Consider the following 230,196-nt stretch of genomic DNA (forward strand, 5'->3'; position numbering starts at 1 on the left):
CACGGTCAGCAGGGCCGAGGTCCAGCCGGGGCGGTGGGCGCCTGGGGCGGCGGGGGCGAGGAGGAGGTGGACGCCTATGTCTCCCGGGCGGACCTCGTAGCACTCGCTCACGCGGTCGGCCGCCGGGTCGTAGGTCTGGAGGAGGGCCGCGGGTTCGCCGTCCTTGGTGACGAGGTGGGCGTGGTGGGTGTCGAGGGTGGCCATGTGGGCGTAGGTCTCGGCCACTTGGGCCTCGGTGAGGTTGGTCATGCCCCAGAAGGCGGCTCTCTCCTCGCTGACCCAGGCGTGGATCACCCGGGCGTCCGTCTCCGGGTCCAGGGGACGGAGGGCGATGGTGCCGTAGCCGGGGATGTGCTGTTCGTGGCGGGCGGTCTCAGGCATGCGCTTCCTCTGCGATGTCGGTGAGGTCGGTGTGTTCGAGGGTGAGTCGGGTCCAGTCGGTGACGACCTGGACGAGATCTCCCCTGAGCCACAGGGGGAGTTGGTCGCGGTGATGGACGTTGCCGGGTACGCCGTCCGCGCCGAAGGGGACGATCCAGCGGCTGTTGTCGCGGTCGTCGAGGTCCCAGACGTAGCGGGCGGCGGGGCCTCGGGCGGCGAGGTCGGTGATGCCGGGGACGGCGGTGGTGCAGTTGACGCAGTCGTGGTCGCCGGACAACCCCGGTTCCGCGTACGGGGGTTCGGGGAGGGCGCGCCAAGGAGCCACGCGGTGGGTCTCCGACCAGGGGCCGGTGGGAGGTGCTTCCGCGATCTCCTCCAGGGCTTCCCGTACGGTCTCGCGGCGGTCGATGCCGTACAACTCCTGTGCTTTCAGGAAGTGTTCCAAGGCGAAGCCGATGCGGGCCGTGAGGGACATCCAGGGGAGGAGGACCTCCGGGTAGGCCGGGGGATCGGTGAGGGGCGTGAAGGCCGGGTGGGCGGCGAGGCGGCGGACGACTGCTGTGCGGAGGGCCGCGTATACGGCCGCTTCGGTGCTGTCGGCGTCCATGTGGCGGTTCCAGGACAGCAGGCGGTCGCGCAGGCGGGCGGGCTCCGGGGGGAGGCCGGTCAGGGCGGCGAGGTGGGTCAGGAGGGGGGTTGCCGAGGCCAGGTGGGTGTCGGTGTGGATGGCGGGGAGGTCGGTGGCGGACCAGGTGGGGCGCTGTTCGAGGAGGGCGCGGATGCGGTTCGCCCGGTGGGGCGGGGCGAACTCGATGCCGAGGGGGGTGGCGGGGCCGCGCTGGTTCGCCATCACGGCGATTCCGTTGTCCAGCGTGGCGTACGGGGGTGTGTGCCAGCCCTGCCATTCGTGGCCCTCTTCCCAGGCGGGGACCACGCGGAGGCTGTTGGTACGGGGGCGTACGGGGACTCGGCCGGCGACTCTGTGGAGTACGGCGCCTGTGGTGTCGGCGGCCTGTACGACGTTGACGGGCTCGGTCCAGGCGTCCAGGGCGCGGTCCACGTCGGCGACTGTGCGGGCTCTGAGGAGGGGGAGGAGGGCGCTGAAGCCGAGGTCTTCTGTGACGCGGGGTGGGTAGCGCAGGGCGACGGCTGTGGCGGGGGGTTCCGCCTCGGCTTCGCCTTCGGCGGGGATTTGGTTCCCACCCGCACCACCCGCACCACCCGTGCAACTTTCGTCGTCGGGTGCGGGTGGCCCCTGTGGGGCGGACTCGCCGTCGGCGGCCGTCGGGAGGGGGATGGGGGAAGGGACGGGGGTGTGGAGCGAGCCCGGACCGGCGGGCGCGCTGGATCCGACAGGAGACTGGGCCCCGCCGGGCACACCCGCCTCGCCGTTCACGTCGGGAACTGAGAAAACCTCCGCCCCCTCCAGCCCCCCAAGCCCCTCGGGCCCGCCGGCGATCACCGGCCCCCGTTCCGTCTCGATGACCTCGATCTCCACCGAGCCCTCCCCCGCGACCTCGATGACCTCCACGTGCCGGGTCGCCCGCTGCCAGGCTCCCTGCGGGGACAGCGCCTCCACGCCCGCGCCCGTTCGGCGGAGGCGTTCTCGGTAGAGGTCCTGGTAGTCGGCCATGGCGTTGGTGATGGACCAGGCGACGGGGCCGGTGTGGGCGAAGTGGGCTATGCCGGGGACGCCGGGGACGGCGAGGCCGATGACGTCGAACTCGGGGCAGGAGAGGCGGATTTGCTGGTAGACGCCGGGCTCCTCCAGGAAGCGGTGGGGGTCGCCGGCGAGGAGGGGGAGGCCGGTGGTGGTGCGGGTGCCGTCGAGGAGCCAGCCGTTGCTGCCCGCCGTGCCGGGGCCGTCCGTGGCGAAGAGGCCGACCGCGTCGGGACCGAGGTGCCGTATCGCCTCCTCGCGCCACAGCTTGGCCGGGAAGCCGGCGAACAGGATGTGCGTGCCGAGCCAGACGCCGAGGGGAGTCCAGGGCTCCCAGCGGCCGGAGGTCAGGCCCGCTCGCGCGAACTCCGGTGCGCGCGCGGCCCCTTCGGGCAGGCCCGCGTTGACGCCGTCGACGTAGGCGCGGACCCAGTCCGCCGTCTCCGGGTCCCGGCTCTCCAGCGCGGCGAAGCAGCGCCTCGCGGTGTCGTCGAGGCGCGCGCGGCGGGCGAAGACGTCCCAGGGGAGCGCGGAGGCGCCGAGGAAGGACGCCGAGGTGCCCTGCGCGCGGTGCCGTTCGACCTCCAGCTGCCAGGCGCGGTCGGCCGCCGTCACCCGCCCCTGGGCGTGGGCGAGTTCGCGGGCGCTGGTGGCCCGCAGATGGGGGATGCCCCAGGCATCGCGGTAGGTCTCGGTGGTCACCCTGGAGCACCCTTCCGTTTTAGGTTAGCCTTGCCTAACTTCACAGCCAAGTGAAGGAATCGTACGCGAGGGGTGGAGACACGATGGGTCAGGGTCGGGGCTGGGAGGGCGCGGTACTCAAACTGCTGCGGGCGAAGGACTTCACGTTCACGGTGACCGGCGCCGAGGACGTCGCCCCGCACTACCGGCGGCTGCGGATGACCGACGGCGGGCTGCTCGCGGCGACCGGGGTGCACCCCACGATGTGGGTCCGCCTGTGGTTCTCCGACGACGGCCGCCCCCACCAGCGCGCGTACACGCTCGTCGACCCCGACCCGGAGACCGGCACCTTCGCCCTGGAGTTCGCCCTGCACGAGGGCGTCGCCTCCGACTGGGCCCGCGCTGCCAAGGAGGGCGACACCGTCGAGGCGACCGTCCAGGGCACCGGCTTCCAGCGCCCCGAGCCCGACCCCTCGCACGTCCTGGTGGTCGGCGACACCGCCTCGCTGCCCGCGATCAACTCCCTGCTGACGGAGTTGGGTTCGGCCCCGGCGACCGTCTGGTTCGAGGGCACGCTCGTCGGGCTGCCGTCCGGCGCCGACCCGGAGCGGCACGAGATCCGCGAGACACCGCGCCAGAAGGCCGGGAAGCAGCTGGTCGAGCGGGTCCGCGCCGAGCTGCCGGAGATCCTGTCCGGCACCGAGCACCCGTACGTGTGGATCGCCTGCGACACCGCGACCACCCGCGCCCTGGGCTCGTACGTCCGCAAGGAGCTGGGCGTGCCCAGGCAGCGGGTGCACGCGCTGGGGTACTGGCGGGCGGACTGATCCCGCGCGCGGGATCATGGACGCATGGACGTCACCCTGCACCTCGCCCAGGACCCCGACGCCGACGCGCTGCTTAGCCGCAGCCCGCTCGCCGCGCTCACCGGGATGCTGCTGGACCAGCAGATCCCGATGGAGTGGGCGTTCAAGGGCCCGGAGACGATCGCGCGCCGCATGGGCGCCGACGACCTGGACGCGCACGACATCGCCGCCCGCGACCCCGAGGAGTTCGCCGCCCTGCTCTCCGAGAAGCCGGCCGTGCACCGCTACCCGGGGTCGATGGCCAAGCGGGTGCAGACACTGTGCCAGTACCTGGTCGAGCACTACGACGGGGACGCCGAGGCCGTGTGGCGGGACGCCGGCAGCGGCCCTGAGCTGCTGAAGCGGCTGGAGGCGCTGCCGGGGTTCGGCAAGCAGAAGGCGCAGATCTTCCTCGCCCTGCTCGGCAAGCAGCTCGGGGTGACGCCCCAGGGATGGCGGGAGGCGGCCGGGGCCTACGGCGAGGCCAAGTCGTACCGCTCCGTCGCCGACATCACCGGGCCGGAGTCGCTGGCCAAGGTACGGGCGCACAAGCAGGAGATGAAGGCGGCGACCAAGGCGGCGAAGGCCGCCAAGGCGACGGAGTAGCACCCGTCGAGCGCCCCCCGAGTGGCGGAATGTCCCCGTTCGGTCCAAGCATGGAACATGACCGAGCCTCCCATCGGCGGCCCCACGCAGGGCGGCCCGTACGACCCGAACGCCGGCGCGGGCGAAGCCCAGCCCGGCACCGCTCCCGGACCCGACGCGGTCCGGATGGACAAGGACCGTGAGCACGCGGAACGGGGGCGCCACGACACCGAGGAGCCGTTCGAGGGACCGCTGCACATGCTGTCCCAGGCTGCCTGGCAGGTCGTGCTGCTCACCGGCGTCGCCTCGCTGATCCTCGGCATCCTGGTGCTGATCTGGCCGGGGGCCACCCTGGTCGCGGTCGGCGTGCTGTTCGGCGTCTATCTGCTGGTCAGCGGTGTCTTCCAGCTGGTGTCCGCCTTCGGCACGCACACCAGGACCTCGCTGCGGGTGCTGGCCTTCCTCAGCGGCGGTCTGTCGATCCTGCTGGGCCTGCTCTGCTTCCGGGGGCCGATGCAGTCGATCCTGCTGCTGGCGCTTTGGATCGGCATCGGCTGGCTGATCCGGGGCGTCACCCAGACCATGGCCGCCATCTCCGACAAGGGGATGCCCGCGCGCGGCTGGCACATCTTCCTCGGCATCGTCACCTTCATCGCCGGCATCGTGCTGATCGACTCGCCCTTCGAGTCGGTGGCCGTGCTGACACTGGTCGGCGGCTGGTGGCTGATCGTCGTCGGCATCGTCGAGATCATCACCTCCATCCGGATCAAGAGCCGCGCCAAGGACATCCCCCAGACGGTCTGACCCCTGGCTCCCCCGCTCCCCGGCTCCTTCGCTCCCCTCCGGTCGTCAACCCTCCGCCGTCGTCGTACGCCGTGCGGGCGGACTTCGGCGGCCGGAGGGGCGGCGGGGGGCTTAGGCGGGGAGAGGACCGGTGTGAGCACCGCGCGTCCTCGTGCCTCGCGCGCCCGGAGCTGGTTCCGGGCGCTCGTGCTGCTGCTCGCCCTGTCGGTGCCCGGCGGCCATGTGGCCCTCGCGCAGACCGGGCCGGTACCGGGCATGGCCCAGGAGTGCGAGCACGACCTGCCCGCCACCCCGGCCCGCCCCGGCGCCCGTACCCGGCACCACGCCGACCTCCCCGACCGCACCGCTCCCCCGCCCGCCCCCGCGTCCGGCCCGGCCGGCGCGCACGCGGACCCGGAGCGCACGCGGCCCCCGTCCACCGCACCCCTCCTGAGCACGGTCGTCCTGCGCTGCTGACCGGGCCGAGCAGTCGGCCCCGCACACATCAGCTCAGCTGCAGGAGGACCACACCCATGCCCACCGACCCTTACGCGGTCCTGCGCGCCCTGCTGCGCGCCGAGGCCCGCCGCAACGCCACCGACCAGCGTGACAAGACGGCGCAGCGCGCCCCGGAGGAGAAGCGCCGCTGACGCACCGGCGGGGGCGGGTCAGGGGGTGTCGTCTGGATCAGGTCGACGGAGGGATACGGCGCCTCTTGGCCGACCCGAGTGGGGTCTGGTGCGTGCAGCTGCAAGGCGGAGGAGGGAGTCGACGCGATGGGGGTCCCCCCGCGCGAGCGCAGCCGAGCGTGGGGGAGTCGGGGACCGACGACAACGCCGCAGATGTGCGTGCCAGACCCCGCGTCGTCGAGCTGATCCAGACGACACCCCCTATCTCCCCCGCCGGGCCGTGCCGAACAGCGAACGGGTGATCTCGCGGCCCAGCTGGGTGCCCACCGAGCGGGCCAGCGACTTGAACATCCCGCTGCCGACGACCTGTTCCACCAGCGAGGGGTCCTCGGCGGGGGCCTTCTCCCGCTTCGCCCTGGGTGCCTTCGGGGCCTCGGCGGGGGCCTGGGCCTGGGCCTGGGCCGCCGTCAGTTTCTCGTACGCCGACTCGCGGTCCACAGCCTGTGCATAACGTCCGTACAGCGGGGACTCCCGTACCGCCCGGTCCAGCTCGGCCGGGTCCACCGGGCCCATCAGGGACTCCGGGGCGCGCAGCCGGGTCGCGGCGACCGGGGTGGGGGCGCCGTTCTCGCTGAGCACGGTGATGACGGCCTCGCCGGTGCCCAGGCCGGTGAGGAGTTCCTCCAGGTCGTACGGGGAGTCGGGGAAGGTCTTCACGGTCGCCTTCAGCGCCTTCTGGTCGTCCGGGGTGAAGGCGCGCAGGGCGTGCTGGACGCGGTTGCCGAGCTGGCCGAGCACGTCGGAGGGGACGTCCTTCGGGGTCTGGGTCACGAAGAAGACGCCGACGCCCTTGGACCGGATCAGCCGCACGGTCTGCGTGATGGCGTCCAGGAAGGCGTCCGAGGCGTCGTGGAAGAGCAGATGCGCCTCGTCGAAGAAGAACACCAGCTTGGGCTTGTCGACGTCCCCCACCTCGGGCAGGTCGTGGAAGAGGTCGGCCAGCAGCCACATCAGGAACGTGGAGAACAGCTGCGGTTTGTCCTGCACCGCGGGCAGCTCCAGCACGGAGACCAGGCCCCGCCCGTCCGGCGCCAGGCGCAGCAGGTCGGCGGTGTCGAACTCGGGCTCGCCGAAGAAGTCCGCCATGCCCTGCGCCTCGAAGGCGGTCAGCGAGCGCAGGATCACCCCGGCCGTGGCGGTGGAAAGGCCGCCGATGCCCTTGAGTTCGGGCTTGCCCTCGTCGGAGGTGAGGAAGGCGACGACCGCGCGGAGGTCCTTGAGGTCGATCAGCTCCAGGCCCTTGGTGTCGGCGTAGTGGAAGATCAGGCCGAGGGACTGCTCCTGAGTGCGGTTCAGGCCCAGCACCTTGGACAGCAGCACCGGCCCGAAGCTGGTGACGGTGGCCCGCACCGGGATGCCGTGGCCGATCCCGCCGAGCGCCAGGAACTCCACCGGGAAGCCCTCCGCCGACCAGCTCTGCCCGGTCTCCGCCGCGCGGGTGCTCACCCGGTCGCCGCCCTGGCCGGGCCGGGCGATGCCGGAGAGGTCGCCCTTGACGTCCGCGAGGAACACCGGGACGCCCTGCGCGGAGAGTTGCTCGGCGATGAGCTGGAGCGTCTTGGTCTTGCCGGTGCCGGTGGCGCCCGCGACGAGCCCGTGCCGGTTCAGCATCGGGAGCGGCACGCGTACCGGCGCCTGCGGGTGGCACACCCCGTCCCACAGCAGCGCGCCGAGGTCCAGCGCCGGGCCGGTGAAGGCGTAGCCGGCCGCGATCGGGCGGGCCGGCTCGGGCAGTTGTGCCGGGCCGGAGCCGTCGGGGGCGGGCGTGGTCGCGCTGTCGCTCATCTCAAGGCCCCTCGTCCCGGTGACCGCCACTGCCGGTAGTCGCCGTAATGCCCGCTTTGCCGTGTCTTTTTCAGCGTCGCACTCCGCCGCCATGGCTGCGCCCGGAACGTCTGGGCCGGTAGGCTTTCCGTGTGATCTTCAAGCGCATCGGAAACGGCCGGCCGTACCCCGACCACGGCCGGGAGAGCACCCGGCAGTGGGCGGACGTCGCGCCGCGCCCGGTCCGCCTCGATCAGCTCGTGACCACCAAGCAGCAGCTCGACCTCGAGACGCTGCTCGCCGAGGACTCCACGTTCTACGGCGACCTCTTCGCCCACGTCGTGAAGTGGCAGGGCGACCTCTATCTGGAGGACGGGCTGCACCGCGCGGTCCGCGCCGCGCTCCAGCAGCGCCAGGTGCTGCACGCCCGCGTCCTCGAACTGGGCTGACGGGCGCCTCGCGGCTCTTTCGGCAAGCCCGACTGGCCCGTACGGGCCGCCGGTTACCCCTTTCGGGTTCGGCTACGCCGGATGGACTGATCATCTAATAGGCATCGCGGCCTCGGCGCACTACGCTGCGCTCATGAGCATGCTGACTCCCCCCGGCATGGGCGGTAAATACCGGATCACAGGGGACACCTACCCTCGGATGCGCCCGCCCCGGCGACGCGGCAGGCTCGTCGCCGCCGTCGTGGCCTCCGTGGCCGCGCTGGGCGTCGCAGGCTGGGGCACGCTGCAGCTCATCGACGTCTTCACCGGCGGCGACGGCTCGGTGTCCGGTCACGCGGCGGACTGCCGCACCAAGGTCGCCAAGGCGGCTCCGGTCAAGGCCCTGCCCAAGCCCGGCACCATCACCGTGAACGTCTACAACGCCACCACGCGCTCCGGGCTCGCCAAGCAGACGGCGGACGAGTTGAAGAAGCGCGGCTTCAAGATCGGCGACGTGGGCAACGCGGACAAGCAGTTCGACAAGAAGGTCAAGGGCACCGGGATGCTGATCGGTCCCACCACCGCCCTCGACACCACGCTCCCGGTGCTGAGCACCCAGCTCACGGACGCCGAGCGGCGCACCGACGCGGCCCGCAAGGGCGCGGTGCTGGACCTGGTCATCGGGGACAGGTTCAAGTCCCTGACCCAGCGGCCGGCCGCCGACAGCGCGGTGACCAAGCTGACGGCACCGGAACAGGTGGCCGCGGTCACGACCACCAAGAAGAAGACCTGCTGAAGCGGCAGAACGGGAAGGGGGGCCACCCAGCCGGGCGGCCCCCCCTTCTTCTGCTTTCGCTCCGTGCCTACTCGGCCGCGCCGTACAGGCGGTCGCCCGCGTCGCCCAGGCCCGGGACGATGTAGCCCTGCTCGTTGAGGCGCTCGTCCACCGCGGCGGTGACCACGGTGACCGGGGTGCCGGCCAGGTCCCGCTCCAGGATCTCCACGCCCTCGGGGGAGGCCAGCAGGACCACGGCGGTCACGTCGTCGGCGCCGCGGCCGATCAGCTCGCGGATGGCCGCGACCAGGGTGCCGCCCGTGGCCAGCATCGGGTCCAGGACGTACACCTGGCGGCCGGAGAGGTCGTCCGGCATACGGGAGGCGTAGGTCTCCGCCTGGAGCGTCTCCTCGTTGCGGATCATGCCCAGGAAGCCCACCTCGGCGGTCGGCAGCAGCCGGACCATGCCGTCCAGCATGCCGAGGCCGGCGCGCAGGATCGGCACCACCAGCGGGCGCGGGCGGGCGAGCTTGACGCCGGTGGTCCGGGCGACCGGGGTCTGGATGTCGACGGCCTCGGTGCGCACGTCCCGCGTGGCCTCGTAGGCGAGCAGGGTGACCAGCTCGTCGGCGAGACGGCGGAAGGTCGCGGAGTCGGTGCGCTGGTCGCGCAGCGTGGTGAGCTTGTGAGCGACCAGGGGGTGGTCGACGACGTGGAGACGCATGTCTTCAACAGTAACCGTGCCCGCCCTGTGCCTCGTGTCGGCATCAAACCGCCCGTCCGGGGGAATGCGCTTGAGACCGACCGGGGTGGTGAAACCGTGGCTGACCTGCCGAACCTGCCGAACAACGGCCCGGCGACGACCGGGGAGATCGGGCCGTTCAGGCCCCCACAGCCCGAGACGGACGCCGAACGCAGGCGCCGCCGGGCCCAGTTCCTCCGCGACCTGGCCGAGGCCCGGCAGCTGCGCGACCGGGTCCAGCCGCGCCGCGCCAAGGCGGCCCGGCTGCGCCACGCCATGCGCATGCGAACGTTCCGCTGGTAGCCCCACCCGTCGTACGGTCCTGTCATCGGCGCTCGCGACGCCGCGTACGATCCGCAGGTGACGGCAGCAGGGAGCCGAAGACGTCCCCTGAGCGACTTGTTTTCTGCCACGATTCCCAGTGGGCGGACCCCGGAGCGCACCTGCTCCCCCGCCCGGACCTCCGCCGGGGGGACCCCCCGACCGGCACACCTATGACCAGTGGGAGAGTCACGGTGTACTTCGCCGCACTGCTCGCGCGCACCGAAGACGGGTGGGAAGCGAGCGACACGGAGCTCGACGATGTGGAGACCCTGTCCGATCTGGCCGACCTCGCCCGCGAGGCGTCGCCGGAGGAGGACACGGTGCTCGTCCTGATCGAGCAGGAGGACTCCTGGTTCGGGGTCGTCCGGGTGGACGGGGAGGAGGACCCCCGTATCTACGTCTCCGACGCCGCCGCCGCCGCCCGCAGCGCCTACGGGGAGCTGCTCCTCACCGATGAGCTGCTGGGCCGCGCGCCCGGCGCGGACGACGGGCCCGACCTGGACTCCCTGGACCTCGACGGCACCGAGGACGGCGAGTCCGAGGAGTCCGAGGACGGCGAGGAGTCCCCGGACGACGACGCCGTCCCGCACAGCCCGGTCGGCGACCGCGAGATCCTCGGCGATCTCGGGATCGGCGAGAAGGAGCTGCGCGCCCTGGACGCGGACGACGCCCTGGGCACGATCGCCGAGGTGCTGGGCGCCTCGGAGGTACTGGAGACCGTCCGCTGACCGCGCCGCACGAGACCCCGAGGCCCCCGAGGAACACGGACCCGGTGCGCGACCCCTGGCGGCCCGCGATGCGGCTCGCCCTGGCCGAGGCCGGGCGGGCCGCGCTCGGCGGTGACGTCCCGGTGGGCGCCGTCGTGCTCGGCCCGGACGGCACCACCGTGCTGGGCGCCGGGCACAACGAGCGCGAGGCGACCGGTGATCCGACCGCTCACGCCGAGGTGCTGGCGCTGCGCCGGGCCGCCGCCGCGCTCGGCGAGTGGCGGCTGACCGGCTGCACGCTGGTGGTGACGCTGGAGCCGTGCACGATGTGCGCGGGCGCCCTGGTCCAGTCCCGCGTCGACCGGGTCGTCTACGGCGCCCGCGACGACAAGGCGGGCGCGGCCGGCTCGCTCTGGGACGTCGTACGCGACCGGCGGCTCAACCACCGGCCGGAGGTGGTGGAGGGCGTGCTCGCCGAGGAGTGCGCCCGGCCGCTGACGGAGTTCTTCAGAGGGCGCTGAACAGGCGCCGAAAGCCCTGCTGGGAGGGGCTGCGGCCATCGATTTCTGCCGATGGGGCACCTTGCTGTAAGGTCTCCCTCGGTAGCGTGTCCGAGCGGCCGAAGGAGCTCGCCTCGAAAGCGAGTGTGGCGCAAGTCACCGAGGGTTCAAATCCCTCCGCTACCGCTTGAGAAGGGCCCCGTCTTCGGACGGGGCCCTTCGTGCGTCCCGGCGGAGAGCCCCGACCGGGAGCCCTCAATTGACAATCGTGTGCGTCCTGTTGGGTACGCGAAGGCCCATGGCGGTTACACTCGCCGCCGCAGGCAGGTCAGTGGGGCCGATGGGACAGGGGAGGCCGCGGTGGCGGTGAACGCCAAGAAGATCGTCGTGTTCGCGCTCGTGGTCTTCGCCATGTACGTGATCATCACCGACCCCGCCAAGGCGGCCGACTACGTCCAGATAGCCTTCGAGGGCATATCGGACGCCGCCGGGGCCATCGGGGACTTCATGACCTGGGTCGTGGACGGCGCCAAGAACTGACCGGCCGCAAGAGCAAGAGGTACGCCGCATGATCCGGCATCTGGTCCTGTTCAAGCTCGACGAGGGTGTGGAGCGCGACGAGCCGCGCGTCCAGGAGGGCGTGGCCGCCTTCCGCGCGCTGGGCGGGCAGATCGACGAGCTGCGCTCCTGGGAGTGCGGCTGGAACGTCACCGACCGCCCCATCGCCTACGACTTCGCCATCAACTCCTCCGTCGAGGACACCGGCGCCCTCCAGCGCTACCTGGACCACCCCGCCCATCAGGCGGGCGTCGCGCTGTGGCGGGAGTTCGCCACGTGGGTGATCGCCGACTACGAGTTCTGAGGGCCGGACCGGCCCGGACAGCGAGCCCTCCGCCGTTACGGCGGGGGGCTTTTCCGTGTCCGGCGATCCATCCATTGGCGTCGTTTGAGGCCCAACACGACGTTATGCGGTGCTTGCACACAGTGCACATGTCTTGTGATGCTATGACCGCTTTTGACGGATGATTGACCGATGAAGAGGTGGCGTTGACCGTGTCGGCCAGTACTGCGCCGCCCCAGGCGGAGGCGCCCGCGACCCTCCCCGAGCCCTCCGCCGAGCCCGCCGCCGCACCCCCTCCCGAGAAGCGCCGGGGCGCCGACACCCGGGCCCTGACCCAGGTGCTCTTCGGCGAGCTGAAGAACCTCACCCCCGGCACCCCGGAGCACAACCGGGTCCGCGGGGCGCTCATCGAGGCCAACCTCCCGCTGGTGCGCTACGCCGCCGCCCGCTTCCGCTCCCGCAACGAGCCGATGGAGGACGTGGTCCAGGTCGGCACCATCGGGCTGATCAACGCCATCGACCGCTTCGACCCCGACCGGGGCGTGCAGTTCCCGACCTTCGCCATGCCGACCGTGGTCGGCGAGATCAAGCGGTATTTCCGGGACAACGTCCGCACCGTGCACGTACCGCGCCGGCTGCACGAGCTGTGGGTGCAGGTGAACGGGGCCACCGAGGACCTCACCACCGCGCTCGGCAGATCGCCCTCCACCGCCGAGATCGCCGAACGCCTCAGGATCAGCGAGGAGGAGGTGCTGTCCTGCATCGAGGCGGGACGCTCGTACCACGCCACCTCGCTGGAGGCCGCGCAGGAGGGCGACGGGCTGCCCGGACTGCTGGACCGCATCGGCTACGAGGACCCGGCGCTGGACGGCGTGGAGCACCGCGACCTGGTCCGGCACCTGCTGGTCCAGCTCCCCGAGCGCGAGCAGCGCATCCTGCTGCTCCGCTACTACAGCAACCTGACCCAGTCGCAGATCAGCGCCGAACTCGGTGTCTCCCAGATGCACGTCTCCCGGCTGCTCGCCCGGAGCTTCCAGCGGCTCAGATCGGCCAACCGGATCGAGGCATGACCGGCGCACGGGAGCACGGAACGGAAAACCGCAGGTAGCGGCCGTTCGCATGCGGGATCGAATGATCACCGTCAGGAGCGAATCACGGCACGTCGACAGTGTCGGCAATTGTGCGCCGAAAGCCCGTCAGACCCCGTTCTGCCAGGGCTTCTTGGCGTCTCACGTGTCGACATGTCACTACAGCGCGTTGCCGACATGTGACATTCTGCGGGAAGCGCGTTTGCCGGGGCTTCGGCGCCGGTAATTCAGGTGAAGGCCGCGCTGTTCGATCAGGACAGCGCGCCGCGACCGTCCCGCGACCCAAAGGGGGTGGCATGTCCGCAGAACAGGGCAGCTCGAAGGTGCTCACGAAGACCGTGGCAGCGCCGCAGAAGCTCGACGCTCTCGACGTCCTCGACGGCTTCGAGGGTGCTCCGGCCCTCGACGCCGCGCCCGCCCCCGCCGTCCCGGCACCGGCGCCCGACACGGCCCCGGCGGCCGAGGAGGCCGTCCAACTGCCGTTGTCCTCGGGGGACATCGACACCCGCACGCTGTCCCGCTCCCTGTTCCTGCGGCTCGCCGCGCTCGGCGAGGACAGCCCCGAGCGGGGTTACGTCCGGGACACCCTGATCGAGCTGAACCTCCCGCTGGTGCGGTACGCGGCGGCCCGCTTCCGCTCGCGCAACGAGCCGATGGAGGACATCGTCCAGGTCGGCACCATCGGGCTGATCAAGGCGATCGACCGCTTCGACTGCGAACGGGGCGTGGAGTTCCCGACGTTCGCGATGCCGACGGTCGTGGGCGAGATCAAGCGGTTCTTCCGCGACACCTCGTGGTCGGTGCGGGTGCCGCGCCGGCTGCAGGAGCTGCGCCTGGCGCTGACCAAGGCGAGCGACGAGCTGTCCCAGCGGCTCGACCGCTCCCCGACCGTGCCGGAGCTGGCGGTCGCGCTCGGAGTCTCCGAGGAGGACGTGGTCGACGGTCTGGCGGTGGGCAACGCCTACACCGCCTCCTCGCTCGACTCCCCGGCCCCCGAGGACGACGGCGGCGAGGGCTCCCTGGCCGACCGCCTCGGCTACGAGGACACGGCGCTGGAGGGCGTGGAGTACCGGGAGTCGCTCAAGCCGCTGCTGGCCAAGCTGCCGCCGCGCGAGCGCCGGATCATCATGCTGCGCTTCTTCGCCAACATGACCCAGTCACAGATCGGCGAGGAGGTCGGCATCTCGCAGATGCACGTCTCGCGGCTGCTGACCCGCACGCTGTCCCAGCTCCGCGAGGGTCTCGTCTCCGACTGACGGACCCGGGGAAGACGAGGGAAGATCTGCCCGGCCCGTGTCGCGCGCTTCGGCGCCGACGCGGGCCGCGGCCTTTGGAGGGGGGCTCCGGGACGGAGCCCGAGGTCACTTCAGCGCGAGCCAGGCGACGGCCGCGACGACGGCCACGGCCACGACGATGCCGATGATCAGGCCGACGCGGGGGCCGGAGGAAACGGCCTCCTGCTGGCGAGCCGGGGGAGTCTCGTCGACGAACGCGCGGAACATCTGGGTGCTGCCTGCGGGGTCGTAATTGCCCTGGGGGCCCTGGGTGTTAGCCATGGGCCGAGACACTAGCGAATCCGGGTGCCCACCCCAAGTGCGGGGCCATGGGGACAGAGACGGGCAGGTCACCCGCGTCCACCTGCGTATTTACGATCGCAATACTTGCCTTTGCCAAGTTTTTGCGCCGTCGCCCATCGATTTATTTGCCTACAGCAACCAAGCATCTCTATGGTTGCCCAAAGCAACGAATACGGGAGGTGTGATGGCCGAGCAGGCGCAGTTCGAGGAGCTGGCACGTCAGCTCAGTGCCGTCGGCGCCGTGAAGCGCGACATCGGGCGGATACTCCCGCCCGACTGCCCGGCAGGTTCGGCCGCCGTGCTGACCCTGCTCGGCCGCCACGAGGAGATGCGCATGAGCAAGCTCGCCGAGCTGCTCGCCGTCGATCTGTCGGTGACCAGCAGGCATGTCGCCCACGTGGCCGCGCGCGGCTGGATCGAGCGGTCGCCGGACCCGGCGGACAAGCGCTCGCGCATCCTGCGCCTGACGCCCGCCGGCCACGACCAGCTCATGGAGCTGTCGCTGCGCACCAGCCGGCTGCTCGAAGAGCGGCTGAGCGACTGGACCGACGACGAGGTCGCCCAGCTCATCCAGCTCATGACCCGGCTGCGCGCGTCGTTCGGCGACTGCCGCTCCGGCGTGCCGAGGCCGGCCGCCCCCGTTTCCGCAGAAACCCGTACACCCGCGATCACGTAAGTAAAGGAAGCCCATGGCAACGACCACACCATCCGGTGTGCGGGCTCACGCCAAGCACGGGGGCGGGGCCGACGAGGCCCCGATGACCCACCGGCAGATCATGGAGGCGCTCTCCGGGCTGCTGCTCGGCATGTTCGTGGCGATCCTGTCGTCCACGATCGTCTCCAACGCCCTCCCGCACATCATCGGTGACCTCGGCGGCGGCCAGTCCGCCTACACCTGGGTCGTCACCGCGGCCCTGCTGTCGATGACGGCCGCCACCCCCCTGTGGGGCAAGCTCGCCGACCTGTACAGCAAGAAGGCGCTCGTCCAGATAGCCCTGGTCATCTACGTCGTCGGCTCGATGGCGGCCGGTCTGTCGCAGAACCCCGGCATGCTGATCGCCTGCCGTGTCGTCCAGGGCATCGGCGTCGGCGGTCTGTCCGCCCTGGCGCAGATCGTCATGGCGGCGATGATCTCCCCGCGTGAGCGCGGCCGTTACTCCGGCTACCTCGGCGCGACCTTCGCCGTCGCCACCGTCGGCGGCCCGCTGCTCGGCGGTGTCATCACCGACACCTCGTGGCTCGGCTGGCGCTGGTGCTTCTACGTCGGTGTCCCGTTCGCGGTCATCGCGCTGATCGTCCTGCAGAAGACCCTGCACCTGCCCGTGGTCAAGCGTGAGGTGAAGGTCGACTGGGGCGGCGCCGCGCTGATCTCGGCGGCCGTCTCGCTGCTGCTGGTCTGGGTCACCTTCGCCGGTGACAAGTACGACTGGCTGTCCTGGCAGACCTACGCGATGGTGGCCGGCTCGATCGTGCTCGGCGCGCTGTTCGTGCTGGTCGAGACCAAGGCCAGCGAGCCGATCATCCCGCTGCGCCTGTTCAAGAACCGCACCATCACGCTGGCCTCGCTCGCCTCGCTGTTCGTCGGCGTGGCCATGTTCAGCGGCACCGTGTTCTTCAGCCAGTACTTCCAGCTCGCCCGCGACAAGTCGCCGACGATGTCCGGTGTCCTGACCATCCCGATGATCGGTGGTCTGTTCATCTCCTCGACCGTCTCGGGCCAGTTCATCACCCGTACCGGCCGCTGGAAGGCGTGGCTGGTCAGCGGTGGCGTCCTGGTCACCGCCGGACTCCTCCTGCTGGGCGGCATCCGGTACGACACGGACTACTGGAAGATGGCCATCTTCATGGCCCTGCTGGGTCTCGGCATCGGCATGATGATGCAGAACCTGGTGCTCGCCACGCAGAACCAGGTGGCGCCGTCCGACCTCGGCTCGGCCAGTTCCACGGTCACCTTCTTCCGCTCCCTGGGCGGCGCGGTGGGCGTCTCGGCGCTCGGCGCGGTGATGGCCCACCGGATCACGCACTACGTCACGGACGGCATCGGTTCGCTGAGCCCGAAGTACCAGGCCGCGATGGCCAAGTCCGGCTCGACGGACACCATCCCGGACATGAACAGCCTCCCGGGTCCGATCCGGAACCTGCTGGAGAGCGCGTACGGCCACGGCATCGCCGATGTCTTCTTCATCGCCGGCTGCCTCGCCGCCCTCGCCTTCCTGATCACGCTGTTCATCAAGGAGGTCCCGCTGCGGACGAAGGGCGCGCTCGCGCAGTCCGCCGAGTCCGAGGCCCCGGTCACCGACCCGGCCACCGCCCCCGCGGTCGCCGAGGCCCAGCAGGTCCCGGCCATGGCCTTCGCCACCACCGAGGGCGCCCCCTCGGCCGACGGCACGGCCACCGCGGCCGCGACCGCCCCGCAGATGACGGCCGTCGCCATGGCCGGGGACACCCCGCCGGCCGGCGGCACCCCGCTGCACGGCTTCGTGCGCGGCGCCGAGAGCGCCCCGGTCCCGGGCGCCGCGGTCACGCTGATCTCGCTGGCCGGCCGCCAGCTCGGCCGCTCGGTCGCGCAGGCCGACGGCTCCTACGCGCTGGCCGCCCCCGGCACCGGCTCGTACGTGCTGATCGCCTCCGCGGACGGCTTCCAGCCGCAGGCGTCCACCGTCGTGGTGGGCGAGGAGGCGCTGTCGTACGACATCCTGCTCAGCGGCACCAGCGGGCTGACCGGTGTGGTCCGGGCGGCCGGGAGCGCGCTGCCGGTGAAGGACGCGATGGTCGTCGTCACCGATGTGCGCGGTGATCTGCTGGCCGCCGCGCAGACCGGCGAGCAGGGCGAGTTCGGGTTCACCGAGCTGGTGCCCGGCACCGTGACGATCGCGGTCAACGCCGCCGGCTACCGGCCGCGCGCGCTGCCCGTGGAGGTCGCCACCACCGGGGTCACCCGGGTGGAGGTCGACCTGGACACCGGCGCGCTGCTCAGCGGTGTCGTCCGGGCCCCGCACGGGCCGCTGGCCGACGCCCGCGTCACCCTGGTCGACCAGGCGGGCAACGTGGTCGGCACCGCCACCACCGGTGCGGACGGCGCGTACGCCTTCACCGACCTGGACGGCGGCGAGTACACCGTGATCGCCACGGGTTACCCGCCGGTGGCCACCGCGCTGACCGTCGCCGGTACCGGCACGGACGGCCACGACATCGCACTCGCCCACCCCGGCGAGTAGTTCCCCCCGACCGGCCCGTGGCCCGCCCCTCAGCGCGGGCCACGGGCCGGTCCCCTGATCTACGCGCGCTCAGCCGCGCAGGGAGAAGAACGCCATGGCACTGACCGCGAGGATCCGCACCCGTGACGGCTGGGCCGTCTCGCACGCGGTGGTCACGGTGGCCGACATGACCGGTACGCAGGTGCTGCGGGCCGAGGCCGACGCCGAGGGCGTGGTGCGCGACGACACCGCGCTGGCTCCGGGGGCGTACACGGTGATCATCACCGCCGTCGGATACGCGCCCGTCGCCTCCAGCGCGCTGGTCACCGCGAGCGGCCGGGCCGAGGTCGGCGCGGTCACCCTGGCCCGGCAGGGCGGCAGCGAGCTGCCGCCGCCCGGACCGTGGACCATCGACCCGGTGCACTCCTCGGTCGGCGCGGTCGCGCAGCACCTGGGCATCTCCAGCGTGCGGGGCCGGTTCACCGAGTTCGGCGGGGGCATCGAGATCGCGCCCGACGACATCACCAAGTCCCGTGTGGAGGCGGTCATCCGGGCCGAGTCCATCGACACCGGCAACGGGATGCGGGACACCCACCTGCGTTCCGCGGACTTCCTGGACGTGGAGAAGTACCCCGAGCTGACCTACCGCTCGGCCGGGCTGACCCAGGCCGGCCCGGACCGGTGGACCGTGCACGGCGAGCTGTCGATGCGCGGGATCGTCCGCCCGGTCGACCTGGACCTCGCCTACCTCGGCACCGGCGCCGACCCCTGGGGCGGCACGCGGGCCGCGTTCCGCGCGACGGCCGAGCTGCACCGGGACGACTTCGCCATGAACTACAACCAGGTCCTCCAGGCCGGCATCGCCGCCATCGGCACCACCCTGCGGATCGAGCTGGACATCCAGGCGGTCCAGGGCGACGCGCTGCCGTCGCTCTGACGGACACGCCGGTACGTCCTAGGCTCGGCGCATGGCTCCCAACATCGCTACGAACACCAAAGTGACCCTGCCGGAACTGCTGGACTTCGTACGACCCCGCCATCGCGCCATCCTGCTGACCCGGCGCTCGGACGGCTCCCCGCAGGGCTCCCCGCTGACCTGCGGGGTGGACGACTCCGGGCGGATCGTGGCCTCCACCTATCCGGAGCGGGCCAAGACGCGGAACGCCAAGCGGGACGAGCGGGTCAGCCTGATCGTGCTGAGCGACGAGTGGAACGGGCCCTGGGTCCAGATCGACGGCACGGCCGAGGTGCTGGACACCCCGGACTCCGTCGAGCCGCTGGTCGAGTACTACCGGAACATCGCCGGTGAGCACCCGGACTGGGACGAGTACCGCACGGCCATGGCCGAGCAGGGCAAGTCCATCATCCGGGTGACGCCGGAGCGGTGGGGGCCGGTGGCGACCGGCGGGTTCCCGGCCCGGCTCGCGTCCGGCTCGTAGAGCAGTCCGATGGTGGCCCGTGGCCGACTCCCGCGAGGGGTCAGCCGCGGGCCACCATCGCTTCGATGCCCGCGATCAGCAGGTCCAGGGCGAAGACGAAGTCCCGGTCGAGCATCTCCTGCACGGTGTCCCCGCCGCGCGCGGCCATGAGGGCGTAGGACTCCTTCATCACCTCGGAGGTGCCGGCCACCTCGGAGGCGACGGTGAGGGACTGCTGGAAGTACTCCTCCGCGCTCAGCCCGGTGTCGGCGATACGGGCGTGGAAGTGGCCCTCGATCGTGCCGTAGCCGTACACGAACTGGAAGACGGCCGAGATCGCGCCCGTCACCCCGTGCGCGGGCAGCCCGGCCCGGCCGACGACCCGCTGCACCGCTCGGGAGAAGGCCAGGGAGTGCGGGCCGATGTTGAGGAAGCGGCCCGCGATCGGGGACAGCCAGGGGTGGCGGACCATCATCGCCCGGTACTCGGTCGCCAGCGCCCGCAGCTGATCGCGCCAGTCGGCCGCCGTGTCCTCCGCGTCGGGCAGCGAGAGCTCGCCGAAGGCGGTGTCCAGGGCGAGTTCGAGCAGATCGTCCTTGGTGTCGACGTACCAGTACAGGGACATCGCGGTCACGTTCAGCTCGCCCGCCAGGCGGCGCATGGAGAAGCGGTCCAGGCCCTCGGCGTCCAGCAGGGCGACCGAGGTCGCGGTGATCCGGTCCCGGTCCAGGCCGGAGGGCTGGCCGCCCCGGGCGCGCCGCTCCTTGCCGCCGCTCCGCCAGACGCTGCCGCGTGCCTTGGGGCGGTCCTCAGGGGGGCCGACTTCCTTCACCACCGGGCTTCCCTCCGCAGGCCGTCGCTCACCGCACACCTTGCCAGGTCCGGGCGGCTCAACCACCCCGGCTCAGACGGCATCGCGCTGGGCCCGCTTGAGCAGGGCCGCCGCGACCAGGCCACCGGCCAGCACGGAGACGGCGCCGACCAGTTGCCCGGCGCTGAGCCCGGCCGACAGGGTGCGCCCGGAGGCCAGGAAGGAGCTGAGCACCGCGCCCAGCACGGCCACCCCGAGCCCGTTGCCGAACTCGGCCAGCGTGCCGTTGATCCCGGCGCCGACCCCGGCCTTCTCCGCCGGGATGGCGCTCATGATGGCGTGCGCCATGGCCGGGTTGGCCAGCGCGCACCCGGCGCCGATCAGCACCAGCCCGAGCAGTGTCCCGGCGTACCCGGAGGAGGCCAGCCCGGCGATGGAGACCAGGCCGCCCGCCATCAGCGCCATGCCCAGCGCGATCGCCACCGGGGTGCCCAGACTGGCCGCGCACTTCGAGGACAGCCCGCTGAAGTTGAGCAGGACCACGGTGAGCGCCAGCGGTGCGGTGCGCGCGCCGGCCTCCAGGGGGCCGTAGCCGAGGACCAGTTGGAGGTGCTGGGTGAGCAGGAACAGGGCGCCGCCCATGCCGAAGGTGATGAGCACCGCGCCCGCGACCGCGCCGGTGAACCTGCGGTCCCGGAAGAACGCGAGGTCGAGCATGGGCTCCTCGACCCGGCTCTCCCAGTACGCGAAGAGGGCCAGCACGGCCACCGCGACGGCCGACGAGCCGAGCACGCGGGGCGAGGTCCAGCCGTGGTGCGGGCCGGAGATGACCGCGAAGACCAGGGCGGTCATTCCGATCGTGGAGAGCAGCGCGCCCAGCAGGTCGGGGCGGGCGGGCTCGCCCGTGGCGCCGACGGCGCGGGTCGCCTTGGACTCGGGGACCAGCGCGACCACGGCGACCAGGCCGAGGGCGGCCACGGGCAGGTTGATCAGGAAGATCGCACCCCACCAGAAGTGGTCGAGCACGAAGCCGCCGATCAGCGGGCCGGCCGCGAAGCCGAGCGAGTTGACCGCGGCCCAGATGCCGATCGCCTTCGGCTGCTCCTCGGGCGCGAAGATCTGCATGGCGACCGCGAGGGTGGTGGTCAGCAGCAGCGCGCCGCCGATGCCCATGCCCGCGCGGGCGGCGATCAACTGGCCGGTGGTGGTGGAGAGTCCGGCGGCCAGCGAGCCGAGGCCGAACACCGCGAGGCCCGCGATCAGCATCTTCTTGCGGCCGTACCGGTCGGCGGCGCTGCCCGCGGTGAGCAGCAGGCCGGACTGGACCAGGGAGTACGCGTTGATCATCCACTGGATGTCGGAGGTGGCCGCGTGCAGCCGGTGGGTGAGCGAGGGGATCGCCACGTTCAGCACGGTGTTGTCGAGCAGCACGGTGAGCTGGGCGAGGCAGATCACGCCGAGGATCAGCCAGCGGCGCGGGTGGCCCTGGGGGGCCTTCGTGAGCGGTGGTGCCGAGACGTCGGGAGCGGACATGCTGTACACCGTATAGTGAGTTTCCTATACGGTGTACAGCATTATCGGCCGAGGGTGTTTCCGGTCAGCCCGCCCTCTTCTCGGTGAGGTCGTAGAAGGTGGCCGAACCGACCGTCACCTTCTTGAAGTTGGCCTCGACCCAGGTGCTGATGGCGGAGGCGGTGCCGCTGTTGCCGCCCATGCCCCCGAAGCCGCCGCGGGCCTCGCCGGTGCGGCCCATGCCGCCACCCATGCCGCCGCCCGCGATGTAGTAGTGGATCTGGCCCTTGCTGACGTACTGCTTGAACTGGGCCAGGGTCGGGGACGGGTCGGTGCCGTTGAAGCCGCCGATCGCCATCACCGCCTTGTTGGTGGCGAGTTGGTAGCTGGCCGCGTTCTGCGAACCGGTGGACGCGGCGACCCAGGTGTAGGAATCGGCGTCGGCCAGGAGGAGCTTCTTGGCCTTGGCGGAGACGGTGGCGCCGTCGAGCAGGCCGCCCGCGCCTCCGGCGCCGCCCATGCGGCCGGATTCGCCGGTGCGGGTGTTGCCGGGGAAGCCCTGGGCGCCCGGGAAACCCTGGCCGTTCCGACCGCCCTGGCCCTTGCTCTGCCCGTTGCCCTGACCGCCCTGGCCGGGGAAACCCGGGCCCGCCGCGCCACCGGGCGGGATCTGGCCCTGGCCCTGGCCCTGGCCCCGCTGGCCCTGCCCGCCCGGCATCCCGCCGGGGAAGCCGCCGCGCATGCCCTCGCCCCGGGCGCCCGGACGGCCGAAGCCCATCATGCTGGCCCCCGCCGGTCCGGCCGTCGGAATCGAGCCGGTGTGAGCGGAGTTCACCGTGCTCAGCGTGTACGCGGTCGGCCCGGCCAGTGCCGCGACCAGGCCCAGCGAGGCCGCGCCGAGCGCCAGGTTCCGGGGAGCGCGGCCGAGGAACAGCAGGCCGAGCGCGGCGAGCAGACCGCCGACCAGCACCAGCCACTTCAGCCAGGGCAGGTAGTCGGAGGTGCGGCCCAGCAGCACGTACCCCCACGCCCCGGACGCCACCGAGGTGACCGCCAGCGCGGCACCGGCCCAGGTCTCCTCGCGGCGCTCCCACAGCAGCCCGGCGCCCATGCCGACCACGGCGGCGAGGTACGGCGCGAGGGCGATCGTGTAGTACTGGTGGAAGATGCCGGCCATGAAGCTGAACACCGCCATGGTGATCAGCAGCGAGCCGCCCCAGACCAGGAACGACGCGCGGGTGACCGAGGTGCGGCCCAGCTTGCGGGTGGCCCAGAGGCCCGCGATCAGCAGGATCAGCGCGGCCGGGAGCAGCCAGGAGACCTGGCCGCCGACCTCGGCGCCGAACATCCGGTCCCAGCCGGTCGAGCCCCAGCGGCCCCCGCCGCCGCCCATGCCGCCGCCCCCGCCGCCGACGCTGCCGGTCTCGTCACCGTTGATCCGGCCGAGCCCGTTGTAGCCGAAGGTCAGCTCCAGGAAGCTGTTGTGCTGCGAGCCGCCGATGTACGGGCGGGACGAGGCCGGCCACAGCTCGACCACCGCGACCCACCAACCGCCCGACACCACCAGCGCGAGCGTGGCCAGCGCGAGCTGCCCCAGCCGCCTGCCGAACCGCACCGGCGCGCAGACCGCGTGGACGATCGCCAGCGGAGGCAGGACCAGGAACGCCTGGAGGGTCTTGGCGAGGAAGGCGAAGCCGATGGCCACGCCCGCCCAGACCAGCCACCGGGTCCGGCCGTCCTCGACCGCGCGGACGGTGAAGTAGCAGGCCAGCGCCATCAGCAGGGCCAGCATCGCGTCCGGGTTGTTGAACCGGAACATCATCGCCGCGACCGGGGTGAGCGCCAGCACCGCGCCCGCGACCAGTCCGGCCACCGCGCTGAACCGGCGCCGTACCGCCGCGTACACGACCGCCACCGCGCCGGTGCCCATGAGGACCTGGGGGACCAGGACCGCCCAGGAGTTCAGGCCGAAGATCCGGACCGACAGCTCCATGGGCCACAGGAACGCCGAGGGCTTGTCGACGGTGATGGCGTTGCCGCCGTCCAGCGAGCCGAAGAAGAAGGCCTTCCAGGAGGTGCTGCCCGCCTGCACGGCCGCCGAGTAGAAGGAGTTGGCGAAGCCGGAGGCACTCAGGCTGCAGAGGTAGAGCACGAAGGTCGCGGCGAGCAGCGCCCAGAAGGCGGGGCGGGCCCAGCTCGGGTCCTCGGGCCGGCCGCGCCACGCCCGCCGGGCGAGCGGGGCCCGTGGCGCGGGCGGCACCACGGCAACCTGCGGGGGCTGGTCGTACTGGGTGGTCATCGGGGGTCCCCCGTAGAGATGGTGGTGGGTTCGGCGTACGCGGGCGCGGTCGGGGCGGGCACCGGCGCGGGGTCGCGGCGGTCCGGGAAGACCCAGGCGCGGAAGAGGAGGAAGCGCAGGACGGTCGCGGCGAGGTTGGCGACGACCAGGACGGCGATCTCTGCGGTGTGCGCGGGGCTGGTGGTGGCCGCGTTCAGGGCGGCCAGCGAGCCGCTGGTCAGGGCGAGGCCGATGGCGAAGACGACCAGGCCCTGCGCCTGGTGGCGTACCGCTCCGCCCCGGCCGCGCACCCCGAAGGTGAGGCGCCGGTTCGCGGCCGTGTTGGCGAGCGCGGAGAGCAGCAGGGCGAGCGCGTTGGCCGCCTGCGAGCCGCAGAACTGCCGGAAGCCGCTGTAGAGCAGCAGATAGAACAGGGTGGAGAGACCGCCGACCACGCAGAACCCGACGAGCTGGCGGGCCAGCCCCTTGGGCACGTCGGTGATCTCGCGGTCCCGGGGGTCGTCGCCGAACGGCCGGGCCAGCCGGTCCAGCGGCAGCGAACCGGTGGTGAGCGCCCGCCCCACCCGCCACACCCCCTTCAGGTCGTCGGTCGCGGTGCGCACGAGGTGCACGGTGGAGTCCGGGTCGTCGACCCAGTCGACCGGCACCTCGTGGATGCGCAGCCCGGCCCGCTCGGCCAGCACCAGCATCTCGGTGTCGAAGAACCAGCCGGTGTCCTCCACCAGCGGCAGCAGCACCTGGGCCACCTCGCGCCGGATCGCCTTGAAGCCGCACTGGGCGTCGGAGAAGCGCGCCTGGAGCGAGCCGCGCAGGATCAGGTTGTAGGCCCGGCTGATGAACTCCCGCTTCGTCCCGCGCACCACCCGCGAGGTCCGGCTGAGCCGGGAGCCGATCGCCAGGTCGGAGTGGCCCGAGATCAGCGGGGCGACCAGCGGGAGCAGGGCGTTGAGGTCGGTGGAGAGGTCGACGTCCATGTACGCGAGGACCGGCGCGTCGGAGGCGGACCACACCGTGCGCAGGGCGCGTCCCCGGCCCTTGCGCTCCAGCCGGACGCCGGCCACCTCCGGGTACCGGGCGGCGAGTTCGGCGGCGATGAGCGGGGTGCCGTCGGTGGAGGCGTTGTCCGCGATGGTGACCCGGAAGGCGTAGGGGAAGGTGCGCGCCAGGTGCTCCCGCAGTCTGAGCACACACCGGCGCAGGTCCTTCTCCTCGTTGTAGACGGGGATCACCACGTCCAGCACCGGGGTGCCGGCGGCCGTGGCCGGGAGGTGCTCCCGTGCCGGGAGGGTGCCGGGAGAAGAGTCGGTTCGCATGGGACCGACTCTTCTCAACTCCCCTGTCGCGCCCGTGTGCTGACGCTGTGGCCCGGCTGTGAGCGCACCACCGGCTCGGGTCCGGCGGCGGGCAGCCGTACGGTGAACACGGTCCGGCCGGGCGCGCTCTCGACGGCCACGGTGCCGCCGTGCGCGGTGACGACGGCCCGCACGATGGCGAGGCCGAGCCCGGTGGAGCCGGTGGCGCGGGTGCGGGCGGAGTCGCCGCGCGCGAAGCGTTCGAAGACGTGCGGCAGCAGCGTGGCCGGGATGCCGGGTCCGTCGTCCTCCACCTGGACGCACATCCGGTCCCCCTGCCGGCGCACCCGCGCGGTCACCGTGGTGCCCGGCGGGGTGTGGCTGCGGGCGTTGCCCAGCAGGTTGACCAGGATCTGCTGGAGCCGGGCCGCGTCGGCGGTCACCGGCGCCGGATCGTCGGGCAGGTCGAGCCGCCAGACGTGGGCGAGGCCGGCCGCGCGGGCGTCGCTGACGGTGTCCACGACGAGCGGGACCAGATCGGTGCGGCCGAACTGGAGCGGGCGGCCCGCGTCCAGCCGGGCCAGCAGCAGCAGGTCCTCCACCAGCAGGGTCATCCGGCCCGCCTCGGACTCGATCCGGGCCAGCGCGTGCCGGGTGTCCGGGCCGACCTGCTCCCCGCCGCGCCGGGTCAGCTCGGCGTAGCCGCGTATCGAGGCCAGCGGGGTACGCAGCTCGTGGCTGGCGTCGGCGACGAAGCGCCGGACCCGGGTCTCGCTCTCCTGGCGGGCGTGCAGGGCGCCGTTGACGTGGTCGAGCATCCGGTTGAGCGCGGCGCCGACCCGGCCGACCTCGGTGTGCGGGTCGCACTCGGACTCCGGGACACGCTCGCTGAGGTTCACCTCGCCGGAGTGCAGGGGGAGTTCGGAGACCCGGGTGGCGGTGCGGGCGACCCGGCGCAGGGGGCGGGTGGCGACGCCGACGATGACCGTGCCGGCCAGCGAGGCCGCGAGGAGACCGGCGACGGTGACGCAGACCTCGACCAGGATCAGGGTGTCGACGACACCGTCCATGTCGGCGGTGGGGAGGGCGACGTAGTACCGGTCGGCGCTGTCGTGGCTCTCCGCGTACCGGGCGAGGTAGTCGCCGAGGCCGGGGAGGTGCACGGTGTGGGCGGCGCCGTCCTGGGGGACGGTGGCGAGGGCGTCGGTCTGGGCCTTGCTGAGCTGGGCGGCGCGCATGCGGCGGAAGATGCCACTGCCGTCCTTCTGCTCCTCGGAGATGGCCCCGGAGACGATCGAGCCGCCGCGCACGCAGGCGGCGACGGTCTGATTCTGGGTGGGCCCCCGGGTCAGCAGGGTGGTGACCCGTTCGGCGGGGCTCTCGGTCGCCACGCCCGCGGCGAGGGCGGCGGCGGCCGGGTCCGGCGCGCCGGGGTTCAGGCGCGGGCGGCCGACCGCCCGCTCGGCCATGTCCTTCACCTTGCCGTTGAGTTGCTGGTACAGGTGCTCGTGCAGGGCGAGCGTGGTGACCGTGCCGATCACCGCGCAGACCACGGCGATCAGCACGACGGACGCGACCACCAGCCGCGTCCGCAGGGTGCGCGGGGTGCCCGCGCGGCGCATGAACCTCACGACACGGCGGGCTTGATCAGATAGCCAGCTCCCCGGCGGGTGTGGATCATCGGCTCCCGGCCGGCGTCGATCTTCCGGCGCAGATAGGAGATGTACAGCTCCACGACGTTCGCCTGCCCGCCGAAGTCGTACGACCAGACCCGGTCCAGTATCTGCGCCTTGCTCAGCACCCGGCGCGGGTTGCGCATCAGGAAGCGGAGCAGCTCGAACTCGGTGGCGGTCAGGTGGATGGAGTCCTCGCCCCGCCACACCTCGTGGCTGTCCTCGTCCAGGCTGAGGTCGCCCACCACCAGCACGGAGTCCGGGCGCCGGTCGGTGGCGCCGGAGCGCCGGATCAGCCCGCGCAGCCGGGCCACGACCTCCTCCAGGCTGAACGGCTTGGTGACGTAGTCGTCCCCGCCCGCCGTGAGTCCGGCGATACGGTCCTCCACCGCGTCCTTGGCGGTGAGGAACAGCACGGGTACGTCAGGGAGTTCACGGCGCAGCCGGCTCAGCACGGTCAGGCCGTCCATGTCCGGCAGCATCATGTCCAGGACCACGGCGTCCGGCCGGAACTCGCGCGCCGCGCGCAGCGCGCCCTGCCCGTCCCCGGCACTCCTTATCCGCCAGCCCTCGTAGCGCAGCGCCATGCTCAGGAGTTCGGTGATCGACAGCTCGTCGTCCACCACCAGCACGCGGACGGGGCTGCCGTCCGGCCTCAGCAGTTCGGTGCGCCCCTGGGGCGAGATCGTGGTCATGGTGAGACCTTGTCCGCAGCCTCTGAGAGAGCCCTTTCGGCAGTCTGTGATTTCGCTGAGAAAGGGGTGAGAGTCAGAAGAGGCCGTCCTGGCGGGCGGCGAAGTCCTTTACCGGCACGGTGATTTCGCCGTCCTGCTGAGCCGGGATCAGCTCCCAGCCGGGGAGCAGACGGGTGTCGAGCACCAGTACGCCTCTGGGTCCGCCGGTGTCCAGGTGCAGGTCGGGCCCTGCGGCGGCGACGAGTTCCCCTGCCACGCGTCCTCCGGCGACCAGCTCGGTGACGGCGCCGGTGGCGGGCTCGGCGTGCCGGAGGTGGAAGTCACCCATGTGGTCGACGACTTGACACGGTTCTCGCCTCACGGACTCCGGCCAGTTCCCGAGTGCGACGGCCCGTGCGTGCAGCTCCCGCACCTCCGCCGCCCGCTCCTCGGGACCGGCGGGGAGGGCGGCCCGTACGGCGCGCTTCTGGGCGTACGGAATCCGGTCCGGGACGCCGAGCGCGGCCCGCAGCAGCTCCTCGGTGCGCCGGGCGGCCATCAGCGGGCCGGTACCGAGCCAGCTGAAACTGACGGCGCCCTGCTCCAGCAGCCGCGCCGGCCCGCGCTCTTCGGCGGTGATGCCGACCTTGACCATGCCGGGGCCGAACCAGGCGAGGTAGACGCGGTACGGGCGGGGGTCGTCGGCGATCGTGTCGGCGGCCACGGAGTGCGCGCGGTCCAGCCTGGCGCACTCCTCGCAGCGGGCGCCGGTGCTGCGCGCCGGTACGGGGGTGCGGGTGGGGCACGCGTGGCCCCGGGCGCCCACGCACCTCCGTACGGTGTCCTCCCGGACGCCGAAGGCGACCCGCTTCCCCCACGTCAGCGCGCTGCGCCGGCCACCGGACCAGACCAGCTCCGGCCCCTCCGGGGACCAGCGCAGTCCCGTACACGTCCACATCTGTGCTGCCATCACTCGTGAGGGTAGGAGATGCCGCCGACATCGCCTGTCGGGCGGCGGGGGCGGGTACGGTACGTGAAGAGCCCGAAGCCGCATCCTCTGAGTGCGACTTCGGGCTCTGTCTCTTCGGCTACGGGAGCGTGTAGACGGGGACGCCGTCCGCCACGCTGCCGCTCTGCCGTACACAGCCCCGCTTGATCAGCATGCGTACACAGTCGTGGACGCGGGCGAGCGTGAGGCCGGTGCGGGTGGCCACGTCCTCCAGGCGGCAGGCGACGGGGCCGCGGACCAGGCCGGGGGCCAGGTGCGCGGCCACCGCGTGCACGTCCTCGGTGACGACGAGGTTGCGGTCGCGCCAGGTGGCGAGGAGGTGCTGGGCGGTGAGCGGGGGGTCTTGGGGCGTCGGGGCGGGGCGCATGCGGTCGACGATCTGGTCCAGGGCGTCGGCGATGCGGGTGAGGACGTGCTGGACGCCGGTCACTTGGTGGGTGAGGGTGCCCAGCTGTTCGGTCTGCCGGGCCAGGTGCTCGCTGACCTTGCCGCGCTCGTCGTTCGCCCGGCGGAGTTCCGCGAGGTGTTCTTCCTGGGCGGCGGCGAGTGCCTCGTCGGCCCGGAGGTTGCGCTCCTCCAGGCGGACGATGGCGTCGGCGACCTGTGCGGGCATGACGTAGGAGGTGCCCGGGGTGGTCTGGAGGGGGGCGGGGTCGAGGCTGTAGGTGCCGTCGCGCTGGATGGTGACGATGACTTCGGAGACCCAGGCTTTGAAGGGGGCACACTCTGGCTTGGTGCAGGCGTTCACGAGGGTGATCAGAGATCGGAGATTCACCATCCGCATCGACTTCTTGAGCCCGCGACCTGCGATTTTGCGCAAAGTGTCTTCTCCATAGACGCTTCGTGCAAGATCTTCGAGGCTCTGGTGCCCATCCGTCGGGACATGGTGCAGCAGGGCCTGCCGGGTGTTCACGTAGCCCAGCCTCGTCGCCACGTCCACGGCCGGGAACCAGTGTTCACCGTCCGGCGTGGTCAGCCTCCGCACCCGGGCTCCAGTCGCCGCGAAGACGAAGTCGTCGATGTCGATCGCGTCCCGCTCGGGCAGCCTGGTCGTGTCGTAGTGCTCGTACATCGAGCATCACCTCCACACCGGAAGCTAGGGATGCCCGATCAGCAACTACGTCCGTTGTAGGGCACGTTCACTCGATAGAAGACAGAGGTATCGATTCGGCACGGTTGACCACGGGCGCGGCGGCCGGACGCCGGCCCGCCAGAGCACAGCCCACACACCCGGGGTGCCCAGTACGGGCCTGCGTGTCCCGCACCCCCAGCCGCCATTCCTCCCGCGGCCGGACGCCGGGCGGCTTCCCCCACCCACTCAGGTGGAGCACCCAGGTGACCAGCACGCTGCCCGCGACGAGCACCGCCCCACCCACCAGCGCGGGCACCGACCCCGTACACACGCCCGCGCCCACGACACCGCTGCCGAGGGTGGCGACGGCGCACCCGGTCCACCCCGCGATCGTGTGACCCTCGTCGTACAGACTCATGGAACGGCCTCCTACAGGTCTCTCACGTTCTAAGAGATTTACCTCTCGAATATCTCACGCACTAAGGAATCAAGGAAGATGGACGGCAAGTCCCGCCCGCCCGCGACCCCCGCACAGGCGCTGACCGCGATGGACGACCTCATCGCCGCGCACCTGATCGGCCAGCAGGAGATGGCCCGGCGGCTGAACCTGACCGTCACCGACCTCACCTGCTTCGGCTACGTCCTCCAGGCGGGCCCCGACCTGCTGACCGCCGGCGACCTCGCCGCCCGCATCCAGGTCACGACGGGCGCGGTGACGGGCATCCTCAACCGCCTGGAACGCGCGGGCTACGTAACCCGCCGCCCCGACCCCACGGACCGCCGCCGGGTCCGAGTGGCAGCGGTCCCGGCGGCGGTGGCCCGCGTCGAAGCCGCCTACGGCCCCCACTACACCCGCCTGATGACCCTGTTCGCGGACTACACCCCGACCGAACTGGCAGTCATCACCGACTGGTTCACCCGCGCGACAGCCCTGGCCCACGAGTCGAGAGCGGAACAGTCGCCCTGACCCGAGACCCCACCGCGACCGTCCCTCCATGCCCCGCCCCCTCGAAGATGAAGCACCGGGGACCCTACGACCCGACCTGCCCGCCCCAAGCCCTCTTCACGAAACCGCAAGAGGCGATGGCTGGCCGGCGCAGTGCATCTCGATCCCGGCGCCGGGCATCCGGGCTTCGTTTCCCTACCGAGGAGGACAGACGCCCATGACCTCCGCTCGCCTACCGGGGTGCGGCCTACAAGGTCGGTGAGTTCCCCTGGGTCGGTTCGGTGCAGCTCGCCGTCGAGGACGGTCACTCCTGAGGTGCGGTTTGCTTCGCCGCCAGGTTCCGGGCGTGGGCCTCGCGTCGTAGGCGGCGTTCGTAGTCGGCGATCTGGTGGGGCACGGAGGCGTGGGTGGGCAGGCCGATCAATCGCTCGTTGTCACGGTCGACCAGGAAGGGGCCGTTGCCGCCCAGCAGGGGGCGGCGGCCGTCCCGGACCGCGCCCCAGTAGAAGATCCAGCCGAAGGGCAGTGCTTCCACCCGCTGGATCTGAAGGTCGTACGCGACGCGGCTCCGCATGGTGCGGATTCGCCCAGTCCCACTTCCCACCGCAAACGCAAGAGGCCCCGGATTTCTCCGGGGCCTCTTTACTGTGCACTCGGCAGGATTCGAACCTGCAACCTTCTGATCCGTAGTCAGATGCTCTATCCGTTAAGCTACGAGTGCTTGTTCTTTTGTTTTTGTCTCCGTTTCCTTGGCCTTTCGGCCTGTCCCGGCGACAGGAAGAACATTACATGACTGCCGCCGTCATGTGAAATCCGTTCCCCGCACCCGGCCTGACCTGCGGAAACGTCGAAACCTAGATCGAACGACCGCACCCGGAGCGACCCCGGACAACACCGAAGCCCCGGTCCAAGTGGACCGGGGCTTCGGATCAGGGCGGAGGCGGAGGGATTTGAACCCTCGATGGGCTTTAAGACCCAAACCGCATTAGCAGTGCGGCGCCATAGACCGGACTAGGCGACGCCTCCAGCACAACCAGTCCCGCGAGCGCGCGAATGGTGCGTGCAGATGATGACACAGGTAAGCGCGGTGTCACCAATCGCCCCCCACGGTACTAGGCACCCGGCCCGCAGGGCAAAGGGCTTCTCCCGGCGAGGCGCGGGCCGCTTCCGCGGGCGGTGGGGGAGGCGGGGCGCAACGTCCGGCGGGGGTGCGCGTTGGGGTGGGTATGAGTGCACTCCCGCGGCGCGGCATCGCGTCCCTCGCCGTCTCCGCCGTCTCGCTCCTCTGCGGCCTCGCCGCCGCCCCGGCCGACGCTGCCCCCGCCCTCGCATCCACTTCGAGCCACGCGCGCCCGGCCGCCCCGGCCCAGGCCATCCCCACCGTCCCGGTCCGCACGATCCTCACCCCCACCTCCACTCCGGCCCCTGCCCTCACCACCCCCGCCCTCCCCCCGCCCCCACTCCCCGACGACCGCACCGGCGATCACCTCACCCTCGTAGTCCACGGCGCCGGCGACGGCCGGGACGGCGTACGGCAGCTCTTCTGCCATCCGGAGGCCGGTGATCACCCCGACCCCGCTGCCGCCTGCCGCGTCCTGGACGAGAACACCCGGTGGGGGCGAGACACCTTCGCCCCCGTCCCCCCGGACAGCATCTGCACGATGATCGACGGCGGGACCGCCACCGCTCATGTCACCGGGTACTGGGCCGGCCGCCCCGTGGACGCGGAGTTCAGCCGGCGCGACGGGTGCGAGATCGACCGGTGGGACCGGCTGGTGCCGTTCCTGCCGGGTGCCGGGTCGTAGAAATTGCCGTAAAGGTCCCGCGAAGGTCTCAGGGAGTGGTCGGGGGCCCGAGGAGGCCACGTCAGCGGCAAGTCGTGGGCGTGGAAAGGCGACCCGTGGCGGGATGCGGGCATATGTTCGGCGTCACTTCGTCGTGGTACCTCCCTCCCATCCGGCGGCGTGCGCGCGGGCGGAGCCCTTAGACTCCCTCGCGTGACACCCCGCGGGCCGCTTGGCAAGATGGCCCGAGCGGTCGGCAAGGTGCGGTGACAGGGAGGAAGCGTCTCGTGAGCAGCAGGCCATCCCGAGGCGCTGCTCGCCTCGCAGCCATACTCGACGCCCTGCCCGACGCGTTGCTCCTGGTCAACGCCAACGGCACGGTCGTCAACGCCAACACCATCGCCCTGGAGGCGTTCGAGGCACCCGGTACGGCACTCGTGGGGCGGGGCCTGCTCGATCTGCTTCCGCAGTTCGACTCCAAGCTGATCCCCGGCTCGATGCGCCGCCCCGACCACATGGACCCGGCCGGCCGCACCAAGCCGACCCGGATGGTGGCCCGACGCACCGACGGCACCGAGTTCCCGGTCGAGGTCACCAGCGCCAACCTGGAGAACCCCCAGCAGGCGTACGACGGTTCGGCGTACACCGGTGACGAGCTGCTGATGCTCGTCGTGCGGGACCTCTCCGGGACCGTCGACACCGAGGCCGAACTCGCCCGTTCGCAGCGGCAGACCGAGATGATCCTGCGGGCCGCCTCCGAGGGCGTCGTCGGCACGGACACCGACGGCCGGATCGTGCTGGTCAACCCCGCCGCCGCACAGATCCTCGGCTACCGCGCCGGTGAGCTGGGCGGCCGCGAGCTGCACACCCTCGTCCTGCACTCCCGCGCCGACGGCTCCCCCTTCCCGTACGACGAGTCGCCGCTCGCCGACACCCTGCGCTCCGGGCGCAAGCACCGGGTGCGCGGGCAGGTGCTGTGGTCCAAGGCCGGGGACGAGGTCTCCGTCGACCTGACCACCGCCCCGGTGCGCGACGGCGACCAGCTCGTCGGAGCCGTCATGACCTTCACCGACCGGCGCCCGTACCAGTCCCTCGCCGACGAGAAGGAGGCGCTGGAGCAGGCACACGCGAAGGAGCTGGAGCGGATCGCCGAGGAGCACGCCGCCGACCTCACCGCGCTGCGCCAGAAGCACGCGACCGAGGTCGAGGAGCTGACCGAGCGCGGCGCCGCCGAGCTGACCGAACTGCGCGAGAAGCTCCAGGAGGAACTGGCCGCGGGCGAGGAGCGGTACGCCGCCCTCGGCGAGCGCGAGAAGGACCGGTACGACGCCCTCGCCGGGCGCCACGAGCAGCTGCTCACCCTCCTCGCCTCCTCCCTGCGCGGCCCGCTGGACGAGCTGCGGCGCGAACTGGCCGCCCTCGCCGCCGACGACGCGGGCCAACTCTGGCCCGAGGCCAACCAGGTGCTGCACCACCTCTCGGCCGGGTACGCCCGCATCACCGCCCTCATCGACAACGTCCTCGGCTTCCAGCGCCTGGACTCCGGCACCGACGACATCGCCCGTACCAAGGTGATGCTGGACGCGGTCGTCGCGGCCGGTGTCGACGGTGCCGTGGAGCTGATCGGGCCGGGACGCGTGCAGTTCGCCGTGCACGCGCCGCCCATCGAGGCCGAGGTCGACCCGCAGCGGCTCGCCACCGCGCTGGCCCACCTCGTGGCGGACGTCGCGGGCGTGGACGCCACCGGCAACGCCCCCGTCTCGTCGGCCGGTTACCTGGACAACACCGTGGTGGTCGCGGCCGCCCAGCGCGGCGAGGTCGCGCGCATCGAGGTGCGCGGGCCGTACGCCGGGGGCGACCCGGTGCACGAGCCGATCGTGCGGGGCATCGTCCGGGCGCACGGAGGTGTGCTCCAGACACATGAAGTACCGGGCATGAGTGGGCGTGCCTACGTCCTCGAAGTCCCGCTGGGCGGTGGCGCCGGTACGGTCGCCGCGCCTGTCCCGGACCCGCGCGCGGCCGTGTCGAGCGGCGCCGAGGTCGCCCTCGTGGGCGACGCGGGCGAGCAGGGCGGCCGGCGGCGGGCGCGGCGGTCCTCGACCGACGCGTTCCTTCAGAGCGAGGTCGCGGGCGCCGAGGCGCCGGGCGCGGCCGCGCCCACCGGGCGGCGCCGCAGGCGCGGTGCCCCGGCGGCCGAGGAACTGGCCCCGGCCGCGATCGAGAGCGCGGAGCCGGCCTCCAGCGGCACCGGCCGACGGCGGGGCCGTCCCGCCGAGGTCGGCGACGGGGTGGCGGCGGAGGGTGCCGTGATGACGGCGGCCGAGCACGCCGCCGGAACGGCCGCTTCGAACACCGGACTTGGCGGCGCGGTGCCGCCGCAGGGCGTACCGGTGCCCGCCGGGCAGCGGGCTCCGCAGGGCGCCGGTGAGCAGGCGGCACTGCCGCCCGCGCTGCCCGCGCCGAGCGCCGAGGGCGTTGAGAACACCGACGGCACCGACGGCGCCGAGGACGCGTCCGAGGATGCCCAGCCGACCGGCCGTCGCCGCCGTGCGCTGGCCGCCGCGGCCGAGCGTGCGGCCGCGCAGGACACGGGTGCGCGTACGGTCTTCGCCCTGCCGCCCGCCGAGGCGGACCGGGCGCCCGAGCCGGAGACGCCGGGCGTGCGGGTGGGTCCGCTCGCGGAGGCTCAGGTTCCCGGCGCGGGTACGGCCGCGGGGGCCGGGGTCGCTCCCGGGCTGGCCGTGAACGCCGGGCCGGTTCCGGTGCGGGGGCTCGGGCAGGGTGTGGGGCCGGTTCCGGCGCAGGGTGCGGCTCCGGCTCAGATGCCGGGCGTCGCTCCGGGTCCCGTTCCGGCGCAGGCTCCCGCCCCGATGCCGGGCGTCGCTCCGACTCCCGTTCCGGCACAGGCTCCCGCCCCGGCCCCCGTGGCCCCCCTCGCGGCACAGGCTCAGCCCCCCGTACCCCCGCAGCCCCCCGCCGAGGTCGAACCCGGTGACGGTGGGCGGCACGACGCGGTGCCCGTGGACCAGTCCGAGGACCACACGCCGCCGCAGCCGCATCCGACCACCGCGCCCACCGGCAGGCGCCGCCGGGCCGTGGCCCAGCCGGCGCAGCAGCAGGAGGCGGCGATCCCGGCCCAGGCTGCCGCGCCCCCGGCCCAGCCCCTCCCCGTACCGGCGCAGGCGACCGCCCCCGAGGCGGCCGTACCCGCGCAGCCGCTGCCCGCCGAGGCGGCGGCCCCCGCACCGGCACCGGCCGCTCCCGGACCCGTTCCGCAGCCGTGGCCCGACGACGAGGACGACGACACGGCGGGCGCGGGTCTGCCCAGGGCCGCGCTGCCGCCGCAGTTCACGCCGCAGGCGCGGGCCGCTCAGCCGCTGCCCGCCGAGGCGCCCGACGCCACCCAGGGCCGCGCGATCAGCGTGCGCACGCTGGGCCAGGGCGTGCCGTTCGTACGGCAGGCCGCGCAGGTGCAGCAGCCGACCGCGACCCCGCCCCCGCACGCCACCAACGGCAGCGGGCGGCGCCGCAAGCTGGGCACCCCGCCGCCGCGCCCGGAGGCGCAGCCCGAGGCGGGCGCCCGTCCGCACCCCGAGGCCGCACCGGCGGCCGCGCAGCCGCGCCGGGCGCCGGGTACCGAGGGCGTCGGCCGGTCGTACGCCATAGGGGCACCGGACGCGAACGCCGCCGAGGGGCCCGAGCCGCTGGACGGTCCCGGGGGCGCGGTGGAGGTCGCGGACACCCCGCGTCCGCAGCCGATGGACGACGAGCTGCCCCCGGAGCCGCTGGACAACCCGCGCCGGCTGCTGGTGTGGCCCGCGCCGGACGTGACCACCTCGGAGGCGCTGAGCACCCGTGGCTACCGGCCGGTGGTGGTGCACTCGCGCGAGGAGGTCGACGCGCAGATCGCGGCTTTCCCCGCCGCGCTGTTCGTGGACCCGCTGACCGGCCCGATCACCCGGACCGCGCTCCAGTCGCTGCGCCAGGCGGCGGTGGCCGCCGAGGTGCCGGTGCTGGTGACGGCCGGGCTCGGCCAGGCGAGCCGCGAGGCGGCGTACGGCGCCGACCCGGCCGTACTGCTGAAGGCGCTGGCGCCGCGGGACAGCGAGCAGCATCCGCCCCGGGTGCTGCTGGTCGAGGAGCACGCGGAGATCGCGCTGGCGCTGACCGCGACGCTGGAGCGGCGCGGGATGCAGGTGGCGCGGGCCGCGAGCGACGCCGACGCGGTGACGCTGGCCGGGCAGTTCCGGCCGAACCTCGTGGTGATGGACCTGATGCAGGCCAAGCAGCGCCAGGCCGGGATCGTGGACTGGCTGCGCGCCAACGGGCAGCTGGACCGGACCCCGCTGGTCGTCTACACGGCGGCGGTCGAGCAGGCGGACCTGCCGAAGCTGGCGTCGGGCGAGACGGTGCTGTTCCTCGCGGAGCGGTCCACCAGCGACGAGGTGCAGGGGCGGATCGTGGACCTGCTGGCCCGGATCGGCACCAACTGATCGGCATCAACCGACAGAGGGGCCGGGGGTGTTCGTACCCCCGGCCCCTCTGTCGGCTCAAAAGGCTCACAGCCGCGTGACGTCCAGCTCGCCGTCCGCGTACCGCCTGCGCAGCACCTTCTTGTCGAACTTGCCGACGCTGGTCTTCGGCACCGTCTCGACGATCGTCCAGCGCTCGGGGAGCTGCCAGCGGGCGATCCCGCGCTCCTCGGCGAGGAAGACGCGCAGCGCCTCGAAGCCGACCTCCGCGCCCTCCTTCAACACCACGGTGGCCAGCGGGCGTTCGTCCCACTTCTCGTCCGGCACGGCGACCACGGCGGCCTCGGCGACGTCCGGGTGGGCCATCAGGGCGTTCTCCAGCGCGACCGAGGAGATCCACTCGCCGCCGGACTTGATGACGTCCTTGGCGCGGTCGGTCAGGGTGAGGAAGCCGTCGGGGGAGATGGTGCCGACGTCGCCGGTCTTCAGCCAGCCGTCGGCGCTGAACTTGTCGTCGGGGCGCAGGGGTTCGGCGTCGGGGCCGTTGTAGTAGGCGCCCGCGATCCAGGGGCCGCGCACCTCCAGCTCGCCCGCCGACTCGCCGTCCCAGGGCAGGCGTTCGCCACCGGGGCCGGTCAGGCGGGCCTCGACGGAGGTGGGGAAGCGGCCCTGGGTGAGCCGGTAGGCGAACTCCTCCTCGGTGCCGATCGCATGGGCGGGCGGCCGGGCGACCGTGCCGAGCGGGGAGGTCTCCGTCATGCCCCAGGCGTGGCAGACCCGCATGCCGAGCGCGTCGAACGCCTCCATCAGGGAGGGCGGGCAGGCCGCGCCGCCGATGGTGACCTGGACGAGGGAGGAGACGTCGCGGGGGTGGGTGCCGAGTTCGGCGAGCAGGCCCTGCCAGATGGTGGGGACGGCGGCCGCGTGCGTCGGGTGCTCGGCCGCGATCATGTCGGCCAGCGGTACGGGCTGGAGGAACCGGTCCGGCATCAGCAGGTTCACGCCGGTCATGAACGCGGCGTCCGGGAGGCCCCAGGCGTTGACGTGGAACTGCGGGACGACCACCAGCGAGGTGTCCTGGTCGGTCAGGCCCATCGACTGGGTCATGTTGACCTGCATGGAGTGCAGGTAGACCGAACGGTGGCTGTACACCACGCCCTTGGGGTCGCCGGTGGTGCCGGAGGTGTAGCACATGGCGGCGGCCCGGCGTTCGTCCAGCTCGGGCCAGTCGTACGTCTCCGGGCGACCGGCGAGCAGGTCCTCGTACTCGTGGACCTGCGCGGTGCCGCCCGCGAGCGGGGCGCGGTCGCCGGGGCCGGACACCACGATGTGCTCGACGGTGGGGAGCTGGGGCAGCAGGGGCGCGAGGAGCGGGATCAGCGAGCCGTTGACGATGATCACGCGGTCGGCGGCGTGGTTGACGATCCACGCGAGCTGCTCGGCGGGGAGCCGCAGGTTGAGCGTGTGGAGTACGGCGCCCATGGACGGGATGGCGAAGTACGCCTCCACGTGCTCGGCGTTGTTCCACATCAGGGTCGCTACCCGGTCGTCGTCCCGCACCCCGAGGGCGGTCAGGGCGTGCGCGAGCCGGGCGGAGCGGGTGCCGATCTCGGCGAAGGTGCGCCGGTGCGGCTCGGCCTCGCCGGTCCAGGTGGTGATCAGCGACGACCCGTGCACGGTCGAGCCGTGGGTCAGGATCCTCGAGATCAGCAGCGGTACGTCCTGCATGGTGCTCAGCACGGCGGGCGTCCTCCCCGGCAGCGTTGCCTGTACGGAAGTAGAGTCGCGCTGATTCTGCGCACATACCGCGCGGTATGTCACTAGGGGGTGTCGTCCGGATCAGGTCGATGGGGGGATACGTCGCATTCTGACCTACCCGAGCGGGGTCTGGTGCGTGCAGCTGCAAGGCGGAGGAGGGAGTCGACGCGGAGCGTCGGGGACCGACGACAACGCCGCAGATGTGCGTGCCAGGGCCCGCGTCGTCGAGCTGATCCAGACGACACCCCCTGAGGGCAGCGAAAGTCGCGCAGTGGGCTGCGCCTCGCGGCGGCCGCTCAGCGGGCCAGGCTCAGCTCGGGGTCCTCGCGGAGCTTGCCGAGGGCGCGGGAGACGGCGGACTTCACGGTGCCGACGGAGACGCCGAGCTGCTCGGCGGTCTGGGCCTCGCTGAGGTCCTCGTAGTAGCGCAGGACGACCATCGCCCGCTGGCGCGCGGGCAGGCGCATGATCGCCCGCCACATCGCGTCGCGCAGGGCCTGCCGTTCGGCCGGGTCGTCGGCACCGGGACGCGGCTCGGGCTCGGGCAGCTCGTCGCAGGCGAACTCGTCCACCCGCCGTCTGCGCCACTGCGAGGTACGGGTGTTGAGCAGGGCGCGTCGCACATAGCCGTCCAGCGCCCGGTGGTCCTCGATGCGCTCCCAGGCGACGTACGTCTTGGCCAGCGCGGTCTGCAGCAGGTCCTCGGCGTCGCTCGGATTGGCGGTGAGCGAGCGGGCGGTGCGCAGCAGGGCGGGGTGGCGGGCGCGGACGTAGGAGGCGAAGGAGGGGTAGAGCGAAGGGGTGGCCGGGGCGAGCCGGGGGTGGGGAAGAGTCTGCCGCGCTGGTGCGGCGGCGGCCGAGGCGCTGGTGCAGACGGGTGCGGTCATGTCTCCACGCTAGGAGCGGGCACGGCTCAAGGGATCGGCCGGAGGTCCCTAAGCCGGGTCCGCCTCAGGTTGTAGGGGTGGGGTTCGCCGGACCTCCTGAAGGTGGACTGGACCTCCACCCGGCCTGGGGGTTGTCCCGGAGGGGTCCCAGAAGCGGGGCGCGGGCGGGCGTACGACAGCGGCGCGACGGGCACCGAAGTGCCGGCCGCGCCGCTGTCATGACCCCGAAGCACACCCCGGCGGAGCCCCTCCCCAGGGACCCCGCCCCCGGCTCACCGGAGAGGTCCGCTGTGACTGCTGTCCATGTCTTCCTCCAGAACCAACTACGGCGTGAATCGGGGCGGTTGGCCGACCATCCCGACTCGTTCTCCTGCGGCGTCGCACCGGAGTACTGCCCGCCCCACCCCGCCCCAATCTCCCCAGGAGACAGGATTACCACGCAAGCGTGACGAGAAGTCGATAAACCCCCATCGCTACATTTCTCGCCCTTGCCGTCGATATCGGCCACCCCCGCCCACTTTCGCTCATCGAACGTTCGTACGACCATGGAGCCATGGCCACCTCCCACCGGCAGGCCACACCGCCGGCCCTCGCCCACGCGCTGTCGGCCGCCGCGCGCGGGCTGGCCGTCATCCCCCTGTCCCGTCGCAAGCTCCCGGCGCTGCGCTCCCCGCACCACGACGACCCCGCGCACCCGCCCTGCCACGGCGAGTGCGGGCGGCTCGGGCACGGGGTGCACGACGCCTCCGCCGACCCCGCCCGGGTCCGCGCCCTCTTCGCCGCCGCGCCCTGGGCCACCGGGTACGGCATCGCCTGCGGCCTGCCCCCGCACCACCTGATCGGCGTCGACCTGGACACCAAGCCCGGCACGGACTCCCCGGCCGCGCTGCGCGCCCTCGCGGTACGGCACGAGTTCACGATTCCGGCCACGGTCGTCGTCCTCACCCCGAGCGGCGGCCGTCATCTCTGGCTCACCGGGCCCCCGGACGTGGCGGTCCCCAACTCCGCAGGCCGGCTGGCGCCGGGCATCGACATCCGGGGCGCCGGCGGCTACCTGGTCGGCCCCGGCTCACGGGGCACGCGCGGTACGTACGCCACGGCACCCGGCACGGGCCGTCTCCGCCCGGCGCCCTGTCCCCCGGCCCTGCTGCGCCTGCTCCTGCCCCCACCGCCCCGCCCCTCGCGGGCCCACTCCGCCTCCGATGGCGCGGCCCTGCTCCACTTCGTCCGCACCGCACACGAGGGCGAGCGCAACTCCCGCCTGTTCTGGGCGGCGTGCCGGGCGTGGGAACAGGGGGTCGGGGCGGCGCTGGCGGGCCCCCTCCTGGACGCGGCCCGGGACGCCGGGCTGCCGGAGCCTGAGGCACGGGCGACGCTGGGGTCGGCGGCGCGGAGGGTGGGAGGTTAGGAGCCGTCTCCGGGGCGCGGGCCCGGCACGCCTGGCGGCGTTGGCGTCGGTCGCAGCCTCCCTCACGCTCGGCCGAGGGCACCGTCGGCCGGCTCGTGGCGGGGGCCCTGGCTCTGCGCCACGTCCGCTGCGGCTCGCACGAACTCCCGTACGCGCGCCGTCGTGTTGCCCTCCCGCCACACCGGCCCCCGGCGGATGGGCGGGGCGTCACGCAGAGGTACGTACGCGATGTCCGGGCGAGGGTAGTAGCGGCGGGAGTGCTCGCCCACCGGGAGGACGCCGAGGCCCAGGGCGACCAGGGTCAGCATCTCGGAGAACGAGGCACCGGCGGGGCCCTTGGGTACCGGGCGGCCCGAGGGGGTGCGGTCGGGGGTGCGGTCCCGTTTGAAGGCGGCGGAGGTGACCGCCGGGTACTGCACGACGGGGTGGTCCGCGAGCACCTCCAGCGAAACGGACTCCTCGCCCGCGAGCGGATGCCCGGCCGGGACGGCGAGCACCCGTCCCTCCACGAGCAGGGGAGCCCCGCAGGCCATGCCGTCGAAGGGGTACGAGGCGATCAGCACGTCGACCGAGCCGTCGAGCAGGCAGGCACGCGAGTCGGAGAGCTGCGCCTCCCGGACGACGACCCGGCACTCGGGATGCCGCTCGCGGAACAGCCTGACCGCCTTCAGCAGCGCGGGCGCCGTCCACTCCCCCAGGAAGGCGACCCGCAGCTCACCGGTGATCCCGCGGCTGGCGTCGGTGGCCCGGCGGAGGGCTTCCGCCATGCCGTCGACCAGGGGAACGAGGTCGTCGGCGAGGCGCTGTCCGACCGCTGTGAGCCGCACGCTCCTGCTATTCCGCTCGAACAACGGGCCCCCGATCCGCCGCTCCAGCTTCCTGATCACCTGGCTGACCCGCCCGGTCGTCACGCCCAGCCGCTCGGCGGCCCGCCCGAAGTGCAGCTCCTCCGCGAGCGTCAGGAAGGACTCGATCTCGAACCGCTCCAACACGCGTCCCCCCGGTGTTTAGTCAGGCTCAACGAGCCTGAGCAGATCAGCGCTTGATGTGACCCCGGCACCGGCGGATCGTGGAAACGTCTCCGCTCCCGCCCCCTCTGGAGGAAAAAGTGCCCGCCCTGCGCGTCAAGGCATTCGACCACCTGGTCCTCAACGTCGCCGACGTCGAACGCTCCCTCGCCTTCTACACCACCCTCCTCGGCCTCCAGCCCGAGAACGCCGACGAATGGCGCGCCGGCAAGGCCCCCTTCCCCTCCGTCCGCATCACCCCGGACACCATCATCGACATCGTCGAGGGCCCCCGCTCCGACTCCAACATCGACCACTTCTGCCTGGTCGTGGACCCCTTGGACTGGCCCGAGGTCATCGCCTCCGGCCGCTTCACCGTCCTGGAGGGCCCGGTCCAACGCTCCGGCGCGCGGGGCGAGGCGACGTCGATCTACGTGCGGGACCCGGACGGGAACACGATCGAGCTGCGGTGGTATCCGGAGGACGCGTAGCGCCGAACACGCAGAAGGGGCGCCCCCCTGATGAGGGGCGCCTGACTATGCGACGCGGTCGTGTGACTTCTGCGGCTCACGCCGCCTCACGGACTGGAGAACACCATGCCCCGCTGGGCAATCGTGATAGCTCACGGAGACGCGGAATCCTCTAGCTACCACATCCACAAGGAACTGGAAGGGACCGAAGGCGAAGCCCTGGCCGCGCTGTTGAGCACGGTTGAGGCCTTCCAAAAGGGCTTCCAGAGAGAAATCGATCAAGCGCCAGAGGCGACAAGTCTTCCGTGTCTCTGAGCGCAGCTACTTCGTCCGCGTCATGCACCCGGGCTACTCGGGCCAAGCCCACTTCACCCTTGCCGAACTCGTAGCCGACACCCACGACGACGACCTTCCCGACACGGTCATGCGGAAGGGGTGCCGCTCCGGAGAGGGCACCCCTTCTGACCTGCAACCTTCTGACCTCTGCGGAGGCGGTGGGATTTGAACCCACGGTGACATCGCTGCCACGACGGTTTTCAAGACCGTTCCCTTAGGCCGCTCGGGCACGCCTCCCCGCCGCCGCCCACCTGGGGCGGAGCGGGGTACAGCGTACCGGGAGAGGGGAGCGGGCGGGGGAGGTGGCTCAGCTGTCGCCGACGCGGGAGCCGAGGGTGAGGTCGACGGTGTGCTGGTCGCCGCCCCGGGTGTAGGTGACCTTGACCTTGTCGCCGGGCTTGTGGGTCCAGATCTCGCCGATCAGGGTGGGGCCGCTGTCGATGACGGAGTCGTCCAGCTTGGTGATGACGTCGCCCGGCTTGAGGCCGGCCTTGGCGGCGGGGCCGCCCGACTCGACCGCGTCCGCGCCGCCCGTGCCCTGGTCGGTGATCTTCGCGCCGTCGGTGGACTCCTCCAGCGAGACCGAGGCGCCGATCTTGGCGTACACCGGCTTGCCGTTCTTGATGAGCTGCTGGGCGACGTACTTGGCCTGGTTGATCGGGATGGCGAAGCCGAGGCCGATCGAGCCGGACTGGCCGGAGCCGAAGCTGCCCCCGCTGGTGGACTGGATCGCGGAGTTGATGCCGATCACCGCGCCGGAGGCGTTGAGCAGCGGGCCGCCGGAGTTGCCCGGGTTGATCGACGCGTCGGTCTGCAGGGCGCTCATGTAGGACGCCTTGCTGCTGGAGCTGCCGTCGCTGGAGGCCACCGGGCGGTTCTTGGCGCTGATGATGCCGGTCGTCACCGTGTTGGACAGCCCGAACGGGGCGCCGATGGCGATCGTCTCGTCGCCCACCGCGACCTGGTCGGAGTTGCCGAGGGAGAGCGGCTTGAGGTCCGAGGGCGCGTTCTTCAGCTTGATGACGGCCACGTCGTAGCCCTGGGCGTGCCCCACGACCTCGGCGGCGTACTTGCGGCCGTCCGGGAAGGTGGCGGACAGCTTGCCGCCGTCGACCGCCTCGGCGACCACGTGGTTGTTGGTGACGATGTGGCCCTGGGTGTCGAAGACGAACCCGGTGCCCGTGCCGCCCTCGCCGCTGGTGCTCTCCGCCTCGATGGTGACCGTGCTGGGCAGCGCCTTGGAGGCCACGCCCGCGATGGTGCCCGGCGCCCGCTTGACCTGCGAGGCGCCGTTGTCCGAGGCGGAGACGGTGGTGGAGCCCTGGCCGTCGTTGTCCTTGGCCAGGGTGTAGCCGAGGCCGCCGCCCAGACCGCCCGCGACCAGCGCGGCCACCAGCACCGCCGCGATCAGGCCGCCGCGCCCGCCGCCGGCCGGCTTCGGCGCCGGCTGCTGGTACGAGGCACCCCAGCCGCCGCCCGAGCCGCCCGCGCCCGCCTCGCCGTAACCCGGCGTGCCGGGGGGCGGCGGAGGCGGCCAGGAGCCCTCGGGGGCGCCGTAGGGCTGGTGGGCGCCGGGCCCGTACGGGTGCTGCTGCTCCGGCGGGCCGGGGGGCACCGGCGGAAGCTGAGCCGTCGCACCCGCGTCACCCTGCGGGGGAGCGGGAGATGCCACCGGCACAGGAGGTGCGGACGGGGCCGGGGGTACCGCGTTGCCCTCGTTCTCGGTGCTCACAGCTCTTCTCTCCTCGATCCACGGCTGTTGTCGTCGGTCGCGCTCGGTCGAACTCGATCATGCTCGGTCGCCACCGGTCGCGTCACGTCGTATACGGGTCGCTCACGGTCGCGCAGCTCCATGGTCGGTCATGCCCGTGGCCGCGTGCACGCCCGTCACCCGAGACGCGCGGACCGGCGCGGCAGGGCCGCGCATGGTCCCGTGTGTGTTCCTGTTGTACGCACTCAGCTTTTCCCACGGGCCGTCAGGGCACCGTAAGCGGTCCCTGTGGGACTGCGGAGACCCTTTATATAAGACTTGTCGGGCATAAGTGAGATAAGTATGCACGCAGGGCCGCCCGGTGGCGCACTCCTCCCGGTCGCCTGCCCACGCGCGCGCCGCACCACCCCCGGTCGGTGGCACCATGACGCGGTGACCCACGCACCACACCACACGATCCAGGTCGTCGCCCACCGTGGAGCCTCCGAGGACGCGCCCGAACACACCCTCGCCGCCTACCGCAAGGCCATCGAGGACGGCGCCGACGCCCTGGAGTGCGATGTGCGGCTCACCGCCGACGGACATCTGGTCTGCGTCCACGACCGCCGGGTGAACCGCACCTCCAACGGCCGGGGCGCCGTCTCCGCCCTGGAGCTGTCCGACCTCTCGGCACTGGACTTCGGCTCCTGGAAGGGCCGCGCGGGCCGGGACGAGGAGCCCGACTGGGAACACCGGCCCGAGGACCGCGAGGAGACCTCCGTCCTCACCCTGGAACGCCTGCTCCAACTGGTCGCCGACGCCGGACGCCGGGTCGAGCTGGCCATCGAGACCAAGCACCCCACCCGCTGGGCCGGCCAGGTCGAGGAACGGCTGCTCGCCCTGCTGCGCCGGTACGGGCTGCACGCCCCCGCCTCCCCCGAAGCCTCCCCGGTGCGCGTGATGAGCTTCTCCGCCCGCTCCCTGCACCGGGTGCACGCCGCCGCCCCGACCCTGCCCCTGGTGCTCCTCGCCCAGTTCGCCACCCCGCGCCTGCGCGACGGGCGCCTCCCCGAGGGCGTCACCATCGCGGGCCCCTCCCTGCGCATCGCCCGCAGTCACCCGGCGTACGTACGGCGGCTCAAGGAGGCCGGTCACCAGGTGCACGTCTGGACGGTGAACGAGCCCGCCGACGTGGACCTCTGCGTGGACCTGGGCGTGGACGCCATCATCACCAACCGCCCGCGCGAGGTGCTCGGCCGCCTCGGCCGCTGACCCTTCTCCGGACCCGGGGAGTGCTCCGGCGCGTTCGCCTTCCGCACGGACATGACGAATGCGTCGCCGGAACGAGACTGGCCGGTTTCCGGTTCAGGCCGATGGGGCATCCACACCGTGGCGTGGGGCGAAGGAGGTCTCGGGGGTGGCGTTGGTGGTGGCACAGGAAGTGCCCGCGTCGTCGAGCATGGCCGTACCTCATGGCCCTGCCGGCGTGGGGAAGGCGAGGCACCGGATGCGTGCGCAGCTGCGCGGCGGCGGGGTCCCGGAACCGGTCGTGGACGACGCCGTGCTGATTCTGTCGGAGCTGCTGAGCAACGCGTACCGGCACGGACGCCCGCTGGGCGGCGCCCGCGCGGGCGACGGCGCGGTGCGCGCGGACTGGCGGATCGACCCGCGCGGACGGCTCATCGTGGAGGTCACCGACGGCGGCGGCCCGACCCGCCCCGCCCCGGCCACCCCCTCGGTCACCGCACACGGCGGCCGCGGCCTGAGCATCATCGACGCGCTCGCCGACGACTGGGGCGTACGGGACGACGTACCGGGCGAGGTGACGGTCTGGGTGGTGGTCCACGCCGACGTGCACGATCCCGATGCCGGCGCCCCGCTCGAATCTTTCGCTACGCGCGTCACCACCCCCGCGCCGGTCGCCGCGCTGGCCGAACTCGGCTTCACGGAGGCGCTGGAGAGCCTGGACTGAACGGGTGGCCCGGAAAGGCCGGATGTCCACAGGCACCGCCCGCCTCCGACCGCGCTCGTCCACAGGTTCCCGTGCCCCATGGCCCGAACGACTAGGCTCCCGCCCGTACGAGACCAGCCGTTACCGGGAGACAGCCACGATGGCCAAGAAGCGACCCCAGACCAAGAGCAGCCGCCCGCAGCCGCACGGCGCCGGGGGCGAGGTTCCGGTCGTCGGTGCCCGCGAGGCGTGCCCCTGCGGCAGCGGCCGCCGCTACAAGGCGTGCCACGGCCGCGCGGCCGCGCACGCGGCGACCGAGCTGGTGCAGCGCCCCTTCGAGGGCCTGCCCGGCGAGTGCGACTGGGTGGCGCTGCGCGAGCTGGTCCCGGCCGCCACCGTCGAACTGACCCTGAAGGACGGCCTGCCCGAGGGCGTCCCCTCGGTCACGCTGGCCACCGTGCTGCCGATGGCGTGGCCCGCGCTGCGCCGTGACGACGGCTCGGTGCTGCTGGGCCTGCAGAACGACACCGCCTCCGGGGACATCAGCCGCGACCTGGCCGACACCCTTCAGCGGGCCCTGGTGGCCGAGCCGGGCACTCCGGTGGAGGGCCGCCGCGCCCCATCCGGCGCGCCCCGGCTCCAGGACCTGCTGGCGGCCGAGGGCGCCTTCGAGCCGGTCGTGCACAGCGGGTTCGAGTTCTGGGTGCCGGACGCGGAGAACGCGACGCCCGAGGTGGCCGCCTCCCTGGAGCGGGCCAACTCCGCCGCGATCCCCACGGTCAAGCTGGCCGGGGTGGACGCCGCGTACTGGTGCGAGACCCCGGAGAAGAACCACCTGCGCTGGGTCATGCCGCACGAGGAGGAGCACCTGCTGGACGCCCTGGCCCGGCTGCACGCGGCGGGCACGTCCAGCCTGGGTGAGGGCACCCGCCTGGTCGGCTCGTTCCGTGCGCACGGGCTGACCGTGCCGGTGTGGGACCTGCCGAGCGGGGTCGGCGCCGAGGAGATCGAGAAGCCGGCCGCCCAGTTCGCCGAGCGGCTGGCCGCTGCCCTCGCGGTGACCGAGCCGCTCACCCCGGAGGAGCGGCGGGCGCGCGGCGGCCTCACCAACCGGCAGGTCACCCTGAGCTGACTGCCACTCAGGCCCTGCCGGGCCGGGAGCATGGGAACGGGTGACGCCTGTCACAACTCCTCGATGTGACAAGCGAATCGGTGTCCGAACGGGCCGGACCGAATTTGCGAACCGCCGATCTCTTGTTACCGTTCCAGTAGCCCGGTTGCTGGTGCATCCCCCGTCGCCAGCAACCGGGCCTTTCCATGCCCGCGCCCGGCCGGCTCGACAGCAGTCGACTCTCAACTACCGTTTACGTCAACGGAGTTGCTGGCAGAGCGGAGCAGCAGCGGGCCCTCGGCGCCGCGCGCGAACTCGGATACGGCCGTGTACAAGGCACCCGCGCCCCGCGTGCGCTCACGCGGGGTCTCACAGGTGGCGGGGGCGTCGTCCGCGCCGGTGGCACAGGTCGTGCGCACGGCCAGCCCGTCCGGGCCCAGCAGACTCAGATAGGCGTCCAGGGCATCGCCGGTGGTGTTGCGGTAGTAGACCCGCGCCCAGGTGTCGCCGCCCCGCGTCAGGACACAGGTCTGCGCCTCCAGCCCGTCGGGCGAGGCGAGTTCGGGACCGCAGCGGGTGCGGGTGATCGCGTCCGGGGCGTCCAGAGCGTTCGGGGCGTCCGGGGCCTCCGGGGAAGAGGGCGCCGAAGCCGTACGTCCGCTCTCCCCCTGCTCCGCCGACGCCCCGCCCAGCGGCAGCAGCAGCGCCGCCGCGACGAGGCCCGCCAGGGCGGAGGTACGGAGCGGTCCGGCTCCCGGCCCGCCCGCGCGGGACCGGTGATTTCGCAGCATGGGCGGAACATAACGAGCGCGCGCGGCCCGCAGGCCCCGCGCGCCCCCGACACCCCTACAACTCGGGCGCGCTCACACCCGTACGAGTGAGCACCTCGACCACGGCGTCCACCACGGCCTCCACGTCGGGCAGCCACGGGGAGGCGGAGCCGGGGAGCGGGGCGCGCTCCCAGCGGACCTCGCCGGGGCCGGTGACGGAGGGCGGGAGGGCGAGGTAGCCGCCCTCGCCGTGGAAGCGGAGCGAGCCGGGGACGAAGTCCTTGGCGTACAGCAGTTCGCCCAGCTGCTCCATGGAGTAGGGCTTCACGAGGATCGCCCAGCGGTGCGGGGCGGCGACGACCGGGCCGAGCCGCATGCCGCGCCGGTCCAGCAGCGCGAGCGCGCGGGCTCCCGCCACGGCGGGCAGGCTGACCGCGCAGGGGGCCTGGCCGCCGGTGGCGAGGACGATCGGCGCGTCCGGCCGGCTGGTCCACCACCAGCGCACCATGCGGGCGTCGGTGGTGGCCGCGAGCAGATCGGGGTCACCGGGATGGGCGCCGGGAACCGTGCAGGCCGGGTCGGGGCAGGAGCAGCCGGCCGGGCCCCGCGGATCGGGGGCGATGCCCGGCAGTACGGGCCACCGCCATGTCGCCGCGAAGGTCGAGGCCGCGTCGATCAGCGCCGGGCCGTCGTCGCCCCGCCGGGGCGGAAGGCCGCTTCGGCTTCCGAGGATCTCGCGCATGAGCGCTCGTTCCTTTCCGTTGCACCGCTGGCAACACCGTGGACATCACAACATGTGTGGATCACTTCACTGTGCGTACCTGTTGGCGCATCACGCCCCCGCGTACGGCGGGGGAACCCCCAGGGATGGAACAACGGCCGCGTCCGACGTGCGGTTCTGCAGACGTGCGGTTCTTCGGGAGCACGGACACGGCACGGGGGTGGCGAAGTCTGGCGTTTGCCGTCGCGCGTGTTTCTCTCCGCCTCCGCCACGGGAGGATGGGGCTCGGTCGTCGGTGGTTATGACGTCCGGGTCCTTCGCCAGGTTCCGGGCGGCCTGTGGCCACCCCTGGGCTTCTCTCGAGTACGTACCCCGCACGACCGTGGTGACGCTCCGTCGAGCAGGGCCAGTCGACCGCAATGAGGCTTCACCCGAGGCAGTTTCCAGCCAACTTGCCAGTAGGGCAAGGGGTTCCGGGCAATCGCCCCGGCACCCCACCAACACCAGGAATCCCCGCAGGACAATGCTGGACATCCCCTCACGAGTGCGTGTACATGTGGAGACACTGCTGGCGGCGCAGAATCACATGGGGGTTTGCGATGCTTTTCAGTAAGACGCACCGGTCCGAGAGCCGGACACCATGAACGCCCCGCACCCTCCGAAAGTGGCCGGAATCGATCCCACGGTTCCCCCTCCCGCCCACACTGTCGCGCCCGCACCCCCCGCCCCGGGAGCCGGTCCGGCCCCGGACGTCCCGGGAGGCACCCCGCCTCCCGTCGCCGCCCCGGAGGCCCCCGGCAGCCTGCTCCAGGACCGGCTGGCCGGCTGGGTCTCCGACCTCACCACCCTCCATGAGCTGACCGAGCGGATGTCCCGAACATCCGCCCTGCCAGCCGCACTTGAGGAACTGCTGCGCGCCGGTGCCGCCCTCGTGGGCGCCCGGCGCGGTCTCGTCGTACTGGAACCCGGCGACGGACTCGGCCCCCGCACCACCGTCGGCCTCGGCCTCGGCCGCGCCGACCTCGGCCACATCGAGACCGTCCCGCGCGACGCCCTGCTGACCGGCACCGCCGACCTCCTCGCCGAGCCCGGCCTCGACCCCCGCCACCGCGAGGTCGCCGCCCGCCTCGGCTACGCCGCCAGCCACGCGCTGCCGCTGGCCACCGACACGGCCCACCTCGGCGCCGCCGTCTGGCTCTACGACGAACCGGCCGCCCCCGACGAACACCACAGACATCTGACCGCGCTCTACCTCCGCCAGGCCACCGAGCACCTCGCCCTGCTGCTGGAGGTGGAGCGCGCCCGGCTGGACACCGCGGTCCTCACCGAGGAGCTGCTCCCCTCCCGGCTCCCCCGCGTCCCCGGTGTCCAGCTCGCCGTCCGGCACCGCACCGGCCCGCGCGGCGGCGGCGACTGGTACGACGCGCTGCCGCTGCCCGACGCCGCGCTCGGCCTCTCCGTCGGCTCCGTCACCGGCAGCGGTCCCGGCGCGGTCGCCGCGATGGGCCGGCTCCGCGCCTCCCTGCGGGCGTACGCCGTGATGGAGGGCGAGGACCCGGTGGCCGTCCTCTCCGACCTGGAGCTGCTGCTCCGGCTGACCGAGCCCGCCCGCTCGGCCACCGCCCTGTTCGCCTACTGCGAGCCCGCCGCGCGCCGGGTCACCCTCGCCGGTGCCGGGCACAGCCCGCCGCTGCTCATCGGGGAGCGCCGCACCGAGTACGCCGAGACCTCCCTGTCCGCCCCGCTCGGCATGCTCGCCTGCTGGGAGGCGCCCAGCGTGGAGTTCGGCGTCCAGCCCGGGGAGACGGTCCTGCTCTACACCGACGGGCTGCTCCGCCGTACCGGCGACGCCATGGACCGGGCCTTCGCCCGGCTGCACGCGGCCGCGGCAGGCGTGCCGCGCGCCCTGCGCGCCGACCCCGGCGCCGTCGCCGACCACGTCCTCACCACCCTCCTGCCCGAGGGCACCGCGGCCGGCGACGAGGACGTGGTGCTGCTGGCGGCCCGCTTCGACTGAGCACGCACGGGCACGGACGGCCACGACCGGTCCGGTTTCGGTACGAACGTACGATGATGGGGGCACCCCTGCTCGGGCATGGACGCGAGCGCCGCGTGCCCCCTGGGGGACATCACACGCCGTACCGAGGAGGATCAGTGTCCGACGAGCTCAACCCGGCCGTTCCCGACGAGGCCACCGAGGCCGAGGAGCCCATCAAGCAGCGCAAGAACGGCCTCTACCCCGGTGTCTCCGACGAGCTGGCGGAGAACATGCGCTCCGGCTGGGCCGACACCGAGCTGCGTGACCTGGCGCCGATCCCGCAGGCCGCCGACACCGCGCGCCGCCGCGCCGCGCTGTCCGCCCGCTTCCCCGGCGAGCGCCTGGTGATCCCCGCGGGCAACCTGAAGACCCGCTCGAACGACACCGAGTACGCCTTCCGCGCCGCCACCGAGTACGCCTACCTCACCGGCGACCAGACCGAGGACGGCGTCCTGGTCCTGGAGCCCGCGGCCGGCGGCGGCCACGAGGCGACCATCTACCTGCTGCCCCGCTCCGACCGCGAGAACGGCGAGTTCTGGCTCTCCGGCCAGGGTGAGCTGTGGGTCGGCCGCCGCCACTCGCTGACCGAGTCGCAGGCGCTGTACGGCATCCCCGCCGCCGACGTGCGCGAGCTGGCCGGCGCGCTGCGCGAGGCCACCGGCCCGGTGCGCGTGGTGCGCGGGCACGACGCCGCGATCGAGGCGGCGCTGACCGACAAGGTCACCGCCGAGCGCGACGAGGAGCTGCGCGTCTTCCTCTCCGAGGCCCGCCTGGTCAAGGACGAGTTCGAGATCGGCGAGCTGCAGAAGGCCGTCGACTCCACCGTGCGCGGCTTCGAGGACGTGGTGAAGGTCCTCGACAAGGCCGAGGCCACCTCGGAGCGCTACATCGAGGGCACCTTCTTCCTCCGCGCGCGCGTGGAGGGCAACGACATCGGCTACGGCTCGATCTGCGCCTCCGGCGCGCACGCCTGCACCCTGCACTGGGTGCGCAACGACGGCCCGGTCCGCTCCGGCGACCTCCTGCTGCTCGACGCCGGCGTGGAGACCCACTCCCTCTACACCGCCGACGTCACCCGCACCCTCCCGGTCGACGGCACCTACACCGACCTCCAGCGCAAGATCTACGACGCGGTGTACGAGGCCCAGGAGGCCGGCATCGCCGCGGTGAAGCCCGGCGCCAAGTTCCGCGACTTCCACGACGCCTCCCAGCGCGTGCTCACCGAGAAGCTGGTCGAGTGGGGCCTGGTCGAGGGCCCGGTCGAGCGCGTCCTGGAGCTGGGTCTCCAGCGCCGCTGGACCCTGCACGGCACCGGCCACATGCTCGGCATGGACGTCCACGACTGCGCGGTCGCCCGCACCGAGGCGTACGTCGACGGCACGCTGGAGCCCGGCATGGTCCTCACCGTCGAGCCCGGCCTGTACTTCCAGGCCGACGACCTGACGGTGCCCGAGGAGTACCGGGGCACCGGCGTCCGGATCGAGGACGACATCCTCGTCACCGCCGACGGCAACCGGAACCTCTCGGCGGGCCTGCCGCGCCGCTCGGCGGACGTCGAGGCGTGGATGGCGTCGCTCAAGGGCTGACAGCGCGACGAAGGGCCGAGGCGGCTCTCAGGAAGAAGGACCCCTCACGCGGTGAGCAGTGAGGGGTCCTTCTTCCATTTCAGGATCTTGTCGAAGCTGACCACCGTGCCGGTGCGGCCCGGCCGGGCGCCGATGTGGACGTGGTCGGCCAGCTCCCGGATCAGACACAGGCCCCGCCCGTCCTCGGCGTCCACGCGGGCCATCCGGATGCCCACGGCGGGGGCGGTCGCGACGCCGGGACCCGAGTCGGCCACCTCGATGCGGCACTTCTCGCCGTCCAGATAGGCGGTCACCCGGTACGCCTCCGCGTGCTCCCCGCGCGCGGTCCCGCCGTGCTCGACGGCGTTGGCGCACGCCTCGGTGAGGGCCACGGAGATGTCGTACGAGACGTCGGGGTCGACCCCGGCCGTCTCCATGGTGCCGATCAGCAGGCGCCGGGCGAGCGGGACGCTCGCGGCATCGCGGCGCAGATGGAGTGACCACCAGATGCTCATGCTCCAGCCTCCTGGCCGCGGCTCGACATACCGATACCTATTGCCGCGCCCGAGCGCCCGTAAGCCCCCAAGTGACGTGATGCCGCCCATATGGTCGATGTGCGCCGGGACGAATCGGGGTATGAGGTACGCCGGCCCCGGCGGACGCGCTCCACGGTGGCGTGATCCGGCGGCCCTGCCTCGGGGGTGCGGCGGGCGCAGTGCGATGATGAGCCCCGCCATGAGTGCCCCTCGTCCGCGCACGGCGCGACCCGGACCCCGTGTCCGGCTGCTGCGGGCCGCGGTCTTCGCCGCGGTCTGTGTCGTGCTGGCCGCCGCCGGGCACACCACGGCCTCCTGCGCCAACGTCCCGCTGTGGACGCTGGGCGCCGGGTTCGCGGGCTCCCTGCTGGTCATGGCGCCGCTCGCCGGCCGGGCCCGCTCGGTGCCCGCCATCGCGGCCCTCCTCGCCCTCGGCCAGGTCGCCCTGCACACGCTGTTCGGCCTCGGCCAGCACACCGCGCAGCCCATGGCCGCCATGGGGACCACGCACTCCGGCGCCGCCGACGACGCGATGGTGCAGCGGGCCGCCCAGCTGCTGTGCGGCTCGGGACCGGCCACCCTCACCCCGGGCCACGCCTACCGGCTGCTGCTCGACGCCCGTCTCATCGACGCCTCGGGCCGCTTCACCGGGCACGCGGCGACCGGCGGGCACGCCTCCGACCTGGCCGGCTCCCCGGCCGGCTCGATGCCGTCGGCGCTCTCGCTGCTCTCGCTGCCGATGCTTCTCGGCCACCTCCTGGCGGCGCTCGCCCTCGGCTGGCTGCTGCGCCGGGGTGACCTGGCCGTGCTGCGGCTGGTCGAGCTGTCGACGCACGGGGTCGCGGAGGGCGCGCTCGTCCGCTCCCTGCGCGCCGCGCTCGCGCTGACCCGCGCCCTGTACGCCGGGCTGCTGCCCGCGACCGGGCCCGCCCCGCGCCCGCGCCGTGCCGAGCGGGACGAGGCACCGGTCCCGCAGGCCGCCGCGCTCCAGCACTCGGTGATCCGGCGCGGCCCGCCCGCCGACGCGTTCCGACTCGCCGCCTGACGCGACCACCGCTCCCGTACGTACGAGGAGGGGAGGGGCCGCCGTCGTGCGGCACGCGCGCGTGCGCCTCGTCGTACGCGGTACGCGCACCCCTCACCGTCACCGGGCTCAGCACCGGACCTCGCTCAAGAGCGGAGTTTTCCCAGCATGCAGATCTCCCGTAGCGCCTCCCGTGTCACCGCCGCCGTCGCCGTGGCGGGCGCGACCGTCCTCGCCGTGTCGGTCCCCGCCTTCGCGCACGTCAGCGTGCAGCCGGAGGGCACCGCGGCCAAGGGCGGCTACGCCACCGTCGACTTCAAGGTCCCCAACGAGCGCGACAACGCCTCCACCACCAAGATCGAGGTCAACCTCCCCGCCGACCACCCGCTGGCCTCCGTCATGCCGCAGCCGGTGCCGGGCTGGAGCGTGAAGGTGACCAAGTCCAAGCTGGACAAGCCGCTCACCATGCACGGCGAGAAGATCGGCGAGGCCGTCACCAAGGTCACCTGGACCGCCGACGGCAAGGGCATCGAGCCGGGCTACTTCCAGAAGTTCCCGCTCTCCCTGGGCGCGCTGCCCGAGGACACCGACCAGCTCGTCTTCAAGGCGATCCAGACGTACTCCAACAAGGAGGTCGTCCGCTGGATCGAGGTGCCGAAGGAGGGCCAGGACGAGCCGGAGAACCCGGCCCCGACCCTGGCGCTGTCCGCCGCGACCGACGACCACCACGGCACGTCGGCCGCCGCCGGTGACGACGCCAAGAGCGGTGACAAGGACGACGACGCTCACCAGGAGGCGGCCGCCGACTCCGACGGCGGCACCGACACCACCGCCCGGGTGCTGGGCATCGTCGGCATCGTGATCGGCATCGCGGGCGTGGCCTACGGCGTCCTCGCGGGCCGCCGCCGCACCGCCTGACCTCATCTGATCCGCGCGTACCGGGCCGTGCCGGCCCGGTACGGCCCCGGTGCGCGCGGGAGTTCTCGACCCCCTGGGACATCTCTCCATGCTCTCTCCGCTTCATCCGCTTGCCCCGCGCAAGAAGACCCTGGCCGCGGCCGCGCTGCTGGCCGTCGCCGCCTTGACCCTGTCCGCCTGCGGCAGCGGTGACGACTCCTCCTCACCCGTCTCCGTGGTCTCCGAGGAAGGCGGCTCCGACAAGGCCGCCACCGTCCTCGACCAGCCCTTCGCCAAGCCCGATCTGGTCCTCACCGACACCCACGGCAAGAAGTACGACCTGCGGGCCGAGACCAAGGGCCACCCGACGCTCGTCTACTTCGGCTACACCCACTGCCCCGACGTGTGCCCGACGACGATGAGCAACATCGCCGTCGCCATGAAGGCGCTGCCCAAGGCCGAGCAGGACGATCTGCGCGTCGTCTTCGTCACCACCGACCCCGGCCGCGACACCCCCGCCGAGCTGGGCACCTGGCTCAAGAGCATCGACCCGCGCTTCACCGGCCTGACCGGCGACTTCTCCACCATCCAGGCGGCCGCCCGCTCGCTCGGCATCTCGGTCGAGCCGACCAGCAAGGACAAGAACGGCAAGACCGTCTCCGTCCACGGCACCCAGGTCATCGCCTTCTCCCCGAAGACGAACGGCGGCTACGTCCTCTACGGCGAGGAGGCCACCGTCGACGACTGGACCCGGGACCTGCCCAAGCTCGTGCGCGGGGCGAAGCCGTGAGGCGGGCCGCGCTGCCCGTCACCGCCCTCGCCGCCGCCCTCGCCCTCGCGGGGTGCGGCTCCGGACAGGGGTCCGGCGAGCCCGAGCTGTCGGTGAGCGCCACCTACATGCCCCAGCCGGTCGCCGCCGACATGGCCGCGGGCTTCCTCACCGTCACCAACAAGGGCGGCGAGCAGGACGAGCTGACCTCGGTCAGCAGCGACATCGGCCGGGTCACCATGCACTCCACCAGCGGCGGCACCATGGCCGAGCGCACCTCCTTCGCGGTGCCCGCGCACGGCCGGCTCGTCTTCAGAAGCGGCGGCAACCATCTGATGTTCGAGCAGCTCAAGCAGAAGCCGCGTCAGGGCCAGACCGTCAAGGTCAGACTGGGCTTCGCCCGGTCCGGTCCGCTCACCGTCGAGATGCCGGTGCGGTCCGCCACGTACAACCCGTCGACCGGACACTGAGGGAGGGACCACCTTGACGCGGACCATCACCCCCCGGCTGCGCACCCTGGTACTGCTGCTCCTCGCCGTCACCGGCGCGCTGTTCGCGGGCGCCGCGCCCGCCTCCGCGCACGCCGCGCTGACCGGCAGCGATCCCGCGCAGGGGGTGGTGGTCGACCGGGCACCCACCCAGATCTCGCTCACCTTCTCCGAGCAGGTGGCGTTGGGCGACAACTCGCTGCGCGTGCTCGACCCCAAGGGCAAGCCGGTCCAGTCCGGCAAGCCCGCGAACGTCAGCGGCACCACCTACGCGGTCCGGCTGCGCACCGGCCTCGCGGACGGTACGTACACCGTCGCCTACCAGGTCGTCTCGGCCGACAGCCACCCCGTCGCCGGGGCCTACACCTTCTCCATCGGCGCGCCCTCGCGCACCGTCGTCTCCTCCGACACGGGCGCGGGCGTGGGCGGCGGGACCGTGGGCTGGCTGTACGCCGTCGGGCGGTACCTGTCGTACGCGGGCTTCATCGTGCTGACCGGCGGCGCCGCCTTCGTGCTGGCCTGCTGGCGGCCGGGCGCGGGGGTACGGGCGCTGCAGCGGCTCGTGGTCGGCGGCTGGCTGACGCTCACCGCGGCCACGCTGGGGCTGCTGCTGCTCCGGGGGTCGTACACCTCCTCGGGCAAGCTCGGGGACGTCTTCGACCTCGAACTGCTCGGGCAGGTGCTCCAGACCAAGACGGGGGCCGCGCTGGTCTCCCGGCTGCTGCTGCTCGCCGCCGCCGCGCTGTTCGTCGCGGTGCTCTTCGGGGCGCACGCACGGCGGGAAGAAGAGGCGGGCGCCGACGAGGACGCGGCCGCCGAGCGGCGTGACCTGGGCTTCGGGCTCGCCATCGGCGGGATCGTCGTCGCGGCCGGGCTCGCGGCGAGCTGGGCGATGGCCGAGCACGCGTCCACCGGGCTCCAGCCGGGCATCGCCATGCCGGTCGACATCGTGCATCTGCTCGCCGTCGCCTGCTGGTTCGGCGGTCTGACCGCACTGCTCGTCGCTCTGTACCGGGCCCCCGCCGACACCCCGCTCGGCACGGATGCCGTGCGGCGCTTCTCGCGGGTCGCCTTCGGTTCCGTGCTGGCCCTGGTCGCGACGGGCGTCTACCAGTCCTGGCGCCAGCTCGGCTCCTGGTCGGCCTTCACGGACACCCGGTACGGACAGCTGCTGCTGATCAAGCTGGGTCTCGTGGCGGTCATGGTGGGGCTGGCATGGATCTCACGGCGGTGGACGGGGCGGCTGGCGGAAGGGGGTACGGCTAGGGCCGAGGCGGCCACGGATGCCCCGTCGTCCGAGGCGCAGGAGCAGACGCCCATCGCCGCCCCCGCCCCCGACGCCGAGCGGGCCGCCGTTCCTGCCGGCGCCGCAGCCACCGAGGCCGGCGGAGTGGGGCAGGCCGGGAAGGGTGAGGCATCCACGACGACCACCGAGCCGACCGGCGACGAGCGGGCGCCCTTGGCCGCCGCTGCCCCGGCCGGCGTCGCAACCTCCGGGCCGGGCGGGAAGGGTGAGACTTCGCCGGCATCCGCCCCCGGCGCCGAGCGGGCCACCGTTCCTGAGCAGGCGTCCCGCTCCGCCGCCGTGTCGACCGGCACTGTCGCTGCCGGGCAAGTGAAGAAGGGCGAGGCTTCTGCGGGGGTGGCCGAGGCCGACCCCGGCCGGGCCGCTCAGCTGGCGCGGCAGCAGGCTGCCGTCGAGGCCGCGCGGCAGAAGCGGGTGCGGGATGCCGATCCGGGGCGGGCGGGGCTGCGGCGGTCGGTGCTGGCGGAGGCGGGGGTCGCTGTGGTGCTGCTTGCGGTGACCACCGCGCTGACGCAGACCGAGCCGGGCCGTACCGAGCAGGAGGCCAGGGCGGCGACCGCGCCGGCCGCGAGTTCACCGGCCGACACCTCCGGCGCCCTCACCCTGGACATGCCCTTCGACACCGGCGGCACGAACGGCAAGGGCCTGGTCCGGATCGACCTCGACCCCGCCCGCGTCGGAGCCAACGAGATGCACCTGTACGTCCAGCGGCCGAACGGCCGCCCGTACGACATCCCCGAGGTGAAGGTCGCCCTCACCCTGAAGGCCAAGAAGATCGGTCCGCTCCCGGTGGCCCCGGAACACATCACCACCGGCCACTGGGCGGCGGACGGTGTCCAGGTCCCCATGGCGGGAGACTGGGAGGTCGCCGTCACCGTACGGACCTCCGACATCGACCAGGTGACCGTCTCCAAGAACGCGCAGATCGGCTGAACCGCACCATGCCCGACCCGTCCGTCCCCCAGGCCCGCACCCCTCAAGCAGCCGAGCCCGCCCCCGAGCCGGGCCGGGGCGTCTCCCGGCGCGCCCTGCTCGGCACCGCCGGGGCCACCGGCCTCGTGCTCGGCGCGGCGGGCGGCGCTCTGGGGTATGCCGCCGCGCCCGCCCCGGCCACACCGCTCACCTCCATCGGCACGGACCGCGCGATGTTTCACGGGAAACATCAGCCCGGCATCACCGACGCCCTCCAGGCCCACGGCCATCTCGTCGCCTTCGATCTGAAGCCGGGCGCGGGCCGCAAGGAGGCGGCGGCCCTGCTGCGCCGCTGGTCGGCGGCGGCCGAGCGGCTGATGGCGGGCGAGGCGGCCCCGCACGGGGACACCGACGTGGCCCGCGACGCCGGACCCTCCTCGCTGACTGTCACCTTCGGGTTCGGGCACAGCTTCTTCGCCCGCACCGGACTGGAGAAGCAGCGGCCGGCCGCGCTGGACCCGCTGCCCGACTTCTCCGCCGACCACCTCGACAGGAAGCGCGGCGAGGGCGACCTCTGGGTGCAGATCGGCGCCAATGACGCGCTGGTCGCCTTCCACGCGCTGCGCATAGTCCAGAAGGAGGCCCGTGACGCGGCGCGGGTCCGCTGGCAGATGAACGGCTTCAACCGCTCCCCGGGCACCACCGCGCACGCCCTGACCACGCGCAACCTGATGGGCCAGATCGACGGCACCCGCAACCCCAAGCCCGCCGAGCCCGACTTCGACCGGCGGATCTTCGTGCCCGCCTCGGCCGAGCCCGCCTGGATGGCGAACGGCTCCTACGCCGTCGTCCGCCGCATCCGCATGCTGCTGGACGACTGGGAGAAGCTGGCGCGCCCGGCGCAGGAGGCGGTGATCGGCCGCCGCAAGTCGGACGGAGCCCCGCTCTCCGGCGGCCACGAGACCACGCCGATGGACCTGGAGAAGGCGGACGCGCAGGGCGAGTACGTCGTCCCGCTCAACGCGCACGCCCGGATCACCCGGCCCGACCAGAACGGCGGGGCGGCGATGCTGCGACGCCCGTTCTCCTTCCACGACGGCTTCGACGCGGACGGCACCCCCGATGCCGGACTCCTGTTCATCTGCTGGCAGGCCGACCCGCTGCGCGGCTTCGTACCGGTGCAGCGCAAGCTCGACCGGGGCGACGCGCTGTCCCGGTATCTGCGGCACGAGGCCAGCGGGCTGTTCGCGGTGCCGGGGGGCGCGGCGAAGGGCGAGTACGTGGGTCAGCGGCTGCTGGAGGGCTGACCAGCACCTCGGGTGCCCTCTTCGCAGGCGTCCGGGATCGAAACCACCCGGAAGGGTGGCCGGCATGAGACGGTCGGGCCGGGTCGGCGCAGGGCCATTAGGGTGAGGGCATGCCAGCGAGTTACGCGTATCTCGGTCCCGAAGGCACCTTCACCGAAGTCGCCCTCCGTACTCTCCCGGAGGCCGCCACCCGCGAGCTGATCCCGTACGTGTCGGTGCAGTCCGCGCTGGACGCGGTGCGCACCGGCGAGGCGGAGGCCGCGTTCGTGCCGATCGAGAACTCGGTCGAGGGCGGGATCACCACCACCCTGGACGAGCTGGTCGCGGGCGAGCCGCTCACGATCTACCGCGAGGTGCTGCTGTCGATCACCTTCGCGCTGCTGGTCCGGCCGGGCACCGCACTGGCCGACATCAAGACGGTCACCGCCCACCCCGCCGCCCAGCCGCAGGTCCGCAACTGGCTGCGCGCCCACCTCCCCGACGCCCTGTGGGAGTCGGCCGCCTCCAACGCGGACGGCGCCCGCCTGGTCCAGGAGGGCCGGTACGACGCGGCCTTCGCGGGCGAGTTCGCGGCCGCGCGGTACGGCCTGGTGCCGCTGGAGACCGGCATCCATGACGCGGAGAACGCGCAGACCCGGTTCGTGCTGGTGGGCAGGCCCGCCCGGCCCGCCGCGCCGACCGGTGCCGACAAGACCTCGGTGGTGCTGTGGCAGCGGGACGACCACCCCGGCGCCCTGCGTGATCTCATCGACGAGTTCGCCACCCGTGGCATCAACCTGATGCTGCTCCAGTCCCGGCCCACCGGAGAAGGCATCGGGAACTACTGCTTCTGTGTGGACGCCGAGGGGCACATCTCCGACCGGCGGATGGCGGAGGCGCTGATGGGGCTGAAGCGGGTCTGTCTCCAGGTGCGATTCCTGGGTTCCTATCCGCGTGCCGACATCGCGCCGGGCGGTGCGCGGACCCTTCAGCCGGGCACGTCGGACCAGGAGTTCCTCGCCGCGTCCGACTGGGTTGCCCGCTGCCAGGACGGCCGTTTCTAGCGCTCCGCGTTATCCACAGAAGTTATCCACAGGTCCGCTTCTCTACCTGGGGACAAGTCGACAACAAGGCCCATGCGGTCGACAAATCGGCCCACAGCTCTCAGGTGCATTCAGCCCAGCCCGGATCACCCTTCGTCCACCTGTTTCCATCGATTCAGCTTTTAGGACGACCCCTTTCCACTCGAAAGTGGTTATCCAGGGAGTTTGAACCGGGAATTCCTCGGGAGACAACACACTCGGAATGATCAATTCCGAAATCCACAGTCACTCCACACAGCCTGTGGATAACTTTTCCCGGGGTGTGGACGCACCCGGCTTCCCCGGCGCTGTCCCGGGTCTGCGCCGGGGATATGGGTCCCGGCCGGTCCGCGCGCACCGGTAGCCTGGGGCCTGTGATTGACCTTCGCCTGCTTCGTGAGGACCCTGACCGTGCGCGCGCCTCCCAGCGTGCTCGTGGAGAGGACGTCGCGCTCGTCGACTCCCTCCTGTCTGCCGACGAGCGCCGCAGGTCATCAGGTGTCCGCTTCGACGAGCTGCGCGCCGAGCAGAAGCAGCTCGGCAAGCTGATCCCCAAGGCCACTCCGGAGGAGCGGGCCGAGCTGCTCAGCCGCGCCGAGCAGCTCAAGGCCGACGTCAAGGCGGCCGACGCCGAGCGCGACGAGGCCGACGCGGAGACCCAGCGCCTGCTGCTCGGGCTCGGCAACCTCGTCCACCCCGCCGTGCCGGTCGGTGGCGAGGAGGACTTCGTCACCCTGGAGACGCACGGCGAGATCCGTGACTTCGACGCCGAGGGCTTCGCGCCCAAGGACCACCTCGAACTCGGCCAGATCCTCGGCGCGATCGACACCGAGCGCGGCGCCAAGGTCTCCGGCTCCCGTTTCTACTTCCTCACCGGCGTCGGCGCCCTGCTGGAGCTGGCCCTGGTCAACGCGGCCATCGCGCAGGCCACCGCGGCCGGCTTCACCCCGATGCTGACCCCGGCGCTGGTCCGCCCCCAGTCCATGGCGGGCACCGGCTTCCTCGGCCAGGCCGCGCAGGACGTGTACCACCTGGACAAGGACGACCTCTACCTGGTCGGCACCTCCGAGGTGGCGCTCGCCGCGTACCACATGGACGAGATCATCGACGCGGACCGGCTGCCGCTGCGCTACGCCGGGTTCTCCCCCTGCTTCCGCCGCGAGGCCGGTTCGCACGGCAAGGACACCCGCGGCATCTTCCGGGTCCACCAGTTCGACAAGGTGGAGATGTTCTCCTACGTCGCCCCGGAGGACTCCGAGGCCGAGCACCAGCGCCTGCTGGACTGGGAGAAGCAGTGGCTGACCTCGCTGGAGCTGCCGTTCCGCGTGATCGACGTGGCCACCGGTGACCTGGGCTCCTCCGCCGCCCGCAAGTTCGACTGCGAGGCGTGGATCCCGACCCAGGGCAAGTACCGCGAGCTGACGTCGACCTCGGACTGCACCGAGTACCAGTCCCGCCGGCTGCAGATCCGGATGCGCGACGGCAAGCAGGTCCGCCCGCTGGCCACGCTCAACGGCACGCTGTGCGCCGTACCGCGCACCATCGTGGCGATCCTGGAGAACCACCAGCAGCCCGACGGCTCGGTCCGTGTCCCCGAGGTCCTGCGCCCCTACCTGGGCGGACGGGAAGTCCTGGAGCCGGTCGCCAAGTGAGCAACCCCTTCCCCTACGGCCTGGTCGCCACCGATCTGGACGGCACGCTGCTGCGCGGCGACGAGACGATCTCGCCGCGCACCCGTGAGGCGCTCGCCGCCGCCACGGCCGCGGGCGCCGCGCACATCGTCGTCACCGGCCGGGCGGTGCCCTGGACCCGGCACATCCTGGACGACCTCGGCTACCAGGGCCTCGCCGTCTGCGGCCAGGGCGCCCAGGTCTACGACGCCGGACAGCACCGGCTGCTGACCTCGGTGACGCTGGACCGGCAGCTGGCGGGCGTCGCCCTGGCCAAGATCGAGGCCGAGGTGGGCCCGCTGTACCTGGCCGCGAGCCGGGACGGGCTGGACGGCGAGGTCATGGTGGGCCCCGGCTACGCGGTCACCGGACGGCTGCCGGCCAAGGCGTTCACGGACGCGGCCGACCTGTGGGAAGCCCCGCTGAACAAGATCTACATCCAGCATCCGACGCTCTCCACGGACGAGCTGGCGGACGCGGCCTCGCGCGCGGCGGGCGGTTTCGTCACCGTCGTCATGGCGGGCGAGGGCATCGTGGAGCTGCTGCCGCTCGGGCTGTCCAAGGCGACGGGCCTGTCGCTGGCGGCCCGGCGGCTGAAGCTGAAGGCGGCCGACACGATCGCCTTCGGCGACATGCCGAACGACGTGCCGATGTTCGCCTGGGCCGCGCACAGCGTGGCCATGGCCAACGCCCACGCGGAACTGAAGGCCGTGGCCGACGAGGTGACCGCCTCCAACGGGGAGGACGGCATCGCGGTGGTGCTGGAGCGACTGCTCGGCTGATTCCCCGAGGACAAGGCAGAGAGGCAAGGCGGGGCTGATGCCCGGCCTTGCCTCTCGGCGGTTCTCCGGGTGGGCGGCCCACGCGAGAGCGACATCGCGTGCTCGAAGCGGCCGCCCCGGACGGTCCCTGTGCGGGAGCGGGCTCGACGGTGGAGTAACTCACCGGAGCCCGCCGGGACCCTCCTCACGGAAGCCGGACATGACGTTGCCCGGCTCCGCTCCCGGTACGGGGGCGCGCCGGGCTCCGTGAACCCGGCGTCGGCTCCCCCACTGTGCCCTCGCCGGGAAGCCCGGCGCCAGCGAATTAACCCTTGCGCCGCCTGCGCCGCGAGCGGCTGAAGAACCAGCCCGCCGGCGGCTTGTCGGCCCGCCACGGCTGGGGCTCGGGGCGCTCGGCGCGCCAGCGGGCGGCGAGCATCCGGGCACGGGCGGACGGCTCGGAGGTCTCCGCGGCCCGGACGAAGTCCTCGTCCAGTTCGACACCGTCCCACGGGTCGGGCGCGGTCCCGCCGTCCCCGGCCGACTGCCCCTGTGCCATGGCGTCCTCCTCGCCGTACCGCCGCTCGCCGTGTTCCCGTTGGCGTCAGTGTGCCCGGACGGGGATGAGGACCCCGTCAAGGCGGCTGCTACTCCTCGCCCGCAAGCGTCAGCGCGCGCAGGCGCTGCCCCGCGTACCAGGTGGCGGCGACGGTGACGACGACCAGCAGGGCGGTGGCCGCCGGGAGGCCGACGTCGGAGGTGATCAGGTTGCTGCCGACCACCTTGTGCGCGACCGCGAGCGACCACTGCTGGACGCTCAGGGTGCGGGCGCCGGAGACCAGGGAGCCGAACAGGGCCTCCCAGACCAGGGCGTAGACCAGACCGAACACCACCGCGTGCCGCGAGACCGTGCCGAGCAGCAGGAACAGCGCCGAGTAGGCGATGGACGCGACGAGCGCGGCGACCGTGTAGGCGACGGCGACCTGCTGGCCGTTGCCGTTCAGGATCAGGCCCGCGATCAGGGTGGGCAGCGCGGAGAACACCATGGTCACCGCGATGGCGACGATCAGCTTGGTGAAGATGATCGTCGGCCGCTTCAGCGGCTTGGACAGCAGATAGACCACGGAGCCGTCGTCGATCTCCGGCCCGATCGCGCCGGTGCCCGCGATGACACCGATGATCGGCACCATGGTGGCGAGCGCGAACCCGCCGAGCACGTCGGCGGCGACCTGGTCGTCGGCGCCGGTCAGCAGGCGGACGGCCACCGAGATCACGATGAGCAGCAGGGGCAGGGCGCCGAGGACGAGGGCCCGGCGGCGGCCGAGCAGGGCCCGGTAGGTGAGCCGGGCGACTGTGGGGTCGTACATCTTCGGCCTCCTACGCCGCGACGAGATACGAGAAGACGGACTCCAGGGACTCGTCCGAGGGCGAGACCGTGAGGAGCCGGATGCCCTGGTCACTGGCGACCTTGGGCAGCAGCGTGGTGAAGCGGCCGAAGTCGACGGCCTGGACGACAAGCCCGCCCTCGACGGCGTCGACCTCGATGCCCGCGGTGGACGGGTCGGCGATCAGCGCGGCCGCGAGGGCGCGGTCGTCGCTGGAGCGGACCAGATAGCGGTGCGGACGGTCGGTCATCAGGCGGCGGATCTTGCGGAAGTCGCCGCTGGCCGCGTGCCGTCCGGCGACGACGACCTCGATGTGCCGGGCGAGCTGCTCGACCTCCTCCAGGATGTGCGAGGAGAACAGCACGGTGCGGCCCTCGTCGCCCATGGCGCGCAGCAGCTCCATCAACTGCAGCCGCTGGCGCGGGTCCATGCCGTTGAAGGGCTCGTCGAGCAGCAGCAGCGAGGGGTCGTGGACGAGCGCGGACGCCATCTTCACGCGCTGGCGCATGCCCTTGGAGTAGGTGGAGATCTTCCGGTCCTGAGCGTGCTCCATCTCCACGGTGGCGAGCGCGCGCTGGGCGGCCTTGGCCCCGAGGCCGTGCAACTCGGCGTTGGCGACGACGAATTCGCGGCCGGTGAGGAAGTCGTACATCGCCTCGCGCTCGGGGACGATGCCGATGTGCTTGTACACCGTCTCGTTGCGCCACACCGGCTGGCCGTCGAGGGTGACGGTGCCGGTGGAGGGGGCGAGGAAGCCGCCCATCATGTTGATGAGGGTGGACTTGCCGGCGCCGTTGGGGCCGAGGAGGCCCGTCACGCCGGGGCCGATCGTCATGGTGATGTCGTTGACGGCGACCACGTTGCCGAACCAGCGGGAGACGTGGTCGATCTGGAGCGTGGTCACAGGCCCACCTTCTTGTAGCGGCGCAGCATCAGGCCGTAGCTCGCGGCGATCAGGCCGAGGACGACGATCAGGTAGACGAAGCCCTCGCCGGTGGACGGGCCGACCCCGCCGGGGAACGACGAGGTGCCGCCGAGCAGCGCCGACTGGACGCCGTCGATCAGGGTGACCGGCGAGAACAGCCCGATCCACGGCACCGAGCCGCTGTTGCCCTGGGTGTCGGCGATGGCCTGGAGGGTGGAGACGGCGCCGTAGGAGATGGTCATGACGGCGATGACGGCGGCGATACCGAAGCCGCGGCGCGGGGTGACGGCGGCGATGACCAGGCCGATCCCGGCGAACAGCAGGGAGAGCAGGGCCACCGTGACCAGTCCCTCGCCGAACTTCTCGCTCTGGTGGGCCACGCCCATCTTGGCCAGCAGCGAGCCCACGAAGAGCACGAGCAGCGGGCCGCCGGTGAGGATGAAGAGGGCCGAAGCGAGCGCCGCGAACTTGGCGAGCACGTAGTCGGCGGTCTCGATGGGCCGTGAGAAGTACAGCGGGACCGTCTTGAAGCGCAGGTCGCGGGAGACGGACTGCGGTGCCTGGGAGGCGACGAACAGGCTGATCACGGCCTGCATGATGATCGCGTACCGGCTGTAGGGGACCGGCAGGTCGTGCGCCTTGGTGGTGACCGCGACGGCCACCATGATGGCGGCCGGTACGCACATCACCGCGAACAGCAGCATCGGCAGCACCTTGGACTTGGCCGAGCGGCCGAGTCCGTAGGCGCCGCGCAGGGACTGCGAGTACAGCGAGCGGCGGGCGTAGGCGCGGCCGAGGCGGGGGCCGTCGTAGCCGCGGTAGCCGATGTCGTGGATGCGGGACTGGTCGCCCGAGGGCGCCGGTGCCGTGGGGACGGGCTGGTCAACCGCCATGGCCGACTGCCTCCTTCCGCTGCTCGTCGCGGGTGAACACCTCGGAGATGTGGTGCCGCCGCTGTTCCATCCGGACCAGGCCCAGGCCGAGCCCGGCGACGGTGTCGCGCACCAGGTCGTACGTCTCCTCGCCCTGCGCGGTGAGCAGCAGGATGTGGCCGGCGCCGGGCAGGCCGCCGCCGTCGTCGTGGGTGTCGACGCCGCGCGCGTGCAGCGCCTCGCGCAGGGCGCGGGTGCCGTCGGGGTGGGTGTCGCTGTCGGTGACCTCGACGGCCAGCGTGGTGGTGCTCTGCGTGAAGTCGGTGGTGGAGCTGGACCGCAGCAGCTTGCCGCCGTCGACGACCACGACGTGGTCGCAGGTGCGCTCCAGCTCGCCCAGCAGGTGGGAGGTGACCAGGACCGAGATGCCGAAGTCGGTGTGGATGCGGCGGATCAGGCCGAGCATCTCGTCCCGGCCGACCGGGTCGAGGCCGTTGGTCGGCTCGTCCAGGAAGACCAGGCGGGGGTCGTGCACCAGCGCCTGCGCGAGCTTGACCCGCTGTTTCATGCCGGTCGAGTAGCCGCCGATGGGGCGGTAGCGCTCCTCGTACAGCCCGACGTGGCGCAGGGTGTCGGCGGTGCGCTCGCGGGCTGCGGTGGGCGGCAGGCCGGACATGCGCGCCATGTGCACGACGAACTCGGTGGCCGAGACGTCGGGCGGCAGGCAGTCGTGCTCCGGCATGTAGCCGACGCGCTCGCGGATGGCGGCGCCTTCGGTCGCCACGTCGAGGCCGAGCACGGCGGCCCGGCCCTCGGTGGCGGGGGACAGACCCAGCAGGATCTTGATCAGGGTGGACTTGCCGGCGCCGTTGGCACCGACGAGTCCCGTCACACCGGGTCCGATGTCCACGGACAGCCGGTCGAGCGCGGTCACCCGGGGGAACCGCTTGCTCAGGCTCTCGGTCACGATCACAGTCACATCCCCGACCGTAGTGACGTGGGGCACCCGGGTCGTCAGACCACAGAGCCGTCTTGGGGTCCGTCTCGGGTAGTACGGGGCCCTAGGGGGCGGGGACCGGAGCCCTGCTGTTGACGCCACCTCTAACAACTGCCACATTCGCTGGACGGAGACGGGCGGATGCGGGCGGAGGACAAGTGACGCTGAGGAACGCGCGTGAACGACGGGTGCGCACCGGCGGGATCGAGCTGTGCGTGGCCGAACTGGGCGACCCGGGGCGCCCCACCGTGGTGCTGGTGCACGGCTACCCGGACAGCAAGGAGGTCTGGTCCGAGGTGGCCGCCCGCCTGGCGGACGACTTCCACGTGGTGCTCTACGACGTGCGCGGCCACGGCTGTTCGACCGCGCCGAAGCCGCTGCGCGGCGGCTTCACCCTGGCCAAGCTGACGGACGACTTCCTCGCGGTGGCCGACGCGGTGAGCCCGGACCGGCCGGTGCACCTGGTCGGGCACGACTGGGGCTCGGTGCAGTCCTGGGAGTTCGCGACGGTCGAGCGGACACGGGGCCGCATCGCCTCGTTCACCTCCATGTCGGGCCCCTCGCTGGACCACTTCGGCCACTGGATCGGCGCCCGCGTGAAGCGGCCGACCCCGCGCCGGGTGGGCCAGCTCCTCGGCCAGGGCGCCAAGTCCTGGTACGTGTACCTGCTGCACACGCCGGTGCTGCCGGAACTGGCCTGGCGCGGGCCGCTGGGCAAGCGGTGGCCCAAGCTGCTGGAGCGGGCCGAGAAGGTCCCGGCCGGCGACTATCCGACGGCCTCGCTGCCCTCGGACGCGGCCCACGGCGCCTGGCTCTACCGGGACAACGTCCGCCCCCGGCTGCGCCACCCTCGCGCGGACGCCGTCGCGCACGTGCCGGTGCAGCTCATCACGCCGCAAGGGGACGCGTTCCTCTCCGAGCGGCTCTACGACGACCTGGAGCAGTGGGTGCCCCGGCTGACCCGGCGCACGCTGCCGGCCAAGCACTGGGTGCCGCGCACCCGGCCGGACCAACTGGCACGCTGGATCGAGGAGTTCGTGAACTCCGTGGAACAGGGCGCGCCCTCGCGGGGCAGCGGTCCCCATGCCGGGCGGTTCGGCGGACAGTTGGCGCTGGTCACGGGTGCGGGCAGCGGCATCGGGCGCGCGACTGCGCTGGCTCTCGCGGAGGCGGGGGCGCGGGTGGTGGCGGTCGACCGGGACGGCGTCACGGCCGCCCGAACCGCCGAACTGGCCCTGGCGGCAGGCGCGTCGGGGGCCTGGGTGGAGACGGTGGACGTCTCGGACGAGCAGGCCATGGAGAAGCTGGCCGAGCGGGTGCACCGCGAATACGGCGTGGTGGACGTGCTGGTCAACAACGCGGGCATCGGCGTCTCCGGCTCCTTCTTCGCCACGACCCCGGACGACTGGCGCAAGGTGCTGGACGTCAACTTGTGGGGTGTGATCCACGGTTGCCGTCTCTTCGGGGCCCGCATGGCGGAGCGGGGGCAGGGCGGCCACATCGTCAACATCGCCTCTGCCGCCGCCTTCCAGCCCTCGCGGGCGCTTCCGGCGTACAGCACGTCGAAGGCGGCGGTGCTGATGCTGTCGGAGTGCCTGCGCGCCGAACTGGCCGCCCAGGACATCGGAGTTACGGCCATCTGTCCCGGCATCGTCAACACCAACATCACGTCGACGACGCGCTTCACCGGGGTGGACGAGACCGAGGCACGGCGGCGTCAGGAGCGGTCGTCCCGGCTGTACGGGAAGCGCAACTACCCGCCGGAGAAGGTCGCCAGGGCGATTCTGGACGCGGTGACGGAGAACCGGGCGGTGGTGCCGGTGACTCCTGAGGCGCGGGGGGCGTATCTGTTGTCGCGGTTCGTGCCGGGGGCGCTGCGCAAATTGGCGCGGGTGGAGCCCAAGTTGTGAGTCGGGGGGTCGGTCGAGGGCGCTCCATCTGCCATGAAGCGCCCTGAAGTTGATCAACATGCCTGAAACGGGCGCCGGTTGTCCACAGAATCGTCAAAAAGACTGTGGATAACCGGCGTTGGCTGTGGATCAAACCTTCCCGCTTAAATCATGTGCGTGATCCGCGTCTCTCCGGGAGGCTGGGGGGAGCGGAAAGCGGGCGGAAAAACGCGGGGCAGCCCGATCAGAGGGAGATACTAAAAGCATCATATGGGAGAGATGGGTACACCAGAGGTGATGGACGACAGACGCACCGTAAAGGTGTCCAAGTACCTCTCGAAGCATCTGCGGCACCAGCCCGAGCGCATCGGGCTCTCGCTGGACCCGGCCGGCTGGGTGGAGATCGACGCACTGCTCGCCGCCACGGCCGCCCACGGCTTCCCCGTCACCCGTGCCGAGCTGGACCATGTGGTGGCGGTCAACGACAAGCGGCGCTTCGCCATCGAGGGCGGCCGAATCCGCGCCAGCCAGGGCCACACCGTCGAGGTGGCGCTCGGTCTGCCCCCGGCCACCCCGCCGCCGTACCTCTACCACGGCACCGTCGCCCGCAGCCTGGACGCGATCCGCGCCGAGGGGCTGCGGCCCATGGCCCGGCACGACGTCCACCTCTCCGCCGACCGCGAGACCGCGACCCGGGTGGGCGCCCGCCGCGGCCGGCCCGTCGTCCTCGCCGTGGACGCGGCCGCCATGCACCGCGACGGCCACGTCTTCCACCTCAGCGCGAACGCCGTCTGGCTGACCGCCGCCGTCCCGCCGCGCTACCTGCGGTTCTCCGAGCCCCGCTGAGGTTCTGCGGCCGCTCAGCCCAGCTGAGCGACGGCCTCGGTGGCGATCTTCTCGAAGACGGCCTGGTCGGCAGCGAAGTCCGAGTCGGCGATAGGCCAGTGGATCACCAACTCGGTAATACCCAGCGCCGCGTACCGGCCGGCGAAGTCCACGAACGCGTCGACGGAGTCCAGCGGACGGGCGCGGTCCGGGGTGAATCCGGTCAGCATGATCTTGTCCATCCCTGCCACGTCCCGGCCGATCTCGGCGCACGCCTCTGTGAGCCGGCCGATCTGCCCCTCCACCGCCGGCACCGACTGCTCCGGCGTACCGGCCTCGAACAGCTTCGGGTCGCCTGTGGTCACCCACGCCTGCCCGTACCGCGCGGCCAGCCGCAGCCCGCGCGGGCCCGTCGCCGCCACCGCGAACGGCAGCCGGGGCTCCTGCACACAGCCAGGGATGTTGCGCGCCTCGTGCGCCGAGTAGTGGTCGCCGGTGTACGACACCGCATCCTCAGTCAGCAACTGGTCCAGCAGCGTCACGAACTCCGCGAACCGGTCGGCCCGCTCACGCGGCGACCACGCCTCCTGCCCGAGCGCCGTCGCGTCGAACCCGGCGCCGCCCGCCCCGATGCCCAGGGTGACCCGGCCGCCGGAGATGTCGTCCAGGGAGATCAGTTCCTTGGCCAGCGTGACGGGGTGCCGGAAGTTCGGCGAGGTCACCAGCGTCCCCAGCCGCAACCGCTCGGTCGCCCCCGCGGCGGCCGTCAGCGTCGGCAGCGCCCCGAACCACGGCCCGTCCCGGAACGACCGCCACGACAGATGGTCGTAGGTGTACGCGGCATGGAACCCGAGCTCCTCGGCCCGCTGCCATTTTGCCCGTCCTCCCTCGCTCCAGCGGTCGACGGGGAGGATCACGGTACTGAGACGAAGGGCCATGCCGACGAGCCTACGACGCCCGGATGGCCGGCCGGGACCCGCTCCTGAGCGCATCTGACGCGTACCCGGCCTCATCCGGGCTCACCGGCGCACGTCCGTGCGCACGGGTGAGCGAGAATGGCCGGGTGACCTCAGCGACCCGAGAGCCGGGGACCCCGGCCCCCGCACAGCCGTCGGCCCCGTCCGGACGAGGAGGGGGCTCTCTTCCGCCGCGGCTGATCGCCACCGACCTCGACGGCACCCTGCTGCGCGACGACCAGACCGTGTCCCCGCGCACCGTCGCCGCGCTGGCGGCGGCCGAGAAGGCGGGGATCGAGGTCTTCTTCGTCACCGGCCGCCCGGCCCGCTGGATGGACGTCGTCAGCGAGCATGTGCACGGCCACGGCCTGGCGATCTGCGGCAACGGCGCCGCCGTGGTCGACCTGCACGGCGGCGCCGGCGCCCACCGGTTCGTGAAGGTGCGCGAGCTGGCCAGGGAGAACGCCCTGAAGTCGGTCCAGCTGCTGCGCGAGGCGGCCCCCGGCACCCTGTTCGCGGTGGAGCAGACCTACGGCTTCCACCAGGAGCCCGCCTATCCCAAGCTGCACCTGGAGATCCCGGACACCCTGCGCCCCGCCGAGGAACTCCTCGCGCCGGAGGGGGTCGCGGCGAGCCAGCCGGTGCTGAAGATCCTGGCCCACCACCCGGACCTCGACCCGGACGCCTTCCTCACCCTCGCCCGGATCGCCGTCGGCGGCCACGCCAACGTCACCCGCTCCAGCCCCAGCGCGCTGCTGGAACTGAGCGGACCCGGCGTCTCCAAGGCCAGCACCCTGGCCCTGTGCTGTGCCGAGCGCGGCATCTCGCACGAGGAGGTCGTCGCCTTCGGCGACATGCCGAACGACATCGAGATGCTGACCTGGGCGGGCCGCTCCTACGCCATGGGCAACGCCCACCCCGACACGCTGGCCGCCGCCACCGGCCGCACTCACGCCAACAACGACGACGGCGTGGCCCGCGTGATCGAGGACCTGCTCGCCGGACGGGTCTGACCGTACCCGCCGGTCAGAGCACGACGAGGGCCTCCGCCTCGGCCTCGCGGCGGGCCATCGCGGCCAGCGGGCCGTCCACGGCGAGCAGCTCGGCGTACGGGCCGCGCTGCACCACGCGCCCCGCGTCCAGGACGAGCACCTCGTCGACGGCGGCCAGGCCGGCCAGCCGGTGCGTGATCAGCAGCGAGGTTCGGCCCTCGGTCGCGGCCAGCAGATCGTCGGTGAGGGCGTCCGCCGTGGGCAGGTCGAGGTGCTCGGCGGGCTCGTCCAGCACCAGCACCGGGAAGTCCGCGAGCAGCGCGCGGGCCAGCGCGAGGCGCTGCCGCTGACCGCCGGAGAGCCGGGCGCCGTGCTCGCCGACGTGCGTGTCCAGGCCGTCGGGAAGTCCGTCCACCCAGTCCAGCAGCCGGGCCCGCAGCAGGACGTCCCGCAGCGCGGCCTCGGTCGCGTCCTTCCGGGCGAGCAGCAGGTTCTCCCGGACGGTGCTGTCGAAGAGGTGGGCGTCCTGGGCGCACAGCCCGACCAGCCGCCGTACCTCGTCGCCGTCCATCTCGGCCGCCGGGACCCCGGCCAGCGTGTACGTGCCCGCGCCGGGGTCCAGGAAGCGGAGCAGCACCTGGGCGAGGGTGGTCTTGCCGGAGCCCGAGGGGCCGACCACGGCGATCCGGCGGCCCCGGTCCAGCGTGAGGTCGAGCCCGTGCAGCGCGTCCTGGTGCTGGTCCTCGTAGCGGGCGCTCAGGTCCCGCACCACGAGCGGGAACGGGGACGCGGGGGCCTCACGCGGCTGCTCCGGCTCGTGCACCGGCACCGGGGCGTCCAGCACCTCGTAGACCCGCTCGGCGCTGCGGGCGACCCGCTGCCGGAAGCGGACGGCCACCGGAAGGCCGAGCACGGCTTCGAAGGCGGCCAGCGGGGTGAGGACGACCACGGCCACCAGCACGCCGTGGATACGGCCCTGGGCCGCCGCCTGCGCGCCGAGCAGTGCGGCCACGGTGACGGTAAGACCGGAGATCAGCGCGGTCAGGCCGTCGCCGAGGGCGGTGACCCCGGCCGAGCGGGACGCGATCCGGGTCAGGGTGCCGTCGGCCTCACGGGTGGCCGCCGTGCGCGAGGGCAGCGCCCCGGCGACGGTCAGCTCGGCGGTGCCGGTGAGCAGGTCGGTGACGCGGGTGGCCAGCACGCCCCGGGCGGGCGCCAGCCGTCGTTCGGTGCGCCGGGCCACGGCCGCCGTGATCAGCGGGACGCCGACCCCGGCGAGCAGCAGGCCGACGGCGAGCGCGGCGCCCGCTTCGGGGAGCAGCCAGGCGGTGAACCCGACCGAGGCGGCGGAGACGACGACCGCCACACCGGTGGGCAGCAGCCAGCGCAGCCAGTAGTCCTGGAAGGCGTCCACGTCGTCGACGAGCCGGCTGAGCAGATCACCGCGCCGGATGCCGCGCAACCCCGCCGGGGCCAGCCGCTCAAGCCTCTTGTAGACGGCGACGCGGGTGTCGGCGAGCATGCGCAGCACGGCGTCGTGCGACACCAGCCGCTCGCTGTACCGGAAGACGGCCCGGCCGATGCCGAAGAACCGGGTGGCCGTCACGGCGACCAGGAGATAGAGCACCGGCGGCTGCTGGGAGGCGCGCGAGATCAGCCAGCCGGAGGTCGCCATCAGACCGACGGCGCAGCCCAGGGCGAGGCTGCCGAGCAGCAGCGCGAAGAGGAGCCGTCCGCGCCGGGCGGCGGCCACGGAGCGGACGCGGCCCAGAATGCCGCGCTCACCGGCCGTGGTCTCCTCGGGCGCGTTCCGGTCGTCGTCGGCGTCGTCCTGCTCGGGGAAGAAGGCTTCGCCGCCCGCGGGCTCCGGTACGTGCGCGTCGAGCGCGGTGGCGGCGAGTTCGGGGGCGAGCGCCTCGGCCATGACCGGCTCGGGCGCGGCGGCGGGCTCGGACAGCTCCAGCCGTACGACCCGGTCGGCGACCTCCAGCAGGGCGGGCCGGTGCACGACGAGCAGGACCGTACGGCCGACGGCGAGGCGTCGTACCGCCGCGACGACGTCGGCCTCGGTGGCACCGTCCAGCGCGGCGGTGGGCTCGTCCAGCAGCAGCACCGGACGGTCGGCGAGGAAGGCGCGGGCCAGGGCGAGCCGCTGCCGCTGACCTGCGGAGAGTCCGGCGCCGTCCTCCCCGAGCAGGGTGCCGGCGCCCGCGGGCAGCGCGTCCACGAACTCCAGCGCACCGGCGTCGGCCAGTGCCCGGCGTACGGCGGCGTCGTCCGCGTCGGGGCGGGCCAGGCGGACGTTCTCGGCGATGGTCCCGGCGTACAGGTGCGGGCGCTGCGGTACCCAGGCGATCCTGGAGCGCCATTCCTCCAGGTCGAGGCCGGCGAGGTCGGCGCCGCCGACGCGGACCTGGCCCTCGGTGGGCCGGACGAAGCCGAGGAGCACGCCGAGCAGGGTGGACTTGCCCGCACCGCTCGGCCCGATCAGGGCCACGGTCTCGCCGGGTTCCACGGAGAAGGACACATCGGTGACGGCATCCGCCGAGCGGCCGGGGTAGCGGACCGTCATGGAATCGAAGGCCAGCGAGCCGGCCGGGACGGGGGCGGTGCCGGTGGCCGGGACCGGCGTCTCCAGCACGGCGAAGATCTCCTCGGCGGCGGCCAGACCCTCCGCCGCCGCGTGGTACTGCGCGCCCACCTGGCGCAGCGGGAGGTACGCCTCCGGGGCCAGGATCAGGATGACCAGGCCGATGTAGAGGTCCATTCCGCCGTGCACCAGCCGCATGCCGATGGTGACGGCGACCAGCGCGACGGAGAGCGTGGCCAGCAGCTCCAGCGCGAAGGAGGAGAGGAAGGCGATCCGCAGGGTCCGCATGGTGGCCCGGCGGTACTCGCCGGTGATCTTGCGGATGGACTCGGCCTGCGCCTTGGCCCGCCCGAACACCTTCAGCGTGGGCAGCCCCGCGACCACGTCCAGGAAGTGGCCGGAGAGCCGGGACAGCAGCGACCACTGGCGGTCCATCCGGGACTGGGTGGCCCAGCCGATCAGGATCATGAAGACCGGGATGAGGGGGAGAGTGGCGACGATGATCGCCGCCGAGACCCAGTCCTCGGTGACGATCCGCGCCAGCACCGCCACCGGGACGACCAGGGCGAGGCCCATCTGCGGCAGGTACCGCGAGAAGTAGTCGTCCAGGGCGTCGACCCCGCGCGTGGCCAGGGTGACCAGCGAGCCGGTGCGCTGGCCGCTCAGCCAGCCGGGACCCAGCACGGCGGCCCGCTCGACCAGGCGCTCCCGCAGCTCGGACTTCACGGCCGCGCTGGCCTTGTGCGCCGCCAGCTCGGTGAGCCAGGAGACCAGTGCCCGCCCGCAGGCCACGCCCGCCAGCAGCGCCAGCGGGGTGACCAGGTCACCTGCCGACTTGCCGTGCTGGAAGGCGCCGACCACGATCTCGGCGATCAGCATGGCCTGGGCGATGACCAGACCGGCGCCGAGCCCGCCCAGGAGGACGACCGCCACGAGGAAGAAGCGCGTGGCACCGGCGTAGCGCAGCAGGCGGGGATCGATCGGTTTCACGTGAAACGTGTCCTTCAGTCCCGAGAGTGTGTTTCACGTGAAACATACCCTTGAGGCGGTCAGTGTGCGGCTTCGGCGATGTGCTGGGTACCGATGCGCTTGCGGAAGACCCAGTAGGTCCATGCCTGGTAGAGCATGACCAGCGGGGCGGCGATGACGGCGCACCACGTCATGATCTTGAGGGTGTACGGGCTCGACGAGGCGTTGGTGACCGTCAGGCTCCAGTCCGCGTCGAGGGTGGACGGCATCACGTTCGGGAAGAGCGACAGGAACAGCATCGCCACGACGGCCGCGATGGTCGCCCCGGACAGCGCGAACGCCCAGCCCTCCCGCACCCGCCAGATGGCACCCAGCGCGCCGAGCAGGGCGACGGCCGCCACGACGAGGGCGACCAGGCTGGCGACGTCCCCGCTGTGGAGCTGCGTCCAGACGAGGAAGCCGAGCGCCAGGACGACGGTCACCGGGCCGAGGCGCAGCGCCAGGGTCCGGGCCCGCGTCCGAATGTCACCGACGGTCTTGAGCGCCGTGAACACCGCCCCGTGGAGGGTGAACAGGGTGAGGGTCACCGCGCCGCCGAGCAGGGCGTAGGGGTTGAACAGGTCGCCCAGCCCGCCGACGTACTCGAAGTTCCGGTCGATCTTCACGCCGTGCACGATGTTGCCGAAGGCCACGCCCCAGAGGAACGCCGGGATCAGCGAGCACCAGAAGATCGCCCACTCCCAGTTGCGCTGCCACTTCTCCTCGGGCCGCTTGGCCCGGTACTCGAAGCCCACGCCGCGCACGATCAGGCAGACCAGGATGAGCAGCAGCGGCAGATAGAAGCCGGAGAACAGGGTGGCGTACCACTCCGGGAAGGCGGCGAAGGTCGCACCGCCCGCGGAGAGCAGCCACACCTCGTTGCCGTCCCAGACCGGGCCGATGGTGTTGATCAGCACCCGCCGCTCGGGCCGGTTCCGGGCGAGCAGCCGGGTCAGCACCCCGACCCCGAAGTCGAACCCCTCCAGGAAGAAGTAGCCGGTCCAGAGCACGGCTATGAGTACGAACCAGACGTCATGCAGTTCCATGGCTGTTCCCCCAGCGCTAGTACGAGAAGGCCATCGGCCGGTCGGCGTCCTGGTGGTCGCCGCCGATCTTCGTGGGCGGGTTGAGATCGGCCTCGGTCAGCTCCGGGGGACCGGCCTTGGCGTACTTGACGAGCAGCCGGACCTCGATGACCGCGAGAATCGCGTACAGCGCGGTGAAGACGGCCATGGAGATGGCGACCTCGGTCTGGGAGACACCGGGGGAGACCGCTTGGCGGGTCTGGAACAGGCCGTAGACGACCCAGGGCTGGCGGCCCATCTCGGTGAAGATCCAGCCCCAGGAGTTGGCGATCAGCGGGAAGGCCATCGTCCAGGTGGCCACGCGCCAGAACCAGGAGGTGAGCTTCGGGCCCAGCGTCCGCTTCCCGAACAGCACCAGCAGCGGCACCTCGTCGTCGCCGGTACGCAGGTGCCGGGGGAGCAGGAACTTCTTCCGGGTCAGCCAGAGCCCGAGCGCCCCGAGGGTGAAGGAGGCCATGCCGAACCCGATCATCCAGCGGAAGCCCCAGTAGGCGACCGGGATGTTGGGCCGGTAGTCACCGGGCCCGAACTTCTGCTGCTCGGCCTTGTTGACGTCGTTGATGCCGGGGACGTACGAGGAGAAGTCGTCGTTGGCGAGGAAGGACAGCAGGCCCGGCACCTCGATGGCGACGGTGTTGTGGCCCTTGTCCACGTCTCCGTAGGCGAAAACCGAGAAGGGCGCGGGCTTCTGACCGTCCCACAGGGCCTCGGCGGCGGCCATCTTCATCGGCTGCTGCTTGAACATCACCTTGCCGAGGGTGTCGCCGCTGATGGCGGTGAGCAGGCCGGCGATCACCACGGTGATCAGGCCGAGCCGCAGCGAGGTCCGCATCACCTTGATGTGCCGGCGCCGGGTCAGGTGATAGGCGGCCAGGCCCACCATGAAGGCGCCGCCGGTCAGGAAGGCCGCGGAGAGGGTGTGGAACGCCTGGGCGAGCGCGGTGTTCTGGGTCAGCACGGCCCAGAAGTCGGTCAGTTCGGCGCGCCCCCGCTCCTTGTTGATCCGGAAGCCGACGGGGTGCTGCATCCAGGAGTTGGCCGCGAGGATGAAGTACGCCGAGAGGATCGTGCCGATCGAGACCATCCATATGCAGGCCAGGTGGATCTTCTTCGGCAGCTTGTCCCAGCCGAAGATCCACAGCCCGATGAAGGTCGACTCGAAGAAGAAGGCGATCAGCGCCTCGAAGGCCAGCGGGGCGCCGAAGATGTCTCCGACGAAGCGCGAGTACTCCGACCAGTTCATGCCGAACTGGAACTCCTGCACGATGCCGGTGACCACGCCCATCGCGATGTTGATCAGGAAGAGCTTGCCCCAGAACTTGGTGGCCCTGAGGTAGACCTCCTTCTCCGTGCGCACCCAGGCGGTCTGCAGTCCGGCCGTCAGGGCGGCCAGGGAGATCGTCAGCGGGACGAACAGAAAGTGATAGACGGTGGTGATGCCGAACTGCCAGCGCGCCAGGGTCTCCGGCGCCAACGCCAGTTCCACGTCGTCACCCCTCCTTACCTCGCCGTTCCGGTGCGGCTTTCGCCGCTTATGCCCCCCACATATGGAGCAATCCGGTCGGAGCTTGTGAAAGCGTTCACATTCACAAGCCATTATGGCGCACACGTATTCGGCCTCCACAAGGGGGCCCCCACGACGAAGGGCCCCGCCTTCCGGCAGGGCCCCGCACGTCATGGTCGGACCGGTGTCAGTCCGCCGTCTCGCGACGGAACGCCTCCGCCGCCTTCAGGAACATGTCGTTCGCCTCGTTCTCCCCGACCGTCACCCGCACGCCCTCACCGGCGAACGGTCGCACGACCACCCCGTGGTCCTCGCACGCCGCCGCGAACTCCATGGTCCGCTCCCCCAGCCGCAGCCATACGAAGTTGGCCTGCGTCTCCGGCACCGTCCAGCCCTGCGCGCGCAGCGCGTCGACCACCCGGGCGCGCTCGCACACCAGCGAGCCGACCCGGCCGAGCAGCTCGTCCTCCGCCTGGAGCGAGGCGATCGCCGCCTCCTGCGCGACATGGCTGACGCCGAACGGCACCGCCGTCTTGCGCAGCGCGGCCGCCACCGGCTCGTGCGCGATGGCGAAACCGACCCGCAGGCCGGCCAGCCCGTACGCCTTGGAGAAGGTGCGCAGCACGCAGACGTTCGGCCGCTCCCGGTACAGCTCGACACCGTCGGGCACCTCGGGGTCGCGGATGAACTCCCGGTACGCCTCGTCCAGCACCACGAGCACGTCCTTCGGCACCCGGTCGAGGAACCGCTCCAGCTCGGCCCGGCGCACCACGGTGCCGGTCGGGTTGTTGGGGTTGCAGACGAAGATCAGCCGGGTCCGCTCGGTGATCGCGTCCGCCATCGCGTCCAGGTCGTGCACATCGCCCGGCGTGAGCGGCACCTGCACGGGCGTGGCCCCGCTGATCCGCGTGATGATCGGGTACGCCTCGAAGGAGCGCCAGGCGTAGATCACCTCGTCGCCCGGACCGCTGGTCGCCTGCACGAGCTGCTGGGCCACGCCGACCGAGCCGGTGCCCGTGGCCAAGTGGGAGACGGGGACGCCGAAACGCTCCGCCAGCTCGGCCATCAGGCCGCCGCACGCCATGTCGGGGTAGCGGTTGAACTCGGCGACGGCCGCCGCGACCCGCTCCATGACACCGGGCAGCGGGGGATAGGGGTTCTCGTTCGAGGACAGCTTGAAGGCGACCGGACCCTCGGCCGATGCGGGCTTGCCCGGCTTGTAGGTGGGGATACCCTCCAGCTCGGCGCGCAGCTTGGGGCTCGTCTCGCTCACCGCAGTCCTCCTCGCGACCACCGGCGGACCGTCGACGCCGCCGGCATCCAATGCTCCTCACCTTATGAGGATTCGGCGCACTTGCGTACCGGTGCGCCTCCGCTTCCGCGGCCCCGGGGCATCATGGGCCGCGCCGGGTGAGGGCTGCGCTTTAGGGGGCGCACCGCGCATTTGTCCGTGCGCCGGTGGCTCGCGCCGTGGCGCGCATCCCTCGTGAAGGTGAGTTGAGACCTCTTCGAAACATGGGGCACTTGGCAGGCTCACGCGCATCGACAAGACACGTCCTGTCATTGCACCGCCCAACTGACTTGCTTTCAAAGGTGGTTGGGCCCTGACGACCATGCAGAAACGTGCCTGTCAACGCATGCATATGCGTCCGCCCTACCCCACCACAAGAGCCCTACTATCGGCTCGCCATGACAGCAGCAGGGAAGCACCAGGTGAGCCGCGCGGAAACCTCCCGGCGGGGCAGCCGGCCCGGACGGGCCGGCATCAGAGACGTGGCCGCCGCCGCCGGGGTCTCCATCACGACCGTCTCCGACGCCCTCAACGGCAAGGGGCGGCTCCCGGACGCCACCCGCCGCCATGTCCGCGAGGTCGCGGACCGACTGGGCTACCGGCCCTCGGCCGCGGCCCGCACCCTCCGTACCGGCAAGTCCGGCCTGATCGGCCTGACCGTGACGACGTACGGGGATGAACCTTTCACCTTCACCGAGTTCGCGTACTTCGCCGAGATGGCGCGGGCCGCCACCTCCGCCGCGCTCGCCCGCGGGTACGCCCTGGTCATCCTGCCCGCGACCTCCCGGCACGACGTGTGGTCCAACGTCGCGCTGGACGGCACGGTCGTCATCGACCCCTCCGACCAGGACCCGGTCGTCAGCGAACTGGTCCGGCAGGGCCTGCCGGTCGTCTCCGACGGCCGCCCGGCCGGCTCCCTCCCGGTCACCGCCTGGGTCGACAACGACCACGAGGCCGCCGTCATGGGCATCCTGGACCACCTCGCCGCCGCCGGGGCCCGCCGTATCGGCCTGCTCACCGGCACCACGACGGACACGTACACCCACCTGTCCACCACCGCCTACCTGCGCTGGTGCGAGCGGGTCGGCCAGGACCCGGTCTACGAGGCGTACCCGGCGCACGACCCGTGCGCGGGCGCCGTCGCCGCCGACCGGCTGCTCGCCCGGCCCGACCGCCCGGACGCCGTCTACGGCCTCTTCGACCCCAACGGCACCGATCTGCTCGCCGCCGCCCGGCGCTACGGCCTGCGCGTCCCCGACGATCTGCTGCTGGTGTGCTGCAGCGAGTCCACCGTGTACGCGACCACCGAGCCGCCCATCACCACGCTCTCGCTGAAGCCGCGCCGCATCGGCACGGCGGTCGTGCAGCTCCTCATCGACGCCATCGAGGGGGTCGAGTCGGACCAGCCGGTCGAGCAGGTGATACCGACGGAGTTGATCGTGCGCACCTCTTCCCAGCGCCGTCCGCCGCGCACCACGGTCAGCCCGCCGCGGACGCCGGAACGAAGCTGACGGAGACCGGCCCGAGGGGGGACGGAGAGCTCCGCGAGGCGTGGCGGTGACCGGCCGCGCCTCGTCGAACCGGGGCGGGCGACCGCCCGGCGGGCACCCGATCACGGACGGGCAACCGGCCGACTCCTGCCCAATCGGGACGAAAGCCCCAGCGATCAGGGACCTCACCGTGATTCACCACCCCTGGGTCGTCACATGGCGCGACGCGCATTCCTATGATGGGCGCACGACACCGCGGGGCCGCTGCGACCAGGCAGTCCGAAGCGGTGCAGCTTCGGCGCGATGGTGGAGGGGTCTGATGACTCAGGGGGCCGGTCAGGGACCCGAGACGGAGCGTACGGCGACGTTGCGCGACTTCCGGGTGCCCGCGTACGTCCATGAGACCGGTCCGTACGCCGACGTGCACCCCGGTGACGTCGTCCCCCCGCACGCGGGGGACCACCCCGACGGGTACACCCCGACCGAGCGCGACCTGCCGGTGATCCAGCGCGACACCCTCCCGCCACCGCCCGTCGAGCCCGCTCCCGCCGCCGCGCCGCAGCCCGAGGACGGTCCCGGCCCGCTGTTCGTCGTGGGGGACGTCCACGGCTACATCGAGGAGCTGCTGAGCGCGCTGCGTGAGAAGGGCCTGGTCGACGAGGAGGGCCAGTGGTGCGCGGGCACCGCCCGGCTGTGGTTCCTCGGCGACTTCACCGACCGGGGCCCGGACGGCATCGGCGTCATCGACCTCGTGATGCGGCTGTCCGCCGAGGCCGCGGCGGCCGGCGGCTACTGCAAGGCGCTCATGGGCAACCACGAGCTGCTGCTGCTGGGCGCCAAGCGGTTCGGCGACACCCCGGTCCACTCCGGCGCGGGCACCGCCACCTTCCAGGCGGCCTGGCTGCTCAACGGCGGCCAGAAGACCGACATGGACCGCCTCCAGGACCACCACCTCCAGTGGATGGCCCGGCTCGACGCGGTCGAGGAGGTCGACGGCCATCTGCTGCTCCACTCCGACACCACCGCCTACCTCGACTACGGCGACTCGATCGAGGCGGTCAACGACACCGTCCGCGAAGCGCTGACCCGCAACGACGCGGACGAGATCTGGGACCTGTTCCGCAAGTTCACCAAGCGCTTCTCCTTCCGCGACGAGGGCGGCGCCGACGCCGTGCGCTCCCTGCTGGACACCTACGGCGGCTCCCGGGTCGTGCACGGCCACAGCCCGATCCCCTACCTGCTCGGCCAGGTGGGCTCCGAGGAGGGCGAGGAGCGGGGCGAGCCCCACGTCGAGGGCCCGCACGTCTACGCCGACGGCCTCGCCATCGCCATGGACGGCGGCGTGACCATGGCCGGAAAGCTGCTGGTCCAGCAACTCCCGCTGGACATCTGACGGTTCGTCTGGTCCCAATTTCCAGCAACCCTCTGTCTCCGTGCGGTATGACAGCTCTACCATCGGCTTATCCGTAGCAGGCTCCCCTCCGTTTCTGCCCGACGGCTCGTCACCATGCGAGCCCCCAGTCCTACGGCGCATCGGGGGATGCACATGAACAGCGTTCCGCAGCACCTGCTGAGCGAGGACCGCCGGGAGTTCGAGCGGCTCCTCGATGAGGCGCTGCGCTCCGCACCCGACCACCCGGAGCTGTCCGCCGTCGGACAGCGGCTCAACCCCGAGCAGCTGCGCACGATGGCGCTCGGCGCCACGGCCCTCATCACGGCGGCCGCCACCACCGAGTACCAGCACTACGTCAAGGCCCGCGAGGAGCTGCGCAATCCGGCTCCGGCAGCCGGGACGACCGTCACCGAGAGCGCCCCGGCGGAGGCGGAGCCGGGGGGCCTCGGGCTCGCCGCCGCTCTCGGGGAGACGGCCGAGGCCGCCGGCGCGGGCGCCAGCGCGATGGTCGCCGTGCTCGCCCCCGTGCTCGCCGGGACGGCCGCCGTGCTCTTCCTGCTGGTCGGCTACCTCCTGCGGATGGTCGCCCCCGGCCGGCAGTTCGGCCGGACCATGGTCACCGTCGGCTGGGTCTTCGGCGCCGTGACGGCGGCGGCGATCCTGGCCGCCGGGGTGGCACTGCTGCTCACCGCGCTGCGCAACAGCTCCTCCGCCGAGGCCGCCGCCCAGGAGGAGGCCCGCGAGTCGGTGGCGCGGGCCCGGGAGGAGTGGCGTGACGCGCTGCTGGAACGCGGCATCCTGCCCTTCCTCCGCGACGCCCTCGCCCATCCCGGCGTCCCCACCGCCCAGCCCCTGCCGGCCCCCGGCCCCAGCCGGATGCCGCGCCTGGGCTACGGCCGCCCCGGCTTCAGCAGCCCCGACGACGGCAACGCCACCGACCGCCCCCGCTTCAGCAGCCCGGACTACTCCAGCCCGGACTTCGGCGGCCCGGAGCACCAGCCGGACTGAAAGCCCGGCGGGACTTTCCGGACACGGCCTAGGACCGCTCCTCCGCGATCGGCAGATAGACCCGGTTGCCGGTGGCCGCGAACTCCAGCGACTTCTGGGCCATGCCCTCCTCGATCTCGGCCCGGTTGCCGCCGTGTTCGCGCCGGATGTCCTGCGAGATCTTCATGCTGCAGAACTTCGGCCCGCACATGGAGCAAAAGTGGGCCGTCTTGGCGGGTTCGGCGGGCAGCGTCTCGTCGTGGAACTCCCGTGCGGTGTCCGGGTCCAGGGCGAGGTTGAACTGGTCCTCCCACCGGAACTCGAAGCGGGCGTCCGAGAGGGCGTCGTCCCACTCCTGGGCACCGGGGTGGCCCTTGGCGAGGTCGGCCGCGTGGGCGGCGATCTTGTAGGTGATGACGCCGGTCTTCACGTCGTCCCGGTTCGGCAGTCCCAGGTGCTCCTTGGGCGTGACGTAGCAGAGCATCGCCGTGCCCCACCAGGCGATCATCGCGGCGCCGATGCCGGAGGTGATGTGGTCGTAGGCCGGCGCGACGTCGGTGGTCAGCGGGCCGAGCGTGTAGAACGGAGCTTCATCGCAGATCTCCTGCTGGAGGTCGATGTTCTCCTTGATCTTGTGCATCGGGACGTGCCCGGGGCCCTCGATCATCGTCTGTACGTCGAAACGCCTGGCGATCCGGTTGAGTTCGCCGAGCGTGCGCAACTCAGCGAACTGCGCCTCGTCGTTGGCGTCCGCGATCGAACCGGGCCGCAGACCGTCACCGAGCGAGTAGGTGACGTCGTACGCGGCGAGGATCTCGCAGAGCTCCTCGAAGTGCTCGTACAGGAACGACTCCTTGTGGTGCGCCAGGCACCACGCGGCCATGATCGAGCCGCCGCGCGAGACGATGCCGGTCTTCCGGTTCGCCGTCAGGGGGACGTACGGCAGCCGCACACCGGCGTGCACCGTCATGTAGTCCACGCCCTGCTCGGCCTGCTCGATCACCGTGTCCTTGTAGACCTCCCAGGTCAGCTCCTCGGCCCGGCCGTCGACCTTCTCCAGCGCCTGGTAGAGCGGCACGGTGCCGATCGGCACGGGGGAGTTGCGCAGCACCCACTCGCGGGTGGTGTGGATGTTGCGGCCGGTGGAGAGGTCCATGACCGTGTCCGCGCCCCAGCGGGTCGCCCAGGTCATCTTCTCCACCTCCTCCTCGATCGAGGAAGTGACCGCCGAATTGCCGATGTTGGCGTTGACCTTCACCAGGAACCGCTTGCCGATGATCATCGGCTCGATCTCCGGGTGGTTCACATTGGCGGGGAGTACGGCGCGGCCCGCCGCGATCTCCTCGCGGACCACCTCGGGGGCGACGTTCTCCCGGAGCGCCACGAACTCCATCTCCGGCGTGATCTCCCCCCGGCGGGCGTATGCGAGCTGGGTGACCGCCCCGCCCGTGCGCCCGCGCCGGGGCTGGCGGGGCCGTCCGGGGAAGACGGCGTCCAGGTTGCGCAGTCCGCCGCGCGGCGAGGTGTGCTTGATCCCGTCGTCCTCGGGGCGGACCGGACGGCCCGCGTACTCCTCGGTGTCGCCACGGGCGACGATCCAGTTCTCCCGCAGCGGGGCCAGGCCCCGGCGGACATCGGTGTCGGCTTCCGGATCGGTGTACGGGCCGGAGGTGTCGTACAGCGTGACCGACCGCCCGTTGGTGAGATGCACCTGACGGACCGGCACGCGCAGGTCGGGGCGCGAACCCGCGACATACGCCTTGTGCCAGCCGATGGACTTCCCGGCCTCCTCGCCCGACGAGTTGCTCGTCGCGTGCTGCGCGGAGGCAGGCGTGCGTGCGTCCTTGTTGGTCATGAGACCTACTCCCTACGCCGGCATTACCCGGTAACAGGTTCGGCGGTCGACGCAGCGATTCCCGTCCGCAGATGTTCCCGGGGAACCACGTTCCACGTGAAACATCGCAACGACGGAGGTCAGCGCCCTCTCAGCCCGGTGCTCCGAGCTCCCGCGTGTGCAAAGTGCCTCCACGCTAGCGCCCCATATGACGGGATGAACAGTGGGCCTCCCCCGTTCTTGCAATGATCGGGCCCGTGACCACGACACAGCAGCCTCCCCACCCTCCTCCCGGCCCACCCCACCGGCCCGGCTCCGGCCCCGGCGATGGCCATGGGCACGGTCACGGTCACGGTCACGGTGGGCATGGCGGGCATGGCGGGCACAGCGCGGGAGGCGGGCACGGTCACTCCCACAGCCATGGCCCCGCCGCACCCGTCTCCAAGCATCTGCGCAAGGTCATCGCGGCCATCCTGATCCCGTTCAGCGCGGCCGTCGTGGTCGGTCTGGTGGTGCTCTGGCCCGGCGGCGCGCCCTCGCACCAGCGCACCGGCGTGGGCTTCGACCGCCAGACGCAGCAGGCCACCGTCACCACGGTCACCTCGGTGAGCTGCCAGGTCGGCGGCGCGGGCGGACAGGACCCGGTCGGCGACCCCTCCGCCACGGGCGGCGCTCCCGCTGCCCAGGAGGACAGGAAGGGCCCCTGCAAGAAGGCCACGGTCCGGGTCGACACCGGCAAGGACAAGGGCCGTACCTTCACCGAGCTGGTCCAGCCGGACCAGACCCGGCAGCTGCACCAGGGCGACAAGGTCGTGGTCGCCTACGAGCCCAAGGCGCCGAGGGAACTCCAGTACGCCGTCACCGACCTGAACCGCACGTTCCCCATGGCTCTGCTCGCCGGGATCTTCGCGGTCGCCGTCGTGGTGGTGGGCCGGCTGCGCGGTGTCATGGCGCTGGTGGCCCTGGCTGTCAGCTTCCTGGTGCTGACCCTGTTCATCCTGCCCGCGGTGCTCCAGGGCTCGAACCCGCTGCTGGTGGCCGTGGTCGGGGCGAGCGCGATCATGCTCATCGCCCTGTACATGTGCCACGGCCTCTCCGCCCGGACCTCCGTGGCGGTGCTCGGCACTCTGGTCTCGCTGGTGCTGATCGGCGTCCTCGGCTCGCAGTTCATCGGCTGGGCGGCGCTCACCGGCAACACGGACGACAACACCGGCCTGATCCACGGGCTCTACCCGTCGATCGACATGAGCGGCCTGCTGCTCGCGGGCGTCATCATCGGCTCGCTCGGCGTACTGGACGACGTGACGGTCACCCAGACCTCGGCCGTGTGGGAACTGCACGAGGCCAACCCCTCGATGGGCTGGCGCGGGCTGTACCGCGCGGGCATCCGCATCGGCCGCGACCACATCGCGTCCGTCGTCAACACCCTGGTCCTCGCCTACGCGGGCGCCGCGCTGCCCCTGCTGCTGCTGTTCTCCATCGCGCAGAGCGGTGTGGGCACGGTGGCCACCAGCGAGCTGGTCGCGGAGGAGATCGTGCGCACGCTGGTCGGCTCGATCGGCCTGGTCGCCTCGGTGCCGGTCACCACCGCGCTCGCCGCCCTGGTCGTCTCGGCGGACCGCCCCGCACCCGGTACGGCGGCTCCGGCGGGCGCACAGGCCGTCGCGGCCCCGGGCGGCCGGGGACGGCGCCGGAAGCACTGAGCGGGGCGTGGGGGCGCCGCAGGCCGGGGCAGGGCCTGCGGTCCGGGGCGGCACCGGAGCCGGGGCGGGCGCCTAACCCGTGCAGAAGCGTTTCTTCAAAGGTTCATGGAGTCCGGTCGAGCGCTTCTCGGCCCCTGCCGGCCCCACCCCTTCAGCCCGCGCTCTGCTCCTCGGCCAGGATGCGGCCCAGCGCCTCGTCGAGGTGGGTGTCGAAGTCGGCCAGCGCACCCTCCTGCCCGAGCGGCACCAGCTTGTCGGTGCGGTCGAGGAACGCCACGAGCGGCGGCGTGGAGGAGCGGAACAGGGCCTGGTCACCGCCCACCTGAAGCCGGATCAGCACCTCGCCCAGCACCTCGCAGTCGACGGGGGAGATGTGCACATCCCCCTCGCCGCAGGGCCGGCCGACCCCGTCGATCATCAACTCCCGGCCGAAGACCCAGGTCACCGGGGCGTCACCGGGCAGATGGAAGGTGAGCCGCACCGCGTAGGGATCACTCGTCTCGTAGCGCAACTCCACCGGGATACGGAAGGAAAGCTCCTCCGAGACGAGAAAGCTCATCATGACTTCTGCCTGTACGGACTCGCGCATCGCCTACCCCGTCATAAGACATCGACTGGCCGGGTTTAATCCCTGACTGGGGTCAAATCTAGCTGAACGTGCATGGCAGATCACAAGGAGTGAGTTTTCAGATGCTGATAGAGAGCGCCAGCGCACCCATGTGACGACCCATTTCCGCCTGCAACCTCCTTGTCATGGACGGGAGTTGATCAGCCTGATGGGCCGGGAGCGAAATCGCCATCGTCGCGGCGGTTGTACCGACAGTGATCGGAACCGCCGCACAGACCGCGCCAAGTGCGTACTCCTGCCGCTCCACCACCGGTTCCATGCGCCGGGTCCTGGCCAGCCGCCTGAGCAGGGCATCGTTGTCGCGGACGGTGTACGGGGTGAGGGAGCGCACCGGGTAGCGCGCGAGGTGCTCGCGGCGGGTGTCCTCGTCCAGCTGGGAGAGCAGGCACTTTCCGACGGCGTGGGCGTGTCCCGTCTCCCGGAAGTCGGCCCACTCCGCGACCGCGGGTGTCTCCCGCGAGTCGGCCACACACATGACCTCGATCTCGCCGTCCCGGTACATCGCGTAGTACACCGGGGCGCCGATGCGATCGCGCCAGTGCGCGAGGGCGTCGGCCACCGTGCTGCGACGTTTCTGCTGCGCTCCGCTGCTGCTGAGCCGGTCCGCCGCGTCGCCGAGGAAGAACCGCCCCTTGTCCCGGCGCAGATAGCCCTCGTGCACCAGGGTGCGCAGCAGGTGGTACGCCGTGGGGAGCGCGAGGCCGGTCTCGCGGGCCAGTTGCTTGGCGGGGGCGCCGTACTCGTGCGCGGCGACCGTCTCCAGCAAACGCATCGCGCGCTGGACGGACCCGATGAGGGTCGCGGAGTGCTTGTCGGGGGCGGTGGCGGCGGGCGGCCGCTGCATCGGGGGCGCGCAGGACCGCGCCGGAGCCGGGGGTGCGTGGGGTCCTGCCGGGGCGGTGTCGACCGTGGCCAAGGATTTACTCCCGAAGCGCGGAGGTGGGGGCGCCCGTGCGGGGTGGACACGGGTGGGGTGCGTGCCGCCCGTGGGGTTCGGGGCCTCACGGGAGTTCCGGACTCTAACCGTCCACCACCGCGCGCGGACGGCCTGCCGGGGAAACTTCCCTCCCCCGAGGGAACCGGCGTTCCGTGTTACCGCCCTGGGTCACCGCTCCCCGGCACCCCCGCGCCTCACCAGTCGCCGCGCGAGGAGGTGCCCGCCGTGAACTTCCGCACCACGTAGATGAGTCCGCCGACCAGGGCGACGAAGAGCAGGAGCTTGAACAGCAGGCCGATCAGGAAGCCGACCACGGTCGCTATCAGGCCGCCGAACACCACCAGCGCGATGACCGGCACCGCGACCCACTTCACCCACCACGGCAAGCCCGTGAAGATCTCTCGCATCGCCTTGTCCTTTGCGCTCGCGGTTCTCGATGTCCCGCTTCGATGCTAGGGCCGGCGAGGGCCTGAGTGGGGGTCTCGCACCCCTTGTCGTCCCCTGATCCATCCCCTAGGGAACCCTGAGACGCGACCCTCAGCCCTCAGGGGGAGAGAACACCACCAGGACCCGCAGATCCTCGCTGATGTGGTGGAACTTGTGGGACACCCCGGCGGGCACGTAGACCACGCTGCCCCGCGCGACCTCGGTGGTCTCAAGACCGACCGAGACCGAGGCCCGGCCGCTGACCACGAAGTACACCTCGTCCTGGGAGTGGGGGTTCTGCGGGTCGTGGGAGCCGGCGTCCAGCGCGTACAGGCCGACCGACATGTTCCGCTCCCGCAGGAACTGGAGGTAGGCGCCGTCGTTCGCAACGCGCTCCGCCTCCAGATCGTCCAGCCGGAATACCTTCATCGCCGTCGTCCGCCCTTGCCGCGCCGTCCACCCTGATTCTGGTCTGCAACGATCAGACACATGAAGAATCTCCTAGTCAAGACGATCGCCAACGCGGGCGCCCTCGCGGTCGCCGTGTGGCTCCTCGACAAGATCACCCTCACCGGTGACAGCACGGGCAAGAAGGCCGCCACGCTGATCGTGGTCGCGCTGGTCTTCGGGCTGGTGAACCTTCTGGTCAAGCCGGTGGTGAAGGTGCTCACCTTCCCGCTGTTCATCCTGACCCTCGGCCTGATCACCCTGATCGTCAACGCCCTGATGCTGCTGCTGACCTCGTGGGTGTGCGGGCAGCTCGGCGTCGGTTTCCACGTGGACGGGTTCTGGGCGGCCGTGCTCGGCGGTCTGATCATCTCCATCGTCTCCTGGGCGCTGAACCTCGTCCTGCCCGACGAGGACTGATCCGGTCATGACCTACCGCGTCTGTTTCGTGTGCACCGGCAACATCTGCCGCTCCCCGATGGCCGAGTCGGTCTTCCGGGCGCGCGTCGCCGAGGCCGGGCTCGACGGCCTGATCGAGGCCGACAGCGCCGGCACCGGCGGCTGGCACGAGGGCGACGACGCCGACCCGCGCACCGTCTCCGTCCTGGACGAGCACGGCTACGGCACCGGGCACACCGCGCGGCAGTTCCAGCCGTCCTGGTTCGGCCGGCTCGACCTCGTGATCGCCCTCGACGCCGGCCACCTGACGGCCCTGCGCCGCCTCGCCCCCACCGAGGAGGACGCCCGCAAGGTGCGCCTGCTGCGCTCCTACGACCCGGCGGCCGGCGCCGACCTCGATGTCCCGGACCCGTACTACGGGGGCCGCGACGGCTTCGAGGAGTGCCTTGAGATGGTGGAGGCGGCGAGCGCCGGACTGCTCGACTCCGTACGCGAACATCTGGAGGAACGGCCCGTATGAACGACAACGCCGCGCACCCGGACTCCCCCGGCGACGGCACGCGCGCCGTCCGCGCCGGTCTTCCCGAGCCGGTGAAGCACGAGCCGACCCTGCCGGGACCGGTCTTCGCCGCCCACTTCCACCTGCCCGGCGAGGTGAGCGGCCCGTACTCCTACGGCCGTGACGGCAACCCCACCTGGACCCTGCTGGAGCGGGCCATCGGCGAGCTGGAGGCGCCCGGCGCAGGCGACACCGAGACGCTGGTGTTCGCCTCCGGCATGGCGGCGATCTCCGCGGTGCTCTTCTCCCAGCTCAAGACCGGCGACATCGTCGTGCTGCCCTCCGACGGCTACCAGGCGCTCCCCCTGGCGCGGGCCCAGCTGGAGGCGTTCGGCATCGAGGTGCGCACCGCGCCCACCGGCGGCGACGCCCAGCTCGACGTGCTCGACGGGGCGAAGCTGCTGTGGATCGAGTCGCCGTCCAACCCGGGGCTCGACGTGTGCGACATCCGGCGGCTGGTGGAGGAGGCCCACGCCCGCGGGGCGCTGGTGGCCGTGGACAACACTCTCGCCACGCCGCTCGGGCAGCGTCCGCTGGAACTGGGCGCCGACTTCGCCGTGGCCAGCGGCACCAAGCAGCTCAGCGGGCACGGCGACGTCCTTCTGGGGTACGTCGTTGGCCGCGCGGGCGAGCCGATGGACGCCGTGCGCCGCTGGCGGAAGATCGTCGGGGCGATCCCCGGCCCGATGGAGGCGTGGCTCGCGCACCGCTCGATCGCCACTCTGCCGCTCCGCGTCGACCGGCAGAACGCCACGGCGCTCGCGGTGGCCGAGGCCCTGCGCGACCGGCCCGAGGTCTCCGGCCTGCGGTATCCGGGGCTGCCCGACGACCCGTCGCACGAGGTCGCCGCGCGGCAGATGCGCCGCTTCGGCTGCGTGGTCTCCTTCACGCTGCCCACCCGCGAGCACGCCGAGCGGTTCCTGGCGGCGTTGCGGCTGGTCGAGGACGCGACGAGCTTCGGCGGGGTGCGCTCCACCGCCGAGCGGCGCGGCCGCTGGGGCGGGGACGCGGTGCCGGACGGGTTCATCCGCATGTCGGTCGGGGCCGAGGACGCCGAGGACCTGGTGGCGGACGTGCTGCGGGCCTTGAACGAGTCCGCCGAGTCTGTGGGCTGAGAGCGCGGTGCGGGCGGTCCGAGCCTCCCCCCTCGTGGCTCGGACCGCCCCCGGTTCCGTGCGTGAAGAACCGCGCCAACAAGGCTAGTTGACTCTGCGTCAGTGTCCAATCACGGTAACGACAGAGACCTATCGACTTATTTATAGTTGGGGCCTGCCCGGCCTGCCCGAGGAGGCAGGGAAAGGGGACCCCACCATGGACCTGGCCCTGCTGCGGACCTTCGTCACCGTGCACCGGGCCGGCTCCTTCACCCGCGCCGCCGCGCTGCTGGGCCTCTCCCAGCCCGCCGTGACCTCCCAGATCCGCACCCTGGAACGCCAGCTCGGCCGCCCCCTCTTCCTGCGGCAGGCGCGCGGGGTGACCCCCACGACCATCGGCGACGAACTCGCCCACAAGGCCGCGCCCCATCTCGACGCCCTGGTGGAGATAGCCGAGAGCGGGCTGGACGACGAGTCCTCGCTGCGCACCCTGCATCTGGCCGGACCTCCGGAGTTCACCACCGAGCGCGCCCTGCCCGCCCTGACGGAGCTGACCGGTGCCGACGGCCAGGGCTTCGCCCTCCGCGCCTGCTTCGGCACGGCGGAAGAGGTCTTGGAAGGGCTGGCGGCGGGCCATCATGAGCTGGCCATCAGCACGGTCCGGCCGCGCGGGGCCCTGCTGAGCGCGAGCCCGCTCTGCGACGAGGAGCACGTGCTGGTCGCCGCGCCGCGCTGGGCCGAGCGGATCGGGCCGGAGGCGCTGCGGCGGACGGGGGCGGCCGCGCTGAAGAACTTGCCGGTGATCGAAGTCCACGAGTCGCTGCCCTTCGTCTCGCGCTACTGGGCCTCCGTGTTCGACACGCGTCCAGGGGCCTCGGGGACGGTCATCGTGCCGGACCTGCGGGCGGTATTGGCCTGTGCGGCCTCGGGGGCGGGACTCGCGGTGCTGCCCCGGTACCTGTGCACGGCCGCGCTCGACCGGGCCGAGGTGGTTCTGCTGCACGACCCGGCCGTGCCGCCGCTGCGGACCTACTTCCTGGTGGTGCGCACCGGCTCGCTGGCGCTGCCGCATGTCGGTCGGGCGCACGAGTGGCTCCAGCGGGCCGCCTCGCGGTGGTGCTGACCGGGCATTCCTCCGCGAATGTCTCCTCACGGTGAGTCCGGGGCCGCCCGCGATGTTTCACGTGGAACCGGTCGGGCCACATTGTTCCCATGACCGTCCGACCCGTGGTCAAGCGCACCGCCCGCGCCGTTCTGCTGGACGGTGACGACCTGATCCTGATCAAGCGCACCAAGCCCGGCGTCGATCCCTACTGGGTCACCCCCGGTGGCGGCGTCGAGCCCGAGGACCCGACCGTCGTCGACGCCCTGCACCGCGAGGTGTACGAGGAACTCGGCGCCAAGATCTCCGATGTCGTGCCCTGCTTCGTGGACACCGTGGAGCACATCGGCGAGGACGGCGGGGCGACCGGGGTGAAGGTCCAGCACTTCTTCGTCTGCCGCCTGGAGTCCATGGACCCCGCGCTCCGCCACGGTCCCGAGGTGGAGGAGCCGGCCGGGGAGTACGACATCGTCCGCATCCCGTTCACCCGGGTCGGCATCGCCTCCGTCCACCTCGTCCCGCTGTCGTTGCGGCACTATCTGGACGGCAACATCGAAGGTGTCCGCGCCATGCACGCCCCCGATCTGGGCTGATCGTCACGCGCTCGCTCAGGAGCCGCTGATCACCAGATCCTCGACGGGGTCGTGGCGTATGCGGGGTGCCGGAACGCCGAGTGCCTGCAACGCGGAGACACCGCTACGGATCATGCCGGGCGGGCCGGAGAGGTACGCGTCGTAGTCCCGCCAGGGACCGCTCGCCCGCACCGCGTCGTGGAGGTGGCGGTCCTCCCGGTCGATGACCGAGCGGACGGATATCCAGGAGTGGGCCTGCCGCAGCCGGAGCAGGGTGTCGATGTCGTACAGGTCGTGGTCGTGACGGGCGCCGTAGAAGACCTCGACCGGGCGGCGGGCGCCGTGTTCGGCGACCTCCTCGACCATGGCCTTGATCGGGGCTATCCCGGTGCCGCCGCCCAGGCAGAGCAGGCCGCTGTCGGTGGCGTGGTCCACGTTCATCGAGCCGACCGGCGGCCCGAGGCGCACCACGTCACCGGGGCAGGCGCGGTGCACCAGGGCGTTGGAGACCCAGCCGGCCGGGACCGCCCGCACATGGAAGGTGAGCAGCCCGTCGGCGCGGGGCGCCGAGGCGAAGGAGTAGTGCCGCCAGACACGCGGCCACCAGGGCGTCTCGACGCTCGCGTACTGCCCGGCCAGGAAGGGGTACGGCTGGTCGGGGCGCAGCGTGATCACGGCGACGTCGGGCGTCCGCAGATCGTGGGTCACGACCTCGGCGTGCCACCAGGGCGGCGCGTCCCGCCCGTCGGCCTCGGCGGCCTCGGTCATGACCTGGGAGATGGTCGCGTAGACGCGGCCCCAGGCCGCCTCCGCCTGCGGGTTCCAGGTGTGGGTGGCGTAGGTGCTCAGGGCGCCGATCAGACACGCGCCCACGGCCGGGTAGTGCTCGGGCCGGGTGCCGTACTTGCGGTGGCCCCGGCCGAGGTTGCGCAGATAGTCGAGGAGTACCGGGGTGTTGTCGATGTGCTCAGCGGCGGTGAGCAGGGCCCGCAGCAGCCGGTCCCGCTGGGTGTCCATCGCGGGCGGGAACAGGGGGCGCAGCTCCGGGTGGCGGACGAAGAGCAGGGCGTAGAAGTACGAGGTCACCTTGTCGGCCAGGGGTGCGATCTCCGCCATCGTGCGGCGGATGAGCAGCGCGTCCCAGGAGGTCTGCGGGCGGGGTGGCGCCGGGTGTGGACCGGCCGCGTGCCGTGGCCGTCGGCCGACGCCGTTCGCCGTGCCGTCGTCCCGCGATGGGGTGGCCGGAGCTTCCATGTGTGCCCTCGCTCGCACTCCTGCGGCGGTCTGCGCTTTCCCCCTCGGAAGCGCGTGATCCCCGCCGGGGCGGAGGACCGCAGCACTCGTTCCGCAGCGTGGCATCGCCGCAAGGTGCCACATCCCATTACCCGGAAAGACGGCTCTTGGCGGGCTTCGCCCGATTACGCTGTTGACCGCCACGACAGGCCGACGTTTCACGTGAAACAGCGTCGGCCGTCAGTGGTTTGCTCCAAGCGGAGAATCTGGCCGGAAGCGGTAAGAGGTCTCCGAATCCGGTGGACGCGAGGGGTGCGGTTCGGACAACCTGACCGGCGTGCCGATCTCTTCACTCGCCGCGCTGCCCATCCGCCGTCTGACTCTGCGCGATCTCACCGCCTGCGCCGATCTGTCCCAGGACCGGGGATGGCCCCGCGAGGAACACAAATGGGGGCTGCTGCTCACCGCGGGCCACGGCTACGGCATCGACGCCCCCGAAGGTGGCCTGGTCGCCGCGTGCGTCGTCATGGAGTACGGCCCCGGGCAACGGGTGGACCTGAGTGCGATCGGCATGGTCCTTGTCGCCGAGCGCCATTCCCGTCAGGGCGTGGGACGCCGTCTGATGCGGCACGTCGTGGCGGCCATGGACGGTACGCCGTTGACCCTGCATGCCACCCCGCTGGGCCGTCCGCTCTACGAGGAGCTCGGCTTCAAGACCGTGGGCCGAGCGGAGATGCTCATGGGGCGCTTCAGGCCGGACGAATCGGAGCCGTCCGTGCCGACGCGGGCCGCGACCGCCGAGGACCTTCCCTCGATCCTCCGTCTCGACGCCGAGGTCTTCGGCGTCGACCGCACCCCGGTTCTGGTCCGGCTGCCCGCCTTCGCCGATCAGGTACGTGTGGCGGAGGAGGACGGCCGGATCATCGGGTACGCCGCCGCGTGGCCCAGCATGCGGACCCATGTCATCGGCCCCCTGATCGCCCGCGACACGGAGACGGCCAAGGCCCTCGTCGAGTCGCTCGCGGCCGGCACCGACCGCCCGCTCCGTACCGATGTGGACGCGCGCCATGAGGAGTTGCTGGTCTGGGCGAAGGCCCGGGGGCTGGCGCCGGTGATGTCGAACGCCGTCATGATGCTCGGCGCGCCCGGTGTGCCGGGGGACTGGACCCGGAGGTTCGCACCGCTGACGGTGGCCGCGGGCTGAATCCCGGCATGGCGAAGGCCCCCGCGATACGGCGGGGGCCTTCGCCATGTGTGCGCGGTTCGCTCAGACCAGGGCGGTCAAGGCCTCGGTGGCGAAGCCGTGGTCCTGCTCGGGCGCACCGCCGCCGACGCCGATCGCGCCGATCAGCCGGCCGTCGCGGTGGACGGGGACGCCACCGGCGATGAACAGGAGCGGGCGGTCCAGGGCGGTCGGCAGTGTGTGGAAGAGGCCGCCGGGCTGCACGGCGTCGACCAGATCGGCGGTCGGCGCGTCGAGCTGGAGCGCGGTGTACGCCTTGCGGGTGCTGGTCTCGCCGGAGATCAGCACGGCCCGGTCGTCCCGGCGGAAGGCGAGCAGGTGGCCACCGGCGTCCAGCACGGTGACGCTGACGGTGACACCGGCGTCTTCGGCCGCACGCCGGGCGGTGGCGATGAGCAGTTCGGCGTCCTCGATGGTGAGCGGCGCGAAGGTGGTGGTGCTCATGGCGGGGTCTCCTTGGGAGTTTCTGAGGTGGGGTCGTCCGAGCCGGGGTTCCTCACCGGCCCGGACGAGGTCTGGGAACTGCCGGCCTCAGCGGCGGGCGGGCTCCGGCATGGCGGGCGTGTCGGAGGCGAGCACGGCGCCGGACCGGGATCCGCGGCGCTCCAAGGCGGCCGACAGGACGGCCAGCACCAGGGCTGCCGCGGCGAGGACGGCTCCGACCCAGTTGGGGGCCGTGTAGCCGAACCCGGCCGCGATGACCATGCCGCCGAGCCAGGCGGACAGGGCGTTGCCCAGGTTGAAGGCGCCGATGTTCACGGCCGAGGCGAGCGTCGGAGCGCCGTGCGCCTGGTCCAGGACCCGCTTCTGGAGCGGCGGGACGGTGGCGAAACCGAGGGCGCCGATCAGCGCGATGGTCACGGCGGCCGCGATCTTGTTGTGCGCGGTGAGCGTGAAGAGCGCGAGCACCACGGCCAGGGCGCCGAGTGACACGTAGAGCATCGGCATCAGGGCGCGGTCGGCGAACTTGCCGCCGATCAGGTTGCCGCCGACCATGCCGAGGCCGAACAGGACCAGCAGCCAGGTGACGGAGCCGTCGGCGAAACCGGCGACATGGGTCATCATCGGCGCGATGTAGGTGATGGCGGCGAAGACTCCGCCGAAGCCGAGCACCGTCATCGCCATGGCGAGCAGGACCTGGGCGTTCTTGAAGGCGGCCAGCTCATGCCGCAGACGCACGCCCTCGGGCCTCGGCACCTCGGGTACGAGCTTCGCGATGCCCGCGAGGCCGACGACGCCCAGGACGGCGACGATGGCGAAGGTCACCCGCCAGCCGATCTGCTGCCCGATGAGCGTGCCCAGCGGGACGCCGACCACATTGGCGACGGTGAGCCCGGTGAACATCATGGCGATGGCGCCGGCCTTCTTCTGCGGTGCCACCAGTTCGGCCGCGACGACCGACCCGATGCCGAAGAAGGCGCCGTGGGCGAGGGACGCGACCACCCGGCCGATCAGCATGACCGCGAAGACGGGGGCGACGGCGGAGAGCAGGTTCCCGGCGATGAACAGGCCCATCAGCAGCATCAGCATCCGCTTGCGCGGGACCTTGGTACCGAGCACGGTCATCAGCGGGGCGCCGATCACCACGCCGAGGGCGTAGCCGGTGACGAGCAGGCCCGCCGTGGGGATGGAGACCCCGAAGTCACCCGCGACCTGGGGCAGCAGGCCCATGATCACGAACTCGGTCGTCCCGATTCCGAAGGCCCCGATCGCCAGGGCCAGAAGCGCGAGAGGCATGAGGGGGTAGACCTTCCCAAACGATTGCAGGAGCGCTTTGCGTGCTTCCACAATAGTTGCAGACGCGGGTTAAATGCAATCGCCGGATATTGCGGCCGTGCTCTACCCTGGAATCCGGCCGCTCCGGGACGGAGGAACACCCAATGACAGCGACGGACCCCGCGCTCACCGCCCTCGCGCAGGGCTGGTGCGCCCTGTCTCTGCTGCACGGAAGGATCGAGGCGCACATCGAGCGCGCCCTCCAGACGCAGCACGAGCTGAGCGTGCGCGAGTACTCCCTGCTCGACGTGCTCAGCAGGCAGCACGACGGTGACGGCGGCCACCTCCAGATGAAGCAGGTCGCCGACGCCGTCGTCCTCAGCCAGAGCGCCACCACCCGGCTGGTGACCCGCCTGGAGGACCGTGGCCTGCTGGAGCGCTACCTGTGCCCCACCGACCGCCGTGGCATCTACACCAACGTCACCGAGGCCGGCCTCGAGCTGCTGGAGAAGGCGCGTCCGACCAACGACGCGGCGCTGCGCGAGGCGCTGGACACGGCGGCGCAGAACCCCGAACTCGCCCCGCTGGTCAGGGCTGTGGAGTCGCTGCACGTCCCCGCATAGGCTGCGGGCCATGACCGACCTCGACATACGGCCCGCGACCCCGGACGACATCCCGGCGATCGTGGCCCTGCTCGCCGACGACCCCCTGGGCGCCCAGCGCGAGTCCCCCGACGACCTGACGCCCTACCTGGCGGCGTTCGAGCGACTGGACACCGACCCCAACCAGCACCTCGTCGTGGCGGTCCGCGCCGGCCGGGTGATCGGGACGCTCCAGCTCACGATCATCCCGGGGCTCTCCCGCCAGGGCGCGACCCGCTCCCTCATCGAGGCCGTACGGATTCACGCGGACGAGCGCGGCAGCGGACTGGGCGGCGAGCTGATCCAGTGGGCCGTCGACACCTCCCGCCGCCTCGGCTGCCAACTGGTGCAGCTCACCTCGGACAAGAAGCGCACCGACGCCCACCGCTTCTACGAGCGGCTGGGCTTCACGGCCTCACACGAAGGCTTCAAGCTGAGCCTCTGACTGCGCGGTTGATGCACGAAGGGCCCTGTTTCACGTGAAACAGGGCCCTTCGTGCATGGCTGCTAGGCCTGGGCGATCCCCCGCCAGCCCTCCGCGTCGACTCCACCGGGCACGGGAGCCCCCTCCTCGTACGGCTGACGCGTGAACACGAACGAGCCGAGGTCCAGGTGGCTCACCCTTCCGTCCGACCGCCGTACGGCCTCCAGCACCTCCCCGGCGTAGTAGCCCTCCAGCCCGGTCCAGGTGCCGTCACCGTTCGCCCGGAACCGGGTGCGGCGGCCGCCGCCGGCCAGCGGGCCCAGCGTGATGCCCTCGGCCAGGACCCGCAGGACGTAGGGGTGCGTGCCCCAGTACCAGGGCCCGGCCAACTCCAGCACCGCGGAATCGACTTCAGGCAGGGGGCGCCACGGTTCGGGAATGCGCGGTTCGGCCTCGGCGACGATGCGGACGAGGTCGGCGGCCACCACGCCGACCGCGGGGCCGCTGGTGCAGTTGGCCAGCACCACCGCCGCCACGTCGTCCGCCACGCTGAACGTGAGGGTGGCCACGAAACCCGGCAGCGAACCGGAGTGCCCGGCGAACAGCCGTCCGTCCCGGTGCTGGATCTGGAGCCCGAGACCGTACGTGGCGCCGTCCACCACGTCGGCGGGCTCGGCGGGTGCGGCGGGCGTGCGCATCTCCCGCACCGACTCGGCGCTCAGTACCCGGTCGTCCCCCTGCATCAGGAAGGCGGCGAAGCGGGCGAGGTCGCCCGTGGTGGACCAGAGCTGGCCGGCCGGGGCCATCAGGCCGAGGTCCTCCAGCGGCTCGGGCAGCAGCGCGTCGGCCCAGGGATGCACCGCCCAGCCGCCCGCGTGCGGCGCTTCGGGCTGGGCGCTGGTGCGGCGGAGCCCGAGGGGCAGGAGCACCTCGTCCCGCAGCACCTGCTCCCAGGGGGCGCCACGCAGTTCCGCCACCAGGGCGCCGAGCAGGGTGTAGCCGGGGTTGGAGTAGTGGTGGCGCCGGCCGGCCGGGTGCAGCAGGGGCTTCTCGCCGAGTACGTCACCCAGTGCGGGGCGCGTCGAGCCCGGGGTCCGTTCCCACCAGGGCGCGGGCGACTCGGCGGTCAACCCGGCGGTGTGCGCCAGCAGTTCGGCGATGGTCGCCTCTCCGGCGCCGGTGCCCGGCAGGTGCTTCTCCAGCGGGTCACCGAGGTCGAGCACGCCCTCGTCCCGCAGCCGTAGCACCAGGACGGCGGTGAAGGTCTTGGTGATGGAGCCGATCCGGTACTGCACGTCCTCGTCCGGCCCGTGCCCCTCCACCGAGGTCCGCGCTCCGTGCCACACCACCCGTCCCCCGCGCACGACCGCGGCCATGAGCGACGGCGCCCGCCCCTCGGCCTGCGCGACGGCGATCCGGTGCGTCAACGCCCGGCGCGTCACCGGAAGCAGCTCTTCGTCCCATGTCGTCATGTGCCCAGTCCACCTGCTGAGCCGGGTTACGTCGAATGCATTCGGCCGCCCAGCGCGCGGGTCAGGTCTGGGCCATGTCCACGAAGCGGGAGTAGTGGCCCTGGAAGGCGACGGTGATGGTGGCTGTTGGGCCGTTTCGGTGCTTGGCGACGATCAGGTCGGCCTCGCCCGCGCGGGGGGACTCCTTCTCGTAGGCGTCCTCGCGGTGCAGCAGGATGACCATGTCGGCGTCCTGCTCGATGGAGCCCGACTCACGCAGGTCGGAGACCATGGGCTTCTTGTCGGTGCGCTGCTCGGGACCACGGTTGAGCTGCGAGAGCGCGATGACCGGGATCTCCAGCTCCTTGGCGAGCAGCTTGAGGTTACGGGACATGTCCGAGACCTCCTGCTGCCGGCTCTCGGCCCGCTTGGAGCCACCGGACTGCATGAGCTGGAGGTAGTCGATGACGACCAGCTTCAGGTCGTTGCGCTGCTTGAGGCGGCGGCACTTCGCGCGGATCTCCATCATCGACAGGTTCGGGGAGTCGTCGATGTAGAGCGGCGCGGCCGACACGTCCGGCATCCGGCGGGCCAGGCGCGTCCAGTCCTCGTCGGTCATCGTGCCGGAGCGCATGTGGTGCAGGGCGACCCGGGCCTCGGCGGACAGCAGACGCATGGCGATCTCGTTGCGGCCCATTTCGAGCGAGAAGACCACGCTGGGCAGGTTGTGCTTGATCGACGCGGCCCGCGCGAAGTCCAGTGCGAGCGTCGACTTACCCATGGCGGGGCGCGCCGCGATGACGATCATCTGGCCGGGGTGCAGGCCGTTGGTCAGCGAATCGAAGTCGGTGAACCCGGTGGGCACACCGGTCATCTCGCCGCTGCGCGAGCCGATCGCCTCGATCTCGTCGAGGGCGCCCTCCATGATGTCGCCGAGCGGCAGGTAGTCCTCGCTGGTGCGCTGCTCGGTGACCGCGTAGATCTCGGCCTGGGCGCTGTTGACGATCTCGTCGACGTCGCCGTCGGCCGCGTATCCCATCTGCGTGATGCGGGTGCCGGCCTCCACCAGGCGGCGCAGGACGGCACGCTCGTGGACGATCTCCGCGTAGTACTCGGCGTTGGCCGCGGTCGGCACCGTCTGGACGAGGGTGTGCAGATAGGCGGCGCCGCCCACCTTGTTGATCTCGCCGCGTTTGGTGAGTTCGGCCGCGATGGTGATGGGGTCGGCCGGCTCGCCCTTGGCGTAGATGTCGAGGATCGCCGTGTAGATCGTCTCGTGCGCCGGCTTGTAGAAGTCGTGGCCCTTGAGGATCTCGACCACGTCGGCGATGGCGTCCTTGGACAGCAGCATGCCGCCCAGCACGGACTGCTCGGCGTCCAGGTCCTGCGGCGGCACCCGTTCGAAGGCGGACCCGCCTTCCCAGCCGCCGTTCTCCTGGCCGCGCTCGTGCTGGTCGTCACGGCCGCCGCGGCCGGAGTCACCGCGGCGCCGGGAGGCGGGGAGACGATCGCTGGGACCGCTGTCGGCCCACGGATCGTCCAAGGGCTCGGAAATGCTCACCGAGCCACCTCCTCCCGTCCGCCGGAGCGGACCTCGCCATGCCCTCTGTTCTACGGCACGGCACTGACAAAATAAGAGGCCCAACTCCGCTTCCGGCGCGTCGGATATGTGACGTTTCCACGGCCGGGAGAGGGAGCGGGCGCCGGACCACGGTAGGCCCCCCGGCACCGTCAGCCAATCTGGTTATCCACAGGCCATGTGGACGACGGTCCATATGCTGTGGAGAACTCCCCGAAACCTGTGCACGACCCGGTGGACAGCCCTGTGAACAAGACCTCGCCCTTCCCGACAGGACGGCACTGACCTGCATCTTTGTCACACACCGGCTGTGCAGAAGAAAAACTTTCCCAGTCGGACCAAGATCAGCTCGAACGCCGCACGAAACCTTGCGCCCCGGAAACGAAAGTAAGGGTCAGAAGGCAGTTGTATCTCTTACCTGTGGACGATTAGATTGATGCGCATGACACAGGCTCCCGCGATCCCCAAGGCCACCCGGCGGCGTCACGACCGGGAGATCGTGGCGCTCGCCGTTCCGGCCTTCGGCGCACTGGTCGCCGAGCCCCTCTTCGTCATGGCCGACAGCGCGATCGTCGGCCATCTCGGCACCGCGCAGCTCGCCGGCCTCGGCGTGGCCTCCGCCCTCCTCACCACCGCGGTGAGCATCTTCGTCTTCCTCGCCTACGCCACCACGGCGGCCGTCGCCCGCCGGGTCGGCGCGGGTGACCTGCGGGCCGCGATCCGTCAGGGCATGGACGGCATCTGGCTGGCCCTGCTCATCGGCGCCGCCGTCATCGCCGTCGTCGTCCCCCTCGCCCCCGGCATCGTGGACCTCTTCGGCGCCTCCGCCACCGCCGCGCCCTACGCCACCACCTATCTGCGTATCTCCGCCCTCGGCATCCCGGCCATGCTGGCCGTCCTGGCCGCCACCGGCGTGCTGCGGGGACTCCAGAACACCCGGACCCCGCTGTACGTGGCGATCGGAGGCTTCATCGCCAACGCCGCCCTGAACGCGGTACTCGTCTACGGCGCCGGGCTCGGCATCGCCGGGTCCGCCTGGGGCACCGTGATCGCGCAGTGCGGGATGGCCGCGGTCTATCTCTGGGTGGTCGTCCGGGGTGCGCGCCGCCACGGGGCCTCTCTCCGGCCGGACCTCGCCGGCATCCGCGCCTCGGCGCAGGCAGGCGTGCCGCTGCTGGTGCGCACGCTGTCCCTGCGGGCCATCCTCATGATCGCCACCGCGATGGCGGCCCGGCTCGGGGACGCGGACATCGCCGCCCATCAGATCGTGCTGTCCCTGTGGAGCCTGCTGGCCTTCGCCCTGGACGCGATCGCCATCGCCGGACAGGCGATCATCGGCCGCTATCTCGGCGCCGACGACGCACCCGGCGCCCGTGCGGCCTGCCGCCGCATGGTGCAGTGGGGCATCGCCACCGGAGTCGTCCTCGGTCTGCTGGTGGTGGCCGCGCGACCGCTCTTCCTGCCGCTGTTCACCAGTGACGCCGGGGTCAAGGACGTGGCACTGCCGGCGCTGCTGGTGGTGGCCCTCTCCCAGCCCATCTGCGGCATCGTCTTCGTCCTGGACGGCGTGCTGATGGGTGCCGGTGACGGCCCCTATCTGGCCTGGGCCATGGTGGTCACCCTGGCGGTGTTCGCCCCGGTCGCGCTGCTCGTGCCGACGCTGGGCGGCGGTCTCACCGCGATCTGGGCAGCCATGACGCTGATGATGACGGTGCGGATGGTGACCCTCTGGCTGCGCGCCCGCTCCGGCCGCTGGATCGTGACGGGCGCGACCCGCTGACCGTTTCACGTGAAACGTGCCCAGTTCACAGCGCCCGGTGCCCGGTGCCTCCACGAGCCGGCCAGGCCCTGAGCGCATGAGAAAGGGGCCGCATCCTCGAAAGGATGCGGCCCCTCACCAGCTCATACGAGCCGAGCGGTCACGGCGATCAGGCCGCGACGACCTCGAGGGTCACCTTGGCGGCAACCTCGGGGTGCAGACGCACGGACGTCTCGTAGGCGCCCAGGGTCTTGATCGGAGCGGTCAGCTCGATGCGGCGCTTGTCGACCTCGGGGCCACCGGAAGCCTTGATCGCGGAAGCGATGTCGGCCGGGGTGACGGAACCGAAGAGACGACCGGCGTCGCCGGAGCGGACGGCCAGACGGACCTTGACACCCTCGAGCTGGCCCTTGATCTGGTTGGCCTGCTCGATGGTCTGGATCTCGTGGATCTTGCGGGCGCGACGGATCTGCGCCACGTCCTGCTCGCCACCCTTGGTCCAGCGGATAGCGAACTTCCGCGGGATCAGGTAGTTGCGGGCGTACCCGTCCTTGACGTCGACGACCTCGCCGGCGGCACCGAGGCCGGAGACCTCGTGGGTGAGGATGATCTTCATGTGTAGGTCACCCTTCCTTAGCGCGCGGTGGACGTGTAGGGCAGCAGCGCCATCTCACGGCTGTTCTTGACGGCCGTGGCGACGTCACGCTGGTGCTGCGTGCAGTTGCCGGTCACGCGGCGGGCACGGATCTTGCCGCGGTCGGAAATGAACTTCCGCAGCATGTTCGTGTCCTTGTAGTCCACGTACGTGACCTTGTCCTTGCAGAAAGCGCAGACCTTCTTCTTAGGCTTGCGCACAGGCGGCTTCGCCATGGTGTTTCTCCTGTGTGATCAAGAAGTGGGATGCGAGCCCTTAGAAGGGGGGCTCGTCCGAGTAGCCGCCACCGCTGCCGCCGGAGCCGGAACCGCCGCCCCAGCCGCCGCCACCCTGGTTGCCACCGGCGGGAGCGCCGGAAGCCCACGGGTCGTCGGCCTGGGCACCGCCCTGGTTGCCGCCGCCGGAGCCACCGCCCCAGCCGCCACCACCCTGGCCCTGGTTGCCACCGCCGCCGTAACCGCCCTGGCCGCCGCGGGCGCCGCCGGAGGTCTTGGTGACCTTCGCCGTCGCGTTGCGCAGGCTGGGGCCGACTTCCTCGACGTCCAGCTCGTAGACCGTGCGCTTGACACCCTCGCGGTCCTCGTACGACCGCTGCTTCAGCCGGCCCTGCACGATGACGCGCATGCCTCGCTGGAGCGACTCCGCGACGTTCTCCGCCGCTTGACGCCAGACCGAGCAGGTCAGGAACAGGCTCTCGCCGTCCTTCCACTCATTGGTCTGCCGGTCGAAGGTGCGGGGAGTGGACGCGACGCGGAACTTTGCGACCGCCGCACCGGAAGGGGTGAAGCGCAGCTCGGGGTCGTCGACAAGATTGCCGACGACCGTGATGACGGTCTCGCCTGCCATGGGGAACCTCTCGGCGGGATTGCTCTGGCTGCTTGGTTGCTGCTACTCGAATCCCGAGATCAGCTGAGCGGAAAAGCTCAGTGCATCTCGGGGCGGAGGACCTTGGTCCGGAGGACCGACTCGTTCAGGTTCATCTGGCGGTCGAGCTCCTTGACGACCGCAGGCTCGGCCTGCAGGTCGATGACCGAGTAGATGCCCTCAGGCTTCTTCTTGATCTCGTACGAGAGACGACGACGGCCCCAGGTGTCGACCTTTTCCACCTTGCCGCCGCCATCGCGGACGACAGAGAGGAAGTTCTCGATCAGCGGGGAGACAGAACGCTCCTCGAGATCGGGGTCGAGGATGACCATCACCTCGTAGTGACGCATGTGGAACCCACCTCCTTTGGACTCAGCGGCCACGGTCGTTCCGTGGCAGGAGGGTCGTGATGCGTACGCAACGGTATCGGCCGCCACTGACAATCGAAGGTTCCGCGAGAACCGTCCACAGTGGGCCGCCACGGGCCAGGGCAGACACCGGTGCAGACGTTACAGACTACCCGCCCACCCGCTTCCGGTTGAAATCCGGCCCGGGGAGCCCGCAATCTGTACACATCGGGTGTGTAGGGCGCTACAGTGCGCCGCGATCCGCAGGAGGTCCTCATGACCCAGGCATTGCGACCGACCACCGCCGGCTCCCTCTTGGCCAGTGACGGCAAGCCCCATCCCCTCCAGGACACCCTGACGGTGGTGACGCTCGTCCTGGGTCTGCTGGCCTTCGTCACCTGCTTCATCGACGGCCTCCACCTGGTGGCCTCCTGGGCCGGCCTGATCGGCCTGATCACCGGTGCCTACGGGCAGTGGATCTCGATCACCACCCGGGAGCGCTTCGGCCTGATCATCGGGCTCGGTGCCTCCGGGGTCGGCTTCCTCATCGGCATGGCCAACGGCGGCCTGTTCGGCGGTCTCATCGGCGGCTGACCCCACCCGGCCGCCCGTTCGCGACGGCAGCACGAGCACCTGGAACGTTCCGGTCCGCCGACGGGCCGGAACACCGGTGCCGCACGCCCCATTCGGGGCGCTCGCAGGGCGCAGTAGGCTTCGGCGCGAGAGCCGGAGCCCCTGATCCCATGGGGACACACCAGCCCGAGGAGCGCCCCGACATGAGTCTGACCCTGAGGACCATCAGCCGCGAGCAGCATCTGGCATACATCCAGAGCCTGCCGTCGGCCAGTCACATGCAGGTCCCCGCATGGGCCGACGTGAAGGCGGAGTGGCGTTCGGAGAGCCTCGGCTGGTTCGACGAGCGCACCGGTGACATGGTCGGCGCCGGTCTGGTCCTCTACCGCCAGCTCCCCAAGATCAAGCGCTACCTCGCCTACCTCCCCGAGGGTCCGGTCATCAACTGGTTCTCCCCGAACCTGGAGGACTGGCTCCAGCCGATGCTGGCCCACCTCAAGCAGCAGGGCGCGTTCTCGGTCAAGATGGGCCCGCCGGTGATCATCCGCCGCTGGAACGCGGAGACCATCAAGAAGGGCATCCAGAGCCCGGACGTGAAGCGGCTGCGCGACATGGAGGCCGACTTCATCGAGCCGCGCGCCTTCGAAGTGGCCGACAAGCTGCGCCGCATGGGCTGGCAGCAGGGCGAGGACGGCGGCGCCGGCTTCGGCGACGTCCAGCCGCGCTACGTCTTCCAGGTCCCGCTGGCCAACCGCTCGCTGGAAGAGGTGCACAAGCAGTTCAACCAGCTCTGGCGGCGCAACATCAAGAAGGCCGAGAAGGCCGGCGTCGAGGTCGTCCAGGGCGGTTACCAGGACCTGGAGGAGTGGCAGCGGCTCTACGAGATCACCGCGGTCCGCGACCACTTCCGCCCGCGCCCCCTGTCGTACTTCCAGCGCATGTGGACGGCCCTCAACACCGAGGACCCCAACCGCATGCGGCTGTACTTCGCCCGCCACAACGGCGTGAACCTGTCGGCGGCCACCATGCTGATCGTCGGCGGCCACGTCTGGTACTCCTACGGCGCCTCCGACAACATCGGCCGCGAGGTACGCCCGTCCAACGCCATGCAGTGGCGGATGCTGCGCGACGCCTACGCGCTCGGCGGCACGGTCTACGACCTGCGCGGCATCTCCGACTCGCTGGACGAGACGGACCACCTGTTCGGCCTGATCCAGTTCAAGGTCGGCACCGGCGGCCAGGCGGCCGAGTACCTCGGCGAGTGGGACTTCCCGCTGAACAAGCTGCTGCACAAGGCGCTCGACATCTACATGTCGCGGCGCTGAGCCGCGGGCGGCCGTCCGTCCCGGCTTCTGGTTCCATAGCCTTCACAAGACTTCACCGTCACGCGTCCCCGTCCACCCCCTCGGGGACGTCCCTCTGCATCCACCGCAGCCACGAGAAAGGTTCCGGGTCCGGCCATGGCGCTCACGCTCTACGTCGACACCGCGCGCTGGCGTGCGCACCACAAGCACGTGCAGGAGCAGTTCCCGGGACTCGTCCCGGTCTGCAAGGGCAACGGCTACGGCTTCGGTCACGAACGGCTCGCGGAGGAGGCCACCCGGCTGGGCTCCGACATGCTGGCCGTCGGCACCACCTACGAGGCCGCGCGCATCAAGGACTGGTTCAGCGGCGACCTGCTCGTGCTGACGCCGTACCGACGCGGCGAGGAACCGGTGCCGCTGCCGGACCGGGTGGTCCGCTCGGTGTCGTCGGTCGACGGCGTGTACGGGCTGGTGGGTGCCCGTGTCGTCATCGAGGTGATGTCCTCGATGAAGCGGCACGGCATCAGCGAGCAGGACCTGCCGCAGCTGCACCAGGCCATAGAGAACGTCCGCCTGGAGGGCTTCGCCATCCACCTGCCGCTGGACCGCACCGACGGCTCGGACGCCGTCGAGGAGGTCATCGGGTGGATGGACCGGCTGCGCGCGGCCAGGCTGCCGCTGCACACGATGTTCGTCAGCCACCTCAAGGCCGATGAACTGATCCGGCTCCAGCAGCAGTTCCCGCAGACCCGTTTCCGCGCCCGGATCGGCACCCGGCTGTGGCTGGGCGACCACGACGCCACCGAGTACCGCGGAGCCGTCCTGGACGTCACGAAGGTGACCAAGGGCGACCGCTTCGGCTACCGGCAGCAGAAGGCGGCCTCGGACGGCTTCCTGGTGGTCGTGGCGGGCGGAACGTCGCACGGGGTGGGCCTGGAGGCCCCGAAGGCCCTGCACGGCGTCATGCCGCGCGCCAAGGGCGTGGCACGGGCCGGCCTCGCCACGGTGAACCGGAACCTCGCGCCGTTCGTCTGGGGCGGCAAGCAGCGCTGGTTCGCCGAGCCGCCGCACATGCAGGTGTCGATCCTGTTCGTCCCCTCCGACGCTCCCGAGCCGAAGGTCGGCGACGAGCTGGTGGCCCATCTGCGGCACACCACCACGACGTTCGACCGGATCGTGGACCGCTAGGACCACCGGAGCGCACTGGAACGAAGGGAAAGGCCGTGCACGGGTTCTCGTGCACGGCCTTTCTCATGCCCTCCGGCTTGTTCGCTCAGAGCGAACGACCCTCGTGGGGCAGGGGTTCCGGGCCGCCCCAGTCCGTCCGGGACGGCTCCTCGGGCGCCTCCTGCTCCGGGTGCCGCAGTCCGCTCAGGACGAAGTGGTCGGCCGCGCCGTCCAGTACGCCCCCTGAGGGATCGTCGTCCCCGGCCCGGCGCACCACGTCCCGCTCCGGCCGCAGGATGTCGCGCACGACGACGGCGCACAGGTACAGGGTGCCGAGCAGGTGCAGGGCGATCGCCCAGTGGTAGCCCTCGGTGGGCAGGCCCTTGTGAGCGTCTCCGCTGGTCGTGTACGCGAGGTAGAACCAGATGCCGAGGAAGTACGCCACCTCGCACGCCTGCCAGATCAGGAAGTCCCGCCACTTGGGCCGGGCGAGCACCGCCAGCGGCACCAGCCACAGGACGTACTGAGGGGAGTAGACCTTGTTGGTGAGGATGAACGCCGCCACCATCAGGAAGGCCAGCTGGGCGAAGCGCGGCCGACGCGGGGCGGTGAACGTCAGCGCCGCGATGCCGAGGAACGACAGCACCACCAGGGCGCTGGCGGTGGTGTTCACGAAGTCGATGCTCGGCGGGTTGCTGGAGTTCTGGGACCAGATCAGCCAGAACGAGCCGAAGTCGATGCCCCGGTCATGGCTGAACGTGTAGAACTTCGACCAGCCCTCGAAGGCGAACAGCATCACCGGCACGTTCACCACGAGCCAGGCACCCGCCGCGCCGCCGACCGCCTGGAAGAACTCCCGCCATTTGCCCGCCCGCCAGCACAGCACCAGCAGCGGGCCGAGCAGGACCAGGGGATAGAGCTTGGCGGCCGTGGCGAGGCCCAGGAGCACGCCGAAGGCGACGGCCCGGCCACGGGACCACATCAGCATCGCGGCGGCCGTCAGGGCCACCGCCAGGAGGTCCCAGTTGATGGTGGCGGTCAGCGCGAAGGCCGGCGCCAGCGCGAGCAGCAGGCCGTCCCAGGGGCGGCGGCGGTGGGTCCGGCTGACGCAGACGGCGATGACGGCCGCGCAGACCATCAGCATCCCGGCGTTGACGAACCAGTACCACTGCTCCTGGTGCTGGATGCCGCCGCTGCCCGGTGTGAGCCAGGAGGCCACCTCCATGAACACGCCGGTCAACACCGGGTACTCGAGGTAGTCCATGTCGCCGGGCAGCTTGTCGAAGTACGGCACGAGCCCGTCGGCGAAGCCCCGCCCCTGATAGAGGTGGGGGATGTCCGAGTAGCACGCGTGCGTGTACTGCGAGCTGGCCCCGAAGAACCAGGCGCCGTCGTAGCAGGGCGCCTTCTGGACGAGGCCGAGGGCGAACATGCCGATCGCCACGAACACGACGACCCGGACCGGCGTCCACCAGGACGTCCCGGTCAGGGCGCGTCGCCCGAGGGGGCCGCCGATCAGCTCGCTGCCGGCCGCGGCGATCTCGTCCTCCCGCGTCGGTCGTACCGTCTCCGGTTTACGCACGCGCGCGGGCGTCGTCTCTGCACTGGGCATGGGGCACATCCTGCCGTACTCGCTCGGGAAAACACCGAGGGCCGCCGCACCTGGTCGGTGCGACGGCCCTCGTTTCACGTGAAACACCCGTGCCGGCCGAAAAGACCGCCAATCGGGCAGGCGGCGCTATTGGCCTGCCTGGCCTCCGAACAAGCCTCCTCCGTTGTTCCCGTTGGCTCCCGCGTTGCCATTGCCCTGGACGTCACCATTTCCGGGTGAGGTCGAGTCGGTCGGCGAGGAACTCGCTCCGCCGTCGGCTCCACCGGGTCCGGTGCCGCCGTTGTTGTTGCAGAAGAACCGGCAGGTCTCGCTCTCGGTGGGCGAGGGCGACGTCGTGGACTCGGTCGGCGACGGGCTCGTCGACTCGGTCGGCGTCTGGCTGGGCGTGATGCTCGGCTTCGGGGTCGGCGTGGGAGCGCCCACCTCGTTGTGGATCTTGCCGATCTTGATCGCGTCCGGGAAGCCGGGGTCGTTCTTGCCCTTCAGCGCGGCCAGCATGTACTCGGTCCAGACCGAGGTCGGGATGTCACCACCGTGGATGGAGTCCGTGCCCGCCGTGCCGTTCATCGACAGCAGACGGTGGTCCTTGGGGTTCTCACGGAACATCGCCACCGAGGTGGAGAGCTGCTGGGTGTAGCCGACGAACCAGGCCGACTTGTTCTCGTCCGTGGTACCGGTCTTGCCGGCCGCCGTGCGGCCCAGAGCCTTGGCGTTCTGGCCCGTGCCGTTCTGGATCACGTTCTGCAGGACATCAGTGACGTTGTTGGCGATGCTGGAATCCATCACCTGCTTGGACTTCGGCTTGGTGAACCCCGCCATCTCCTGGCCGTCCTTCTTGACCATGGTGACCGAGTAGGGGTCCGCCTGCTTGCCGGACGCGGCGAACGTCGCATACGAGTCCGCCATGCGGATCGCGCTGGGGGTGGAGGTACCGATGGCGAAGGACGGGTTCAGGTCCTTGGCCATGCTGCCCTCCAGGATGCCGGTCGAGCGGGCCATGTCCCGGACCTTCGACATGCCGACATCGACACCGAGCTGCACGAACGGCGTGTTGATCGACTGCTCCATCGCCTTGCGCAGGGTGATGTAGCCCCAGGGATGGTTGCTCTCGTTCGCCTGGAAGAAGAACGAGTTGTCCTTGTTGAGGTAGTACGAGCCGTCGGGCCGGCGGACCTTGAGATGGTCGTTGCCGTTGTACTTGCTCAGCGGGGAGATGCCCTCGCCGTTGGAGTTGTACGTGCCGTCCTGCATGGCCGCGGCCAGCACATAAGGCTTCCAGGTCGAACCCACCGGGACGCCGGAGGTGTCGGCGTTGTTGGTGAAGTGGCCGTTCTCGTAGCCGTCACCGCCGTAGAGGGCGACGATCGCACCGTCGTTGGGCACCACCGAGGCCGCGCCGAACTGGACGTACTTGTCCTTCTCCTTGGTCTCGGGGTTGAGCCGCGACTTCTGGATCTTCTTCACGGCCGCGGTCAGGGCATCGACCTTGGCCTTCTGGAAGGTCGTGTAGATCTGGTAGCCGCCCTTGTCGAACTGCGCTTCCGTGATGTTGGAGTGGTTGATCACGTACTTCTTCGCCGTGTCGACCATGTAGCTGACCTGGCCGTTCATACCCCTGGTCGCCTTGCGGCCCTGCGGATTGGGGTACTTGCTGACCGCCTTCTGGTAGTCGGCGTCGGTGAGGTGCTTGTCCTTGTGCATCTCACCGAGGATCCAGCGCCAGCGACCTTCGGAGCGGGCCCGGTTGGCTTCCTCGGTAGCAGTCTTGTCGAGATCCGCGTTGCCCGCCGGGTCGTAGTACGTCGGACCCTTCAGCAGGGCCGCCAGAACGGCACACTGGCTGGGCGTGAGGTCCTCGGCGTCCTTGCCGTAGTACGTCTGCGCGGCTGCCTGGATGCCGTAGGCACCACGCCCGTAGTACGAGGTGTTCAGGTAACCCCGCATGATTTCGTTCTTGTCGAGCTTCGTGCCCACCTTCAGGGAGATGAACATCTCCGTGAACTTACGGGTGAGCGTCTGGTCCTGGCTGAGGTACGTGTTCTTGACGAACTGCTGGGTGATCGTGGAGCCGCCCTGCGTCTGTCCGCCGCGCGCCATGTTGGCCAGGGCCCGCGCGATACCCATGGGGTCCACGCCGGAGTCCTGGTAGAAGCTCTTGTTCTCGGCGGAGATCACCGCGAACTGCATGGCCTTGGGGATCTTGTCGATCGTGAGGTTCTGCCGGTTCACACCGGTGCCCGTGGCCACCATCTGGGTGCCGTCGCCCCAGTAGTAGACGTTGTTCTGCGACTCGGCCGCAGCGTTCTCGTTCGGGATGCTGACCAGCGCGTAGCCCACGCCGGCCATGACGACCAGGCTGCCCACGAACCCGATACCCAGGCCCGTGACCAGGCGCCACGAGGGCACCCAGCGGCGCCAGCCGTACTTGCCCACGCGGGGGTAGTCGATGAACCGGGGCTTGCCGGATGGTCCTTGGTCATGGCCCCGGCCGCGGCCCGAGGGAGCGTTGTCCGCGCCCCGGCGGCGGCCGCCGCCTCTCTGGGCGGCCCGGCGCGCCTCGGCACGGCTGCCGTACTCACGCCCATCACCCCCAGAGCCATAGGTGTCCGGTCCCTGGGATGGAGACCCATAGGAGTGGTCGGAGGCCCCGTTGGCGCCTCGCGGTGCCGCGGGACGGCCGGAGGACGGGCCGGGCTGGCCACGTCGGGCCGCCCGTCCGCCTCCCTGCGGCTGCGGCGGTTTGCGACGGTGCTCGCTCATCGAACGATTACTCCTCGGGCAGGCGCATCCGTGCGCGCCTGGAAACAGCGGCTGGTTTCCGGTCCCCCCGAAGTACGGATGCGGTCGTTGCTGCATTCACCCGTACTGCACCGAGGATCACGACGCTCCCCAAGCGCCCCTTGGTTCCCGGTGTTGTGCATGCCGCACAGACTACGCACCGCCAAAACCCTCCGAGCCCCGAAGTTCACCCCAAAACAGGCAACTTGCCTCGTACGAATCGGTGATGTGACCCCGTTCACCGTCGACCCTCTTGTCGCACGCCGGGGGGCGTTCTATCGTCGTGATGTATCGAGTCGATACATCAGAGCGAGATAAAAGCGCGGGTGCCGAGAGGAGGCGATCATGAGCCGTCGTTCCGGCATCCTTGAGTTCGCCGTGCTCGGGCTGCTGCGCGAGTCGCCGATGCACGGCTATGAGCTGCGCAAGCGACTCAACACGTCTCTGGGTGTGTTCCGGGCATTCAGCTACGGGACGCTCTACCCCTGCCTCAAGACGCTGGTCACCAATGGCTGGTTGATCGAGGAACCGGGGAACACCCATGAAGACGCTCTGGCCGCCCCTCTCACCGGACGCCGCGCCAAGATCGTCTACCGGTTGACGGCCGAAGGTAAGGAGCACTTCGAGGAACTCCTGTCGCAGACCGGCCCCGACGCATACGAGGACGAGCACTTCGCCGCCCGGTTCGCCTTCTTCGGGCAGACCTCGCGCGATGTGCGCATGCGTGTGCTGGAGGGCCGGCGCAGCCGGCTGGAGGAGCGCCTGGAGAAGATGCGCGCCTCCCTGGCACGCACCCGGGAGCGCCTCGACGACTACACGCTCGAACTCCAGCGCCACGGAATGGAGTCCGTGGAGCGCGAAGTGCGCTGGCTGAACGAGCTGATCGAGAGTGAGCGGGCCGGACGGGACCGGAAGAGTCCCGAGTCCGGCGGGTCCGCTCAGCAGGACACCACATCTGGATCGACGGGCGGCCTGCCCCGTCCCAGGGATCTTCCGGGGACGGATACGCCCGGCGACACCGCCACGTGACGGCCCGTCAGGGCCTCACTCGTACACACAGGGAGCAACCGGAATGGGTTCGGTTCGCGTAGCCATCGTCGGTGTCGGCAACTGCGCCGCGTCGCTGGTGCAGGGAGTCGAGTACTACAAGGACGCCGACGCGTCGGCCAAGGTACCCGGCCTGATGCACGTGCAGTTCGGTGACTACCACGTGCGGGACATCGAGTTCGTCGCCGCCTTCGACGTGGACGCCAAGAAGGTCGGCCTCGACCTCGCGGACGCCATCGGCGCCTCCGAGAACAACACCATCAAGATCTGCGACGTGCCCTCCAGCGGGGTCACCGTGCAGCGCGGTCACACCCTGGACGGTCTCGGTAAGTACTACCGCGAGACCATCGAGGAGTCGGACGCCGAGCCGGTCGACATCGTCCAGATCCTGAAGGACAAGCAGGTCGACGTCCTGGTCTGCTACCTCCCCGTGGGCTCCGAGGACGCGGCGAAGTACTACGCCCAGTGCGCCATCGACGCCAAGGTCGCGTTCGTCAACGCCCTCCCGGTCTTCATCGCCGGCACCAAGGAGTGGGCGGACAAGTTCACCGAGGCCGGTGTGCCGATCGTCGGTGACGACATCAAGTCCCAGGTGGGCGCCACCATCACGCACCGCGTCATGGCGAAGCTGTTCGAGGACCGCGGTGTGATCCTGGACCGCACGATGCAGCTCAACGTCGGCGGCAACATGGACTTCAAGAACATGCTCGAGCGCGAGCGCCTGGAGTCCAAGAAGATCTCCAAGACGCAGGCCGTCACCTCCCAGATCCCCGACCGGGACCTCGGCGAGAAGAACGTCCACATCGGCCCGTCCGACTACGTGGCCTGGCTGGACGACCGCAAGTGGGCCTACGTCCGCCTGGAGGGCCGTGCGTTCGGCGACGTCCCGCTGAACCTCGAGTACAAGCTGGAGGTCTGGGACTCCCCGAACTCCGCCGGTGTCATCATCGACGCCCTGCGTGCCGCGAAGATCGCCAAGGACCGCGGTGTCGGCGGCCCGATCCTGTCCGCGTCCTCGTACTTCATGAAGTCCCCGCCGGTCCAGTACTTCGACGACGAGGCCCGCGAGAACGTCGAGAAGTTCATCCGCGGCGACGTCGAGCGCTAAGCAGGGCTCGCACGAGAACGCTCCTGCCAGGGCTGTGAGGGTCCCCGGGGTCGGCAGACCCCGGGGACCCTCCGCATGTGTGAGGCTGTGCCCATGCCCGTCGTCCGTGATCTGCGCCTGCTGCTGCGCGAGCGGGACTTCCGGCGCCTGCTGTACGTCCGCCTGCTCTCGCAGGGTTCGGACGGCGTCTATCAGATCGCCCTCGCCTCGTACGTCGTCTTCTCCCCCGAGAAGCAGACCTCGGCGCAGGCGATCGCCTCCGCGATGGCGGTCCTGCTGCTGCCCTACTCGCTGGTCGGCCCGTTCGCGGGGGTGCTGCTGGACCGCTGGCGCCGGCGTCAGGTCTTCGTCCACGGGAATGTGCTGCGCGCCCTGCTGGCGGCCGTCACCGCCGTGCTGATGGCCGCGCACGCGCCGGACTGGCTGTTCTACGCCTCCGCGCTGTGCGTCACGGCCGTCAACCGGTTCGTCCTGGCGGGCCTGTCCGCCGCGCTTCCCCGCGTGGTCGGCACCGAGCGCCTGGTGCTGGCCAACTCCCTCTGCCCGACCGCCGGAACGCTGGCCGCGACCCTCGGTGCCGCCCTGGCCTTCGGCGTACGGTTCGTCGCGGCGGACTCGGACGCGGCCGTGGTGCTGCTCGGCGCCCTGCTGTATCTCTGCGCGGGCCTGACCGCCCTGGCCATGGCCCCCTCCCTGCTCGGCCCCGACCGGCCACCGGTGCTGCCCCGGCTGGGCGGCGTCCTCGCCGACACGGCACGCGGCCTCCTGGCGGCCGTCCGGTACCTGGGCGAGCCCCGGCGCAGGGAGGCCGTCTGGGCGCTCACTGCGATGACCTGCATGCGCTTCTGCTACGGCGCGCTGCTGGTCCTGCTGCTCATGTTGTGCCGCTACGGCCTCTCCAGCACCCCCGAGGAGGGGCTCCGTCTGCTGGGGCTGGTGCTGGGGGTGTCCGGCGCCGGGTTCTTCGCGGCCGCCGTGGTGACGCCCTGGAGCGCGGGGCGGCTGGGGGCCGGGCGGTGGATCGCGGTCTGCGCGGGCGCGGCCGCCCTGCTGGTACCGGCGCTGGGGCTTTCGTTCGCCACGGTGCCGCTGCTGATCGCGGCCTTCCTGCTGGGGCTGGTCACCCAGGGCGCCAAGATCGCCACGGACACGATCGTCCAGGCTTCGGTCGAGGACCGCTTCCGGGGCCGCGTCTTCTCCGTCTACGACGTCCTCTTCAATGTCGCCTTCGTCGGCGCCGCCGGGGTGGCCGCCCTGATGCTGCCGCCGGACGGCCGCTCGGCCTTGCTGGTGATCCTCGTGGCGCTGCTCTATGCCGCCGTCGCCGTGGCCATGGCCCGCTTCGAAGGGCGCCGGAACAGCGAGAGGGGCGGTGTTTCACGTGAAACACCGCCCCTCCGCTGAGTCATGTTTCACGTGAAACACGCTCCGAAAGCGTTCAGCTCTGCTGCGCCCACCACTCCTTGAGGGCCGCGATCGCCGCGTCGTGCTCCATCGGGCCGTTCTCCAGGCGCAGCTCCAGCATGTGCTGGTACGCCTGGCCGATGACCGGACCCGGTCCGACGCCGAGGATCGTCATGATCTCGTTGCCGTCGAGGTCGGGGCGGATGGAGTCCAGCTCCTCCTTCTCCTGCAACTCGGCAATGCGCGCCTCCAGCCCGTCATAGGCGCGGGACAGCGTGGCCGCCTTGCGCTTGTTCCGGGTGGTGCAGTCGGAGCGGGTCAGCTTGTGCAGCCGGTCCAGCAGCGGGCCGGCGTCGCGGACGTAGCGCCGGACCGCGGAGTCCGTCCACTCGCCGGTGCCGTAGCCGTGGAAGCGCAGGTGCAGCTCGACCAGGCGGGAGACGTCCTTCACCAGGTCGTTGGAGTACTTCAGCGCCGTCATGCGCTTCTTGGTCATCTTCGCGCCGACCACCTCGTGGTGGTGGAAGGAGACCCGGCCGTCCTGCTCGAAGCGCCGTGTCCGGGGCTTGCCGATGTCATGCAGCAGCGCGGCGAGCCGGAGGATGAGGTCCGGGCCGTTCTCCTCCAGGTCGATCGCCTGCTCCAGGACGATAAGGGAGTGGTCGTAGACGTCCTTGTGGCGGTGGTGCTCGTCACGCTCCAGCTGGAGCGCCGGCAGCTCGGGCAGCACATGAGCGGCGAGCCCGGTGTCGACCAGCAGGGTGAGGCCCTTGCGGGGGTGCGCGGAGAGGAGCAGCTTGTTCAGCTCGTCCCGGACCCGCTCGGCCGACACGATCTCGATCCGCGCGGACATCTCCGTCATCGCGGTGACGACTGCCGGGTCCACCTCGAAGTCGAGCTGGGCGGCGAACCGGGCGGCCCGCATCATCCGCAGCGGGTCGTCGGAGAACGACTCCTCCGGCGTGCCGGGCGTGCGCAGCACCCAGGCCGCGAGGTCCTCCAGACCGCCGTGCGGGTCGATGAACTCCTTCTCCGGCAGGGCCACGGCCATCGCGTTGACCGTGAAGTCACGCCGGACCAGGTCCTCCTCGATGGAGTCGCCGTACGACACCTCGGGCTTGCGGGAGGTGCGGTCGTACGCCTCGGAGCGGTAGGTGGTGACCTCGATCTGGTAGCCGTCCTTCTGGGCGCCCACCGTGCCGAAGGCGATCCCTACCTCCCAGACGGCGTCCGCCCAGGGCCGGACGATCCGCAGCACGTCCTCGGGGCGCGCGTCGGTCGTGAAGTCCAGGTCGTTCCCGAGCCGGCCCAGCAGCGCGTCACGGACCGAGCCGCCGACCAGGGCGAGCGAGAACCCGGCCTCCTGGAAACGGCGGGCGAGGTCGTCGGCCACGGGGGCCACCCGCAGCAGCTCGCTCACCGCGCGCTGCTGCACCTGGCTGAGGGCAGCGGGATTGTCATCGTTGGGGTTCGGCACAACAGAAGAGGGTACGTGGCCCGGCCGCCCGGGACCGCACCCGTTTGACCGGCGCCGGGACTCCCTGCCATACCCCCACAAGGGCTCCCCTAGGGGCGGACACCGGCTCTCCGCTCCTTAATGGATATAGAGGACAGGCGGCCGCTCCGGGGCGATCTTGGAGAACGGTCCGTGGCACTCAGCCTCCGCGGTCATCGTTACCATGCGGGGACGCACATTCCGACGACCACTGATGACGACGACGAGGGACGGGCTAGCGCGTGGCCGACGCGGCTGAAATCCAGGGGCCCAGTGCCTCTCCTGCCCGCCGCCGACTGCGGCGCGCCGGAGCGCTGCTGGCGGGCGCACCGCTGCTGGCCGGGCTGCTCCAGCTGACCGCGACCGAGCCCGCCCAGGCGGCGCCGGCGGACTCGGTGTCCGTGGCGTTGGACTCACTGACGCCCAGCGCGCCCACCGAGGACGACACCCTGACCGTGTCCGGCACGGTGATCAACAACGGCAGGCAGACCGTCACCGGGGCCCACGTCGGGCTGCGGGTGGGCCCCCTGCTGAACACCCGCTCCGCGGTCGACGGTATCGCCCAGCACCCCGACGATCTCCGTGGCGGCACCGGCGAGGAGCTCGGGGAGAAGTACACGGAGAAGTTCAGCAAGCTGGTCCCGGGCGTCGCCGAGCACTTCAGCATCTCCGTCCCGGCGGACGAGCTGAATCTGGGCAAGGACGGCGTCTACTCGTTCGGCGTCTCCCTCTCCGGCAAGACCTCGGCGCAACCCTGGGACCAGATGCTCGGCATCGAGCGGACCTTCCTGCCCTGGCAGTCGTCCGAGGCCGACACCAAGAGCCGGACGACGGTCATGTGGCCGCTGATCTCGTCCGTCCACATGACGGCCCGTACGGGCGCCGGAGCACGTCAGACCCCCGTCTTCCAGGACGACGAACTGGCCAAGGAGATCGCCCCCGGCGGCCGTCTGGCGCAGATGATGGACCTGGGCCGGGACCTCGACGTCAGCTGGGTGATCGACCCGGATCTGCTGGCCGCGGTGGACGCCATGGCGAACGGCTACCGGGTCCAGCAGTCCGACGGCAGCACCAAGGCCGGCTCGCGCGAGAACCAGGACCTGGCCAAGCAGTGGCTGGCCGGTCTCCAGCAGGCCGTGGCGGGCAAGGAGGTCGTCGCGCTGCCGTTCGCCGACCCGGACCTCGCCTCGCTCGCCCACACCGGTACCAGCGTCACCGGCTCGCTCAGCCACCTCAAGGACGCCACCGACGTCGCGGCCCTCACGGTGAAGACCGTGCTCCACGTGACGCCGACCACGGACTTCGCGTGGCCGGTGGAAGGCGCCGTGGACCCCTCGATCATCAAGGTGGCCACCTCCGCCGGCGCCGACCGGGTGATCGCCCGCAGCGACAGCCTCCGGGAGTCCTCCGGGCTGTCCTACACGCCGTCTGCCGCCCGCCCCATCGGCGGCGGCACCACGGCGGTGGTCGCGGACGCCCGGATGTCCACGGCCTTCGAGGGCGACCTCACCAAGGCGGACACCTCCACGCTCGCGGTGCAGCAGTTCCTCGCTCAGAGCCTTGAGGCCAATGTGCAGAAGGACGAGCAGCGCACGGTGGTGGTCGCCCCGCAGCGCATGCCGACCGCCAGCCAGGCACAGGCGATGGCCACCGCCGTGAAGGCGCTCCAGGACGGCAACTGGTCGCAGCCCGAGACCCTCACCGCCGCCGCCAAGGCCAAGCCCGACCCGGACGCCACCACGCGCATCCCCTCGACGTCGGCCTACCCCTCGTCGCTGCGCAAGCAGGAGCTGCCGAGGAGCGCCTTCGAGCAGATCGCGGACACGCAGGACAAGCTCGACAACTTCGAGGTGATCCTCACCGACCAGTCCCGCGTGGTCACGCCGTTCGGCCGGGCCATAAACCGCGGGATGTCCACGTCGTGGCGGGGGCAGGCCGCCAAGGCGGACGGTTTCCGCGCGGACGTGCTGAGCTATCTCGACAACCTCGGCGGCCAGGTCAAGCTGATCGACAAGTCGGAGACCAAGCTCTCCGGGCGCAGCGCCACCATCCCGGTGACCGTGCAGAACAACCTGGTCCAGCCCGTCGGCCATCTGTACCTGCGGCTCAGCTCGACCCAGCCGACCCGGCTGAAGATCGCCGGGAAGGCGTACGACGAGCAGCCCGTCGAGGTCTCCGGCGGCCACAGCCAGTCGGTGAAGTTCACCACCTCGGCCAACGCCAACGGCCGGGCCACGGTCCTCGCCCAGCTCTACACCGAGGACGGCCAGGAGTACGGCGACCCGGTCAGCTTCGACGTGAAGGTCACCGAGGTCACGCCCACCGTCATGCTGGTGATCGGCGGCGGGGTGCTGCTGCTGGTCCTCGCCGGTTTCCGGATGTACACCCAGCGCAAGCGCGCGGCCGCCCGCCAGGCCGAGGAGGAGGGCCCGGACGAGGCGGAGGCGGACTCCGGTGACGACTCCGGGAACCCGGACGACGCCGGGGACCGTCTTTCCGAGGAGCCCGGTTCCCCCGCCGGGGCAGCCGGGCCGGACCAGCCGGGTGACCCTGCGCCGGACACCGCACCGGAAAGCGCCGACCCGTCCGGCACGGGTGAGAGAGTGGACCGTTGAGCGACGCCGCGGCCCGTGTGGCCAGGGACGATGAGGTGGGGTAACCATGAACGCGCCGTACGACGGTGACCGCGGCCAGGACGCCGCCGACTCGGGCCACGGGCCCGAGACCCCGCCCGAACCCGGCCAGGAGCCGCCGCAGCCCGCGGCGGACATGTACCTCCAGGACGCCTACGACCAAGATCCCTACCGGGCGCGGGACCTCTCCGCCCAGGACCCGGTCGCCGAGGCGCTCTACGACCGCGCCGCGCACCCGCCGCCCCCGCCGGGCAGCTACGAGCCGCGCCAGCCGCTCTACGCCCCGCCCTCTCAGTCCTCGTACTCCCCCGACCCGCGCGTCTGGGCCAAGACCCCGGCGCCCGAGCCGGAGGGCGACGCGACGCAGCACCGCCCGTACGGCGACCACCCGCGCACCACCCAGTTCGTGGGCGTGGACGACCTGGTCTCGCACTCCGGCGAGGAGTACCACGAACCGGACGCCTTCGCGCACCTGCTGCGGGACCAGCAGCACAGCGGCGCCACCGGCACCGCCCGCACCGCCCAGGGCGCCGGCGGCTCCTACCCGCCGCCCCATGCCCAGAGCCCCGCGCACCACGGCGGCGGCGGAAACCCGTACCAGGCAGCCTCCGGGAACCCCATGCAGCCGCCCGTACCCGCCCCGGCCGGTCCCTCCGGTCCCGTGGAGACCCCGGCCCCGCCGGCTCCGACCCCGGCGAAGGGGCGCGCCTCCGGGCTCCTGGGCTCCAGCGCCGTCATGGCCGCGGGCACGATGGTGTCGCGCCTCACCGGCTTCGTCCGCTCCGCGATGATCGTCGCGGCGCTGGGCACCGGCATCCTCGGCGACTCGTTCCAGATCGCCTACCAACTGCCGACGATGATCTACATCCTCACCGTCGGCGGCGGTCTCAACTCGGTCTTCGTGCCCCAGCTCGTCCGCTCGATGAAGGAGGACGAGGACGGCGGCGAAGCCTTCGCCAACCGGCTGCTGACCCTCGTCATGGTCGCGCTCGCGGCGCTGACGGCGCTGACCATGCTCGGCGCGCCGTACCTGGTGAGGGTGCTGTCGGACCCGATCGCCTCCGACCCGGCGGCCAACCAGGTGGCGGTCACCTTCACCCGCTACTTCCTGCCCTCGATTTTCTTCATGGGCATCCACGTGGTGATGGGTCAGGTCCTCAACGCGCGCGGCAAGTTCGGCGCGATGATGTGGACCCCGGTCCTGAACAACATCGTCATCATCGTCACGCTCGGCATGTTCCTGTGGGTCTACGGCTCCGCGGCCGACTCGCACATGACCGTCAACAACATCCCGCCCCAGGGCCAGCGGCTCCTCGGCATCGGCATCCTGCTCGGTCTCGCCGTGCAGGCCCTGGCGATGATCCCGTACCTGCGTGAGACCGGCTTCCGTATCCGGCCCCGGTTCGACTGGCGGGGCCACGGCCTGGGCAAGGCCGCGATGCTCGCCAAGTGGACCGTGCTGTTCGTGCTCGCCAACCAGGCGGGCGCCATGGTCGTCACCCAGCTCTCCACCGCCGCCGGCAAGGACTCCGGGATCGACGGCACCGGCTTCGCCGCCTACGCCAACGCCCAGCTCATCTGGGGTCTGCCGCAGGCCATCATCACCGTGTCCCTCATGGCCGCGCTGCTGCCGCGTCTGTCGCGCTCGGCCGCCGAGGGCGACGGCGGCGCCGTCCGCGACGACATCTCGCAGGGCCTGCGCACCACGGCGGTCGCCATCGTGCCCATCGCCTTCGGCTTCGTCTCGCTCGGCATCCCGATGTGCACGCTGATCTTCGGCTCCTCCGGCACCGGCTCGGCCACCAACATGGGCTTCATGCTGATGGCCTTCGGCCTCGGCCTGATCCCGTACTCGGTCCAGTACGTCGTCCTGCGCGCCTTCTACGCGTACGAGGACACCCGGACCCCCTTCTACAACACGGTCATCGTGGCGGCGGTCAACGCGGGTGCCTCCGCGCTCTGCTACTTCCTGCTCCCGTCCCGCTGGGCGGTCGCGGGCATGGCGGCCGTCTACGGCCTCTCCTACGCCATCGGCGTCGGTGTCGCCTGGCGCCGGCTGCGCAAGCGGCTGTGCGGCGACCTGGACGGCTCCCGGGTGCTGCGGACGTACGCCCGGCTGGCGATCGCCTCGGTCCCGGCGGCACTGCTCAGCGGCGCGGCCTGCTACGGCGTCGGACACTCCCTCGGACAGGGCGTCTTCGGCTCTCTCGTGGCCCTCGTGGCCGGTGGGGCGGTACTGCTCGGAGTCTTCTTCGTGGCCGCGCGCCGCATGCGGATCGACGAGCTCAACTCGCTCGTCGGCATGGTGCGCGGGCGTCTGGGGCGATGAGCCGGGGGTAGTCGCACAACCATCGTCCCCCTCTGCGTGTCGTGCATAGCGGGGGACTGTGGGCACAATTGGTTTCGGCGTCGGACAGCGTGCAACGGATGGGGAGGCAGGGACGACGGTGGCGGAACGCAGCACGGCTGCCGTCGACGTGGCAGACAACAGCGGTGACAAGCCGCTGACCGCCAAGGCGGATCAGGCCACGGCCGACGGGGTGGCCAAGAACCCGGAGCGGGACACGGACATCGACCAGACGCAGGGGAGAGACGGCGCGGAGGACTCCGGCAAGGCGTCCTCGCCCACCGAGTTGCACAGCGGTCACAAGCTCGCCAGGCGCTACCGCCTGGAGGAGTGCGTCACCCGTCTGGACGGATTCAGCAGCTGGCGTGCGGTCGACGAGAAACTGCGCCGTGCCGTCGGTGTGCACATCCTGCCCGCCGACCACGTACGCGCCCGTGCCGTGCTGGCAGCGGCCCGCTCGGCGGCGCTGCTCGGCGACCCGCGCTTCGTCCAGGTCCTCGACGCGGTCGAGGAGAACGACCTCGTCTACGTGGTCCACGAGTGGCTGCCCGACGCCACCGAGCTGACCGCGCTGCTCGCGGCCGGTCCGCTGGAGCCGCACGACGCCTACCAGATGGTCAGTCAGGTCGCGGCCGCCATGGCCGCCTCCCACCGCGAGGGCCTCGCCCATCTGCGGCTGAACCCGAACGCGGTACTGCGCACGTCCTCCGGTCAGTGGCGCATCCGCGGCCTCGCCGTGAACGCCGCCCTGCGCGGCGTCGGCTCCGACACCCCGCAGCGCACCGACACCGAGGCGATCGGTGCCCTGCTGTACGCGGCGCTGACCCAGCGCTGGCCCTACGAGAGCGACGCGTACGGCCTGGCTGGCCTGCCCAAGGACATCGGTCTCATCGCACCGGACCAGGTGCGGGCCGGAATCCACCGGGGGCTGTCGGAGCTGGCGATGCGCGCGCTCGTCAACGACGGCGCCACCGCCTCCCGGCACGAGGCCGCGTGCACGACGCCGGAGGAGCTGGTCAAGGCGATCGGCGAGATGCCGCGCGTACGGCCGCCGGAGCCCGCGTTCAGCGGTCCGCCGGAGTACCAGCGCACGACCTACCAGCAGGGCACCTACGGCCGTCCCTCGGCACACGCGGGAGTCACCCAGCCCGTCGTGGCCCCGCCGGCCCCGCTCCAGAGCCGCACCGGCAAGGCGCTGAAGTGGGCGGTCTCCGCCCTCCTCATCGCCGCGCTCGGCCTCGGCAGCTGGCAGCTCGCGGACGCCCTGATGGACCGCGGCAAGAACTCCGACGACACCAACACCACGCAGACGCAGGACGACGGCGACAAGGGCGCGGCCAAGGTGGCGCCGCAGCCGCTGAAGATCCAGAGTGCCCAGGAGTTCATCGCCTCGGGCGGTGCCCAGCACCCGGCCGATGTCGCCAAGACCTACGACGGGGACACCTCGACGTCCTGGCGGACCAAGACCTTCAACAGCGGCCCCGAAATCGCCCCCCTGAAGCCAGGCGTGGGCATCGTCTACGACCTCGGCTCGGCGAAGGACGTCGATGCCGCCACGGTCGGGCTGCGTTACCCCGGGGACCACACGACGGTCGATCTGTACACCTCCGACTCGGCACCCGTGTCGCTGGACTCGATGCACAGAGCCGGCAGCAGCACCACCACGAGCACTACCGCCACGGTGAAGCCGGCCAAGCCCGTGAAGGCGCGGTACGTCCTGGTCTGGCTGACGGCCGTGCCCATGTCCGGCCCCGACGCGGCCACCTACTCGGGCGCGGGCTACAAGCAGGCCATCACCGAAGTCCATTTCACGGGCTGACATCCCGTCCGAGGCGGAGGGGGACGATGGCAGGCGACAGCCGGTTCGGCGAGGTTCGGGACGAGGAACTGCTCGCCCGGCATGTGCAAGGTGACCCGGATGCCTTCGGGGAGATCGTGCGGAGGCACCGGGACCGGCTGTGGGCGGTCGCGCTGCGGACGCTGGGGGACCGGGAGGAGGCCGCCGACGCGGTGCAGGACGCGCTGGTGTCGGCGTACCGGGCCGCGCACACCTTCCGGGGGCAGTCGGCCGTCACGACCTGGCTGCACCGGATCACGGTGAACGCCTGCCTGGACCGCATCCGCAAGGCCGCCTCGCGGAAGACCGCGCCCGTAGACGACCCCGAGCGGCTGGAACAGCTCCTGGAGCCCCACGAGTCCGCCTCCGCCCCGGCCGAGCGCAACGACCTCCACCGCCAGCTCCTGGAGGCCCTCGGTACGCTTCCCGCCGAACAGCGGGCCGCGCTGGTCCTGGTGGACATGCAGGGCTACCCCGTCGCTGAGGCCGCCCGTGTCCTGGACGTGCCCACCGGGACCGTGAAGAGCCGCTGCGCACGCGGCCGGGCCAGACTCCTCCCCCTCCTCACCCACCTGCGGCCGGGCGCCGCCGACGACGGTGGAAAAGAACCCGCGGCGGGGCGGAACCGGGTGCACGGGGCATCCGTCCCACCTCCGACAGGATCTGCGGGCGAGGGAACCGAAGACTCCGGGCCAACTGGTTCAGCCGTCGTGAAGGGCGGAGGTGGGCGAGCATGACGTCCTCGACGGACACGACCGGGCATCCGGACGTCGCCGAGATCTCCGACCTGACCGAGGGACTCCTCTCCCCGTCCCGCAGCGCGGAGCTGCGGCACCACTTGGCGAGCTGCGCGACGTGCGCCGAGGTCCATGCCGCGCTGACGGAGATCCAGGGGCTGCTGGGCGACGTCCCGGCCGCACCCCCGATGCCCACGGACATGGCGGACCGGATCGACGCCGCCCTCGCCGCCGAGGCAGCGGGTCGGGTCGAGCAGGCGGACCCCGTGAGCCCCGGTCGTCATGTTTCACGTGAAACACCGACCCCGCCGGACCGTCCCGCCAAGCTTTCCCGCGCCACCACCGGCCCCGGCCGGAAAGAGCGCTCTCGAAGCCGTCGCCGGACGGCCGCGCTCGGCGCCGTGCTCACCGCCGCCGTCCTCGGCGCCGGCTCGCTGCTCGTGCAGTCCCTCGGCAACAACTCCTCCGACAAGGCGGCGCAGAGCACGGCCGCGTCCGCCGTCGGCACCTTCTCCGGCGTCAGTGTGAAGAGCCAGGTGTCGGATCTGCTCACCGCGCGGGAGGGGCTACGGCGGGGCAGCCAGCGCCCGCAGCAGGATGCCGAGACCGATATCGCGCCCTCCGGGCCTACGCAGAGCGCGAACACCCTGATCCAGACCGAGGTCCCGGTGCCCGACTGCGTCCGGCGGGCACTCCGATCCGGTGAAACGGTTCTGGGGGCGAAGAGCGGCACCTACGCCGACAAGAGCGCCTACCTCGTGGTGGTGCCGGACAAGGCCGACAGCAAGCGCGTCACGGCGTATGTGGTCGACGCGTCCTGCGCGTCCAAGCGGGCCGCGGGTGCCGGCAGTGTGCTTCTGAAGCAGACTCTCGACCGATCTTGAAACGGCGCGGGGCTCGTCTCGGCCCGCCTCACCACGCCCGTACGGTGTGAGCCGTCGCGTGGCCGGACATCCGGGGAATGTGCGCCCCTTAGGATCGGTTGGGTGGTGTGAGAGTCCCGGCAGGGGCTCCCACCGGTCGGCCGACACAGACCAGAGACGAGGAACCAAGCCGTGAGCGACGTCCGTAATGTGATCATCATCGGCTCCGGGCCCGCGGGCTACACGGCGGCGCTGTACACCGCCCGTGCGTCCTTGAAGCCCCTGGTGTTCGAGGGTGCCGTCACCGCCGGTGGCGCGCTGATGAACACCACCGAGGTGGAGAACTTTCCGGGCTTCCCCAACGGCATCATGGGCCCCGAGCTGATGGACAACATGCGGGCGCAGGCCGAGCGCTTCGGTGCCGAGCTACTGCCGGACGACATCGTCTCCGTCGACCTGACCGGCGACGTGAAGACCGTCACCGACACCGCCGGCACGGTCCACCGGGCCAAGGCCGTCATCGTCGCGACCGGCTCCCAGCACCGCAAGCTCGCGCTGCCCAACGAGGACGCGCTGTCCGGCCGTGGCGTCTCGTGGTGCGCCACCTGTGACGGCTTCTTCTTCCGGGACCAGGACATCGCCGTGATCGGCGGCGGCGACACCGCGATGGAGGAGGCGACCTTCCTCTCCCGGTTCGCCAAGTCCGTGACGATCGTTCACCGCCGGGACACCCTGCGCGCCTCCAAGGCCATGCAGGAGCGCGCCTTCAACGACCCGAAGATCAAGTTCGCCTGGGACAGCGAGGTCGTGGAGATCCTCGGCGAGCAGAAGCTCACCGGGCTGAAGCTGCGCAACCTCAAGACCGGTGAGCTGTCGGACCTGCCCGTCACGGGTCTGTTCATCGCCATCGGCCACGACCCGCGCACCGAGCTGTTCAAGGGCCAGCTCGACCTGGACGCGGAGGGCTACCTCAAGGTCGAGGCGCCCTCCACCCGCACCAACCTGCCCGGCGTCTTCGCCGCGGGTGACGTGGTCGACCACACCTACCGCCAGGCGATCACCGCGGCCGGCACCGGCTGCGCCTCGGCCCTGGACGCCGAGCGCTACCTCGCGTCCCTGCTGGACGAGGGCGGCCACGCCGAGCCCGAGAAGACCGCCGTCTGACCTACCCCTTCCCCCACCGAATGATCAAGTGAGGAGCCCGCTGTGGCCGGCACCGTGAAGAAAACGACTGACGACTCCTTCGACGAGGACGTCCTCAAGAGCGACAAGCCCGTCCTGGTGGACTTCTGGGCCGAGTGGTGCGGCCCGTGCCGCCAGATCGCTCCGTCCCTGGAGGCCATCGCCGCCGAGCACGGCGACAAGATCCAGATCGTCAAGCTGAACATCGACGAGAACCCGGCCACGGCCGCCAAGTACGGGGTCATGTCGATCCCGACGCTGAACGTCTACCAGGGCGGCGAGGTCGTCAAGACGATCGTCGGCGCCAAGCCGAAGGCGGCGCTCGTCCGCGACCTGGACGACTTCATCACCGGCTGACGTTTCACGTGAAACATGGCTTACGAAGGGGCCGGCCCACCAGGGTCGGCCCCTTCGTCATGTCCGTGGTCCGGAGTCCGCGCCGCCCGTCACAGCGGTCGCAGCGCCGGCTCCTTGTGCACCGCGCCCAGCAGCCGGTCGAGGGCCATCTCGACGTCTTCCTTCCAGGACAGCGTGGAACGCAGTTCCAGACGGAGCCGGGGGTGCCGGGAGTGCTGGCGCACCGTCTTGAAGCCGACGGCGAGGAGATGGTCGGCCGGCAGCAGACAGGCGGGCTCTTTCCAGCGGGTGTCGCCGAACGCCTCGATGGCCTTGAAGTTCCGGCGCAGCAGATCCTTGGCGACCGCCTGCACCAGCATCCGGCCCAGCCCCTGCCCCTGGTAGCCCGGCATGATGAACGACGTGATGAGCTGAACGGCATCCGGCGAGACCGGACTCGTGGGGAACGCCGTAGCTCGCGGGACATAGGCCGCCGGGGCGTAGAGCACATAGCCGACCGGTACGTCGTCGACATAGGCGACCCGGCCGCAGGAGCCCCAGTCCAGCAGGACGGCGGAGATCCAGGACTCCTTCTCCACCTCCGCGGTGCCCTCGCGCACGGCAGCCTCGGCGGTGACCGGGTCCAGCTCCCAGAACACGCAGGAACGGCACCGCTGGGGGAGATCCTGAAGGTTGTCCAGCGTGAGCGGTACGAGCCGACGCCCCATGTAAGACGCTCCTCGCTTCCTTCGCCGGGTCACATCCGCTCGCATCGTATCCACGATGCGATTGCCTAGATACCGGCGCAAAGCAAAGAGCGGACCGTGTTCCGGTACACACCGGACACGGCCCGCTCATGCGGCCCAGCTGAGGGCGCCCCCGCTGAGGGCGCCCTGGCGGAGGGCTAGCCCTCGGAGTCGTCCCCCTGGAGCCCCTTCGGCAGGATCGGCCCCTCACCGGGAGCCAGCGTGCCGAGGATCCGCTCCAGATCGTCCACCGAGGCGAACTCGACGGTGATCTTGCCCTTCTTCTGACCGAGGTCGACCTTCACCCGGGTCTCGAAGCGGTCGGAGAGCCGCGTCGCCAGATCGGTCAGCGCCGGGGAGACCAGGGCGCCGGCCCGCGGACCCTTGGCGCGCTGGGTCCGCTGGGGGCGCGAGCCCATCAGGGTCACGATCTCCTCGACGGCCCGCACCGACAGTCCCTCGGCCACGATGCGGTGCGCCAGCCGGTCCTGCTCCTCGGAGTCCTCCACGGACAGCAGCGCCCGCGCGTGACCGGCCGAGAGCACGCCTGCGGCCACCCGCTTCTGCACGGTCGCCGAAAGCTTCAGCAGCCGCAGGGTGTTGGAGATCTGCGGCCGGGAGCGCCCGATCCGGTCGGCCAGCTGGTCATGCGTGCAGTTGAAGTCCTTGAGCAACTGGTCGTAGGCATGGGCCTCTTCCAGCGGGTTCAGCTGCGCACGGTGCAGGTTCTCCAGCAGGGCGTCCAGCAACAGCTTCTCGTCGTCCGTGGCGCGGACGATCGCCGGGATGGACTCCAGCTCCGCCTCACGGCTGGCGCGCAGCCGGCGCTCACCCATGATCAGTTCATAGCGGTCGTCGCCCAGTTCGCGGACGACGACGGGCTGGAGCAGGCCGACCTCCTTGATGGAGATGACCAGTTCGTTCAGCGCGTCCTCATCGAAGACCTCGCGCGGCTGGCGCGGGTTCGGCGTGATGGACTCGAGCGGCAGCTCGGCGAAGTAGGCACCGGCGGGCGGTGCGGGCCGCTCGTCGGCCGGGCTCGCCGGAGCCTCCTCCGGCTCCTGAAGCGCCGCCGGCAACAGGCCGCCCCGGCCGATGCCGGCGGGCCTGCGGTCGGACGACAGAGCCGGACCCGATGCCGAGCCGACGGAAGAACCGCCGCCCAGCACGGCCGAAGCCGGGATCTTCTCGGTCGGTGCTGCGGGGATCAGTGCGCCAAGTCCTCGGCCCAGCCCCCTTCGTCGTTCACTCACTGCATCCCCTCCACCATGTTCGGGTCGTTCTGGGTGCCGAGATGGGCCTGCGTCGGGTCATAGCTGACCCCCACGCCCCTCAGCGCGATCTCTCGGGCTGCCTCAAGATAGGAGAGCGCACCGCTCGATCCTGGATCGTAGGTCAGCACCGTCTGCCCGTAGCTCGGCGCCTCGGAGATACGGACCGAGCGCGGGATGCTCGTCCGCAGCACCTCATTCCCGAAGTGAGTGCGCACCTCCTCCGCGACCTGGGAGGCGAGGCGGGTCCGGCCGTCGTACATGGTGAGCAGGATCGTCGACACATGCAGGGACTGGTTGAGGTGCCCCCGCACCAGGTCGACGTTGCGCAGGAGCTGACCCAGACCCTCCAGCGCGTAGTACTCGCACTGGATCGGGATGAGGACTTCCTGGCCGGCCACGAGTGCGTTGACCGTCAACAGGCCCAGCGAGGGCGGGCAGTCGATGAGGATGTAGTCCAACGGCTGCTCGTACGCCTGGATGGCGCGCTCCAGCCGACTCTCGCGGGCCACCAGGGAGACCAGCTCGATCTCCGCGCCCGCAAGGTCGATCGTGGCGGGAGCGCAGAAGAGGCCCTCGACATCGGGGACGGGCTGGACAACCTCGGCCAGGGGCCGACTGTCCACCAGTACGTCGTAGATGGAGGGGACTTCCGCGTGGTGGTCGATCCCCAGTGCCGTGGAGGCGTTCCCCTGCGGGTCCAGGTCGATCACCAGGACCCGGCCGCCGTGCAGCGCGAGGGAGGCGGCCAGATTGACGGTCGTGGTGGTCTTTCCCACGCCGCCCTTCTGGTTGGCGACCACGATGACTCGGGTCTCCTCCGGCCTCGGCATGCCTTCTGCGGCACGGCCCAGGGCGTCGACCGCCACTTGGGCCGCACGACCGATGGGAGTGTCGTCCATCGGAGGCGGTGTTTCACGTGAAACATCCGTCCCCCTCGATTCGGTACGGGGACCGGGGACCGGATCGGTCATCGGTCCCGCGATGTTGGCGTCGGACCGCAAGGATTCACTCTCCTCGACTACAGGCTCGCAATGAACAGAGCCTCCCATGCCTTCGGGGGCGTGAACCAGTGAGCCCTGTCCTTCTGTGGAGAAGTCCACCTCTGTGGACAACTTCGGAACCCCTCCGAGTGAACCAAGAGGCCGCCGGTCGAGGGGTTCTGCCGCGGCGCGACCGCGACTGATGATGCCGTGCAGCAAGGAGCGACGTTTCACGTGAAACACGATGCCGAGCTACGCGGACGGGTGCTCTGCGACACTCCGGCCCGCGCGGCCGACTAGCCCGGCCGGGAAAGAAAAATGCGTCCCCGGCCTCGGCCAGGGACGCACTCTCCGGACTCGACGCACAGGACTCAGTGGCCCGGGGCGCAGAGGACCCACACTCAGCGGCGCCGCCGTGTGCGGCTCGTGCGGGCCGCCTTGGCGCGCTTGGCGGCGAAGCGGACGCCGCCGGGGCTCTCGCCGACCTCCACCCGGACCACGGTGGACAGCGGGTCCACCACGCCCTCGCCGACCTGGAGCACCGAGGTGGAGACCGCACCGAGCTTGCTGAGCGCGGTGGAGGCCGCCTTCAGCTCCTCCTCGGCGGTGTCCCCCTTCAGCGCCAGCATCTCGCCGTAGGGGCGCAACAGCGGGATGCCCCAGGTGGCCAGGCGGTCCAGCGGGGCCACGGCACGCGCGGTCACCACATGAACCGGCGGCACCTTGCCCAGCATCTCCTCCGCGCGCCCGCGGACCACCGTGACGTGGTCCAGGCCCAGCAGCTCCACGACCTCGGTGAGAAACGTGGTGCGCCGCAGCAGGGGCTCCAGCAGGGTGATGTTGAGGTCGTCCCGGACCAGGGCCAGCGGAATGCCCGGCAGTCCCGCACCCGAGCCGACATCGCACACCGTCACCCCCTCGGGGACGGCCTCGGAGAGCACCGCGCAGTTCAGCAGGTGCCGCTCCCACAGCCGGGGCACCTCCCGCGGGCCGATCAGACCACGCTGGACGCCTGCCTCGGCCAGCAGTTCCGCATAGCGGACCGCGTCATCGAAGCGATCGCCAAACACTTCCCGCGCCTGTTCGGGCGCGGGGGGAAGCTCCGCTGCCTCCGTCACGGGGACCGTCCTTCCGTACCGCGCCGGTGCTTCACGCACCGGCCCTCAGAACTACCAGGCTGACAAAGTTCGGCCCCGTCTGTTGGTCAGACGGGGCCGATGGAACCATGAGGCCGATCAGGCGGGCAGCACGACGACGAACCGCTGGGGCTCCTCGCCCTCGGACTCGCTGCGCAGCCCCGCGCCCTTGATCGCGTCGTGGACGACCTTGCGCTCGAACGGGGTCATCGGCTTGAGCTTGACCGGCTCACCGCTGCTCTTGACCTCGGCGGCCGCCTTGGCGCCCAGCTCGGCCAGCTCGGTGCGCTTCTGCGCCCGGTAGCCCGCGATGTCCAGCATCAGCCGGCTGCGGTCACCGGTCTCGCGGTGCACGGCCAGGCGCGTCAGCTCCTGAAGGGCCTCCAGCACCTCGCCGTCCCGGCCGACCAGCTTCTGCAGATCGCGGCCCTGCGCGTCGCTGATGATCGAGACGGAGGCGCGGTCGGCCTCCACGTCCATGTCGATGTCGCCGTCGAGATCGGCGATGTCCAGCAGACCCTCGAGGTAGTCCGCAGCGATCTCACCCTCCTGCTCCAGGCGGGTGAGGGTGTCTGCACCCTCGGTGGCGGCGGTGGTGGTGCCTTCCGTCACGGGATGGGCTCCTTCTTACTTCTTGGACGAGGACTTGGGCCGCTGGCCACCCTTGCGCTGCCCGGACTGGGCCTTGCTGCGGGTGCCGGAACCGGGCTTCGGAGTCTGCTGGGGAGGCGCGGGCGGGGTGTCCTGCGGCTCCTCGGACTTGGTCAGCGAAGGCGTGGAGGACGCGGGCTCATCGTCCGGCTCGGCCTCGTGCGGCTGCTTCGGCCCCGACTGGCGCTGGGACTTGCTCTGCCGCTTGGGCTGCTGACGGCGCGGGGCGCCGGCTGCCGTGGTGGGCGTGCCGTCCTCGGTCTGGGCACCGGCCTGGCCGTCGCTCTTGACCACGTTGCCGTCGGCCTGGGCCACCAGACCGGCCTTGGTGAGCGAGTTGATGAACTTCCGCTCGGCCTCGTTGCGCTCGCGGCCCTTGGCGACGATCGCCTTGACGATCACCTTGGCGCCGCGGCTGCGGACCTTGCCGTGGTGCGTGACATGACCGGTGAGGCGCTCCAGGTAGGCGGCCTGCGCCTTGGAGCCCGGAGTCGGGTTGTTGCGGATGACGTACATCTGCTGGCCCATGGTCCACACGTTGGTGGTCAGCCAGTAGACGAGGACACCGACCGGGAAGTTGATGCCGAAGACGGCGAACATGATCGGGAAGACGTACATCAGCATCTTCTGCTGCTGCATGAACGGGGTCTTCACCGAGGTGTCGACGTTCTTCGTCATGAGCTGGCGCTGCGTGTAGAACTGCGACGCCGACATCAGGATGATCATGATCGCGGTGACGACCCGCACATCGGTGACGGTGGCACCGAGGGCATGCAGGGTGTCCGCGTTGTCCTTGAACTTCGCCGCGAGCGGGGCACCGAAGATGTGCGCCTTACGGGCGCTCTCCAGCAGCGAGTCGTTGATGACGCCGATGGTCTTGCCCGACGCGATGCCGTTGAGCACGTGGTACAGGGCGAAGAAGAACGGCGACTGCGCCAGGATGGGAAGGCACGAGGAGAGCGGGTTGGTACCCGACTCCTTGTACAGCTTCATCATCTCTTCGGACTGGCGCTGCTTGTCGTTCTTGTAGCGCTCCTGGATCTTCTTCATCTCAGGCTGGAGCGTCTGCATCGCGCGCGTCGCCTTGATCTGCTTCACGAAGAGCGGGATCAGGCAGATGCGGATCAGGACCACCAGGGACACGATGGACAGGCCCCAGGCCCAACCCGTGTCAGGGCCGAAGATGGACCCGTACACCGTGTGGAACTGGACGATGACCCAGGAGACGGGTGTCGTGATGAAGCTGAAGAAGCTGGCAATCGTGTCCACTAATCATGCTCCTTGGGCATGGGACGAGTTCTCTGCGGCCGGGCCCGAAGGTGGCTCGGAAGAAAGCTTCGCCTCGGTGGCCGGGTCGGCGGAGTTCCCGCCCTTGCGTGCGCCCCAGGCGTTGCGCAGCATTTCGTGCCACCGCGGGCGCCTGCGCGGCGGGACATGGTCCACACCGCCCAGCGACCACGGATTGCAGCGGAGAATGCGCCAGGCCGTGAGAGCTGTTCCCTTGATGGCACCGTGCCGGTCGATGGCCGTGTAGCCGTAATGGGAGCACGACGGGTAGTACTTGCACACCGGCCCCAGCAGCGGACTGATCGTCCACTGGTACAGCTTGATCAGAGCCAGTAGCGGGTACTTCATCGCGTGCCCCCTCCCAGTAGCCGCTGGATAGCGGCGTCCAGGTCTTGGGCCAGCCGTGCGTGGTCCGCGTCGCCCGATCCGGGCAGCGCGCGTACGACTACCAGGCTACCGGGGGGAAACAGGGCGACTCGGTCACGCATCAGGTGACGCAGTCTGCGCTTGACGGTATTGCGGACGACCGCGTTGCCCACGGCCTTGCTCACGACGAAACCCGCACGCGTCGGGGGAGCGCTCTCCCCAGGCGCGTGCGGGTCCGTGGCACCGCTACGAAGGTGGACGACGAGAGTCGGACGACCGGCTCGGCGTCCTCGTCGTACCGCGGATGCGAAGTCCTCGCGCCGCCTCAGCCGGTATTCGCGGGGCAGCACGATGTCATGACCTGATCGGGATCAGGCGGACAGACGGGCGCGACCCTTGCTGCGGCGGGTCGCCAGGATGGCGCGGCCGGCACGGGTACGCATACGCAGCCGGAAGCCGTGGGTCTTCGCGCGACGACGGTTGTTCGGCTGGAAGGTGCGCTTGCTCACTCGGGGGCTCCAGAAGAAATCGGTAGTGGCGGGGTGCCGTCCTGGCTGTCACCGTGCGCCCACGAGTAGCTCGCGTCACGCCCGAGTGCACCGCTTCCCGATCACCTGAAGCGATCTGTGCCCATCGGAGGCAGGCGGCAGCAGCCATCGACAACTCGACCTGGTTACGGTACGCGCGGCTACGCCATCCGGTCAAACCGGCGCCCGTCGGGGGAGACTGTCCACAGGCTGGGGACAACAACTTGAACCCTACCGGTTGCCCTGACTACCGTGGCTGGACTCCGATTCTTCCCCTTGTCCCCGCACGACCGGGATTGCCCGGCCCAGTCCGGCCCGTCCACCGATCTTCATCCCGACCCATCCCACAACCACACGTTCGTGGGACCTGCGAGAGAGCGTGCCCTGTGGCTGACGTACCTGCCGATCTTGCCGCAGTGTGGCCACGCGTACTGGAGGAACTCCTGGGCGAGGGCCGGGGCCAGGGCGTCGAGACCAAGGACGAGCACTGGATCAGGCGCTGCCAGCCGCTGGCCCTGGTCGCGGACACCGCGCTGCTGGCCGTGCCGAACGAATTCGCCAAGAACGTCCTCGAGGGCCGCCTGGCCCCGGTCGTCAGCGAGACCCTGAGCCGGGAGTGCGGCCGTCCCATCCGGATCGCCATCACGGTGGACGACTCCGTCGGCGGCCCCCCGGCCCCCCAGCAGTCCGGCGGCCACGAGCAGCCGGACGCCCGCGACCGCGACCAGCACGGCCAGGGCGCCCCGCCGCGCTACGAGGAGCCGGAGCTGCCCTCCGGCCCCTACGAGGGCTACGGCCGCCACCGCGCCGACGACCAGCAGCGGCCGGGCGAGGGCCAGGCCGGCCGCGGCGAGCGCCCGCCGACCGCGCGCGAGGAGCGGATGCCGACGGCCCGCCCCACCTACCCGGCCGAGTACCAGCGCCCCGAGCCGGGCGCCTGGCCGCGCTCCGGTCAGGACAACTACGGCTGGCAGCAGCCCCGCCTCGGCTACCCCGAGCGCGACCCCTACGCCTCCCCCTCCCAGGACTCCTACGGCGGCGCGCCGGACTACCGCGCGCCCGGCCGCGAGCGCCAGGGATACGAGCAGCAGCGCCCCGACTACGACGCCCCGCGCCCGGAGTACGGCGCGCCCCGCGCCGAGTACGACCAGCGGGACCCGGTCCGGCGCGAGCGGCCCGAGCCGCCCTCCGACAGCGGTGCCGGGCGGCGCGGCGGCGGGACCGGGCGTCCCGAGCTGCCGTCCACCGGCCGCGGCGGCTCCGGCTCGTCGTCCTCGCCGTCACCGAGCGCCGGGGGCCCCGGTGAGCCGACCGCGCGGCTGAACCCGAAGTACCTCTTCGACACCTTCGTCATCGGCGCCTCCAACCGCTTCGCGCACGCGGCCGCGGTGGCCGTCGCCGAGGCGCCGGCCAAGGCGTACAACCCCCTCTTCATCTACGGGGAGTCGGGGCTCGGCAAGACGCACCTGCTGCACGCGATCGGGCACTACGCGCGCAGCCTGTACCCCGGCACGCGGGTGCGGTACGTCAGCTCGGAGGAGTTCACCAACGAGTTCATCAACTCCATCCGCGACGGCAAGGGCGACAGCTTCCGCAAGCGGTACCGGGAGATGGACATCCTGCTCGTCGACGACATCCAGTTCCTCGCGGACAAGGAGTCGACGCAGGAGGAGTTCTTCCACACCTTCAACACGCTGCACAACGCCAACAAGCAGATCGTGCTGTCCTCCGACCGGCCGCCCAAGCAGCTGGTCACCCTGGAGGACCGGCTGCGCAACCGCTTCGAGTGGGGCCTGATCACCGACGTCCAGCCGCCCGAGCTGGAGACGCGGATCGCGATCCTGCGCAAGAAGGCGGTGCAGGAGCAGCTCAACGCCCCGCCGGAGGTGCTGGAGTTCATCGCCTCCCGGATCTCGCGGAACATCCGTGAGCTGGAGGGCGCGCTGATCCGGGTGACGGCCTTCGCCTCGCTCAACCGGCAGCCGGTGGACCTCGGGCTCACCGAGATCGTCCTCAAGGACCTGATCCCCGGCGGCGAGGACTCCGCCCCCGAGATCACGGCGCCGGCCATCATGGGGGCCACCGCGGACTACTTCGGGCTCACGGTGGACGACCTGTGCGGCACCTCGCGCGGCCGCGCGCTGGTCACCGCCCGGCAGATCGCCATGTACCTGTGCCGCGAGCTGACGGACCTGTCGCTGCCGAAGATCGGCGCGCAGTTCGGCGGCCGGGACCACACCACCGTCATGCACGCGGACCGCAAGATCCGTGCGCTGATGGCCGAGCGGCGCTCGATCTACAACCAGGTCACCGAGCTGACCAACCGCATCAAGAACGGCTGACACCGGCCGCGTACGGCCCTGAGGGCGCTCCGGGAGGTCTCCGGGGCGCCCTTCGGCGTTCGTGCGGGAAGCGTCTGCGGGAGAGACGGGAAGCGGCTACGGGAGAGCGGGTTCCGGTACGGATCGGGGCTCCAGCAGCCGCGTCGGCCCCCGAGCCGAGCCGCCCGACCCCTCCGAACCCCCTCAGCGACCCCTCCCTGACCGCTGCGAGTCCGGCCCAACCCCTCCTCCTGCCCCCAATCCCCGTGTCCCACCAGCAACCTTGTGTTCGATTCCCCCTCGGGTTACGGCCTCCCTCCACAGATTTCCCGACTTTTTTCCGCCCACAGGCTGGGGACTGCGAAGTTGTCCCAAGCTGCGTCCACAGGGAGGCTGGGGGTTGAGCATCTGCCCAGCTCAGAGGGCTGTGGATTCGTGGACGAACGATCTCCACAGGGTGTGGACAAAGTCTCCGTCCACACCCTGTGCGTAACGTTGTCCACGGCTGAGCCCACAGGTTGGGGGCGGTTGTCCCCAGCAGAAGCCAGCTTCTCCACATCACTGTCCACTGTTCGGCAACATCACGGGCCCAGTCACTGCGTCGAGTGAAAGCCGTCACACGAAACTGCCAACAGCCCCTGTGGGAAACGACGCCAAACCTGGGGACGCAGCTGGGGAGAACTCGCCCTGTCCTGGGGACGGTGTGTGCAGAACTTTCTGTTCTCCACAGACAGGCCAAGTTGTCCACGGGCTTCGCCCACAGGGTCAGTGGATAAAATTTGGGGCCTGACCTGCGAAAACGGGGTTATCCACGGTATCCACAGGCCCTACTACTACTCCCGACTAGAGAGAGCTAGGAATCCGTTTCGAAGCGGGGCCTGTGCACAACTCGCTGTTTCGCGCTCGGCTGCCCCTCGGCCCGACTTGACCCCGACCGGCACCTGCTGTCAGCGCGGTGCGTCAGACTGGTCACCGGTGTCCTTCCCCTCGCAACGGGAGGCGACACCGAGTCGGAGGACTCAGAAGGCAACAGCAGGAGGCGGCTTACGGTGAAGATCCGGGTGGAACGCGACGTACTCGCGGAGGCAGTGGCGTGGGCGGCACGCAGCCTCCCGGCCCGTCCGCCGGCGCCTGTCCTCGCCGGCCTGCTGCTGAAGGCCGAGGAGGGCCAGCTCAGCCTGTCGGGCTTCGACTACGAGGTCTCCGCCCGGGTGGGCGTCGAGGCCGAGGTCGAGGAGGAGGGCACCGTCCTGGTCTCCGGCCGGCTGCTCGCCGACATCTGCCGCGCGCTGCCCAACCGCCCGGTGGAGATCTCCACAGACGGTGTACGGGCGACCGTGGTCTGCGGCTCCTCGCGGTTCACGCTCCACACCCTGCCGGTGGAGGAGTACCCGGCGCTGCCGCAGATGCCGACCGCCACGGGCACCGTCCCCGGCGAGGTCTTCGCGGCCGCCGCGTCCCAGGTGGCCATCGCCGCCGGGCGCGACGACACGCTGCCCGTCCTCACCGGTGTGCGCATCGAGATCGAGGGCGACACGGTCACCCTGGCCTCCACCGACCGCTACCGCTTCGCGGTCCGCGAGTTCCTGTGGAAGCCGGAGAACCCGGACGCCTCCGCGGTCGCCCTGGTCCCGGCCAAGACGCTGCTGGACACCGCCAAGTCGCTCGGCGCCGGTGACAACGTCACCCTGGCGCTCTCCGGCTCCGGCTCGGGCGAGGGCCTCATCGGCTTCGAGGGCGCCGGCCGCCGCACCACCACGCGGCTGCTCGAGGGCGACCTGCCGAAGTACCGCACGCTGTTCCCGACGGAGTTCAACTCGGTCGCCGTGATCGAGACCGCCCCCTTCGTGGAGGCCGTCAAGCGCGTCGCCCTGGTCGCCGAGCGGAACACCCCGGTGCGCCTCAGCTTCGAGCAGGGCGTGCTGATCCTGGAGGCCGGCTCCAGCGACGACGCACAGGCTGTGGAAAGGGTCGACGCCCAGCTCGACGGCGACGACATCTCGATCGCCTTCAACCCGACCTTCCTGCTGGACGGTCTGAGCGCGATCGACTCCCCCGTGGCCCAGCTGTCGTTCACCACCTCGACCAAGCCGGCGCTGCTCAGCGGCAAGCCCGCGCTGGACGCGGAGGCGGACGACGCCTACAAGTACCTGATCATGCCGGTGCGCCTGAGCGGCTGAGCCGGGTCCACCTGGCCCCGGCCGGGTGGCAAAAGCCCAGGTGGGAGGGCTTACGAATGAGCGCCTATACCCACAGTTGTGCATGACGGGTCGCCGTTAGGCTCGGTGCCGGGCACCCACGTGCCCGGCACGCCACACAGCGACCTAAGGAACAACTGATGGAGCTCGGTCTCGTCGGCCTCGGCAAGATGGGCGGCAACATGCGCGAGCGCATCCGCCGCGCAGGCCACACCGTCATCGGATACGACCGCAACGCGGACCTCGCGGACGTCCACAGCCTCGAAGAGCTTGTGGGCAAGCTCAGCGCCCCGCGCGTGGTCTGGGTGATGGTCCCGGCGGGCGAGGCGACGCAGGCGACCGTAGACCGGCTCGGCGAGCTGCTGGAGCCCGGCGACGTGGTCGTGGACGGCGGCAACTCCCGCTGGACGGACGACGAGAAGCACGCCGAGGAGCTGGCGGCCAAGGGCATAGGTTTCGTCGACTGCGGCGTCTCCGGCGGCGTCCACGGCCTGGCGAACGGCTACGCGCTGATGTACGGCGGTGACGAGGAGAACGTCGCCAAGGTGCGGCCCGTCTTCGACGCGCTGAAGCCCGAGGGCGACTTCGGCTCCGTACACGCCGGCAAGGTCGGCGCGGGCCACTTCTCCAAGATGGTCCACAACGGCATCGAGTACGCCATGATGCAGGCGTACGCCGAGGGCTGGGAGCTGCTGGAGAAGGTCGACTCCGTGGAGAACGTCCGCGAGATCTTCCGCTCCTGGCAGGAGGGCACGGTCATCCGTTCCTGGCTGCTCGACCTCGCGGTCAACGCGCTCGACGACGACGAGCACCTGGACGGGCTGCGCGGCTACGCGCAGGACTCCGGTGAGGGACGCTGGACGGTGGAGGCCGCGATCGACAACGCGGTGCCGCTGCCCGCGATCACCGCGTCGCTGTTCGCGCGGTTCGCCTCGCGGCAGGACGACTCGCCGCAGATGAAGATGATCGCCGCGCTGCGCAACCAGTTCGGCGGCCACGCGGTGGAGAAGAAGCCGTAAGCAGGCAGAAGAAGTAGTCCACAGGGTCGCCCCGGCGATCCGCAGGCTGTTGAGGGAGGTCGGCGAACGACCATGCACGTCACGCATCTTTCGCTGGCCGACTTCCGCTCGTACGCCCGGGCCGAGGTTCCGCTCGGCTCGGGCGTCACCGCCTTCGTGGGCCCCAACGGGCAGGGCAAGACCAACCTCGTCGAGGCCGTCGGCTATCTGGCCACCCTGGGCAGCCACCGGGTCTCCGCCGACGCCCCCCTGGTCCGCATGGGCGCCGAGCGTGCCGTGGTCCGGGCGCAGGTCCGCCAGGGCGAGCGGCAGCAGCTGGTCGAGCTGGAGCTGAACCCGGGCCGCGCCAACCGGGCCCGGATCAACCGGTCCTCGCAGGTCAGGCCGCGTGACGTGCTGGGCATCGTACGGACCGTGCTGTTCGCCCCCGAGGACCTCGCGCTGATCAAGGGTGACCCCGGTGAGCGGCGCCGCTTCCTGGACGAGCTGATCACCGCGCGCGCCCCGCGCATGGCGGGCGTCCGCTCCGACTACGAGCGGGTGCTCAAGCAGCGCAACACCCTGCTGAAGTCCGCCGCCCTCGCGCGCCGGCACGGCGGCCGCTCCATGGACCTCTCCACCCTCGACGTGTGGGACCAGCACCTCGCGCACGCGGGCGCCGAGCTGCTCGCCCAGCGCCTGGACCTCATCGGGGTCCTCCAGCCGCTCGCCGACAAGGCGTACGAGCAGCTCGCCCCCGGTGGCGGGCCCGTCGCGCTGGAGTACAAGTCCTCCGCGCCCGGCACCGCGCACACCCGCGAGGAGCTGGCCGAACAGCTGACGGCCGCCCTCGCCGAGGCGCGCAAGCAGGAGATCGAGCGGGGCGTGACCCTGGTCGGCCCGCACCGCGACGACCTGGTGCTGCGCCTGGGCCGCCTCCCCGCCAAGGGCTACGCCTCGCACGGCGAGTCCTGGTCCTACGCGCTCGCGCTGCGCCTTGCCTCCTACGACCTGCTGCGGGCCGAGGGGAACGAGCCGGTGCTGATCCTGGACGATGTCTTCGCCGAGCTGGACGCCCGCCGCCGGGAGCGGCTGGCCGAGCTGGTGGCGCCCGGCGAGCAGGTGCTGGTGACGGCCGCGGTCGACGACGACGTGCCGCACGTCCTGGCGGGCGCCCGGTACGCGGTGGCCGACGGCACGGTGGAGCCGGCATGAGCGAGAGCGGCGAGCAGGACCGCAAGGCGCCGGAGCCGTCCGGCGTCGACCTCGCGCGCGTGGCGCTGCGCGCGGCGAAGGAGCAGGCACGCGCGCGTGGGGACGCGGCGCGGCAGAAGAAGCAGGCGCGGCGCGGCGGTGGCCTGCGCTCGGGCGCTCGGGCGGACGGCCGGGACCCGATGGCGCTGGGCGCGGCGATCAACCGGCTGCTGAACGAGCGCGGCTGGGAGGCCCCGGCGGCGGTCGGCGGTGTCATGGGCCGCTGGCCGCAGATCGTCGGCGAGGACCTGGCGAAGCACTGTGTGCCGCAGCGGTACGACGAGGACGAGCGGGTGCTGTCGGTCTCCTGCGACTCGACGGCGTGGGCGACGCAGCTCCGGCTGCTGGCGCCGACGCTCGTGGCCCGGCTGAACGAGGACCTCGGTCACGGCACCGTACGGATGATCAAGGTGAACGGTCCGGGCTCCCCGGTGCGCCGGTACGGGCCTCTCAGGGCCCCCGGAAGCGCCGGTCCGGGCGACACCTACGGGTGACGTACCTCACGTCTGACCAGTGAGGCGCAAGGGCACTCCATGGCCGTACAGGTGTACGGATCGGCGGCCGATCATGGGCCGACCCCCCGATGGACAAGGGCTGACGGCCCGAAGCCCTGAGCGCCGCTGTGAGCCCCTCGCAGCCCCCTTCCCCATATCGGGACCCGGTCGGGGCCGGTTCAGGGCGGCACATGCGTACTCAGGTGCCCGCAAGCCCCCATCATTGTCGGTGCTACCGGTAGACTGGAAGGCGATCCCGCCCCAATCGTGGGGACCGTCCGGGAAAAGCTGAGCAACGCTGATTCAGGGCTTACCAACGCAACATGCCGCAGCCGCTCCGGCAACCCTCCTTCCGGAGGGCGCGCACCCGCAAGGAGCGCTCGTGCTGTGCCAGAAAGGGCGCTTCGTGGCCGATTCCGGCAACCCCAACGAGAACATCCCTTCCACCGACGCCGGCGTCCTCGGCGAGGCAGTCGCCGCCTCGTACGACGCCAGCGCCATCACCGTGCTCGAAGGGCTGGACGCGGTCCGCAAGCGCCCCGGCATGTACATCGGTTCCACCGGTGAGCGCGGTCTGCACCACCTGGTGTACGAGGTCGTCGACAACTCCGTCGACGAGGCGCTGGCCGGTCACGCGGACACCATCGACGTGACGATCCTGCCCGACGGCGGGGTCCGTGTGGTGGACAACGGCCGAGGCATCCCGGTCGGCATCGTGGCCTCCGAGGGCAAGCCGGCCCTCGAGGTCGTGCTGACCGTGCTGCACGCGGGCGGCAAGTTCGGCGGCGGCGGCTACGCCGTCTCCGGCGGTCTGCACGGTGTGGGCGTGTCCGTGGTGAACGCGCTGTCCATGAAGGTCGCCGTCGAGGTGAAGACCGACGGCTACCGCTGGACGCAGGACTACAAGATGGGCGTCCCCACGGCGCCGCTGGTGAAGAACGAGGCGACCGAGGAGACCGGCACGTCGGTCACCTTCTGGGCCGACCCGGAGATCTTCGAGACCACGGAGTACTCCTTCGAGACGCTGTCCCGGCGTTTCCAGGAGATGGCGTTCCTGAACAAGGGCCTGACGATCAGGCTCACCGACGAGCGCGAGTCGGCGAAGGCCACGAGCGGCGCGGACGAGGCGGGCGCGGACGAGAAGGCCGAGGTCAAGTCGGTCACGTACCGCTATGACGGCGGCATCGTCGACTTCGTGACGTACCTGAACTCCCGCAAGGGCGACGTCGTGCACCCGACGGTCGTCTCGCTGGAGGCGGAGGACAAGGACAAGAGCCTGTCCCTCGAGGTCGCCATGCAGTGGAACGGCGGATACAGCGAGGGTGTCTACTCCTTCGCCAACATCATCCACACCCACGAGGGCGGCACCCACGAGGAGGGCTTCCGCGCGGCGCTGACCTCCCTGATCAACAAGTACGCGCGCGACAAGAAGCTGCTGCGCGAGCGGGACGACAACCTCACCGGTGACGACATCCGCGAGGGTCTGACCGCGATCATCTCGGTCAAGCTGAGCGAGCCGCAGTTCGAGGGCCAGACCAAGACCAAGCTGGGCAACACCGAGGCCAAGACCTTCGTGCAGCGCGCGGTCTACGAGCACCTCAACGACTGGCTGGACCGCAACCCGGTCGAGGCGGCGGACATCATCCGCAAGGGCATCCAGGCGGCCACCGCGCGTGTGGCGGCCCGCAAGGCCCGTGACCTCACCCGGCGCAAGGGTCTGCTGGAGTCCGGCGCGCTGCCGGGCAAGCTGTCCGACTGCCAGTCGAACGACCCGTCCAAGTGCGAGATCTTCATCGTCGAGGGCGACTCCGCCGGCGGTTCGGCCAAGTCCGGCCGCAACCCGCAGTTCCAGGCGATCCTCCCGATCCGCGGCAAGATCCTCAACGTCGAGAAGGCGCGGATCGACAAGATCCTGCAGAACCAGGAGATCCAGGCGCTGATCTCCGCGTTCGGCACGGGTGTGCACGAGGACTTCGACATCGCGAAGCTCCGCTATCACAAGATCATCCTGATGGCGGACGCCGACGTCGACGGCCAGCACATCAACACCCTGCTGCTGACCTTCCTGTTCCGCTTCATGCGGCCGCTGGTCGAGGCCGGGTACGTCTACCTCTCCCGTCCCCCGCTCTACAAGATCAAGTGGGGCCGGGACGACGTGGAGTACGCGTACTCCGACCGCGAGCGCGACGCGCTGATCGAGATGGGCCGCCAGCGCGGCAAGCGCATCCGTGAGGACTCCATCCAGCGCTTCAAGGGTCTGGGTGAGATGAACGCGGAGGAGCTGCGCGTGACCACGATGGACCCGGAGCACCGCGTCCTCGGCCAGGTCACCCTCGATGACGCCGCGCAGGCCGACGACCTGTTCTCGGTCCTGATGGGCGAGGACGTCGAGGCCCGCCGCCTCTTCATCCAGCGCAACGCCAAGGACGTCCGCTTCCTCGACATCTGAGTCGGTCCCGGCTGACCGCACCAGGGAAGGATCTTCACCAGCAATGACCGACGAAACCCCCGAGTTCATGCCCGAACCGGTGACCCCGGAGGAGGAGACGGGCGAGACCGTCACCCTCCGGATCGAGCCGGTGGGCCTCGACGCCGAGATGCAGCGCTCCTACCTCGACTACGCGATGTCCGTCATCGTGTCGCGCGCGCTGCCCGACGTCCGGGACGGCCTCAAGCCCGTCCACCGCCGTGTGCTGTACGCGATGTACGACGGCGGCTACCGCCCCGACCGCGGCTTCTACAAGTGCGCGCGCGTCGTCGGCGACGTCATGGGTAACTACCACCCCCACGGCGACAGCTCGATCTACGACGCCCTGGTGCGCCTCGCGCAGCCGTGGTCCATGCGCATGCCGCTCGTCGACTCCAACGGCAACTTCGGCTCCCCGGGCAACGACCCGGCGGCCGCGATGCGCTACACCGAGTGCAAGCTGGCGCCGCTGTCGATGGAGATGGTCCGCGACATCGACGAGGACACCGTCGATTTCAAGGACAACTACGACGGCCGCTCCCAGGAGCCGACCGTCCTGCCCGCCCGCTTCCCCAACCTGCTGATCAACGGCTCGGCCGGTATCGCGGTCGGCATGGCGACCAACATCCCGCCGCACAACCTCCGTGAGGTCGCGGCCGGCGCCCAGTGGCACCTGGAGCACCCGGAGGCGTCGCAGGAGGAGCTGCTGGACGCCCTCATCGAGCGCATCAAGGGCCCGGACTTCCCGACCGGCGCGCTGGTCGTGGGCCGCAAGGGCATCGAGGAGGCGTACCGCACCGGGCGCGGCTCCATCACGATGCGCGCGGTGGTCGAGGTCGAGGAGATCCAGAACCGGCAGTGCCTGGTCGTCACCGAGCTGCCGTACCAGGTGAACCCCGACAACCTGGCGCAGAAGATCGCCGACCTGGTGAAGGACGGCAAGATCGGCGGCATCGCCGACGTCCGCGACGAGACGTCGTCCCGCACCGGGCAGCGTCTGGTGATCGTCCTCAAGCGGGACGCGGTCGCCAAGGTCGTGCTGAACAACCTGTACAAGCACACCGAGCTGCAGACGAACTTCGGCGCCAACATGCTGGCCCTGGTCGACGGGGTGCCGCGCACGCTGTCGCTGGACGCGTTCATCCGGCACTGGGTGACGCACCAGATCGAGGTCATCGTCCGCCGGACCCGGTTCCGGCTGCGCAAGGCCGAGGAGCGCGCGCACATCCTGCGCGGTCTGCTGAAGGCCCTGGACGCCATCGACGAGGTCATCGCGCTGATCCGGCGCAGTGAGACCGTCGAGATCGCCCGCGGCGGCCTGATGGACCTGCTCGCGATCGACGAGATCCAGGCCAACGCCATCCTCGAGATGCAGCTGCGCCGGCTGGCCGCCCTGGAGCGCCAGAAGATCGTGCAGGAGCACGACGAGCTCCAGGCGAAGATCAACGAGTACAACCGCATCCTCGCCTCCGAGGAACTGCAGCGGCAGATCGTCCACGACGAGCTGGCCACCATCGTCGAGCGGTTCGGCGACGACCGGCGCAGCACGCTGGTGCCCTACGACGGCGACATGTCCATCGAGGACCTGATCGCCGAGGAGGACATCGTCGTCACCGTCACGCGCGGCGGCTACATCAAGCGCACCAAGACGGACGACTACCGGGCGCAGAAGCGCGGCGGGAAGGGGGTGCGGGGCGCGAAGCTGAAGGAGGACGACATCGTCGACCACTTCTTCGTCTCCACCACGCACCACTGGCTGCTGTTCTTCACCAACAAGGGCCGCGTCTACCGGGCCAAGGCGTACGAGCTCCCGGACGCCGGACGGGACGCGCGCGGCCAGCACGTGGCCAACCTGCTCGCCTTCCAGCCGGACGAGGCGATCGCCGAGATCCTGGCGATCCGGGACTACGCGGCGGCGCCGTACCTGGTGCTGGCCACGAAGGCGGGCCTGGTCAAGAAGACCCCGCTGAAGGACTACGACTCGCCGCGTTCCGGCGGTGTCATCGCCATCAACCTGCGGGCGGGCGAGGACGGCGCGGACGACGAGCTGATCGGTGCGGAGCTGGTCTCGGCCGACGACGACCTGCTCCTCGTCAGCCGGAAGGCGCAGTCCATCAGGTTCACCGCGTCGGACGACACGCTGCGTCCGATGGGCCGTGCCACCTCCGGTGTGAAGGGCATGAGCTTCCGCGAGGGTGACGAGCTGCTCTCGATGAACGTGGTGCGTCCGGGTACCTTCGTCTTCACCGCGACCGACGGCGGTTACGCCAAGCGGACGCCTGTGGACGAGTACCGGGTGCAGGGACGTGGCGGTCTGGGCATCAAGGCTGCCAAGATCGTGGAGGACCGGGGCTCGCTCGTCGGCGCGCTGATCGTCGAGGAGAGTGACGAGATCCTCGCCATCACCCTCGGCGGCGGTGTGATTCGTACGCGCGTCAGCGGGGTCAGGGAGACGGGCCGTGACACCATGGGCGTCCAACTGATCAACCTGGGCAAGCGCGATGCCGTGGTCGGTATCGCTCGCAACGCCGAAGCGGGGCGTGAGGCGGAGGAGGTCGACGGCGAGATCGTCGTCGACGAGACCGTCGAGGTCACCGAGGTCACCACGATCGCCACGGACGAGGGTGAGGCGCCCTCGGCCGAGTAGCACGAGGAGTGAATCACGTGAGCGGAGCCACGGGCGCCGGATCGGCCGGTACCTCCACGGGTACGGAGACGGACGGCGGCGGCCGTGGCTCCGCCGCGCAGGCGGCCTCCGCCGACGCTTCTTCTGCTTCTACTCCTGATTCTTCGAGTTCCCAGGGGGGAACCGTGACGGACACCCGTGGAGCGCGGGCCGGCGCCGGTACGACCGAGGGGATGGCGGCCTCCCCGCTGCCCGGTGAGCGCGGTCCCGAGCAGCCGGCCGGGCCCTACCACCCGCCGCAGGCGTACGCGGCGCAGCCACCGGCCGGCGCGGTACGGCGGCCCCGCACCGGGGTGGGCACGGCGCCGCGTACCCGCAAGGCGCGGCTGCGGGTGGCCAAGGCGGACCCGTGGTCGGTGATGAAGGTCAGCTTCCTGCTCTCCATCGCGCTCGGCGTCTGCACGATCGTGGCGTCCGCGGTGCTGTGGATGGTGCTGGACGCGATGGGCGTGTTCTCCACCGTGGGCGGCACGATCTCGGAGGCGACCGGGGCCACCGAGGCGACCGGCTTCGACCTCCAGTCCTACCTCTCGCTGCCGCACGTCCTGATGTTCGCGACGATCATCGCGGTCATCGACGTCGTCCTGGCCACGGCCCTGGCGACGCTCGGTGCCTTCATCTACAACCTCTCCGCGGGCTTCGTGGGCGGCATCGAGCTGACCCTCGCGGAGGACGAGTAGGGACGCCTTCCGCCTCGGTCGACGGCCCCCCGCCAACCGATTTTGGGACTGCCCCGGTCGTGCGCTAATCTTCAGGAGTCAGCGCGCGGGACACCCCCCGCGAAGCGGGCGGGGCTATAGCTCAGTTGGTTAGAGCGCATCCCTGATAAGGATGAGGCCACAGGTTCAAATCCTGTTAGCCCCACATGTGCGAAGACCCCCAGTCGGTATCGGCTGGGGGTCTTCGGCGTTCTCGGACGGTGTCGCTCGCCGGGGTTCGAGGCGTCGGGCGCGCAAAAGACCCGATCGCTGGCGACGGGGGATGCACCAGCGATCGGGCTATGGCCAAGGGTAACAAGGTTGAGGGCGTTGCGGGGCCAACGAGGTTGATCGGTGGGGGAGTTGGCTGATCTTGGTGGGTCAGTGGGGGCACGGGGGGTCGTAGGGGAGGCGGGGGAGGTACTCGTGCCACTTCTGGGGTGTGAGGACGCCCCGGGTGACCGCGCAGATGTGCCGTACCGCCTCGTCCGCGTCCAGGCTCCACAGCCGTACCGTGTCCGCGCCGCTGGAGACGCCGAGGACGTGGCTGCCGGGGCTGAACGCGAGGAAGTTGCCCGTCTTGGCGTACGGGCTCATCGACTGGCCGATCGGCGCGGCCGAGCCGGGGTCGGTGACGTCCCAGAGGCGGACGGTGTTGTCGTTGCCGCCGCTGGCCAGGGTGTGGCCGTCGGCGTTGAAGGTCAGTGAGGTCACCGACTCCGTGTGGCCGGTGAGGGTGTGGCCGACGGGCGCGGCCGAGCCGGGGTCGGTGACGTCCCAGAGGCGGACCGTGTCGTCGTCCCCGCCGCTGACCAGGGTGTGGCCGTCCGGGCTGTACTCCAGCGCGTTGACCGGGCCCGAGTGGCCGGTGAGCGGACGGCCGCGCAGGGCGGGCCGGGCGGGGTCGGCCACGTTCCACAGCCGGATCGTGCCGTCCGCGCTGCCGCTGGCCAGGGTGTGGCCGTCCGGGGCGAACTCCAGTGCGTTGATGTACCCCCGGTGCCCGGCCAGGGGCGGCCCGTAGGGGGCGGGGCGGGCCGGGTCGGCGACGTTCCACAGGCGGAGACGGTGGTCGTCGTAGGCGGTGGCCAGGACGCGGCTGTCGGGGCTGAAGACGAGCGCGTCGGAGCCCATGAAGCGGGTCATCAGCTTGAGCGGCGGCCCGGCGACCACCGGATGAGCGGGGTCCGAGACGTTCCACAGGTACACCGAGCGGTTCCCGGTCAGCACCGCGAGCGTACGGCCGTCCGGGGCGAACATCAGGGTGCGCTGCCCGCCGTCCGCCGGCATGAACGGCGCGCCCAGCGCCACCGGCCGCTCCGGCGCCGTCACCCGCCACAGCCGGACCCGGCCGTCGCGCGCCGCCGTGGCCAGCACCTTCCCGTCCCGGCGGAACGCGGCCCCGCGCCCGGTCATGTCCGAGGTCGGCACCGCCCACAGCCGGGCCCGGCCGTCCCCGCTGCCGGTGGCGAGGGTCCGGCCGTCCGGGCTGAACCCCAGCGCGTACATCTCCCCGCTGCTCCCCGCGAGCGGCTCGCCCACCTGGGACGGGGACGCGGGGTCGGTGACGTTCCACAGGCTGGCCGTTGAGTCGGCGCTGGCCGCCGCGAGCCTGCCCCCGTCCGGGCTGAAGGCCACCGACCAGACCGGTCCGGTGTGCCCGGTCAGCGGCGCGCCCAGCGGGGCCGGACGGTCCGGGTCGGCCATGTTCCACAGCCGGATGGTGTCGTCCGCGCTGCCGCTGGCCAGCACCTTGCCATTGGGGCTGAACGCCACTGAATGCACCAGATCGGTGTGCCCCCGCAACACCCCGCGCCGGGCCTTGGCATGCCGGGGGTCGGCCACGTCCCACAGCCGTACGGTGTCGTCGTCGCCCGCCGAGGCGAGGGTCCGCCCGTCCGGGCTGAACGCCACCGAGCGCACTGGCGCGCTGTGCCCGCGCAGCGCCTCCAGAGGCTTCGCCCGGTGCGGGTCGGCCACGTTCCACAGCCGTACGGTGCGGTCTTCGCCCGCGCTGGCCAGGGTGCGGCCGTCCGGGCTGAAGGCGACCAGGTAGATCGTGCCGTCGTGACCCGTGAGGGGCTCCCCCAGGGACCTGGGGTGGGCGGGGTCGGTGACGTCCCAGAGGTGGATCGTGCCGTCGTCGCCGGCGCTGGCCAGGGTGTGCCCGTCCGGGCTGAACACCGCGCTGCTCACCCAGGACCGGTGCCCGTGCAGGGGGGCGCCCAGCGGCTTGGGGCTCCCCCGGTCCGCGACGTTCCACAGACGGACGGTGCGGTCGTAGCTGGCGGTGGCCAGGACCTTGCCATTGGGGCTGAAGGAGGTCAGGTAGACGGCGCCGGTGTGACCGGTGAGCGGGGTGGCGAGCGGCGCGTTCACTATCGAGATCAGCCTGCTGTAGGCGCCCTCGTCGTCCGGGCGCAGCCGGTGCGCCACAAGGTCGAGGCCCGCCGCGAGCGAGGGGTCGGTGTGCTGGACCCGGTCGGCCTCCGCGAGGACCTGCTCGAACACCGCGTCGTTGCGCTGCTGCCAGGCCACCACCGCGGCCCCCGCCGCGAGCACCGCCAGCACGGTGAGCGCGGCCACCGCGGCCCTGCTGATCAGCACCGTGCGCCTGCGCAGCCGTACCGAGGCGGCCAGGAAGTCCAGCGCGCCCCGCGTGAGGTAGGTGTCCCCGGCCGACTCCGCCCAGTCGCGCGCCTGCTCGAGACGGGAGCCCCGGTACAGCAGGGAGCTGTCGCGTTCGGAGCCCTCCCAGGCCCGGCCGTCCTCCTCCAGCCGCTGGCGCAGCAGATGGTCGCCCCGGTTGTCGTCGATCCAGTGCCGCAGCCGGGGCCAGGCGTGCAGCAGCGCCTCGTGGGTGATCTCCACGGTCTCCGCGTCGAGGGTGACCAGCCGGGCGCGGACCAGCGCCTCCAGCGACTCCTCGGTCTTGTCCGGGTCGGTGGACTCGGCTGCCAGCTGGCGCCGGGTGCCGCGCCTGCGGGTGGCCTGGGTGTCCTCGCCGAGCCGGACCAGGCGCAGCAGGAGCAGCCGGGCGGCGCTGCGGGCGGCCGGGTCGAGCCCGGACCAGGCACGCTCCGCGGTGGCCGCGACCGCGCCCTGGATGCCGCCCGCCGCCCGGTACCCGGCCACGGTGAGCCGGCCGGCCCTGCGGCGCTGCCAGGTGGCGAGCAGGGCGTGGGAGAGCAGCGGGAGCACGCCGGCGTCATGGGCGCCGCGCGGGCCGTCGGCGCTGACCTCGCGGACGATCAGCTCGGTCAGGCCCGCCTCCAGCTCCAGCCCCACCGCCCGCGCCGGTCCGTTCACCGCCTCGCGCAGTTCGGCGGTGGTCAGCGGGCCGAGCACCATGTGCCGGTGCTGGAGGGCGTCGGCGAGTTCGGGGTAGCCGAGGCACTCCTCGTAGAAGTCGGCGCGGATGCCGAGGACGACCTGGACGGGGGCGGCGCCGGAGGGGCCGGGGGTGCAGGCGGCGTGCAGGAACTGGACGAAGGCCCGGCGGTCGGCCTCGCCGGCGCAGAGGGTGAAGGTCTCCTCGAACTGGTCCACGATCAGCACCGGCCGGGCCGTCCTGCGGGCGGCGGGTGCCGGGGACTCGGGGGAGGAGCGGGGGCCGGGGATGGTGACGGTGCCCGGGGGCCGCCGGCCGTGGGCCCACTCGGTGACCGCTTCCCGTATCGCCCCGGTGGCCGGGCTACGGTCCTCCTCCCCGGCGGCCCGCGCCTCCTCGGCGAGCGGAGCGAGGGCGGGGACCAGGCGGGTCAGCTCCCCCAGCGGGTCGGCGCCCGGCACGAGCTGGAGGACCGTGTGCGCGCCGTCCTCCTCCAGCGCGGGCACCAGGCCGGCGTTGAGGAGGGAGGACTTACCGGCGCCCGAGGCACCGACCAGCATCACCAGTCCCCCGCCGCGTTCGGCGGCCCGCAGCTGGGCCACCAGCGCCTCGGTGCCCCGCTCCCGGCCGAAGAACCAGCGGGCGTCCTCCGGCCGGTAGGAGGCGAGGCCCCGGTACGGGCATACCGGGGACTCGGCGGGAGGCGGTTCGGCGGCCGGGCCCTCGGGGCGTTCGCCCACCGGGTCGGCCAGGGCCCGTTCCCACAGCCGCTGCCACTGGGCCAGGTCGTACAGGCCGGTGGAGACCGGGGTGGGGCTGGCGCGGCGGGCCTCGGGGATGAGGATCTGGAGGACGGCGGCCAGGGCGGCGAACTGGGCGGGTGCGTTCTTGGCCCGCCGCCAGTCGCTGATGCGCTGGGCGGAGACCCGTACCGGACGGCCCCGTTCGTCCACCCGCTGGAGGCGGACGACCGCCTCCGAGACGCTTTTCAGGGGCGGATTCCCGGCTTCCCGGTACAGCAGGGCGAGGCGTTCGGCGAAGGCTGTGCGTGCCCCTGAGTCGGAACCCAAGGTCCCACCCCTCACTTCCCCCATCTGATGCGTCCGGACCGGAAAACTCACCCTATACGGCTGACCTGCGGGAAAGCCCTGGTCGGGCGGTCCGGATCTCCTCGCCGGTTGCCACAGATGGCAGGATCGCATCGCGGTAGCGGAGCTGTCACACACCGTCCGGACCGGCCACCTGCCCGGTCCGCGAGAAGGTCCCGCCGGGCGCCGAACGTTCTCGGTCAAAGTTCGCCAGGAGCGGCGCACGGCGTGGCGGGACGCCATGGGATCCACGGGCCCACCGTGCCGGGCACACCGGCACGGCCCGGGACGAAGACCCCCCGCTCCGTTCGGTACCGGTCCCCACGAGGGGAGGGACCGGTACCGGACGGGCGGTGGTACGGCCGGTTCGGCCGGGCGCCCGGGGGGCAGGCACGTCGTGGGCGCGGGCCCGACGGAGGCTGCCGCGCGAGCAGGGGAGGCCGTATGAAGGTGTCCGTGGACCGGGAGGTCTGTTACGGCTCGGCCGAGTGCGCTTACCGCGCTCCCGAGGTCTTCGACTTCGTCGAGGGGTACGGCGTGGTCAGGCCGGGCCGGGAGGATTCCGGGGACGATCCGCTGGTGCGCGAGATCGTGGAGAGGTGTCCCTCGCAGGCCGTGCTGCTGGGGGAATGAGAGGGCGGGGCGGACGCGGTGCGGGCCCCCAGGCCGGTGGCCGGGGGGCTTTCCGTGTCGACGGTCGGGTACGCAAGTCGCCTGTGTGTCGAGACGTCCGCGGTGCTGGGTGCCTGCCGTGGGGCTCGGCGGGCTCAGCAGTCCAGGTGGGACGCGTACTGCTCGGTGCTCTCCTGCCGGTGCGTGGTCTCGGTGCGGTCCGGGGCGTTGACGCGGTGCGGGGCGACGGTGCCCGCTTCCCGGCCGGCCAGTGAGCGGTGCCGGCAGTTGGGGGACTTCCCGTGGGCCTCGGCCCGGATGCGCTGCTTCATCGTGGGGGGCAGGGACCTGGCCGGTGGCCGGGCCTGATGGCTGACGGCCGCCGGTGCCTCCGGTGCGCTGTGCTCCGTGCTGCCGTGACTCGGGTTCCCGGCCTGGGCCGAGGCGACCGGTGCGGTCGCGGTGACGAGTCCGAGCGCCGTGCACAGCGCGAGGAAGGCGGTGACGATGGCGGTCCACAACGTCATGACCTTGTTCCTGGCCATGGCCCCTCACTTTCAGGTTGGGCGATTTGCGTACTTTCCTCATGATGTGTATGTGGGCGGCGAAGTGGTGGACCGACGCCCGTGGCGCGTCGATGTTCAGATGAACACCACTCGGATGGGTGCAAGGAGGTGGAAAACCCCTGAAACTGCCTCTTAACGGGAGGAACACAACCCTCTGTGCGGGTGTGATCACCCTCCGATCGCAACGGCTCCGGGCCGCCGGAGGACGGGAGTTGGGGGCCCGGCGCAGGTCACCGATCGGTCTCGGCCGGTGTGTATAGTCGGGCGCCAGAGGTCCCCTACGTCAACGAAAGACGAGGTCGCGCGGTGAAGAAGCTGCTCCTGGTCGCACTGGCCGCCATCGGCGGTCTCCTTGTGTACCGCCAGATCCAGGCGGATCGCGCCGAGCAGGACCTGTGGACGGAGGCCACCGACTCCGTGCCCACCGGTTCCTGAAACCCCGGCACCACGGTCTGAACGAACCCCGGTCGCTCGAGCGGCCGGGGTTCTGTGTTGCCGGGCCCCGGAACCTGAGGTACGCCTCGTCCCGGAGAGCCTCGGTGTTTCGGACGGCTGCGCGAAAACCCTGATGGCGCAAGCGGTTCCGGGCAGGATGGGCCCCGGCGCGGTGACCTAGGGGCAGGGGGCGGCTGATGCGGCGGGGGTTGCGGAACGCGGTACGGGGGCTGTGCGCGGGGACGGTGGTGTGGGCCCTCGCCGGGACACCCGCGATGGCCGCCCCGGACGGGTACGCCTTCACGCCGGGTGCCGAGAACCTCGCGGGCTCCCCCGACACCGCCGGGGCGCGGACCCTGGTGCCCGGCCACACCTACCGCAGCTCCCTCCCGGCGCGCGGCCGGCTCTACTACCGGCTCACGCTCGACGCCACGGCGAACGTCTACGTCCCCGTCACCGCCGTACCCCCGCGCGGCGCGACCGTCGCCGCCACGGACGGCATCCGGGTCTCGCTCCAGGACGCCGACGGCAACCCCTGCTTCTACTCCTCCGCGTCCTTCGGCGCCGGACTCAGCCCCCGGCCCGTCACGGCCGTCGGCCAGCGGGACACCGGCAGGTCGCTGTGCCAGAGCGCCGCCGTGTACTACCTGCTGGTGGAGCGGCTGGACGCCAAGACCTCCGACCCCGGCCGCTGGGACCTGGAGCTGGCCCCCGCCACCGAACCCGGTCTCGCCGCCACCGCCCCCACCACACCGCCCCGCTCCTGGAACTCCGCCACGCCCCAGCCGCCCGGCGGTGCCCCGCGCGAGAGAAGGGGAGGCGAGGGGTTCTCCGCCGCCCGCGTGCTGGGCCAGGGTGTCTGGCGCACCCGCCTCGCGCCCGGTGACACCGCCTTCTACAAGGTGCCGGTCGACTGGGGGCGCCAGGTGCACGCGAGTGCGGAGCTGGCTGCCGCCACCGGCCACGGTTATGTCGGCGGAGCTCTCACCCTCTCCCTCCTCAACCCGGCCCGAGGCCCGGTCGACGACGCGGCCCTCGGCTACACCGGAACCCGCCACGGGGTGTCCCTGGCTCCGGTCCCGCCGGTCGAGTACGCCAACCGCTACGCGGTGCCGAGCGGGGAGAACGGGGTGCGGTTCGCGGGCGACTACTACCTGGTCCTCCACCTCAGCGACCGCCTGGCCGACTCCTTCGGCACGGGGCCCTTCGGGGTGACGCTCCGGGTACGCCTGGACGGTACGGCCCACGCGGGCCCGAAGTACCTGGGGCGCACCGAGCCGACGGACCTCCTCGCGGTGAGCCCGGGGGACTGGGGCCCGCCCGCGAGCGGGGACACCGGCGGCACCGATCCGGCGATGCGAGCGCTGGCGTACGGCGGCCTCGGTGCCGGTACGGCGCTGCTGCTGGGGCTGGGGGCGTGGGCGCTGCTGGCCCGGCGGTCGGAGAGGGCGGCCGGCGCCCGGAAGCCGACCGCCTAGCCGCGCGGCACCGAGAGGCCACGGCGGGTGCCGGTACGGCGGGCCTCGGCACGGGTCGGCGGCGCTGCTGCTGGACCCCCTCGCCCTACGGACTCACACGCGGGCCAACGCCCAGAAACCCACCGCGTAGCAGAGCAACGCCAGCAGCAGCACCGGGACCGCGACCTTGGCGGAGGGACCGGGGCGGGGGCGGGCGCGGTGGCCGGGGGCGCGAGGGGTCTCGGTGGGGAGGCCGGGGGTGCGGGGGTCCCGCGCCGTGTACGAGGCGGTGTGGGGGTCGGTCGTGGGCCGGGGTGGCGGCGGGGGCGGGAGATGGAAGCTGCCCGTGTCGGACATCGACGAGGCGGTGAGGACCGGGGGCCGGGTGCCCAGGCCGGCTGTCGGGGAGGAGCCGGGCAGCGGGGCGTTCGTCGTCGTGCCGCTGGTGTCCGGGGCGCCGGCGGGACGGTCTCCCCAGCGGGCGTCCACCGCGGTGGCGGGTTTGTGCGGGCCCTCGGGGCCGAAGCCGGGGGGCAGGGGGCCGAGCTGGTCGAAGATCTCGATCGGCTCGTCGTCGGGGCTGGGCTCGGGGAGCAGCTCGCGGGCGGCGGCCAGGGCCTTGCGGGCGCCCGTGGCGGTGCGGAAGCGGGCGGCGGGGTCGGGCTGGAGCATGGTGGCGACGACCTGCCACAGCGGCTCGGGCACCCGCGCGGGCGCGCCCGGCGTCCCGTGTTCCAGGAAGTACCGGACGATCTCCTTGCCGTCCGGCTTGGCCCCCTCCAGCAGATAGAGGGCGACCAGCCCCACGGCGAACAGGTCACCGGGGAAGTCGGGTTCGGCCCCCAGCAGTTGCTCGGGCGCGAGATAGCCCGGCGTGCCGACCACGAGGTTGGTCTCGGTCAGCCGGGGCTCGCCGAAGCGCATGGCGATGCCGAAGTCGGACAGCCGCAGCCGGGGCCGGCCGGTGCCGGTGGCCTCCAGCAGTACGTTGGCGGGCTTGATGTCCCGGTGCACGACTCCCTCGGCGTGCACGGCGCCAAGGCCGGACAGCAACTGGTCCAGCAGGGTGCAGACGAACACCGGCGGAAGAGGACCGTAGTCGTTGATCAGGTGGACCAGGGAGCCACCGGACACCAGGTCCATGGTGAACAGGACCTGGTCGTCGTCGGCCGCCCAGCTCGCCGGCGCGAGCACATGCGGATGATCGATGCGCAGTGCCTGCTCGCGCACGAAGCGCAGCAGGGTGTGGGCGTCGCGCTGCTGAAGCACCTTGGCGGCGACATAGCGCCGTCTGCGGTGGTCCCAGGCGCGCCATACCGCGCCCACACCGCCACGCCCGATCGGGTCGGCCAGCTCGTACCGGCCCGCGAAGACCTCACCCATGACCGTGCAGCTCCTCCCCCTGGTGCGCTGCCCCGGCCGTGCGGCCGGGCCCGGTGCCGGACCCCCTCCGGACCGGGCCGGGGGTCAGCTCTGGTGGGACTGGTAGTGCGCGACCGCGTCGGCGGTGCGGCCCGCGCCGTAGACCCGGAGGAACTCTGCCAGTTCGGGGTGGGTCGGGGCGAGGGTGTCCGCGGCGTCGATGATGTCTCCGGCGGCGGCGACGGAGCGGAGCAGTGACTGGATCTCGCGCACGACCCGCTTCACCGTGGGCGCGCCCGAACTGCTGGTCGTCTGTGTGGTGTTGCTCAGCACCGAGCCTCCTGGGGACTTCTTGATCTCGTCCATGCGGTCGGTCGCCTCGGCCGCGCTCACACTGCCGTCCGCCACCTGCGCGGCCAGCTCCTGCAGCAGCTGCACCCGCTGCACCACCGCCGGATTGCCGATCTTGGCGCGCTGGCCGCTCATGAGCTGCGACAGCATCGGAGCCGACAGCCCCAGCGCGGCGGCGAGCCGGGCCTGATTGAGCCCGAGATCGTCGATCAGCTTACGGAAGAGCGCCCCCAACGGCTCCCCGTACCAGTTCCGCTGGAGCTCCCGCGCTCTCGCGGTGGCTTCCTGCTGTGCGGCGTCCATGGCGTCTCCCCATCGCTTCCCCAGAAACCGAGGTTCGCTGAAGCGAACCCACGTCGAGCATCCTACGGAGCGGGGTGATTCGCGGGGACCCCCAATCTTTTTGCGGGATACGGGGGGTGAACCGGTACTCTGGTCTGCGACGCCCGTCAGGAGCCCGTTCTCCCGTCGGCCGTTCCCTTCCGGGGCCTTAGCTCAGTTGGTAGAGCGCTGTCTTTGCATGGCAGATGTCAGGGGTTCGACTCCCCTAGGCTCCACAAGCGAAAACCCCCTCCGAGCTGCGGAAACGCAGTGCGGAGGGGGTTTTGTCGTGCCGCCGTGGGGACGGGGGCCCGGGGCGTCGCGGGCGCTGTTTCACGTGAAACAGCGTGCGGTGCCCATGACTTGGGGCGTCAGATCACCGGTTCTCGTCGCCCTCGACATCGTCCTCGACCTGCTTCGCCTGGACCTCCGGGTCCAGGACGGAGGTGCCGGTGCCGTCGACCGAGTGGAGACGGGCCGAGTCCGGCATCTCGGTGGCGGCCGGGGGCTCGACCAGCCAGTCCGGGTTGGCCTGGCGGTCCCACCACTGCCAGACGGCGTAGGCGCCGCCCGCGAGCAGGCTGGCCAGGGCCACGTACTTCAGCGTGCGGCCGGTGCGGCCACGGCGCTCGTTGCGGCTGGCCAGCTTCTTGATCTCCTTGGCCGACACATTGCCTCGCAGCGCGACCAGGGCGGCAGCGCTGCGCGCGGCGGCCTCGTCGTACACCGGGGTGGCGGCGGCCACGGCGTGCTCGATCCTGGGGCGGGAGTATTCGGCCGCCTGCTTGGCGGCCTTGCGGGTCAGCTTGGCGGCGTCCTGCGCTGCCTGATCGACCTTCGGCGGTACGTGGGAGAGCGCTCGCTCCACCTGCGGGGCGAGCTTGGCGTCGTACTGAAGGCGGGCCTGGTCGGCCGCCTGCGAGACCACGGGCGCCAGCCGTACACGTGCCTCCTGCGTGTAATGAGCGGCACGCTCCTTGGCCGTGTCGGCATAAGGCGCCACCACGTCCGCTGCGTGCAGCACGCTGTCCTTGGCCGAACCGGTCGCGGTGCGCACGCTGTCGATGCGGGTCACGGGAACCTCCTCCTCGGTGGCGGTACGGTATTTCGACTGTCCACCCTGTTACGGATCATGCCTGTCAGTGGTCCACACAGCATGTGTGGACGGGCATACGGGTGCCGATCTCTGGCGAAGCGGTGAAATTCCGGGCGACCGGCGCCGCTCACGACCCTGCCACGATTCACCGCCGGGCGCCGCCGATACGGGCCGAACTCGCCGTCACCCGCCCGGTTCCGGGCCGCCGCGAGCGTGCGAGGATCAGGGGCGAACGGAAAGACAACGGAAGGCAGACCGTGGCCGAGCAGCTGTACGCCACCCTGAAGACCAACCACGGCGACATCAAGATCAGGCTGTTCCCGAACCACGCGCCGGCCACGGTCAGGAACTTCGTCGAACTGGCCCAGGGCGAGCGCTCCTGGAAGCACCCGGGAACCGGCGTCGAGAGCACGGACCGGCTCTACGACGGCACCACCTTCCACCGGGTGATCAGCGGCTTCATGCTCCAGGGCGGTGACCCGCTCGGCACCGGCATCGGCGGCCCCGGCTATCAGTTCCCGGACGAGTTCCACCCCGACCTGTCCTTCAACAAGCCCTATCTGCTCGCCATGGCCAACGCCGGGCCGGGCACCAACGGCTCGCAGTTCTTCATCACGGTCTCCCCGACCACCTGGCTGAACCGCAAGCACACCATCTTCGGCGAGGTCGCCGACCCGGCCGGCCAGAAGGTCGTCGACGCCATCGCCGCCGTTCCCACCGGCCGCAACGACCGCCCCCTGGAGGACGTGGTGATCGAGTCCGTCGTGGTGGAGAAGACCGAAGGCTGACCCGCGACCGGGGAATCCGGCGCGGGGAACCAAATGCCCCGCTCGTCCGTAAGGATGGGCGGGGGCGGTGCCGCGCCCCCGGAGTGACGGCGCACGGCGCGAGGGACGAAGGGGATCTCATGGACCAGGCAGCGGCCGACGTCCCGGGCGCCCGCAGCGTGCCCGTCTGCTACCGGCACCCGGACCGCGAGACCGGCGTGCGCTGCACCCGCTGCGACCGGCCGATCTGCCCCGAGTGCATGGTCGACGCCTCTGTCGGTTTCCAGTGCCCCGACTGTGTGCGCGGCGGTGCCTCCGCGTCCGGCTCGGGCGGCGCCGCGTCCGCCCCCGCCGACAACCGCCCCCGCACCCTCGCGGGCGGCACCCTCACCCGCGACCCCCGGCTGGTCACCAAGGTCCTCATCGGGCTGAACCTGGCCCTCTTCCTGGTGAAGCTCTCCCTGGGCGACGTCTTCACCAACCAGTTCGACCTGATCGGCCGCGCCTACGCACCCCACCTCACCGGTATCCAGGGCGTCGCCGAGGGCCAGTGGTACCGCCTGCTGACCTCGATGTTCCTGCACGGCGGGTATGTGCACATCCTGTTCAACATGCTCAGCCTATGGTGGATCGGCGGCCCGCTGGAAGGCGCCCTCGGCCGCGCCCGCTACCTCACGCTGTATCTGGTGTGCGGCCTGGCCGGCGGCGCGCTGACCTATCTGCTGGCCGCGCCCAACCAGCCCTCGCTGGGTGCCTCCGGTGCGATCTTCGGCCTGTTCGGCGCCACCGCCGTCCTGCTGCGCCGCCTGCGGTACGACATGCGGCCGGTCATCGTGCTGTTGGTGGTCAACCTGATCATCACGTTCGGGGTGCCGGGCATCGCCTGGCAGGCGCACATCGGCGGCCTCGTCGCCGGTGTCGTGGTGGGGTACGCGATGATCCACGCCCCGCGCGAACGACGGGCGCTGATCCAGTACGGGGCCTGTGCGCTGGTGCTCCTGGTGGTGGCTGTACTCACCCTGGTGAGAACCCTCCAGCTCACCTGAGCCCCAACTGTTGTCCACAGTCTGTGCCCGATCTTGTGCACACTGTGCGGGAACAACCGTGCCCCCTGTCGCTCGGATGAGAATCCGCAGGTCAGACAGGGGGCATTACGTGGAGCGCCGGTCGTCGGATGGTGTTTCCGGCGTCAACCGGGGATTAGTTATCCACAGATCGTATTCCTTTTCCCCAGGGGGGTGTGGATATTTCGTTGGCCTGTGGATAACTCAGGGGAGGGTCGTGGGCAGAGGTCGCCGGAACCGGGTCCGGTGGGCTATGAGCCGGTCACTTCCACTGGGTGGAGACGCCGAAGCCCGCCGCGATGAAGCCGAAGCCGACGACGATGTTCCAGTTGTCCAGGCTGTCGATCGGCAGCGAGCCGTCGGTCACGTAGAACACCACGATCCACGCCAGGCCGATGAGGAACATCGCCAGCATGACGGGCGCGACCCAGGCGCTGTTGGTGAGCTTGATGGCCTGCGCCTGCTTGACCGGCGGCGGCGTGTAATCGGCCTTCTTGCGGATACGTGACTTCGGCACGAAGGTCTCTCCTGTCGATGCGCTGCGTGACCGCGCAGGTGTCTGGGTCGAGCTCGGGGCAGCGTACAAGGGGTCGGCAAGGGCACACCGAGTGCTCCCCCGGACGTCCGTTAGCGTAGTGCTTCCGCGGCGCCGAAGGAGATAAGGGTACGTTGAGCAATTCTGCCGACTCCCGGGGGACGGGAGCAATGGGTTCCGGCCCGGGGCGCCGTCCGCGTTTCCGGCCGGTGCGGATTCTCACCGCCGGCGTCTTCGCGCTGGCCGGCCTCATCTTCGTCACCAGCTTCAACACCGCCAAGGGCACCGACCTGCGCACGGACACCTCGCTGCTGAAGCTGTCGGACCTCATCCAGGAGCGCAGCAGGAAGAACCAGGGCCTGGACGAGTCCAACGCCACACTGCGGCACAGCGTCGAGTCGCTCGCCGAGGGCGACGACGGCAGCACCCGCGCCCAGGACCAACGCCTCGGCGGGCTGGAGAAGAGCGCGGGCACCGAGCGGCTCACCGGCAAGGCGGTCACCGTCACCCTCAACGACGCCCCGCCCAACGCCACCGCCAAGCTCCCCGGCTATCCCCCGCCGCAGCCCGACTACCTCGTCATCCACCAGCAGGACCTCCAGGCGGTCGTCAACGCGCTGTGGCACGGAGGTGCCCAGGGCATCAAGGTCATGGACCAGCGGCTGATCTCCACCAGCGCGGTCCGCTGCGTCGGCAACACCCTGATCCTCCAGGGCCGCGTCTACTCGCCCCCGTACAAGATCACCGCTGTGGGCGACCCGGAGCGGCTGAAGCAGGCGCTGGCCGCGAGCAAGGCGATCCAGAACTACATGGTGTACGTCAACGTGTACGGCCTCGGCTGGGACGTCGCCGACGAGGGCACCGTCACGCTGCCCGGCTACACCGGCACCGTCGACCTGCACTACGCGACGCCCGTGAAGTAACAGCGCCCGAGGCGGCCGCGTCTCACCCGCCGACCGCTTGTTCGCGGTGCGAAACCGTTCCGCCCGTCATTGAGGTGATCGGCCCTGGGCCCCGTAAGTCCAGGTGTGCTCCAGGCACGCCGGTGACGGACCCGGCGCCGTTAGTCTGGTGCCGTACGGCGTGAGTCAGGGGCCGTGGAGGAACGGAAGGGACGGCATGTACGGCTGGATCTGGCGGCATCTGCCGGGCAACGCGTTGGTGAGGGCACTGATCTCCCTCGTGCTCGTCCTGGCCGCGGTCTACGTCCTGTTCCAGTACGTGTTCCCGTGGGCGGAACCACTGCTGCCCTTCAACGATGTGACGGTGGACAACCAGTGAGCAGCGCCCGGATTCTCGTCGTCGACAACTACGACAGCTTCGTCTTCAACCTCGTCCAGTACCTCTACCAGCTCGGTGCCGAGTGCGAGGTGCTGCGCAACGACGAGGTGACCACCGCGCACGCCCAGGACGGGTTCGACGGCGTCCTCCTCTCGCCCGGACCGGGTACGCCCGAGGAGGCCGGGGTCTGCGTGGACATGGTCCGGCACTGCGCCGCGACCGGCGTCCCGGTCTTCGGGGTCTGCCTCGGCATGCAGTCGATGCAGGTCGCCTACGGCGGGGTGGTGGACCGGGCGCCCGAGCTGCTGCACGGCAAGACCTCGCCGGTGATCCACGAGGGGCGGGGCGTCTTCGCGGGCCTGCCGACGCCGTTCATCGCCACCCGGTACCACTCGCTGGCCGCCGAGCCGGCCACCGTGCCGGCCGAGCTGGAGGTCACCGCCCGTACCGAGGACGGCATCATCATGGGGCTGCGCCACCGTGAACTCCCGGTCGAGGGCGTGCAGTTCCACCCCGAGTCGGTGCTGACCGAGCACGGCCACCGGATGCTGGCCAACTGGCTCGCCGAGTGCGGCGACCGGGACGCGGTGGCGAGGTCGGCGGGGCTCGCCCCGGTGGTGGGCAGGGCCACGGCGTGACCACCCCGCGCCCGGAACGCGAGGACGCGTACGGCGGGGTGCCGTACGGGTCCTACGGTCCGGCGTTCGTGGGCGCGGGCGATCCGGGGACGGCGCGGATGCCTGCCGTGGACCAGTACGGCGAGTACGAGGATCAGCGCCCCGAACTCCCCCTGGAAGACCGGACGATGGCGCTCCGGATGCCCGGCGCGCCGGAGGGCGCGTACGGCTCGCTGAGCGCCTCCGCGGGCGCGGCGGGCATCGGCGGAGCCACCGGCGGGCGCGCGGCCCGCAGGAAGGCCGCCAAGCGGGGCGGCGGGCGGCGTGGCGGGGGACCCGAGGGGGCGCCGGCGTCCACGGACGGCCCGGCGCGGCCGCTGTCGCGGGTCGAGGCCCGCCGGCAGGCGCGGGCGCGCAAGCCGGGGGCGGCCGTCATGGTGAGCCGGGCGGTGGGCGAACTCTTCATCACCACCGGCGTGGTCATGCTGCTGTTCGTCACCTACCAGCTCTGGTGGACCAATGTCCGCGCGCACGCGCAGGCCGGCAGCGAGACCAGCCAGCTCCAGGACGACTGGGCCAACGGCAAGCGGGCGCCCGGGGTGTTCGAGCCGGGGCAGGGGTTCGCCATCCTGCACATCCCCAAGCTGGACGTGGTCGCGCCGATCGCGGAGGGCGTCAGCAACAAGAAGGTGCTCGACAAGGGGATGGTCGGGCACTACGGGGAAGCGCCGCTGAAGACGGCGATGCCGTACGACAAGACCGGCAACTTCGGGCTCGCGGCGCACCGCAACACCCATGGGGAGCCTTTCCGTTACATCAACCGGCTGGTGGCGGGGGACGCGGTCGTGGTGGAGACGCAGGACGAGTACTTCGTGTACAAGGTCGCGTCGATGCTGCCGGTGACTCCGCCGTCCAACACCAGCGTGCTGAATCCGGTGCCGCCGGGGTCGGGGTTCACCCGTGCGGGTCGGTACATCACCCTCACCACCTGCACGCCCGAGTTCACCAGCAAGTACCGGCTGATCGTCTGGGGCAAGATGGTCGAGGAACGCCCGCGCAGCAAGGGCAAGCCGGACGCGCTCATCCAGTAGCGGCGGTCCGTCTCACCAGCAGAAGAGCCGAACATGGGCAGGGGATCTGTGGCAGCGACCGCCGACGGCACCGAAGAGCACACGGCCGCGTCCGGCACGGGCGGGGGTCCGCCGCGGGGGCAGGGGCCCGTCGCGCGGGCGGTCAGCTTCCTCGGGGAACTCCTCATCACGGCCGGGGTGGTGCTCGGGCTGTTCGTCGTCTACTCGCTGTGGTGGACCAACGTCGTCGCCGACCGGCACGCCGACCGGCAGGCGGACAAGGTCCGCGACCACTGGGCGAACTCCGCGACCGGTCCCGGCGCGCTGGACACCAAGGACGGCATCGGCTTCCTGCACGTCCCGGCGATGCGCAACGGCGCGGTACTCGTGGAGAAGGGCACCTCCACCGACGTCCTCGACGAGGGCGTGGCCGGCTACTACACCGACCCGGCCAAGGCCGCGCTCCCGATGACCGGCAAGAAGGGCAACTTCACCCTCGCCGCCCACCGCGACGGCCACGGCGCCAAGTTCCACAACATCGACAAGGTGCACGAGGGCGATCCGGTCGTCTTCGAGACCAAGGACAAGTGGTACGTCTACAAGGTCTACTCGATCCTCCCCGAGACCTCGAAGTACAACGTCGACGTCCTCGCCCAGGTCCCGGAGGAGTCCGGCAAGACCAAGCCGGGCCACTACATCACCCTGACCACCTGCACCCCGGTCTACACCAGCCGCTACCGCTACATCGTCTGGGCCGAACTGGTCCGCACAGAAAAGGTAGACGCCGAGCGAACCCCTCCGGCGGAACTCGGCTGATCACCCCCGACGGCTCTCCAGCCGCCGCAACGCGTGATGCGTCCGCAACCGCCGCTCGATCCGCCACACCCCGTCCCGCATCGCCACCAGCTCCCGCTGGTGCTCGCCCGAGGTCTCGATCAGCGCGTTGAACATCGGCACGACCGTCCTGCCGAGGACGTGTGTGATCCGCTGGTCGATCCGGTCGTCCAGCGCGGGACCGTCGAGCTGGGCACGGGACGCCTGCTCCACATCGAGAAGGTAGGCACGCACCTGCCGGGCGACCTCGCTGTCGCGCAGCAGCATGGCGATGTTGAGGACGGCTCGGCGGGAGTAGACCGTGAGGCTCCGACGGGCCTGTGGATAACTCCCCAACGAGAGTGACACGTTGTCACTCTCGAATTTCCGCAGGTCAGCGCCGCGCAGGACAGTCATGCCGTGAGCCGCCAGTTCTTCACGGTGCCGTCGGGCCAGCTGACGCACAGCCTCGACGGTGACCCCGAAGTAGGTCGCCACCATCGCCGTCGTCACGTGCAGGCCGTCCGGAAGCAGGGAGAGGGTCTTCACCCGGTCCAGTACCTCGGTGCGGTCCAGCACGCTGGTGCGAGCGTCCGGGATTCCAGGACTACGGATTCGTCGATCATGCCCTGTCAACGACCTGCGGGCATATGAGGGCACGATCGGAAAACGGGACAGCCCCGGCACTGTGGGTGCCGGGGCTGTCCGTTGGACGGAGTGGACGGGGTCAGCCGTTTTGGCCGCCGAAGATTCCGCCGAGGCCGCCGCCGTTGTTGCCCTGGCTGACGGTGATGAGGGTGATGGTGTCGCCCTTGTTGGCCGGGCCCGGGGGAGGGTTCTGCTGGACGACGGTGGAGTTCTCGTCGCCGGCGCCGGGACCCTGGGCGTTGACCTGGAGGCCGAGGCCCTGGAGGGTGTTGCGGGCGTCCTTCAGGGCCTGCTTGGTGACGTCCGGGATCTGGACCTGTTCCGGGGCGTCGTTCTTGCCGACGCTGATGGAGACCGGGGTGCCCTTCTTGACCTGGCGGCCGATCTCCGGGTTGGTGCCCTGGACCTTGCCGTTCTGGGCCGGGTCGGCCACGGGCTGGTCGTTGCAGGTCGGGGTGAGACCCGCGTCGGAGAGGGCGGCCTTGGCCTCGTCGCAGGACTTGCCCTTGACGTCCGGGATGGTGACCTTCTCCTCGGCCTTGGCGACCGTCAGGGTGATCGTGGACCCCTTCTGCACCTGATTGCCGCCGGTGGGGTCCTGGTCGAGGACGTTGTCGGGGGTGTCGCTGGAGACGCGCGTCTCCTTCTTCACCGTGAGCTGGTAGTCGTCGCCTTCCAGCTTCTCCCGCGCCTCGTCGAAGGAGAGGCCGATGACACTCGGGATCGTCACCTTGGGCGCGCCCGTGGAGACGACGAGGTCGATGGTGTCGTTCTTCTTGACGTCCGAGCCGGCCGTCGGGGTCTGCGAACAGATCTTGTTCTTGGGCTGGTTCTCACACGGCTTGCGCGTGATGTCACCCAGCTTCAGATCCGACGCCTCCGCCATCTTCCGGGCGTCCTCGACCGAGTTGCCCGCGAAGTTCGGCGCCGGGAAGGGCTTCTCGCTCTTGCCGGGGAACATCCACATGCCGATGAGCACCGCGCCGACCAGCACCAGCGCGGCCGCGACCGCGAGCAGGATCGTCGAGGTGTTGTTGCTGTTCTTCTTCTGCTGGCGCCGCCGGTCGGGCCGGTCGTCGTAGCCGTAGCCGCCGTCGTCCGGGTTCATCGGCGGGAGCATCGTGGTCGCCCCGGCCGGCTCCTGCCGCAGCGCGGTGGTCGCCTGGTCGTCCGCGTAGCCGTAGCCGACCGCGCTCATGGCCGCCGTCGCGCCGACGGGCTGGCCGTCGAGGCACGCCTCAATGTCGGCGCGCATCTCGTCGGCCGACTGGTAGCGGTAGTTCGGGTCCTTGGTCAGCGCCTTGAGGACGATCGCGTCCATCTCCGGCGTGATCTCGGGATCGAACACGCTCGGCGGCTGCGGCTCCTCGCGCACGTGCTGGTAGGCCACGGCCACCGGGGAGTCGCCGACGAACGGCGGACGGACGGTCAGCAGCTCGTAGAGCAGGCAGCCCGTGGAGTACAGGTCGGACCGGGCGTCGACCTGCTCGCCCTTGGCCTGCTCCGGGGAGAGGTACTGGGCGGTGCCGATCACGGCCGCGGTCTGCGTCATCGTCATCCCGGAGTCGCCCATGGCGCGGGCGATGCCGAAGTCCATCACCTTGACCTGGCCGTTGCGGGTCAGCATGACGTTGGCCGGCTTGATGTCCCGGTGGACGATGCCGCTGCGGTGGGCGTACTCCAGACCCTGGAGGATGCCGATGGTCATCTCCATCGACCGCTCGGGCAGCAGCTTGCGCCCGGAGTGCAGCAGCTCACGGAGCGTGGAGCCGTCGACGTACTCCATCACGATGTACGGGATCGAGACCCCGTCGATGTAGTCCTCGCCCGTGTCGTAGACCGCGACGATCGCGGGATGGTTGAGCGAGGCGGCAGACTGGGCCTCCCGGCGGAACCGGGCCTGGAAGGACGGATCACGCGCGAGGTCCGCGCGCAGCGTCTTCACCGCCACGGTGCGGCCGAGGCGGGTGTCATGCGCGAGGTAGACCTCTGCCATGCCACCACGGCCGAGTACGTGGCCCAGCTCGTACCGGCCGCCTAGGCGACGCGGCTCTTCCATAGCTACTTACCAGCCCTCTCCGTCGGTCCCGCCCGGCACGGGTGTGCGCGGCCGGAGCTTCCGTCCGGGCCTACCGTACCCGGCTCGCTCTGTGTGACCTGGCCAAGCCGGTAACCCGATACCGGACCGGTACCGCAACGTGCGCCGATGTGAAGGCCACGTGAGCGGGTTCACTTCTTGGAGTTGATGACCGCCTGCATGACGCCCTTCGCGATCGGGGCGGCGAGGCCGCCACCGGAGATGTCGTCGCGCACCGCGTTGTCGTCCTCGATGACCACGGCCACGGCCACCGGGGAGCTGTGGTCGGGCAGCTTGGCGTAGGAGAGGAACCACGCGTAGGGGTTCTCGCTGTTCTTCACACCGTGCTGCGCGGTACCCGTCTTGCCGCCCACCGTGACGCCGTCGATCTGCGCGTTCTTGCCGGTGCCGTCCTTGACGACCGTCTCCATCATCGACTGCAGGATCTGCGCGTTGCCCGGCGACAGCGGCCGGCTCAGCTCCTGCGGCTCGCTCTTCTCCACCGGGTCCAGGTTGGAGGACTGGAGCGAGTCGACCATGTACGGCTTCATCAGCTTGCCGTCGTTGGCGACCGCGGAGGCGACCATGGCCATCTGGAGCGGGGTGGCGGCGGTGTTGAACTGGCCGATGGAGGACAGAGCCGTCTGCGAGTCGTTCATGTCCTTGGAGAACACGGAGGCGTTGGCGCGGGTCGGCGTGAACTGCTCCTCGTCGAAGCCGAACTTCTTGGCCTCGTCCAGCATCTTCTCGTTGCCGAGGTCGGCGCCGATCTTGCCGAAGACGGTGTTGCAGGAGTACTGGAGCGCGACCCGCATCGTCGCGTCCTTGCAGGGGATGTTGCCCTCGTTCTTCAGCTCGGTCTGCGTGCCGGGCATCACCCAGGGCAGCGGGCTGTCGGTCTTCTGGTCGGCCGAGGAGTACTTGCCGTTCTCCAGCGCCGCGGCGGCGGTGACCACCTTGAAGGTGGAGCCGGGCGGGTAGGTCTCGCGCAGCGCCCGGTTGAGCGTCGGGTCGGAGGAGTCGCTCTTCTTCTGCAGCTTCGACCACGCCTCCGCGTCGCCGTCACGGGAACCCGCGAAGGACGACGGGTCGTACGAGGGGTACGAGGCCAGCGCGAGGATCTTGCCGGTGGAGGGCTCCAGCGCGACGACCGCGCCCTTGCCGCCCTGGTTCTTCAGCCCGGAGTACGCGGCCTTCTGCGCGGCGGAGTTGAGCGTGGTGACCACGTTGCCGCCCTGCTTGGGCTTGCCGGTCAGCATGTCCAGGGTGTTGCGGAAGAACAGCCGGTCGTCGTTGCCGGTGAGGATGCCGTCGTTGATCTTCTCGAGCTGGGTGCTGCCGAACGCCTGGGAGGAGAAGCCGGTCACGGGCGCCCACATGGCCCCGTTCTTGTATGTGCGCTTGTACTTGAAGTCGCCGGCCTTGGTCTCGACGGAACCGGTTATCGGCTCCCCGTCCACGATGATGTCGCCGCGCGGGGAGGCGTAGCGCTCGATGGAGACGCGGCGGTTGTCGGTCGCGGTGCGCAGCTCGTCGGCCTTGACGTACTGGAGCCAGTTGTCGCGGATCAGCAGGGCCAGGACGAGCAGTCCGCAGAAGAGCGCGATGCGGCGCAGGGGCTTGTTCACGTCCGGCCTTTCCACGAGCTGACAGGGACGCCTGTCGCTTCGGTCTCTCGGTGTCGCTGGGGCTGGCCCCCGTCCTTGGCCGCCCACAGTCTAGGGGCAGTGCCTGTGGACGGAGACGCTCCTGAGGCCCGGCGACGGGACCCGCCCAGAGGTACGGTCCCGCCGCCCGCCGTGCTCACTGCTCGTCGGGCCCGGTGCCGCCGGGCCGCACGATCTGCGTCATCTCGGCGTCGGGGTTGCCGGCCGGGCTGGGTGCCGGGCGCCGGGCGGTGTCGCTGATGCGGATCAGGATGCCGATGAGCGCCCAGTTGGCGATGACGGACGAACCGCCGTACGCGAGGAAGGGCATCGTCATACCGGTCAGCGGGATGAGGCCCATCACACCGCCGGCGACGACGAACACCTGGAGGGCGAACGCGCCGGACAGGCCGATGGCGAGCATCTTGCCGAAGGGGTCGCGGGCGGCGAGGGCGGTGCGCACACCGCGCTCCACGATCAGGCCGTAGACCAGCAGGATCGCCATGATGCCCGCCAGGCCCAGCTCCTCGCCGAAGGTGGCGAGGATGAAGTCGGAGTTGGCGGCGAAGCGGATCAGCTCGGAGTGGCCCTGGCCCCAGCCGGTGCCGAGGGTGCCGCCGGAGCCGAACGCCCACAGGGCCTGCTGGAGCTGGTCGGAATGCACACCGGTGACGCCCGGGGTGCGGCTCAGCTCGTACTCGTGCATCGGGTTGAGCCATGCCTGCACACGTGTCTGGACGTGTGGCTCGAAGGTGGCCACGCCCACGGCGCCGGCCGCGGACATCAGCAGACCGAAGACGATCCAGCTGGTCCGCTCGGTGGCGACGTACAGCATGATCACGAACATGCCGAAGAACAGCAGCGAGGTACCGAGGTCGGTCTCGAAGACCAGGATCAGGATCGAGATGAACCAGACGACCAGGATCGGGCCGAGGTCGCGGCCGCGCGGCAGGTAGAGACCCATGAAGCGGCGGCTGGCGAGCGCGAGCGCGTCCCGCTTGACCATCAGGTAGCCGGCGAAGAAGACCGCGAGCACGATCTTGGCGAACTCACCGGGCTGGATGGTGAAGCTGCCGATCTTGATCCAGATCTTGGCGCCGTAGGTCAGGTCGGCACCGAGGCCGGGCACCAGCGGGAGCAGCAGCAGCACCAGCGCGGCCACCATGGAGATGTAGGTGTACCGCTGCAGCGTGCGGTGTTCCTTGAGGAAGATCAGCACGACGGCGAACAGAATGATGCCCAGCGCGGTGTAGACGAGCTGGTTGGTGGCCTTGCCGCCCGCCTGGCCGATGGACTGCAGCAGCTTCGACTGGTCCAGGCGCCAGATGCACACCAGGCCGAGCCCGTTGAGCAGGGTGGCCAGCGGCAGCAGCAGCGGGTCGGAGTACGGCGCGAACTTGCGCACCGCGAGGTGGGCGACGCCCGCCAGCAGGCCGAGGCCCAGGCCGTAGCCGAGCAGGCCCGCGGGGACCTGGTCGTTGAGGGCCAGGCCCACGTTGGCGTAGGCGAACACCGGGATGACCACCGCGAAGATCAGCAGGGCCAGCTCGGTGTTGCGGCGGCTCGGCGCACCGATCGAGCCGATCGTGGACGTGTGGTGCGTCGGCGTGTTCGTAGTACTGCTCATCGTGTGACGGGGCCTCTCACGGCTTGCCTACTGCTTGCCGCACTGATCGGCGACCTTCTGCTCATCCTCGGAGAGGCTGGGGCCGGGCCGGGGAGTGGCGGACGCGGTCGGGGACTTCGAGGGCGACGCCTGCGACTTCGACCCGGAGGCCGAGGGGTCCGGCGAGGGGCTGGCCTTGGTGAAGGCGGTCTTGGTGGCACCGGTGGTGCCGCCGGCCGTGTCCTGGCCCGTCCTGGACTTCTGCTGCTCGCGCTCGGCGGCGGTGCGCTCGGCCTCCTTGCGGCAGGCGGACGCCTGCACGGAGAGGGCCTGCACCTTGGAGCGGGCCTGGGAAAGACCGCCCGCCACCACGATCGTGTTCTTGACCTGCTTCTGCTGGTACGACGGCAGGTACTTGAGTTCGATCTCGGGGTGGTCCTGCTCGACCTTGGACAGCGAGACCCAGGCGAGATCCTGGCTGATGCCCTGATAGAGCGCGACGTGCTCCCCGTTGACCCCGACGTAGTACTGGGTCTGGGTCCAGCGCCAGCCGCCGTAGACGGCGCCGCCGATCACCGCGAGGGCCAGCGCGCTCCAGAGGGAACGCTTCACCCAGCGCCGGCCCTTGCGGGGCTTGGTGAAGTCCTCCTCGGAGTACTCGCCGAAGCTGCCCTCGGGGACGTATTCCTCGGTGTCGCCGGAGGGCCCGCCGTGCCGGCCGCCGCCGGACTGCCTGCGGCCCTGGCGGCCGAGGTGCGAGGCCCGGCCGGCCGGGGTCTGCATGATGCCGTTGTCGTGGTTCAGGTGGTGCTGGTTCTCGGCGACGGCGCCGACCACGACCGGGGTGTCGGAGAGCTGCCCGGCGAGGGTGTCGCCGGTCTCCAGGTCGAGCACGTCGGCGACGATCACCGTGATGTTGTCGGGGCCGCCGCCGCGCAGCGCGAGCTGGATCAGCTCCTGCACGGTCTCCTGCGGGCCCTGGTAGCTGGCGAGCGCCTCCTCCATCGTCTGGTGGGAGACGACACCGGAGAGCCCGTCGGAGCAGATCAGGTAGCGGTCGCCGGCGCGGACCTCGCGGATGGAGAGGTCGGGCTCGACGTGGTCGCCGCTGCCGAGGGCGCGCATCAGCAGGGCGCGCTGCGGGTGGGCGCCGGCCTCCTCCTCGGTGATCCGGCCCTCGTCGACCAGGCGCTGCACCCAGGTGTGGTCCTGGGTGATCTGGCTGAGCATGCCGTCGCGCAGCAGGTAGGCGCGCGAGTCGCCGACGTGTACGAGGCCGAGCCGCTGGCCGGTCCACAGCAGCGCGGTGAGGGTGGTCCCCATGCCTTCGAGCTGGGGGTCCTCCTCGACCATGGAGCGCAGCTGCTCGTTGGCGCGGCGCACGGCGGTGCCGAGCGAGGTGAGGATGTCGGAGCCGGGCACGTCGTCGTCGAGCGTGACCAGGGTGGAGATGACCTCCGAGGAGGCGACCTCACCGGCGGCCTGGCCGCCCATGCCGTCGGCGATGGCGAGCAGGCGCGGACCGGCGTAACCGGAGTCCTCGTTGCCCTCCCGGATCATGCCCTTGTGCGATCCGGCGGCGAAGCGCAGTGACAGGCTCATGCGCACCTCGCCAGTCGGCTCCGGGTACAGCCGGTCGTGTCGAGCCACACTGCCCACCCTCCGGTCGGGAGCGCGCCGGGGACCGGATTGCGATCCGCCGCCGCGTGCTCGCTCCGCTCGCGCTCATTCATTGGTGTAGCACTACTTCCGCAGCTCGATGACGGTCTTGCCGATGCGGATCGCCCCGCCCACCGGGATCGGCGTCGGGGTCGTCAGCCGGGACCGGTCCAGGTAGGTGCCGTTGGTGGAGCCGAGGTCCTCGACGATCCACTGGCCGTCGCGGTCGGGGTAGATCCTGGCATGCCTGCTGGAGGCGTAGTCGTCGTCCAGGACGATCGTGGAGTCGTGCGCACGGCCCAGGGTGATGGTCTGGCCCTGGAGCGCCACGGTGGTCCCGGCGAGGGTGCCCTCGGTGACGACGAGCTTGCTGGGCGCGTTGCGCCGCTGGCGGCCGCCGCTCTGCTGGGCCCGCTGTCCGCGCTGGCCGCGCTGCTGCGGGGGTGCGGACTGCTGCCGGGCCGCGGTCTGCGGGCGCTGGGCCTCCCGGCGTGCTCCCCGCTGTGTGACACGCGTACCGAACAGGTCGCTGCGGATGACCTGCACGGCCACGATCACGAACAGCCACAGTACGGCCAGGAAACCCAGCCGCATGACCGTGAGGGTCAGCTCTGACATTGCCCCCGCTTCACCCTTCGGCTTGCCTATAGATAACGGTGGTGCTGCCCACGACGATCCGCGAGCCGTCGCGGAGCGTAGCGCGGGTGGTGTGCTGCCCGTCCACCACGATGCCGTTGGTGGACCCGAGGTCCTGGATCGTCGAGGGCGTCCCGGTGCGGATCTCGCAGTGCCTGCGGGAGACGCCGGGGTCGTCGATGCGCACGTCCGCCTCGGTGCTGCGGCCCATCACGAGGGTCGCGCGGGAGATCTGGTGGCGGGTGCCGTTGACCTCGATCCAGTACCGGGTCGCGGCGCCGCCCATCGGGGCGGCGGCGGGGCGCTGGGTCGCGGGCTGGGGGTAGCCGTAGCCGCCGGGCCGGGCGCCGGGGGGCGGCGCGGACGGCATCGGGGGGGCTCCGGCGGGCGGGTAGCCGTATCCGCCCTGGGGGGACTGGGGTGCCGCCGGGCCCGGGCCGCCGGAGTGCGGGGCCTGGGGCTCCTGGCTGCTGGAGGAGGCGAGGGTGCGGCTGCGCACCCGGTACAGACCGGTGTCCAGGTCGGGGGCCTTCTCCAGGGTGACCTTGATCGGCCCCATGAAGGTGTAGCGCTGCTGCTTGGCGTAGTCGCGCACCATTCCGGCCAGCTCGTCACCGAGTTGTCCGGAGTACGGGCTGAGGCGCTCGTGGTCGGGCGTGCTCAGCTCCACGATGAAGTCGTTGGGCACGACGGTCCGGTCGCGGTTCCAGATCGTCGCGTTGTTGTCGCACTCCCGCTGGAGCGCGCCGGCGATCTCCACCGGCTGGACCTCGGACTTGAACACCTTGGCGAAGGTGCCGTTGACCAGACCTTCGAGACGCTGCTCGAATTTCTTCAGGACTCCCATGGGGCACCTCCTCCGTCGCTGCCGTTCTGCCGTGCCGTGCTCGGCGCGGCAGCCTCGCCGGTACTGCTCACTGATCGTATCTACGCGCCCGGCAATCAGCCGGTTCCCCCAGCGGACCCCCTTCGAACTCCTTCGGAGGAGGATCGTAGAGGTGGTCCCGGTCCAGTGTCCCGCACCCGGCGCCCGGTCCGGTCCCCCTGTGGATGAGATGGCCGGGACCGGTACGAGGTTGATACGTGAACAGCTTTGTCCACAGGGGCGGGGGTTGCGGGAGCGTCCGCCGGGGCCGCCGTGCGGTGCGGGTTCCCGGGCCGTGCGGGACAGATGGCCTGGTGGGGGGCCTGGGGAAGGGATGTGATTCCACCCCTGGGGCCGTGCTAATGTTCTGCATGTCGGAAGGGGCCAGCCCGCAAGGGCCGAACCGGAAGACACACCCAATGCGCGGGTGGCGGAATAGGCAGACGCGCTGGATTCAGGTTCCAGTGCCCGAAAGGGCGTGGGGGTTCAACTCCCCCCTCGCGCACCAGGGAGCACCGACGAAAGTGCTCCTGACGCACCGACGGAACGGGCGGCATCGTGATCACGATGCCGCCCGTTCCTCTGTGTATGGGTAAAAACACGTGGACCGCCGACGGCTTGGGGCCGTCGGCGGTCCGGTTTTTGGGTGTGGATCTTCGATTGCGCTGCGGCGGGCTACGGGTGGCTTGTGATGAAGGTCTCAGGTCTGGGTGACTCTCAGGGCTGGTTGACGTGGCCCTTGGGGGTCCAGGTGCCCAGTGGCTTGGTCTTGCGGCGACGGGTGGGCCGACGGTGGGGCCGGTCGCCGTGGAGGGCGATGGAGTTCGCCCAGGCGGTGAGCTTGCGGCGGTTGGCGTGGGCGAGTTGGAAGGCCAGCAGGAGGGTCTGGGCGGCGATGCCGCGGATGCGGCGGGTGCCGGCATCCTCGAGGCGCTCGTGGAGGGGGTCCTTGGCGTAGCCGTTGATGCCCTCGACGCTGTTGCGGAGCCGGAAGTACACGCGCTGCCAGGCTTCGGAGCCGTACTGGAGGGGCTGCCAGAGGCTGGCGCCGGCTTCTGGTGGGACAGTGACGGTCTTCTGGATGCAGCACGGGGGTGAGCCTGCAGGGCTCGGAGCGGGGTCGACGAGGGGCAGGTGGATGCCACGGCCGAGGGTGTGCTTCTTGAGGGAGCACTGGGTGCGGTTGGCTTCGGCGGGGCACATCACACGGCGGTGACCTTCGGAGTCGGGGCGCTGTTTGGGCATGAAGAGGTACGCGGCGCGGGCACGGATGCGGTCGATCCAGGTCTGCTTGTCGATCTTCTCGGCGATCAGATCCTTGGTGGCGTCCTTGAGTTCCTGGGGCATGGATGGGCAGTACCAGTTGCCCTCGACGAGTTGAGCGCCGGCGAATCCTGCCTGGACGCCGAGCTGGTCCTTCGCGTAGTCGTAGACGGGCTCGTAGCCCATGGCGCGGATGGGGAGTTGGAAGTTCTCCGGCTTCTGGCCGTTGTAGGCGCGATCGCCTGCCAGGTAGCCGCGCGGAAGGCTGTCGTCGATCTGCTGGAGGGCTTCGACGGCGACATGTCCGGGGCGATGGCTGGGCTTGTCGACGGAGAAGGCGATGACGAGGGCGGGTACGACGTCGGGGTTCGCGGAGCCGTCGGGCAGCGGGGCGCCGTCTTGGTCGGGGTCGCGGGCGATGACGAGGGAGGCGTCGTAGCCGAACAGCCGCTTCTTGATGCGTTCCGCCTTCCTCTGGAGCCCGGCGCCTTTCTTGCCCCGCTGGGCGGGGGCGAGGTCGTCGAGGGCGAGAGGGTCCTCGTGCTTGGCGGTGCGCACGTACCAGCCGGCGTCGGGGTCGGTGGAGGTGACGGGGCCATCGGAGGCGAGGCCCTTCGCGTACGTGCCGATGACAGTGGCGTCGACGCAGACTGAGCCGTGCCAGTGGTCTTCCAGGAGGGGGAGGGCCTCGCGTAGGGACATGGCGAGGATCATGTTGGTCACGCGGAGCATGAGCGTGCGCTTACGAGCAAGCTCGCCGCGGTCTGCCTTTGCTAGGAACTTCTCTGCTTGGCGGCGGGCCAAGCGGTGGTTCTTGGGCAGCGGGGACGGGTCGATCGCATCGAGGACGCTGTGGATGCGGCGGCGGACGACGGCGTAGGCGGCCTCGAAGCCGCGATCATGGTCGGGATAGCGGCGCAGGCCGAGTAGCTGGCGCATCTCGTCGGAGAGCGCGAAGTACAGCAGGTCCGTGACGGCGGTGAAAAGGATGACGCCGCCGTTGCGTGCGGCGGTCAGGCACATGCCGACCAGCAGGGCCTCGACCGGAAGGGTGCAAGGGCTGCCTGTTCCGCGGGCGACGAGCGGTTCGATTTCCTCGATCAGGCCGGAGCCGGCCACTTCGTCGAGGACCTCCATGACCTCGTGGTCGAGGACAAGCGCGCGCTGAGAGCGCAGGCGGGCGATACGGGGGTGGCGCGCGAGACGGCTGTTCATGGTCAGAACTCCTTCAGTGCGGCTGCGGCCTGGTCGGGTGAGAGGTTCCGTACGTGGGGCAGGACCCGGTCGATGGAGCGCAGGGTGGTCAGGCCGGCGGCGGCCATCAGGGTGGGCAGGTGCATACGGGCTTCGATGGCGTCGACGAGCCACGTGGCGCGGGCCCGGCCTATGACCAGCGGTGGTGTTCCGGGCGGCTTCTTTGTGCGGGCGAGGAAGTTGGTGACGGTGTTGGTGCCGCGGGCGTAGCTGCTCGGGCGGAAGAGGTAGCGGGCCTGGCCGGGGCGAGAGGCCCAGGCGGTGGCCTCGGTGAGGACCGGCGCCCAGGCGGTGCGGCACAGCACTACGCGGGCGCGTGGCCCACGGACGGCGACGGCCACGGCTCCGTTGGGTGCCTCGCGTACGTCGTGGGTGCGCAGCGGGATGATCTCGGGTGAGTCCAGGGCGCAGCCGAAGCCTAGAGCGAGCAGGAGCAGGCAGTTGTAGCGCAGTTCGTCGGTGGGCTGAGCGCGGGCTGTGGCGTACAGCTGGGCTTGTTCGGGCTGCGTATAGGGGCGGGAGGCGTCTGAGCCGGAGTACGCGGCCGGGTTGCCGGTGATCAGGTCGGGGCCGAGCAAAGCGCGGCGGAGTTTGTTGAGGCGGCAGCGGCGGTTGGAGCGGGAGGACTCCTCCAGGTGCAGACAGCCGGTGGCCAGGTACCACTCGATCGCTTCCGCGGTGAGCAGGTGCTCGGCCTTTGTGGGGCGTCCGCTGGCATCGGCGTATGCCGCGGCGTGCGCGAGGGCGCCGAGCCAGTCCCGTGCCTCCTTCGGCGTGACCGGTTTGGCTGCGGCCACCGCACGGCGGCAGTCGGGGCCGACGCGGTCCCAGACAGGGCCGGGCAACTTAGGCCGGTAGCGCTCGATCGCGTCCATCGTGACTCTCCACCAGGAAAGGACCCCGGGAGGGGTGCTATTCCAATAGCATGAGGCGGAGGCGGCGGACACTGTCATGCGGGGAGGGCCGGATGGGCGACACTCTTCGACGTGCCCCAGGGAGACAAGCGACGACTCAAGCCCCACACGTACGTGGTCGAGGGCATCTGGCCGCACGCCGTGCTCGGTGACCACCACGGGGCCTGGGTGGCGCAGGAGGTGGCAGCCAGGCTGCGCCGGGTGATCGACGCCAATGGCTGGTCGGTCGCCGAGGTGTCCCGGCGTGCCGGGGTGTCCCGGATGACGATCGTGCAGGTGCTCGACGGCGCGGTTTGGTGCGACCTGCTGACGATCGCAAACCTGGAGAAGGCGCTCGAGGTGGACCTGTGGCCCGGCCGTGAGCCGGGCAATCCTCCGCGATGAATTCGCATGAGCATTCGGACTCCTCAAACTGCCTCTCGAGAAAGAGGCAGGGGAATATGGCCGAATGCCGGACACGCCCGGGTGGCGCCGGGTAGTGTCGGAAACGGCCTTAGCGGGTCACGACCGCCGTCGCATGAAGGGTCCAGGGGCAAACTGGACCTGCGGCGGCGGTCTCTTATCTATCGGCGGCGGTGCTGTGTGGGTGCCGCATTGTCGGTGGTGGGGGTCAGGCGAATTTCCAGTTCATGCGGGGCCGGTAGTAGACGTGTCGGTCGTCTTCGCGTGTGATGCGTTCCAGGGCGCCGGAAATCGACAGGGCCTGCAAGGAGTTGCGCAGGCTCTTGCGTGCCTGGGGGGCCTGGGGAATGCAGAGGGCCCGGGCCAGATCCTCGCTGCCCCACGGCGGGTCGGGGCGTTGGGCGATGACGTTCAGGATCTCCTGCTGCTTCTTGCTGCGGATGATGATCTCAGCAGAGGGATGTCCCGCGTCCGTCGCCGGCGGGACTGTGCATTCTTCGGGTTCAGCGGCTGCAGGGGATGTCGTCCTAGTGGTCTGCGGGTCCGGGACGACGCGCAGGGCCACCGGAGGGGCGGGCGGCGATGAGCTGAAGATGCCGTGCTCCCGGGCATGTTCGTTCATGGCCTGCAGGCGCGACTGCATCCCCACCAGACTCAGCGCTTCCTCGCGGTACGCGATCAGCAGCTCATACCTCTCGGTCTCCTCGCGTGCAGCCGCGTTGTGTTTTTCGATGGCAGCCTTGGACTTCTCGATCAGGGCGTTGTACTGACGGACCGCATACTCTGCTTCGTCGTCCCCGGACTCGGCCGGGGGACTCGAAAAAGTCTCCTGGTACGTCATGCGCACCACGGTAGAGGGCAGCCAGGATGGCTGTCTGGCTTTTGAGTGGCCAGGTGGCTGGCTTATGGACTGGGGGCCTTTTATCGCGGACTTTTCTCGGCCGCGCGTTCGCTATTCGCTTTTATGTGTGGCCGGATTGGGTATTTCTGAGCTGCCACCCGGTCTCGTATCTGGTCTCTGCTCCTCAGGCAGTCCAGATCGGCTGACCGCACTCGGCTTCACCCGACTGGCCGGGGAGGGGCAGCTCGGACAGCAGCGAAGCGGTCAGTTGTTCAGTGCCCTCGCGAATGGCACGGACGGCTGCGGTGCGCAGCAGGAACGCCAGCCGGCCCACATTGCCACCGGTGCGCTCGTGCAGGAAGCCGGCTTGAGCGGTGAGGGTGCCTGGTTCGTGCGCATGCAGGCGCAGTGCCGCCTCGGTCTCACTGATCATCCGGACCCAGTCCTCGTCCGGTGGCAGGTCGGACAGGTGGACGGGTGCCAGTCGACGGTACGGGCTGCGTGTCACCTCGCCGGCGAGAGCGTCGGGGGCGCCGATGCCGGCGAAGGCGAAAGTCGCCGGGATGCGGTCGCACAAGTAGTCCAGGACTTCGACCACAGACGTGCCGGCTCCGCCAGGACTGCGCAGATGCTGGATCTCATCGACCAGGATCAGCCTGGTCCGGGCGGTCTCCATGGCCTTGCTCACCTGAACCACCAGATCGGCGGTCGTCAGTGAGCCACGCAGGGGGAGGCCAAGGCGGCGGCCCAGTTCGGCCAGCAGTAGACGCGGTGAGGTGGCCGGAGCCAGCCGGGTGTAGACCACTGGGACGGTTTCCTCGTCCGGCTCCTGGGCGGTGCAGCGGCGGGCCGATTCCCACAGCGCGGTCGTCTTCCCCGTGCCGGCCTGGCCGGTCAGCAGAACCCCATAACGGGCGCCTGACGTATGTCTGTTGATGGTCCGTGCGTCCTCGATCTGCCGCGCGGCGGCCGTAACTCCAGGCGCGCGCAGGGGAAGTCGGGCGTGGTAGGTCAGGCGGACCTCCTCCGGAAGTGCGCGTGTGGGATCTGCCAGGGTGGGGAGCTGGGAGACGGAGTTCATCCAGTTTTTGAAGCGCCTCCAATCGTGCAACGACGGTCTGTCCGCGGGGGCATGGGTGGGAGCTGGCTGGTTGCCGACGGACGGCTCCGGGCCGGCCTGATCGGCGTCGGCGTAGCGGGAGGTGTGGTCAAGTGGCCTGTTTCCCAAGGTGAGGTGGAGGGAAGGCGGCTCGGCAGGAGGCATGACACGAGCCGTGATCCACTCGGCGTCCCCGGACCGCAGCCACACGTTTCTGAGGTCGTAGGGGTCCCACCGCACTTCCAACGGGCGGCGGCCTGTGCTGGGCGGCGTAGTCTGCCGCAGCCGCTTCAGGTCGGGGGCGTCATAGAGGCGCCCGCCGAGCCGTATCCCCGAGGACCCGACCACACGCTGGGCCGTCTTCAGGAACGGCGTGAGGTATTGCGGGGGGATGGGAACTGGTGTCCAGCCCGCCGTGGCGGTCAGCGTCTCATGGCGGGTCCGGGGAGTGTGCGCTCCGCCTATGGGGGCGGTCGATACTGGCATGTCCGGCCAGACGCGGGCCACCCACACCTCCAGCAGATCCTGCACCATCTCTGGTGGCCACCCCGCCTCGCGGGCCGACTGCCCGGCAGCGGAGAGCAGATGCTCGCTGAACAGCGACGTGAAGCGCTGTAGCGTGCGCTCCACGCCCACGCGGTCCACCGGGCGCAGGTGCCGCGCGGACCGGACGTGGATCCCCAGATTGGCGCAGGCTTCACGCAGCGCCCGCAGGCCGGGCGCGTTCACGTCGTCGATCACGAGGGCGGCCGGGCGGACCACGAGCGGGGGTGCATGCCGCCGGTTCGGGGGCCGTGCGTTGCCGGACAGCAGGGCGCCCCAGTCCGCCCACAACTCCGTCGGCGCGCACATCCGGGCCAGCAGCGTCGCGTGCAGCGACGGTCGGGGCCCGGCGTGGACCACGGCGGTCAGGACGAGTCTGGTCGCCTCGTCGAGTGCGACCAGCAGCCGTAGGCGACGGCCCGGGCCTTCCTGCCCGAAGGGCAGGGGAAGCTCGACCGTCTCCAGGTGAACACGCTCCCCTACCGCCACCACGCTCCCCGTCCTTTCCTTCCCCGTGTGGACTAGAAGCTGGGCGGCGAGGCGCCGGACGACGGCCCGGGACGGCCGGGGCAACTCGCCCGCCGCGATGGGCACAGCCAGACGTGCCAGCACCCGCTCGTGCAACTGCCCGGCGGGCAGGGGCCGGTCCGGCGGTTGTGCAGCGACAACTTCCTGCACCACGGCTTGTACTCGGGGGTGCAACCCAGGTCCGTCCGTTGCTGCGTGCCGTCCGGCTCGTCCGTCGGTGAGACCAGCCAGACCGCGCTGCTGATACCGCTGCCGTTTGCGCCGCACCGTCCGCGCCGCCGCCCCGCCTACGCCCAGCACGGCCAGCTCCCTGGCCTTGGCATCCTCTCGCTCAGCCAGCGTGTGGCGGGTGGGGTCGTAGCCAGGGCGCGGCTTGGTACCGGGCGGCGCGCCGTACGGCACGCCGGTCAGCACCTCAGTGACATGCTGCCGCCACCATAGGGCCCGCTCCGGCACCGACGGATCCGGTGAAGGCGTGCCGCCGCCCCCCAGGAACGCGAAATCCTCTGCCGCCAGCAGTGCGACCACATCGATGTGGTCAGTGGCGCCCAGGACGTCCCGCAGCGCCACGCGTCCGCCGCACACCCCGGTCACCGTGCACACCTGCCCGTCGAACCGAACCCGGTCACCTGTGCCGAGCCGGTCGGGCCACGACGCGCCCATCCGCGCTCCCTCGGTCCGCATTTCGGGGCCGGGCCGAGCCGCACCGAGATGCGCCCGCGCGCGTTCACACCGCGCGCCAGAACACCTCGGCGCCGCTGGCACCGGCCTGCCTCCCGACTAGTGGACTGGATGCACACCGGCCCTGCACCGGCCTTGTGGCATCCAGTCCACTAGACGCCGATAACGGTCTCATCCTGCCCCGTACCACTCGAATGGAACGCCCTGGATGCTATTCTAATAACGGATCGGGAAGGTGATCCATGTGACCTTCTCCCCCTCAACCCCCACCGCTGTCGTCCGGCCAGTCGTCATCGACCCGGCTGCTCGCTGCTTCCTGTTGGTGCCCGCCGAACACCAGGGCACCGAATGCTGGTCAGTGCCAGCCGTACCCGTGAGGGTCGGCGAGTCCTACCGTCGGACCGCGGTGCGTTACCTGCGACGGCAGGCTGGTCTGCCGCCCGTACGGATCACACCCGTTGTCGGGGTCCTGCCAGCCATCGACGATCGCAGACAGACGGAATACGTGGTCCTGGCGAGACCGGTCGCCGAGGCCTGGCCGCCAGACGTGCGTGCTCTGCTGGGGGACGGAGCCCGCTGGTGGAGCACTGCCCAACTGCGGGACGCGGGTGTGCGGGTGGAGCCCGACTCGTTGCCGCTGCTCATGGACGGCTACTGGGAGGGATGGCTGCCCGACGGGGTGATCGCCCTTGAGTGAGTTGGAAGGCAGGAGGAGTGAGGTGTCTCCCGTTGAGATCAGACTGACGCTGGTGGTCGGCGCGGTCGAGCTGAGGGCGGCGCGCCGACCAAGCCGTCTGCCTCCGCCGGCGTTCGGTGGCGGTAAGCATCTCGTGTTCCTCGTTTCGGCAGAGGATGAGCGCACCAGCGTATGGAAGATCTGGAAGCGGTCGGGCGACGCACTGGCCGCCGATGTTCTGTGAGAGTTATCGCGGTCGTTTAGTGCTTCAGGAAGACCATGACGGAGGTTGTCCGGGAGCTGGATGTCAGTTCGGAGGGTCTGCGTAACTGGGGCCGGTGTGAGAAGACTGATCAGGGCGAAGGAGCCGACGACGAGCTTGCGAGTGTCGAGCGGGAGAACCTCCGGCAGTTGCGCAAGCGGAATAGTGAAAGGCAGCAGGCGGACAGCGACGGCCACCTCGCGAGTGGTTGGAGGTTGCAACCGCGCCGCCGTCCACATTGAACAGTGATCGCCCTCTGGCAGATCCGAAGGGGCGATGGCGCAGAGGTGACCTTGACCAAGCTCTACGAGACTGGTCCGCTTGGTCAGTTGGGATGTCTTTCTGGGGGTGCCCGCGTGTTCAAGTCGGCTCTGCATGCGCTGTTCCGGTTCGCTGGCCGCGGAACCGGACTCGTTGGACGCTGCTCGGCCGGCCTGGTGACGCACTCGTGAGGGTGAGGCGGGGCGCGATGATCGCCGCCGTCGCCGGCGCGGGCGCGATCACCACCATGCTCGTTGGTCTGGTCACGAACGCCGTTTCCGCACAGTCACATTGGCCTTCATGGCTGGGGTGGTTGCAGGCACATCCCTGGCTGTCCTTCGTCATTCTGGGGGTGGTCACGGCAGGGCTGACGACGTTGCTCACCGCGTTGGGCGATCACCGAGAGCCGGTGCAGAGGCCCGAGCCGGCAGTGCGCCCGGACGTCGGTTCAGGTCCGCCAGGGGCCGCCCTGGTGCTGCGGTCCTTACCACGCGACACCGCGGCGTTCACTGATCGGTCAGCAGAGCTGGAGTCGCTGGTGCGCTCGGTACGTGCTGCGCAGGAGACCGGAGAGGCCCTGCTGGTCCACGTCATCGACGGGATGCCCGGAGTGGGGAAGACGACCTTCGCGGTGCACGCCGGGCACGTGCTCTCCGAGCGGTTCCCTGACGGGCAGCTCTTTGTCAACCTGAACGGGCACACGGCGGGGCGCAGCCCAGTACAGGCGGCCGAGGCTCTCGCGTCGCTCCTTGCGGCCGCCGGCGTACCGACGCAGCAGATCCCCGTTGGCGATGATGTCGGCGCGATCACGGAGGCGCGGGCTGCCATGTGGCGCAGCAGGCTCGCGGACAAGAAGGCGCTGCTCATCCTCGACAACGCAGCCAGCTATCGGCAGTTGGAGCCTTTGCTTCCCGGCGGGAGGGACTGCCTCGTGTTGGTGACCAGCCGCAAGCGGCTGGCGGCCCACGAGGAAGTGGTGCTGCCAGTCGAGGCACTGCCGTCCGATCACGCGGTGGACCTTTTCGTACGGCTCAGCGGGCGGACGGCGGACACGCTCGACCGGGATGCGGTCGAGGACCTGGTGCGACTGTGTGGATACCTCCCGCTGGGAGTGTCACTGCTCGCAGCGCGACTACGGCACCATCCCTCCTGGAGCGCCGGGGATCTGCATGAGCGGTTGATGGCGGCCCGGGACCGGCTGGGAGAACTGCGCGCCGGCGAGCGCGCGGTCGCCGCGACGTTCGAACTGTCCTATCGGGACCTCGCACCGGAACGCCAGCACTTCTTCCAGTGCCTCGGTTTCCACCCGGGCACGGAACTCGACGTGTACGTGGCGGCTGCGCTCGGATCGGTTTCGGCGGTGGTAGCCCGACAGCAATTGGAAGCGCTCTACGACGCCCATCTGATCGACGAACACCCAGGGAGTCGTTACCGGCTTCACGATCTCCTACGCGACTACGCTCGCGGTCTCGCTGACGGAGGAGACAGCATGGCCCACGTACAGGCCGTTCAGCGTGTGTGCACCTACTACCTGGCCGCTCTGGCTGTCGCGAATGAGCACATCGTCCGCAGCGGTTCGACGGTTCCACCTTCAGCCGGCGACGCGGGGCACGTTGAGACTCCGGTCATGGAGTCTCGTACGGCGGCACTGGGCTGGCTGGAGAACGAGCGGCCCAACATTCTGGCCTGCATCCGACAGGCCAACGGGTTCGCCCTGCATGACCTCGTGGTCCGTCTGGCTGAGTCGATGGCCCCCTTCCTACGGCAGGCCGGCCCCTGGGACCAGGCCGTCGGGCTTCACCGGACGGCTGCCGGGGCCGCCCGCCGCACTGGTGACCAGCGGGCGTTGGCCGGCGCACTGGCCGAGCTCGGCGTCGTACGGCGCTTCATGGCGTCCTACTCCGAAGCGACAGAAGCCCTGAACGAGGCGGTGACGCATTACGACGCGGTCGGGGACCGGAGTGGCAAGGCGGACGCCCTGAATCAGCTGGGCATCGTCTGGTACCTGACCGCGGACAACGATGCCTCGGCCCGCGCCCAGACTGAGGCACTCGCCCTCTACCGCGAGCTCGGGGACCGGCTCGGTCAGGCCAACGCGCTGGCCGACCTCGGTATGGTGCGGCGCCAGACCAGCAGGTTCGATGAGGCCGTCGAGGCCCAGTCCGAAGCGCTGTCGATCTACCGCGACCTCAGCGACCGGTACGGAGAGGCCAACTCCCTGCGGGACCTGGGCATCGTCCACTCCCTCATGGGCGAGTACGGCTTGGCCGCCCAGCGGCAGCGTGAAGCGTTCGACATCTACAAGGCACTGGACGACCGGGTCCACCAGGCCTACGCCCTGAACGAGATGGGTGTGGTGCAGAGGCTCATCGGTGATCTCGATGGTGCTCGCGGCGCTCATGTTCAGGCCTTGGAGTACTTCACCGAGCTCGGTGAACGCTTCGGCCGCGCGAACAGCATCCGCCACCTTGGGGTGCTGGACCGCCTGTCCGGCGACATGCCGACGGCGATCCGTCTTCTCGAGGAGGCTCTGGAGGCGTATCGCGACCTGGGCAGCCGTGGGGGCGAAGCCGCTGCGTTGAGCGAACTGGGGGTCGCCCGCGGGATCGTCGGTGAGCAGGACGGTGCTGCTGAGGCGTTCCGGCAGAGCCTGGAGATCCTGCGCGATCTCGGAGACCGCTGCGGCGAGACGGAACTGCTCAACCACTGGGGAGCGCTCCTGCGCACGTTCGGTGACCCGACTGCCGGGCGCTGGCGCTTCGAACAGGCGCTGGTTCTTGCCCAGGACATCCGCTGCCCGTTGGAGGAGGCACGGGCACTGGAAGGGATCGGCCGCTGCGACCGGGTGATCGACGGGCCCGACCGGGCCGAGGGGACGCTACGTGAAGCGCTCACCGTGTACCGGCAGCTGGGCGTGAGCGCATCGGCCGACGACGTCGAGCGGCTCTTGGTCTCGCAGACGGGATGAACCTGAACGAAATACGTGACGAGTTTCCGTATGTCGCGGTGAGTGGCAGCACTGCTACGTTGCGAGCTGATCTGTTGCTTCAACCACCATCGCCGCGTTCCAGTCTCTCGGCACGCCATCACGAGGAGCGTTGAATGCCGTCCAGCATGACTGTTCCCTGCCCATCGCCTTCCGGTCCGGACACCGCGGAGTCCGCGCCCGGCCTCGAAGTCCTGGACCGTGTAGCCGCCCGCGTGCAGCGCCGTCTGGCCGCTGAGCAGGCCGCCTCGAACAGCATCGGGGATGGCGCCCACGCAGCCTCGCTGATCTGGCCGTGGCCGCTGTAGTCACGGCTGCTTGATGACACCGACGCCTCCGCACAGGCCGTTCCACACCTTCATTCTCAAGGTCGCAAATCGATGCAACATTGACTGCGACTACTGCTATGTCTTCAACTCCAAGGACCAGGCATGGCGAAGCCTGCCGGCACGGATGAGCGTGGACGTGGCCCAGACGGCGGCTCGGAGGATCGCCGAGCACGTGGTGACGTACCGGCTGCGGACCGTCCACATCGTGCTGCATGGTGGTGAGCCACTGCTCGCCGGGCCCCGGCATCTGGGGGAGATTCTCCGCGTACTCAAGGACGGCATTCCGCCCGAGGTCGAGGTGCGCTTCGAACTGCAGACCAACGGGACCCTTGTGTCGGAGGCGTGGCTCGACCTCTTCGAGCAGTATGCGGTGACGGTAGGCGTCAGCCTTGACGGACCGCCTGCTGCCAACGATCGGCACCGACTTTCACACGCGTCCAGGTCGAGCGCGGCCTCGGCAGTGCGGGGCATCGAGCTGTTGCGGTCCCGGCCCGGGCTGTTCGCTGGGCTGCTCGCCGTCGTGGACCTGGCGAACGATCCCCTGGAGGTGCACGACTACCTCGCGTCATTCGAGCCTCCGGTGATCGACTTCGGGCTGCCGCACGGGACCCACGATGCGCCGCCGGATCGGAACGATCCCGCTACTCCCGAGTACGGGGTGTGGATGAGCCGCGTCTACGACGCATGGCTTGCCCGGTCTGAGTATCAGCACAGCGTGCGCATGCTGGAGGACATCGTGGCGCTCAGCTCCGGCGCACGCGGCGCGGTGGAGACCCTCGGGCTCGCGCCGCCTGCCAGCGTCGTGATCGAGTCCGACGGCTCAGTGGAGGGCGTGGACACCCTGCGCTCGGTGGAGGAGAGAGCCTCATGGCTGGGGCTCGACGTCTTCAGTGACTCCTTCGATGCGGCCATCCACCATCCCAAGCTCCTGCACCGGCAGGAGGACGGAACGGCCGCCCTCTCTGAGGAGTGCCAACGCTGTCCGCTGGTGGCCATATGCGGCGGTGGCTACCTGCCACACCGTTTCAGCGCGGCACGAGGGTATCGGAACCCGTCCGTCTACTGTGCGGACCTGGCGTATCTCATCCGGCATGTCCAGGGTTCTCTGCAGCGGCACGGCTGGGCCCTGGGGGCTGCTGCCGCCGGGTCCTCGTAGCAAACGAACGACCGCACGAGCGATAGGAGTTGCACGCTGATGACCGCGACGATCCGGCCCGCCGAGAAAAGTGACGTCCGGGGACTGGCTGAACTGATCGAGGAGATCGAGCGGTTCTACGGCACGGCCGATGCTGACATCCAGCCTTTCGACGAGCGCCAGGACCAGATCGAGGGGGCTCTCTTCGGCTCACCGCCTCTCGCCTCAGCCCTGCTGGTCGAGGACGAGGCCGGGGACGTCGTCGGTCTCGCCGCGTACTCGTTCCTCTGGCCGTCGGCGGGGTCCACCCACTCCCTCTTCCTCAAGGAACTGTACGTCCGTGACACCCTCCGTCGACAGGGAGTCGGCGAACGCCTCATGAAGGAGTTGCGTGCCATCGCTGCCGCACGCCCTGGGTGCAGCCGGGTCGAGTGGATGACTGACCGTGTAAATCCTGGCGCGCGTGCTTTCTACAAGTCGCTCGGGTTCGCAGAATTCGACGGGAAGATCGTCTACCGAGTCGAGATCGGTAAGACATGAGAAGGCTCGAGGTATGCCGGCCGTACCTGCAGGCGGTGGCGTTGGGAGCCAAGGCCGCGGTGTTACTCGCCGCTCGTCTCGGCGTGCAGGCTAAGAGACGTGGGCGATGACGGTGTAGCCCCGGACTGCGATGTTTGAGGCGGTAGCCAGAGCGTGACGGCCGGCCGGTGAGTTCCAGTCGACGGGATCCGGAGGATATGTGGCTGCGGGCATCGCGGCCTCCTTGTCTTGTAGGCGGTGGCATGCCAGGCCTGTGACGAGGGAGAGGCTGGCGACCAGGGTAATGATCAGACAGGCCAGATAGGGTGATCTAGCACAGGCTGGGCAGCGATGGCCCCGTGCCGCCTCCAACAGATCCGCGTTGCTAGTGCAGGCTCTGGCCGTAGTCAAAGGGTTACCGGGGGCGATCGGCGATCTCACCTTTACCTTGGACGACCCCGCCCCGCTCGACTTCGAACACCGTCACCGGCAGCTTCTGGCTCGTGAACACACGCGGAAGCTGGGTGACGTGGGTGAGCACGACGACCTGCCGGTGCTTGCCGAGTGCTGGTAGACCAGCGGACCGCCGTAAAACTCGAAATTAGGTCATGGAAGGCGCGCCGTAGCGGATCCGCGAGGCAGTAGCCAGCCGACCCGGCGTGTTCCCCCTTCTCCATCAGTCATGATGCTCACATGGCCGTCATCCAGTCATCAGCCGAGATCATGTCCCTGCTAGAGCCCCTCAAGGGGCAGAGGATCGCTGCGCTCCAGGTGCTTGGCGTCAACTCGCTGAAGACGTTCTCGCCGACTCCAGAGGCTCTGGTGGGGGAGGTTGTGGAAGCGGCGGATGTCGTCGAGCGCACTATCAACGTCGACACAGCAAACCATGTCATCTCGTTCGATCTGCAGCGCACCGGGCGGCTTGTCCTGCTTGAGTCCGCGGAGCCCTATCGGCTTGTTGCTGGGACCGCTCGTCCCACCGTCCGCCTGTTGATGGCTGACGGATCAGGCATGGATTTGACCGAACCAGCCAAGACTAAGCGGATCACGGTCACGCTCGTGGTCAAGCCCGCGTGACCCCTGCCGCACCGAAATGATCTACTTCCCAGGCCGCCTCGATGCAGCTACTCTCGATGCAGGATCTGAGCAAGTCATGGAGAGTGGCGATGGGCCAGCAGACGCACCGTAGGGACGACCTCCTGGTCTCCTCCAACTTCATTCGAGCCATCCGTGAGTCGGGCTACGTCAGCCTCTCGACCGCACTCGCAGAACTCATCGACAACTCGCTCCAAGCGGCAGCGACCGAGGTCGCCATCACGATCGTGCGGACCAAGGCTGGCGAGGATCCGGAGATCCATGTCGAGGACAACGGCGAAGGTATGTCGCGCTCCGAAATCGAGGCGTGTCTCCGCTTCGGCGGCTCGTCACGCTTCGACGAGCGGCAATCGTTCGGACGGTTTGGCATGGGGTTGCCCACTGCATCGCTCAGTCAGGCTCGACAGATCGAGGTAACCTCCTGGCAGAACGGTCGCGCCGCAAACCAGGTCTTCTTGGACGTCGAGACCGTCGCTACCGGAGTTCCAGTCGATCTTCGTGCCCGTCGGCAACCTGGCAACACTGTGGGCTCAGGGTGCCGAGTGGTTTGGCGAAACTGCGACCGTATCGAGTACCGGCGCCTCGCCTGGCTCGAGCGGGCCCTGCGTCGTGACCTTGGACGCCTGTATCGCCGCTTCCTGAGCAGTGGCGAACTTGTCTTGACCATTAACGGGAAGCGGGTCGATCCAGTCGATCCCATGCTCCTCACGGCGAAAGCCGAGGGCCGTAGTGCACGGCTGGCCTTCGAGCCGCTCCGCTACGAACTTGCTGCCTCGTCGGGCGAGACTGCCTTCGTCACAGTTCGGTTTGCGATGCTGCCGGTTCACCACTGGCATCACCTGGACAATGCGACCAAACGACGTATGGGCATCGTCGGCGGGGCTGGCGTCTCCATCCTGCGTGCCGGTCGCGAGATCGCGAGTGGCTGGCACCTCATGGGCGCGAAGCGCAAGGAGAACTACGATGACTGGTGGCGATGCGAGATCGACTTTGCTCCCGTCCTCGATGAGCACTTCGGCATCACTGTCAACAAGCAGGGCATCCGCCCCTCTCAGGAACTTCAGGAGGCCCTCGGGGCGGAGTTGGAGTCGATCGCCCGGCTGTTGAACGCGCGCGTGCGCCAGGCTTTCGAGGAGGTCAAATTCCAAGCGGCGACGGAGACGTCATGCCGTATAGCGGCGGCTGCGGACGTTGACCTGCCCGTCATACGGTCGGCTGGGAAGGGCTCGGGTGCACTGAGCTACCGGATCGGATCCGAGCAACTTCCGATTGAGACGATGTTCACCTCCGTCCTGAAGAAGCGCACACTCGACGTCACGCTGAACGTTGACCATCCAGCCTTCGTGGCGTTGTACCGACCCCTCCAGACGCTGGGTGACGAGGCAGGAAGAGAACTGCGCACTGCGCTCGAACTGTTCCTCCTGTCCTTCGCCCGCACCACAACCCTCCTGCTTCGCGACGGCCACAACTGCGACGACCTCCTGCGAGTATGGAGCAAAACCTACGGACGGATGCTCCAGAAGTCATGAAAGAAGAGGCCAAGCCCGTTACCCTCCGCCTCCCTGCCGACGCCTCTCGCCAAGAACAGCAAGGATTTGCCCGCCTTTGCACCCTGCTTGCGAGTGCCCCCGTCGGTTCCACAGGTGTGAACGGTCACGAGCACTGGATCCAGGCTGCCAAGATCAAAAAGCTGTACGAGCAGCCACTGCTCGCAGCAGCTGCACATACCGCCATCGACCTGGTGGATCAAGGTTGGACGATCCGGACCGACAAGTCTGGGTACACCTTCACCCCTCCGTTGGCAAGCGGTGACCGTGAGAGGGAGAAGGCCCGGGTTCGACGTCAAGAACATCTGCGTCGTGATGAGCAACTTAGGCAGAGCAGCGTTCGACGCTTCGTCGAGAACATGGAGCGTACGCATCAGCACGGCGACCGGTTGGTCTCCATCTTCAATTTGATGCGCGACGGCCGCGAACTGGCAGACGCGCTAGAGCGTGCCGGCGCGTCCACAGACATCATCAAGCCGTACGTTCAGATCGTCGACGCCTCGACCTGCGAGCTGACCGGTTTCAAGCTTCACGACATCTGGCGTTACTTCCGCCACACCTGGTCCAACGCCTACGCGACTGTCCCCGGCCGCTCGATGCCCATCTTGATCCGGGATGCAGCCACAGAGTTCCACACCGTGATTGGGCTAGCGGCGATCTCAAGCCCAGTCGTCCAGATCGCCGAGCGTGACCACTGGATGGGATGGGAAACCGATCAGTTTCTCGAACAAGTGAGAACTAACCCCACCGTTGACATCGCCTGCTGGTTGGCTCGTCGGATCAATAGTCAGCAAGAAGAGATCTATGTCGACGATCTCCTCAGGGACGGAATCCTTCAACCGACCGACCTGACGGCGCCCACTCCGGAGGTGATTGCCCGACTGCGTGATGACGCTGAACGGCACCGTCAGCGGCACCACCAAGCCAGCTCAATCCGTGAGGTCCGCAACATAGAGCGCAATGCATGGGTGGATCGAGCCACGACAGATCTGTTTCGGAGTAAGCGCTCATCGGCGCTCGCCGAGACCTTGGAGATCAGTACTGTGCTGGGAGTGTATCTCTCCCCGCCCACGGCTGAAGGACTCACCAAAGCCTTCTCTGATTCAAAGGCACGGACTCAGATGCGCCGCGTTGTGCGCCGTGCACGTGGAGAGCGGGTTGGCACCGTCATCGCCGACCTCACTGTCTGTGGTGCCGTGGCCCCCTATAGCGCGCTAACGGCGGGGAAGCTTGTGGGGGCGCTAGCCGTCTCGCCGCAGGTACTGACTGCTTACCGGAAGAAGTACGCACGTCCCAGCGAAATCGCCTCGGCAATGGCCGGCCGACCGATCCTGCGGGAGCCTCGCCTTTCCTTCATCGGAACCACGTCGCTCTACGGCACTGGTTCAAGCCAGTACAATCGGCTATTTTGGCCCGCTGATGTCATGGGGGGCAACAGCAATGTCCGGATGGGGTTCCACGAACTCGGACGGTCGCGCTCTTTCGGAACCTCACACTTCTCCAGTGAGACAGTCGATGCTCTGGTTCGGCTTTCGACGCTGCGTGGGTCGCTCGTACGGGTCAATAATCTGTTTGGTGAGGGTGTCAGCCCCCGTCTACGTAAGGTGCGGCTAGGCATCGCAGCTCTCGGGTGGCCCGCCAATGAACTCCTCAAGCACGGGCGTGAACGTATCCTCTACGGCGTTCCACTGGTCGCAAATCTGCGAGACTACTCACTCGGCATCGACGAGGAACCGGAGTACCTAATCAATCCCGAGCTGCCCGAAGCAGACACCAGGGTCGCCGAATGGTGGTTCGAGCGCTGGTGCCATCAGAGGGCGGCCCGCCAGGACGTCCTTGAGTCCATGCGTTCCCATCGGCTGGTCCGTCCGGTCCGGCACGGTGCCCGGGTACCGCTGCCCATCGGAGACGGAATGCAGGCGATTGACGAAGAAATGCTCCCAATTTTCACAACATGAAGAGCGTTTACTCGCCCGATCCACAGTAGTTCTTACGGCCAGTGTGGTCACCCCTGCCCTGGCTGGTACGGCTCTCGATGAACCTGGTCTCTTACAACGGCTTCTAAGCCGTTGTAATCACCTTGGTGGCCAGCATTGCTCCATTCTCAATTCTCGCTTGAGTCAGGTGTTTCCAAACCTGAAAGATGGCACAGGAATCTCGAATCGACCTCGATATGGCCTGTTAGACGCCAAGCGCGCCGCTCGTAAGACAGGTCTCCCGTCACAGTAAAAGGCAGTTGGCGCTCGTAGGCCATTATCGCCCAACCGTGGTCATCCCCTACAAGCGGAACATGGACTCGCAGAGTCTTTCCGTTCACCTCTGCCGCGACAATAGCCGTTGCTGTCTCTCCCTCGCCGGGAGTCGAGTCGTCCCGTGCGAGTGACTTAACAGGTCCAACCAGCGTTTCTCGTCGTACGGGCTCCTCCCTTCTCAGGAGCTGTTCTCGAACACGCGGGAGCTCAACAATCAAGTCTCGGTCCAGCATAATAGTTGCTAGACCTACATCCGGCTTACGTTCGGCTGCTGCCCATTCGAAGGACAAGTCCAGCGAACGAAGATGCTCTGGCTGCGACATTTCTTCGAGTGACTCCACGAGTCCAGCACTGAGGCCCACGCTGCTTGGAGATGAAAGGGATTTTTGGTCCCAAGATTGCGTCAGACGCTTTGTGGTCTCAATTCCCCTGGCTAGGGTCTCCATCACTTGCCGCGGGAAAGGCACAGTGCGTCGATCGCGGCCATCGATTGGTTCTGGGCTAACGTCCCCTAGACGGGATACTACGGTGAACACAAAGCTGCCGCGCTTCGTGTGTCCAAGCCTTATATCTTCATCCAAATATTCATTCACCATCGCCGGCCGACGCCCTCTATGCGGGTGATGAGGGTCGGCCGCTGTTGTTGCAGCTGCCTTCATTATCTTGAGGATAGCCTGCAGTGTCTTTTCGGCCTGTTGAAACGGAATCGTCCCGTCGAGCATCTCTTGATCGAGACGTACGAAGAACAGATCTGCGCGTGTCGCAATCACGCGTTCCAAAAGTTGTCCAGCGTCCCAGTCATGGATGTGTCCGAGGGATTCCAGTGCATCCACAAAGCGTGGAGTGAAGTCTACGAAGTCCGTGGCCAGTGGGATCATGACACGAGGTGCCGTAGGCAACGGGCTGGAACGATAGCGCCAGATCTCGCGGACTCTCGGCTGCTGCAGTTCCAGTTCCCAATCGTGAGAAGCCAGGAACTGGGAGACAGCAGAGGGCGTAAGCGTGGACGCAACCTCGCGGTAACTGTCAAGTGCAGATCGGGTCACCTCGAACCCCCCTCTAGATCGCCGATTGACTTCATGATGCCCAAAAGCTGCTCACCTGTGAACAGGTTCCGGCGTGGCAAGTGCACAGTGTGGTGATCCTTGATCGGACCGTCGTATCTCAGATTGTCCGCAGACTCCCAGAACATGCGGCTCCCCGTGAACAGGCCGTACTCATTAGCGCGAACCCATGGCTCTGGATCGCGCGGGATGAGGAGCACACCGAGATAGGCAGGAATATACCGCTTTCTGCGAGTCAGCTTCTGAAACGGCTTTGCTTTCATTTTCCAAGTCATGCTGTCATCTTTAAGCAGACTCTCCTGGTAAGTGCACTTCAGTTGAAGTTCGAACTGCGGGCCGTAGTAACCGCGATACTCCGTTGAGGATACGACCGTGATATCGACGCCCTCATAATCAGTCTCATGGGGCTTTATGGAACAGCCGGCCGCATAGGCAACCATTCGCGTAAATGACACGCTAAAGTGTTCCTGTAGTGCCGTAATCGGCACCTGCCCTTCTGCGAGGTCCTCTTCACCCAGCTTCCTTTCCATGCCATCTTCGGACATATTCTCTCTCCTGGAATCCCTTCATTAGCGGCAAGTCAAGTCGCGAGAACAATAGGGCGTCGAGCACGGCAACGTGTCCGGTCGTTTGGGCCCGTCTTCGGCTCACACTGAAACCTGCAGGTGACAGCGACGTGATGACGGCCTACATCACGATGTAGGCCGTCATCCCTTTGCGTGCTCTGCGTCACTTCATGCATGGCGAAATTCCCGGCCGGGCCGTAGCTGCTCCGCCCGGCATTCTCTGCACTATCTTTTCGGGGCCCCGTTTAGCGGGCAGTGGCGCAGGACCTTTTTGAGTACCATATGCTGACGTCATATCGGATCAGCTCGAGCTCACTGCAGAGCTTGCTGAACGAGTTGGGCCGCGAATGGCAGATTGCGAGAGATCACCAGGTCATCGATTAGACGGACTTGTACGTCACTCTCTTTGGCATCCTGCAGCCTGTCGGTCGGCGCCACGTCAGGGGTCAGCGGGCTATGGACACCAAAGATCCATTGCTGGTCTCCCCGCCTTGCAAGGATGGGAGCAACAACCGTGCCGACACCCTTAATATCGACCTCGATGTTTCTTTCGAATGAGACGCCGTCGACCTCTCGGCTGGTGAGGTCCTCGTAGAGTTTGTCAGCAGATCGCGCGAGCCGCTCTGCGTCCAGAGCCGGAGGCGTCTCGTCGATCAGGTAGCGCAGCAGGCCGGCTCCGACGCGACGATCAAGAAGGTTGTGCTCGAACCGATTGCGGAAGCTACGCAGGCAGCGGTAGCAAGACTCATCGCAGTTTGCTGGACAGGTTTCGAGGAGTTCCAGCGTCTGCTCAAAGATCTCAATACCGTAGTCATTGACCCGACGGGTGAAACCGGCGCCACCAGCGAGTGTGTCGTACAGGTAGATCTCAGCCTCAAGACCTTCGCCACCGCGGGGGGTGAGTGCTGGTCGATACTCCGCTTGCAGCTCTGCCGCCTCGATATCAAGCTTTCTGGTTGCGGCAATAGTTAGTGCCTCAGCGATTGTGCGCAGCGCGATGTGTGTAGACAGGTATGCCGGCATAAGCGTTAGGGGCGATTCCACCTTCAGGCGGACCAGGAGCACGTCAGAGATGAAGTCGGTTCCCAGAACTAGGCCGCGTGTCGAGCGAGCGCCGGGGCAATTTGGCTCCTTCTCGTCGGGGAATGGCTTCTTGTGCGTGCCGTGGACCACACCTGAGGAAGTTGCCGTCGGCTCGATGAGCCCGCAGCTTGTGCAGTAGGTGTACCCCTCATTGCGGGGGCCAGTGTTAGTCACGAGGAGCGTCTCGCGACGGTATGTCTGAGCTAGCCGCTCAGTGACTTGCTGCCAGGCATTCTCCTCGGTAGGCCCGGGGGCCATGAGCTTGGCGCGTGTGGCATAACTGCGCGCTGGGGCTTTGTCGGGACTGGTGCCGGGATCTTTCTTGACAGGGTGCGCAAATCCTGGAGGACGCATCCAGTTCTTTGCCTCGCCAAATGCCTCCTCGGTCCGACAGGCCGGACACGGGCGCGTTTCTCCGCGCTTGGCTTCCTGGTAGGAGAAGTGCTTGGCGTAATGACAGACCTGGCACTCGAAGTAGAGCAGCCTGTCCCGCCAGGCTTGGTAGCGGGTGTCCTGAACCGGTGCGTAAATAGCTCCAGAGGACCATTCTTTGCTATCGATCCATACTGCCTTTCCGGGGGCGTACTGGCTGAGTGCCACGGCAAGTCCCTGGCTGGGCGCATAGTGGAACTCAGGCCTGAACGGCGTCGATCGATGGATATCGAACACATAGAATGCGACGACATCTGTAGGGAAGGCGTAGCGAGGCAGTACTCCCTTGTACAGCAGTCGATCAAGCAGATTCTTCTGACCTCGCCGGGCGTCGGGCTCCTCCAGATCTTCAGTCAGCTCATCCCTATTTGCCTCTTCGCCCTCGGTTGGCGTATCCCTTTCGGAGGCAGTAACTGAGTTTCCACTGGAATCTAGGTCGAGAGCTTTGTCGATCTCGTGGAGAGTCCTTGTGGTGATTTCTGCTAGGAGGGACTGGCGGCTCTCCTTGCTTAGTTCGTCTGGGAGCCACGCCGCAACCTCTTCACGAAGGTGATCTTCGTTGGTTTTCAGCCACACCTCTAGGTCAGCTCGGTTCAGCGGAGAGGTTGATCCTGTGAAATCTCCAACTCTTCCGAGGACCTCGAAGAGCTGCGGTTGCTCGTCGGGCTCGATTGCAGGTAGGCGGTCCTGGTGGTAGCGCTGTAGCAGGTACGCGATGACATGACGCCGCGTGATTTCGTCGTTGTTCATCGTTAGTACTGGGTCATCGACTTCCCCGCGGATCATGAGATCTGGTTGGCGGAAGTAGTGGTCATCGTGGGTGTCGGCGCTGCCAAAAGCGAGGACTGTGGCGACGGCGTTGCCCCGACGCCCTGCTCGGCCTGCACGTTGCTGGTAGTTCGCGCGCGAAGGCGGCATATTGCGTAGCGCTACACCAGACAGATTGCCGATGTCGATGCCCACTTCCATAGTGGTCGTACAGGACAGAACATCGATGGCAGCGCGTTTCTGCTGATCTCCCGATCCAGGCAAGCCGAGGTCGACGTCCTGGAACAACAACTCGTGCTCTTCTGCTTTGGAGAAGACCGCATCTGACTGTGCCGCATTGAGCTGAGCCGTGTGCTCTGCAGCGATAATGCTCATTGGCAATTCGGGCGGGTTACGCAGAGCTCTAGCGGCGCTGGCGCGATAGTAGCCCATGCGAGCTTGGAAGACGGAGTCCGTTTCGGGATCGATTACACGAACTCGGGGGGCACAGCAGCTGACACACCGAGAAGTGCCGGGGAACGGCCTCTGAGTGAAGCGGCAGCGTTCGCAGTACCCCCAATCCTCCCTGAGATCCAAATAAATTTTCGACGCTGACAGTCGGTACTTTCCGCCTATGCCTTCGCAGAAGTGGCGAAGTAGTACGGGCAGCCAGTCATCGTTGAACTGCTTCTTCGAAGCTCTAGAATTAAGCCATCGTTCGAGTGGTTGGAATTTACCTGAATGAGGATGGACGCCGCCTTCCGTCATCCACCAGTCACCGTCGGTCATCGACGAAAACCAGATTCCACGATTCATCCATTGCATCAGCCACAACCGCACGAGGGCCAGCTTGGAATCATCGCTGGTGGCGATATTTTCGATGTTGGGAAGTGCTGCGAGAAGTTCTGCGGATTTGGCTGGCGGTTCACGGAGAGAGGCCAGTCCAAGAGGTGTCAATCCAAGATATTTATGTGTCAGTGCTGCGTACATCGTCCGCATCAGCGAGTGTGGTGGCGGATCGGTGATCGCGAACAATTCCATCAATTCGCCGAAGTTACCGTCGAGTGCGCCATTGTCGATTGCTTTTGTGACGTTCTCCAAAGCCTGCAGAGACTCAGTGGGGCGGAGTTCTGGGCGAAGCCTGACCGACAATTTTCGGGCTCCTACCATTGCCGCCAGGTAAAGTCGGTCCAAATTCAGTGCGCGATCAAACGGCGGCGTATCTAGTTCTTTCCATCCCCGCAAAATGAGAGGACGGATTACGTCACGCATTGAGTAATTCTGCAAGTGGGGTGCAAGCCGGGCGGCGACCTGTCGGGAATCGGAGAAGGCGAGCACTTTACGCCCACGCAACGGCGCGAAGTCGGTGGTCGGCTGCCTTCCTGGTGGTTGGACTTCGATCTGACGCGTCACCAAGGCCTGGAAAGGCTGGTCACCCTTGGTTTGGTGGTCTTGTACGGACGAACGGCCGAAGGTCGCGGACTTTCCGCAGACGCCGCAGGGATTGAATTCTCCGTTTGCCTCGGCTTCGTTGTCATCGTCGTCCTTGACTGACTCTCCGCTCCGGAACCGAGGGATGAAGACGCTGCGGATTCGAGAACCGAGCTTTTCCGGGTTGAGTCTGCCCGTGACCAGATCGATGTCGGCGGGTTCGACGTTGTCCTCGTATGGATCCTCGAGTAGCAGGTCGAGGGCATGGAGCTCCGGGATGGAACCGTATGCGGACTGGAAGGTTCCCCCTGGCTCGTGCCAGAGGTGTGCTGGGTCAGCGGGGTCATCGGTGTAAGCCCGCGCATAGGAGGAGCCGCAGTGACGGCATGTGTATAGTTCGAAGACTCTGGCGCCACAGTTACAGGTTGCTCTGGGCTGAGCATAGAGCTGACCCACCGGCCCCGGCTGTGGATAAGCTACTCGGTCGACTTCCGGGCAGTTGGTGTCGAGACAAGCCCAGAGCCCAGGCAGACCGCGGAAGAAAGCATGTACACGGCAGGGCAGCAGTCCCGCACCATCTGCCGACTTCCGTGCCGCGCTACCCAAGGCGACCAGCGCAGAAACGGCTCTGTCCGCGAGTTCTACCTGTGCCGTTGGGAAGATAAGCGTGCCCAACTCATTTACCGGCTGCGCCTGCTTCATCGTCTCATTGACCAGAAGGTTCATTGGACCGAAGGTGTTGAGCGCATCGTGCAGCAGTTCACCTACCGTTGCGCTCCCTGTCATCGTCACCGCACGGTAGTCCAGGAGACCTTGAACGGCGGCGATACGAGCTTCATCGCTGTCACCCTCATAGAAGTCTTTCAGAGGCACGGCGGCCAAAGCCTGAGCATCCTGCAGGCTTCCCGTACTGGCGGATTCCTGGAGGGAGAGTTTGCCCTCGACGCTCTTGAAGTCAGCTTCGGACTTGCCGCTCAACTGTGCGGCGAACTGACGTGCATACTCGGAGCTCTTGAAGCTGGCACTTGTGCAGATCACCTGGAGTCGCTCGGCAGGGACTCCAAGCCGTGCGCGTAGACGGCGCAACAGGAGTGCAACCTCGGCGCCGGCGGCACCGCGGTACATGTGAGCCTCATCAATGATCAGGAGGAACTTCTCATCGGGGTTGTTCGCCAACCAGGCTCGGGTGGCATCGAATACAGGACGCTCGAGCGGACGCATGAGCATGTATTCGAGCATCGAGTAGTTGGTGATCAGAACATCCGGAGGCTCCCCCAGCACTTCGTGACGCGTCAGAAGTTCTGGATCTTCGTGGCGCAGGACAGCGCGCACGAACTCACCAGCGTTATTCTTCCAACGAGTACCATGCTTGCCGTACCACGCCTTCAGATCTGGCTTAGCCGGCCACTTTCCGCGTGACTCCAATTCTTTGATGAGAGCTGCCGATTCTTCGTGCTTCGGCGATGAAGTGTCGTTCGCCAGATCGATCAGGTTGATGTAGAAGTCTTCGATAGAGCGAAGGCGCGTTTGATCCTTCTGGACCTTGCGCACGCCGGGATACAGCGTTCGGCTGGTGTAACGAGCAAAGCGTGCCGGGCGGCCGGCCCACGCGTTGAACTTGGCGGTGACGCGTGGATCGCTCAGCAGGAGGCGAAGCCGGCCCAACTGGTCGTTCACCAGCGCGTTCATCGGGTAAAGGATCAAAGACCGCACAGCCGGGGCCTTGAAGGACGTGGGTTTGTGCGAGGCCTCCATCACAAGCTTTGCCAGCATTGGCAGAAGGAACGACTCGGTCTTGCCTGAGCCCGTGCCGGTGGTGACGGCCAGGCTACGGCCGTCACGAGCAGTCCACTCCAGCGCCTCAGCCTGATGGGTGTAGGGCGGGTCGTACAGCAGAGGCTTCAAGTCGGCCGTAGCGGCCGACAGGCTTCCGAAGAGGTCTTGGACGGCTTCGTCAAGTTCAAGATCACCGAAGGTTCGGTTCGTCTGGTAGCGAGGGGTGCTCTCGATGTAGGGGGCTTGAAACAGCACGCCCTCCTGCTCGAGCAACTCGCGCCGCTGATCGAGCACTGTGGGATGCCCGACGTGATAGGTGGCCTCGATGTAGTCCCGAAGGGCCTCCTGAATCTTGCTGATCGTCCCCGCGATCGTTGGCGCTTCCACTGTCACGCCACCCCTCCCTCTTCGCTGACATGCATCCATAGCATGTCAGCGAAGAACACCGACAACTCACCGATCGCCGACATCGGTACGCGGTACGAGACCAAGGTCCCTCTTGCCCGTGAGACGGGGATCCCCACGAGTTCGAGGTAGCGCTGCGCCCACGCAGGTACAGGGCTGAACAGGTCTAGACGCAGATCGCCGACTGTTCCTGCAGCGAGGTGCACGTGCATGGCTTGCGGAGTGCCCGTCAGAGCATCGATTGCTGCCTGCGTGCGCCACGCCTCGTCGCAGCCAGTTGCAGCGAGGTCATCAACGGGCAGATCGACCAGTGCTCGAGGTACGCCACGCACTACGCGTACAAAGCACCACAAGTCGGCACCATACGCTTGCGGGCGCCGACCAACGAAGTCTCCCGAGTCTGTGATGTCGATCGGCCGCCAGCGACCTCGGTAGTAGAGAACTGACGTCTGAGGATCAATGATCTTCAGGCCATCGACTTGACCAGACTCTCCTGCCCCGTCCAAGCGCTGGCGCATCACATCAACGACTGTGGCCGCACGCTCCGCCCTAGGTCGCTTGAGCCAGTGGTCGCGGAGAATCGCCTGCAGGCCGGCGGCCTGCAGGCGATCGGGGGCGACCTTAGCGTCGAGTTCGAGACACCGGGCATGGCCCTCGTGATGCACCTCCGCACCTAGTGCCTCGTTGACAAGCGGTGCGCCGTTGGGCCGCACGCCGAGCAGGAGATACCGTCCGGGCGCCTTTGTCACATACGAGGGCGGTGCCAAGTAGATCTGCCGGCTCGTGCGATCGCCATGGTGAGGGAGCTCGATTAGGTCACCGATTGACACCAAGAGATCCAATTGTGCAGCGACATCGTGGCGGGTCATCAAGGATGACTCGGCCAACGGGCTGAGAGCTTCAAGTACTGCGTCTACCAGTCGACGCGGGCTTGCCGGACACAAGACAGAGGCAGCGCGGCGGAGCAAAGCGCAGAGCGCTTCTGAAGAGAACAAGTCAGTTGATGTCTCGTCCAGCCAAAGCGCGCGAACTGTTCGTTCTGCAACCATTTGATCGCTGAGCACGGTTATTTTCACTGGCTGTCCCTAATAGCCGACTGCTCTGGAGCGTCTCGAAGGTCTTCAGTGCCCAGTACCGCGAATCGAGCTGCACGAATGAGGACGGGGGAGCGCAGCACACACCTCAGCATCATGTCTCGTTCAGTCTCGTCCCAACCAGCCAAGGAGCCAGGCCTACTTGCTAGAAGCAAGAGGAACTCTGCCGCGGTGCGAGAGTTGCCGATACCGCTATCTGCCGCGATGACATCAATAGCGTCCCTGAACCCCTCCTGTAGTGCCAACGGTGAATCCAACCACTGCCAGAGGTGGCTGGCGATATACCGGGCCACTGCTCGCTGTGTCGGCGCCTCGCCTACAAGATTTCGCATTTCATCCAACATGCCTGGTGGTTTGCGGGTGGTGAGGCGAACCCGCTTGCGCTCCAGGTGAGCCCACCTGGCCCCAGCTACGAGGGACACAAGGGACGTTGTGACTGCGTCGAGAACCAACTGCTGCTGGCGATAGGAGAACGGGTCGGCCGACAGATCGGCATCGGCCCAGTGGTGGTGACCACAGATAAGTGTCCGCACTGCGGGCAGCGAATTGTCCTTGCAGCGGATGATCGGGTGGTCGCTCGGCCTCTGGCGTAGCCAGTTTGGATCAGGTGGCAGGATGATGGCGGCGGTCGAATTCCCAGCCGTGGCCCGGAGCATTCCGCCACTTGCTGGAGCGGTAATCGGTCTGTGCGCATACTGCTGCTCGCCCGCCAAGGGATCTTCCACGGAAAACAGGAGCACGTTAGTGTCATCGCCGTCTGTACGGTCAATCAGACGTGCTTCGTGCCCACTATTGTGCTGTTTGGTGAGAACCCAACGGAGTGGATGGAAACCTCGTTCGCAGACTAGAGATGCGAAGCCCACTCCGCTTCGGGAAACCGATAGTTCACAAGACTCTGCCGCGTTGTAGGCGCTGAGCAGCTTTCCTCTGCGAAATTCCTGAGTCGCCAGCCTTGTCCATGCATTGTCGCTAAAAGGGAGCGAGATTCCGTGACGCTGCCGCACTAGTTCCATCCCAGTGTCGTCACGTAGGACGATCGTGAGTTCAGCTTTCGTGCCAATAGGGCCGTTCACCGAGAGGCTTGCGCGGCCGTCCCAGATCTCGGGTAGCTTCGGGCGGGCTGGAGTGGCGAACAGGCGGATGCCTGCCCCGTCTGTTCCTTCTTCCAGGTTCGGATGGGGGTCGCGAATCGTGACAGCGAGTGAACCGTTCGCGAAAGGCGTCCCATTATCTGCGGTCAGCAGCGCGACATGCACCTCGTGTTCGCCTACGGGGAGGTCCTCCAGGCCGAATGTCAGCTGCTGGCTCCCCATGGGCCACTCCAGCAAAAAGGGAAGGCCGCTGTTTACCCTCACTGAGCATTTTTCCGTAGCCTGAGCGGACTTAACTGTGAGCATCACTGGATCGCCGGCCAGCCACTCGACAGAGCCTTCCCCGTCCCAATAAGCCGGAGTGAGGCCGACTGGCTGAATCGACACATCCGAGACCACTGACAAGCCAATTGTCGCGAGCTGGGCGACTTCTTCCTCGCTAATGACAGACGGCGTCTTCACATCGAAAGCATGCACTCCATCGGCGAGAATTGCTGCTTCAGTCACCCCAGTGGGCGTTGGGACGTTACTTCCCGCGCAGCCGACCAGGATATATTCTCGACCCGGCCGGACAAACTTTCCCTTAACCTCAGTAGCCAACCCTCCGGGCTGCTTGTGAAATACCCACCATGGGCCTCGAGTGATAGTGCAGCGCCTGGAGATTAGCTCGTTAACTTCCGCTGAACCCTGCTCCAGTTGAATGATGGGCATTTCCTGCTGGGGCCACGTAGACAGGGGCACTTTGCCCGGGTATAGAAGTGCTCCCCGGGGCAACGGCTGGCGGCGTCCTTCAATCCGTGGTCGCAGTTTTCGCAGTTCCTCGCCGACCTGATTATTCTCGGCTTGAAGAGTCGTGAGATCAGGTAGTTCCAGATGCGGACGCCATCCGCCAATTTCCTGCCGCAGGAGAAGCTTCGGATTTGTGACACTCGAGAGGAACTGTTCGCGCCGTGGGGGTCGTTGGGTCGCATTTGTTGGGAGGAAGCCCCGAGAGCGGATCGAACGCGCCGAGCGTTTAGCCTGCGCCAGCCAGGTTCGTGACTCATTTTCGTTAGTCAAATCGGCAGCCAAGCGGACGAGCGTTGACTGCAATAGATATGGCGATCCTTCGTCGTCGCCTGAGAGAAGAGCTGCAGCTATATGCCCGAGCAGGCTCTGATTGGAGCAGAGTTTTTGGAATCGATCACTGTATCCACCCGTGCGGGCGGCCAGATGGGCACCGAGCACATTTGGATCGTCAAGCATCGCTGACGTCAGTACCGCACGCGCCTCAAACAGTAGCTGAGCCATCTGCCGTTGCAGGTCGGCCGGCATAATGGCATGTGTGATCGGCCAGGCAATGATGTTGAAGTTTGCAGCGAAGGCGCCCTTAGGTTCGATCCCGCCGTACTCGGCCGCAAACTGCTTGAACCACTGCTTGATCAGTTTGCGCTTACTGTCAATCTTCCATTGCGGGCCATGATCCCAGCCCGGGGTCTTCTGGGAAAATAGTGGCCAGTACTCGTCTCCGGTATAGAGGTAACCGATCTCTGCGGCATGTATTACGAAAGGCAGCCATTGAGTGTGGTGGCGAACATCCAAACCCTCTGCGACGGCACCGCGGACTGCACTCGAAAGCAAGTCGAGGTCATCATCATTGAGATCGTGCTCCAAGGCGAAGACGGGGGCCGCCGGCCGCAGCGCTTGGCGATGCTCGTGAAGCGTCCGAAAGTGGCTATCGAGGTACTCGTGTAGGTGCTTGAGGACCTCTATCGAACCGCCAGGTGTCGTCCCTGTCACGACCGGTCTCCCCTCCCCTGGGTCCCGCCTTGAACACTAGAGACAGTCTGGGGCAAGCCAACGACACTCGTGACATCGGTGGGCGAGATCGACTTCTTGGATGGCAAATGCCAGACGGCCTTCTGTGCTGCCCCTGCCTGCCGTGACTGACCTGCTTGCATGCGTGATGCCGTCATAGTGGACCGCGGATGAGTCCATGCCGGTGGGGCAGTTGGCCAGCACGTCGCTGCGGTATGCATGCACTACTTCAGATGCGCCTGCGCCGGAGACTCCCCTCGCATGTACACGACCACGGAGCTCATCGCCAAGCTCGTCAGATGGCGAACGAGGCCAGGGACGACGTCAACCGCGGTGAGAAGTTCGAGGCACCGCTGGATCGGCGCGAGCTAGCGTTCCACGATGCTGTGGCTGGCCACGGTGCCGCGTGCTCGGTGATGGGCGACGAAGGGCTGGCAACATCGGCCGCTAGCTCGTCGCCGAGGTGTGCAGCAAGCTCAAGCCCGACTGGATCGCCTGCGAACCGGTCATCGCCCGCCTCCGTCGTGCCATCAAGCGTCTCGTGATTCAGCGCAACTCCCTGCCGGACCACGAAGTTGAGGTCATCAACCTGATACCGAAGTAGACGGAGGACCTAGCCAATGAGTGGTCCGGAACCGGTGTTCGGGAGGGCTGACGTCGCCCTCGGGGGCTTCGCGGGGTCATGTCCCACCTCGTGGTGGAGCGCCAGGACGCTACGACTTCGCAGTTCAAGGCTGCGATAGGCCCGACGCTGCGTCAGGTTGCTGTCGCTGGCAGCCATGGCGGCGCGGATGCCCGCACACCGGCCCGACCCGCGTCCCGAGAGCCCGAGCGGCTACGCCACCTGACGGGATGCCGCCTTGCAGGTTCGTGTACGAATCCATACGGTTTCAATCGTGCGACTTCGTACACGAAACTGAACCAGGAGCTTGCGATGGATCATGCGAATCTGCGCGCCGCTGTCGTCGCCGCGCTGGTTGACGTCGAATCCCTCAATGTCAAGCTCACGGGACTGCTCGCGGAGCTCGATGGCACCGACACTGCTATCGATCTTGGACGCCAGGGGCTGTGGACGAAGGCGCAGGTTGCCCTTCTGTGGGGCAAGGTGAACCACCTTCCCGGAGTTCGCGCGCTGTTCGAGGCAACCGCCGAGCGTCCTGACGAAAAGGTCACCTTCACGGAGGTTCTCGAGCGTTCTGGACTTCCCGGACGCCAGCAGAGCAACGAGCATGCAGCTCTGAGCCGGATCTCAGCGCAACTGTTCAAGGAGAAGCGCTGGCCCATCGAGAACACTCAAGGCGGCTCTAACAGTGTGACTGGCAAGGCCGAGATGCTCTATTGGATGGACGGCCGTGTTGCCGAATGGTGGCGGGAAGCCACACGGTGAGGGCCCTGGTTGCTAGTGGTACCTGACGGCGGCCGAGCCTCGGTGCAGCGGTCGCGGAGTGGTTCGTCCGCAGTATCTAGGTGGGTGAGTTCACCTGGGCTGTGGGAAATGATCACATTCATCGCGGGAATCGATCTTCGTCAACGCCGAGAGGTGCCTGACCAGAGCGTTTCGTCGGTGCCCCACCAGTCCCAAGTGGGCGGCATCGCTTAGATGCCGCCCACTTCGGCGTTTCCGGGGTCCGGGGTGGGCTTGGGCCTTGGGGTGGCGCTCTGTGAGGAAGGTCTCAGGGGTGTGCGGACCGCGCCGAGGGGTGGATGCGGCCGGCGAAGACGCCGTGGATGTCCGCAAGTGGTGAGTTGTCCACAGGGTCTGACGCGTTTCGGTCACCGCATGTACCTTCGGCACGAGTTGATGTTCGAGACGCTCGTGCGGGGGCGTTCGGGGTGCGGGGGAGGCGGTCAGGGTGACCGGAGTCGCGGTGGAGCCGGCCGGGGTGCGGGCGGTGGGCAGGGTGCCGAGGCTGCGCGGGTTCGCGCAGTGGCCGCCGGCCGGGTCCGCCAAGCGTCAGGGCAAGGCGCTGCGGGCCGACGTGCCCCGCGCCGCCCACCAGGACCTCGTGGTGGACGAGGCGCGTCCGGACGCGGTGGCCGCGGTCGAGGAGTCCAACGCGGGACGCCTGCCCGAGCTGACCCCGATACGGGTGGGCCGCATGGCCGCCTCTCCCTTCGCCTTCCTGCGCGGCTCGGCCGGCCTCATGGGGTACGACCTGGCCCGCACCCCGGTGACCGGCATCGGCACCCAGCTCTGCGGCGACGCCCACGCGGCCAACTTCGGCCTGTACGGGGACGCGCGCGGCGGTCTCGTCATCGACCTCAACGACTTCGACGAGACCGTGCACGGGCCCTGGGAGTGGGACCTGAAACGGCTCGCCGCCTCCCTGGTGCTGGCCGGGCGCGAGGCCGGGGCCGGCGAGGACACCTGTCACGCGGCCGCGCGGGACGCCGTCGGGGCGTACCGGCGCACCATGCGGCTGCTGGCCAAGCTGCCCGCGCTGGACGCCTGGAACGCCATCGCGGACGAGGAACTCGTCTCCCACGCCGACGCGCACGACCTGCTCGGCACCCTGGAGCGGGTCTCGGCGAAGGCGCGGGCCAACACCAGTGGCCGCTTCGCCGCCAGGTCGACCGAGGAGTGCGCGGACGGCGGGCGCCGCTTCGTGGACGCGCCCCCGGTGCTGCGCCGTGTCCCGGACGCCGAGGCCGCCGCCGTCGCCGCCTCGCTGGAGCCGTATCTGTCGACGCTCGGCGCGGACCGGCACCCGCTGCTCGCGCGGTACGCGGTGCAGGACGTCGCCTTCCGCGTCGTCGGCACCGGCAGCGTGGGCACCCGGTCCTACGTGGTGCTGCTCCTCGACCATCGCGGTGAGCCGCTCGTCCTCCAGGTGAAGGAGGCCCGGCCCTCGGCGCTCGCCCCGCACCTGGCCACCGCGGGCTTCCCGGTGCCGCCCGCCGAGCACGAGGGGCGGCGCGTGGTCCTCGGGCAGAAGCGGATGCAGGTGGTCAGCGACATATTGCTGGGCTGGACCACGGTCGACGAACGCGGCTTCCAGGTACGGCAGTTCCGCAACCGCAAGGGCAGCGTCGACCCGGCCGCCCTCGCGCCCGACCAGGTCGACGACTACGGCCGGATGACCGGCGCCCTGCTGGCCCGCGCCCACTCGCACAGCGCCGACCCCCGCCTCATCGCCGGGTACTGCGGCAAGAACGAGGAACTGGACGACGCCGTGGCCGACTTCGCCACCGCCTACGCCGACCTCACCGAGTCCGACCACGCGCGCCTGATGGAGGCGGTGCGCTCCGGGCGGATCGCGGCCGAGACCGGGGTGTGAGCGGGGATGCGGAGACGAGTGCCGTCGCCGGGCCGGCCGCTGTGCGCGGGAAGAGGGCGTCCGGGGTGCTGAGATGAAGTACGTCGAACTGCGCGGCGGCGGCGGTGAGGAGCCCGTGCTCGCCGATCCGCGTCCCTACCTCGCCCGGCTGCCCGGCATCGCAGCCGGACTGCCGCCCGGTGCCCGTGCCTTCGCCACCGACCCGGCGCACTACGACCCCGAGGCCAAGCGCTGCGTCCGCGACCTGCTGCCGACGCGGGTCCACCGCACGGCCGACGGTGACATCGAGATCCGCTTCCGGCACAACTGCTTCCGGCACGAGGAGGATCTGCTGGTCCGCTACTCCGGGGTCTCCGACTTCCAGTCGGACGTGCTGGACGTGTGCGATCCGGCCTCGCTGGGCGATGTGATCCTGGACGAGATCCTCCCGCTGCCGGGCGGCTGCACGCATGAGGTGGCCTGCCGTCCCGGGCGGCTGGTGGTGGCGTGCCGGGATCTGGTGGCCGAGTGGGTTCCGGCGGCCTGTCCGGAGGTGGGTTCCTAGGCGGGGAAGGCGAGTTGGCGCGGTCGTTCCGCTCCGTCGGGGGAGGCCCTTGTGGGTGTGGCCTAGGCTGGTCGGGTGACGACCCCGGAAGCTGAGCAGACCGAGCAGTCCCAGTCGCCGCGGCCCGAGGAACGGCTGGAAAAGGCCGTCCGGGTCGCCGAGCAGGCGCTGATCGACTTCGAGATCGCCGTGGAGACCTTCCGCGTCGAGGTCGAGAACTTCGCCCGGCTGCACGAACAGCGGCTCGGCCCGCTGTACGCCCGTATCGAGGAGCTGGACGCCTCGATCGCCGAGGCGCGGGCCGCCCGTACCCAGGACCCCGAGGACATCCGGCGCGCGGCCGAGGCCCGCGCCAACCTGTCGCCCATTCCGGGCGTCGAGGAGCTGCTGCACGGCTGGATGGACGGTCAGGGGCTGTTCCCCGAGGCCACCGCGATGCTCACCGACCAGCCGGTGCGGCCGCCGGAGCGGGTGCGGCCCAGCGAGGAGGTCCGCAAGCTCTACCGCGACCTCGCCCGCAAGGCCCACCCCGACCTCGCCCAGGAGGAAGCCGAGCGCGCCCGTCGCGAGGAGTTCATCACCCGGGTCAACGCGGCCTACGCCCGTGGCGACGAGGCCCAGCTGCTGGAACTCGCCGCGGAGTGGGCCGCCGGTCCGGTGCCGCCGGAGCGGAAGCCCAGCCCCAGCGACGAGCTGTACGCCCGCCTGGAGTGGCTCGCCCAGCGCAAGGAACTCCTCACCCTGGTCGCCCGGGAACTGGAGAACGGTGCCATCGCCGGCATGCTCCGCCTCGCCCCGGACGACCCCGACAGCCTCCTCACCGAGATCGCCGACCGGCTGCACGGCGACATCGCCCGCCGGGAGTCCGACCTCGCGGCGCTGCTGACGCAGGAGTGACGCCCGGCGTCGCGTGCGGCGCTTCGGGTAGCGTCGGGGGCATGAGTTTCGGAGCTGGTGTGCCCACGGTCGAGGTCACGGACCTCAAGGACGGCGATTTCCTGCTGGACGTCCGCGAGGACGACGAGTGGCAGGCCGGTCATGCCGAAGGGGCGCTGCACATCCCGATCAGCGAGTTCGTCGCCCGCTACGGCGAGCTGACCGAGGCCGCCCCCCAGGACGGCCGCGTCAACGTCATCTGCCGCTCCGGCGGCCGCTCCGCCCAGGTCACCATGTACCTCGTCCAGCAGGGCATCGACGCGGTCAACATCGACGGCGGCATGAAGCACTGGGAGGCCGCGGGCCGCCCGGTCGTGACGGACGCGGGGCAGGCCGGGGTCGTGATCTAGGGACCCCGCGTCCAGGGACCCCGCTCAGCGGTCGAAGTCCACCTCCACCTTCTCTGTCATGGGGTGGGACTGGCAGGCGAGGACGTAGCCGGCTTCGGTTTCCTCGGGTTCGAGGGCGAAGTTGCGGTCCATGCGGACTTCGCCGGTGACCAGGAAGGCGCGGCAGGTGCCGCAGACGCCGCCCTTGCAGGCATAGGGGGCGTCGGGGCGGTTGCGCAGGACGGTGTCCAGGAGGGACTCGCCCTGCTGGGCCGGCCAGCTGCCGCCGCGGCCGTCGAGGCGGGCGGTGACCGTGCTGTGGGCGGCTGCCGGAGCGGTGATGGCCGGGGCGGTGCCGCCGTCCACGTGGAAGATCTCCTGGTGGATTCCGGAGCGGTCCACGCCGAGGCCGCGCAGGGCCCGTTCCGCGTCCTCCACCAGGCCGTACGGGCCGCACAGGAACCAGCCCCTGACCTGGTCCACGGGGAGCAGCGCGGGCAGCAGGCCGGTGAGCCGGTCCCGGTCGAGGCGGCCGGAGGGCAGGCCCGCCTGCTGCTCCTCGCGGGAGAGCACCGTCACCAGCTGGAACCGCTCCGGGTAACGGTCCTTCAGGTCCGCCACGTCCTCCAGGAACATGGTCGAGGCGGCCGTACGGTCGGCCCGGATCAGACAGAACCGCGCGCCCGGCTCGCGGGCCAGCAGCGTGGCGGCGATCGACAGCACCGGGGTGATGCCGCTGCCGCCGACGACGGCCGCGAAGAGACCCGGCGCCGGGTCCAGGGTGAAGCGCCCGGCCGGGGTCATCACCTCCAGCTCGTCCCCGGCGGCGATCTCCTTGAACGCGTACGTCGAGAACACGCCCCCGTCGACCAGCCGCACGCCCACCCGCAGCGTGCCCGGTCCTGGCCCGGCCGGGTCGGGGGCCGGGGAGCAGATGGAGTAGGTGCGGCGGATGTCCCCGCCGTCCACGCGGCGGCGCAGGGTGAGGTGCTGGCCCGGCTTGTGCCGGTACTCCTCGCGCAGCTCGGGCGGTACGGCGAGGGTGACGGCGACCGAGTCGTCGGTCAGCCGCTCGATCTCGGCCACCCGGAGCCGGTGGAAGCGTGCCATCACAACTCCTTGAAGTGGTCGAAGGGTTCACGGCAGGTGAGACACCGGCGCAGCGCCTTGCAGGCCGTGGAGGAGAAGCGGCTCAGCAGCTCGGTGTCGGCGGAGTCGCAGTGGGGGCAGCGGATGGCCTCCGGTGCCGCACCCCTCTCCGCGTCGCCGGCGTCGCCGGTGCGGGTCGGGCCGAGGGTCAGGGTGACCGGTCCCGAGGGGTGCTGGGTGCGCGGCGGGGCTATGCCGGACTCCTGGAGCTTGCGGCGGCCCTCGGGGGTGATGTCGTCCGTGGACCAGGCGGGGGTGAGGACCGTGCGGACGGTCACCTCCCGCATGCCGTGGGCGCGCAGGATCTGTTCTATGTCCGCGCTCATCACCTCCACCGCCGGGCAGCCGGTGTAGGTCGGGGTGAGGTCGACCTCGACCGCGCCGGTGCCGGTGAGGTGCACGGCGCGCACGACGCCCAGCTCGTGCAGGGTGAGCACGGGGAGTTCGGGGTCGGGCACCGAGCCGGCCAGCTCCAGCAGCTCGGTCTCCAGCGCGGTGGCGGTCACCATGTCGCCCCCGGGTGACTGCGGTGCAGGTGCTGCATCTCGGCGAGCATCCGTCCGAACGGCTCGGTGTGCAGACCCTGCCGGCCCGCGCCCGCCGCCCACGCGCCCGTGCGGGGACCCTCGGGCACGCTCAAGGTGGCGCGCCCGAGCACCTCGGTGACGGAGGCGAGCCAACTGGCCTCCAGGGCGGCCCAGTCGACGTCCACGCCGGGGACCGGCTGGAACATCTCGCCGGTGAAGCGCCACAGCGCCTCGCAGGCCCGGCTCATCCGGTCGTGGCTGAGTTCGGTGCCGTCGCCGAGGCGCACGGTCCACTGCTCGGCGTGGTCGCGGTGGTAGGCGACCTCCTTGACCGCCTTGCCGGCCAGCGGCTGGAACGGGCCTTCCCGCAAGGCCAGTTCGGCGTACAGCAGGTGCTGGTAGGTGGAGAAGTAGAGCTGCCGGGCGATGGTGTGGGCGAAGTCGCCGTTCGGCTGCTCGACCAACTGGAGGTTGCGGAAGGCGCGTTCCTCGCGGAGGTAGGCCAGCTCGTCCTCGTCGCCGGTCATGGAGAGCAGCACGCGGGCCTGGCCGAGCAGGTCGAGCGCGATGTTGGCGAGGGCGACCTCCTCCTCCAGGACGGGGGCGTGGCCGGCCCACTCCCCGAGGCGGTGGGAGAGCACCAGGGCGTCGTCGCCGAGGGCCAGCGCGGCGGTGGCGGGGACGGTGGCGGTCACAGGTGCTTCACCCCTTCCGGGATCTCGTAGAAGGTCGGGTGCCGGTAGGGCTTGTCGGCGGAGGGCTCGAAGAAGGGGTCCTTCTCGTCGGGCGAGGAGGCGGTGACGGCGGTGGCCGGGACGACCCAGATGGAGACGCCCTCGCCGCGCCGGGTGTAGAGGTCACGGGCGTTGCGCAGGGCCAGCTCCGCGTCGGGCGCGTGCAGGCTGCCGGCGTGGGTGTGGGAGAGGCCGCGGCGGGAGCGGACGAAGACCTCCCACAGGGGCCAGTCGGTGTGGGTCATGCGCGCGTCGCTCCTGTCCGGCCGGTGTCCCCGGCGTGTCTGGCCGCGTGGGCGGCGGCCGCTTCCCTGACCCAGGCGCCCTCGTCGTGTGCGCGGCGGCGCTGGGTGATGCGCTGTTCGTTGCAGGGGCCGTTGCCCTTGAGGACTTCCTTGAACTCGGTCCAGTCGATGGCGCCGAAGTCGTGGTGCCCGCGCTCCTCGTTCCACCTGAGGTCCGGGTCGGGGAGGGTGAGGCCGAGGGATTCGGCCTGGGGGACGGCGATGTCGACGAAGCGCTGGCGCAGTTCGTCGTTGGAGTGGCGCTTGATCTTCCACTCCATGGACTGGGCCGAGTGCTGGGAGGTGTCGTCGGGCGGCCCGAACATCATCAGCGAGGGCCACCACCAGCGGTCGACCGCGTCCTGCGCCATGGCGTGCTGCTCGGGGGTGCCCTGGCTCAGGGCGAGCAGCAGCTCGTACCCCTGGCGCTGGTGGAAGGACTCCTCCTTGCAGATGCGGACCATCGCGCGGGCGTACGGGCCGTAGGAGCAGCGGCACAGCGGGACCTGGTTGGTGATGGCGGCGCCGTCCACCAGCCAGCCGATGGCGCCCACGTCGGCCCAGGTCAGGGTGGGGTAGTTGAAGATCGAGGAGTACTTCTGGCGGCCGCTGTGCAGCTTGTCGAGCAGCTCCTCGCGGCTGGTGCCGAGGGTTTCGGCGGCGCTGTAGAGATAGAGGCCGTGGCCCGCCTCGTCCTGGACCTTGGCCATCAGGATCGCCTTGCGGCGCAGGCTGGGGGCGCGGGTGATCCAGTTCGCCTCGGGCTGCATGCCGATGATCTCGGAGTGCGCGTGCTGGGCGATCTGGCGGACGAGGGTGGCGCGGTAGGCGTCCGGCATCCAGTCGCGTGGCTCGATGCGCTCCTCGGCGGCCACCGCCGTGTCGAAGGCGTGCTGGTGCGCCGCGGTGTCCGCGGTGGCGCCGGGTGCGCCGTCCGCGGGTGTGCGGTCCGTGCGAGGCGCGGCTGCTGTGGCCATGCGGTCCCCCTGACCTAGGACTCTGCCGGAAACACGCCCCGACCGATCGTTCGGTTCGTGCGTGTCAATGGTGTGCCGGGGCGTCGTCGGGTGTCAACCGCTGTGGACAGCGCGGCCGCGCACCTGTGGAAAACCTCCGTGGCCGGTCCGCGTTCCCACCGGGCCCGGGGCTGCGCGGGGCGGGTGGGGCTGAGTACCGTTCCGTGCGGGTGCCAAGCGGAAGCAAAGGCGTCCGAGGACCAGGGGGCGCCCCGTGACGGGCGCGTCGATGCCGGAGCGGAAGCGGGACGGGGCGGGGATGGACGCGTACGACGAGGAGCCGGAGGCCCTGAGCGGGCCGGAGGGCCCGGCCGGGGCGCGTCGCGCGGGCAACCCCGGCACACCGGACGAGGACAGCGGGTCCGAGCACACCGAATCCGAGGAGACCGGACGCGATCGCGCGGCGGAACCGGCCCCGCGCGCCGGACTCGCCGCCCTCTCCCCCCGCTACCGCCTCGTCGCGGGCGGCGCGCTCGCCGTCGTCGCGGCCGTCGCCGCCGTGCACCTCGGCATGGTGTTCCTGAGCCTCGCCCCCGCCAACCCCGTGAGCAAGCAGCACGCCAAGGCGGTGGAGGGATGGGTGTACCCGGAGTTCGAGCAGAACTGGAAGCTGTTCGCGCCCAACCCGCTGCAACAGAACGTCGCCGTACAGGTACGCGCCCAGGTCCGGGGCGGGGACGGGGAGCCGCGCACCACCGGCTGGACCGACCTGTCCGCCGAGGACGGCGCCGCCATCGACGGCAACCTGCTGCCCAGCCACACCCAGCAGAACGAACTGCGCCGCGCCTGGGACTTCTACGGCACCACCCACGGCACCGACAACCGCCCCGTGGGCGTGCGCGGGGCGCTCGCCGAGCAGTACGTGCGCCGGATAGTGGTGCTGCGCCTGCTGCGGGACGAGGGCCTCGACCGCGCCGGAACCATCGAGCGCGTGCAAGTGCGCTCCCGCACCGTCAATGTCCCTCCGCCCGGTTGGAGCCGGGAGAAGGTCTCCACCAGCCCCGCCTACCGTGTGCTGCCCTGGTGGACGGTGACCGGTGACGAGACCGAGGCGGGTGCACGATGAACCGGCTCTCCCAGAACGTCGCCCGGACCTTCGCCGGTGGCGTCGAGCGCGTCACGAGCGCTGCCCTCGGCCCGTACCAGACCGCCGTGATCCGGATCGGGTTCGCCGCGACCTGGCTGCTGTTCCTGCTGCGCGAGTTTCCGCACCGGCAGGAGCTGTACGGGCCGGCCGGGCCCTGGAGCTGGAACCTGGCCCGTCAGCTCATCGACGGCAACCACGCCTTCACGGCGCTGATGTGGTCCGACAGCCGGCTCTGGTTCGAGCTCTGCTACCTCTTCGCGGTCCTGGCGAGTGCCGCGCTGCTGGTCGGCTGGCGCACCCGGACCGCCTCGGTGCTGTTCATGGTGGGCGTGCTGTCGCTCCAGAACCGCAGCGTGTTCATGGGGGACGGCGGCGACAACGTGCTGCACCTGATGTCCTTCTATCTGGTGTTCACCCGCTGCGGCCAGGTCTGGTCGCTGGACGCGCGCCGGGCCGCGCGGTCGGAGGCGGCACGCGCGCGTGGGGAGCGTGTTCCCGCCGACCGGGTGGGCCCGGTGCTGTGGGCGCTGTCCGGCGCTGTACTGGTCACGGCTACGGTGGCGGGCCGGTTCGGCGGGAGCTGGCTGGTGCCCGCGCTGCTGTGGGCGGCGTGGGCCGGGCTCGGCCTGTGGTGGGTGGCGGGCCGCTGGACGCGGTCGAGGGAGCCCCGGATGCTGCTCGACGTGCTGGCGAACGTGCTGCACAACGCCGGTCTCGTCGTGATCATGGCGGAGGCGTGCCTGATCTACGCCACGGCCGGCTGGTACAAGATCCAGGGCTCGCGCTGGCAGGACGGCACCGCCGTCTACTACCCGCTGCACCTGGACTACTTCTCGCCCTGGCCCGCCCTCGCCGACCTGATGTCCGCCAGCGGCGTCCTGATGACGATCGTGACCTACGGGACGGTCATGGTGCAGGTCGCCTTCCCCTTCACCCTGTTCAACCGGCGGGTCAAGAACGTCCTGCTGGTGCTGATGATGACCGAGCACGCGGTGATCGCCGTCGTCCTCGGACTGCCCTTCTTCTCGCTGGCGATGATCACGGCGGACGCCGTCTTCCTGCCCACCGCCTTCCTGCTGCTGCTCGGCGGCTGGGCCGCACGCGCGCGTGGACGGCTGGCACGGCGCGGCGGAACGGGCCGGGTGCCCCCGCCCCGCGCCCCGGAGGAGTCCACCGCCGGGCACGTAGGGTTCAGGGCATGACCGACCCCCTGAACCGCTGGCGCGAGCGCGCCGCGGACGCCGTGCTGCTGGACGGCTTCCACGCCCTCAAGCACGCGCTGCGCTTCGGGGCCGAGGTGCCCGTGGCGGTCACCACCGACCGGGAGGCCACGCTCGCCCTCGCCGGTGAACTCGCCGGGGACGTCAGGGACCCGCTGGACGCCCTGCTCACCGAGGTGCCCCAGGCGGTGTACGCCTCCCTGGTGCCCCGCCCGCACCCGACCGGCGTGGCCGCGCTCGCCGTACGGCCGTCCCGTGAGGCCAACCTCAAGGCGCTGGCCCACCTGCCGCGCACCGCGCCCGTGGTGGTGCTGGACGAGCCGCGCAACCTCGGCAACGCGGGCGCGGTGATCCGGCTGGCCGCCGGGTTCGGCGCGACCGGGGTCGTCACCACCGGCACGCTGGACCCCTGGCACCCCACCGTGGTGCGCGGCGGGGCGGGGCTGCACTTCGCCACCGCCGTGGAGCGCCTCGGTGTAGACGAACTGCCGGCCGGCCCGCTGTTCGCCCTCGACCCCGAGGGCGACGACATCCGGCGGACCGAGCTGCCCGACGACGCGGTGCTCGCGTTCGGCTCGGAGCGCAGCGGGCTCTCGGCGCCGCTGCGGGCCCGTGCCGACCGGCTGCTGGCGCTGCCCATGCGGCCGCAGGTCTCCAGCTACAACCTGGCCACCAGCGTGGCCATGACGCTGTACCACTGGAGCCTGCGCGCCGCCTGAGCCCCGGCTCACACCTCCTTGCGGACCTCCACCACGCGGAAGCGACTGGCCACGTACGCGCCGTCGGTGAGGGCCGCGTTCGCCGCCGGGTTGCCGCCGGAGCCGTGGAAGTCGGAGAAGGCGGCGGTCTGGTTGACGTAGACCCCGCCGGTCAGGTTCAGGGAGAGCTGGGCGGGCTCCTCCAGGCAGACCTCCTCGACGGCCCGCGCGACCTCCGGGTCGATGGTGTGGGCGCCGACGGTCATCGCGCCCTGTTCGCGGACGGTGCGCCGCAGCAGGTCCACCGCGTCGGCGACCGAGTCGACGGCCACCGCGAAGGACACCGGGCCGAAGCACTCGCCGAGGCAGGCGGCCTCGTCGTCCGGCTTGGCGGCGTCCAGCTTCACGATCACCGGGGTGCGCACCACCGCGTCCGGGAAGTCCGGGTTGGTGACCTCGCGGGAGGCGAGGGCGACCTCACCGAGGTCGGCGGCGGCCTCCAGACGGGCCTTCACATCCGGGTTGACGATGGCGCCCAGCAGGGCGTTGGCGCGGGCGTCGTCCCCGAGGAGGGCGTCGACGGCGCGGGCGAGGTCGGCGGTCACCTCGTCGAAGGACTTGTGGCCCGCGTCGGTGCTGATGCCCTCGCGCGGGATCAGCAGGTTCTGCGGGGTGGTGCACATCTGGCCGCTGTACAGGGAGAGCGAGAAGGCGAGGTTGGCCAGCATGCCCTGGTAGTCGTCGGTGGACTCCACGATCACCGTGTTGACGCCGGCCTTCTCGGTGTAGACCTGCGCCTGGCGGGCGTTGGCCTCCAGCCAGTCGCCGAAGGCGGTGGAGCCGGTGTAGTCGATGATGCGGATCTCGGGGCGGGTGGCGAGGGCCTTGGCGATGCCCTCACCCGGCCGCTCGGCGGCCAGCGCCACCAGATTGGGGTCGAACCCGGCCTCGGCCAGCACCTCGCGGGCCACCTGGACGGTGAGCGCCAGCGGCAGCACCGCGCGCGGGTGCGGCTTGACCAGGACCGCGTTGCCGGTCGCCAGGGAGGCGAACAGGCCCGGATAGCCGTTCCACGTCGGGAAGGTGTTGCAGCCGATCATCAGGGCGACGCCGCGCGGGACCGGCGTGAAGGTCTTGGTCAGCGTCAGCGGGTCGCGCTTGCCCTGCGGCTTGCTCCACTCCGCCGTCTCCGGCGTGCGCGTCTGCTCCGCGTACGCGTACGCCACCGCCTCCAGGCCGCGGTCCTGGGCGTGCGGGCCGCCAGCCTGGAACGCCATCATGAACGCCTGGCCGCTCGTGTGCATGACCGCGTGCGCGAACTCGTGCGTCCGGTCGCTGATCCGCTTGAGGATCTCCAGACAGACCGCCGCGCGTGTCTCCGGGCCCGCGTCGCGCCAGGCGGCCTGCCCGGCGCGCATCGCGGGGAGCAGTACGTCCAGGTCGGCGTGCGGGTAGCTCACGCCCAGCTCGATGCCGTACGGCGAGACCTCGCCGCCCACCCAGTCGTCCGTGCCGGGCTGGTCCAGCTCCAGACGGGTGCCGAGGAGGGCGTCGAAGGCGGCCTTGCCCGCGGCCGCGTCCAGGCTGCCGTGCTCGCCGTACGCCTTGGGGTGCTCGGGGTGCGGGGACCAGTACGCGCGGGTGCGGATCGCCTCAAGGGCCTGGTCGAGGGTGGGGCGGTGCGTGGCGATCAGCTCGTGTGCGGTCGGTCGGGCGGTCATCCGGGACCAACTCCTCGTCTGCGTGAACTCGTCGTCGAGCTCGTGACCTGGGGGTTTGAAGAGACGGCAGGGTTGCGGCGGGCGCGGCCCGCGGAGCCTTCCGCCGGACGGTGGTGGGCCGCGGGCGGTCAGGGCTAGAGTAACCGAACGATCGGTCGGGACAAGGGGGTCCGCCGCATCTGTGGACAACGTCGTGCGGGAGGATCGCGCACATGACAGCTATCGACCTCAGCAGCCCCGTGGCCGTGGTCGGCACCGGCACCATGGGCCAGGGCATCGCCCAGGTCGCGCTGAGTGCCGGCCACCCGGTTCTGCTGCATGACGCGGTGCCCGGCCGGGCGCGGGAGGCCGCCGAGGCCATCGGTGCCCGTCTCGACCGGCTCGTGGCCAAGGGCCGGCTCGGCGCGGACGAGCGGGACGCGGCGCGCGCCAGGCTCACGCCCGTCGAGCACCTGACCGGGCTGGCCGACTGCGCGCTCGTCGTGGAGGCCGTGCTGGAGCGGCTGGACGTCAAGCAGGAGCTGTTCCGGGAGCTGGAGGGCATCGTCTCCGAGGACTGCCTCCTCGCCACCAACACCTCCTCCCTGTCGGTGACCGCCGTCGGCGGCGCGCTCGCTTCCCCGGACCGCTTCCTGGGCCTGCACTTCTTCAACCCGGCCCCGCTGCTGCCCCTGGTGGAGGTCGTCTCCGGGTACGCCACCGACGTCACGTCCGTCACGCGCGCGTACGAGACCGCCCGCGCCTGGGGGAAGACCCCGGTGGCCTGCGCGGACACCCCCGGTTTCATCGTCAACCGGATCGCCCGGCCCTTCTACGCCGAGGCGTTCGCCGTGCTGGAGGCCCAGGGCGCCGACCCGGCCACCATCGACGCGGTGCTGCGCGAGAGCGGCGGCTTCCGCATGGGCGCCTTCGAGCTGACCGACCTCATCGGGCAGGACGTCAACGAATCCGTCACCCACTCGGTGTGGAGCTCCTTCTTCCAGGACGTCCGCTTCACGCCCTCGCTCGCCCAGCGCCGGCTGGTGGAGTCGGGCCGGCTCGGCCGCAAGAGCGGTCAGGGCTGGTTCGACTACGCCGAGGACGCCGAGCGTCCCGAGCCGCACACCGCCGAGAAGGAGAAGCCCCCGGCGCACGTCACCGTCGAGGGCGATCTCGGCCCGGCCGCCGGGCTGCTCCCGCTGATCCGCGAGGCGGGCATCGCCGTCCACGAGGAGGGCGAGGACCAGGGCAGCCGGCTGGCCCTGCCGAGCGGCGGCCAACTGGTCCTCGCCGACGGCCAGACCGCCGTGGAGTTCCGGGACGTCGTCTACTTCGACCTCGCCCTCGACTACCGCGCCGCCACCCGGATCGCGCTCTCCGCCTCCCAGGACACCTCGCCGCGCACCCTCGCCGAGGCCATCGGCCTCTTCCAGGCGCTCGGCAAGGACGTCAGCGTCATCGGGGACGTGCCCGGCATGATCGTCGCCCGCGCGGTCGCCCGCATCGTCGACCTCGCGCACGACGCCGTCGCCAAGGGCGTGGCCACCGAGGAGGACATCGACACCGCGATGCGCCTGGGCGTCAACTACCCCCTCGGGCCCTTCGAGTGGAGCCGCAGGCTCGGCCGGAGCTGGGCGTACGAGCTGCTGGACGACCTGCACCTGCGCGACCCCTCCGGCCGGTACGCGCCGTCCCTCGCGCTCTACCGCCACGCGTACGCCACCGACAAGCGGGAGGGCACCTCATGACCACCGCCAGGCGCGACACGTACACCCCCGAGACCCTGCTCTCGGTCGCCGTGGGGGTGTTCAACGAGCGCGGCTACGACGGCACCTCCATGGAGCACCTCTCCCGGGCCGCGGGCATCTCCAAGTCCTCGATCTACCACCACGTCAGCGGCAAGGAGGAACTGCTGCGCCGGGCCGTCAGCCGGGCGCTGGACGGGCTGTTCGCCATCCTCGACGAGGAGCACGCGCGCGTGGGGCGGCCGGTGGACCGGCTGGAGCACGTCGTACGGCGCATGGTCGAGGTGCTCATAGCCGAGCTGCCCTACGTGACGCTGCTGCTGCGCGTCCGGGGCAACACCGAGGCGGAGCGGTGGGCGCTGGAGCGGCGCCGGGACTTCGACCACCGGGTGGCCGCCCTGCTGCGGGCGGCCGCCGAGGACGGGGACGTGCGGGGGGACGTGGAGGTCCGGCTGGCGACCCGGCTGGTCTTCGGAATGATCAACTCCATCGTGGAGTGGTACCGGCCCGAGACGGGCGGGGCCGGCGGGCGCGAGGTGGCCGACGCGGTGGTGCGGCTGGTCTTCGCCGGGCTCCGTGAGGAGTAGAGGTCACGCGTCCGGCTCCAGGTCCTCCTCCTCGAACACCAGCAGCGTGCGGGTGCCGAGCACCTCGGGGATCGACTGGAGCCGGGTGAGCACCAGCTCGCGCAGCGCCCTGTTGTCCGGCGTGTGCACCAGCAGCAGCACGTCGAAGTCGCCGCCGACCAGCGCCATGTGGGATGCGCCGGGCAGGCGGCGAAGCTGTTCCCGGACCGTGCGCCAGGTGTTCTGGACGATGTTGAGCGTGATGTACGCCGAGGTGCCGTGCCCGGCCCGCTCGTGGTCGACCCGGGCGCCGAAGCCCCGGATCACCCCGTCCTCCACCAGTCGGTTGATCCGCGCGTAGGCGTTGGCGCGGGAGACGTGGACCCGCTCGGCGACCGACCGTATCGAGGCGCGGCCGTCCGCCTGGAGGATCTTGAGGATGTCCTGATCTATGGCATCCAGCGGGCGGGGCGGGGGTGCGCCATGCGCCTCCGCCGCCTGGGCCATTTGTTCAGGCGTCATGTCCCCCCGCTTCATCGCCGTGGACGTCCTGCATTCATTCCAGGCTGTGCAAAACCGTTTGTCCACAGCCTGAGGGGGCCAGTAGCCAAAATGCGCCGACGACCGAACAATCGGTAGGTGAGACGGGTCACAGCCGACCCGCCTCTCGTAGCCGCTCCCACGAGGAGGTGCCGTCATGACGGTCATGGAGCAGCAGGGCGCGTACCGGCCATCGCCGCCGCCCGCCTGGCAGCCCCGCACGGACCCCGCGCCGCTGCTGCCCGACGCCGAGCCCCATCGCGTCCTCGGCACCGGCGCGGCCGCCGATGCCGACCCGGACCTGCTGCGCCGGCTCTACGCCCAGGTGGTCCGCGGCCGTCGCTACAACACGCAGGCGACCGCGCTCACCAAACAGGGCCGGCTCGCCGTGTACCCCTCCAGCACGGGACAGGAGGCGAGCGAGGTCGCCGCCGCCCTGGCCCTGGAGGAGCGCGACTGGCTCTTCCCCAGCTACCGCGACACCCTCGCGGTGGTCGCCCGGGGCGTCGACCCGGTGGAGACGCTCACCCTGCTGCGCGGCGACTGGCACACCGGCTACGACCCGCACACCCACCGCGTGGCCCCGCTCAGCACCCCGCTCGCCACCCAGTTGCCGCACGCGGTGGGCCTCGCGCACGCCGCGCGGCTCAAGGGGGACGACGTGGTCGCGCTCGCCATGGTCGGCGACGGCGGCACCAGCGAGGGCGACTTCCACGAGGCGCTGAACTTCGCCGCCGTCTGGCAGGCCCCGGTCGTCTTCCTGGTGCAGAACAACGGCTTCGCGATCTCCGTCCCGCTCGCCAAGCAGACCGCCGCGCCCTCCCTCGCCCACAAGGCGGTCGGGTACGGCATGCCGGGCCGCCTGGTCGACGGCAACGACGCGGTCGCGGTGCACGAGGTGCTCAGCGAGGCGGTACGACGCGCCCGCGCGGGCGGCGGCCCGACCCTGGTCGAGGCGGTGACCTACCGCGTGGAGGCCCACACCAACGCCGACGACGCGACCCGCTACCGCGAGGACGACGAGGTCGAGGCGTGGCGGCGGCACGACCCGGTCCAGCTGCTGGAACGCGAGCTGACCGCACGCGGGCTGCTGGACGAGGAGGCGATCGACGCGGTCCGGCAGGACGCCGAGGCGATGGCCGCCGACCTGCGCGAACGCATGAACCAGGACCCCCGGCTCGACCCGATGGACCTCTTCGACCACGTGTACGCCGAGCCCACCGCGCAGCTCCGCGAGCAGCGCGCGCTGCTCGGGACCGAGCTGGCCGCCGAACAGGACGACCAGGAAGGCGACCCGCGATGACCACCGTCGCCGTCAAGCCCGCCACCATGGCGCAGGCCCTCACCCGCGCGATGCGCGACGCGATGGCCGCCGACCCCGCCGTCCATGTCATGGGCGAGGACGTCGGCACCCTCGGCGGTGTCTTCCGGGTCACCGACGGGCTCGCCGCCGAGTTCGGCGAGGACCGCTGCACGGACACCCCGCTGGCCGAGGCGGGCATCCTCGGCGCCGCCGTCGGCATGGCCATGTACGGCCTCAGGCCCGTGGTGGAGATGCAGTTCGACGCGTTCGCCTACCCGGCGTTCGAGCAGCTGGTCAGCCATGTCTCCCGGATGCGCAACCGCACCCGGGGCCGTATGCCCCTGCCGATCACGGTCCGTGTCCCCTACGGCGGCGGCATCGGCGGCGTCGAGCACCACAGCGACTCCTCCGAGGCGTACTACATGGCCACCCCCGGCCTGCACGTCGTCACCCCGGCCACGGTCGCCGACGCCTACGGGCTGCTGCGGCAGGCCATCGCCTCCGACGACCCCGTGGTGTTCCTGGAGCCCAAGCGGCTCTACTGGTCCAAGGACACCTGGAACGCCGACCACCCCACCGAGGTGGAGCCCATCGGGCGCGCGGTCGTCCGGCGCCCCGGCACCAGCGCCACCCTGATCACCTACGGCCCGTCCCTCCCGGTGTGCATGGAGGCCGCCGAGGCCGCCCGCGCCGAGGGCTGGGACCTGGAGGTCGTCGACCTGCGCTCGCTGGTGCCCTTCGACGACGAGACGGTCTGCGCCTCCGTCCGGCGCACCGGCCGCGCGGTCGTCGTGCACGAGTCGACCGGGTTCGGCGGTCCCGGCGGCGAGATCGCGGCCCGGATCACCGAGCGCTGCTTCCACCATCTGGAGGCACCGGTGCTGCGCGTGGCCGGGTTCGACCTGCCCTACCCGCCGCCGATGCTGGAGCGGCACCACCTGCCCGGTGTCGACCGTGTGCTGGACGCGGTGGCCCGCCTCCAGTGGGAGGCGGAGAACTGATGGCACAGGTACTGGAGTTCAAGCTGCCCGACCTCGGCGAGGGGCTCACCGAGGCGGAGATCGTGCGCTGGCTGGTGGCCGTCGGTGACGTGGTCGCCATCGACCAGCCGGTCGTCGAGGTCGAGACGGCCAAGGCGATGGTGGAGGTCCCCTGCCCCTACGGCGGTGTGGTCACCGCCCGCTACGGCGAGGAGGGCACCGAACTGCCCGTCGGCGCACCCCTGATCACCGTCGCGGTCGGCTCCCCCGATGCCGCCGCCGTAGGACCGGCGGGAGAGCCCGCCGCCGAGGCCGAGGGCTCGGGCAACGTCCTGGTCGGCTACGGCACCCAGGCCCCCGCCCGCCGCCGGCGCCGGGTACGCACCCAGCTCACGGTGGCCAACGGCACCGCACCGGCCGCCCCGGCACCCGCGCCCGCACCCACCCTCACCCCGGAGCCGGCCGCTCCGGAATCCCTCGCCCCCCAAGGGCCAGTCCCCGTCATCTCCCCCCTCGTCCGCAAGCTCGCCCGGGACAACGGCGTCGACCTGCACGCCCTGCGCGGCACCGGCCCCGACGGCCTCATCCTGCGCGCGGACGTCGAAGCGGCCCTCCGCGTCGAAGCCACCGCACCCCCGACCACCGCACCCCCCACCGCAGCCTCCGAAGGCACCCGCATCCCCCTCAAGGGCGTGCGCGGGGCCGTCGCCGAGAAGCTGAGCCGGAGCCGCCGGGAGATCCCGGACGCCACCTGCTGGGTCGACGCCGACGCGACCGAACTCCTGCGCGCGCGGGCCGCGATGAACGCGACCGGGGCACCGAAGATCTCCCTGGTCGCCCTGCTCGCCCGTATCTGTGCTGCCGCCCTCGCCCGGTTCCCGGAGCTGAACTCCTACGTCGACACCGAGGCCCGCGAGGTCGTCCAACTGCCCGGTGTGCACCTGGGGTTCGCCGCGCAGACCGAGCGCGGACTGGTCGTGCCGGTCGTCCGGGACGCGCATACGCGGGACGCCGAGTCGCTCACCGCCGAGTTCGCCCGCCTCACCGAGGCCGCCCGCGCCGGACGGCTGACGCCGGGTGAACTCACCGGGGGCACCTTCACGCTGAACAACTACGGCGTCTTCGGGGTCGACGGCTCCACCCCCATCATCAACCACCCCGAGGCCGCGATGCTCGGCGTCGGCCGCATCGTCCCCAAGCCGTGGGTGCACGAGGGCGAACTGGCCGTGCGCCAGGTCGTGCAGCTCTCGCTCACCTTCGACCACCGGGTCTGCGACGGCGGCACGGCGGGCGGCTTCCTGAGGTACGTGGCGGACTGCGTGGAGCAGCCCGCCGTACTGCTGCGCACCGTGTGACAGCGGCCGGCCGGTTCCGCCGGGCGGGGTCCGCCCCCGAGTGCCGACCGGCCATACTCGAAGGGTGACCGACAACGCCCCGGCCGGCCCCCCGTCGCCCGCATCCCCCGAGACCAGCGGGTCCGGCCCGGGGGCCGGTGCCCCGTACGACGCCGTCGTGCTGGCCGGAGGCGGGGCGCGGCGGCTCGGCGGGGCCGACAAGCCCGGCGTCCGGGTCGGCGGCCGGGCGCTGCTGGACCGGGTGCTGGCGGCCTGCGCCGACGCGGCCACCACCGTCGTCGTGGCCGACCCCCGGGCCACCGCCCGGCCGGTGCGCTGGGCACGGGAGGAGCCGGCCGGCGGCGGACCCGTCGCCGCGCTCGACGCGGGGCTGCGGCTCACCACGGCGGAGTACGCGGTGGTGCTCTCCGCCGACCTGCCGTTCCTCGGCGCGGACACCGTGCACCGGCTGCTGGCCGCCCTGCGGGACAGCGACGCCGACGGGGCGATGCTCACCGACGACGACGGCCGCGACCAGCCGCTGGTGGCCGCGTACCGCACCGCCTCCCTGCGCGGCGCCCTCGCCGCCCTCGCCACCGGCCAGGCCGAGCACACCGGCCAGGCTGAGCACACCGGCCGGGCCAAGCACACCGGCCAGGCCGAGCACACCGACAAGGCCAAGCGCGCCGACAAGGCCGAGCACGCAGCGCACACCGGCCGAGGCACCCTCACCGGCCTGCCCCTGCGCCGCCTGACCGGCGCCCTGCGCCTGACGCGCCTCATCGACCCGCTCGCCTCCTTCGACTGCGACACCTGGGAAGACATCGCCCACGCCAGGGCACGGATCAGGGAGCATGGGCACGTGCTGAACGAATGGATCACCGCAGTCAAGAACGAGCTGGGCATCGAGCTCGACGTCGACACCCGCGTCCTGCTGGACGCCGCCCGTGACGTCGCCCACGGTGTGGCCCGCCCCGCCGCCCCGCTCACCACCTTCCTCATCGGCTACGCCGCCGCTCAGGGCAAGGGCGACGCCGAGTCCATCGCCGAGGCGTCCGCGAAGGTCGCCGACCTCGCCATCCGCTGGGAAGCCGAGCACAGCGGGGGCGGGTCCGCCCCGGACGCCGGATGACCGCCTCCGGCACCCATACCGGACCGCCCGCCGGGCCCGGTGACGCCTCCGCCCTCGACGACCTCGACGTGGAGGAAGCCCTGGCCCTCGTCCGCGCACCCGGAAACGACCGGACAGGCCGGACGGACCGGGCAGACCGGCTGGAGAAGGCGGCCCGACCCGACCGGACCGACCGGACCGGCCGGACGGCCCCCGCCCACCTCCACGACCACGCCACCTCCTGGCCCGAGGCCCGCGAGATCGCCGCCCTGGCCGCCCGCCGGGCCACGAAGCGCCCCGCCGCCTCCGTCGCCCTGGCCGACGCCCTCGGCCTGGTCCTCGCCGCCCCCCTGGAAGCGCTCAGCGACCTGCCCTCCTTCGACACCTCCGCCATGGACGGCTGGGCGGTGGCCGGCCCAGGTCCCTGGCGGGTCCGCGACGGCGGCGTGCTCGCCGGCCACGCGCTCCCCGAGCCGCTCACCGACGGCGAGGCGGTCCGGATCGCCACCGGCGCCCGCGTCCCCACCGGCGTCACCGCCGTCCTGCGCAGCGAGCACGGCCGCACCGGCCCCCAGGACCGGCTGCACGCCACGGGCGAGACGAGCCACGGCCAGGACATCCGCCCGCGCGGCCAGGAGTGCCGGCGCGGTGACCAGCTGCTGCCCACCGGCACCCTGGTCACCCCGGCCGTGCTGGGCCTCGCCGCGGCGGCCGGGTACGACACCCTCGCCGTGGTCCCGCGCCCGCGTGCCGAGATCCTCGTCCTCGGCGACGAACTCCTCACGGAGGGGCTGCCGCACGACGGGCTGATCCGGGACGCGCTCGGCCCGATGCTGGCGCCCTGGCTGCGCGTGCTCGGCGCCGAGGTCGTCGCCGTCCGCAGGCTCGGCGACGACGCCAAGGCGCTGCGCAGGGCGATCACCACCTCCCGCGCCGACCTGATCGTCACCACCGGAGGCACCGCCGGCGGACCCGTGGACCACGTCCACCCCACGCTGGAGCGGATCGGCGCCGAACTCCTCGTCGACGGCGTCGCGGTGCGCCCCGGCCACCCCATGCTGCTGGCCCGTACCAAGGCGGACCAGCACCTCGTCGGGCTGCCCGGCAACCCACTCGCGGCCGTCTCCGGGCTGCTCACCCTGGCCGAGCCGCTGCTGCGGGCGCTGGCCGCCCACCCGGCGCCCGAGCCGTACCGGATGCCACTGAGGGAAGCGGTGCAGGGACACGCGCACGACACCCGGCTCGTCCCCGTGGCGCTGCGCGGGGAGTGGGCCGTGCCGCTGCACTACAGCGGGCCCGCCATGCTGCGCGGGATCGCCACCGCCGACGCGCTCGCCGTCGTCCCGCCGGGCGGGGCGGCGCAGGGCGCCGGACTGGAATTGCTGGACCTGCCGTGGGACACGGCCGGAATCGGAGTGTGTTTCACGTGAAACTTCCGGGCCACGACGCCATAGCCCGCCAGGCCGGCGAACATCTGGTGCCCTCCCGGGTGAAGCTCCCGAGGAAGGCCGTGGAACGCCCCATCCGCCAGGTCGCCAAGCGCCTGGTGATGGCGCTGCTGGTGCTGGTCGCCACCGCGTTCGTCGTCTACGCGGACCGCAGCGGCTACCACGACAACTCCGACGGTCCCGTCGACCTGCTCGACGCGTTCTACTACGCGACGGTCACCCTCTCCACCACCGGGTACGGCGACATCACCCCGGTCAGCGACGGTGCCCGGCTCATCAACATTCTCGTCATCACCCCGTTGCGCGTGCTCTTCCTGATCATCCTGGTCGGCACCACGCTGGAGGTCCTCACCGAACGCACCCGTGAGGAATGGCGGCTCAATCGCTGGAGGTCCACCTTGCGCGACCACACCGTGGTCATCGGCTTCGGCACGAAGGGGCGTTCGGCGATCCAGACCGTCTGCGCGACCGGACTGAAGAAGGAACAGGTCGTCGTGGTCGACCCCAGTTCCAAGGCGATCGAGGCGGCCACCGCCGAGGGATACGCGGGCGTGACCGGCGACGCGACCCGCAGTGAGGTGCTGCGCCGCGCGGAGCTGCACAAGGCCCGGCAGATCATCATCGCCCCGCAGCGCGACGACACCGCCGTGCTGGTCGCCCTGACGGCTCGCCAGCTCAACCGGGGCGCGAAGATCGTGGCCTGTGTCCGCGAGGAGGAGAACGCCCCGCTGCTCAAGCAGTCCGGCGCGGACGCGGTCATCACCAGCTCCGGCGCGGCGGGCCGGCTGCTCGGTCTCTCCGTGCTCAGCCCCGCCGCCGGCATGGTGATGGAGGACCTGATCCAGCAGGGCAGTGGCCTGGACATCGTCGACCGCCCGGTGGTCCGCGCCGAGGTGGGCCGCCGTCCGCGCGACACGGAGGACCTCGTGGTCAGCGTCGTACGCGGGCACCGGGTGCTGGGCTATGACGACCCGTCCGTCGGGGAGTTGCAGCTCACCGACCGGCTGATCACCATCGTCCGGGCCAGCCCCACCGCGCATGTCGCCCCGCACGCGCGTCCACTGCCGGGCGACTGAGCGGGCCGCCGGGCCTGTGGCGCGGTCGGGGAGTAGCGTCGCGGGCATGCATGCGATCACGATTTCCGAACCCGGCGGGCCCGAGAACCTGACCTGGACCGAGGTGCCCGACCCGGTGCCCGGCGAGGGCGAGGTGCTGGTCGAGGTGGTGGCCAGCGCCGTCAACCGGGCCGACATCATGCAGCGCCAGGGCTACTACGACCCGCCGCCCGGCGCCTCCGCCTACCCCGGTCTGGAGTGCTCCGGCCGGATCGCCGCGCTCGGCCCCGGTGTCTCCGGCTGGTCCGTGGGCGACGAGGTGTGCGCGCTGCTCTCGGGCGGCGGTTACGCGCAGAAGGTCGTCGTCCCGGCCGGGCAGCTGCTGCCGGTGCCCGAGGGCGTCGACCTCAAGCAGGCGGCCGCGCTGCCCGAGGTGGCCTGCACGGTCTGGTCCAACGTCTTCATGCTGGCCCACCTCCGGCCCGGCGAACTGCTGCTGGTGCACGGCGGTTCCAGCGGTATCGGAACCATGGCGATCCAGCTGGCCAAGGCCATCGGGGCGCGGGTCGCGGTGACCGCCGGGACCAAGGAGAAGCTGGACTTCTGCGCCGAGCTGGGCGCGGACATCCTGATCAACTACCGCGACCAGGACTTCGTGGCCGAGGTCGCGCGGGCCACGGACGGCAAGGGCGCCGACGTCATCCTCGACAACATGGGCGCCAAGTACCTGGACCGGAACGTGGAGACGCTGGCCGTCAACGGGCGCCTGATGATCATCGGGATGCAGGGCGGCACCAAGGGCGAGCTGAACATCGGCCTGCTGCTGGGCAAGCGCGGCGCGGTCAGCGCGACCTCGCTGCGGGCCCGCCCGCTGAGCGAGAAGGCGGCCATCGTGGCGGCGGTGCGCGAGCACGTGTGGCCGCTGATCGCATCGGGCGTCGTACGTCCCGTCGTCGACCGTGAGGTGCCGATGACGGACGCGGCCGAGGGGCACCGGGTGGTGGAGGGCAGCGGCCACATCGGCAAGGTGCTGCTGGTCACGCCGAGCGCCTGACCCCGGAGCGCCCGTCAGGTGCTGCGCAGCCGCAGGCCCAGCCGCGCCATGGCGAGACCGAGGCCCAGCAGCACCAGCCCGCTGCCCAGGGGGAGGACGCGCGGCGCCCGCGCCGCGGTGCTCTCCCCCTGGCGTACGGCGGCGGGCCGGGAGGCCGGGGCGGACGTGGCGGTCGGCGTGGGCGCGGCGGGGCTGTCGGCGGTCTCCGGCTCCTCCAGGTAGGCGGCCTCGGGTGTGGCGGGCGTGGCGCTGCCCGACGGGTCCTGGGCCGGGTCGGGCGGATCGGGCCGGCCCGGCCGCATCCGTCCTTCCCCGCCCCGGCTCCCGGCCCGCGCCGGCTTGGAGACGGTCGGGGACGGCGAGGCGGTGTCGGCGGCGTTCCGGGCCCGTACGGCGGGGGCGGAGAAGCGACCGGAGGGGGTGGGGGAACCCGGCGGACCGCTCTCCGCGCCGTACGCGGCCGTGGTGCAGACGGGCGCGGCCGTCGCCGCCAGGACGAGCAGCACCCGCACCAGGCGGAGCGTGAGTCGCAGCCATGGAGTCACGTCGGTGACCTCCGGGGAAATGCCGGGGCAGAAGGAATCCAGCCTCACATTCCACGGCTCACCTGGCATTCCGGGCTGGGCCGTCGGGGGCGGGACGCCGGATCACCGGCATGCGGGGGTGCGGCGGTGAGGGGGTGGGCGGGTGCGAGAGAATGACGGCATGGAGATGCCGAGGAACGAACGGTCGCCCGAGAACCCCCAGATCCTCGTCGTGGGCCAGGACGGGATGGCGCTCGGTGGCGGCACGGACGAGGGTTCCCGCGAGATCCCGGTGACGGACCAGGTGGAGCAGCCGGCGAAGGTCATGCGGATCGGCAGCATGATCAAGCAGCTGCTGGAGGAGGTGCGCGCCGCTCCTCTGGACGAGGCGAGCCGGGTCCGGCTGAAGGAGATCCACGCCAGCTCGGTCAAGGAGCTGGAGGACGGCCTCGCGCCCGAGCTGGTGGCGGAGCTGGAGCGGCTCTCGCTGCCCTTCACCGACGAGGCGACGCCGAGTGACGCGGAGTTGCGGATCGCCCAGGCCCAGCTGGTCGGCTGGCTGGAGGGCCTCTTCCACGGCATCCAGACCACGCTGTTCGCCCAGCAGATGGCCGCCCGCGCCCAGTTGGAGCAGATGCGCCGCGCGCTCCCGCCCGGCAGTGTCCCGGAGGACGCCGAGGAGCAGCACACCGGCGGCCGCTCGGGCGGACCGTACCTGTAGAGACCCGGAACAGCAGAAGGGCCCGGCGGATTCGGTCCGCCGGGCCCTTCTCGTAAGCCGACTACTGCGGCGGCTCGCCCGTGGAGACGCTCAGCGAGACCTCGCCCATGGTCTTCGGGTCGACATCCGTGCCCGGCGCGGGGAACTGGTCGAGGACCGTGCCGTCGCCCCAGGTGTTGTTGTCTTCCTTCTTCACCGAGTACCGCCAGCTCGCGGCCTGGAAGCACGCCTTCACGGAGTCGATGTTCTTGTACCGGAAGTCGGGCAGCCGGATCTTCTTCTCGTCGTTGTACGACTCCTGCGGCTCGGTGCACTCGGTGTCGTCGATCGTGCGCGAGGTGTCCGGCCCCCGGTAGCCGGCGGCGTGCGAGGACGTGGAGGCACTGGGGGAGCCGCCCCCGCCCGTCGTGGTGTCGTCCTTCTTGTTCATGTTGAGCGCGATCAGCAGGCCCGCGATCAGCACCGCGGCCACCGCGACCGCGCCGATCAGCACCGGCTTGTTGTTCCGGCCGCCGCCGCTCCCGGAGGAGGGTACCGCCGTCGCCGGCTGGCCCCCGTAGGCGGGCGCCGGCTGCCCGCCGTACGCGGGCGGGGTCGGGTAGCCGCCCTGCTGCGGGTAGCCGTAGGACGGGGGCGGGGTGCCGTACGGGTTGGGCGTCGGCTGGTACGGCTGGTGCACCTGGCCGGGGTGGGGCTGCGGGGCCGTGTGGTCGATCGGCGGGAACACCGCCGAGCCCACGCCCGAGCCGCTCTGCGCCGGAGCCGCGCCCGGCACGATGCTGGGCGCCGCCTGCTGGAGGGAGGCGGCCACCCGCAGGCACTCCTCCCGCATGGCCTCGGCGGTGGGGAAGCGTTCGTTGGGGTTCTTCTTCAGCGCGCGGGCCACCAGGGCGTCCACCGCCGGGGGCAGCGCGCGGTTGATCGAGGAGGGCGCGACCGGCTCCTCCTGGACGTGCGCGTACGCGATGGCCAGCGGGGAGTCCGCGTCGAACGGCAGCCGGCCGGTGACCAGCTGGAACAGCATGATGCCGACCGAGTACAGGTCGGAGCGGGCGTC

General features: G+C 70.4%; 201 protein-coding genes and 7 tRNA genes (2 of these 208 cut by a window edge). 116 read left to right on the forward strand and 92 right to left on the reverse strand.

Features of this window, described 5'->3' with window-relative positions; translation table 11 throughout:
• Together D0Z67_RS13950 and D0Z67_RS13955 are read right to left on the reverse strand one after the other, a co-directional pair.
• Positions 1-381 carry the 5' portion of a GNAT family N-acetyltransferase gene (locus tag D0Z67_RS13950; RefSeq protein WP_031179183.1) on the reverse strand. Its footprint begins 228 nt before the window's first position, so the window shows 381 of its 609 coding nt (coding positions 1-381); its start codon is at positions 379-381; the stop codon falls past the left edge of the window.
• A complete protein-coding gene (locus D0Z67_RS13955; protein ID WP_031179182.1) occupies positions 374-2,743 on the reverse strand; it encodes a penicillin acylase family protein in 2,370 nt (789 codons plus the stop codon). The genes D0Z67_RS13950 and D0Z67_RS13955 overlap by 8 nt, the downstream gene beginning before the upstream one ends.
• Positions 2,744-2,826: 83 nt before the next feature.
• Here D0Z67_RS13955 and D0Z67_RS13960 point away from each other — a divergent pair, with 83 nt between their 5' ends.
• The 4 genes from D0Z67_RS13960 to D0Z67_RS13975 all read left to right on the forward strand — a co-directional run bounded on the left by D0Z67_RS13960 (position 2,827) and on the right by D0Z67_RS13975 (position 5,412).
• Positions 2,827-3,549, forward strand: coding sequence for a siderophore-interacting protein (locus D0Z67_RS13960; RefSeq protein WP_031179181.1), 723 nt, complete (start codon positions 2,827-2,829; stop codon positions 3,547-3,549).
• Positions 3,550-3,573: 24 nt separating this feature from the next.
• Entirely contained in the window at positions 3,574-4,173 is a 600-nt protein-coding gene (locus D0Z67_RS13965) for an HhH-GPD-type base excision DNA repair protein (RefSeq protein WP_031179180.1), read from the forward strand.
• 57 nt (positions 4,174-4,230) lie between these two features.
• The gene (locus tag D0Z67_RS13970) at positions 4,231-4,956 is read left to right on the forward strand and encodes an HdeD family acid-resistance protein (protein ID WP_031179179.1); all 726 of its coding nucleotides are present in this window, start codon (positions 4,231-4,233) and stop codon (positions 4,954-4,956) included.
• A 132-nt stretch (positions 4,957-5,088) separates the two neighbouring features.
• Entirely contained in the window at positions 5,089-5,412 is a 324-nt protein-coding gene (locus D0Z67_RS13975; protein WP_131589647.1) for a hypothetical protein, read from the forward strand.
• Between the two features lie 413 nt (positions 5,413-5,825).
• Here D0Z67_RS13975 and D0Z67_RS13980 read toward each other — a convergent pair whose 3' ends face one another.
• A complete protein-coding gene (locus tag D0Z67_RS13980) occupies positions 5,826-7,409 on the reverse strand; it encodes a helicase HerA-like domain-containing protein (protein ID WP_031179178.1) in 1,584 nt (527 codons plus the stop codon).
• Positions 7,410-7,540: 131 nt separating this feature from the next.
• Here D0Z67_RS13980 and D0Z67_RS13985 point away from each other — a divergent pair, with 131 nt between their 5' ends.
• Together D0Z67_RS13985 and D0Z67_RS13990 are read left to right on the forward strand one after the other, a co-directional pair.
• Positions 7,541-7,837: a type II toxin-antitoxin system VapB family antitoxin gene (locus D0Z67_RS13985; protein ID WP_003986294.1), complete on the forward strand. Its 297-nt coding sequence runs from the start codon at positions 7,541-7,543 to the stop codon at positions 7,835-7,837.
• 133 nt (positions 7,838-7,970) lie between these two features.
• On the forward strand, positions 7,971-8,612 hold the full coding sequence (locus D0Z67_RS13990; RefSeq protein WP_031179177.1) for a LytR C-terminal domain-containing protein: 642 nt from the start codon (positions 7,971-7,973) through the stop codon (positions 8,610-8,612).
• A gap of 67 nt (positions 8,613-8,679) precedes the next feature.
• Here D0Z67_RS13990 and upp read toward each other — a convergent pair whose 3' ends face one another.
• Positions 8,680-9,315, reverse strand: coding sequence for a uracil phosphoribosyltransferase (upp, locus tag D0Z67_RS13995; RefSeq protein WP_031179176.1), 636 nt, complete (start codon positions 9,313-9,315; stop codon positions 8,680-8,682).
• A 105-nt stretch (positions 9,316-9,420) separates the two neighbouring features.
• Between upp and D0Z67_RS14000 the strand changes: the two genes are divergently transcribed.
• The 8 genes from D0Z67_RS14000 to D0Z67_RS14035 all read left to right on the forward strand — a co-directional run bounded on the left by D0Z67_RS14000 (position 9,421) and on the right by D0Z67_RS14035 (position 14,049).
• The gene (locus tag D0Z67_RS14000) at positions 9,421-9,636 is read left to right on the forward strand and encodes a hypothetical protein (protein WP_376122028.1); all 216 of its coding nucleotides are present in this window, start codon (positions 9,421-9,423) and stop codon (positions 9,634-9,636) included.
• Between the two features lie 212 nt (positions 9,637-9,848).
• Positions 9,849-10,385, forward strand: coding sequence for a tRNA adenosine deaminase-associated protein (locus D0Z67_RS14005; protein ID WP_031179175.1), 537 nt, complete (start codon positions 9,849-9,851; stop codon positions 10,383-10,385).
• 68 nt (positions 10,386-10,453) lie between these two features.
• Positions 10,454-10,885, forward strand: coding sequence for a tRNA adenosine(34) deaminase TadA (gene tadA / locus D0Z67_RS14010; protein ID WP_031179174.1), 432 nt, complete (start codon positions 10,454-10,456; stop codon positions 10,883-10,885).
• 80 nt (positions 10,886-10,965) lie between these two features.
• Positions 10,966-11,050: transfer RNA gene (locus D0Z67_RS14015), tRNA-Ser, on the forward strand.
• Between the two features lie 174 nt (positions 11,051-11,224).
• Positions 11,225-11,404 carry a hypothetical protein gene (locus tag D0Z67_RS14020; RefSeq protein WP_030806336.1) on the forward strand — a complete coding sequence of 60 codons (180 nt, stop codon included), beginning with the start codon at positions 11,225-11,227 and terminating at the stop codon, positions 11,402-11,404.
• Between the two features lie 28 nt (positions 11,405-11,432).
• Positions 11,433-11,726: a Dabb family protein gene (locus D0Z67_RS14025; protein WP_031179173.1), complete on the forward strand. Its 294-nt coding sequence runs from the start codon at positions 11,433-11,435 to the stop codon at positions 11,724-11,726.
• Positions 11,727-11,911: 185 nt separating this feature from the next.
• Complete coding sequence (locus D0Z67_RS14030; protein WP_031179172.1) at positions 11,912-12,775, forward strand: RNA polymerase sigma factor SigF; 864 nt, start codon at positions 11,912-11,914, stop codon at positions 12,773-12,775.
• Between the two features lie 314 nt (positions 12,776-13,089).
• Complete coding sequence (locus tag D0Z67_RS14035; RefSeq protein WP_031179171.1) at positions 13,090-14,049, forward strand: RNA polymerase sigma factor SigF; 960 nt, start codon at positions 13,090-13,092, stop codon at positions 14,047-14,049.
• A gap of 105 nt (positions 14,050-14,154) precedes the next feature.
• Here D0Z67_RS14035 and D0Z67_RS14040 read toward each other — a convergent pair whose 3' ends face one another.
• Positions 14,155-14,349, reverse strand: a complete 195-nt coding sequence (locus tag D0Z67_RS14040) for a hypothetical protein (protein ID WP_031179170.1) — start codon at positions 14,347-14,349, stop codon at positions 14,155-14,157.
• A 205-nt stretch (positions 14,350-14,554) separates the two neighbouring features.
• Here D0Z67_RS14040 and D0Z67_RS14045 point away from each other — a divergent pair, with 205 nt between their 5' ends.
• The 4 genes from D0Z67_RS14045 (at position 14,555) to D0Z67_RS14060 (ending at position 19,006) form a co-directional block, all read left to right on the forward strand.
• Positions 14,555-15,046, forward strand: coding sequence for a MarR family winged helix-turn-helix transcriptional regulator (locus D0Z67_RS14045; RefSeq protein ID WP_031179169.1), 492 nt, complete (start codon positions 14,555-14,557; stop codon positions 15,044-15,046).
• Positions 15,047-15,128: 82 nt separating this feature from the next.
• Complete coding sequence (locus tag D0Z67_RS14050) at positions 15,129-17,588, forward strand: DHA2 family efflux MFS transporter permease subunit (RefSeq protein WP_037774264.1); 2,460 nt, start codon at positions 15,129-15,131, stop codon at positions 17,586-17,588.
• Between the two features lie 94 nt (positions 17,589-17,682).
• Positions 17,683-18,504 carry a YceI family protein gene (locus D0Z67_RS14055; protein ID WP_031179167.1) on the forward strand — a complete coding sequence of 274 codons (822 nt, stop codon included), beginning with the start codon at positions 17,683-17,685 and terminating at the stop codon, positions 18,502-18,504.
• Positions 18,505-18,535: 31 nt separating this feature from the next.
• Complete coding sequence (locus D0Z67_RS14060; RefSeq protein ID WP_031179166.1) at positions 18,536-19,006, forward strand: PPOX class F420-dependent oxidoreductase; 471 nt, start codon at positions 18,536-18,538, stop codon at positions 19,004-19,006.
• Between the two features lie 40 nt (positions 19,007-19,046).
• On the opposite strand, the gene D0Z67_RS14065 is transcribed toward D0Z67_RS14060, so the two are convergent.
• From D0Z67_RS14065 to D0Z67_RS30160, 9 genes are all read right to left on the reverse strand, one after another.
• Positions 19,047-19,817, reverse strand: a complete 771-nt coding sequence (locus D0Z67_RS14065; RefSeq protein ID WP_031179165.1) for a TetR/AcrR family transcriptional regulator — start codon at positions 19,815-19,817, stop codon at positions 19,047-19,049.
• A 72-nt stretch (positions 19,818-19,889) separates the two neighbouring features.
• Positions 19,890-21,329: an MFS transporter gene (locus tag D0Z67_RS14070; RefSeq protein ID WP_051887444.1), complete on the reverse strand. Its 1,440-nt coding sequence runs from the start codon at positions 21,327-21,329 to the stop codon at positions 19,890-19,892.
• 64 nt (positions 21,330-21,393) lie between these two features.
• Complete coding sequence (locus D0Z67_RS14075; RefSeq protein ID WP_031179163.1) at positions 21,394-23,607, reverse strand: ArnT family glycosyltransferase; 2,214 nt, start codon at positions 23,605-23,607, stop codon at positions 21,394-21,396.
• The gene (locus tag D0Z67_RS14080; RefSeq protein WP_037774196.1) at positions 23,604-24,920 is read right to left on the reverse strand and encodes a bifunctional glycosyltransferase family 2/GtrA family protein; all 1,317 of its coding nucleotides are present in this window, start codon (positions 24,918-24,920) and stop codon (positions 23,604-23,606) included. Before D0Z67_RS14080 ends, D0Z67_RS14075 begins: the two co-directional genes overlap by 4 nt.
• A 14-nt stretch (positions 24,921-24,934) precedes the next feature.
• Positions 24,935-26,521, reverse strand: a complete 1,587-nt coding sequence (locus D0Z67_RS14085) for a sensor histidine kinase (RefSeq protein WP_031179161.1) — start codon at positions 26,519-26,521, stop codon at positions 24,935-24,937.
• Between the two features lie 5 nt (positions 26,522-26,526).
• Positions 26,527-27,267 (reverse strand): response regulator transcription factor, encoded by a 741-nt coding sequence (locus D0Z67_RS14090; RefSeq protein ID WP_031179160.1) that lies wholly within the window; start codon positions 27,265-27,267, stop codon positions 26,527-26,529.
• Between the two features lie 73 nt (positions 27,268-27,340).
• Positions 27,341-28,216: a DUF2797 domain-containing protein gene (locus D0Z67_RS14095; protein WP_031179159.1), complete on the reverse strand. Its 876-nt coding sequence runs from the start codon at positions 28,214-28,216 to the stop codon at positions 27,341-27,343.
• 118 nt (positions 28,217-28,334) lie between these two features.
• A complete protein-coding gene (locus D0Z67_RS14100) occupies positions 28,335-29,327 on the reverse strand; it encodes a BRO-N domain-containing protein (protein ID WP_031179158.1) in 993 nt (330 codons plus the stop codon).
• Between the two features lie 67 nt (positions 29,328-29,394).
• Entirely contained in the window at positions 29,395-29,745 is a 351-nt protein-coding gene (locus tag D0Z67_RS30160) for an HGxxPAAW family protein (protein ID WP_031179157.1), read from the reverse strand.
• A gap of 78 nt (positions 29,746-29,823) precedes the next feature.
• Between D0Z67_RS30160 and D0Z67_RS14110 the strand changes: the two genes are divergently transcribed.
• Complete coding sequence (locus tag D0Z67_RS14110; protein ID WP_031179156.1) at positions 29,824-30,294, forward strand: MarR family transcriptional regulator; 471 nt, start codon at positions 29,824-29,826, stop codon at positions 30,292-30,294.
• A gap of 283 nt (positions 30,295-30,577) precedes the next feature.
• Here D0Z67_RS14110 and D0Z67_RS14115 read toward each other — a convergent pair whose 3' ends face one another.
• The 3 genes from D0Z67_RS14115 to D0Z67_RS14125 form a co-directional block, all read right to left on the reverse strand.
• Entirely contained in the window at positions 30,578-30,847 is a 270-nt protein-coding gene (locus tag D0Z67_RS14115) for a hypothetical protein (RefSeq protein ID WP_031179155.1), read from the reverse strand.
• Between the two features lie 74 nt (positions 30,848-30,921).
• A tRNA-Arg gene (locus tag D0Z67_RS14120) sits at positions 30,922-30,994 on the reverse strand.
• 214 nt (positions 30,995-31,208) lie between these two features.
• Positions 31,209-31,299 (reverse strand) — tRNA-Ser (locus tag D0Z67_RS14125).
• A 200-nt stretch (positions 31,300-31,499) separates the two neighbouring features.
• On the opposite strand from D0Z67_RS14125, the gene D0Z67_RS14130 reads away from it, so the two are divergent.
• Together D0Z67_RS14130 and D0Z67_RS14135 are read left to right on the forward strand one after the other, a co-directional pair.
• Complete coding sequence (locus D0Z67_RS14130; protein ID WP_078873000.1) at positions 31,500-32,078, forward strand: SSI family serine proteinase inhibitor; 579 nt, start codon at positions 31,500-31,502, stop codon at positions 32,076-32,078.
• A 266-nt stretch (positions 32,079-32,344) separates the two neighbouring features.
• Positions 32,345-36,550: a PAS domain-containing protein gene (locus tag D0Z67_RS14135; protein WP_078872998.1), complete on the forward strand. Its 4,206-nt coding sequence runs from the start codon at positions 32,345-32,347 to the stop codon at positions 36,548-36,550.
• Between the two features lie 66 nt (positions 36,551-36,616).
• Here D0Z67_RS14135 and D0Z67_RS14140 read toward each other — a convergent pair whose 3' ends face one another.
• Together D0Z67_RS14140 and D0Z67_RS14145 are read right to left on the reverse strand one after the other, a co-directional pair.
• Positions 36,617-38,269 (reverse strand): long-chain fatty acid--CoA ligase, encoded by a 1,653-nt coding sequence (locus D0Z67_RS14140; RefSeq protein ID WP_031179152.1) that lies wholly within the window; start codon positions 38,267-38,269, stop codon positions 36,617-36,619.
• A 314-nt stretch (positions 38,270-38,583) separates the two neighbouring features.
• Positions 38,584-39,174 carry a SigE family RNA polymerase sigma factor gene (locus D0Z67_RS14145; protein WP_031179151.1) on the reverse strand — a complete coding sequence of 197 codons (591 nt, stop codon included), beginning with the start codon at positions 39,172-39,174 and terminating at the stop codon, positions 38,584-38,586.
• A gap of 553 nt (positions 39,175-39,727) precedes the next feature.
• Here D0Z67_RS14145 and D0Z67_RS14150 point away from each other — a divergent pair.
• Positions 39,728-40,582, forward strand: a complete 855-nt coding sequence (locus D0Z67_RS14150; protein ID WP_031179150.1) for a bifunctional DNA primase/polymerase — start codon at positions 39,728-39,730, stop codon at positions 40,580-40,582.
• Positions 40,583-40,644: 62 nt separating this feature from the next.
• On the opposite strand, the gene D0Z67_RS14155 is transcribed toward D0Z67_RS14150, so the two are convergent.
• Positions 40,645-41,574, reverse strand: a complete 930-nt coding sequence (locus D0Z67_RS14155) for a LysR family transcriptional regulator (protein ID WP_051887433.1) — start codon at positions 41,572-41,574, stop codon at positions 40,645-40,647.
• A gap of 116 nt (positions 41,575-41,690) precedes the next feature.
• On the opposite strand from D0Z67_RS14155, the gene D0Z67_RS14160 reads away from it, so the two are divergent.
• On the forward strand, positions 41,691-42,080 hold the full coding sequence (locus D0Z67_RS14160) for a VOC family protein (RefSeq protein ID WP_234312571.1): 390 nt from the start codon (positions 41,691-41,693) through the stop codon (positions 42,078-42,080).
• 465 nt (positions 42,081-42,545) lie between these two features.
• Here D0Z67_RS14160 and D0Z67_RS14165 read toward each other — a convergent pair.
• Both D0Z67_RS14165 and D0Z67_RS14170 read right to left on the reverse strand, forming a co-directional pair.
• Positions 42,546-42,632: transfer RNA gene (locus D0Z67_RS14165), tRNA-Ser, on the reverse strand.
• Between the two features lie 70 nt (positions 42,633-42,702).
• Complete coding sequence (locus D0Z67_RS14170) at positions 42,703-44,127, reverse strand: S1C family serine protease (RefSeq protein ID WP_031179147.1); 1,425 nt, start codon at positions 44,125-44,127, stop codon at positions 42,703-42,705.
• A 411-nt stretch (positions 44,128-44,538) separates the two neighbouring features.
• On the opposite strand from D0Z67_RS14170, the gene D0Z67_RS14180 reads away from it, so the two are divergent.
• The 3 genes from D0Z67_RS14180 to D0Z67_RS14190 all read left to right on the forward strand — a co-directional run bounded on the left by D0Z67_RS14180 (position 44,539) and on the right by D0Z67_RS14190 (position 47,168).
• Positions 44,539-45,357: a glycerophosphodiester phosphodiesterase gene (locus D0Z67_RS14180; protein WP_031179146.1), complete on the forward strand. Its 819-nt coding sequence runs from the start codon at positions 44,539-44,541 to the stop codon at positions 45,355-45,357.
• A gap of 58 nt (positions 45,358-45,415) precedes the next feature.
• Entirely contained in the window at positions 45,416-46,057 is a 642-nt protein-coding gene (locus tag D0Z67_RS14185; RefSeq protein WP_078872997.1) for an ATP-binding protein, read from the forward strand.
• A 139-nt stretch (positions 46,058-46,196) separates the two neighbouring features.
• A complete protein-coding gene (locus D0Z67_RS14190) occupies positions 46,197-47,168 on the forward strand; it encodes a DUF5926 family protein (protein WP_031179144.1) in 972 nt (323 codons plus the stop codon).
• A 221-nt stretch (positions 47,169-47,389) separates the two neighbouring features.
• Here D0Z67_RS14190 and D0Z67_RS14195 read toward each other — a convergent pair whose 3' ends face one another.
• Both D0Z67_RS14195 and D0Z67_RS14200 read right to left on the reverse strand, forming a co-directional pair.
• The gene (locus tag D0Z67_RS14195; RefSeq protein ID WP_199812120.1) at positions 47,390-47,938 is read right to left on the reverse strand and encodes a hypothetical protein; all 549 of its coding nucleotides are present in this window, start codon (positions 47,936-47,938) and stop codon (positions 47,390-47,392) included.
• A gap of 55 nt (positions 47,939-47,993) precedes the next feature.
• On the reverse strand, positions 47,994-48,659 hold the full coding sequence (locus D0Z67_RS14200) for a bifunctional DNA primase/polymerase (RefSeq protein ID WP_031179142.1): 666 nt from the start codon (positions 48,657-48,659) through the stop codon (positions 47,994-47,996).
• Between the two features lie 619 nt (positions 48,660-49,278).
• On the opposite strand from D0Z67_RS14200, the gene D0Z67_RS14205 reads away from it, so the two are divergent.
• The gene (locus tag D0Z67_RS14205) at positions 49,279-50,655 is read left to right on the forward strand and encodes a PP2C family protein-serine/threonine phosphatase (protein WP_031179141.1); all 1,377 of its coding nucleotides are present in this window, start codon (positions 49,279-49,281) and stop codon (positions 50,653-50,655) included.
• A 137-nt stretch (positions 50,656-50,792) separates the two neighbouring features.
• A complete protein-coding gene (locus D0Z67_RS14210; RefSeq protein WP_031179140.1) occupies positions 50,793-52,262 on the forward strand; it encodes an aminopeptidase P family protein in 1,470 nt (489 codons plus the stop codon).
• Between the two features lie 44 nt (positions 52,263-52,306).
• Here the strand turns inward: D0Z67_RS14210 and D0Z67_RS14215 are convergent, their stop codons facing one another.
• Complete coding sequence (locus D0Z67_RS14215; protein WP_031179139.1) at positions 52,307-52,756, reverse strand: ATP-binding protein; 450 nt, start codon at positions 52,754-52,756, stop codon at positions 52,307-52,309.
• A 220-nt stretch (positions 52,757-52,976) separates the two neighbouring features.
• Between D0Z67_RS14215 and D0Z67_RS14220 the strand changes: the two genes are divergently transcribed.
• The 9 genes from D0Z67_RS14220 (at position 52,977) to D0Z67_RS14260 (ending at position 62,993) form a co-directional block, all read left to right on the forward strand.
• Positions 52,977-53,822: a hypothetical protein gene (locus tag D0Z67_RS14220; protein ID WP_031179138.1), complete on the forward strand. Its 846-nt coding sequence runs from the start codon at positions 52,977-52,979 to the stop codon at positions 53,820-53,822.
• Between the two features lie 147 nt (positions 53,823-53,969).
• Positions 53,970-54,719 (forward strand): YcnI family copper-binding membrane protein, encoded by a 750-nt coding sequence (locus D0Z67_RS14225; RefSeq protein WP_031179137.1) that lies wholly within the window; start codon positions 53,970-53,972, stop codon positions 54,717-54,719.
• 88 nt (positions 54,720-54,807) lie between these two features.
• Positions 54,808-55,488, forward strand: coding sequence for an SCO family protein (locus D0Z67_RS14230; RefSeq protein ID WP_031179136.1), 681 nt, complete (start codon positions 54,808-54,810; stop codon positions 55,486-55,488).
• Positions 55,485-55,937, forward strand: coding sequence for a copper chaperone PCu(A)C (locus tag D0Z67_RS14235; RefSeq protein ID WP_031179135.1), 453 nt, complete (start codon positions 55,485-55,487; stop codon positions 55,935-55,937). Before D0Z67_RS14230 ends, D0Z67_RS14235 begins: the two co-directional genes overlap by 4 nt.
• Before the next feature lie 13 nt (positions 55,938-55,950).
• Complete coding sequence (locus D0Z67_RS14240; protein WP_031179134.1) at positions 55,951-58,194, forward strand: copper resistance CopC/CopD family protein; 2,244 nt, start codon at positions 55,951-55,953, stop codon at positions 58,192-58,194.
• 8 nt (positions 58,195-58,202) lie between these two features.
• Positions 58,203-59,480 (forward strand): iron uptake transporter deferrochelatase/peroxidase subunit, encoded by a 1,278-nt coding sequence (efeB, locus tag D0Z67_RS14245; RefSeq protein ID WP_031179133.1) that lies wholly within the window; start codon positions 58,203-58,205, stop codon positions 59,478-59,480.
• A 110-nt stretch (positions 59,481-59,590) separates the two neighbouring features.
• Positions 59,591-60,523 (forward strand): prephenate dehydratase, encoded by a 933-nt coding sequence (pheA, locus tag D0Z67_RS14250; RefSeq protein WP_031179132.1) that lies wholly within the window; start codon positions 59,591-59,593, stop codon positions 60,521-60,523.
• A 392-nt stretch (positions 60,524-60,915) separates the two neighbouring features.
• Entirely contained in the window at positions 60,916-62,193 is a 1,278-nt protein-coding gene (gene serS, locus D0Z67_RS14255) for a serine--tRNA ligase (RefSeq protein ID WP_030806195.1), read from the forward strand.
• Positions 62,190-62,993: an HAD family hydrolase gene (locus tag D0Z67_RS14260; RefSeq protein WP_031179131.1), complete on the forward strand. Its 804-nt coding sequence runs from the start codon at positions 62,190-62,192 to the stop codon at positions 62,991-62,993. The genes serS and D0Z67_RS14260 overlap by 4 nt, the downstream gene beginning before the upstream one ends.
• A 304-nt stretch (positions 62,994-63,297) precedes the next feature.
• Here the strand turns inward: D0Z67_RS14260 and D0Z67_RS14265 are convergent, their stop codons facing one another.
• The 5 genes from D0Z67_RS14265 to D0Z67_RS14285 all read right to left on the reverse strand — a co-directional run bounded on the left by D0Z67_RS14265 (position 63,298) and on the right by D0Z67_RS14285 (position 67,127).
• A complete protein-coding gene (locus D0Z67_RS14265; protein WP_031179130.1) occupies positions 63,298-63,531 on the reverse strand; it encodes an SGM_3592 family protein in 234 nt (77 codons plus the stop codon).
• A gap of 88 nt (positions 63,532-63,619) precedes the next feature.
• Positions 63,620-64,339, reverse strand: a complete 720-nt coding sequence (locus tag D0Z67_RS14270; protein ID WP_031179129.1) for an ABC transporter permease subunit — start codon at positions 64,337-64,339, stop codon at positions 63,620-63,622.
• A gap of 10 nt (positions 64,340-64,349) precedes the next feature.
• Positions 64,350-65,261, reverse strand: a complete 912-nt coding sequence (locus tag D0Z67_RS14275; RefSeq protein ID WP_030806189.1) for an ABC transporter ATP-binding protein — start codon at positions 65,259-65,261, stop codon at positions 64,350-64,352.
• Positions 65,258-66,175 (reverse strand): ABC transporter permease, encoded by a 918-nt coding sequence (locus D0Z67_RS14280; RefSeq protein ID WP_031179128.1) that lies wholly within the window; start codon positions 66,173-66,175, stop codon positions 65,258-65,260. The genes D0Z67_RS14275 and D0Z67_RS14280 overlap by 4 nt, the downstream gene beginning before the upstream one ends.
• A complete protein-coding gene (locus D0Z67_RS14285) occupies positions 66,165-67,127 on the reverse strand; it encodes an ABC transporter ATP-binding protein (protein ID WP_031179127.1) in 963 nt (320 codons plus the stop codon). Before D0Z67_RS14285 ends, D0Z67_RS14280 begins: the two co-directional genes overlap by 11 nt.
• Before the next feature lie 182 nt (positions 67,128-67,309).
• Between D0Z67_RS14285 and D0Z67_RS14290 the strand changes: the two genes are divergently transcribed.
• Complete coding sequence (locus D0Z67_RS14290) at positions 67,310-69,061, forward strand: SDR family oxidoreductase (protein WP_031179126.1); 1,752 nt, start codon at positions 67,310-67,312, stop codon at positions 69,059-69,061.
• A 276-nt stretch (positions 69,062-69,337) separates the two neighbouring features.
• Complete coding sequence (locus tag D0Z67_RS14295) at positions 69,338-69,886, forward strand: RNA 2'-phosphotransferase (protein ID WP_031179125.1); 549 nt, start codon at positions 69,338-69,340, stop codon at positions 69,884-69,886.
• Positions 69,887-69,900: 14 nt separating this feature from the next.
• Here the strand turns inward: D0Z67_RS14295 and D0Z67_RS14300 are convergent, their stop codons facing one another.
• On the reverse strand, positions 69,901-70,803 hold the full coding sequence (locus D0Z67_RS14300) for an LLM class flavin-dependent oxidoreductase (protein ID WP_031179124.1): 903 nt from the start codon (positions 70,801-70,803) through the stop codon (positions 69,901-69,903).
• Positions 70,804-70,910: 107 nt separating this feature from the next.
• Here D0Z67_RS14300 and D0Z67_RS14305 point away from each other — a divergent pair, with 107 nt between their 5' ends.
• The gene (locus tag D0Z67_RS14305; protein ID WP_234312569.1) at positions 70,911-71,834 is read left to right on the forward strand and encodes an HAD family hydrolase; all 924 of its coding nucleotides are present in this window, start codon (positions 70,911-70,913) and stop codon (positions 71,832-71,834) included.
• 13 nt (positions 71,835-71,847) lie between these two features.
• Here the strand turns inward: D0Z67_RS14305 and cydD are convergent, their stop codons facing one another.
• The 4 genes from cydD to hisC all read right to left on the reverse strand — a co-directional run bounded on the left by cydD (position 71,848) and on the right by hisC (position 79,273).
• A complete protein-coding gene (cydD, locus tag D0Z67_RS14310; protein WP_031179122.1) occupies positions 71,848-75,393 on the reverse strand; it encodes a thiol reductant ABC exporter subunit CydD in 3,546 nt (1,181 codons plus the stop codon).
• 59 nt (positions 75,394-75,452) lie between these two features.
• The gene (cydB, locus tag D0Z67_RS14315) at positions 75,453-76,457 is read right to left on the reverse strand and encodes a cytochrome d ubiquinol oxidase subunit II (RefSeq protein ID WP_031179121.1); all 1,005 of its coding nucleotides are present in this window, start codon (positions 76,455-76,457) and stop codon (positions 75,453-75,455) included.
• Positions 76,458-76,473: 16 nt separating this feature from the next.
• On the reverse strand, positions 76,474-77,982 hold the full coding sequence (locus D0Z67_RS14320; protein WP_031179120.1) for a cytochrome ubiquinol oxidase subunit I: 1,509 nt from the start codon (positions 77,980-77,982) through the stop codon (positions 76,474-76,476).
• A gap of 205 nt (positions 77,983-78,187) precedes the next feature.
• Positions 78,188-79,273: a histidinol-phosphate transaminase gene (gene hisC, locus D0Z67_RS14325; RefSeq protein WP_031179119.1), complete on the reverse strand. Its 1,086-nt coding sequence runs from the start codon at positions 79,271-79,273 to the stop codon at positions 78,188-78,190.
• 416 nt (positions 79,274-79,689) lie between these two features.
• On the opposite strand from hisC, the gene D0Z67_RS14330 reads away from it, so the two are divergent.
• The 3 genes from D0Z67_RS14330 (at position 79,690) to D0Z67_RS14340 (ending at position 83,182) form a co-directional block, all read left to right on the forward strand.
• The gene (locus D0Z67_RS14330) at positions 79,690-80,802 is read left to right on the forward strand and encodes a LacI family DNA-binding transcriptional regulator (RefSeq protein WP_031179118.1); all 1,113 of its coding nucleotides are present in this window, start codon (positions 79,690-79,692) and stop codon (positions 80,800-80,802) included.
• 298 nt (positions 80,803-81,100) lie between these two features.
• The gene (locus tag D0Z67_RS14335; RefSeq protein ID WP_031179117.1) at positions 81,101-82,174 is read left to right on the forward strand and encodes a metallophosphoesterase; all 1,074 of its coding nucleotides are present in this window, start codon (positions 81,101-81,103) and stop codon (positions 82,172-82,174) included.
• A gap of 147 nt (positions 82,175-82,321) precedes the next feature.
• Entirely contained in the window at positions 82,322-83,182 is an 861-nt protein-coding gene (locus D0Z67_RS14340) for a hypothetical protein (RefSeq protein ID WP_031179116.1), read from the forward strand.
• A 28-nt stretch (positions 83,183-83,210) separates the two neighbouring features.
• On the opposite strand, the gene thiC is transcribed toward D0Z67_RS14340, so the two are convergent.
• Entirely contained in the window at positions 83,211-85,016 is a 1,806-nt protein-coding gene (thiC, locus tag D0Z67_RS14345; protein ID WP_031179115.1) for a phosphomethylpyrimidine synthase ThiC, read from the reverse strand.
• Between the two features lie 236 nt (positions 85,017-85,252).
• On the opposite strand from thiC, the gene D0Z67_RS14350 reads away from it, so the two are divergent.
• Positions 85,253-86,698: a YibE/F family protein gene (locus D0Z67_RS14350; RefSeq protein ID WP_031179114.1), complete on the forward strand. Its 1,446-nt coding sequence runs from the start codon at positions 85,253-85,255 to the stop codon at positions 86,696-86,698.
• A gap of 151 nt (positions 86,699-86,849) precedes the next feature.
• On the opposite strand, the gene D0Z67_RS14355 is transcribed toward D0Z67_RS14350, so the two are convergent.
• The 4 genes from D0Z67_RS14355 to D0Z67_RS14370 form a co-directional block, all read right to left on the reverse strand.
• Positions 86,850-87,287, reverse strand: a complete 438-nt coding sequence (locus tag D0Z67_RS14355) for an SsgA family sporulation/cell division regulator (RefSeq protein WP_030806138.1) — start codon at positions 87,285-87,287, stop codon at positions 86,850-86,852.
• 97 nt (positions 87,288-87,384) lie between these two features.
• A complete protein-coding gene (locus D0Z67_RS14360) occupies positions 87,385-88,242 on the reverse strand; it encodes an IclR family transcriptional regulator (RefSeq protein ID WP_199812119.1) in 858 nt (285 codons plus the stop codon).
• A gap of 215 nt (positions 88,243-88,457) precedes the next feature.
• Entirely contained in the window at positions 88,458-88,670 is a 213-nt protein-coding gene (locus tag D0Z67_RS14365) for a DUF5326 family protein (RefSeq protein WP_031179112.1), read from the reverse strand.
• 130 nt (positions 88,671-88,800) lie between these two features.
• A complete protein-coding gene (locus D0Z67_RS14370) occupies positions 88,801-89,118 on the reverse strand; it encodes a cupin domain-containing protein (protein ID WP_031179111.1) in 318 nt (105 codons plus the stop codon).
• Positions 89,119-89,178: 60 nt separating this feature from the next.
• Between D0Z67_RS14370 and D0Z67_RS14375 the strand changes: the two genes are divergently transcribed.
• The 5 genes from D0Z67_RS14375 (at position 89,179) to D0Z67_RS14395 (ending at position 92,883) form a co-directional block, all read left to right on the forward strand.
• Entirely contained in the window at positions 89,179-89,556 is a 378-nt protein-coding gene (locus tag D0Z67_RS14375) for a phage holin family protein (protein ID WP_031179110.1), read from the forward strand.
• 7 nt (positions 89,557-89,563) lie between these two features.
• Positions 89,564-90,055, forward strand: a complete 492-nt coding sequence (locus D0Z67_RS14380; RefSeq protein ID WP_031179109.1) for a low molecular weight protein-tyrosine-phosphatase — start codon at positions 89,564-89,566, stop codon at positions 90,053-90,055.
• A complete protein-coding gene (locus tag D0Z67_RS14385; protein ID WP_031179108.1) occupies positions 90,052-91,209 on the forward strand; it encodes a cystathionine gamma-lyase in 1,158 nt (385 codons plus the stop codon). The genes D0Z67_RS14380 and D0Z67_RS14385 overlap by 4 nt, the downstream gene beginning before the upstream one ends.
• Before the next feature lie 196 nt (positions 91,210-91,405).
• Positions 91,406-92,311, forward strand: coding sequence for a LysR family transcriptional regulator (locus tag D0Z67_RS14390; protein WP_031179107.1), 906 nt, complete (start codon positions 91,406-91,408; stop codon positions 92,309-92,311).
• An 89-nt stretch (positions 92,312-92,400) separates the two neighbouring features.
• Positions 92,401-92,883 (forward strand): NUDIX domain-containing protein, encoded by a 483-nt coding sequence (locus D0Z67_RS14395; protein ID WP_031179106.1) that lies wholly within the window; start codon positions 92,401-92,403, stop codon positions 92,881-92,883.
• 15 nt (positions 92,884-92,898) lie between these two features.
• Here D0Z67_RS14395 and D0Z67_RS14400 read toward each other — a convergent pair whose 3' ends face one another.
• On the reverse strand, positions 92,899-94,239 hold the full coding sequence (locus D0Z67_RS14400; RefSeq protein WP_420824436.1) for a globin domain-containing protein: 1,341 nt from the start codon (positions 94,237-94,239) through the stop codon (positions 92,899-92,901).
• Positions 94,240-94,432: 193 nt separating this feature from the next.
• Here D0Z67_RS14400 and D0Z67_RS14405 point away from each other — a divergent pair, with 193 nt between their 5' ends.
• Positions 94,433-95,299, forward strand: a complete 867-nt coding sequence (locus D0Z67_RS14405) for a GNAT family N-acetyltransferase (protein WP_031179104.1) — start codon at positions 94,433-94,435, stop codon at positions 95,297-95,299.
• Between the two features lie 63 nt (positions 95,300-95,362).
• Here the strand turns inward: D0Z67_RS14405 and D0Z67_RS14410 are convergent, their stop codons facing one another.
• On the reverse strand, positions 95,363-95,782 hold the full coding sequence (locus tag D0Z67_RS14410) for a GlcG/HbpS family heme-binding protein (RefSeq protein WP_031179103.1): 420 nt from the start codon (positions 95,780-95,782) through the stop codon (positions 95,363-95,365).
• Positions 95,783-95,869: 87 nt separating this feature from the next.
• Complete coding sequence (locus D0Z67_RS14415) at positions 95,870-97,075, reverse strand: MFS transporter (protein WP_031179102.1); 1,206 nt, start codon at positions 97,073-97,075, stop codon at positions 95,870-95,872.
• A 143-nt stretch (positions 97,076-97,218) separates the two neighbouring features.
• Between D0Z67_RS14415 and D0Z67_RS14420 the strand changes: the two genes are divergently transcribed.
• Complete coding sequence (locus D0Z67_RS14420; RefSeq protein ID WP_031179101.1) at positions 97,219-97,677, forward strand: MarR family winged helix-turn-helix transcriptional regulator; 459 nt, start codon at positions 97,219-97,221, stop codon at positions 97,675-97,677.
• A 10-nt stretch (positions 97,678-97,687) separates the two neighbouring features.
• The gene (locus D0Z67_RS14425) at positions 97,688-98,140 is read left to right on the forward strand and encodes a GNAT family N-acetyltransferase (protein WP_031179100.1); all 453 of its coding nucleotides are present in this window, start codon (positions 97,688-97,690) and stop codon (positions 98,138-98,140) included.
• Positions 98,141-98,202: 62 nt separating this feature from the next.
• Here D0Z67_RS14425 and D0Z67_RS14430 read toward each other — a convergent pair whose 3' ends face one another.
• Together D0Z67_RS14430 and dnaB are read right to left on the reverse strand one after the other, a co-directional pair.
• On the reverse strand, positions 98,203-99,591 hold the full coding sequence (locus tag D0Z67_RS14430; protein WP_031179099.1) for a serine hydrolase domain-containing protein: 1,389 nt from the start codon (positions 99,589-99,591) through the stop codon (positions 98,203-98,205).
• Between the two features lie 61 nt (positions 99,592-99,652).
• A complete protein-coding gene (dnaB, locus tag D0Z67_RS14435) occupies positions 99,653-101,131 on the reverse strand; it encodes a replicative DNA helicase (protein ID WP_031179098.1) in 1,479 nt (492 codons plus the stop codon).
• 460 nt (positions 101,132-101,591) lie between these two features.
• Here dnaB and D0Z67_RS14440 point away from each other — a divergent pair, with 460 nt between their 5' ends.
• Positions 101,592-102,929 (forward strand): MATE family efflux transporter, encoded by a 1,338-nt coding sequence (locus D0Z67_RS14440; RefSeq protein WP_031179097.1) that lies wholly within the window; start codon positions 101,592-101,594, stop codon positions 102,927-102,929.
• Between the two features lie 148 nt (positions 102,930-103,077).
• On the opposite strand, the gene rplI is transcribed toward D0Z67_RS14440, so the two are convergent.
• The 4 genes from rplI to rpsF form a co-directional block, all read right to left on the reverse strand.
• Positions 103,078-103,524, reverse strand: a complete 447-nt coding sequence (gene rplI / locus D0Z67_RS14445) for a 50S ribosomal protein L9 (RefSeq protein ID WP_031179096.1) — start codon at positions 103,522-103,524, stop codon at positions 103,078-103,080.
• A gap of 17 nt (positions 103,525-103,541) precedes the next feature.
• The gene (gene rpsR, locus D0Z67_RS14450; protein WP_003949403.1) at positions 103,542-103,778 is read right to left on the reverse strand and encodes a 30S ribosomal protein S18; all 237 of its coding nucleotides are present in this window, start codon (positions 103,776-103,778) and stop codon (positions 103,542-103,544) included.
• Positions 103,779-103,818: 40 nt separating this feature from the next.
• Positions 103,819-104,409, reverse strand: coding sequence for a single-stranded DNA-binding protein (locus tag D0Z67_RS14455; RefSeq protein WP_031179095.1), 591 nt, complete (start codon positions 104,407-104,409; stop codon positions 103,819-103,821).
• A gap of 77 nt (positions 104,410-104,486) precedes the next feature.
• On the reverse strand, positions 104,487-104,777 hold the full coding sequence (gene rpsF / locus D0Z67_RS14460; RefSeq protein ID WP_003975025.1) for a 30S ribosomal protein S6: 291 nt from the start codon (positions 104,775-104,777) through the stop codon (positions 104,487-104,489).
• A gap of 273 nt (positions 104,778-105,050) precedes the next feature.
• On the opposite strand from rpsF, the gene D0Z67_RS14465 reads away from it, so the two are divergent.
• From D0Z67_RS14465 to D0Z67_RS14475, 3 genes are all read left to right on the forward strand, one after another.
• Positions 105,051-105,368: a hypothetical protein gene (locus tag D0Z67_RS14465; protein WP_031179094.1), complete on the forward strand. Its 318-nt coding sequence runs from the start codon at positions 105,051-105,053 to the stop codon at positions 105,366-105,368.
• Between the two features lie 182 nt (positions 105,369-105,550).
• Positions 105,551-106,672: a lipid II:glycine glycyltransferase FemX gene (locus D0Z67_RS14470; protein WP_031179093.1), complete on the forward strand. Its 1,122-nt coding sequence runs from the start codon at positions 105,551-105,553 to the stop codon at positions 106,670-106,672.
• Between the two features lie 135 nt (positions 106,673-106,807).
• Positions 106,808-107,839: an alanine racemase gene (locus tag D0Z67_RS14475; RefSeq protein ID WP_030806068.1), complete on the forward strand. Its 1,032-nt coding sequence runs from the start codon at positions 106,808-106,810 to the stop codon at positions 107,837-107,839.
• Positions 107,840-107,924: 85 nt separating this feature from the next.
• On the opposite strand, the gene D0Z67_RS14480 is transcribed toward D0Z67_RS14475, so the two are convergent.
• Complete coding sequence (locus D0Z67_RS14480) at positions 107,925-109,430, reverse strand: glycosyltransferase family 87 protein (RefSeq protein WP_031179092.1); 1,506 nt, start codon at positions 109,428-109,430, stop codon at positions 107,925-107,927.
• A 126-nt stretch (positions 109,431-109,556) separates the two neighbouring features.
• Positions 109,557-112,190, reverse strand: a complete 2,634-nt coding sequence (locus tag D0Z67_RS14485) for a transglycosylase domain-containing protein (protein ID WP_199812118.1) — start codon at positions 112,188-112,190, stop codon at positions 109,557-109,559.
• A gap of 363 nt (positions 112,191-112,553) precedes the next feature.
• Here D0Z67_RS14485 and D0Z67_RS14490 point away from each other — a divergent pair, with 363 nt between their 5' ends.
• From D0Z67_RS14490 to D0Z67_RS14500, 3 genes are all read left to right on the forward strand, one after another.
• Entirely contained in the window at positions 112,554-113,237 is a 684-nt protein-coding gene (locus D0Z67_RS14490; RefSeq protein WP_031179090.1) for a PadR family transcriptional regulator, read from the forward strand.
• Positions 113,238-113,280: 43 nt separating this feature from the next.
• Positions 113,281-114,363, forward strand: coding sequence for an inositol-3-phosphate synthase (locus D0Z67_RS14495; protein ID WP_031179089.1), 1,083 nt, complete (start codon positions 113,281-113,283; stop codon positions 114,361-114,363).
• Between the two features lie 93 nt (positions 114,364-114,456).
• Positions 114,457-115,767 (forward strand): MFS transporter, encoded by a 1,311-nt coding sequence (locus D0Z67_RS14500; protein ID WP_031179088.1) that lies wholly within the window; start codon positions 114,457-114,459, stop codon positions 115,765-115,767.
• Positions 115,768-115,801: 34 nt separating this feature from the next.
• Here D0Z67_RS14500 and D0Z67_RS14505 read toward each other — a convergent pair whose 3' ends face one another.
• Complete coding sequence (locus tag D0Z67_RS14505; protein WP_031179087.1) at positions 115,802-117,244, reverse strand: CCA tRNA nucleotidyltransferase; 1,443 nt, start codon at positions 117,242-117,244, stop codon at positions 115,802-115,804.
• Between the two features lie 260 nt (positions 117,245-117,504).
• On the opposite strand from D0Z67_RS14505, the gene D0Z67_RS14510 reads away from it, so the two are divergent.
• From D0Z67_RS14510 to trxA, 7 genes are all read left to right on the forward strand, one after another.
• The gene (locus tag D0Z67_RS14510; protein ID WP_031179086.1) at positions 117,505-119,877 is read left to right on the forward strand and encodes a DUF6049 family protein; all 2,373 of its coding nucleotides are present in this window, start codon (positions 117,505-117,507) and stop codon (positions 119,875-119,877) included.
• A gap of 46 nt (positions 119,878-119,923) precedes the next feature.
• Complete coding sequence (murJ, locus tag D0Z67_RS14515; protein ID WP_031179085.1) at positions 119,924-122,224, forward strand: murein biosynthesis integral membrane protein MurJ; 2,301 nt, start codon at positions 119,924-119,926, stop codon at positions 122,222-122,224.
• Between the two features lie 118 nt (positions 122,225-122,342).
• Entirely contained in the window at positions 122,343-124,061 is a 1,719-nt protein-coding gene (locus D0Z67_RS14520) for a protein kinase family protein (protein ID WP_031179084.1), read from the forward strand.
• A 26-nt stretch (positions 124,062-124,087) separates the two neighbouring features.
• Complete coding sequence (gene sigM, locus D0Z67_RS14525; protein ID WP_031179083.1) at positions 124,088-124,816, forward strand: RNA polymerase sigma factor SigM; 729 nt, start codon at positions 124,088-124,090, stop codon at positions 124,814-124,816.
• The gene (locus D0Z67_RS14530) at positions 124,813-125,700 is read left to right on the forward strand and encodes a zf-HC2 domain-containing protein (RefSeq protein ID WP_031179082.1); all 888 of its coding nucleotides are present in this window, start codon (positions 124,813-124,815) and stop codon (positions 125,698-125,700) included. The genes sigM and D0Z67_RS14530 overlap by 4 nt, the downstream gene beginning before the upstream one ends.
• 171 nt (positions 125,701-125,871) lie before the next feature.
• Positions 125,872-126,843 carry a thioredoxin-disulfide reductase gene (trxB, locus tag D0Z67_RS14535; protein WP_031179081.1) on the forward strand — a complete coding sequence of 324 codons (972 nt, stop codon included), beginning with the start codon at positions 125,872-125,874 and terminating at the stop codon, positions 126,841-126,843.
• Between the two features lie 42 nt (positions 126,844-126,885).
• Positions 126,886-127,218 (forward strand): thioredoxin, encoded by a 333-nt coding sequence (trxA, locus tag D0Z67_RS14540; protein WP_030806038.1) that lies wholly within the window; start codon positions 126,886-126,888, stop codon positions 127,216-127,218.
• An 89-nt stretch (positions 127,219-127,307) separates the two neighbouring features.
• Here the strand turns inward: trxA and D0Z67_RS14545 are convergent, their stop codons facing one another.
• The 9 genes from D0Z67_RS14545 to rpmH all read right to left on the reverse strand — a co-directional run bounded on the left by D0Z67_RS14545 (position 127,308) and on the right by rpmH (position 134,146).
• Entirely contained in the window at positions 127,308-127,925 is a 618-nt protein-coding gene (locus D0Z67_RS14545; RefSeq protein WP_031179080.1) for a GNAT family N-acetyltransferase, read from the reverse strand.
• 176 nt (positions 127,926-128,101) lie between these two features.
• Positions 128,102-129,196 carry a ParB/RepB/Spo0J family partition protein gene (locus D0Z67_RS14550; RefSeq protein ID WP_031179079.1) on the reverse strand — a complete coding sequence of 365 codons (1,095 nt, stop codon included), beginning with the start codon at positions 129,194-129,196 and terminating at the stop codon, positions 128,102-128,104.
• Positions 129,193-130,266, reverse strand: a complete 1,074-nt coding sequence (locus D0Z67_RS14555) for a ParA family protein (protein WP_078872995.1) — start codon at positions 130,264-130,266, stop codon at positions 129,193-129,195. Before D0Z67_RS14555 ends, D0Z67_RS14550 begins: the two co-directional genes overlap by 4 nt.
• A gap of 332 nt (positions 130,267-130,598) precedes the next feature.
• Positions 130,599-131,315 carry a 16S rRNA (guanine(527)-N(7))-methyltransferase RsmG gene (gene rsmG / locus D0Z67_RS14560; protein ID WP_031179077.1) on the reverse strand — a complete coding sequence of 239 codons (717 nt, stop codon included), beginning with the start codon at positions 131,313-131,315 and terminating at the stop codon, positions 130,599-130,601.
• 117 nt (positions 131,316-131,432) lie between these two features.
• Positions 131,433-131,945: a Jag family protein gene (locus D0Z67_RS14565; RefSeq protein ID WP_031179076.1), complete on the reverse strand. Its 513-nt coding sequence runs from the start codon at positions 131,943-131,945 to the stop codon at positions 131,433-131,435.
• 15 nt (positions 131,946-131,960) lie between these two features.
• Positions 131,961-133,253 carry a membrane protein insertase YidC gene (gene yidC / locus D0Z67_RS14570; protein WP_031179075.1) on the reverse strand — a complete coding sequence of 431 codons (1,293 nt, stop codon included), beginning with the start codon at positions 133,251-133,253 and terminating at the stop codon, positions 131,961-131,963.
• 3 nt (positions 133,254-133,256) lie between these two features.
• Positions 133,257-133,619, reverse strand: coding sequence for a membrane protein insertion efficiency factor YidD (yidD, locus tag D0Z67_RS14575; RefSeq protein WP_078872993.1), 363 nt, complete (start codon positions 133,617-133,619; stop codon positions 133,257-133,259).
• Positions 133,616-133,987, reverse strand: a complete 372-nt coding sequence (gene rnpA / locus D0Z67_RS14580) for a ribonuclease P protein component (RefSeq protein WP_078872991.1) — start codon at positions 133,985-133,987, stop codon at positions 133,616-133,618. The genes yidD and rnpA overlap by 4 nt, the downstream gene beginning before the upstream one ends.
• 21 nt (positions 133,988-134,008) lie before the next feature.
• Positions 134,009-134,146 (reverse strand): 50S ribosomal protein L34, encoded by a 138-nt coding sequence (gene rpmH, locus D0Z67_RS14585; protein WP_003975051.1) that lies wholly within the window; start codon positions 134,144-134,146, stop codon positions 134,009-134,011.
• Positions 134,147-134,550: 404 nt separating this feature from the next.
• On the opposite strand from rpmH, the gene dnaA reads away from it, so the two are divergent.
• From dnaA to D0Z67_RS14640, 9 genes are all read left to right on the forward strand, one after another.
• Entirely contained in the window at positions 134,551-136,506 is a 1,956-nt protein-coding gene (dnaA, locus tag D0Z67_RS14595; RefSeq protein ID WP_031179073.1) for a chromosomal replication initiator protein DnaA, read from the forward strand.
• Between the two features lie 1,028 nt (positions 136,507-137,534).
• Positions 137,535-138,665, forward strand: coding sequence for a DNA polymerase III subunit beta (gene dnaN / locus D0Z67_RS14605; protein ID WP_031179072.1), 1,131 nt, complete (start codon positions 137,535-137,537; stop codon positions 138,663-138,665).
• A gap of 158 nt (positions 138,666-138,823) precedes the next feature.
• On the forward strand, positions 138,824-139,702 hold the full coding sequence (gnd, locus tag D0Z67_RS14610; protein WP_031179071.1) for a phosphogluconate dehydrogenase (NAD(+)-dependent, decarboxylating): 879 nt from the start codon (positions 138,824-138,826) through the stop codon (positions 139,700-139,702).
• Between the two features lie 72 nt (positions 139,703-139,774).
• The gene (gene recF, locus D0Z67_RS14615; protein ID WP_031179070.1) at positions 139,775-140,896 is read left to right on the forward strand and encodes a DNA replication/repair protein RecF; all 1,122 of its coding nucleotides are present in this window, start codon (positions 139,775-139,777) and stop codon (positions 140,894-140,896) included.
• Entirely contained in the window at positions 140,893-141,429 is a 537-nt protein-coding gene (locus D0Z67_RS14620; RefSeq protein ID WP_031179069.1) for a DciA family protein, read from the forward strand. The genes recF and D0Z67_RS14620 overlap by 4 nt, the downstream gene beginning before the upstream one ends.
• A gap of 382 nt (positions 141,430-141,811) precedes the next feature.
• Complete coding sequence (gyrB, locus tag D0Z67_RS14625; RefSeq protein ID WP_031179068.1) at positions 141,812-143,878, forward strand: DNA topoisomerase (ATP-hydrolyzing) subunit B; 2,067 nt, start codon at positions 141,812-141,814, stop codon at positions 143,876-143,878.
• Positions 143,879-143,921: 43 nt separating this feature from the next.
• Entirely contained in the window at positions 143,922-146,543 is a 2,622-nt protein-coding gene (gene gyrA / locus D0Z67_RS14630) for a DNA gyrase subunit A (protein ID WP_031179067.1), read from the forward strand.
• A 17-nt stretch (positions 146,544-146,560) separates the two neighbouring features.
• Positions 146,561-147,262 (forward strand): DUF3566 domain-containing protein, encoded by a 702-nt coding sequence (locus D0Z67_RS14635; protein WP_078872989.1) that lies wholly within the window; start codon positions 146,561-146,563, stop codon positions 147,260-147,262.
• Positions 147,263-147,372: 110 nt separating this feature from the next.
• Positions 147,373-147,446 (forward strand) — tRNA-Ile (locus D0Z67_RS14640).
• A gap of 215 nt (positions 147,447-147,661) precedes the next feature.
• Here D0Z67_RS14640 and D0Z67_RS14645 read toward each other — a convergent pair.
• On the reverse strand, positions 147,662-151,705 hold the full coding sequence (locus D0Z67_RS14645) for an nSTAND1 domain-containing NTPase (protein WP_031179065.1): 4,044 nt from the start codon (positions 151,703-151,705) through the stop codon (positions 147,662-147,664).
• Positions 151,706-152,143: 438 nt separating this feature from the next.
• On the opposite strand from D0Z67_RS14645, the gene D0Z67_RS14650 reads away from it, so the two are divergent.
• Positions 152,144-152,332, forward strand: coding sequence for a ferredoxin (locus D0Z67_RS14650; protein ID WP_031179064.1), 189 nt, complete (start codon positions 152,144-152,146; stop codon positions 152,330-152,332).
• Between the two features lie 134 nt (positions 152,333-152,466).
• Here the strand turns inward: D0Z67_RS14650 and D0Z67_RS14655 are convergent, their stop codons facing one another.
• Complete coding sequence (locus D0Z67_RS14655; protein ID WP_031179063.1) at positions 152,467-152,856, reverse strand: DUF6344 domain-containing protein; 390 nt, start codon at positions 152,854-152,856, stop codon at positions 152,467-152,469.
• Between the two features lie 327 nt (positions 152,857-153,183).
• Here D0Z67_RS14655 and D0Z67_RS14660 point away from each other — a divergent pair, with 327 nt between their 5' ends.
• Both D0Z67_RS14660 and D0Z67_RS14665 read left to right on the forward strand, forming a co-directional pair.
• Positions 153,184-153,312, forward strand: a complete 129-nt coding sequence (locus D0Z67_RS14660) for a DLW-39 family protein (RefSeq protein WP_003999697.1) — start codon at positions 153,184-153,186, stop codon at positions 153,310-153,312.
• A 197-nt stretch (positions 153,313-153,509) separates the two neighbouring features.
• Positions 153,510-154,790, forward strand: a complete 1,281-nt coding sequence (locus D0Z67_RS14665) for a hypothetical protein (RefSeq protein WP_234312568.1) — start codon at positions 153,510-153,512, stop codon at positions 154,788-154,790.
• 93 nt (positions 154,791-154,883) lie between these two features.
• Here D0Z67_RS14665 and D0Z67_RS14670 read toward each other — a convergent pair whose 3' ends face one another.
• Complete coding sequence (locus tag D0Z67_RS14670) at positions 154,884-156,152, reverse strand: serine/threonine-protein kinase (protein WP_031179061.1); 1,269 nt, start codon at positions 156,150-156,152, stop codon at positions 154,884-154,886.
• An 84-nt stretch (positions 156,153-156,236) separates the two neighbouring features.
• Positions 156,237-156,785, reverse strand: a complete 549-nt coding sequence (locus D0Z67_RS14675; RefSeq protein WP_031179060.1) for a helix-turn-helix domain-containing protein — start codon at positions 156,783-156,785, stop codon at positions 156,237-156,239.
• A 181-nt stretch (positions 156,786-156,966) separates the two neighbouring features.
• Between D0Z67_RS14675 and D0Z67_RS14680 the strand changes: the two genes are divergently transcribed.
• A tRNA-Ala gene (locus D0Z67_RS14680) sits at positions 156,967-157,039 on the forward strand.
• 140 nt (positions 157,040-157,179) lie between these two features.
• Here the strand turns inward: D0Z67_RS14680 and D0Z67_RS14685 are convergent.
• A complete protein-coding gene (locus tag D0Z67_RS14685) occupies positions 157,180-157,878 on the reverse strand; it encodes a DUF5324 family protein (protein ID WP_031179059.1) in 699 nt (232 codons plus the stop codon).
• Between the two features lie 278 nt (positions 157,879-158,156).
• On the opposite strand from D0Z67_RS14685, the gene D0Z67_RS14690 reads away from it, so the two are divergent.
• A complete protein-coding gene (locus D0Z67_RS14690) occupies positions 158,157-158,687 on the forward strand; it encodes a peptidylprolyl isomerase (RefSeq protein WP_031179058.1) in 531 nt (176 codons plus the stop codon).
• 119 nt (positions 158,688-158,806) lie between these two features.
• A complete protein-coding gene (locus D0Z67_RS14695; RefSeq protein WP_031179057.1) occupies positions 158,807-159,712 on the forward strand; it encodes a rhomboid family intramembrane serine protease in 906 nt (301 codons plus the stop codon).
• Between the two features lie 280 nt (positions 159,713-159,992).
• Here D0Z67_RS14695 and crgA read toward each other — a convergent pair whose 3' ends face one another.
• Positions 159,993-160,247, reverse strand: coding sequence for a cell division protein CrgA (gene crgA, locus D0Z67_RS14700; protein WP_030805947.1), 255 nt, complete (start codon positions 160,245-160,247; stop codon positions 159,993-159,995).
• A gap of 152 nt (positions 160,248-160,399) precedes the next feature.
• On the opposite strand from crgA, the gene D0Z67_RS14705 reads away from it, so the two are divergent.
• The 5 genes from D0Z67_RS14705 (at position 160,400) to D0Z67_RS14725 (ending at position 164,049) form a co-directional block, all read left to right on the forward strand.
• Positions 160,400-161,188, forward strand: a complete 789-nt coding sequence (locus D0Z67_RS14705; protein ID WP_031179056.1) for a DUF881 domain-containing protein — start codon at positions 160,400-160,402, stop codon at positions 161,186-161,188.
• 196 nt (positions 161,189-161,384) lie between these two features.
• A complete protein-coding gene (locus D0Z67_RS14710) occupies positions 161,385-161,546 on the forward strand; it encodes a hypothetical protein (RefSeq protein WP_031179055.1) in 162 nt (53 codons plus the stop codon).
• Positions 161,543-162,184: an aminodeoxychorismate/anthranilate synthase component II gene (locus D0Z67_RS14715; protein WP_031179054.1), complete on the forward strand. Its 642-nt coding sequence runs from the start codon at positions 161,543-161,545 to the stop codon at positions 162,182-162,184. Before D0Z67_RS14710 ends, D0Z67_RS14715 begins: the two co-directional genes overlap by 4 nt.
• Positions 162,181-163,254 carry a class E sortase gene (locus D0Z67_RS14720; RefSeq protein WP_031179053.1) on the forward strand — a complete coding sequence of 358 codons (1,074 nt, stop codon included), beginning with the start codon at positions 162,181-162,183 and terminating at the stop codon, positions 163,252-163,254. The genes D0Z67_RS14715 and D0Z67_RS14720 overlap by 4 nt, the downstream gene beginning before the upstream one ends.
• Before the next feature lie 48 nt (positions 163,255-163,302).
• On the forward strand, positions 163,303-164,049 hold the full coding sequence (locus D0Z67_RS14725; protein WP_031179052.1) for a class E sortase: 747 nt from the start codon (positions 163,303-163,305) through the stop codon (positions 164,047-164,049).
• Here the strand turns inward: D0Z67_RS14725 and D0Z67_RS14730 are convergent, their stop codons facing one another.
• The 7 genes from D0Z67_RS14730 to D0Z67_RS14760 form a co-directional block, all read right to left on the reverse strand.
• Positions 164,050-164,625, reverse strand: coding sequence for a restriction endonuclease (locus D0Z67_RS14730; protein WP_234312566.1), 576 nt, complete (start codon positions 164,623-164,625; stop codon positions 164,050-164,052).
• A 148-nt stretch (positions 164,626-164,773) separates the two neighbouring features.
• Entirely contained in the window at positions 164,774-166,753 is a 1,980-nt protein-coding gene (gene pknB, locus D0Z67_RS14735; RefSeq protein WP_031179051.1) for a Stk1 family PASTA domain-containing Ser/Thr kinase, read from the reverse strand.
• Positions 166,754-166,923: 170 nt separating this feature from the next.
• The gene (locus tag D0Z67_RS14740) at positions 166,924-168,399 is read right to left on the reverse strand and encodes a peptidoglycan D,D-transpeptidase FtsI family protein (protein ID WP_031179050.1); all 1,476 of its coding nucleotides are present in this window, start codon (positions 168,397-168,399) and stop codon (positions 166,924-166,926) included.
• A 175-nt stretch (positions 168,400-168,574) separates the two neighbouring features.
• The gene (locus tag D0Z67_RS14745) at positions 168,575-170,044 is read right to left on the reverse strand and encodes an FtsW/RodA/SpoVE family cell cycle protein (protein ID WP_031179049.1); all 1,470 of its coding nucleotides are present in this window, start codon (positions 170,042-170,044) and stop codon (positions 168,575-168,577) included.
• A gap of 27 nt (positions 170,045-170,071) precedes the next feature.
• A complete protein-coding gene (locus tag D0Z67_RS14750) occupies positions 170,072-171,625 on the reverse strand; it encodes a Stp1/IreP family PP2C-type Ser/Thr phosphatase (protein WP_199812116.1) in 1,554 nt (517 codons plus the stop codon).
• 141 nt (positions 171,626-171,766) lie between these two features.
• On the reverse strand, positions 171,767-172,300 hold the full coding sequence (locus D0Z67_RS14755; protein ID WP_031179047.1) for an FHA domain-containing protein FhaB/FipA: 534 nt from the start codon (positions 172,298-172,300) through the stop codon (positions 171,767-171,769).
• 10 nt (positions 172,301-172,310) lie between these two features.
• Entirely contained in the window at positions 172,311-173,165 is an 855-nt protein-coding gene (locus D0Z67_RS14760; RefSeq protein ID WP_031179046.1) for an FhaA domain-containing protein, read from the reverse strand.
• 439 nt (positions 173,166-173,604) lie between these two features.
• Between D0Z67_RS14760 and D0Z67_RS14765 the strand changes: the two genes are divergently transcribed.
• Positions 173,605-173,691: transfer RNA gene (locus tag D0Z67_RS14765), tRNA-Leu, on the forward strand.
• 209 nt (positions 173,692-173,900) lie between these two features.
• Here D0Z67_RS14765 and D0Z67_RS14770 read toward each other — a convergent pair.
• Positions 173,901-175,661 carry a hypothetical protein gene (locus D0Z67_RS14770; protein ID WP_031179045.1) on the reverse strand — a complete coding sequence of 587 codons (1,761 nt, stop codon included), beginning with the start codon at positions 175,659-175,661 and terminating at the stop codon, positions 173,901-173,903.
• 2 nt (positions 175,662-175,663) lie between these two features.
• Positions 175,664-176,575: a hypothetical protein gene (locus D0Z67_RS14775; RefSeq protein WP_051887429.1), complete on the reverse strand. Its 912-nt coding sequence runs from the start codon at positions 176,573-176,575 to the stop codon at positions 175,664-175,666.
• 111 nt (positions 176,576-176,686) lie between these two features.
• Between D0Z67_RS14775 and D0Z67_RS14780 the strand changes: the two genes are divergently transcribed.
• On the forward strand, positions 176,687-176,998 hold the full coding sequence (locus D0Z67_RS14780) for a helix-turn-helix domain-containing protein (protein WP_031179043.1): 312 nt from the start codon (positions 176,687-176,689) through the stop codon (positions 176,996-176,998).
• 226 nt (positions 176,999-177,224) lie between these two features.
• On the opposite strand, the gene D0Z67_RS14785 is transcribed toward D0Z67_RS14780, so the two are convergent.
• Complete coding sequence (locus D0Z67_RS14785) at positions 177,225-177,857, reverse strand: hypothetical protein (RefSeq protein WP_031179042.1); 633 nt, start codon at positions 177,855-177,857, stop codon at positions 177,225-177,227.
• A 184-nt stretch (positions 177,858-178,041) separates the two neighbouring features.
• Positions 178,042-180,690, reverse strand: a complete 2,649-nt coding sequence (locus tag D0Z67_RS14790) for an AAA family ATPase (protein WP_031179041.1) — start codon at positions 180,688-180,690, stop codon at positions 178,042-178,044.
• Positions 180,691-181,255: 565 nt separating this feature from the next.
• On the opposite strand from D0Z67_RS14790, the gene D0Z67_RS30650 reads away from it, so the two are divergent.
• From D0Z67_RS30650 to D0Z67_RS14835, 9 genes are all read left to right on the forward strand, one after another.
• Positions 181,256-181,405: a hypothetical protein gene (locus tag D0Z67_RS30650; RefSeq protein WP_234312564.1), complete on the forward strand. Its 150-nt coding sequence runs from the start codon at positions 181,256-181,258 to the stop codon at positions 181,403-181,405.
• Between the two features lie 22 nt (positions 181,406-181,427).
• Positions 181,428-181,628, forward strand: a complete 201-nt coding sequence (locus tag D0Z67_RS14800) for a hypothetical protein (RefSeq protein ID WP_131589648.1) — start codon at positions 181,428-181,430, stop codon at positions 181,626-181,628.
• A gap of 487 nt (positions 181,629-182,115) precedes the next feature.
• Positions 182,116-184,875 (forward strand): cyclophane-containing RiPP biosynthesis TPR protein HaaT, encoded by a 2,760-nt coding sequence (gene haaT / locus D0Z67_RS14805; RefSeq protein WP_037774174.1) that lies wholly within the window; start codon positions 182,116-182,118, stop codon positions 184,873-184,875.
• Positions 184,876-185,021: 146 nt separating this feature from the next.
• Positions 185,022-185,201, forward strand: coding sequence for a HaaA family cyclophane-containing RiPP peptide (gene haaA, locus D0Z67_RS30485; protein ID WP_338058814.1), 180 nt, complete (start codon positions 185,022-185,024; stop codon positions 185,199-185,201).
• A gap of 13 nt (positions 185,202-185,214) precedes the next feature.
• On the forward strand, positions 185,215-186,378 hold the full coding sequence (locus D0Z67_RS14815) for an FxsB family cyclophane-forming radical SAM/SPASM peptide maturase (protein ID WP_031179038.1): 1,164 nt from the start codon (positions 185,215-185,217) through the stop codon (positions 186,376-186,378).
• Between the two features lie 39 nt (positions 186,379-186,417).
• On the forward strand, positions 186,418-186,897 hold the full coding sequence (haaN, locus tag D0Z67_RS14820) for a cyclophane-containing RiPP N-acetyltransferase HaaN (RefSeq protein WP_031179037.1): 480 nt from the start codon (positions 186,418-186,420) through the stop codon (positions 186,895-186,897).
• Between the two features lie 672 nt (positions 186,898-187,569).
• Positions 187,570-187,953, forward strand: a complete 384-nt coding sequence (locus D0Z67_RS14825) for a hypothetical protein (protein ID WP_031179036.1) — start codon at positions 187,570-187,572, stop codon at positions 187,951-187,953.
• Between the two features lie 89 nt (positions 187,954-188,042).
• Entirely contained in the window at positions 188,043-189,500 is a 1,458-nt protein-coding gene (locus tag D0Z67_RS14830; protein ID WP_031179035.1) for an ATP-binding protein, read from the forward strand.
• A complete protein-coding gene (locus tag D0Z67_RS14835) occupies positions 189,497-191,476 on the forward strand; it encodes a Druantia anti-phage system protein DruA (RefSeq protein WP_031179034.1) in 1,980 nt (659 codons plus the stop codon). The genes D0Z67_RS14830 and D0Z67_RS14835 overlap by 4 nt, the downstream gene beginning before the upstream one ends.
• Positions 191,477-191,622: 146 nt before the next feature.
• Here D0Z67_RS14835 and D0Z67_RS14840 read toward each other — a convergent pair whose 3' ends face one another.
• The 5 genes from D0Z67_RS14840 to D0Z67_RS30170 form a co-directional block, all read right to left on the reverse strand.
• Positions 191,623-192,648, reverse strand: a complete 1,026-nt coding sequence (locus D0Z67_RS14840) for a hypothetical protein (protein WP_244942367.1) — start codon at positions 192,646-192,648, stop codon at positions 191,623-191,625.
• Positions 192,649-192,812: 164 nt separating this feature from the next.
• Positions 192,813-193,379: a DUF4365 domain-containing protein gene (locus D0Z67_RS14845; RefSeq protein WP_031179033.1), complete on the reverse strand. Its 567-nt coding sequence runs from the start codon at positions 193,377-193,379 to the stop codon at positions 192,813-192,815.
• 333 nt (positions 193,380-193,712) lie between these two features.
• Positions 193,713-199,262 (reverse strand): DEAD/DEAH box helicase, encoded by a 5,550-nt coding sequence (locus D0Z67_RS14850; RefSeq protein WP_031179032.1) that lies wholly within the window; start codon positions 199,260-199,262, stop codon positions 193,713-193,715.
• Positions 199,259-200,338, reverse strand: a complete 1,080-nt coding sequence (locus D0Z67_RS14855) for a hypothetical protein (RefSeq protein ID WP_158713879.1) — start codon at positions 200,336-200,338, stop codon at positions 199,259-199,261. Before D0Z67_RS14855 ends, D0Z67_RS14850 begins: the two co-directional genes overlap by 4 nt.
• Before the next feature lie 8 nt (positions 200,339-200,346).
• Positions 200,347-203,112 (reverse strand): hypothetical protein, encoded by a 2,766-nt coding sequence (locus D0Z67_RS30170; RefSeq protein ID WP_234312562.1) that lies wholly within the window; start codon positions 203,110-203,112, stop codon positions 200,347-200,349.
• Positions 203,113-203,719: 607 nt separating this feature from the next.
• Between D0Z67_RS30170 and D0Z67_RS29925 the strand changes: the two genes are divergently transcribed.
• From D0Z67_RS29925 to D0Z67_RS14885, 6 genes are all read left to right on the forward strand, one after another.
• Positions 203,720-203,860: a hypothetical protein gene (locus D0Z67_RS29925; RefSeq protein WP_158713878.1), complete on the forward strand. Its 141-nt coding sequence runs from the start codon at positions 203,720-203,722 to the stop codon at positions 203,858-203,860.
• 330 nt (positions 203,861-204,190) lie between these two features.
• A complete protein-coding gene (locus D0Z67_RS14865; protein WP_031179030.1) occupies positions 204,191-204,643 on the forward strand; it encodes a hypothetical protein in 453 nt (150 codons plus the stop codon).
• Between the two features lie 466 nt (positions 204,644-205,109).
• Positions 205,110-206,534 carry a DUF2252 domain-containing protein gene (locus tag D0Z67_RS14870; protein WP_051887427.1) on the forward strand — a complete coding sequence of 475 codons (1,425 nt, stop codon included), beginning with the start codon at positions 205,110-205,112 and terminating at the stop codon, positions 206,532-206,534.
• Between the two features lie 73 nt (positions 206,535-206,607).
• Complete coding sequence (locus D0Z67_RS14875; protein ID WP_031179028.1) at positions 206,608-207,078, forward strand: hypothetical protein; 471 nt, start codon at positions 206,608-206,610, stop codon at positions 207,076-207,078.
• Between the two features lie 75 nt (positions 207,079-207,153).
• Complete coding sequence (locus tag D0Z67_RS14880) at positions 207,154-207,975, forward strand: hypothetical protein (RefSeq protein ID WP_031179027.1); 822 nt, start codon at positions 207,154-207,156, stop codon at positions 207,973-207,975.
• A 59-nt stretch (positions 207,976-208,034) separates the two neighbouring features.
• Complete coding sequence (locus D0Z67_RS14885; RefSeq protein WP_031179026.1) at positions 208,035-208,364, forward strand: rhodanese-like domain-containing protein; 330 nt, start codon at positions 208,035-208,037, stop codon at positions 208,362-208,364.
• A 24-nt stretch (positions 208,365-208,388) separates the two neighbouring features.
• Here D0Z67_RS14885 and paaE read toward each other — a convergent pair whose 3' ends face one another.
• From paaE to paaA, 5 genes are read right to left on the reverse strand one after another with little or no spacing between them, the layout of a single operon-like run.
• Entirely contained in the window at positions 208,389-209,453 is a 1,065-nt protein-coding gene (gene paaE, locus D0Z67_RS14890; RefSeq protein WP_031179025.1) for a 1,2-phenylacetyl-CoA epoxidase subunit PaaE, read from the reverse strand.
• Positions 209,453-210,001 carry a 1,2-phenylacetyl-CoA epoxidase subunit PaaD gene (gene paaD / locus D0Z67_RS14895; RefSeq protein WP_031179024.1) on the reverse strand — a complete coding sequence of 183 codons (549 nt, stop codon included), beginning with the start codon at positions 209,999-210,001 and terminating at the stop codon, positions 209,453-209,455. The genes paaE and paaD overlap by 1 nt, the downstream gene beginning before the upstream one ends.
• A complete protein-coding gene (gene paaC / locus D0Z67_RS14900; protein ID WP_031179023.1) occupies positions 209,995-210,714 on the reverse strand; it encodes a 1,2-phenylacetyl-CoA epoxidase subunit PaaC in 720 nt (239 codons plus the stop codon). Before paaC ends, paaD begins: the two co-directional genes overlap by 7 nt.
• Complete coding sequence (gene paaB / locus D0Z67_RS14905; RefSeq protein WP_030805879.1) at positions 210,711-210,998, reverse strand: 1,2-phenylacetyl-CoA epoxidase subunit PaaB; 288 nt, start codon at positions 210,996-210,998, stop codon at positions 210,711-210,713. The genes paaC and paaB overlap by 4 nt, the downstream gene beginning before the upstream one ends.
• On the reverse strand, positions 210,995-212,014 hold the full coding sequence (gene paaA / locus D0Z67_RS14910) for a 1,2-phenylacetyl-CoA epoxidase subunit PaaA (RefSeq protein ID WP_031179022.1): 1,020 nt from the start codon (positions 212,012-212,014) through the stop codon (positions 210,995-210,997). Before paaA ends, paaB begins: the two co-directional genes overlap by 4 nt.
• Positions 212,015-212,312: 298 nt before the next feature.
• Here paaA and D0Z67_RS14915 point away from each other — a divergent pair, with 298 nt between their 5' ends.
• The 3 genes from D0Z67_RS14915 to D0Z67_RS14925 are packed head-to-tail and all read left to right on the forward strand — an operon-like array spanning position 212,313 to position 215,079.
• On the forward strand, positions 212,313-213,119 hold the full coding sequence (locus D0Z67_RS14915) for a DUF5819 family protein (RefSeq protein WP_031179021.1): 807 nt from the start codon (positions 212,313-212,315) through the stop codon (positions 213,117-213,119).
• Positions 213,116-214,342, forward strand: coding sequence for an HTTM domain-containing protein (locus D0Z67_RS14920; protein WP_031179020.1), 1,227 nt, complete (start codon positions 213,116-213,118; stop codon positions 214,340-214,342). The genes D0Z67_RS14915 and D0Z67_RS14920 overlap by 4 nt, the downstream gene beginning before the upstream one ends.
• Complete coding sequence (locus D0Z67_RS14925; protein WP_031179019.1) at positions 214,339-215,079, forward strand: TrmH family RNA methyltransferase; 741 nt, start codon at positions 214,339-214,341, stop codon at positions 215,077-215,079. The genes D0Z67_RS14920 and D0Z67_RS14925 overlap by 4 nt, the downstream gene beginning before the upstream one ends.
• Positions 215,080-215,087: 8 nt before the next feature.
• On the opposite strand, the gene paaN is transcribed toward D0Z67_RS14925, so the two are convergent.
• Positions 215,088-216,779 (reverse strand): phenylacetic acid degradation protein PaaN, encoded by a 1,692-nt coding sequence (gene paaN / locus D0Z67_RS14930; protein ID WP_031179018.1) that lies wholly within the window; start codon positions 216,777-216,779, stop codon positions 215,088-215,090.
• A 212-nt stretch (positions 216,780-216,991) separates the two neighbouring features.
• Between paaN and D0Z67_RS14935 the strand changes: the two genes are divergently transcribed.
• Together D0Z67_RS14935 and D0Z67_RS14940 are read left to right on the forward strand one after the other, a co-directional pair.
• Entirely contained in the window at positions 216,992-218,506 is a 1,515-nt protein-coding gene (locus tag D0Z67_RS14935; protein WP_031179017.1) for a 3-hydroxyacyl-CoA dehydrogenase, read from the forward strand.
• Complete coding sequence (locus D0Z67_RS14940; RefSeq protein WP_031179016.1) at positions 218,503-219,090, forward strand: TetR/AcrR family transcriptional regulator; 588 nt, start codon at positions 218,503-218,505, stop codon at positions 219,088-219,090. Before D0Z67_RS14935 ends, D0Z67_RS14940 begins: the two co-directional genes overlap by 4 nt.
• A gap of 3 nt (positions 219,091-219,093) precedes the next feature.
• On the opposite strand, the gene D0Z67_RS14945 is transcribed toward D0Z67_RS14940, so the two are convergent.
• Positions 219,094-219,591 (reverse strand): Lrp/AsnC family transcriptional regulator, encoded by a 498-nt coding sequence (locus D0Z67_RS14945; RefSeq protein WP_234312561.1) that lies wholly within the window; start codon positions 219,589-219,591, stop codon positions 219,094-219,096.
• 175 nt (positions 219,592-219,766) lie between these two features.
• On the opposite strand from D0Z67_RS14945, the gene pdhA reads away from it, so the two are divergent.
• The 7 genes from pdhA to D0Z67_RS14980 all read left to right on the forward strand — a co-directional run bounded on the left by pdhA (position 219,767) and on the right by D0Z67_RS14980 (position 227,894).
• A complete protein-coding gene (gene pdhA, locus D0Z67_RS14950; RefSeq protein ID WP_031179014.1) occupies positions 219,767-220,912 on the forward strand; it encodes a pyruvate dehydrogenase (acetyl-transferring) E1 component subunit alpha in 1,146 nt (381 codons plus the stop codon).
• Positions 220,909-221,913 carry an alpha-ketoacid dehydrogenase subunit beta gene (locus D0Z67_RS14955; protein ID WP_031179013.1) on the forward strand — a complete coding sequence of 335 codons (1,005 nt, stop codon included), beginning with the start codon at positions 220,909-220,911 and terminating at the stop codon, positions 221,911-221,913. The genes pdhA and D0Z67_RS14955 overlap by 4 nt, the downstream gene beginning before the upstream one ends.
• Positions 221,913-223,247: a dihydrolipoamide acetyltransferase family protein gene (locus D0Z67_RS14960; RefSeq protein WP_031179012.1), complete on the forward strand. Its 1,335-nt coding sequence runs from the start codon at positions 221,913-221,915 to the stop codon at positions 223,245-223,247. Before D0Z67_RS14955 ends, D0Z67_RS14960 begins: the two co-directional genes overlap by 1 nt.
• A 64-nt stretch (positions 223,248-223,311) precedes the next feature.
• Positions 223,312-224,358, forward strand: coding sequence for an NTP transferase domain-containing protein (locus D0Z67_RS14965; protein ID WP_199812115.1), 1,047 nt, complete (start codon positions 223,312-223,314; stop codon positions 224,356-224,358).
• The gene (locus D0Z67_RS14970) at positions 224,355-225,767 is read left to right on the forward strand and encodes a molybdopterin molybdotransferase MoeA (protein WP_031179010.1); all 1,413 of its coding nucleotides are present in this window, start codon (positions 224,355-224,357) and stop codon (positions 225,765-225,767) included. The genes D0Z67_RS14965 and D0Z67_RS14970 overlap by 4 nt, the downstream gene beginning before the upstream one ends.
• Positions 225,764-226,861, forward strand: a complete 1,098-nt coding sequence (locus D0Z67_RS14975; protein WP_031179009.1) for a potassium channel family protein — start codon at positions 225,764-225,766, stop codon at positions 226,859-226,861. The genes D0Z67_RS14970 and D0Z67_RS14975 overlap by 4 nt, the downstream gene beginning before the upstream one ends.
• A gap of 46 nt (positions 226,862-226,907) precedes the next feature.
• The gene (locus D0Z67_RS14980; RefSeq protein ID WP_031179008.1) at positions 226,908-227,894 is read left to right on the forward strand and encodes an NAD(P)H-quinone oxidoreductase; all 987 of its coding nucleotides are present in this window, start codon (positions 226,908-226,910) and stop codon (positions 227,892-227,894) included.
• A 14-nt stretch (positions 227,895-227,908) separates the two neighbouring features.
• Here D0Z67_RS14980 and D0Z67_RS14985 read toward each other — a convergent pair whose 3' ends face one another.
• On the reverse strand, positions 227,909-228,487 hold the full coding sequence (locus D0Z67_RS14985; protein WP_051887426.1) for a hypothetical protein: 579 nt from the start codon (positions 228,485-228,487) through the stop codon (positions 227,909-227,911).
• Positions 228,488-228,599: 112 nt separating this feature from the next.
• Here D0Z67_RS14985 and D0Z67_RS14990 point away from each other — a divergent pair, with 112 nt between their 5' ends.
• Positions 228,600-229,139, forward strand: a complete 540-nt coding sequence (locus tag D0Z67_RS14990; RefSeq protein ID WP_031179006.1) for a bacterial proteasome activator family protein — start codon at positions 228,600-228,602, stop codon at positions 229,137-229,139.
• Between the two features lie 61 nt (positions 229,140-229,200).
• On the opposite strand, the gene D0Z67_RS14995 is transcribed toward D0Z67_RS14990, so the two are convergent.
• Positions 229,201-230,196, reverse strand: the 3' portion of a protein-coding gene (locus D0Z67_RS14995) for a protein kinase domain-containing protein (RefSeq protein WP_031179005.1). Its footprint extends 615 nt past the window's final position; only the last 996 of its 1,611 coding nucleotides appear in the window; its start codon lies off the right edge, out of view; its stop codon occupies positions 229,201-229,203.

Origin of the sequence: Streptomyces seoulensis, assembly GCF_004328625.1 — a bacterium.
Lineage (GTDB): Bacteria > Actinomycetota > Actinomycetes > Streptomycetales > Streptomycetaceae > Streptomyces > Streptomyces seoulensis.

Coding starts and splice junctions, on each gene's coding strand:
- D0Z67_RS13960 (WP_031179181.1), top strand. CDS start 2,827: ATGGGTCAGGGTCGGGGCTGGGAGGGCGCGGTACTCAAACTGCTGCGG.
- D0Z67_RS13965 (WP_031179180.1), top strand. CDS start 3,574: ATGGACGTCACCCTGCACCTCGCCCAGGACCCCGACGCCGACGCGCTG.
- D0Z67_RS13970 (WP_031179179.1), top strand. CDS start 4,231: ATGACCGAGCCTCCCATCGGCGGCCCCACGCAGGGCGGCCCGTACGAC.
- D0Z67_RS13980 (WP_031179178.1), bottom strand. CDS start 7,409: ATGAGCGACAGCGCGACCACGCCCGCCCCCGACGGCTCCGGCCCGGCA.
- D0Z67_RS13990 (WP_031179177.1), top strand. CDS start 7,971: ATGAGCATGCTGACTCCCCCCGGCATGGGCGGTAAATACCGGATCACA.
- upp (WP_031179176.1), bottom strand. CDS start 9,315: ATGCGTCTCCACGTCGTCGACCACCCCCTGGTCGCTCACAAGCTCACC.
- tadA (WP_031179174.1), top strand. CDS start 10,454: ATGCGGCTCGCCCTGGCCGAGGCCGGGCGGGCCGCGCTCGGCGGTGAC.
- D0Z67_RS14025 (WP_031179173.1), top strand. CDS start 11,433: ATGATCCGGCATCTGGTCCTGTTCAAGCTCGACGAGGGTGTGGAGCGC.
- D0Z67_RS14035 (WP_031179171.1), top strand. CDS start 13,090: ATGTCCGCAGAACAGGGCAGCTCGAAGGTGCTCACGAAGACCGTGGCA.
- D0Z67_RS14040 (WP_031179170.1), bottom strand. CDS start 14,349: ATGGCTAACACCCAGGGCCCCCAGGGCAATTACGACCCCGCAGGCAGC.
- D0Z67_RS14045 (WP_031179169.1), top strand. CDS start 14,555: ATGGCCGAGCAGGCGCAGTTCGAGGAGCTGGCACGTCAGCTCAGTGCC.
- D0Z67_RS14050 (WP_037774264.1), top strand. CDS start 15,129: ATGACCCACCGGCAGATCATGGAGGCGCTCTCCGGGCTGCTGCTCGGC.
- D0Z67_RS14055 (WP_031179167.1), top strand. CDS start 17,683: ATGGCACTGACCGCGAGGATCCGCACCCGTGACGGCTGGGCCGTCTCG.
- D0Z67_RS14060 (WP_031179166.1), top strand. CDS start 18,536: ATGGCTCCCAACATCGCTACGAACACCAAAGTGACCCTGCCGGAACTG.
- D0Z67_RS14070 (WP_051887444.1), bottom strand. CDS start 21,329: ATGTCCGCTCCCGACGTCTCGGCACCACCGCTCACGAAGGCCCCCCAG.
- D0Z67_RS14075 (WP_031179163.1), bottom strand. CDS start 23,607: ATGACCACCCAGTACGACCAGCCCCCGCAGGTTGCCGTGGTGCCGCCC.
- D0Z67_RS14080 (WP_037774196.1), bottom strand. CDS start 24,920: ATGCGAACCGACTCTTCTCCCGGCACCCTCCCGGCACGGGAGCACCTC.
- D0Z67_RS14085 (WP_031179161.1), bottom strand. CDS start 26,521: ATGCGCCGCGCGGGCACCCCGCGCACCCTGCGGACGCGGCTGGTGGTC.
- D0Z67_RS14090 (WP_031179160.1), bottom strand. CDS start 27,267: ATGACCACGATCTCGCCCCAGGGGCGCACCGAACTGCTGAGGCCGGAC.
- D0Z67_RS14095 (WP_031179159.1), bottom strand. CDS start 28,216: ATGGCAGCACAGATGTGGACGTGTACGGGACTGCGCTGGTCCCCGGAG.
- D0Z67_RS14100 (WP_031179158.1), bottom strand. CDS start 29,327: ATGTACGAGCACTACGACACGACCAGGCTGCCCGAGCGGGACGCGATC.
- D0Z67_RS30160 (WP_031179157.1), bottom strand. CDS start 29,745: ATGAGTCTGTACGACGAGGGTCACACGATCGCGGGGTGGACCGGGTGC.
- D0Z67_RS14110 (WP_031179156.1), top strand. CDS start 29,824: ATGGACGGCAAGTCCCGCCCGCCCGCGACCCCCGCACAGGCGCTGACC.
- D0Z67_RS14115 (WP_031179155.1), bottom strand. CDS start 30,847: ATGCGGAGCCGCGTCGCGTACGACCTTCAGATCCAGCGGGTGGAAGCA.
- D0Z67_RS14130 (WP_078873000.1), top strand. CDS start 31,500: ATGAGTGCACTCCCGCGGCGCGGCATCGCGTCCCTCGCCGTCTCCGCC.
- D0Z67_RS14145 (WP_031179151.1), bottom strand. CDS start 39,174: ATGACCGCACCCGTCTGCACCAGCGCCTCGGCCGCCGCCGCACCAGCG.
- D0Z67_RS14150 (WP_031179150.1), top strand. CDS start 39,728: ATGGCCACCTCCCACCGGCAGGCCACACCGCCGGCCCTCGCCCACGCG.
- D0Z67_RS14185 (WP_078872997.1), top strand. CDS start 45,416: ATGCGTCGCCGGAACGAGACTGGCCGGTTTCCGGTTCAGGCCGATGGG.
- D0Z67_RS14190 (WP_031179144.1), top strand. CDS start 46,197: ATGGCCAAGAAGCGACCCCAGACCAAGAGCAGCCGCCCGCAGCCGCAC.
- D0Z67_RS14195 (WP_199812120.1), bottom strand. CDS start 47,938: ATGCTGCGAAATCACCGGTCCCGCGCGGGCGGGCCGGGAGCCGGACCG.
- D0Z67_RS14200 (WP_031179142.1), bottom strand. CDS start 48,659: ATGCGCGAGATCCTCGGAAGCCGAAGCGGCCTTCCGCCCCGGCGGGGC.
- D0Z67_RS14205 (WP_031179141.1), top strand. CDS start 49,279: ATGAACGCCCCGCACCCTCCGAAAGTGGCCGGAATCGATCCCACGGTT.
- D0Z67_RS14215 (WP_031179139.1), bottom strand. CDS start 52,756: ATGAGCATCTGGTGGTCACTCCATCTGCGCCGCGATGCCGCGAGCGTC.
- D0Z67_RS14220 (WP_031179138.1), top strand. CDS start 52,977: ATGAGTGCCCCTCGTCCGCGCACGGCGCGACCCGGACCCCGTGTCCGG.
- D0Z67_RS14225 (WP_031179137.1), top strand. CDS start 53,970: ATGCAGATCTCCCGTAGCGCCTCCCGTGTCACCGCCGCCGTCGCCGTG.
- D0Z67_RS14230 (WP_031179136.1), top strand. CDS start 54,808: ATGCTCTCTCCGCTTCATCCGCTTGCCCCGCGCAAGAAGACCCTGGCC.
- efeB (WP_031179133.1), top strand. CDS start 58,203: ATGCCCGACCCGTCCGTCCCCCAGGCCCGCACCCCTCAAGCAGCCGAG.
- pheA (WP_031179132.1), top strand. CDS start 59,591: ATGCCAGCGAGTTACGCGTATCTCGGTCCCGAAGGCACCTTCACCGAA.
- D0Z67_RS14265 (WP_031179130.1), bottom strand. CDS start 63,531: ATGGCACAGGGGCAGTCGGCCGGGGACGGCGGGACCGCGCCCGACCCG.
- D0Z67_RS14270 (WP_031179129.1), bottom strand. CDS start 64,339: ATGTACGACCCCACAGTCGCCCGGCTCACCTACCGGGCCCTGCTCGGC.
- D0Z67_RS14280 (WP_031179128.1), bottom strand. CDS start 66,175: ATGGCGGTTGACCAGCCCGTCCCCACGGCACCGGCGCCCTCGGGCGAC.
- D0Z67_RS14295 (WP_031179125.1), top strand. CDS start 69,338: ATGGACGACAGACGCACCGTAAAGGTGTCCAAGTACCTCTCGAAGCAT.
- D0Z67_RS14300 (WP_031179124.1), bottom strand. CDS start 70,803: ATGGCCCTTCGTCTCAGTACCGTGATCCTCCCCGTCGACCGCTGGAGC.
- cydB (WP_031179121.1), bottom strand. CDS start 76,457: ATGGAACTGCATGACGTCTGGTTCGTACTCATAGCCGTGCTCTGGACC.
- D0Z67_RS14330 (WP_031179118.1), top strand. CDS start 79,690: ATGACAGCAGCAGGGAAGCACCAGGTGAGCCGCGCGGAAACCTCCCGG.
- D0Z67_RS14335 (WP_031179117.1), top strand. CDS start 81,101: ATGACTCAGGGGGCCGGTCAGGGACCCGAGACGGAGCGTACGGCGACG.
- D0Z67_RS14340 (WP_031179116.1), top strand. CDS start 82,322: ATGCACATGAACAGCGTTCCGCAGCACCTGCTGAGCGAGGACCGCCGG.
- thiC (WP_031179115.1), bottom strand. CDS start 85,016: ATGACCAACAAGGACGCACGCACGCCTGCCTCCGCGCAGCACGCGACG.
- D0Z67_RS14355 (WP_030806138.1), bottom strand. CDS start 87,287: ATGCGCGAGTCCGTACAGGCAGAAGTCATGATGAGCTTTCTCGTCTCG.
- D0Z67_RS14365 (WP_031179112.1), bottom strand. CDS start 88,670: ATGCGAGAGATCTTCACGGGCTTGCCGTGGTGGGTGAAGTGGGTCGCG.
- D0Z67_RS14370 (WP_031179111.1), bottom strand. CDS start 89,118: ATGAAGGTATTCCGGCTGGACGATCTGGAGGCGGAGCGCGTTGCGAAC.
- D0Z67_RS14375 (WP_031179110.1), top strand. CDS start 89,179: ATGAAGAATCTCCTAGTCAAGACGATCGCCAACGCGGGCGCCCTCGCG.
- D0Z67_RS14380 (WP_031179109.1), top strand. CDS start 89,564: ATGACCTACCGCGTCTGTTTCGTGTGCACCGGCAACATCTGCCGCTCC.
- D0Z67_RS14385 (WP_031179108.1), top strand. CDS start 90,052: ATGAACGACAACGCCGCGCACCCGGACTCCCCCGGCGACGGCACGCGC.
- D0Z67_RS14390 (WP_031179107.1), top strand. CDS start 91,406: ATGGACCTGGCCCTGCTGCGGACCTTCGTCACCGTGCACCGGGCCGGC.
- D0Z67_RS14395 (WP_031179106.1), top strand. CDS start 92,401: ATGACCGTCCGACCCGTGGTCAAGCGCACCGCCCGCGCCGTTCTGCTG.
- D0Z67_RS14400 (WP_420824436.1), bottom strand. CDS start 94,239: ATGTGGCACCTTGCGGCGATGCCACGCTGCGGAACGAGTGCTGCGGTC.
- D0Z67_RS14410 (WP_031179103.1), bottom strand. CDS start 95,782: ATGAGCACCACCACCTTCGCGCCGCTCACCATCGAGGACGCCGAACTG.
- D0Z67_RS14415 (WP_031179102.1), bottom strand. CDS start 97,075: ATGCCTCTCGCGCTTCTGGCCCTGGCGATCGGGGCCTTCGGAATCGGG.
- D0Z67_RS14420 (WP_031179101.1), top strand. CDS start 97,219: ATGACAGCGACGGACCCCGCGCTCACCGCCCTCGCGCAGGGCTGGTGC.
- D0Z67_RS14425 (WP_031179100.1), top strand. CDS start 97,688: ATGACCGACCTCGACATACGGCCCGCGACCCCGGACGACATCCCGGCG.
- D0Z67_RS14430 (WP_031179099.1), bottom strand. CDS start 99,591: ATGACGACATGGGACGAAGAGCTGCTTCCGGTGACGCGCCGGGCGTTG.
- D0Z67_RS14440 (WP_031179097.1), top strand. CDS start 101,592: ATGACACAGGCTCCCGCGATCCCCAAGGCCACCCGGCGGCGTCACGAC.
- rplI (WP_031179096.1), bottom strand. CDS start 103,524: ATGAAGATCATCCTCACCCACGAGGTCTCCGGCCTCGGTGCCGCCGGC.
- rpsR (WP_003949403.1), bottom strand. CDS start 103,778: ATGGCGAAGCCGCCTGTGCGCAAGCCTAAGAAGAAGGTCTGCGCTTTC.
- D0Z67_RS14455 (WP_031179095.1), bottom strand. CDS start 104,409: ATGGCAGGCGAGACCGTCATCACGGTCGTCGGCAATCTTGTCGACGAC.
- rpsF (WP_003975025.1), bottom strand. CDS start 104,777: ATGCGTCACTACGAGGTGATGGTCATCCTCGACCCCGATCTCGAGGAG.
- D0Z67_RS14465 (WP_031179094.1), top strand. CDS start 105,051: ATGACCCAGGCATTGCGACCGACCACCGCCGGCTCCCTCTTGGCCAGT.
- D0Z67_RS14470 (WP_031179093.1), top strand. CDS start 105,551: ATGAGTCTGACCCTGAGGACCATCAGCCGCGAGCAGCATCTGGCATAC.
- D0Z67_RS14475 (WP_030806068.1), top strand. CDS start 106,808: ATGGCGCTCACGCTCTACGTCGACACCGCGCGCTGGCGTGCGCACCAC.
- D0Z67_RS14480 (WP_031179092.1), bottom strand. CDS start 109,430: ATGCCCAGTGCAGAGACGACGCCCGCGCGCGTGCGTAAACCGGAGACG.
- D0Z67_RS14485 (WP_199812118.1), bottom strand. CDS start 112,190: ATGAGCGAGCACCGTCGCAAACCGCCGCAGCCGCAGGGAGGCGGACGG.
- D0Z67_RS14490 (WP_031179090.1), top strand. CDS start 112,554: ATGAGCCGTCGTTCCGGCATCCTTGAGTTCGCCGTGCTCGGGCTGCTG.
- D0Z67_RS14495 (WP_031179089.1), top strand. CDS start 113,281: ATGGGTTCGGTTCGCGTAGCCATCGTCGGTGTCGGCAACTGCGCCGCG.
- D0Z67_RS14500 (WP_031179088.1), top strand. CDS start 114,457: ATGCCCGTCGTCCGTGATCTGCGCCTGCTGCTGCGCGAGCGGGACTTC.
- murJ (WP_031179085.1), top strand. CDS start 119,924: ATGAACGCGCCGTACGACGGTGACCGCGGCCAGGACGCCGCCGACTCG.
- sigM (WP_031179083.1), top strand. CDS start 124,088: ATGGCAGGCGACAGCCGGTTCGGCGAGGTTCGGGACGAGGAACTGCTC.
- D0Z67_RS14530 (WP_031179082.1), top strand. CDS start 124,813: ATGACGTCCTCGACGGACACGACCGGGCATCCGGACGTCGCCGAGATC.
- D0Z67_RS14545 (WP_031179080.1), bottom strand. CDS start 127,925: ATGGGGCGTCGGCTCGTACCGCTCACGCTGGACAACCTTCAGGATCTC.
- D0Z67_RS14555 (WP_078872995.1), bottom strand. CDS start 130,266: ATGGGAGGCTCTGTTCATTGCGAGCCTGTAGTCGAGGAGAGTGAATCC.
- yidD (WP_078872993.1), bottom strand. CDS start 133,619: ATGAAGTACCCGCTACTGGCTCTGATCAAGCTGTACCAGTGGACGATC.
- gnd (WP_031179071.1), top strand. CDS start 138,824: ATGGAGCTCGGTCTCGTCGGCCTCGGCAAGATGGGCGGCAACATGCGC.
- recF (WP_031179070.1), top strand. CDS start 139,775: ATGCACGTCACGCATCTTTCGCTGGCCGACTTCCGCTCGTACGCCCGG.
- D0Z67_RS14620 (WP_031179069.1), top strand. CDS start 140,893: ATGAGCGAGAGCGGCGAGCAGGACCGCAAGGCGCCGGAGCCGTCCGGC.
- gyrA (WP_031179067.1), top strand. CDS start 143,922: ATGACCGACGAAACCCCCGAGTTCATGCCCGAACCGGTGACCCCGGAG.
- D0Z67_RS14645 (WP_031179065.1), bottom strand. CDS start 151,705: ATGGGGGAAGTGAGGGGTGGGACCTTGGGTTCCGACTCAGGGGCACGC.
- D0Z67_RS14650 (WP_031179064.1), top strand. CDS start 152,144: ATGAAGGTGTCCGTGGACCGGGAGGTCTGTTACGGCTCGGCCGAGTGC.
- D0Z67_RS14655 (WP_031179063.1), bottom strand. CDS start 152,856: ATGGCCAGGAACAAGGTCATGACGTTGTGGACCGCCATCGTCACCGCC.
- D0Z67_RS14665 (WP_234312568.1), top strand. CDS start 153,510: ATGCGGCGGGGGTTGCGGAACGCGGTACGGGGGCTGTGCGCGGGGACG.
- D0Z67_RS14670 (WP_031179061.1), bottom strand. CDS start 156,152: ATGGGTGAGGTCTTCGCGGGCCGGTACGAGCTGGCCGACCCGATCGGG.
- D0Z67_RS14675 (WP_031179060.1), bottom strand. CDS start 156,785: ATGGACGCCGCACAGCAGGAAGCCACCGCGAGAGCGCGGGAGCTCCAG.
- D0Z67_RS14695 (WP_031179057.1), top strand. CDS start 158,807: ATGGACCAGGCAGCGGCCGACGTCCCGGGCGCCCGCAGCGTGCCCGTC.
- D0Z67_RS14710 (WP_031179055.1), top strand. CDS start 161,385: ATGTACGGCTGGATCTGGCGGCATCTGCCGGGCAACGCGTTGGTGAGG.
- pknB (WP_031179051.1), bottom strand. CDS start 166,753: ATGGAAGAGCCGCGTCGCCTAGGCGGCCGGTACGAGCTGGGCCACGTA.
- D0Z67_RS14745 (WP_031179049.1), bottom strand. CDS start 170,044: ATGAGCAGTACTACGAACACGCCGACGCACCACACGTCCACGATCGGC.
- D0Z67_RS14750 (WP_199812116.1), bottom strand. CDS start 171,625: ATGAGCCTGTCACTGCGCTTCGCCGCCGGATCGCACAAGGGCATGATC.
- D0Z67_RS14755 (WP_031179047.1), bottom strand. CDS start 172,300: ATGTCAGAGCTGACCCTCACGGTCATGCGGCTGGGTTTCCTGGCCGTA.
- D0Z67_RS14760 (WP_031179046.1), bottom strand. CDS start 173,165: ATGGGAGTCCTGAAGAAATTCGAGCAGCGTCTCGAAGGTCTGGTCAAC.
- D0Z67_RS14770 (WP_031179045.1), bottom strand. CDS start 175,661: ATGAACAGCCGTCTCGCGCGCCACCCCCGTATCGCCCGCCTGCGCTCT.
- D0Z67_RS14775 (WP_051887429.1), bottom strand. CDS start 176,575: ATGGACGCGATCGAGCGCTACCGGCCTAAGTTGCCCGGCCCTGTCTGG.
- D0Z67_RS14785 (WP_031179042.1), bottom strand. CDS start 177,857: ATGACGTACCAGGAGACTTTTTCGAGTCCCCCGGCCGAGTCCGGGGAC.
- D0Z67_RS14790 (WP_031179041.1), bottom strand. CDS start 180,690: ATGGGCGCGTCGTGGCCCGACCGGCTCGGCACAGGTGACCGGGTTCGG.
- haaT (WP_037774174.1), top strand. CDS start 182,116: ATGATCGCCGCCGTCGCCGGCGCGGGCGCGATCACCACCATGCTCGTT.
- haaA (WP_338058814.1), top strand. CDS start 185,022: ATGACTGTTCCCTGCCCATCGCCTTCCGGTCCGGACACCGCGGAGTCC.
- D0Z67_RS14815 (WP_031179038.1), top strand. CDS start 185,215: ATGACACCGACGCCTCCGCACAGGCCGTTCCACACCTTCATTCTCAAG.
- haaN (WP_031179037.1), top strand. CDS start 186,418: ATGACCGCGACGATCCGGCCCGCCGAGAAAAGTGACGTCCGGGGACTG.
- D0Z67_RS14825 (WP_031179036.1), top strand. CDS start 187,570: ATGGCCGTCATCCAGTCATCAGCCGAGATCATGTCCCTGCTAGAGCCC.
- D0Z67_RS14830 (WP_031179035.1), top strand. CDS start 188,043: ATGGGCCAGCAGACGCACCGTAGGGACGACCTCCTGGTCTCCTCCAAC.
- D0Z67_RS14835 (WP_031179034.1), top strand. CDS start 189,497: ATGAAAGAAGAGGCCAAGCCCGTTACCCTCCGCCTCCCTGCCGACGCC.
- D0Z67_RS14840 (WP_244942367.1), bottom strand. CDS start 192,648: ATGATCCCACTGGCCACGGACTTCGTAGACTTCACTCCACGCTTTGTG.
- D0Z67_RS14845 (WP_031179033.1), bottom strand. CDS start 193,379: ATGTCCGAAGATGGCATGGAAAGGAAGCTGGGTGAAGAGGACCTCGCA.
- D0Z67_RS14865 (WP_031179030.1), top strand. CDS start 204,191: ATGGATCATGCGAATCTGCGCGCCGCTGTCGTCGCCGCGCTGGTTGAC.
- D0Z67_RS14875 (WP_031179028.1), top strand. CDS start 206,608: ATGAAGTACGTCGAACTGCGCGGCGGCGGCGGTGAGGAGCCCGTGCTC.
- paaE (WP_031179025.1), bottom strand. CDS start 209,453: ATGGCACGCTTCCACCGGCTCCGGGTGGCCGAGATCGAGCGGCTGACC.
- paaD (WP_031179024.1), bottom strand. CDS start 210,001: ATGGTGACCGCCACCGCGCTGGAGACCGAGCTGCTGGAGCTGGCCGGC.
- paaB (WP_030805879.1), bottom strand. CDS start 210,998: ATGACCCACACCGACTGGCCCCTGTGGGAGGTCTTCGTCCGCTCCCGC.
- paaA (WP_031179022.1), bottom strand. CDS start 212,014: ATGGCCACAGCAGCCGCGCCTCGCACGGACCGCACACCCGCGGACGGC.
- D0Z67_RS14915 (WP_031179021.1), top strand. CDS start 212,313: ATGGACGCGTACGACGAGGAGCCGGAGGCCCTGAGCGGGCCGGAGGGC.
- D0Z67_RS14920 (WP_031179020.1), top strand. CDS start 213,116: ATGAACCGGCTCTCCCAGAACGTCGCCCGGACCTTCGCCGGTGGCGTC.
- D0Z67_RS14925 (WP_031179019.1), top strand. CDS start 214,339: ATGACCGACCCCCTGAACCGCTGGCGCGAGCGCGCCGCGGACGCCGTG.
- paaN (WP_031179018.1), bottom strand. CDS start 216,779: ATGACCGCCCGACCGACCGCACACGAGCTGATCGCCACGCACCGCCCC.
- D0Z67_RS14935 (WP_031179017.1), top strand. CDS start 216,992: ATGACAGCTATCGACCTCAGCAGCCCCGTGGCCGTGGTCGGCACCGGC.
- D0Z67_RS14940 (WP_031179016.1), top strand. CDS start 218,503: ATGACCACCGCCAGGCGCGACACGTACACCCCCGAGACCCTGCTCTCG.
- D0Z67_RS14945 (WP_234312561.1), bottom strand. CDS start 219,591: ATGACGCCTGAACAAATGGCCCAGGCGGCGGAGGCGCATGGCGCACCC.
- pdhA (WP_031179014.1), top strand. CDS start 219,767: ATGACGGTCATGGAGCAGCAGGGCGCGTACCGGCCATCGCCGCCGCCC.
- D0Z67_RS14955 (WP_031179013.1), top strand. CDS start 220,909: ATGACCACCGTCGCCGTCAAGCCCGCCACCATGGCGCAGGCCCTCACC.
- D0Z67_RS14960 (WP_031179012.1), top strand. CDS start 221,913: ATGGCACAGGTACTGGAGTTCAAGCTGCCCGACCTCGGCGAGGGGCTC.
- D0Z67_RS14970 (WP_031179010.1), top strand. CDS start 224,355: ATGACCGCCTCCGGCACCCATACCGGACCGCCCGCCGGGCCCGGTGAC.
- D0Z67_RS14980 (WP_031179008.1), top strand. CDS start 226,908: ATGCATGCGATCACGATTTCCGAACCCGGCGGGCCCGAGAACCTGACC.
- D0Z67_RS14990 (WP_031179006.1), top strand. CDS start 228,600: ATGGAGATGCCGAGGAACGAACGGTCGCCCGAGAACCCCCAGATCCTC.